Genomic DNA, 230,686 nt, shown 5'->3' on the forward strand with positions numbered 1-230,686 from the left:
GAAAACGGATATCGTTTATACCAGCCCGGGTGTGCAGTCGGGTTTCAATCTTTGGGATATGCCCGACAGGGAGTTTGGAGAAAGACGAACACATGATCCGCTGTTTATGACCGCGGGCGCATTTTTGGGTACTATAACTATCCCGGAAGAAGACCGCCTGAAGATGCTGAACGTAATGTTTGATAAAAGACATTATACGGTAGACCGCTACTGGACCGGAAAAGACCTGGTAACTACCGGCGTAAGTACAACCGCCAACATCTGGCCACAGCATCACTTGGCCTACACAGAAAATATTTACACGGTTAAAAATATTCCCAAACGCAGATGGAGCAGCAGCGAAGAAGCCATTTACACATTTCATCTCCCGGAGGGCGCAGTAGTTACTTCTCTCTCGTTGTGGATCAATAACCGAGAAGAAAAAGCCATCCTCACTACCCAGGCGAAAGCCACGGAAGCCTATTCGGAAATTGTAGGCCGGCAACAACGCGATCCGTCGGTGGTACACTGGCAGGAAGGCAACCGCGTAGTAGTACGTGTATTCCCCGTACTACAGAATGAAGAACGGAAATTTAAGATCGGGATCACTTCGCCATTGAAAGTACAACACGGTAAACTGGTGTATCAACCGGTATGGTTTGAAGGCCCGGCACATGAGGATGCGCATTACGAAGTAAAACTCAATATGGATAAATGGCCCGGAGAACTGAGCTATCCCGGTGGGTTCTATTCAGACAAGGGGAAGACGGTCGGAAAAACCGGGAAGTATGATGCGGACTGGGAGTTGACAATGCGCAATGAAGCAACAGACAATGCGGCTTTCAGCTTTAACGGTCAGCGATATACGTTGTTGCCCTACCAACCTTCCTATGAATTATTTGTACCGGAAAACTACTACCTGGATGTAAATAATAGCTGGAGCTATGATGACTACCGGGAGATCATCTCTCAACTCAACAATAAAAAGGTATGGATGTTTCATCCCCGCAAAGGGATGATGGCAGTGAAGGAAGATAATAAGCAATCACTCTTCAACGAATTGCACGATCAACGCTTTTCCCTGTTCCCATTTTATAAAATAACCAACCCTGCAACAGCACTGGTGATCAGCGCTTCAGACAATATTTCGCCTCAACTCAGCGACCTGGATACTTCCGCTTTCAGGAATAACCTGCGCCGTTTTCTATCTCACGAAAAAATAAGATTATACAATATAAGTAATACCCTAAGCCCTTACCTGGCTACGCTGAAGGAGTCACGGTCACTGGTATACGAAAACGGCACGAAGGATCAGTTGCTGGCGCAGTTACGTAACAACAGCTTCCTGCGCCAGGAGGAAGACAGCAACCAGCTGATCATGGAAGATGCGCAAATCCGCATTGCCCGTAGCATGGATCGCACTCAAACAGAGGGGCCGGATCATCTGGCGCGCCTGTTCGCTTACAATTCCATCCTGAAAGAACTGGGGCCAAAAGTTGCAGGAGAAGATTTGTCCTCCGATACAGCGTTGATCAATGCCGCCAAAGCTGCTTACGTGGTCACGCCGTTGTCCAGTTTAATTGTGCTTGAAACACAGGCCGACTACGATAAATTCAAGATCAGCGATGATGTAAACAGCCTGAAGAACGCCTCTCTGAAAGGTCATGGTGCCGTACCCGAACCGCACGAATGGGCGCTTTTCATCATAGCAGTAGCCATACTTGCCTATGTACGGTTCGAAAAATTATTCAAACGAAAAAGAAGCGCATGCTAACGTTACCGCATACACGTATATTGAATAAAGGGACAAAACTGCCGGTATTATTGTTGGCAGTTTATACCGTACTGGGCATTTTACAACTGCAACATTATTTCTCCTGGGAGAGTACTTTCTTCCTGCTATGCGTAATAGCGATGGGAGTGGTGTTGAAGGTGGACCAGTCACGCCCCGGCAGTATGCGTTGCGGCTGGATAGCCCTGTTCTTTTTGTTACTGTCGTGGCAGATCCCTGTATTAACTTTCCGGTATGCCACGCTTATTACCACCTTGTTTTTTGTAACAGAATTTTTTTTCGGGAGATTACAAACGCTCACTTTCATCACTGCTGCGCTTATTGCACCCGCAATTGATTTTGTGGTAAACGTATTCAGTTTCCCGATCAGGTTATGGCTCACCGGTGTAGCTGGTAACATACTGGCAGGCATCAACCCGCAGGTTACCACTACCGGCAATATGATCCTGCTGGGAAGTAATGAGTTCAGTGTAGACCCTGCCTGTATGGGTTTACAGATGATGCTTACTTCACTACTATGTGGTGTGATGCTGATAGCCCTTTACCAGCGCCGTTATCAGAAAGTACTGCCGTTAACCGGTATAGTGGTGGTATTAGTGGTTATTGCCGGGTTAAACATAATCGCTAACCTGTTCCGGATTATATTGCTGGTGCAGTTTGCTTTACCGCCGGAAACAATGGCGCATGATGCGATGGGGATCGCCACGCTGCTGATCTATGTGATCCTGCCGCTGCTCCCCGGCATCAAGTGGATGCTGCAACGTTACGGAAAAGTAAACTCCGCGTACAATGGCGTGCAGCCGCCACCGTTATATGGCTGGTTATTGCACGCGGTGCTGGCTGCCGGTATTATTGGCGGACACTTTTTTATGACCCCAAAAAGTACCGCTTCCGGTGAAATGGATCAGCAGGTAAAGCACCTGTCCGGCTATAGCTACGCCGTATTGGACGGTCATATCGTCAAACAAACAAAAACTAATGCCTTATTGTATGTAAAAGGAATCCCGGGATTTTATTTTACGGATCATCAGCCCATGATCTGCTGGAAAGGAAGTGGCTTTGGGTTTTATAAGATACAGGAAGCAACTATAGAGAGCGCGAAAGTGTATACTGCTGAATTGAAGAAAGAGAACAGTACGTTGTACACTGCCTGGTGGTATGAAAGCCGTACCCGCCGCAGCAGCAGTCAACTCGAATGGAGATGGGATGCGCTCTGCAGCGGGAATAATTATTACCTGGTAAATATTACGGTAGAAGACAAATCCTTACTGGAACCGGAAATACGGGCATTGCTGCACACGCATCTTATTCAGTGATCACTTCTGTTTCCTTATGCCTGGGTTGATAATACAAGTAGAAATAAGCCAGTATTAATATCCCGGTTACAAAAGGAATCAGCGCCAGGTGTTTAAAGGTAATATCGCCTGTTATTACCTGTGTGTCAAAATGGAAAAACTCACTGATCATCCAGTAGGAGTTGGCTGCAATCCATACAGAAATCGCCACATTGTGGCACAGCTCCGACATAAACTGGCGGGTACGCCACGCGATCACGATGGAAATGATCAGGGTGGGGAAGATCATCGCTACGCCCAGGGGCTTCCATATCATGCACCAGCTGATATCTTTCAACAGCCAGAAAACAATATGAAGGTTTTCCATCTTACGGTAACTTAAAGGAATGCTGTATACCGGCGAAGTGGTGGCTTGTTTGCTCATTTGTGTTATTCAGTTAATTTTATCTGGTTGAAATAGGGCGTAAAGATATTCTTTATCTTCGTTTCTGCACCAGCACCTCCGGCTATGAATGAATTTTACTGGTTTTATCAGCGTACCAGGTTTCATGGTATCAACTGGATCCCTGAAAACTTCGGGCGGGTCATGATCATTGTACATGGCATTGGTGAGCATATTGGCCGCTACGATCATGTGGCTGCCTTTTTCATGAAGGAAGGATACCTGGTGATTGGCATCGATCATTATGGCCACGGTAAAAGCGATGGAACAAAAGGCGCGACCAAAGGCTTTGAATTTATGTTTGATTATTTACAAAGCTTTGTGCGGCATGTGGAAGATACCTACCACAAACCGGTGGTAATGTATGGGCATAGTATGGGCGGCGGCGTGCTCACCGGCTTCTTACTCCGGCGGCAGCCGGAAATCATGGCGGCGGTTATTTCCGCGCCGGCTTTGATCATTGGTATGCGCCCCGGCGGGTTCCTGAAAGGCGTGCTGAAAGTGGCCAGCGCCATTGCCCCCAATATCCGGATCAAACAGGGACTGGACATCAATAAAATTTCACATGATAAGACCGAAGTAGAGAAATTCAGGGCTGATCCCCTGCGGCATGATAAACTGAGCCTGCGGCTGGCTAACGATATGATCAAAACCGGCGCCTGGTGCCTGTTACACGCGGCTGAACTATGTGTACCATCGCTGCTTATCCACGGCAATGCCGATGAATTTACCGCCGTGGAAGGCTCCCGCTTATTTGCTGAAAGGGCGCCCTCCGCCTTGCTTACCTACCGTGAGTGGGAGGGCATGTACCACGAAATGCATAACGAACCCGCCAGCCGGGAAGTATTATTGTTTATAGCGGGCTGGCTAAGTAATGTGAGATAAGTAGTAAATTCGGTTACAATTTATTAACTATGAAATTCTATCGCTCTTACAAATGGCTCCTGCCTGTTCTCCTGCTATGCTGCTGTATACAGGCAAATGCACAGGTCGATCTTGGTGTCCGCGGAGGCATCAGTATCCCGAATCTTACTGCCGGCGGTAGTGAGAGCAATCCCCTCAATACGGGCTACAGCTCCCGCCAGGGACCGGATTTTGGTATCCTGGGTGAATATCACATCAGCAAACTCTTTTCTATTGAAGCTATGATCTCCTACTCATCACAGGGTGGTAAAAAGGAAGGGATACAGGCATTCCCGTTCCCCCGTGAAATGGCCGGTGCATTGCCTCCCAGCGTGCCGCCGCCAACCTATCTGTATGCAGATTTCAAGAGCCAGGCAAAACTGAACTACCTGATGGTGCCCATCCTGGCTAAATTTGGCTGGAACCTGGGACACACCTCACCCTTACGCCTCTACGTGGACGCAGGTCCGTTCTTCGGCTTCCTCCTGAGTGCCAAACAGGTCACCAGCGGCAGCAGCATCCTTTACCTCGATGAGGAAGGTAAACAGCCTATTACGCAGCAACCCCAGTCTTTCGACAAAACAACAGACATCAAAGACCAGTTGCATACTTTTAATGTGGGAGTAAGCGGGAACTTAGGACTGGCCTATATCTTCGGCCGTCACCAGGTATTTGTGGAAGGGGGTGGGAACTATGGTTTCCTCAATATCCAGGAAGGCAGTGCCAATGGTAAAAATAATACCGGCGCCGCTACGGCCTCTATCGGGTATGCCTATCGCATTTGTAATAAAAAATAAAAGGATACCCTTGTTTCAGCAGGCGCCTTCCTGCTGAAACAAGGGGCCTGTCGTTATGGATTGGTAGACCATAACCCGGCTGATTTCACCAGCACTCTTCTGTTCAGCTTCAGCTGCGCCACTACAAACTCCGCCAGGTCTTCCGGCTGCAATACTTTGTCCGGGTTACCATCCGTTAAATTCAGGTCTTTTGCCATATCCGTTGCAATGGTGCTCGGCGTTAAGGCGCTTACCCGGATATTGTGTTTCCTTACTTCCAGCATCAGCGACTCTGTTAAGCCCAGCAGCCCGAACTTGGAAGCGCTGTAAGCGCTGGTAAGCGGTGCGCCCCGTTGTCCTGCTGTGGAAGATATATTGATGATGTCACCGGTTTTTCTTGCTATCATGCCCGGTAATACGGCACGGGTTACATAATACACGCCCAGCAGGTTTACCCGGATAATCTGCTCCCATTGAACGGGGTCCAGGTCCATAAAATTGCCAAAAGCAGCAATGCCGGCATTGTTGATCAGGATATCGGGTTCCCCCAATTCTTTTGTCAGCTGGGCCACCGCCTCATTCACCGCGGGAAGATCACTCACATCTGCAGTTGCATAAGCAACTTTTACGCCCATACCACTGATTTCCTTTGCCACTGCTTCCAGCGGTCCGGCACTACGTCCCAACAGGGCTATATCTACGCCTTCCTGTGCCAGCGCTACTGCCAGCGCACGGCCTATGCCTTTGCCACCACCGGTGATCAGGGCCTTTTTTCCTTTTAATGATTCCATAATGCCTTCGCTTTGTAAGGTTTAAAAATACCTGGCAAAGGTACAAAGCTTTGTTCCATTTACAGCCTATCTTCGCATTGTTCCATTATAACAGCTTCAGATTATGATACAGATATCCAACGAAAAACTCACCGTACTGGTGAACCCCCAGGGAGCAGAACTGCAGAGCATTGTGAGGAAAGATACCGGCCTCGAATATTTATGGAGTGGCGACCCCGCCTTCTGGGGCAAGAAAAGCCCCGTATTATTCCCCGTAGTAGGGGGCCTGAAAGAAAATACCTATCAATACCGCGGGGAACTCTACACGCTTGGCCGCCACGGCTTTGCCAGGGAGCAACTGTTTACAGTAACGGAACAGGGAGCGGAATATGTAAGTCTCCGTCTCTCGGATAGCGAAACTACCCGTAAAGTATATCCCTTCCGGTTCGACTTTATCATCCAGTACCTCCTGCAGGACGATCAGTTACAGGTTACCTACCAGGTGCTCAACCGGGATGATAAAACCCTGTTCTTCTCTGTAGGCGCCCATCCGGCCTTTAAATTGCCGCTGGTACCGGATACAACGTATGAAGATTATTACCTGTATTTTAATAAAGAAGAAGAGGCAGGGATCTGGCCATTATCCGCAGGCGGACAGGTAGAAACCACTCCCGTTCCATATCTTCAGCATACGCACGAACTGCCGCTGAAGAAATCCCTGTTTTACAATGATGCCCTGGTATTCAAAAACCTGGCCTCTACGGCCATCAGCATCAAAAGCAACCGTACGCCACATGGCTTAACGCTGGCCTTTGAAGGCTTCCCGTATATGGGCATCTGGGCGGCTAAAGATGCCGACTTTGTTTGTATTGAACCCTGGTGTGGAATTGCTGATAGTGTGGATGCTACCGGGGAGTTGGAAGGGAAAGAGGGGATCAACCGGCTGGCGCCGGATGGATTGTTTGAAAGAACATGGACAGCAACGATATTTTAAAAAGATGAAAAGCTGGTAGTAACAACTACCAGCTTTTCATCTTTTTAAAAATTATATCCGGCTTTCAGGCCAAAGAAACTTCTGGTGCCATCTTTAAACCACGCTTCATACTTGGCTTCCACATCAAGACCCAGTATACGGATACCAACACCCGGAGCTACCAGTCCGCCTACACCGCTGTAGTTTTTACCGGTATATTGAACAGTACCACCTTCTACCTTCACATAAAGAATAGAGATCAGGTTGTACCGCAATCCCAAACGGATAGGTACTACATTGTAATCCGAATAGTTACCGGTTACACCGCCTGTGTTAAAGCTTTTACCGCCAAAATGAAAGTAGCTCACGGAACCCACAGCAGTTAAACCTGCTATCAGCTTTACATCAGCGCCCAAACCAATACCATAACCGGTATTGTGGGTATCACCGAAGTCGCCTACCGGGAAGCCTGCTTCAACAAAAGGTCCGATACTGAATCGTTTCAATTGTGCCTGTGACGACTGTGAACTGATACAGATCATCAGGAGCATGGTTGCAAATGCCAGGAAGATTTTTTTCATAAGAACTAATTTTCAGAGGATTGGTGACTAGCAAATTAGCCATAAAAGTAAGGAACTAATTGCTAATTACGAATTGTGAATTATAGCATGAGGCGATAATACAGATTCATCCTCTTCCCGGTCCTTCCGTTTATGCGAACTATGCCCGTTGTTGTTAATCGCTTCAATCCTCGGCGGAATGAGTTTATACACCACCGGTGTAACAATACGCGACAACAAAGTAGAGCTGATCAAACCACCTATCAGCACAATGGCCAGCGGCGCAATCAGTGGATTAGTGGATATCGCTACAGGAATTAACCCGCCGATAGCCGTGAGGGATGTGAGCACAATAGGCAGGAACCGTACTTCGCCGGCCTCACGGATGGCGGCTTCCAAAGGCTTGCCCTGCATCCGCAACTGGTTGGTAAAGTCTACCAGCAAAATCGTGTTCTTCACCTCAATACCTGCCAGCGCTATCAGTCCGATGATCGCAACAAACGACAGCGAGTTGCCGGTGAGCCACAACGCAATGGCGGCGCCAACAATACCCAAAGGTATCACCGATAAAACGATGAGCATACTCTTAAACGTTTTGAACTGAAGGATCAACACGGCCACAAAAAGGAAGATGGTGACAATGATCACACTCATAAATCCGCCAAAGGAATTTTTCCGGCTCTCTACTTCTCCACCCATCTCGTAAGTGTATCCTGCAGGCAGTTTCAGGGCATCCATCTGTTTTACTACATCTTCTATCACCTGGTCGGTCAGGAAGCCCTTCTTTATAAAAGCGCTCACCGCTACTACGCGGTTTTTCTCCTGGTGCTTAATAGTCAGGGGAGATGTTTCCAGCTGCAGCTGTGCCACCTGTGAAAGCGGAATCGCGGTTCCCTGGCTGTTGTTCACGTACAGATCCCTGAATACATCCAGCGTGGGTTTGGCTGTTTTCTGCTTGGTAAGCAGGATGTCGTAGTCATTATCATTCTGGTCGTTGTACTGACCGAGGTTTATACCGGCCACGGCTAAACGTACCACCCTGTCGATATTGGCGGTGGGGATGCCCAGCTGCTGCGCCTTTTCACGGTCTATCCGCACGCGGATATCCGACTTCAGGTTACTTACCGGGTTGTTGATATAAATGGTGCCCTGGGTTTTCTCCAGCATCTTTTCCACATTGCCGGCTAAAGATCGTAAGGTGTCCAGATTATCTCCAAACAACCGTACTTCCACCGGCGCTACCATCGGCGGTCCCTGCTCAAAGTTTTTTACCTCTACTTTGGCGCCGGGATAAGGTGTCCATTTTTTACGGAGCGATTCAATCAGTTTGTTTTTGTCGGCCGGACTGGTATGTGGATCCAGCTGCACAAAGAGCTGCGCATAATCACTTTTTTCATTTTCCTGTATTTCGTTGTAGTAGATACGGGGATTGCCTTTGCCGATATTACTGGCATACGAGCTTACCATCTTTTCCTGCTTCAGTTCTTTTTCTATCTGCTGCACAATACTGTTGGTATAGCTCAGGTTCGACTGTGGCGGAGCAAAAATATTGATAAGAAACTGCGGCTTTTCTGATGCAGGAAACAGGCTGAAACCAATCACCTTAAACAATCCGACGGAGGCGCCAAAAATTACCAGTGACACCACGATAGTGATCACGGGGCGATGCAATGCTTTGTCGAGCAGCTTTGCATAACTGCCGTGGATCAGCCTTTTGAGCAAACGCATAAACAGGTTGCCTTCCGGATTACCGGTGTGCTCCTTCAGCAAACGGCTGGCAAGGAACGGGATAATAGTCAGCGACACGGCCATAGATGCCAGCACGCTGAAGATCACGGCCAGCGGGAGACTGCGGATAAAATCACCGCTGCCTTCCGGCATAAATACCAGCGGCATAAACGAGATGACCAATGCGGCGGTGCAGCCGATTACCGCCAGCCCTATCTGTGAAGTGGCCTTCAGCGTGGCTTCCATACGGCTATGTCCTTCCAGTATCCATCTTTCTATATTCTCTACTACCACAATACTATCATCTACCAGTAGTCCCAATGCTACTACCAATCCTACAATGCTCAGTTGATTCAGGCTATAGCCAAATAGCTGCAGCAATACAATACCAATGGACAGCGACAGGGGGATAGAGATCATCACAATGAGTGCCGGCCGCTGGCCCAATGGGAGCAGGGTAAAGGCCACCAGCAGGATAGCAATGATAAAGTCTTTTCCCAAACCGCTTAAACGGCCGTTTACGGCGTCGGCCTGGTCGAAATACTGCACCAGGTCGATATTGGCGGGCAACGTCTTTTTGAACTTCTCAATTACCGGCTTATAAGCGATCTGTGTTTTGGTAATATTTTCACCGGTTTTCTGTGCTGCGGATACTACCACACACCGGTGACCATTCAGCCGTACAAAATACTTTTCGTCTTCAAAACCATAATATACGCGGGCAATATCTTTCAGGAAAATATTTTTCCCGTTACCGGCAGATACAATCGTGTTGCTGATTTCATCGATGTGCTGATAGTTACCGCTGGTTTTAATATTGAAACTTTTATCACCCGCATCGATACTACCACCAGGTATATTGGCCATTTCACTTTGCATGGCTGTCATCACGGTATTCACCGGCAGGTGGAGCTGCGCCATTTTATCCAATTGAAGTTCTACCCTTACCTGTTGTTCCGGCAAGCCATGCAGCTTTACGTTTTTCAGGGATGGCACTTTCTCCAGTTCATCCTGCAATTTATCGGCATAGTAGCGGAGTTTGTCGCGGGAGGTGTTTTCAGAGATTAATGCTACCTGCAGGATATTTACATCAGAGGGTTCCTGTTTCTGCACTTCAATGCTGTAAATATCTGCCGGCAGTTCCTGCCGTTTGTTGTTTACTTCTCTCACCAGTTCCTGGTATTTCTGGTCTACGTTGGAGCTGTATTTATATTCCACGTGCATAACGGCCACACCATCGCTGATGGAGGTACGAACACGTTTCATATCGTCCAGTCCGTAGATTTCTTTTTCCAGTGGATCTACCACCATGTCTTCCATGTCTTTAGGGCTGGTACCGGGGTACACTACAACGACATTGAATTGCGGCGATCTCAGTTCCGGATCTTCGGAGCGGGGCATATTGAGGATGGTGGTGATGCCCAGCACGATGATCATTATGAATATCACCAGCGTGAACTGGTAATTTTTGACGGCATATCTGGCTATTTTCATGATCGTAATAGTTATTGGATGATACGGATAGGTGATTGATCCTTCAGATAGGCACTGCCGGAAATAATGAGTGCCTTCGCCTGTTCCATGCCGGTGCTGATGAGTACATTTTCTTTTTCCATACCTGCGATGGTAACGGGTATTTTCTGCGCGGTTTTATTGTCGTTGGTTACAAATACGAAACCGCTGCTGCCGTTACCATCCAGGAGAGAGGCGTATGGAATGCTCCATGCCGTGCTGCCGGAAACTGCGCCGGCATGAATATGACAGCGGCCAAACATGCCGGCCGCGATAGCGGCGGGCTTGTTGCCGGTGAGTTGTACATCAATGAGGAAGGTACCGCTTTGTGCATCAATGCCTTCAGATTTACGTGTAACCGTTCCAGTGAGTGAATCGCCGGGGATGCCGGATATTTCAATGCTGGCTTTGTCGCCGTTTTTTACCTGCGCCCATTCCCTGTCGCTCACGCCTACACGAAGTAACCAGTGCGAGCTGCTGGCGCCATTGGTTTGTAATACCGGTGTGCCTGCATTCACCATTTGTCCGCTGCTCACCAGTTTATGCAATACATACCCATCCTGTGTGGCGTGAATAGCAGAGAAGCTGCGGTTAAACTGGGTAGTGCTCAGTTGCTGCCTTGCCTGGTCCATAGTGGTTTTGCTGTTTTCCAGCTGTTCCTGTGTGGCTACGCTGTCGTTATGCAACCGTACAATACGCTGGTAATCGCGCTGGGCTTTTTCAAAGGCCAGCTGGTCTTTTTGCACCTGCGCATTTATTTCTGTGAGATTGAGTGTTGCCAGTAATTGTCCCTTATGTACTTTATCACCTTCCTTAACCAGGATGTTGCTGATGATACCGTTGGTTTTGAAAGAAAGATATACTTCATCGTCGGTGGTAAATTGCCCGGAAGCATTGATCGTAACGGCGGTTCCCTGTTTTTCCAGCGGCATAATCTTCACCGGGATGGTATCGGAAACGGTGGTGGTAGCTGCCGGCTTGCTGCCGCAGGAAAACAGCAACAGGGAGAAGGGCAGCAGGAGCAATGTATTTTTCATGGGTGTGAGTTTATTGGTTGTTGTAATTGTTGTTAATATCGTAAGATGCCTGTGCACGTTCTACCGATGCGTAGGCCGTTTGCACAGCAGCCTGTGTTACGGTAGTTTGCAGCTGGGCCTGTGTAAGCTGGTTTTGTGCGTCGAGCAGTTCTATATACAGCAGTTGTCCTTCTTTATATACTTTCATCTGGTCCCGGTAATATCTTTCCGCAAACGATAGCTGGCTTTGGGCAGTTTTGAAATTCAGCAGGGCGGTCTGGTAATTGTTGACAGCTTCGTATAGCTGTAACCGTAGCTGGTCAGTTGTTTGGTCGGCAGCGTTGGTGATGGTGGCTACTTCGTTAGCGGCCTGTTTAATTTTGTATTTGTATTTATGGGAGGCGAACAGGTTCCATTCCAGGTTTACACCAAACAGGTAGTAGCGGGTATCTTTATCGAAACGCGCGCCTGTGCCCTGTGAGCCGAGGTCAATGAAGGTGCTGAGCTTTGGCACCAGGTAGGAGCGTTGCAGTTGTTCGTTTAAGCGGTATACGTTAGCCGCACTTTTGTATTGCGCCAGTTCTTCGCGGCCGTTGATGTCTTTACCGGGCAGCTGTGCCGGCACTTGAAGAAGGGTGCTGTCGAGCGTAATGTTTTCATCGAGTGCGCGGTTCAGCAGGAAGTTGAAATAGGCTTTGGAGTTCTGCCGCGCATTAATGGCTTTGTTGATATCGGCATCCGTTTTTTGTTTCTCTGTTTGTGCGCGGTACAGGGCGGTATTGTTACGTATACCATTACGCACCATGCTTTCATTGATGCGGATGTTTTCATTGATGAGCGACAGGGCGTTATTGTAGATGGCTACTGCCTGTGCGGCCTGGTAGTATTGGTAATAAGCCGATTTAATATCGCGCACCAGTTCCCGCTTGTATACATTCAGGGCTGCCTGTTGCTGTGTAATCTGTTCTCTCCGGATCTTCTGGTTGTAATAGATCTCCGCATTGATCAGCGGCAAACTGGCTCTCACCTTTGCATCGTAAAAGTTATCGGGGTTCAGCTGTACGGATACGTTGTCGATGTTTTTAAAATCGTGGCTGTTGGTCAGCTGATTCAGGCTATTGTACACCGGGTTCATAATGTCCCCGATGGGAAAGTCGATGGTACGGCCTCCTGCCGATTTGGTGTAGCTGCCCAGTACCGATACATTCGGTCCAAAAAGGCTTTTCGCTTCCTGCAAAGCGAGCATTGATTTAGTGAGCTGAAAGTTTTGATCTTTTAGTCCTTTATTGTTGCTGAAGGCGGATTGTATGTATTGATCCAGCACAGAACTTTGTGCAGAGGAGCTGAAACCCGCTGTGAGCAGGATTATTAACAATGCCCCTTTTGTGATTGATGTGTACATAATGAACGGTGTTTATTGAAGCCGAAAAAAATAAAGCCTGCAAGGCTTTTTGTTAATCGTTGTTGATATACTGAACAGTGTTTAATAGAGGGTTTAAAAAAAAGCCGTAGCGGCTTTTTAGTGTATATTTTCCGGTTACATTTCATCTTCACAAAGCAATACTATGCTTTAATCATCCGCAGGTATTCTTTGATGGCTTCGTCCATCACTGCCGGCATATCTTCATCAGATACACCTGAGACTTTAACACATCTTCCCCGCAGGTTCAGGCTTATAAATCCATGTGCAAAGGACCATACCGACAGCGTACCGACAGTTGCATCTTTAAACTTCACTAATTTTTTGTCGATACATTCCTGCATCAGGTTATATAAAGCATCGTAGGCAGGATCTCCATTCTTCCACTTTTCTTCATCCATCACCGCATTCATGGGTGCCTTGATGATAAACATCAGGTCATATAACTCCGGATGATTCCTTGAAAACTCCAGATAGGCATGCGCAAGCTGCTCCAGCCTTTTGAACGGATCGCGGCTATTAACTTTTTGCAGGAACTCTGTTGCCAGGGTCGCAAACGCCTCCGTTTGTACATCGTATAACAGCTGATCTTTATCTTTGTAATAAAGGTAAATAGTTGCAGGACTGTATTCTATTTTGTCAGCAATATTGCGGATCGATACTTTCTCGTATCCGTCCTCCACAAACATTTTAATAGCTACGTCTACAATACGCCTGCGCATCTCAGCCTTTTCACGTTCTTTTCTTTCTATTATGCCCACGTTGAATTGTTTACAGTGCAAATATACTGAACAGTGTTTATTTTCCAAATTTATTTTTGGGAGAAGGGATTTTGAGGGTAGGGTTTACTCCACCATTACCTCGTCGCAACAAAGCGCAGCCTTCTTTCCCTCAACCAGGCGCCAATCAGGAAGCGTAACCGGGCACCTGGCGGTAATCCGGATGTACCTGGCAGCCGTCCCGGAAACAGGGAAAGTATAATGGTTAATCCGCACCGCGTAATCTTCTTCCGGAACAGGAATGTCCTTCACGCCGGCTGAGGTAAAGTGAGTTCCATCCACGGATGTTTCTACCAACACCTGTGTGGGATTGAAAATATAATGCCGCGCGTCCTGTAAAAAATTCATTTGGATCTGGCGGATAGTTTTACTACTGCCCATATCAATAGTGGCAATCATATCCTTGCCATAAGTAAAGAGCCAGTTGTAACTGAAGTCGTTGCCACCGGTTAACCCGTCGGTGAGCGTACGTTCCTTTTTAGGCGTATACTCCGGGGTGTAGGGGTTTACGAGAGTAACCGCTGCACCCAATGCAAGACTCTTTACCCATTTGCGGGAAAACAGCTCCTGCCATTCCTGTGCATATGCATCCGGTGATAATCCTCCTTCTGCAAGTTCCTGCACACCGGCGGTTTTACACTGCGCTACAAACTTCTGTACACGCTGCGGCCACCGCGGATTTACCGTGCCGTCCGGCTGGAGGTAGCCATATTTGTCGGTGCCATAAAAGCGGGATTGCTGCAACACTGCGTATTCCAGGAACAACCGGGTATTATACACCCGGCGGAGATAAAGCGGGTTGTTACCGGCTGCTGCTTCGGCCTTATCCAGGAAACCAGAGTACAGGTCTGTTTGCACGGGCGATAAATAATCATGTGATGAGTAGATTGGGTTGCCATAAATATCCAGCACTGCACGGGTGCTTTTAACGGCGTTAGTGAGCGCATCGAGGTATTGACCCATCGCCGGGGCAGCAGGACCGTAATAGCCCTTTAAAAAGTCGCTGGTGATCTTTTTGATGTCAGCATCCGGTTGCCATAACAGTGCCGCCTGTACGTAGCTGTTGTATTCGGCCATATCACTATAAGTTTCGCCGCTGCCCTGGGAAAACACGCCCTTCACATGATGTGTGGCAAAATACTGCAGGTTGGATTGGAGGTTACTATAATCCGGGAATGGATTCAGGTAATTGGTAAACTGCGTGGTATAGTCCCAGATGAAAAGGTTACCAGTAGTAGCTTCCCAGCCTTCCAGGTTTTTGCGGAAGCCAGCCGCGGAAGACGCCTGCGCCAATGGTTCCTGCCGGAACGCGTCGATAGTGCTCAGCATTATGAATACATTGGCGCCCGGTTTTGTTTTCAGCGGAGCCTTTGCAGTGTAGCCATATGCCAGTGTGGTAAAGCGCTGGTCCGGGAATTGTTTGGCCACCCGGTTTACAAAACGGATCAGTGAACCCTGCGGACCGCCTTCTTCTGCATCTGCCTTGCGGCACAAATCGCAGGTACAGCCACCGCCGCCATCCTGCGGGGCAATGGACCAGTACATGGCATCCGGGTTATCGGCAATGGCTTTTTTAAACCACTCTACCGTTAAAGTATATACGTTTTCATTACTTAAACATAGCTGCAACGGCTGCCTTTTGCCGTTTACCATTGAATAATATTCGGGATGCTCTTTGAAATAAGTATCCGGCGGAAGGATTTTGAAGAAGGAATGTCCCCATATTCCCCACAGGTCTTCAAACCGGTGCAATCCATGCCAGGCGAGGTATTCGGCATCCATAGAAGGAGGGTAGTAGCTTTCCCGGTAAAGAAATGCAGGCTCCCGCAAATCGGAGATCGCGCCGTTCAAACGTATATCCTTCACCGTTGGGATCACGGCAAGACCGGCAGCATCCTTACGGCAACCCATATACGTTTGTAAAGTATAATATACGCCGTATACCACTCCCTGGCCGCTGCCGCCGCGGATAAAGAGCTGTTTGTTTTTACTGCCGGCGAAATAACCTTCTCCGTGAATTTCAGCCGGACCTGCACTATGACTGGTGTTGCCAATAAACACTGCGGGCTGGTCTTTGTATTGTTGTTCTGTTATCACCGGTAATGCAGCCCCGGAAATGCGTTGAATATAATCCCGGAAAATACCCGCCGCTTTGCTTTCTGCTTTGGTGGCCTGCTCCGGCAGCACAATCACATATTCGCTACGTCCCTGCCGTACCAGCGTAATTTCTTCTGCCGAAGGCTGACAGGCGCTGTATAACAACGTAGTGATCATTAACAAAAGGCTGTTCATAATTCTGCACATTGTAGTTCCGTTAAAATTTCCGCTGAAGCGTTACATAAATATCGTACTGGTTCTGGTACCCGGTGTCGCTGATCTTCTGGTTAATCCAGGTGCCGAAAAGCCCGAGTGTGGTCCGGTACCGGATCACTTTCTGGTAACCCGCGCCAATGCTGTGCGTCAGCAAGCCGGAAAGATTAGGAAAGTTAATCAGCCGGCTCCTATCGTCCGGCGAAGTACCCAATCCTGCCACCACCTGCAGATAGTCCTGCCGCCGGTTCATGAAGTAACGGGTGGTAAGATTAAAGGACGTATAAAAATCAGAAGATTCGCTGATGGCGTATCCCCGCAGGTTTACCCAGAAATCACCGAAGGGCTTTGCTACAGAAACCACGCCGGAAAAACTGTTGGTACTGTCCAGGTTCAGGTAACGGCCGCCCAGCTCCACTTCTATATCTTTCTTAAAGGTTTTGAAGATCGAGTATGCCGCCCGCAGTTGGGGGAATACAGTTTTATTGGAATAAGCCAGCATACCATAGGAATACAGTTTAGGCGTGTGCGTGTAATACATTTCTGCCAGTCCCTGTAAGCCGTTACCGGTTTTCCTGCCTGCATAGTTCAGTTGCACAGCATATGAGCCGCGCTTTATGTAGTGCCGGTATTCGATGGTAGCGATGTTGTATTTATCAGACATGTAATCATAACTGGAATTGAGGTAGTACAGCCCAAACTGGTTCTTCAGTGTTTTACTCTGGAGGTAATCCCGGTAATCGGTATTTACAGCAGTTGGCTGCAGCTTTACCACCGAATCGGCCACCAGTGCGGCGGCGGCGAAGTCTTTTTTATTCTCCAGGGTGATGGCCCGTTTCATTAAAAAGGTTTCATTATCCGGGTAGTATTTTATTCCCTGTGCGGAGTAAGCCAGGGCGCTGTCGTAGCGTTGCCGGCCATTGAGGATATTGATACTGTATAATAGCGCCATTGAATCTTTTGGGCGCAGGGCCAGCACCTGGTTAAACATGGCCAGGGCGCTATCGGGTTGCTGATTACGCTGGTAATCCGTACCGGCCGACATCAGGCTGGTGATATATGCATTTTTGTATTTGATCGTATAAGGGTACCGGTTCATCAGGTCACCGGTAATGGCTGCAGATTCATTATATGCGTGCATATCCTGCAGCACGGATGCTTTTTTCAGCAGGAAGTCGCGGTTGCCCGGATAATAAGTCAGCGCTTTATCCGCAAAGTACAGGGCGCTGTCGGGCTTGCCGGTGGCGCTTTGCATATTGATCATATACTCAAGCGCCTCCTGGTTGGAGGGCACTACTGCCAGCACCTGCTCAAACTGTTGTTTGGCGAGATCATATTCTTCTGCACGCATTAAATCACGGCCGGCGGTTAAACGCATGTCGGCAAAGTTATTACTGAAGCGCTCATCGGAAGGGTAGCGTGCGGCCAGTTCACCTGCTATGGCAGCAGCTTCTTCATACCTGCCGGCATCTGCCAGCACACCGGATTTTTTCAGGAGAAAAGATTCGTTGGCCGGGTAATAGGTGAGTGCCTGGTCCAGTACTTTTAATGCAGCGGAAGTATTTTTTTGGGAGATGTAGGTATTGGCGAGCAGTTGCAGCACCGTGGAATCACCGGGACTCACCTGTCTGGCGGATTCAAAGGAAGCCAGGGCCAGGTCGTATTGCTGCTGCGCGAGGTATTCCCGCCCGGTAGCGGTTTGCAGCTGTACCAGTCTTTCTTTGAGCGCCGGGTTGGGTGCGCGCTGATACAGTATCATGGCCAATGCGGCGGCGCTGCCATACTTACGGTCGCCTTCCAGTACATCCATCTTTAACGTCAGCAGGCGGCTGTCGTTAGGATGGGCTTTCAGCCCCCGGTTAATCCACGCCAGCGCTTCCTGGTAGGCGCCACGGGCCATACTGTAACCAATGAGTTTATCCAGTGCTTCCCGGTTGCCTGGATTTTTTTCCAGTACACTTCCATACAGCGTATAGGGGTCCATGTTAGCATAGTAAGTGGCGGCTTCCATGCGCAGGGACGTTTCCAGGGTACGCGCTTTGGCATCTCCGGGATACCGGCGTTGTATTTCCTGCAAGGTACTCAGCGCTTCTGTATAGGCGTGCATGTCTTCCAGTATACCGAGCTTCCGCATCAACAGATCGTAGCTGCCGGGATGTGCGGTGAGTTCATCATTCACCTGTTCCAGGGCCGACTGGTAATTACCACCCTTCAAAGCTACGCCCAGGTTGGCTTCGCGTGCCTCGCGGTTGCGCGGGTCTACAAGCAGTACCCGGTCGTAACTCTGACGCGCCATGCCGCTGTTGCCTAATTGCTGGTAATACTTGCCGCTTTGGAGGTGGTGTTCTATATAGGCATTGCGCACCGTGGTATCTTCAGGATATTTGTTCAGGATGGTTTCGGCGAGTTCATTGCCACGATATACTTTGTGCTGCAGATCCAGGATGCCCAGCTTCTTCAGCATAAATTCCCGGCTGCCGGGGAAATAAGCCAGGGCTTCATCTACATAACATTCTGCTTCTGCATATTTGCCGGTGGTCAGTTCTACATTGATGGCATAGTAATAAGCGTCGCGGTAACGCGGATTTTTTACAAGTACTTCTTTGGTGTATTTCCTGGACAGGTCATATTGTTTGGTGAGCATGTATAAACGCGCCAGCAACAACTGCTGATCAATAAAATCAGGCTGGGCTTTCAGCGCCTGGTGCGATAAGCTGATTGCTTTATCATAGTGCTGCAGTTTGGTTTCCTGAACGGCCTGGTTATACAGGGCCTCTGCATTATTTTTCTGTTTTAAGATCTGCGCCTGCGTTTGCATCGCCCAACACATCAGTATGCCTGTTAACAGATGTTTTAATACAGCCATTTGCTTATCTTTTATGAGTTTATTTTTTCTTTCCAAATCCCTGTCTTTGCATATTTCCCCACGAAGATTTTTTCCCGGTCAGGAAGAACCAGTATCCCCGTAATGCAAAAAATACAATCAGCGGATGATAGATCAGCGGTTCAAAAAAAGCCATCAGCGACAGTGAAATTACTTCCCGCCAGGTTTTGTAATAGCCGTAGGTAAGCTGGTCCCAGCAGATGGCCAGCGTAGTGATCATCACGGAGAAGAGGTATACAAAGAGTAATAATATAAGTGCGTAGGGCCAGTTTACCTGGTCCGTAATAATCAGGTAGATATAATAAAGAATTCCGGTGAACTCTATAACAGGCGCCAGGAACTCAAAGAACAGGTTATAGGGTAACACTATCAATCCGAGTTTTCTGTAACGCGGATTGAAAATGAGTTTCCGGTGCAGGGTGATGATCTCTGCCAATCCGCGGCCCCAGCGGGTTCGCTGGCGACTGAATATTTTCATATTCGGAGGCCCTTCTGTCCAGCATTGAGTGGTAGGGATATAACGGATGGCATATTTCAGCTTGTTATCGATCATAAACGCGCACATGCGGGTAACAATATCCATGTCTTCCGCAAAGGAACTGTGATCATAACCACCGGCTTTGATGGCTACTTCCTTGTCAAACAAGCCCAGTCCGCCGGAAACATTGGGTACGCTGTTCATCACGCTCCATCCCATTTTCCCCAACACGTAAGCCCGTATGTATTCCATTTCCTGGAAGCGGGGCAGTAATTTTTCGGGGGGGCGTACCCGTATGATCACGCCTTCATCAATTTCCGTGGAGTTGGCGATACGTAATGTAGCGCCGGTGGCTATCACCTGCCGGCTGTCTTCCATTACATGCACGTATCCGCACTGGGGGCATGGTTCGCCGATCTCTTTGGTTTTTTTATGCTCTTCATCCATGAATGGTTTGATCATACGCAGCAGCGTATCTTTTTCAATGATACAATCCACATCTGTATTCAGGAAGTAGTCGAACGCGGCAGCGTTGATGCCCGCATTGGCGGCATCAGCCTTGCTTTTACCATTTACTTTGTCGATCACCAGCAATTTATCGTAGGCCGTGTTGGTAGATTTAAACAGTTGCCGCACGGGCTGTGTTACAATCCTTTCGTTATAGGCGAAATCCACGGGTACCAGTTCAAATTCCAGGATCAGCTTCTCCAGGGTATCATCAGTGCTGCCATCGTTTACAATGATCACTTCATAACGTGTATAGTTCAACGTTAGAAGCGAGCGTACATTCATGATGATGGTAACGCTTTCGTTGTAGGCCGGCGCTATCACGGATATGCCCGGTGTGAGCGGGGAATCGAGCAGGTGATCATAATTGGTGAAACTGCTTTTTTTTCGGAAACGGATAATACCACGGTAAGACATATACGCCAATAGAGCATACATGCACAACAGTACACAACCATATATAAATACGCCTCCTTCAAAAAATGTTCTGAGCATAGCACACTGTTTTCTTTATGTCTTCTTTTTTCCGAAGCCCTGCCGCTGCATATTTCCCCAGGTACTCTTTTTCCCGGTCAGGAAATAATAGTATCCCCGCAGGGAAAAAAATACGATGAGCGGATGATATAGTAAAAACTCCATGAAAGGTGTCAGGCACAAATACGCTACTTCCCACCATTTCTTATAATAGCCAAAAGAAAGCTGATCCCATAATATGGAGATAGTGGTGATCATGACGGCATATGTATATACGAAAAGCAGCAGCAGCAATGCATACGGCCAGTTTACCTGGCCGGTTACGGCGAGGTATATATAAATAATGATACCGCTGAACTCCACCAGGGGCGCCAGTAATTCAAAGAAGAAATTAAAGGGAAATACGATCAGCCCCATCTTTCCGTAGCGGGGATTCAGGAACATACTGAAATGGGCATGCATCAGCTGGGCCAGTCCACGCGCCCAGCGGGTGCGTTGCCGGCTGAATATCTTTACTGAAGCCGGTCCTTCTGTCCAGCAGAGGGTTCTGGGAATATATCTTACTGCATAGTCAATCTGGTTGTCGTGGGCATAACGGCACATCCTGGTAAGCAATTCCATATCTTCCCCGAAAGAACTGTGGTCGTAGCCTCCGCAGCGGGTAGCTACCTCTTTATCAAATAAACCCAGTCCGCCGGAAACGTTGGGTACACAATTAATATAGCTCCAGCCCATTTTTCCCAATACAAAGGAGCGGATGTATTCCACTTCCTGGAAACGGGGGAGCAGCTGCCGGGGGGGCCGCATGCGGATCAGTACTCCTTCGTCAAAGTCGGATGAGTTGGCGATACGCAGGGTGGCGCCTACGGCAATTACCCGTTTCTTTTCTTCCTGCATTACCGGGAGTACCAGTTCCAGCAGGGTATCTTTATGAAGAATACAATCTACATCCGTGCAAACAAAATAATTAAAGGTGGCGATGTTGATGCCTGCATTCACGGCATCTGCCTTGCTTTTTCCATTCACTTTATCAATCACCATCAGGGAGGAGTAAGCCGGGTCGGTGGATTTATAGATCTTCCGCACGGGCTGCGTCAGTATCCTGGCGTTATGGGCAAAGTCTACCGCTACCATCCTGAATTCCGAGATCAGTTGCTCCATTGTATTATCCGTGCTGCCATCATTAATGATAATGATTTCATAGCGGGGGTAGTTGAGCGTAAGCAGCGACCGTACATTGGAGATAATGGTAAGCCCTTCATTAAAGGCGGGTGCCAGGATGGTAAGACCCGGCGCCATTGGCGAGCTGGCCAGTATGTCGAGCTGATGCTGGGTGCTTTTCCGGGTGTAATGACGTATTGCTATCATGGACAGCAACGCCAGTAAGGCATATACCAGTAGTAAAACCAACCCATATACGAAAAGGGTATTTTCGTAGGCCCTGCCCAGCCATGATAAGAGGCCCTCCATCAGTATTTAATTAAGGGGTTCATACAATGCTTCAGTATCAGCAGGTTCTCGCGGTTGGCGGTTTCCAGCAGTTCCTGTATTATACCGCCGGCTGCCTGGTCGTTTCGTACCAGTGATTTGGCGGCGGCTTTGCGCAGGTCGAAATTGGTTGAGTGCAGGAATTCCTGTTTCAGGAAATCCACCTGCCGCCCGCTGCTGATGCGGCCTACGGCCTTCAGTATTTCTATCTGGCATTGCAGCGGCTGGCTGCTGTACATGGATACCAGCCGGTCTTCCACATCGGGTGCTTTTAGTTTACCAAGACAATTAATCGCATCTGCGCGCAGGTAATGATCTTTAGTGTCCAGCAGTTTGATGACCGCGGGTACGGCCGGAAGCTGGTTGTAATGAACGATCAGTTTCAGGCAAAAAGATACCACGCTTTTATTGGAAGAGTAGGTGACCCACCTGGCGAAGTTGGGAATGGAAATATCTTCTGTAGTGGTAATGATGCGGAACAGTTCTACCTGGTCCCACATCAGTAGTGGATCGGTTACCACATCAAAGAATTTAAAGGGCTCATTCTTACTGAGCTTGATGTATGCATGCCGTGCGGCAGCCCGTAACTCACGGTTACGGCTATTCGTTAACGGCAAAATGGTAACATCTGCCACGGGGATATCCATGTCGATGAACTCCGTCAGCGCCCGTACTTTCCGGGCCCATTTAGGCGACTTCATCTGCTTCATGGTATCTTTGTTCAGCTCCAGCTGGATATAGAGGTTACGTAGCAGGTGGCCGGCATTGCCTCTTACATTGCGGCGGAAATGTATAATACGGTTGGTGGTAGCCTGCCGGGCCCATTTCTTATGTAAAGGCAGCTCCTGGAAACCATCCAGGTTCAGCTGGATCTGGCTGGCTGGTGTGCCGGCGGCTACTTCCGGATGAGCCATGATTTCATCAATGATCAGGTTATCGATCTTTGGAAGCAGGTAATCCAGTCTTTTTCTTCGCTGATATCCCAGGAACCGGCTTCTTAATATAGAAAAATAAGCCAGCAGGGTAACCAGAACAGCCACTATAATAAATATCATTGCCAGCCTGATGGCCAATGGCGCTTCCCTGAATGTGCTGAGAACGGGATCCAGGAAAGCAGGAATGGGTATATCGAACATGCAGCTATTTATTCTTCATTAACAATCTTTTTACCCTGATCAGTAACTCGGCAGGTATAATCGGCTTCTTCAGAAAGTCGTCCGCTCCCAGTTTAAAGCCTTCCATGATCATATCTTCATTACCGGCATTGGAAACAATAATTACCGGGATCGGTCTGGGCTGGCTTTTTACCCTGCTCAGAATTTCAAAACCATTGGCATACGGCATCATAATATCCGTAATGATCAGGTCATAGCCATAGTTCGTTGACTCCAGTTTTTCAAATGCTTCTTTTCCGTTTGATACGTGGTCCAGCTCATACTCTGCAGAGGGGAGAATTCTTGCCACTATTTTCGGCATTATCTCATCATCTTCAACTAATAAAATTTTACTCATCGTGGCTGAATTTAACCCGCTAAACAAAGCTGTTATTTAATTGTTCAGCAGGGGGTGATATTTTATTATTGGTATTGGAAAATAAAAACCGTGGACATTTATATATAGTATATACTTTAAAAATAAATGAATAGTTTTCCATTGATAAAAACAAATGGTTACATTACTGTTTAAACAGATTTATTGCTCCCCCCAAAGATATTGAATATGAATGCATTTAGGTATTTTTATGCTGTATTAAGGAATTAATATTATATGAATATTTCATTAATTAACAGACTGTACCTCGGGTTTTCCGTTGTTATATTACTTGTTTTGCTCGGAGGATTTTTAACATGGCAAACATTTACCGAGCAAAAAGAGGAGGCAGGATGGGTGCAGCACACCTATCGTGTTCTCAATAACTCCGAAAGAGTGCAGCGTTTATTATTTGATATGGAAGCTTCCCGCAGGGGCTTTCGTGGTACCTTTAATAAAAAATTCCTGCAACCCTATGAGCTGGCGCTCCCCAAAGTAGCACCGGCAGTAAACGATCTGCGTACGATGGTAGCAGATAACCCCGCCCAGGTAAAAAATATAGATTCCCTGGAAAATAATATCAACGCCCTGCTCAGCTACTGGAATCAACTCGATCATACTTTATTACAGCAGCGCTTTGAACAGAATGCGGATATTACGGAGAAAGAAACATTATTGATGGACGGGGTGCGTGAGCAAATAGGACGGGTGAACGGAGAGGAACGCCGCCTGCTGGCCATCCGGGAAAACGTTAAAAGTACTTCTTTTACAAAGGCCGTCAGAACCCTGCTGATCAATAACGCCTTCATCCTGCTGGTAGGCTTTATTCTCATGAGAATTACCTATACGGAGTTTAAACGCCGCCTCAGGGCGCAGCACGCATTGAACCGTAAACTGGATGAAGTGGTAGAGATCAACGCCGCTGCCAATGAAAAAAACTGGATGCTCACCGGCGTTAATGATATGAACGACAGCCTCCAGGGCGTGAATAACCGCGATGAGCTGGTTCGGAAATGCCTGCACACACTCACCGGCTTTGCCGATTTTACAGCTGGTGCTTTTTATTGCTATGACGACAGATATAAGGATCTTCGTTTGTACGCCGCCGTTAGCATGCCATCTGCCATCCCTAAAATAGTGCCGCTGAATGAAGGCTTCCTGGGTACAGCTATATCAGGAAAGGAAATCCTCGTTATCAGGGATGTGCCGGCCGGCTACTGGCAGCTAAGCTCTTCCAGCGGACACATTCTGCCCGGTTCCCTGGTAATGATGCCACTATGGATAGAAAATGAACTGCTCGGCGTTATAGAACTCGCCTCCTTCAAAGAGGTGACGCCCTTACAATTGCGGTTGCTGGAAGTATTGTCAAAAGATATAGCCGTTGCCGTTAATGCCGCCAATGCCCGTGAAAAGATCCTGCATCTTCTCCAACAGGTACAGGAACAAAAAGAAATACTGATCAGCCAGCAGGAAGAACTGCGGCAGTCCAATGAAGAACTGAGCAGGCAGTCGGAAGTATTACAGGCATCTGAAGAAGAACTAAAGGTACAGGAAGAAGAACTGCGCCAGGTGAACGCGGAAATAACAGAAAAGAATAAAGACCTGGAAACAGCCAGGGGCGCGCTTTCCCTGAAAGCCAGCGAACTGGAAGCCAGCAGCCGGTATAAATCAGAGTTCCTGGCTAATATGTCGCACGAACTGAGAACACCCCTGAACAGTGTACTTATCCTGGCGAAAATGCTGCAGGAAAATAAAGATAACAACCTTACGGAAAAACAAATGGAATATGCAGGAATCATTCATAAGTCCGGCTCCGACCTGCTGCACCTGATCAATGATGTACTGGACCTGTCGAAAATAGAAGCCGGTAAAGTGGAAATGGAATTTGAAGATGTGCCGGTACAAAGTATCATAAACGACCTTTCCGACCTGTTTGACGTAGTGTCGCAGGAGAAAGATATTTCCTTCATTAAAAATATAGCGCCGGATGTTCCCGCGACTATCAACACCGATAAACTCCGCCTGTTACAGGTAATCCGCAACCTGTTGTCCAATGCGTTTAAATTTACGCCGGCAGGGGGCGTGATCAATCTTTCCTGGTACGTAAGCAGCCCGGGCATCCTCTGCATCAGCGTTACAGACACGGGACCGGGTATACCGGCAGATAAACAGGAACTGATATTTAACGCCTTTCACCAGGGCGATGGCGGTACTAACCGTAAGTATGGCGGCACCGGGCTGGGACTGAGCATCAGCCGTGAACTGATGCAGTTGCTGCACGGAGCGCTCCGCCTCGATAACAGCAGCCCCGCGGGCAGCACATTCTCCATTGTATTGCCGGTAGATGCCACTATGCCGGCTGCAACGCCGGTAACGGGAGGAAAAGATGCCCCCCGGCTGATACAGCCTCCCGTTGCCGTGAACGACGACCGCGACAATCTCACCAAACACGATAAGCTGATCCTGATTATTGAAGACGATGTTCATTTTGCGGATATCCTGCGCGACTTTGCCCGTAACAAAGGGTTTAAGACCATTGTGGCGCACAACGGGCAGGATGGACTGGCCTATGCCCGCAAATTCTTACCGGTAGCCATTATCCTGGATATGAACCTGCCCGTAATTGACGGCAGCAGTATTCTCAAAATTCTGAAAAGCAGTGAAGAGCTGAGCAAAATCCTCGTACATGTTGTAACCGGGGCGGATATACAGGCTATTAAGGCAGATAACATACATGGCTATACGAGAAAGCCCCTGGAGCTGAGCGACCTTGAAGAAGTGTTTACCGGTATCAGCGCACAACTGCATGCACGGCTGAAAAAAGTGCTGCTGGTGTCGGTAGGCCCGCTGAGCGCCGGCGCCACACTGGAAACCATGAGCGAAGAAAGGAATCTGGGCACCAGGTATGATATTGCAGCAGGCATCCCGGAGGTACAAACATTCCTTGCCGGAACAAAGTATGATGCGGTTATCGTGGAAATTGGCAACGACCTGCAGGCAGGTTTACAACAACTGGAAGCGCTGACGCAGATCCCCGAATCCGGGGATACGCCGCTCATCGTTTACCTGGACCAGGATATTACCGGTAGTGAAGAACAACAGCTGAAGAAATACGCATCTGCCATTGTGCGCAACTCCACGCATGCCACCGACCGGCTGATGGATGAACTGGAACTCTTTCTTTATAAACTGCAGAAGAAAACAAATATAGAAGACACCGCCACTACATGGACGGAAGGAAACCTCTCCGGAAAAACCGTGCTGCTGGCAGACGATGATATGCGCAATGTGTTTTCCATCAGCGCACTGCTGGAAGAACAGGGCATTTCCGTGCTTACTGCCGCAGATGGCCGGGAAGCACTGGAGGTATTACATCAGCATCCAACACTCAACCTGGTACTGATGGATATCATGATGCCGGAAATGGATGGTTATGAAGCAATGCAGCAGATCCGTGCAGATGCCCGGTTTCAGCAACTACCGGTAATTGCACTCACCGCAAAAGCAATGGCGGGCGACCGGCAAAAGTGCCTGGAAGCAGGAGCATCCGACTATATCGCCAAACCCGTAGATAGTATAAAACTACTTTCACTATTACGGGTATGGTTGTCATAAAAAATGTATGGTAGAGGAAATCAGTCATGGAGATTTTACAGAACTGGTGAAGATCATTCAACAGCGCTACGGGTATGACTTTACAGACTACGCCGAAGCCTCTTTGAAACGCCGGTTCAGCCGCTTCACCGGCTTCGTGGGAATCAACAGCATCTTTGAACTGAAGCACCGGCTGCTGAATGAAGAACATTTTTTCCGGGAAATGATACAGTATATCACGGTGAATGTAACCGAAATGTTCCGGGACCCTTCTTTTTATAAGGTGCTGAGAGAACAGGTGCTGCCGCGACTGGCATCTTACCCGATCATTAAAGTATGGCATGCCGGCTGCGCTACCGGTGAGGAAGTATATTCTATGGCAATCCTGCTGGAGGAAGCCGGTTTGCTGGACCGCTGCAGGATATATGCCACAGATATGAATGAAGTCAATCTCCGGAAAGCAGAAAGCGGGATCATTGCACTGAAAGACATGAAAGAGTATACCGCTAATTATATGCAGTCCGGCGGGATCAATGACTTTTCCAACTACTATACGGCACGCTATGATAACGCTATCATCCACCCGGCCCTGCGACGCAATATTATTTTCTTTCAGCACAACCTGGTAACTGACCAGGTGTTCAATGAATTTCAATTGATCTGTTGCCGGAATGTGTTCATTTATTTTAACAGGGCATTGCAGACACGGGTAGTGAAGTTATTTTATGATAGCTTAACTTCGCTGGGCTATCTGGCATTGGGCATTAAAGAATCGTTATTATATAATGAAGAACGGGCAAAATTTGAGACGGTAAACCAGGCAAATAAAATTTTCAGGCGTAAAATGTAAAAAGCTGGCAGCCTCCCATTCATACAGGATCCTTGTTATTGGCGGTTCTGCCGGCAGTATGACTGTGCTCACCAAATTGATCAGTGAGCTGCTGGCAATATTTCCTATGCCGGTGGTAATTGTAATCCACCGTTTGAAAAATGTGCAGAGCGAATTGGGTACTTTATTATCCGTGAGACAAAAAATTACAGAGCCGGACGATAAAGAGCTATTATTGCCGGGGCATATTTACCTGGCGCCGCAAAATTATCATTTGCTGATAGAGGCCGATGGCACCATTTCCCTGGACTATTCCGAACTGGTGAATTTCAGCCGGCCTGCTATAGATATGAGCTTCGAGAGCGCAGCCAGCGCTTTTGGCAGTGCGGCCGTGGGAATACTGTTAAGCGGTGCCAATAAAGACGGCGCAGCGGGGCTTTGTCATATAGCCGCGTCTGGTGGTGCAGCAATTGTTCAGGACCCGCGAACCGCCGGGTTTAGCACCATGCCCCAGGCAGCCCTGGATCTTTGCTCCGGCATTCAAACCATGACAGTGAATGATATGATCCGTTACTTGAGAAATATTAGCACGAAAATAAACACCGAGAAATGAAGCAGCGAAAAACAAAAACATTCACCATACTGCTGGTAGATGATAAAGCAGAAAACCTCGTATCCCTGGAACATATGCTGGAAGCCAGTAACAGGGAGATCTTAAAAGCTGATTCGGGTAATGAAGCGTTAAAAACGGTACTCCGGCACGATGATATAGGCCTTATTCTGCTGGATGTACAAATGCCGGATATGGACGGTTATGAAGTGGCCCGTCTTTTACAAACAAATCCCAAAACAAAAGATATTTCTATCATTTTTGTAACTGCTATAAACAAGGAAGAACAATATGTAATGCGGGGCTTTGAGGAAGGTGCGGTAGACTACCTGTCGAAACCACTGGATGTAAATGTAACCCGCGCAAAAGTAAGTGTATTTGAAAAATTATACCGCTACCAGTATGAGCTGAAAGAAGCCATGAGCGAAAAGGAAAAGGTAAATAAACAGCTGGAGCGGTTTATGTATGTAGTGGCGCACGACCTGAAATCACCGCTGTCGGGCGCTATTGGCCTGCTGGCCCTCATCAATGAAGATGAACGTATCCAAAATGCCCCCGATCTGAGTGAGTACATGAAAATAGTATTGGGCGCCACCAATCACCTCACGGAAATGATTACGTCTATGCTGGACTATACCCGGCAAAGCGATATGGAACAAACCATTGAAGAGGTAAACGTACACGAACTGGTTACACAATTATCGAAGCTGCTGTTTCCTCCCGCCAATATTCATATTGAAACCGTGGGCACCTTACCGCAGCTGGATACCAATAAACTGAAACTGCAACAGGTATTCCAGAACCTGATCTCCAACGCCATCAAGTATAACGACAAAAAAGATGGGATCATTACCATCGGGGGAACCGACAAGGGCGAGTTCTATGAGTTCTATGTAAAAGACAATGGGCCGGGTGTTGCCAAACGTGATACCGATCGCATCTTCAAACTGTTTGAGCGGCTGGATAACGACGGAAAAGGTGAAGGAACCGGTATCGGTCTTAATATATTTAAACTGCTGGTAGAAGAACAGGGTGGTAAAGTGTGGGTAGACTCCCAGCCGGGTGAAGGCAGTACTTTCTATTTCCTCTGGCGTCAGCGCTATTGATCACCGTTTTCAAAAATCCATAATCTTCCGCGGATCTGTTGGGTGGTAACGGGGAAACTGGATACCAGGAGTAGCTTGTTTTCCATTTGCCAGCTCCAGTTGCTGATGGAATTTTCCGGTGAAGAAGACAGCGGTAGAGCTGCTTTTTCAATGGTTGTTATATTCAGAGCTTTGTTCCGCAATTGTGTCATGGCATCTGAAAGTATTGCGGGCAGCTGCTCTCCGGGTCCTGATAGCCCCAGCAGGTTGGCGCCTTCCTGGTTTACCCACCCGGAAACCCCGTCGTTGTTGATGAACACCAGCGCATGCGGAATAGTGTGCAGGATAGCGGCAAACCGGATAGCCACCCGCTGAAAATAGATCTGCTGCTGGGATTGCACGAGTATCTCCTTCAATCGTAATCGGATGGTTTCAATACACTCCAGGAAGCCGGGTTCAAAAGAAGCCGGTTCACTCCATCCAAGAACAAGCAGGCTGTTATTCGGACTGGTATCTACCGGGATTATAATGGCCGATGACAAGGCAGGTAGTATTTCTTTAAATACATTTTCTTTTACCGGCGGGATCTCACGCCAGTAAATGGTTTTAAAGTCTTCTGTATACAGTAGTTTTTTGATGGGCGCAGGATTCAGCACCAGGCCGTTCAGGTGAAGGGGAGAGGCGCATTTAACCTTTGCCGTTTCTTCATCCTCAAATTCCAGTTGCAGCGCAATATCCGCTTCCATCAGGCTTTTTACCAGGGCAATACTGAATGCGAGAAAGGAAGAGATGTGTTTATCCTTATCCCATCTGCCGGTTTGATTGATAAAATTTAAAGCTTTACGCTCCCAGATACTCACGGTATGAAATTAATAAAGATGATAAACTATAGCTGACGAAAAAACGGGTTATGCTGAGATGCCGGACTAGTCCGTTGGTACATACTCCTTAAAGCCACTGGCCGGAAAGATCACATTTTTCAAATATAAGTAATTCCCCTGAACGAACTACCTGCAGAGAGGCATGGATTGACTGAGTCAGACAAAATTCGCTTATCTTTGCGCCTTACAAAAAAAGGCATTATGACCCAGCAGCAAAAAGCATTTCTGTTTGACCTGAACGGTACTATGATCAACGATATGGAGTATCACCTGGAAGGCTGGTACAACATGTTGAACAAGCTGGGCGCCAATCTTCCCCGGGAAATTGTAAGAAGCCACATGTATGGCAAAAATGAAGAACTGCTGGTGCGTGTTTTCGGGAAAGATCATTTTACGGCGCAGCAGATGGAAGAAATAGCCCATGAAAAAGAAGTATTATACCAGGAGGCTTTCAGGCCCCACCTGGAGCTGATTGCAGGACTTCCGGCCTTCCTGGAAAAAGCCGCTGCCGCTGATATCCCGATGGCAATAGGCTCTGCTGCCAATACTTTCAACATTAATTATGTGCTCGACAACCTGCACCTCCGCCACTACCTGAAGGCGATTGTTAGTGCCGATGACGTAACCACCAGCAAGCCGGACCCGGAAGTATTCCTGAAATGTGCGCAGTTATTAGGTGTGTCGCCGGCCAGGTGTATCGTATTTGAAGATGCTCCCAAAGGTGTGGAAGCCGCTTTGAATGCCGGTATGGAAGCAATTGTGTTAACTACCATGCATACACGCGAAGAGTTCGCCGCTTATAATAATATCCGGGCATTTGTGGCTGATTACACCGATCCGGTGTTGCAACAGCTGTTTGTATAAACAAAGGAATATTGCAATATAATTTCCTAATGTCAGCAGGGAACCATAAATTGCCGGGTTATATAAATAATTGCTGCTATGACACGTTATTCAGGGCAATCAAGAATGCTGGTGGCAGTCGATTGCATCATTTTTGGTTTTGATGGAGAAGAATTAAAGCTGCTGCTGATCAAGCGCGGATTTGAACCGCAGAAGAATAAATGGAGCCTGATGGGCGGATTTGTACAGGCAGACGAAAGCTTTGAAGCCGCTGCTGCAAGGATTTTGAATAAGCTCACCGGCCTGGAAGGGGTATACATGGAGCAGCTGTTTGCCTTCGGCGAACCGGCCCGTGACCCGGTGGAACGCACCGTTTCTATCACCTACTTTGCCCTCATCGATATCAATCAATACAAACTGCAGATCAACGACGAGTACCACGCGGAATGGATTTCGCTTGATAAGCTGCCGGATCTCATCTTCGACCATACCGAAATGGTGAAGATGGCCCAGGAGAAGCTTCGCTACAAAGCTGCCATACACCCCATCCTTTTTGAACTGCTGCCGCTGAAGTTTACTATTCCCCAGCTACAGCTGCTGTATGAAGCGGTGTACGATGTTACTTTCGATAAACGTAACTTCAGCCGCAAGGTATTGTCTACCGGCCTGCTGATCAAACAAAAGGATAAAGACAGGCTCAGCTCGAAGCGTGGCGCCTTTTACTTCAAACTGGACAAACGTAAGTACAACGCCAAGTTCAATGCCTTCCTGAATTTTGTAACGGACCCCGGAAACCTACGGTAAGCCGATCCAGAGCGTGCCTTTCACCGGCGTATAGTTCAGCATTATATTATCCTGGCTTTCAGGCCCCATCTGTGCGGCATCCTGGAATTTGGTACCTATCGGCGCAATAGCGCTCAGGAAACCGATATCCCCGTCCGGAAAGGCCGGCGCCGTATTGTTGTTGGCGGCTCCCTTTGGCGCCTGCGGGTGAAACACCTGCAAAAACGTACCCTCGTTACCGGTATAAAAGGTAAATGGCTGCTCCTTTGTATGAAAGGTGGCCTGGTACACATTGGCATGATAGCCTTTGAATTCGGGATACTCCCAGCTTTCCCCCGTCACCGTGTTGTTATAGGCTTTATACCAGCTGCCGAACAGCTGTCCCTGCAGCCTGTTTTTCCATACCCGGTATGGTCCTTCACCTGTCCACGACAGCCCCGTTACCTTTTCTTCCGGATACCGGAACGTAATGCCACTGAAAGGCGTGGCGCCTTTGATGCTGTAGCTGTAGTCCAGTTGCGCCGGGATGCCTGGTTTGAAAGTCCACTTTACGTGGAGGAAGCCATTGCCTTCATAACGGGCGATGATAAAATAACCACTGGAATCTGTACCGGACCTGAACTCTTTTAGTTCCTGCGAAACGCCCGCCAGTACGGGGCCTCCGCTTAATGAAATGCTGCCTTTGGGAGTATGGATCTGCAACAGCTGACCGGTAGTACGACTGAAATAATAAGTGCCGGTACCGTTATTCACAGAAAGGGTATCGTGGTCAGTCATAATATCGAGGCTGCCGCTAACGCCCGGGAACTGCCGCACAATGCGGGAAGGCTCCTGTAAAGGCCAGCTCCGGGTGAGGATGCTGCGTCCGTAACTATCCTGTACACTCACATACAACGCGTCAGCATCCTGCCAGCCGTTTGGAAGCGACAGTTGCAGAAAGCCTTTGGTATGGGGCGCCAGGTCAGGCGCCGCAATGGAGCCTGTGGCAATGGTGTCTGTTGTGTTGTTTTTTCCGGGAGATGTAAAACGCAGCAGCTGCCACCTGAACCGGCACCCGGACAATGACGTATAGTCGTAACGGTTTTCCACCGGTATGCGGCCATCGAATGCTGCCGTTATAACGGGCAGGGATATATGCACCGGCGACCATAACTGCCGGATCGTATAGAAGCTGCCTTCCTTTTCACGGTGGGGGCCTACTATGCCGTCGGGGGCGTGGTTGCCGTCGGTGTCAATGATGCCGTTTTTATCGGTACGTACCAGTCCTTCGTCACTGAATGCCCACAGGAATCCGCCGGCACAGCGGGGATGCTGTAACATACGGTCCCAGAAATCGGCCAGGCCGGCGCCCATGCCGCCATCATACAGGCCATGCATAAATTCGGTAGGCAGGTAAATGTCCTGGTCGTACAGGCTGGAGTTAACAAGGTAGTTGAAGTTGGGATAATGTTTGGTGTCCACACGATTGTATCTTTCCCAGGGATGCAGCACGGGGCGCAGCTGAGGATCATACAGGTGGTAGTCGCCATCCAGTGCCCGGTTAAACCCGCCTTCATTGCCATTGTCCCACGCAATAACGGAAGGATGGTTAACATCGCGTTCCACCAGTTCCTTTACGAGTTTGCGTCCCACCAATGTATCGTAGGCAGCCTGCCAGCCGGTGAGTTCATCCAGTACAAACAAACCCAGTGAATCGCATACATCCAGGAAGTGATCATCCGGCGGGTAGTGCGACATCCGCACGGCGTTCATGTTCATGTCTTTCATGAGGTTCACATCCAGTATGCTGATATCCTTACTGAGTGTGCGCCCTGTTTCCGGCCAGGCGCTGTGGCGGTTTACGCCCTTCAGGATTACTTTGGTATCATTTACGTATATGCCATCCCGTGGTCTTATTTCAATGGTCCTGAAGCCAAAGGGTTGGGTGATGCGGTGTATGGTCCGGTTATCTTTCTTAATCTCTACTACTGAGAGGTAACGGTGCGGGAACTCTGCACTCCAGGTAGCGGGCTGGTTAATTTGTTGCTGCAACGTATAGGCGGCAGGGTGGGTGGCTGTGGCAGGCACTGTTACCGCCTGTTGAACCGGCTGACCTGCTGTGGTTGTTATCTGTGCGGAGAGGGAGTATCCTTCCGGCAAAGGAGTCGTGAAAGCCTGTACCGTGAAATGGCCTTTGGCGGTAGCATTTATGGCCACGCGATCAATATGGATCAATGGCTTTACCTCCAGGAATACAGGCCGGTAAATGCCTCCCAGCACCCAGAAATCGCCATTCCGTTCTGCCCGGTTCACTCCTGCATTCGCCGACATTTTGCTCACCTTTACTTCCAAGAGGTTGCTGCCGTTGAGCAACAGTTTACTGATATCATATCTGAACCGGTAAAAGCCGCCCTGGTGTATTTCACCGGCCAGGCGCCCGTTTATTTTTACTTCGGCATCGGTCATTACGCCATCAAAAACAATATTTACCTGCCGTTCGCGCCAGTTGTCCGGTGCGGAAAAACGGTAGCGGTATAGTCCTTGTTCATGGGCTTTGTCTTTATCATGGCCGTAGTTGTAGCTGCCAAATCCCTGCTGTTCCCAGTTAGAAGGAACGGGGATGGTGGTCCATTTGCCGCTGCGCTGTCCGCCGGAGCAATGAAAGTCCCAGTTAACGGTGTGGTCTTTATCGGTGCCTGAAAGATAGATGTATCGGGTTTCCTGTGCAAACGCTGTATGCAGGCATAACATACCTGTAAGCAGCAATAGGATTCTTGCTGACATGTCCGGAATTTTAAAATGCCTTTAAAAGTATAAAAAGAAATGTGGAGTTGGAGTGTTTTTTTGCGGAGGAAGCGCTGAAGGCGCTTCCTCCGCTGCCTTATTTACCGAAGCATTTCAGCATCTTATGAAAGATCTCATTGTTTTCATAGACGCCGCGGAACAGGTTGGAGTTGGGGCCATAGGCAAACACCATCACCGGGATGCCGGTATGGTCGTTGGTGGCAAAGTGGCCGCGTAAAGTGCCTGTGGCAATATCGCCATCCATAAGGGCGAGGCCGCCGGTTTCATGATCAGCCGTCACAATCACCGTGGTTTGTTTGTCCTGGTCAGCAAAGCGGAGGGCTTCTCCCACTGCTTCATCGAAGTCGAGCATTTCACGCACCAGGTAATCCAGGTCGTTCAGGTGGCCACCATGATCAATACGGGAACCTTCCACCATCAGGAAAAATCCTTTGCCGGAAGCATTCAGTTGCTGTAAAGCCTTTTTCAGTGCGGTTTTCAGGTACTTGCCCCGTCCGTTGCGCATAGAGGTGACTACCTTATTGCTCAGGATGACGAGCGTGCGGTTTTTCGTAGTGGCGTCCCAGTTATCCAGGTTATCGTAGATACGGATGCCGGAGGAAGCCAGCTGCCCACCGAAATCTTTTTCCAGTTCTTCCCTTCCGCCGCCAACAGCCAGTTGCAGTTTGCTGCTGAGCAGTTGCTTTTCCAGGGTATAGGTGCTATCCCGGTCGGAGGTATGACCGTAGAAAGAAGCAGGTGTGGCGCCGGTAATTTCTTCGGTTACAATCACGCCGCTCTGAATGCCTTTGGGAGCCAGTATTTCAGGGATCACAGGGATGGATACGTAGGTATTGTCGAGCCCGATGGCGCGGTTATGTGTTTTAGTACCGGTGCCCATTGCGGAGCCGCCAGCGGCAGAGTCGGTGTGGTAATTATCGGTGGATTGGGTTTTGGATAAGCCCAGTTGTCTCATCTGGAATATGTTCAGCGCACCTTTATTGGCGGTGTAGCCGGAAAACATTTCCGCAAGACCAGTGCCATCGCCAATCATCAGGATCACGTTTTTGGAGCGCACTTTGGTGGCATCAGATACAAAGGAAGGAGTATACACTTCATGCACCGGCATACCGGAAGCGGTAGTACGGGGAGTGTTGTGCATTATATCATACAGCTCTTCCGGGTGATCAGTTCCGATCCAGTCGGCGCCGAGATCCATCAGTTTGTAGTAGGTAGAGCGGGTAGAGGGAGCGCCCCAGAAGCGGAAGGCATATCCCTGCTGGTGTGCTTTATTGATAACGGCGGTTACTTTTTTCATTTCTTCCGGCACCAGTGTGCCTTTGCCATTCCAGGTGCTGTAGGAATGAAAATCCACGCTCAACATCGCAACGCGTTGCTGTAACGCTGCCGGATACACGCTGTCAGGCCGGCCATCAAAAAAGAAGATGGGATCATACTGGGGCCATTCTGCTACCGGGGGCACGTTGCCTGATATCACCAGTTTTACGGCGGAGGGATTTGTGTTGCGGTCAAAATAGTTGCGGTAGGGAAGCAGCAGTTCCTGTAATGCCTGGAGGGTAGGAGTGCCTGCTGTTTTCAGGTCTATCAGCAGCTGCATCGGTGCGTTGCCGGCATAAGGTTTACCGTTGTAAAGGGAGAACTGCCGGAGCACAGGCTGCAGGTACAGTTCCTTAAAGGTACGGAACGGTTGTATGGCGCCCGCGTCGTGTGCAACGTATAAAACGCCGTCTTTCAGGTGTATATCTGCCTCAATGGAACCAAACTGGAGGGATGCCGCTGCATAAAAAGGAGTGGCCCGCTCATAATCATTATGAGAGTGTGCCTGCGCCATAGTATACTGCTTTATTTGTGCGGATGCCCCGGTGGCCATCATTACACCGGATAAAATGAACAGTGCTTTTTTCATTGTATGGTAAAAGATAGTTTTAAAGATTCAGCGGCCAAAGGTGGCATAATCCTGTTTGCCTGCAGTATTGCCCGTGTTTATCTTTATGTTAATTATCGGTAAAGAAAATCGATTTAGTTAAGACTTCAGACAACAACATATCCTATTCAGGTCTTAAAAGAAAAAGTGGAAAAGCGGAATGAAAAAAAGTGAAATTACAGGTTAAGCGTTGCTGGCAGGGAATAAAATTGGCTGGTAACCGCATTAAAGCGTTGGCCAGTTCTGCACCAGTTCTTTCAGCTGGTTTTGTCCTTCCGGCCATTCCCCAAGCCCGGATTCGCTGTTGATATGGCCTTTGGCGCCTGCATTTACAAAACGGCTTCCCCAGTGACGGGCAAAAAAAGCGGCTCTTTCCAAAGAACAGAAAGTATCATTTGTACTGGCCACAATAATACTTTCAAACGGCAGCTTCACTAAAGGAATAGGAGTGAAGCCGGTTGCTTCAGCGGGGAAGCCCGGTCTTTCTGCATCTGCCGGCGCTACCAGTAACGCCCCCCGGATCTTCCTCTTTGTTTGCCCCGCCCAATGTGCCAGTGCAATACAAGCCAGGCTGTGCGCAGCTATTACTACCTGCGGACCGGCTTCCGCTACCGCCTTCTCTATCTGCGCCACCCAGTTGGCGCAAACCGGCGCATCCCAATCTGTTTGCTCAATCCGTTTTGTTCCGGGTATAGATTGTTCCCATAATGTTTGCCAGTGTAATTTTCCGGAGCTACCCAGCCCCGGCGCGGTCAGAACTTTTATTTCCATGACATAGAGGCGTTGTGTCTTGAAAGATAGTAAAAAGAATCACCAAATACGAATTAAGTGATCCGCAGAAAAATAGTATATACCCAAAAAAATAGCCGGGGCTAAAAAGCACCGGCAACAGGTAACAACCAAAACAGCATTGATTAATACTGAGTATTTTAATTATTTATGATATATTTTTTCGCTTTTATCATCTCCATAAAATAATTGTTAAAAAAGACCCGGCGGGGAAATTCCCACCGGGGGCCATAATGTGGATTTTTAAAATACAAAACCTTTACGCTTGAATATCCAGATATTGCGCCAGCCATCGCCTTGCTGTACCAGCGTCAATTCATTAGCGTTCAACTTAACAATATTGTAGGTCACGTTGTTTCCCCAACTGATGTCAGCGCCGTTGATCTTGATCTTCTGCGCTAAAGTATCCAGTGTAAACGAACCTTTGGTAGTAACTCCTTTATGCGTGATGGAGTAGTTTGCATTTTTATTAAGATCGAATGTCATCTCATCATCAACTACACCCTGGGTTATCAGGCCTGCTTTTCCCACGGTCCACCATGCCGGTACGTCGGAATTACCAGGGCCATTGCCAAAACAATAACCACCGGGAACATCAACGGCCCATACCCAGGTTTTACCATCAGCGCCATTGGTGAGCAGGTTGTACAGTTTGCTGGAAAAGAACTTCGGATCGTTTTCACTCACGGTAACTTTTACAGAATCAGTTTTAGGACCACCGGCGCCATAAGCAGAATATTTTACGAAGAAGTCGCCCGCAAAAGGAAGGATCACTACGGCCTTCGCTTCTTTCGTGGTACCAAAACCGTAGTCCCAGAACGGGATTACATCTTTCGTTTTGCTTTCCAGCGTTACCTGGTTATCGTAATCCGGATTTTGCGTAACGGAAAAATCGAGTTGAATGCCGGCAGGATTTGCCGGGGTGATCCTGTCTTCGTAAGGACTGCACGCATAAAACAATGCAGTGATTAATCCCAGGAAATATATATGCAGACGTTTCATTTTTGTAGTTTTTAAAGTGGGCAATATCACCAACCGGTGTTTTGTTTGATCGTACCGTTTGATAAATTGATCTGTGTTTCAGGAATAGAGAATAAACCATTTGTTTCGGTGCGGAAGCTTACGTTGAAACCCGGCTGGGAAGAAGTATTATCTATTGCCTGTTTGGCTACCGCCATACCCTGTCTCAGCAGATCCCAGTAGCGGTGCCCTTCCAGCGCCAGTTCCAGCTTGCGTTCCTGCATGATCTGTGTTTTATTGCTGAGGGTAATGCGATGGGTTTGATCGCCAAATGCACGGTCGCGCACGCGGTCGATATAACCCTGTGCCTTGCCTGCATTCGCCGTGAGATTTAATTCTGCACCCATCAGCAACACATCTGCAAAACGGATCACCATATAGTTGTCGAAATTATCCCACTGGAAACTACCACCGAGGTCATCTGCATTTTTATCTTTCAGCGGTGTATATTTTTTTATAAAGAAGCCGGTGTATTGCGCCTGATCATCCAGCTTATAGGTATCTGCATATCCTTCTCCGGCAATAGAAATAATGGAAGCTGTTTGCCTGCTGTCGCCGGGAGCATAGGAATGAAAGAGGGCTTCATTTACAGTAGCGGCGCCCCATCCCTTGTAGTATGGCTCCAGCACCTGTGAGCGGATACCGATCATCACCTGCATGCGGTTACCATTCTGCTGGTTCTGGTCGCCCATGCCGAGATAGGTATACTGAATAGTGAACACGCCTTCTGCATTATTCTGGCCAGCGTAGGCAGTAGTGCTTTCAGCGGAAGCACGGAACAGGTTCCGGTATTTTGGAACAAGACTGTATCCGCTGTTGTTGATCACATCGTCAATGGCGGCAATTGCATCTGCCTGTGAAAATACTCCGGCAATATCAGGTTTGCTGTAGTAGCCGGTATAGTACAGGAATACACGGCCCAGCAAGGCTTCCGCAGCCCATTTGGTAGCCCTGCCATATTCGCCGGAAGGAATGCTGGTAAAAGGCGTAGCCGGAATGTTAGCTGCGGCCAGTTTCAGGTCATTGGCAATGAGCATGTATACGCTGTCCGGATTGGCCTGTGGAATGCTGTAGTTACCAGGTTCCAGCGGCGCGGTGATCAATGGCACATGACCAAACATACGCACCAGGTCAAAATAAAAGTACGCCCGCAGAAAATGAGCCTCACCGATGTAACGGTTTTTAGTGGCGTCATCTCCCTTAAAATCTACTGCTTCAATTTTCTGGATCAGTTTATTGGCGCGGTAAATACCGGTGTAGTATTTCTTCCAGGCATTGCTGTTGATGTCATTCATCTTAATGCTCTTATCCCACTGGTTCCAACCGTTGTCAGAAGCGCCACCGCCGCCAAAGCAATCGTCGGACGCAATTTCCGAGGTTAATGCAATGTTGCCGTAACCGTCCCAGTTTAATACGCTGTACGCGGAAACCAGTCCCTGGTAAGCATCTCCCGGAGTTTTATAAAAGTCTTCCTCTGTAATTGTATTGATGGGCAATGTTTCCAGGAAACTTTTGGAACAGGAACTCATTAACCCCGTTATGATGATAGCTGCTATTATTTTCTTCATGATTGCCGGAGTTTAAAATTTAACATTAAGACCGAATAAAACAGTTCTTGGCTGTGGGAAATAACCGAGGTCAGTACCAGATGACCAGCTGTCGATACCATAGCCCACTTCAGGATCCAACCCACGGTAATGGGTAAACGTAAATACATTCAGTCCGGATACATACAACCGGAGCTGCTGAACAGGCAAACGTTTCAGTAATGTTTTCTTAAGGTCATATCCAAAGTTGATGCTCTTTACACGGAGGAACGCGCCATTGTGTACATACAGGTCAGAGAAGCGGGTGTAGTTCTGATTGGCTTCATTGCCCAGCGTTACACGGGGCGTGCTGTTGGAAGTACCTTCACCATGCCAGCGGTCGAAAATAGCCGTGGTATAGTTGTTATAAAAACGGTCGTATGCTCTTGTTCCATCCACAATGTCATTACCGCCTACGCCGCTCAGCAATACACTCAGGTCAAATCCTCTCCAGCCTGCAGATAAGGAGATACCATATGTTTGCGAAGGATTCGGATTACCTACTTTTGTTTTATCATCGCCATTGATTACGCCGTCGCCGTTCAGATCTACAAAGCGGGCATCGCCGGGTTGTGCGCCTGGCTGTATTTTCTGGCCGCTTTTGCTGGTGTAGGCATCAATTTCTGCCTGGTTCTGGAAGATACCGGCTGTTTTCAAGCCATAGAAATAACCAATTGGCATTCCGTTCTGCGCACGGAAGTATTCATCCATGTTGGAAGAGAGTACGCCGTTATAAGAAGGATGCAATACACCTTCCTGGTTAGGAATATCGATCACGGTATTTTTATTGAAGGCAATGTTACCACCGATACCGATGGTTACTTCTCCAAATTGATGGTTGTAGTTAATGCCAAGCTCAATACCCTTGTTCTGAATATTACCACCGTTGATGGTAGGTGCGCCGGTACCCACCAGGTCGGGGATAGGAGCGGTTACCAGCCAGTCGCGGGTGTTTTTCTGATACCAGTCGAATGTAACGGTTACGTCTTTGAATAACGTCGCATCGAATCCGATATCGATTTGCTCAGATGCTTCCCAGTGCAAATCAGGATTGGGTATTTTATCAGGAGAGGCGCCGATGGCTTTTTGTCCGTTGAAATAGTAATCGCGGTAAGTAGAGTTGATGGTAGCCAGGTACCTGAAGTCATCTATCCTGTCACTACCGTTTTGTCCCCATCCGCCGCGGATCTTCAGGAAGTTGATCCAGCTGCTGTTTTTAAGGAACGATTCGTTGGTCACGATCCATCCGGCAGAGAAGGAGGGAAAGTAGCCATAGCGGTTGTTGGCGCCGAATTTGGTAGAACCATCCCGGCGAAGCGTGGCGGTGAGCAGGTATTTATCGTCGTAGCTGTAAAACACCCTGCCAAAGTAGGATTGCAGCGCATTCATGCTCCTGGTGCCGTATACTTTACGGGTAGAATCATTTCTGCCGTTATCAATAATGGCATGATCAAAGTCGGGAATGATCAGGTCTGTTTTACTACCGCTTACGTTATAGCCTTCATATTTTTTTGCGGTGGTACCCACCATTACATTCAGGTTATGTTTGCCGGCAGTGAGCTGGTAGGTGAGGGTGTTATCCCAGTTCCACGTGAGGTTGCGGTACATACCCTGGCTGGCAAAAGAATGTTCGTTGCTGTTATTGGTTCCCAGGTTATATACGGGGATAAAAGCATTGTTGTAGTTATACGAGATATCTGCACCAAAATCTGTACGGAGGGTCAATCCTTTGACCAGGATGGCTTCTGCATAGATGTTACCAATGATCCTGTCGGTAATGGTTTGATTATTTTGTGTGTAATCAATAGAGCCGATCGGGTTGGGTTCATCTGCGTAGGGCGATTTGCCATAGCTGCCATCCGCATTATACACCGGGTAGATGGGAGTAGCATTTAATAAACCACGGATAGAGTTATTGTAGATATTGCCTGTACCGATACCACGCTGGCGTGTATGAGCAAACGTGAGGTTCTCACCGGTTTTGATCAGGTCTTTGTACAACTTGTGTTCTGAATTGATCCTGAAAGATGTTCTTTCAAAATTAGACCTGCCGGGAAGTCCCATTACGCCTTGTTGTCCCTGGAAAGAAAAGGACGAGGAGAAAACGGACTTTTCGTTTCCGCCGGAAAGGCTCAGGCTATAATTTTGAATAGGCGCATTTTTATTGGTGGCGGCTTTCTGCCAGTCGGGCCCTGTACCCAGTTTAGCGATAGAATCGGGTGTATAGATAGGTACAGAACCGGAGTTGATAGACGCTTCATTCATGATGTTGGCATACTGTTGCGCATTCAGGAGGTCCAGTTTGCGGGCAGGATTCTGTAATCCGTAGGAAGCATCGAAGCTGACATTCATTTTACCGGCGCGGCCTTTTTTGGTGGTGATCATCACGATACCATTTGCTGCGCGGGTTCCGTAAATGGCAGTGGAGGCGGCATCTTTCAGCACATCTACACTGGCAATGTCATTTGGATTGAGGAAGGAGATGTCGTCCGCCGGAAATCCATCAATGATGAACAGCGGCCGGGAATCCCCGTTGGTGCCGATACCACGGATAGTGAATTTCAGCGCATCGCCGGGTTGACCGGAGTTGGACGTTACCTGCACACCGGGCGCCTGTCCCTGTAAGGATTGCTCCACGCTGATGCTGTGGTTTTTTATCAGGTCGTCGTTGTTTAAATGTACGGTGGCACCGGTCACTACTTTCTTCTTTTGTACGCCGTAACCTACTACTACCAGTTCATCGAGCCCTGTGGAAGCGGATGTCAGGCTTATTGTCATCGGACCGCCCGCTTTCGCGGGTACTTCCTGTTTGGTATAGCCTACCAGCGATACCACGAGTATTTCCCCGGGATCAGCCTGCAGGCTGAATGATCCGTCGACTGTTGTTACAGTGCCACGGGTAGTTCCTTTTACAACGATATTAACGCCGGGCAGCGGAGTGCCGCCACTGGCATCAATTACCTTGCCCGTAATAGTTTGCTTTACAGGTTGCGTATATGCTTTCCCGTTATTGGCAGCTGCATGCAGTGCCGGGGGCGCTGCAGCAGTCAGGCTGCACACAGCAAGCGCCTTTAAGACGGTTTGCCGCGGAAAATAATTGCTGATTGTGTACCAGATTTTCATGTTTAACGTGTTTTATTTAGGCAAAGGAGTATGAATAATGTTTGAATGTTTTCAGAAGAAGTGGTCCAGGTCAGATGGCCCGGACCGTTTTTGCTATTCCATTATATGTTATCATTTCACCTTTCTTATTGTTGATGTCCGGTCCTGCTGCGTTTTGCTTACCTACAAATGTTACCAGGAAATACCTTTGCTGCAGCATGCCGGGAAAACGACCTTCCCGTTGTCCTATTGTGAGTGTTTTGGCGGCTTCATTCCATTTGAAAGAAATGTTGCTGAAAGCGCCTTTCTCGTATTGGTAGTTATTATTTTCATCTTCATACAAAGTAAATTCCCCGTCCTTGCCGGTATACACATACAGCTGTATAGTATCGGCCTTGCGCTCACTGGTGTATTGCAGTGCAGGACCTACCGGCAGGATAGCGCCTTCTCTCACATACAAAGGCATTCGCTGCAAAGGCGCTGCTGCGGTAATATGCTGACCACCTGTTTCATATTTTCCGGTATAGAAATCGTACCAGCCATTGCCTGCGGGCAGGTACAGTTCCCGGCTGCGGGCATGGTATTCCGTTACAGGGTTTACCAGCAGCGAAGGACCAAACATATACTGGTCGCGGATATTCAGCACCGCTGTATCCTGACCGTAATCCATCACCAGGCCACGCATCATCGTATAGTCGTGATGGTAAGTATTACCTGCTACGGAGTAGATGTATGGCAGCAGGCGGTAACGCAGCTGGTCGTAGTATAACATCGATTGATATGCTACGCTGCTGTCGGGCGCAATATTGAACATCTCGCGGTATGGATATTGCCCGTGTGAACGGAACAGCGGGCAGAAAGCGCCATACTGGAACCAGCGTGTATTGAGTTCTCTCCATTCTTCCAGTGCAGGCCCCTGCGGATCAGGCTGATCGTATTTATCTTCCACAAAAAAACCTCCGATATCTGTAGTCCAGTAAGGCAAGCCTGACAAACTGAAGTTCAGCCCGCCCGGGATCTGTCTTTTGAACTCTTCAAAGGTGGCGGCGATATCACCGCTCCAGGTGGCGGCGGCATAGCGCTGCAACCCTGCGTAAGCGGAGCGGGTAAGGATAAACACACGTTGATCCGGTTTGGCTGCCCGTTGACCTTCATAAATGCCCTGTGCATTTACGAGCGCATAAGTGTTGAAATATTGAGTAGCTGATCCCAGCGCTGTAGGATTCATGAGTGTTTTACGTTCTTCGATAGACGCATTGGATAAGATATCCGGCTCTGTGGCATCGAGCCACCAGGCGTCCACGCCCTTGCTGAGCAGGTTTTTCTGCAACAGGCTCCAGAACAGTTTACGCGCTTCCGGGTTAAAGGCATCGTAAAACGTAGATACATAACCGTTACCTATCCAGTCGCGTTGCCTGTTTTTAATATTCTGTTTGTATAACCAGCCCTTGCTGTCGAATAGTTTATAGTTGGCGATGCCTTCATAAAACTTAGGCCATACGGAGATCATGAAGTTGGTATGGTATTGTTTGTGCAGGCGGCTGATCATGCCGGTGGGATCGGGAAAACGCGCAGGATCAAACTGCTGGCTGCCCCATTCGTCCTGTTTCCAGTAACTCCAGTCCAGTACAATATTGTCCAGCGGGATTTTTCTTTTGCGGAATTCAGCTACGGTATTTTCAATCTCGTCCTGTGTTTTGTAGCGTTCCCGGCTTTGCCAGAAGCCCAGCGCCCAGCGGGGTATCATGGTAGCCTTGCCGGTTACCTGCCGGTAGCCGCTGATCACTTCATCCATATGCCCGCCATACATAAAGTAGTAGTCGATTTTTTCGCCTGCTTCTGAAGTCAGCTGCATTTTATCTGCTCCTTCAGCGGGAGTAGGAGGAAGGAATTTAAGGGAGATAAAGGATTGGGCGGTTTCCGGGATCCATTCCACTTTTACAGTAGTAGGCTGTCCTTTTTGAAGGAGATGCCTGAACACAGACGCGCCGGGATTCCAGCTTTCCCTCCACCGGTCCAGTTTCAGCTGGCCATTGATCCATACTTTGGTATAGCCGGAGGTGGTCATGAAGAATTTGTATTCACCGGTTTCATCTGCATTCACCGTGCCTTCCCAGGTTACTTTTCCTTTTATCATTGGAAAAGTGGCTGGCAGCGACGGGAGGCGATCCAGGAATTCATAGTCGATTTTATCTTCCACCTTATTTACATACACCGTATTATTATAACGGTCGCCATAGGTAGCGCTGAATCCAGGTTTCCCGTCGGCAGACATTAAGTGTAATTCGGACATTTGTTTATAGGGGCGGTTGTCGCCAAAACGGGTAATGGAATAGTTATCCCATAAAATGCCATAGTTACGGTTGGATACTACAAACGGCACGGCGGCCACAGAGTTGTACTGTGTAAGATCCACGTCCTGGTTTTTGTAGTTCATTAAACCGGTCTGGTGTTGCCCGAGTCCATAGAACGCTTCATTGGCAGGCGAATCAAATATTTGTTGGATCCGGTATAAAGATTTATTGTCAATGGTAACCGGGGTGAAGATCTTACCGCCGCCGGGTTGTTCCTGTAATATAATGTTGCCGGCTTTATCGCGGAATACTACTGCTCCTGTATTTAGTGCCACTGTGGCGGTAATGCTGGCTGTTTTTAATGTCACGGTTTCATTTTTCTCTTCCGAATCCCACTTGATGGCATTACCATGCGCATCAACAGCCATGAGGCTGGGAGATCCGGTGAAATGATCTTCGGGGGTGGCGGTTACGTGGATCACCTTATCGGAAACCACCTGCAACTTCACCTGCCTGGCACCGTTCCGGGCTGGATTTTTTAAATGAATCAACAGGCCATCAGACAGTTTTTCCACCTGACCGGCATAACACCAGGAAGTGAGGAACGTCATTAGTACGATCGGTATCGCCCTCTTTATCTGCATATTTGAACGGATTTTTTCGTTGGTTGAACGTGGTTGTTACAATTACGGGTGTGGTACCCGAGATGTATTTTCAAAACGTGTTACTTCAAAACGTGTTAAAACAAATGTAAAAGGAGCTTTGGAATCAGAGGGTAGGGGTATGTTTAAGATGTAGGGCGATTATGTTAACCGTTCGGTCCAATGAGGTGATGAAATGATTACGGTTAGGGCATTAAATGTTAACATGCGGCGGAGGAACGGGCTGGTTTTAAGTCCATTATAATAAGAAGAGGCCGATGAGGGAACCTGTGATCACGCAATACAGCAGGATTTCAATCAGCAGGTACAGGCGGTTGCTTCGTTTAAAGTTTTGCTTGAACATAATGAGGTTTAATAGTCAGTCACACAAAATTATCCATTGCACCCCGTAGGCAGGGGGCGCATTTCGTTATTTAATGGGGCAGATTTGTTGTTTTACGGGATGATGTATAATTGAAGTAGGGGGATTATTTCTTCTTTCCGTAAACGGAAGGGAGCACATTGTACTCCATCTTAAAATACTTTGTAAAGTATTTTGGGTTGTTGAACCCAACTTCATAGGCGACTTCGGCTACGGTAAGCTGGCTTTTTTCGAGCAGCTGTGCCGCCCGCTTTAAACGGATGCTCCGGATAAATTCAATGGGCGACCGGCCGGTGAGGGCCAGGATCTTTTTATACACAGATACCCGGCTCATAAAAAGCGCCTTGCTCAGTTCTTCTACCGAGAAGTCGGGATTGGAGATATTCTTCTCTACAATTTGTAAAGCCTGCTGGATAAATTGTTCATCGGCAGATGAAATAGCTACTTCTCCGGGATGGGCTTCTATATATTGCTGGAATGTTTTTCTGAGAGATGATTGCTGGGAGATAATGTTTTTAATCCGCGAAAGCAACACCTCGAAGTTAAAAGGCTTGGTGATGTAGTCGGATGCACCGGTTTCCAGCGCCTCCAGTTGCTGGGCCTCTTCAGCCCTGGCAGTGAGCAACACAATAGGTAAGTGGGCGGTGCGTTGCTGGGCGCGTACCTTTTTACATAATTCCAGTCCATCCATTTCCGGCATGGAAATATCGCTTACAATCAGGTGCGGGAGTGTTTGCTGCAGCACTCTCCAGGCAGCAAGCCCGTTTTCTGCTTCTATAATCTGGAAGTACTGGGTAAGGTTGTCTTTCAGATAAAAACGGAAATCCTCATTATCCTCTACCAGTAAGATCACCGGTTTTTTTGAGTTGCTGTTCACAGTGGCGGCCGGTGTAACGGCAGTGGTAGTACGAATAGTTTCCTGTACAACCCCGGGAACAGCAACGGTAGCTGTTTTAACCGGCAGGTACACCGTAAAGCAGCTGCCCATTTCCGGCGCACTGTCTACCGTAATGCTGCCGCCATGCATTTTCACAAACTCCTTTGTGATGGATAACCCGATCCCACTGCCCTGGTTGACCATAGAAGCTGGTACTTCATGTTGAAAGAACCTTTCAAAAATATACTCCTGCTTCTCCGGCGGAATACCAATACCATTATCTTTCACGGCAATTTCCAGTTGCGCGGTTGTTTCCTGGTAGCTAACGTGAACGGATATACTGCCTTCCTCAGGCGTAAATTTAAAGGCATTGGAGAGCAGGTTAAAGATGATCTTCTCAATTTTATCTGCATCGTACAACATCTTCAGCTCCTGCACATTGCTCTGGAAGTTAAGCTGGATATGCTTTTTATCTGACAGATCAGAAAATGACCCGGTAAGATCTTTTACAAAACCGACGATATCGCCTTCTGCGGCGTGGAGTTTTATTTCCTGGACCTCCATTTTACGGAAGTCGAGCAACTGGTTTACCAGGTTGAGTAAGCGCCGGGCATTCCGCTGCATCAGCTCCAGCTGTACTTTTAAGCCGTTTTCGGATGTTTGCCGGATGATTTTTTCCAGCGGGGTGATGATCAGGCTGAGTGGCGTTCTGAACTCATGGCTTACGTTGGTGAAGAAACGGATTTTCAGGGCATCCAGTTCGTGCATGCGCGCGGCTTCCTGCGTTTGCTGCTCCATCCTGAACTTCAGCCGTTCCCTTTCCAGGATGATACGGCGGGCCAGCAGCAGGGCGCCCAGTATCAGCAATACATAGCCCAGGAAGGCGGGCCAGGTTTTCCAGAAGGGGGGAAGTACTTTTATTTTCAGGGTGATTCCTTTTTCATTCCATACGCCGTCGTTATTAGAGGCTTTTACCCGGAAAGTATATTCACCTGGATCGAGGTTGGTGAAGGTGGCTTTCCTTTGCAGGCCATCGGTATATAGCCAGTCTCTATTAAATCCTTCCAGCATATAGGCATACCTGTTCTTTTCCGGGTGGAAATAATTCAGGGAGGCAAATTCAATGGAGAACACATTTTCACCATGTTTCAGGGTGATGCTTTGTGTTTCAGGGATCGCGGCTTTCAGCAATACGCGGCCATTGATCTTTTCGCCGGGCAGTATGCTTTTATTAAAGATCTGCAGATCGGTGAGTACTACAGGCGGGATGTTATTGTTGAGGGCAATGGCGTTTGGATAAAACAGGTTAAAGCCGTTGCCACCGCCGAATATCAGCTCCCCACGGCTGGTTTTCAGTGCAGCGTTTTCGTTGAAGTCTTTTCCCTGCAACCCGTCAGATTCATCATAATTTTTAAAGGTAAAGGCATCAGCACTGATGGTCATATTGGACAAGCCGTTGGGAGTGCTCATCCATAAGCTGTGATCGTTGGCTTCGAGGATGTTCAGGATGGAGTTGTCCGGCAGACCGTTTTCTTTGCGGAGGGCGCGGAAGTTATTATTTTTTGGATGGAAGAGGTCCAGTCCTTCCCGGGTGCCTATCCAGATGCGTTGCTGGCTGTCCTGGAAAATGCATACCACGTTATTATGACTCAGACTGCTGCTGTCGCCGGGGAGATTATTGTAATGTTTGAAGGCGCCGGTGGCCAGGTGTTGTACATCCAGTCCGTCGGAGGTACCTATCCAGAGGTTCCCTTGCCGGTCTTCCAGCAGGGCGGAAATGTAGGTGGACTTCACCTGTGGGAAATGCTCAAACCGGCCGGTGGCAGGGTTCATCCGGTTAAGGCCGCCGCCGAGGGTGCCTACCCACAGTTGGTGGCGACTGTCTTCCAGTATTTCCCAGATGCTGTTATCGCTGATACTGGTGCTGTCTGCCGGGTTATGTTTGTAATGAATAAAGCGGCTGCCATCGAACCGGTCCAGTCCCCCGAAGTAGGTGCCTACCCATAGTTGTTTGTTGTGATCTATACAAAGACTTACAATTACATTTCCCGCGATGCTGTTGTTGTTGTTGGCATCGTGCCTGTATTGGGTAAAGGTGTTGCGGCTGCGGTCAAAGTAAATCAGTCCGCCGCCGTTGGTGCCTATCCATAAATTGCCGGCTTCATCTTCCACAAACCTGTTTACATCGTTATAGGGCAAACTGTTACGGCTATACGCCTGGTATTGGTAGAGCGGGAATTTTACCATGTTTTCATGGTAATAGTTCAGTCCTTTTTTAAAGGTCCCGATCCATATAATGCCGGTATTATCTTTATAGAGGGTGGTGATACTGTTCTGGCTCAGGCTGCGGTTATCTTCATTGATATTCTCAATATAACGGACGCTTTGTGTTTTCTTATTAATGATATTAATACCACCATGATCGGTACCTATCCATACCAGCCCGTTGTTGTCCGGAACAATGCCTCGTACGATATTATTGTTCAGCGCGAGGCCGGGGGTACTCTGATCGATATGCCGGAACTGTTGGGTACGCACATCAAAAAAGTAAACGCCGTTGTCTTCGTTGGTGCTGAACAGCCACAGGTCGCCGTCGGTATCCGCCACCATAGACCAGCTGTTGCCGGGGATTGCCGGGCGCACGAGTGTATTGTTGCGGTAAACAATGCGGTGGCTGCGGGCGTCCATTTTTTCCAGTAAGCCATTGCTGTGCAACAGCCAGTAGTGACCGGCTTTGCCGGGTAGCAGTGCCGATACGCTGTTGGTGCCGATGCTGCCGCCGTCGCTGGTATGGGTAAACTGTTGCGCCCTGTTGCCGGCATCCACCAGGAACACGCCTGCTGTGGGATGCAGGAACCAGTATCCGCCGGATGGGTCATGCACAATATCCGTCACTACATTTCCGGAAAAGCCCCATTGGCTGAGGATTTTTTCGGGGCGACGGTTAAAACGGGTGGTTACCGGGTCATAGATATTGATGCCGGAGCGGGTCCTGACCCAGAGTTGCTGCCCGGGACCGGCCATGATTTTATTGATGTTGTTATCTGCCACAGAGGTGGTGTCGCGCAGATCGTGCTGGTAAACGGTGAAGTGATACCCGTCGAACCGGTTCAGTCCTGATACGGTACCAATCCACATAAAGCCCATACTATCCCTGAAAACGCAGTTGACCTGGTTGTTGGACAGCCCCTGGTTGATATCAATCCGGTTGAACTGATAGGGGAGTGTTTGCCCCTGCGTTACTGAAGTAACGAGGAATAACAAGATGAATATTAAGACCCGCTTCCGCATGTACACACACCTTACCTGGTTGAAAAATTGTTGGTCTGACAATTATTATAATTGCGCAGCAATATAGTATAAAACAGATATAAAAAAAGAAAGGTCGAAAGAATTCGACCTTTATTGCTAAAATTCCACGTTATGGCACTCAGGTCCATAAAAAGTTAATCAACTAAAATCCGGCATAGCCGGTATATGATAAATGATATTTTGCGGTTTATGGGGTAGCCAGCCTCTTGCTATACAAAAGTAGGTGAAGCTAAAACGATTGTCAAGAAATTAGCAAACATTATTTAAAAAAAGGTAAAAAACATCCGGACCTCATATTTTTTTCTCAGGCTGGATAATTTCGTTCCCGGAGCGCTATAATCTTTGAAGATTATTGAGTACTTTTTTGCCAATCTGAAAATCCATGAAACGTATTACTTTAAGTATGATGCTGTTGGGAGGAACCTGGCTAACCACCTTCGCGCAGCAACCACCTGCAAAGCAGCTCACCGTTACGCTTGATTACTATTACAATAACGAGTTCAAAAAAGACAACGCCGGCAACCCGGTGAGGTGGCATTACATCTGGGGCGAAACGGATAACGGCGGCGTGTCGCTGTGGGGGCATATTTTCGACTCCCTCGGGGTGAAAAGGGATAGCCTGCTGCAGGCGCCCACGGCGGCCAACCTGAAAAACACAGGCATTTATGTGATCATTGATCCGGACACGGATAAGGAATCGCCCACGCCCAACTATATGAACGAAAAGGATGCCCGCGCCATTTATAACTGGGTAAAGGCTGGCGGAGTGCTGGTATTGCTGGAGAACGACTCTGCCAACGCGGAGTTTTCGCACTTTAACAGGCTGAGTGAAAAGTTCGGGATCCATTTTAACGGCGACAGCCGCAACCGGGTAAAGGGTAAAAACTGGGAGCAGGGTACTTTTCATATCCCGGCAGGGCATGAAATATTCCAGGCAGGAAGACAGGTGTATATCAAGGAGCTGTCTACCTTAACCCTGAAAGCCCCTGCAAGAGCGGTTTACAAGGATGGCGACTATGTGATTATGGCGGTGGCGGAAGTAGGAAAAGGAAAGGTGTTTGCCGTTGGCGACCCCTGGTTTTATAACGAATATGTGGATGGAAAGAAGCTGCCGGCATCTTTCCAAAACTATGAAGCAGCAACAGACCTTACCCAATGGCTCATTAAAGCGGCCGGACGCTAGGTGTTCAGGAAGTTGATGTTTCTCCTGATACCGGCAAACTTACTGCGTTTAAGAGGGGAGTGACGGAAGATGTCTTTAAAGGCTTCTTCTGTCAGCTCTTCCCAGTCGCGGGTAGAAAAGTTCAGGATCGCCGGCACGGGGGTAAAAGCCGCTTCCTGGCTGGCTTTGGAAAAACGGTTCCACGGACAAACATCCTGGCAGGTGTCGCAGCCAAACATCCAGTTATCAAATTGTCCCTTCATTTTATCGGGGATCAGCTGTTCTTTCAGTTCTATGGTAAAATAGGAAATACATTTACTGCCATCCACTACGCCGGGCGCTACCAGTGCTTCTGTGGGGCAGGCATCCAGGCAGCGGGTACAGGAACCGCAGTAGTCGGCCACCGGGCCGTCGTATTCCAGTTCAATATCGGTAATCAGGGTGGCTATAAAGAAAAACGAGCCGGCCTGTTTATGGATCAGGTTCCCGTTTTTACCGATCCAGCCTAACCCGCTGCGGGTGGCCCAGGCGCGCTCCAGCACGGGGGCGGAATCCACAAATCCCCGGCCCTGAACGGGGCCTATGCGTTCCTGCATACGCAGCAACATCGTTTTCAGCCGCGCCCGGATCACCTCATGATAATCCTGCCCGTAGGCGTATTTGGAGATACGCGGGGCGTCGGTACGCTGCTGCGTGGACGGAAAATAGTTAAACAACAGGGTGATCACCGATTGCGCGCCGTCTACCAGCTTACGCGGATCGATCCTTTTGTCGAAATGATGCTCCATATACTGCATGTTGCCATGCATACCCTTATTCAGCCACGTTTCCAACCGGCGGGCATCGTCATCCAGCTGCACCGCTTTCGCAATGCCGCAATGGTCAAATCCTAACTCTTTTGCCAGCTCTTTTATGAATAAAGTGTGGGTCATCCGGGCAAAATTAGCATATTATTTATATCTTCGGTCCGCATATATATCCCATATGCCCGTTAACTGTATGCGCTATACCTTTGTTACGCTGGCTCCCATTGTCAGCTGTTTGTTCGCCCTGTCCTCCTTTGCCCAGGACGGAAGTAAAATGAAATTTGGTAAGGTCTCCAAAGAAGAATTTGCTATTAAGAGATCAGAGAAAGATACCGGCGCCCACGCCATCATCCTGTCTGAAATCGGCTCCTCCATTTTTGAGTCGGATGGAAACGACCTTCGCCTCGTGTATAAAGTACACCGGCGCATCAAGGTCGTTGATCCAAACGGCTATGATGTAGCTACCGTTCTGGTGCCGATATACAAATCAGAATCGTCGGAAGAGAAATTGCTGAACCTGAAAGCAGCTGCCTACAACCTCGAAAACGGGGAAGTGGTGGAAACAAAAATGGAAAGCAAAAATGTATTCAACGACAAACAGGATAAATCCCTGCTGATAAAGAAATTCACCCTGCCCGCAGTAAAGGAAGGCACTATCATTGAATACACTTATTCGATTGCTTCCCCATTTTACCGGCACTTGCGGGCCTGGAACTTCCAGGGGCAATATCCCCGCCTGTGGAGCGAATACAGTGTGGCTATCCCGGAGTACTTCGACTATATGCTCATCCCGCAGGGATATGAGCCATATGTGGTAAAAACAAAAACGTATTCCCGTTCTACTTTTACCTTCCGTAATGAATCGCATGGAGCTACCGGGCCTTCCAACCTGGTAACGGTAACGCCTTCCATCACCACTTATAAATGGGCGCTGAAAGATGTGCCGCCAATTAATGAAGAGAGTTATATCACCACTACCGATAACTATGTAAACCGGGTAGAATTCCAGTTGTCTGCCTACAACTGGCCCGGAGAGCCGCGCAAGCCGGTACAAAGCACCTGGGAGGATCTGATGAAAGACCTGATGAAACAGGAAGAACTGGGTAAAGTGCTCACTACCTACAATGGATTCCTTTCTGATAAAGTAGACGAACTGGTAAAAGATGCTAAAACCGATAAGGAAAAAGTGCAGAAAATCTATACCTGGGTCCGCGATAATTTCATCTGTACTGATCACAGCGCCCTGTGGATGGAAAAATCACTAAAAACCGTTTTTAATTCAAAGAACGGGAACGTGTCCGACATCAACATGTTGCTGGTAGCTATGCTGAAGAAAGCCAACCTTTTTGCTACCCCATTACTGCTGAGTACCCGCAGCAATGGATATGTATACCAGTTTTATCCTTTGTATACCCACTTCAATTATGTGATTGCCGGTGTAAACCTGGGAGAAGAATACCTGAAACTGGATGCCTCCAGACCTTTGCTGGGCTTCGGAAAGCTGCCGGCAGAATGTTACAACGGCGCCGCCCGCGCATTGGATGATTTTGCCACTCCTGTGATCCTGGGAGCGGACTCCCTGAAAGAACAACGGTTTACCAGTGTTGTGCTGGGGAAAATAGAAAACGGTATGGTGTCGGGCTCTTTTATGCAACGGCCTACCTACTTTGATTCTTACAAAATAAGGACGGCAGTAAAAGATGAAGATCCGGAAGAGTTCTTTAAGCGGATAACAAAATCCTATACCGGCGAAATAGAACTGGAGAATAAAGCGATAGAGGATTTGAAAGAACTGGAGTCGCCCGTGATGGTAAAATACGATTTTAAGCTGCAGGTAGGCGATGGCGAAGTGTTGTACATCAACCCGCTGTTGTCGGAAGCCTATAGAAGCAACCCCTTCAAAGCGATGGAGCGCAAGTTCCCTGTAGAAATGAATAGTGTATCTGATGAAGTGTATTCTTTTAATATGGACGTGCCGGAGGGCTATGTAGTGGATGAACTGCCGAAATCGGCAGTAGCAAACTATAACGGCGACGAAGGCCAGTTTCAGTACCTTATCCAGCAAGTAGAAAATCACATACAACTGCGCTGCCGGGTAAGACTAAACAAAGCCAACTTTGAACCCGAAGAGTATGTAACCCTGCGCGACTTCTATGACCTGGTGGTAAAGAAAGAAGCAGAACAGATTGTGTTAAAAAAGAAAAAGTAAAGTATGCGTAAGCAATTATCAATAGCGATCCTGTTTTTCCTTGTTGCTGTGTCGCATGTGGTGCTGGCAGGAGACCCGGTTTATCCCGTGAGTGCTATTCCTGATTCACTGAGAGCGAATGCACACGTGGTAATAAGACTCGACGAGCAGACGTTGAAAATCAATGATCTCACGGATATACGTTTGGTATCGCATAAGGTGATTACAGTGTTGGATGAAGCCGGCGCAGACTATGCGAAACTGGTAGTATATTATGATCAGCTGATAGAGATCCGCTCTGTCAGTGGTGCGTTATATGACGCCGGAGGCAAGCTGGTGAAACGTTTGAAACAAAGCGATATGCGCGATGTAAGTGCTGTTGGCGGTGGCAGTCTGATGACAGACGACCGGGCGAAGCTGCACCAGTTCTATCATAACGTGTATCCTTACACGGTGGAGTATGAAACAGAGACGCGTAGTAATACAACGGCCATAATGCCGAGGTGGCAGCCACAAGATAATATTTTTGCTACTGTAGAAAAGGGTCGTTTAACGGTTATTTACCCGGAAAACTATGAACTGCGTTACAGCAGTTACCTCTATGCTGGTAAACCTGTCATCACCACCGATAAAGGCAACAAAAGCATCACCTGGGAGATCAGCCAACTGACAGCGCTGAAGAATGAGGTTTACCCGGCGGAATTATACCAACGTACGCCAAGCATTTTCCTGGGCGCAACTGATTTCGAGATGGGGCGCTATAAGGGCAAAATGACTACCTGGAAAGATTTTGGAAGCTTTATATACAAGCTCAATGAAGGACGGGACGTGTTGCCTGATAATATCAAAGCTAAAGTGCGTGAACTGACAGATGGCATCAACAGCCGCCAGGAAAAGATCAGGGTGCTGTATAAGTTCCTTCAGCAGAATAACCGTTATATCAGCATAAGTTTTGGGATAGGCGGATGGCAAACCTTTGATGCCGCGTCTGTAGCCGCTAATGGCTATGGTGATTGTAAGGCGTTGTCAAACTATATGATGGCGATGTTAAAAGAAGCCGGGATTAAATCCAATTGTGTGCTCGTAAAGGCAGGAAAAGGTGAGCATACATTGCCTGAAGATTTCCCGTCGTCCCAGTTTAATCATATGATCCTTTGCGTGCCGGGAGAGAAAGATACCACCTGGCTGGAATGTACCAGTAACACGCTTCCTGCCGGCTACCTGAGCCAGTTTACAGACAACCGGCCGGTATTGTTGGTAGATGCACAGGACAGTAAATTAATACACACCCCTGTTTACGGAATGGATTGCAATGAACAGATCCGTCATGTGAATGCTGTTATTGACTCTGCCGGTAACATTGATATTAAATCGACGACCATTTACAGTGGGCTGCAACAGGATGATTTGCATGAAAGACTGCATTCGCTAAGCCAGGAAAAGCAATTGGAAATACTACGGAAAGGACTGAACCTTTCCAGTTATGATATCAGTAATTACCACTGCGCTGAATTGAACACACCCATTCCTTCCATTGAAGAGAAACTGGACATCAAAGGAAACAACTATGCAACGGTAACGGGCAAACGAATATTCCTTGTTCCCAATATACTTACACGCGGTGGTGTGAAGCTGGAACCCGACGCAACCCGCAAGTCGGATATTAAGATCGATTTTGCTTACCGGGACGTGGATAGCGTGACCATCACGTTGCCGGCAGGGTATAAACCGGAATCACTGCCGGCGCCGGTAACCGTAACCGCGAAATTTGGCAGTTATAATGCTGCGGTTTCTATCAAGGGAAATACGCTGAGCTATATACGAAAAGTAGAAGGGAAGGCGGGGATTTTCCCGGCGGCAGATTACCCGGAACTGGTGAAGTTTTATGCCACTATGCTAAGAGCAGACAGGAGCCGGCTGGTGCTGGTAAAAGAATAAAAAAAGGGAAGGCTGGATGGCCTTCCCTTCGTATTTATATGAATTTATTTTTCGCGTACACTAACGGAAATATGCCGGTCTTTTTTCCTTTCTTCTTCAGGTGCATCAGCTGCTGCTTTTGCAAACTGTGAACCATAGCCTTCTGCGCCAAGTAACTGCGCGGCGTTGGTATTACTTTTCTTTAATGCAGTGACTACAGATTCAGCGCGTTCTTTAGACAGCCGCAAGTTAAGGGTGCTGTCGCCCGTGCGGTCGGTATAGCCACCGATCTTTATTTTAGCTTTGGGGAATGCTTTCATAATAGCGGCAATATTGCCTACCTGTTTCATGCTTTCTTCTGTCAGTTCGGCGCTGCCGGTTTTGAAGTTGAGGTTATCGAAATCAAACCATACATCTTTGCCTGCTGCGCGGCTGTTGTCTTTCAGGAATACTACCAGCTGATCTTCTATACCTCCTTTATATGCATCCAGTACAACGCCGTCGGGGAGGGTTACTTTGATACTTTCGCGGGTAACTACCGGGCCGCCTTCCGTAACGGTCATGGTAGCAGAATCTGCAAGCTGGCTGGTAGTAACGCTATCCGTAACCGGGATACCATCATGTTTATTGGCGCCGCAACCGCGCATCAGGTACCACAACAGGATGATGGCAATGAGGATGAGCAGCAGGGACCATATCCAGCGGCTGCTGCCGGGTTTGGCGTCCGGTTTGATATTTACGGCGCCGGCGGTAGTAGTAGCGGTATCCATGTGCAGCAGGCTGCCGATTTTTTTACCGAGGTCGCCGATGTTGGCCAGGCCAAGTATACCGGCAATGTTCAGTCCACCGGGTATAGCGCCCAGTATTTTATCTTTTTGTGAGTCAAGCAGGGAAAGAAAGGAATTGGGAGATAGATTGTTTTGGGCCGCGTACTGTCCTACTGTACCCAGCGTTGCCGGCGCAGCAGATTGCAGCAGGGTATTGGCAGATGATTCCTTGATACCGGCAAAAGAGGATAACATGCCGGTAATGGAACTCACTTTGTCGCCGAACAGGCTGCGCAACAAATCAGCGCCTTTACTGAGCAAGCCTCCCGTACCGCCCTGCAGTGCACCGGTAATGGCCGAAGGGTTGGCGTCACCTGCTACTCCTTTCACGAGGTCGAGTAAACCGCCGGCACTTCCGGAGGATCCTGCCTTGTTGAGAAGGCCGGCTAGTACAACCGGTATGATACCGCTGATGGCTTTCTGAATGCCGCCTTCACTTTCTCCAAGTTGTGAGGAGGCCTGACTAACGACATTGTTGTTGAAAATACTTTTAGCGCTTTCCAGTAAATCGAAAGACATAATTGTAGGGTTTAGTGATGAAGAATGTGGTGACCAGTTTTTGACGCTGAATCATCCGGCTGTAAGCAGGAATGTACAGTTTGTACTTCAAGGACTTTTATAACAACGGAGGCGGCCGGGTTGTTTGATTCCCCTAATAATAAACATCCAGATATAAGTTTTAACATATATCTGGATGCTTGTAATATATTGACCCTTAATTAGATGTAAGCGCTTTTCCCTTTTATTGATTGATATTCACCCGCTGCTGATTCCTGAATACGACCAGCGGTACTTTTTTATTTGCGTAGAAAGTACTGGCTTTTAGCAGATCATCCACATTATTCACATTTCTTTCTCCTAACTGTAAAATCACATCGCCTGTTTTTACGGGGTACCTGAAATTTTCCGGTACCGCTACCAGGAAGGCGCCTTTGTTGTCCGGTAAGCCTGCGGCAGAGCGTTCGCCCAGTGTTTCTATATTCTTGACCTGGGCGCCCAGCCAGTTGCTGATATTGGAGGAAGCAGCGGTTGCCGCTTTCAATACGGGCAGCGGCGCTTTTTTAGCAATCGCTTTCAGGTTGGCGGATACCACGCCAAACTGGTTCATCGGGAAATTTTTAAACCCTGCTTTTAATGCGGGCGATCCTGGTTTTACCTGGTAGTTGCCCGTTGCCGGCGACACAAACAAGGGGTTGCCTGCCTGTGAATGTTTATCAGTGGGTGTATTGATGGCAGCTGCATCAGGGAATGCGTTATAATCAATGATATCTCCCCAGTACTTAATACCAATCGGTTTATAGCTGCTGGTTACAATGTTGTGGCGGAAAATATCATGACTGTTTTCAAACCACACATGCGGGTGAAAAGAGTTATTGAGGATCACATTATTTTCTACCGTACGGAAAAATCCTTCCCTCAGTTTAAGTCCGCCGTTCAGGCAAACATTATTGTAGATGTGATAGTTGGAAGAGCCATCGTCCAGGTCAATATCCCAGCCGTGATCACAGCGGAAACGGTTGTTGCGGAGGATGTTTGTTTTTACAGCGTCCTGTTTCACCAGCCAGGGATGCAGTGCAACCATGCTGTCCATTACCTGCCGGTCGGGGTACCACCAGCGGTCGCGCCCCCAGGAGTTGAATGCTCCGTGGTCGCCGGTTTCCAGCACCGTATTAAATACGTCGTTATATTCAATGACATGTCCGCCCCAGGTGCCTTCACTAACGTTAATGCCTGCACGTGGCACATCATAAATGGTATTGTGCGACACGGTAATATCCATTGCCATAGAGATCTGCACACCGGCGCTTTGTTTTTCTATACGGCCGGTACGGTAAATGAGATTATCGTATGCCATGCAGGAATCGGGATAGTCGGGGCTTTGCGGGCCTGCTGCTGTATCCATGCCGGCAAATACGGGCGATTGATTGTATTCAAACAAGGGCGCTCTTACTGCATCGGGGTTGCCGGTAAAACAAATACCGCTGCCGCCGGCATCATGGATGTTACAATGACTGATATTCGCATGGCGGTTGTAATTGCTGACAAAAACAGCGTTGCCCCCGTTATGGTCAAATTCACAACCGGTAATAACGCAGTTCTCGGTGCCATCCAGCAGTACGGCGCCGCCGCGGTAAATGGCCCAGTCGCTCCGCAGCAGCGGTTCCCGTGTATCCATGAACGTGGCATTGGTATGCGCAAAACGTATATCCTTAAACGTGATATCTTTAACGGGATGCGCAGCATCTCCTTTCATTACCACCGTTTCAGATAACCTGGAAACCACTACCGTAGCTGTTTGCAGGTTGGTACCTGCTGCAGGTTTATAGTAAAGTGTTTGGGTGGTTTTATCATAAAACCATTCTTTTTCCGCGTCCAGTTCTTCAAAAATATTCTCTACAAAGCGATGTTGTTCGTGCATACCCATCTGGCGGTTGTTCTGGTAGCCGCCTTCCAGTTGCAGCGTGCCATCTGCATTTACACCGGTGATGCGGTAATGATAACCACCCCATTCCGCCCGGTGGAGGGCGTGTATATAGCCGCCTTCAGGATGTTGCCAGGTTTTTATCCGGGCGGGGCTCAGCGCATCTGCTGCTGTGCCGTTGTAATGTTTCGCGCTGCTGTCGTAATTAGGGTAGCGCGCCCGGACCTGTTGTGCATTGTTAATATAAAGGTGACTGAACTCAAAAGGAATGTTTACGGCTGCTTTGTATATGCCATTTTTCCAGGGGGCCCATTGCAGCTGTAATGGTTTCCCTCCGCTGAGGGTTACTGTACCCGGTTTGCCGGCCGGCCGGAAGGTAACGTTGCCGTTAAAATAGCCGGCAGTCAGCAGCAGGGTGCTGTCCAGGAAATAAGTACCGGGCTGGAACCGGATTTCAACGCTTCTTCCGGGTTGCTGCTGCTGGTATACATGGGCCATTGCAACGGCGGCCTGTAAACTCATGGACGGCTTGCCGGCCGCTGCGGAAGGGTGTGTGGATACCAGCAATGGTATAGCCGGCTTCTTTTGCGCTACCAGCACCGGGGAGAGCAGGAATAACGGTGCTGCATATACGATACAGGCAAATATATTTTTCATAACATATTATAGGTAAAGGGTAAATATACCCGGAATAACCGGGCGGTTATAATGAAAAATTAGCAGTTACTGGACTAATTTTCTGCTAAAAATGCAGTAATCCTTTATCTTATATGTCATAATTTCCGGAGTTGCAACATTGGATCATGGTTTGTTGTTACCAGAAGACGTTTGATAACATCAAAAAAAGGAGAAAAAACAACAGATATGAACTTGAATAATTTCACTATAAAATCGCAGGAAATACTGCAACAGGCCCAGCAACTGGCCTTTAATAATCAAAATCAGTCTATTGAAACCGGGCACCTGCTCAAAGCTTTATTAAATGATGAAGATAGCCCGATTGAATACTTATTAAAGAAGAATGATGTAAACACCTCATTTGTAAATAATAAGTTAAATGAGCAGATCAATAAATACCCACGTATGGTGGGAGGCGAGGGCGGTCAGTCGCTCAGCCGCGACGCCAACAACGTGATCCTGCGTGCAGGAGCAGCCATCAAAGAATTTAAAGATGAATTTGTAAGCGTGGAGCACCTGCTCCTGGGCATCCTCGGCGGTAACGACGATACTGCCAAATTGCTGAAAGATGCCGGTCTTACTGAAAAAGGACTCAAAGCTGCCATCCGGGAACTCCGTAAAGGCGATACCGTTAATTCCCAGAGCGGCGGAACCCAATACAATACCCTTCAGAAATATGCCAAGAACCTGAACGAAATGGCCCGGGAAGGGAAGCTCGACCCGGTGATCGGCCGTGATGAGGAGATCCGCAGAACCCTGCATATCCTCTCCCGCAGGTCTAAAAACAATCCTATCCTGGTGGGTGAACCCGGTGTTGGTAAAACTGCCATCGTAGAAGGGTTGGGGCATCGGATTATTAATGGCGACGTACCTGAAAACCTGAAGTCAAAGATCATTTATGCCCTCGACATGGGCGCTTTGATGGCGGGCGCCAAATACCGCGGTGAGTTTGAAGAAAGATTGAAAGGCGTGGTAAAAGAAGTAGCCGAAAGCAATGGGGAGATCATTCTCTTTATAGATGAGATCCACACGCTGATAGGCGCCGGCGCGATGGAAGGCGCAATGGATGCTGCCAATATCCTGAAACCGGCCCTGGCAAGAGGAGAACTCCGTGCCATTGGCGCCACCACCCTGAATGAATACCAGAAATATTTTGAGAAAGATAAAGCCCTGGAACGCCGTTTCCAGAAGGTGCTGGTAGATGAACCTTCCGTGGAAGATGCCATCTCCATTTTACGTGGACTGAAAGAGAAATATGAAAGTCATCACCACGTACTCATCAAAGATGAAGCAATTATTGCTGCGGTAGAATTATCGCATCGTTATATAACAGACCGCTTTTTACCGGACAAGGCTATTGACCTGATCGATGAAAGTGCGGCTAAACTGAGGCTGGAAATGAATTCCATGCCGGAAGAACTGGATGAACTGGAAAGAAGGATCCGTCAGCTGGAAATTGAAAGGGAAGCGATTAAAAGAGAAAATGATGAAGATAAGTTACGTGAGCTGGGTGAAGAAATAGCACGGCTGGGAGAAGAAAGGAATACGTTCAAGGCAAAATGGCAGGCAGAGAAGGAAGTGGTGGACCAGATCCAGAACGCCAAATCGGCCATTGAAAACCTGCGGCTGGAAGCTGAACAGGCAGAGCGTAACGGCGATTTCGGCCGGGTGGCGGAAATCCGTTATGGTAAAATAAAAGAACAGGAAAAACTGGTAACAGATCTTACAGAAGAGCTGAATAAAATATCTGCTAATCACAAACGTCTTCTTAAAGAAGAAGTAGACGCGGAAGATATCGCGGAAAACGTGGCAAAGGCAACGGGCATCCCGGTATCAAAAATGATGCAGAGCGAAAAGGATAAATTACTGCACCTCGAAGAAGAGCTGCATCAGCGTGTAGTAGGACAGGAAGAAGCTATCATAGCAGTGTCTGATGCTATCCGCCGCAGCCGCGCAGGATTGCAGGATCCGCGCAGACCTATCGGTTCATTCATCTTCCTCGGTACTACCGGTGTTGGTAAAACAGAGCTGGCCAAAGCATTGGCCGAGTACCTGTTTGACGATGAGAACATGATGACCCGTATAGATATGAGCGAATACCAGGAGAAACACTCTGTGAGCCGCCTGGTAGGAGCGCCTCCGGGATATGTGGGATATGATGAAGGTGGCCAGCTGACAGAAGCCGTACGCCGTAAACCATACTCTGTGATACTGCTGGATGAAATTGAGAAAGCACACCCGGATACCTTTAACATTTTGTTACAGGTACTGGACGATGGCCGGTTAACAGATAACAAAGGCCGTGTGGTAAATTTCAAGAATACCATCATCATCATGACCAGTAACATGGGTAGCCATATCATCCAGGAAAATTTTGAAAACATTAACGATACCAACCGGGATGAGATAGTAGATAAAACGAAAGAAGAAGTGATGGCGTTGCTGAAACAAACCATCCGTCCGGAGTTCCTGAACAGGGTAGATGAAGTGATTATGTTCCAGCCATTGCTGAGAAGTGAAATTAAGGGAATAATTAACATTCAGTTACAGCAACTGAAGGATATGGTAGCGAAAAATGGCATGATATTGGAATTTTCAGACTATGCGCTCGAATATCTTTCTGTACAGGGTTACGACCCGCAGTTTGGTGCAAGACCGCTGAAACGCCTCATCCAGAAGGAGATCATTAACCTGTTAAGTAAGAAGATACTGGCAGGCGATATTGACAAATCCAAACCAGTGTTGATTGACGTGTTTGATGGCGTAGTAGTAATCAGAAACAAGTAATTCTAAATACGACGATACATAGTTAACGATAAGCCCCGCGATTCTTCGCGGGGCTTTTTTATGTGTGGTCAGCTTTTGTTAAATTTGAATAAATCAAAAAGTAAGCGTATGCCGGGAGAAAGAGAAAGAAGATTTATGCAGCATGCCATTGCCTTGTCGCGTAAAGGAATGGACAACGGTGACGGCGGTCCTTTTGGCGCGATCGTGGTGCGGGGCGATGAGATTGTAGGAGAGGGCTGGAACCAGGTGCTCACAAGTACAGACCCCACTGCCCATGCAGAAGTAGTGGCTATCCGCGAGGCGTGTAAGAAGCTGGGCACTTTCCAGTTACACGACTGCGAAATATATACTTCCTGTGAACCCTGCCCGATGTGCCTGGGCGCTATTTACTGGACCAGGCCGCAGCGTGTTTACTACGCCAATACAAAGGAAGATGCCGCCGCAATTGATTTTGATGATTCGTTTATTTACCGGGAAATAGAGAAGGATCATACGGATAAAAAGATTCCGCTGATTGCTTTACCCGATCCTGAGGCGTTGAATGTTTTCCGGAGATGGAAAGAAAAGGGAGATAAGAAGTTATATTAGCTGCAAAATACCGCGGAGGGAATATTTTCCCTCCGTTAATGTTTTACAGAAAAATGGTACGCCCAGAACAATGCGAGTAGTAAGAAAAGGATGCAGAGAATAATAACGGCAAGGGATATATAATTTTCTGATTTTCTCCTGGTCCTGTAGCGTTTGTGTAATTTTTTAAGAAGACTCCATTTCATTTCGATAATCCATCCTGGAATCTTTTCCTTATCTTTTATCGCAGCCAGTCCTTCCAGTGCATCACTGCAAAGCTCACAGTCAGACAGGTGCATTTCTACTTCATGTTGTTCTTCCGCAGACAGCTTGCCCTGCACATAGTCCAGCAGCTGCTGTTGCGTAGGACAGCTTGTAGTTACAAAGATATCGTTGAAATGCTCGTTCATATCACTATTGATGCAAATTAACTTTTGTTTGCGCGTTGTTGTTTTTCCAATAAAAGTTTCAGGTTTCTCTTTCCATTCTGAATATAGCTCTTAACCTGGAGGAGGCTATACCCGGTTTGATCAGCAATTTCCTGATAGGATTTCTTTTGCAGGTAAAACAGTTCAACACAGATTTTCTGTTCGGGGTTTAGCTGGCTCATGGCCTGCCCCATATTTTCCAGCAAGATATCCTTTTCCTGGTACACCTGTTTATCTTCGGGATCAGCGGCAATACCGCCCATATGTTTGTCGGAGATTTCTTCCTTGTATTTCATATGTTTCTGCCGGAGTTGCATCAGGCAGTAATTTTTTGTTACCTGGTAGATCCAGGCCCGGAAATACTGGATGTCGTGCCTGTTGATGTCGGATAACATCTTGAGAAAGATTTGCTGCACGGCGTCGCGTGCATCTTCTTCGTTCTTCAGGTATTTCATGCACATACCCAGCAAAAGCAGGGCATACCGGTCAAACAGCACACCTATCCAATCACTGTTATTATCAGCTTTGAACCGTTGCAGTAGCTCCTGGTCTGTTAGTTGTTGTATGTCTGGATTATTCACAGGCTAATAAATGGAATGCTGCATCTAAGATGCAGCATTTGCAAAAATCCATAATTATTTTGATATTTTATTTTTTACATACTATCCAATGCCTGTTGGGCAGCGGCTTTCATGGAGCCGTCCATCCGGACTACTTCTTTGAACATGCGACGGGCTTTGCCTGCCTGTCCTTTGCTGCGGTAGCAGATAGCGAGTTGATAGCGGGCCATTTCCACGTATTTGCCTGAGCTTACGGATTCTATTCTCTTATACCTGCTAATGGCTTCATTGAGGTTGCCCTGTTGCTGGTATACCATTGCTGCTTTGTACAGGTATTCATCACTGTTAACAGCGGTGGAGGGTGTTTCTCTTTTAGCAGGTTCCGGTGGGGGCGCCTGTTCTTTTTCTTTTTGGACGGGTTTCTGTTCCGGTTTTTGATCCGGTTTTTTTTCTTCTTCTTTTGCTTTGGCGGCTGCAGCTTTATCGGCGCTTTCCTTTTTCAGGGAATCGGCCTGTTTTTGCAGTAATGTATGTTTTCTGATACTGTCTGCTGCGGCTTTCTTTTGCAGGGCTTTTAAAGCGGCTGCTTTTTTCAGCGCGGCAGAGTCGGGGTGAACCGGGGCAGTTGCTGGTTTGGCGGACGTTTGCGTGGCCGGGGCGGCAGCAGGGGCCGGCGTTGTTGTTGTTCCGGCATTATTTTCTGCGGCTGTTACCAGTGGAACGCCCGTCGCCACTTCTTCACGTACGGAGTCTTTTTGCGGCACGGATGATGCCATGATACGTACAGGTGGCTGGTTCCGTATATGTCCGCGCAATACGTACACGCTGCCTATTCCGAGGCCAATGAAGGCAATGATCCAGAAGTAGGCGAGCATGTGTTCCTTGTTCTTTTCCTTGCGGGTGTATTGCGCTATTTTCTGCACATGCGAAACAGGCTGTATGCTGTTTTGTACATAGCGTTGCAGCTTATTGGTAAGGTCCTGGTATCTTTCGGTGTTTTCTTCCTGCTCTAATGCGGTTAATGCATCGTAGCAGAGATCGCAGTCGGTGAGGTGTTGTTCTACCAGGTGGCGTTCCACGTCGGTCAGCCTGCCTTCCATATAACGGGGCAGCTGGTCCCTGCTAAGGCACCGGATGGCAGAAAAGATCTTCAGTACTTTCTCATTATTCGGTTTGTTACTTTGCATATCCCTGGTTCATGAATAACTTGGCAAGTTTTGCTTTGGCGGCTTTGAGTTGCGATCTTAACTTCTCCCTGGGAAGTCCTGTAGCAGCTGTAAGGTCGGCAAAGGATTTATTTTCAAGATAGAATTGCGTGATTAGTGCGTTGTCATCTGCACTCAGCCGTTGGAGGGCCTGTTCCAGCCGTACAATGAGGTCCTGGCGGTCGATGATATTGGTAGCGGCTTTGTCTACCGTATTTTCGATATGCAGCAGGTCTCTTCCGTCGCGGGATGGATAGAAGGGGATGTTCTTTTCAGGTTTCCCGAGATATCCTTTCTGTATATGCAGGATCCATTCGTTGGCTTTGTAGATGGTTTGCGTTTTAAGACTGGCATTTAGTCTTTGCAGCAGGGCGGGGAAAACAATGTTGGGGTCGAGGTTCGGTTGGCTACTCAGATAAGGAATTGTCACAGCAACCAGTAAATGACTGTACCTGTCCATCAATACGCCTTCTGCCTCCCGGTCAAGCTGTTTCCTGGCGCGGGATATTAACTCTTTGTCCGATAAATTGGTTAACTGTTGTTGCATAAACTTATTACTTTATATTTACGTACAAAAGCGGAAAAAGTTCATTTAGCGCATAAGATTATTGAATAGTAAAAGGGATTTATACAATTAATATGCCATACGCCATTGTCATTGTGCCAGTTGCGCCATTAAGGAGTACTGCCTCACATAAAAGCGAAATGATTTCCCAGCTCTTATGGGGAGCAGGGGTGGAGATCACCGAAACAGCTCCCGACGGCTGGGTGAAAGTAAAAAACCAATACGACGGATATACCGGCTGGGCCACCGCTGCCCACCTGGAAATAATAGATGAACCGCTGTACCTGGCGCCTGCGAAGTATTATTTTCCGGGCTGGGTAAACCGGGTTACTATGAACGGCCAGCCTATGCTGGTGCCATTTGGGTGCCTGGTGAAGAGCGACAGCGATATTTCCACGCAGTGGGGTACTATTGCTGTAAAATTTGAGGATAAGCCCCTTCCGCTTACCCATCCCGCCCCTGTAGATATTACTGCCTTAAAAAGCGCTGCAACGCAGTTTCTGAACACCGGGTACCTCTGGGGTGGTTCCAGTGTTTTTGGCGTGGACTGTTCCGGTTTTACGCAGAACGTGTTTAAGCTATCCGGTATTCCGCTTTTGCGGGATGCTTACCAGCAGGCTACCCAGGGGCATATTGTTGATTTTTTACAGGAAGCGCGCCTGGGGGATCTCGCCTTTTTCGACAATGAAGAGGGGCGGATTACGCATGTTGGTATTTTGCTGAACGATCATGAAATTATCCATTCTTCCGGAAAGGTACGGATAGATCCGATAGATAACGAAGGGATTATAAATGCGGATACGAGTTTGCGCACGCATCATCTGCGGATTATAAAGAGATACTTTTAGCCGTATGGCCTGAAGGAAAAAAAGCAGCAGAGATTATCCCTGCTGCTTTTTTTATAAAGTTATTTGTTGGCAGCTTAGCTCTGTTTGAAAATTTTACGGTAATCTTCAAAGCTTTGGAGAATAATCTGTTTTGCTTTCTCTTTGTTCTGGAATTCTTCCACCACAACGGTTTTCTTTTCCAGTTTTTTATATTCTTCGAAGAAATGGCGCATTTCGTCGATGAAGTGAGGAGGCAGTTCGGTAATATCGTTGATGTAGTTTACGCTCATATCGTTGGCTGCTACCGCGATGATTTTATCATCAGCTTCGCCGCCGTCTATCATTTGCATTACGCCGATGATTTTGGCATCGATGATACACATGGGAACACATTCGATCTGGGAGATTACCAGGATATCCAGCGGATCATGGTCATCGCAGTAAGATTGTGGAATAAAGCCGTAGTTGGCAGGATAGTATACAGAAGAATATAAAACCCGGTCCAGTTTCAGCAAACCGCTTTCTTTATCCAGTTCATATTTAGCGCGGCATCCCTTTGGAATTTCTATAATTGCATTTACAACATTAGGCACTTCAGAGCCGGGACTCACACTGTGCCAGGGATTTGTCATCATAATAATCTACTTTACTTTAAGGTTTATTGTTCAATATTGGATTAATGTTGAAAAGTGAATAAAGTACTCACCTCACTTTTCATGGAGATATGGTCAGGTTTCCGGTAAGTAAAAACAGGAATAAGCCACACATCTGATCATTAATGCGTGGCAAAATTAAGGGAACTAGCTGTTAATAGCTAAAAATTATCCTTTCCTTTTGTGTAAAATACAAAAGAGGGCGGTAATTATTTAGTTTCCGGGCGCCGACAGGCTATTAACAGGTGCGCTGTCTGCCGGCAAAGCAGTAGAGTCGAAGGCAGCATTACCACCGGTTTGGGGTGTGTAATTGGGAATGATGCTGTCGAACGTCAGGGAAATTTTCCACTGGCCGTTTTCTTTCACCATCTGCAGGACTTCTTTCTGATGGGCGGAGGAGTTCAGTATTGTAACAGCCGCTTTATCGCCGTTTTCTTCGATATTGACTACCTCGATGCGGGCGTTTTTAATTTTTTCCCTTTCTGCGCCACTGCGGCGGCCGTCAAAGATGGCATAGATCTGTAATACCTGTTGGGATTCTTTTGTGGCATAATCCCTGGCCTGGTCGTAGTTCGAATCCTGAATCGCATGCATAAACGCCAGCGCTACCTCTTCGGGGGAAGCCCTTTTCTTACAACTGCCTAACAGCAACGTTGTAATCAATGCCAGTGTCATGATTCGAAAAAAATTGGTCATGCGGTCGATAAATTATAATATATCACAACAAAAATAGGGGTAAACTTCAATACTGCAAAGTCATCAGCTATAGCTCAGCACAATCACAGGCTTCCGGACTGAAGGTCTCCCTCGGATAAAAACAGGTGAACTTACGGCAATCGCCGTTAACAAAGAGTTAAATATTGAGATAATTGTTATTTTGATAGCTGATTATCTGCCTGGTGGCTGTGCCGTCCAAACAAATAACCAGCTATCGGATAACAGGATATCCGCATGCCTTATTTTTCTTTATTGGCTTCATAAGCCTTGATGATGGCTTTTACAAGCCGGTGTCTTACCACATCTTCTTCATCAAGTTCCACATGCCCGATACCATCGATGTTACGAAGGATGCGGGTAGCCCTTTCCAGACCGGATTGCTGATTTTTGGGTAAATCTATCTGTGTAAGGTCACCGGTGATGATGGCCTGTGCAGATGCGCCGATACGGGTTAGAAACATCTTGATCTGCAGGTCGGTGGCATTCTGCGCTTCATCCAGGATAATAAAGGAGTTATCCAGGGTACGTCCACGCATATACGCCAATGGTGCAATTTCAATGACGCGGTTGGTCATGTAGTAACTCAGCTTTTCCGCAGGGATCATATCATCCAGCGCATCGTACAATGGCCGCAGATATGGATCGATCTTTTCTTTGAGATCTCCCGGCAGGAAACCGAGGCTTTCGCCTGCTTCCACCGCAGGGCGGGTTAGAATGATCTTTTTAACTGCTTTGTTTTTGAGCGCACGAACCGCCAAAGCTACGGCGGTATAGGTTTTACCGGTACCGGCAGGACCTATTGCGAAAATGATGTCGTTCTTTTCGGCCAGCGCTACCATCTTTTTCTGATTGGATGTACGGGCCCTTACGGTTCTGCCGTTGGGTCCAAACACCAATACTTCATTGGGATTACGCTCGCTGAAATTGTCGATCCTGGTGCCTTCCTCATCTCCCAGAATCTGTTCAAAATAGTTCTCTGTCAGGTTACCGTTCCGTTCCAGGTATTTAACGATCTGACCGATTTTTTCCTCCGCTGTAGCCACTTCTTCCGGTGCCCCACTCAATTTTAACTGGGTGCCCCTGGACAGGATCTTAAGCAATGGGAATTTCTTTTTCAGCAGATCAAGCTTTCCGTTGTTAACGCCGAAAAACTCAATGGGATTAATACTGTCTAAATTGATAATGGATTCAGTCAATGATTCTAAGGTTTAATTGTCCAGGAAATGATCGGTATTTTTCAATCCGAATATATTTAAATCTTGTATAACCTGGAGGATGCCATTGTTAAGCTATCACTAAATCCTGTACCCGTTCTGTTTAAAGGCTTCTACTTTAGCAGCGATATCTTTGTTGCCCAAAGCCAGGATACGTGCGGCCAGTATAGCTGCGTTACGTGCACCTGCTTTTCCAACTGCCAGTGTACCTACCGGTAAACCTGCAGGCATCTGTACAATTGAATACAAAGCGTCAATACCACCCGGTAAACCACCATCTAAAGGAACTCCCAGAACAGGCAGCGAAGTGTAAGCAGATACAACTCCAGGTAAGGCTGCTGCCATGCCCGCCGCGGCAATAATTACGCCAAAACCCTTTTCCTGAGCGGTTATACACAACTCTCTTACTTTATCAGGATTGCGGTGAGCAGAAGCTACTATCATCTCATTTTCAATTCCAAAATACTGCAAATGTTTCTGAGATTCTTCCATTACAGGCTTGTCACTCTCGGAACCCATGATAATCAAAACTTTCATCTGATAATATTTAAAAAATAATAATGTAATAAGTTATCTCAAAGATATTGATCGTTTAACAATTTCGGAAAACTCAAAATCCACAACAGGTGGATAAATGATTGAACCAATCCACTCTTCCCCCTGTTAATTGTGCGTTTGTAGGGAATTGACCTTTCCGCAACATTTTATTACTTTTACCTGCCTAATAGTGTTTTTTATTATATAATGCCTACTTTAGGCGTTTCCTGACACAACGATCTTAGATTCTGCTATCATATGAATGTAGTTATGCTGGAACAGCATTACAGCCACTTACAGCATCTTGAAACCGCTATTAATGCCTTTGCACTCTCCGTTACCATAGATGCAGCAGGTGCGGTGACTGCGGTTAATACGCAGGTGATAGCGGCATTGCAGCCATCAGACGGCCCCTTCACCGGCTGCCCTTTTACCGCGCTCTTCCGGCCTGCTCACCCGGAACACTGGCAGGATCTCTGGAAAACCCTGACAGAAGGAAAACCGGTACAGGAACAACTGTGTTTTCTTATCAACGCGTCAGATACCCAACTGTGGCTGGAAGCAGGCATTACCCCGTTTTTCAGTGAAACCGGCGCCTTTACACACTGCATGCTGATCGGCATCGATATCACCGAACGTAAACTCACTGAAATCAAACGTGCCCGTAATGAAGTGTACTACGGCCAGGTGCTGGAAAACCTGCCCCTCGGATTGCAGCAGTTTTCACCGGATGGCGATAACATGGACATGAACAGCCGCCAGCGGCAGATCTGGGGAAAACACCACGCCTTCTTTACCCAACCTGATTATAAATGGCTGAAAGATCCTTTCTACCGGCTTAATGGCCTCGCCGGTATGTTTGAGGAAGCCCGGAAAACCGGGAAGACCATCAAAAAGGAAATCCTCCTCAGCTACCGCGAGAAACACCACGAAAACATTACCCGGCTTTATCCGGTATACTTTGAAGCCACCATATTCCCGCTCACAGACCAGCAACGGAATATGGACAATATCTTCCTGATACTGGATGATATCACAGAAAAAAAATTATCGGAACTCAGTCTCCAGAAAAGCGAACGGCTCCTCGACAACATCATCGAGAACCTGCCTATCGGCTATATCCAGTTTGATAATTTTGGCTTTATCCGCCGGATCAATCAAACACAACGTTTCTTTTTTAATTCGCCGCATCCCGTCAGCCGTCAGCCTTTCAACGTAATGAACGATGAACTGGCCACCATGTTTGAGCTGGACAAACTATTTGTACAGGCCCTGGAACAGAATAAATTGCTCCGCGTGGAAAAGCGGATCGATTTTTCGCAGGACAAGCGATGGACAACCGTAGACAGGGAAGTATACCTTGACCTGACCGTGTTTCCGGTGATTGAGCCGGTAGACAAGGAAATGATTGTGGTAGCGCTGGTGAATGATATCACGGACAAGAAACTACAGGAGCTGGAGATCAAGAAGAACCAGGAGTTCCTGCAACAAACGGGTACCATTGGTAAAATAGGCGGCTGGGAACTGGATGTAGACAGTGGCCAGGTGCGGTGGACGGACCAGTCGTACCACATCCACGACTGCCCGGTAGACACCCGCATCGACCTTGAAAAAGCGTTGGGGTATTATACGCCGGAGGCCCGGGAAAGCATCGAGGGGCTGATGCGGCAATGTATAGAAACGGGCAAACCCTTCGATGCACAGCTCACCATCATCTCTTCCAAACAACAGGTAAAAAGGGTAAGGTCCATCGGGCAGCCAGGGTATGAAAACGGCCGGATGGTACGTATGTACGGGGTAGTGCAGGACATCACCGAACAACTGGAAATCAGGGACGCACTTACCCGGAACACGGAGCTGATGCGTCTTTTCTTTGACACTATTGATATGGGATATGCCGCGATGGAGAAATCAGGGAACCTCAATTTCCTGAACCGGAAGGCAGAGAAAATGATCGGTCATCCGGTGGCGATGGGCAATAATATCTTTGAGGAGTTTCCGCGCCTGAGCGGAACCGTGTTTTATGCGCGGCTGCAGGAATGTATCCAGCAGCAGGCATCACAGTCGTTCGGCATCTACTTCCCCGGGGTGGACAAATGGTACGATTTCCTCCTTACCCCTATGCAGGATGGCGGGATTTCCGTGTTTATGCGTGATATCACCGACAGCCGGAAATTGCAGAAAGAGCTGCGGAAGGCGAACGAGCAACTGTCTAACCTGAACAAGAACCTGCTGAACCAGAACAAGCAGCTGGAAGATTTTGCCCATATCACCTCCCATAACCTCCGGGCGCCTATTGCCAACCTGAAGGCGCTGATGCAGATGCACAATGAGGCTGCCGCCCAGCAGGAAAGGGATCTTTACCTGGGCATGGTACACGAGGTGATCAAGAAGATTGATGAAACGCTGAACGACCTCGTGGAAGTGGTGCAGATCCGGAAAGATGTGAATGTGGAGAAAGAAAAACTGTTGTTTGCAGAAAGATTACAGAAGGTAAGGGATGTTTTGCTGGTAGATATTGAAACCAGCAATATCCAGATCACCTATGATTTTGATGATGAGCCGGTGATTGAATACCCGCGGGTATACCTCGACAGCATCCTCCAGAATTTCATTACCAACGCTATCCGGTACCGTTCTTCGGAACGCACGCCTGCATTGCATTTGCGGAGCTGGAAAGAAAACGATAACATCATCCTGAGCGTGGAAGACAACGGGGTGGGAATAGATATGGAGCGGTTTGGCAACAAACTTTTTGGCTTCCGTAAAACCTTCCATAAAAATAAAGATGCGAAGGGAATTGGCTTATTTATCACTAAAACCCAGGTGGAAGCAATGGGTGGTAATATAAGAGCAGAAAGTCATCCCGGAGAGGGAACCAAATTTATTATTACTTTTAGATCAGAATAAACCCCCTTTATGAGTTTAATCAATACGATTTTTATTGTAGATGATGACCCGATTCACCAGCAGATTGCCAAAATCATGATCGAACGTCAGGCTATCAGTAGTAATATCCGTGTATTTTCCGACGCACAGGATGTACTGGATCTTCTCCGGGAAAATGCGGGAGAAGCACAGGCCTTACCGGATCTTATACTGCTGGATCTTAATATGCCTATAATGGATGGCTGGGAGTTCCTGGAAGAATATGCTGTTTTTCAGGCGCAGTTGCCGAAGCAAATCAGGATTTTTGTACTGACTTCCTCCATTGATGAAAAGGACAGGGAACGTGTGAATGCTTACAATTTTGTAACAGGATATCTCACCAAGCCATTATCAAAGGAAATTATTGCGCACTTGTCTTGAGTGCGTGAATAGTTTTTTCAGGATCGGCAGAGGAGAAGATGGCACTGCCTGCCACTAATACATTTGCGCCCGCCTGGATGAGTTGTCCGGCGTTATCGGTGCCTATGCCACCATCTACTTCAATGAGCGCATGTGCATGATTATCTGTGATCAGTTGTCTCAGTTGTCTTATTTTCTGATAGGTTTGTTCGATAAATGTTTGTCCGCCGAAGCCGGGGTTCACGCTCATGATCAGCACTACATCAATATCCCGGATCACATTTTCGAGCATGCCCACGGGGGTGTGAGGGTTTAACGCCACACCGGCTTTCATACCCAGACCTTTGATCTGCTGGATATTCCGGTGCAGGTGGATACAGGCTTCGAAGTGTACGGTGAGTATATCGGCGCCGGCCTTTTTGAAGTCGGCTGCGTATTTTTCCGGTTCTTCGATCATCAGGTGTACATCACAGGGTTTCTGCGCTTTCTTCCTGATTTGTGCAATCACGGGTAAGCCGTAGCTGATATTTGGTACAAACCGTCCGTCCATCACATCGAGATGGAACCAGTCGGCTTCGCTGCGGTTTACCATATCCACTTCTTTTCCCAGCTCCAGGAAATTTGCTGCCAGTAAAGATGGCGCCACTAAAACAGGATGTTTTTCCAAGTGCTCTATTTTTGAATGATGTAAATTTAAGTAATTACGGGTTCAATCTTCTCAGGGCTTCCTTTGCTTCACTGAAATCTTTCTTAAAGGAAGTAGCTTTTGTATAGTCTTCTATCGCCTGGGTTTTGTTGCCCAGTTGTTCGTGTGCAGTTGCGCGGTAGTAATACGCCCATGCATCTGTCGGAGCCGATTTGGCAGCCAGGTTGTAATAGGTGTAAGCTGTTTTCCAGTCTTTTTTATTGCTGTAAATTTTCCCCAGCGCCAGGTAGGCCGGTTCAAAGCCGGGATCAGCCACGATGCATTTCCGGTAGGCATTGAGAGCAGCGGACAGATCGCCCAATTCTTCCTGGAACTGTGCTGCTTCAAATAAAGGATAAGCGTTGGTGGTATCCAGTTGCCATGCCTGCTGGTAATAGTTGAGGGCGGCGGTGGCTTTGCGGCTGCGGAGCAGGTCGCCCAGTTCCATCACGGCTTCAAATTCAGGTTGTTTACCGGCGGCATGAATAGCGGAGGTAAGGTGACGGATAGCCGTGGTGGTATCCTGTTTATCTTCCGCCATGCGGGCTTTCAGGTAGAATGCCTTATCACGGGCATCTGTCGTTTGTGCGAGCACGTTAGCGATGCTGTCTGCTTCGGCGTATTGTTTATTTTCTATCAGCGCAGTGGCAAGGCGGTATTCCAGGTACGTATAGCCGGGAGCGGTAGCCAGGGCCTGCTGAAAATTTGCGGCCGCTTTTTTATAATCATTCACGATCAGGGCGGCTTCACCGGCGCCGGCCCAGTAGTCGGTGTTTGCCGGCATCAGGGAGGCGGCCTTTTCAAAATCGGCCTGTGCCAGTGCCGGGTTGGTATTAAACAGCAGCAGTGCGCGATGGTAATACAGATCGGGACTGTTGGGAAACTGTGAAATAGAATCCGTTACCGGCCGGATGATATCGCTGTACAACACGGAGTCCGGGCGGCTGGCAGTATTCTGCTGCCGGGTGCCGGCATTGTTACATGCCTGCGCACCCATCAATAACAGGAGGATAGGTAAATACTTCATACTGGCGCCAAAACTACAGAATCATTATTGCATTAACCAGTTTTTGAAAGCTGGGTAGTCGGCAGCCAGCAGGGTAGCCTGTTTTTCCTTACCATATAAAGACATCACCTTTGCGGGAGTATATATTTCTTCCCGGATAGATTTAGGGGCGGTGTCTTCAAATTTCACGGGATGGGCTGTTTCCAGGAAAACGCCTGTCAGCTCCGGTGAATGTTCCAGGTAACGTTGCAGTCCCATGAAGCCTACGGCGCCATGAGGGTCCAGCATGTAATGGTTTTCTTTCCATACCTGCTCCATTGTGCGGGCGGTATCTTTATCATTAAAGCTGTAGGCCGTAAGTTTTTCTGCGAGGGAGGGGAGGCTGTTGCCAAACAGTTCCAGGATACGTACAAAGTTACTGGGGTCTGCCACATCCATTGCGTTAGACATGGTAGGCGATGCTTTGCCTGGTTCATATTTACCACTTTCCATAAAGCGGGGAACCGTATCGTTGATATTGGTGGCAGCTACAAAGTGTGATACCGGTAATCCCATAGCGGCGGCCATCATGCCTGCGCAGATGTTGCCGAAGTTGCCGCTGGGTACGGAGAACACGAGTTTGGGATGTGCCGCTTTCATTTGTTTGTATGCCAGGAAATAGTAGAACATCTGCGGCAGCCAGCGGGCTACGTTGATGGAGTTGGCGCTGGTGAGCGGGCGGCGTGCCTGCAGTTCCTGGTCGAGGAACGCGGTTTTTACCAGTTGCTGGCAGTCGTCGAAAGTGCCTTCTATTTCCAGTGCATGAATATTGTTGCCCAGTGTGGTGAGTTGTTTTTCCTGCAGCACACTTACTTTGTTGGAAGGGTAGAGGATCACTACTTCCACGCCGGGAACATTATAGAACCCATTGGCCACGGCGCCGCCGGTATCGCCGGAAGTGGCTACCAGTACGGTTACCGGGGTGGTGCTGTTGCGGCGGAAGTAGCCGAGGCAGCCTGCCATAAAGCGCGCGCCCACATCTTTAAATGCGAGGGTAGGGCCGTGAAACAGTTCCAGGGCATAAGTATGACCGGTTACTTTCTGTACCGGGAAAGGAAAATGTAAGGTATCGGTTACTATCTTTTTTAATGCTTCTTCGGGTATTTCATCGCCTACAAACGGGCGGATTACTTGTAGTCCGATCTCGTGGTCCGTATAATTATGCAGGTTATTGATGAAGTCTTTATCCAGCGTTGGTATCTGTTCCGGAAAATAGAGTCCTCTGTCTGGTGCTAATCCCTGTACTACTGCTGTTTCGAAATTTACCTGGTGCTGCTTGTTCTGTAAGCTGAAATACTGCATGAATAAAACGTTGTTAATTAGTTAGTCAATCACTTTTACACCGGCGGTGTTAATCTGGGAAACGTAGATTTTATAATCCACGCCAAGTGGTGCGTAAACGCTATCCATCGTAGCCGCTACTTTGCGGGCATTTTCTTCTCCTTTGCTGAGCATAAAAACAGAGGGGCCGGAACCGGAGATACCGCCGCCGAGGGCGCCGGCTTCTTTACATTTCAGTTTCAGTTCGTGGAAAGCCGGGATGAGGATGGAGCGGATGGGTTCCACGATCACATCTTCCAGCGAGCGGCTGATCAGTTCATAATCGTCCTGGTAAAGCCCGGCTACCAGTGCGCCTACGTTGCCCCATTGCCGGATGGCGTCTGTCATGAGTACTTTTTGTTTCAGTATTTCGCGGGCGTCAGACGTTTTTACTTCTATCTGCGGATGTATCACGGTAACCCACAGGTGTTCCGGGGTATGAAGCGTGGTAATATCCAGTGGGCGGTAGCTTCTCACCAGTGTGAAGCCGCCGAGGATGGCGGGGGCTACGTTATCCGCGTGGGCGGAGCCGCAGGCCAGCCGTTCACCTTCCATCGCAAACCTTACCAGTTGTTTTTTGGAGAAGGGTTCTCCCAGTAAATGATTGACGCCTACCACCGCGCCGGCGCTGCTGGCGGCGCTGGAGCCGATGCCGCTGCCGGGGTGGATCTTTTTAAAGATCTCTATTTCGATACCGATATCCGGCTGGTCGTATTTCTGTAATAAAGCCTGAACGGCTACGCCGGCTACATTACGCGATGTTTCCAGGGGCAGGTCCGCACCGTGGATGGCAGTAATGCGGATGCCTGGTTCGCTGCTCCTGCGAAGGATCATTTCATCTCCCGGCGCGTCCAGCGCCAGTCCGATTACGTCAAAGCCACAAGCTACATTGGCCACTGTTCCCGGCGCAAATACTTTTATACTGTCCATATCACCTTTAAGTTAGTTTAATTTAATAATTGATTGTCAGGATTGCAACTCAATTCATGGAAAGTTTACAATCTGGCACTCCGGATGATGTCTGCGAAGATGCCGGAGGCGGTAACATCTGCTCCTGCTCCTGCGCCTTTTACGATCAGCGGCTGGTCTTTGTACCGGCTGGTGGTATACAGCACGATATTGTCCTTGCCTTCCAGTTTAAAGAACGGATGATCGGGAGCCACGCTTTGCAGTCCTACAGAGGCTTTGCCATCTTCATAGCGGGCTACAAACTTGAGGCGTTTGCCTTCAGCGTCGGCAGCTTCGCGTAGTCCCTGGAAGTGACCGGCATGTACATCCAGCTCTTCATAGAAGGCGGGTACAGAAGGGGCGTCGAGGCATTCGGCGGGCAGGAACGAATGGTTGGTGATTTCATCCATTTCAATGGCGGCGCCGCTTTCACGGGCCAGGATGAGGATCTTTCTCATTACGTCTTTACCACTCAGATCGATGCGCGGATCGGGTTCAGTGTAGCCTTCATCCTGTGCGGCTTTCACTACTTCGCGGAAGCTGGTGCCATTTAGGAAATGGTTGAACACGAAGTTGAGGCTGCCGGATAGCACGGCTTCGATGCTGTGTACTTTGTCGCCGCTGCGGATCAGGTCATTCAGTGTATTGATAACCGGTAGTCCTGCTCCCACGTTGGTTTCAAACAGGAAGGAGGCGTTGTATTTGCGGGCCAGGTCTTTCAGTTGTTTATAATAGGCGTAGTCTGATGAGCAGGCAATTTTATTGCAGGTAACTACGGAAATACCGTGTTGCAGGAATTCGTGGTATACAGCTGCGATGTCGCTGCTGGCGGTATTATCCACGAATACGCTGTTGCGGAGGTTCATGTTTTTTATCTGCTGCACGAAATCGGCGGTGCTGATATGGTTGGCCTTTTCCAGTTGTTCGCGCCAGTCCAGCAACGTGATGCCTGCTTCGCTGATGAGGGTATGACGGCTGTTGGCCAGGCCGGTTACCCGGATCTGCAGGCCCAGTTCATGCTGGAGGTAGTATTGCTGTTGTTCCAGTTGTTCCAGCAGTTTGCTGCCTACGTTTCCTGCGCCGGCGATAAAGAGGTTCACCTGTTTGAGGGGTGTTTCAAAAAAGGTTTCGTGCATTACGTTCAGTGCTTTTTTGATATCGGCTTTGTTGATCACTGCGGAGATATTTTTTTCGGTAGATCCCTGCGCGATAGCCCTTACGTTCACACCGTTCCTGCCCAGGGTGCCAAAGAGCTTACCGCTGGTGCCGTGATGGTTTTTCATTTTATCACCTACTACGGCCACGATGCAAAGGTCTTTTTCCACGAGGAGAGGTTCTATCCGTTTTTCGCTTATTTCCTGTGCAAACTCGCTGTCTACCGCAGTTTTGGCTTTCAGCATATCTGCTTCATGGATACCCACGGTAATAGAGTGTTCGGAAGAGCTTTGGGTAATAAGGATTACGTTGATGCGTTCCCGTAAGAGGGATTCAAACAGGCGTTTGGAGAACCCGGGGATGCCCACCATGCCGCTACCTTCAAGGGTGAGCAGGGCGATGTTGGGGATACCGGAGATGCCTGTTACGGGGAAGCTGCGGTCGGCGCTATCCTGTATGAGGGTGCCATGATCTTCCGGGGCAAAAGTATTTTTGATCCAGATGGGGATGCGTTTACTCATCACCGGCTGGATGGTGGGGGGATAGATGACTTTGGCGCCGAAGTGCGACAGCTCCATTGCTTCCACATAAGAGATGTGTGAGATAGGAATGGCCTGTGATACGATGCGTGGGTCGGCGGTCATCATGCCGCTGACATCTGTCCAGATATCGAGTACGGCTGCATTTACGGCAGCAGCCACGATAGCGGCGGTATAGTCGGAGCCGCCGCGGCCGAGGGTAGTGGTTTCGCCATCGGGGGTAGCGGCTACAAAGCCTGGCAGTACTACATAGTCGGCGGGCGACTGTGCAAAGAACTGTGTAATATGGTGATTGGTGGCAACAAAGTTAACGGCGGCATGGCCGAAGTGGTTGTCTGTTACGATGAGTTCGCGGCTGTCTTTACAGGTAGCGGAGAATCCCTGTTGTTTCAGTTTCTCGGCTACTATCACGCAGGACATCAGTTCGCCGTAGCTCATGATTTTATCCAGGGTACGTGGACTGAGTTCTGCTACCTGGAAGATGCCATCGCAGAGGTTTTCGAGGGCATTGAGTTTTTTCTTCAGCTGGCTGATTTGCCCGCTTTGTGCGGTGATAGGGAATAGTTCACGGATGGTATCGAGGTGCCTGGCTTCAATTTCCTGTAATACACTTTTATAGTCTTCCTTGCCTTGTTCCGCGAGTTGTCCGCAGCGTATAAGCTTATCCGTTACCCCGCCAAGTGCAGATACAACGATAGCATATTTACCGGCAGGTTTATATTGTTTGAGGATGTTGCAAACCTGTTCTATTGCTTTGGCGCTTCCCACTGAAGTGCCGCCAAATTTTAATACTTGCATATGGAAAATTTATACATAGATAAGTCCGGGTCCTCCCGGTTATGTACCACCCTTGTGGTCGTTGGATAATATGTGAAAACTAACCCCGCAGTGGGGTTGTAATAATGGTGGTCGTTGTCGCCATAGTGCCCGCTATCTGCCTGGAGGCAGAAACCGAAGAGAACTGGTATGTGTAGAACGGTATCACTATTGGAATATGACGATTGTGTAACAAAAGTCCACAATTACACTGGTAAATAAAAGCGCAGTGGCTATTTTTAGAAATGTTTTAAAATTAGGGTCGTTTGTTGATTTTTGATACTTATTACGGCTAATTTTTAGAATTATATTCAAAATATAAACCGTGTAGTTGTGATTTCGTGATTTGTGATTTTTGATAGAATGATGTTTTGGTGACAATTTTATGACTGATATCTCCCTAAATCCTGCCTATTACAAAAATCATTTGGGAATCGCAGTTTTTCCTTACCTTAGTCGCCTAAACAATTGCCACTTGTCCATTTCACTGAAATATACAAGCAACAGTCAGCTTAACTACTACTTTCTCATGGCCACGCTTGCCATGGATTCGACTTTGGCATAACCTTTCCCAACGGCCGCTACCGGCCATCCTTCGTGTTTATATACCGTAACTTTGTAATAGTATTCAGTTGCTATTCCTGCGCATGTGTATCTTAATTTTTGCTGCCATCAGCAGGTTGCGCTGTATCATATAAATATGAATCATACACCAGTACAATGAATCATACACCCATTCAATCTTTTAATTGTACACCAGAACAATTTTCTCAAACCACCTGTCATGCCACATTATTATAAACTAGGACAAATACCGCATAAGCGCCATACCCAGTTCCGTAAACCGGACGGCCAGCTGTATTCGGAGCAGTTGTTTTCCACGGAGGGGTTCTCTTCCCACTCCAGCTTGTTGTATCACTGTCACCCCCCTACGGAGATTGTAAAAGTAGATGAACCTTATTCCGTTGCGCCAAAGGTAGCAGAAGAGAAGATGCTGAAGCACCGCAGCTTTATCGGGTTCAACATTAAGCCGGAAGACGACTTTTTAGATAGCCGCAAAGCCGTGCTGGTAAACAGTGATCTTCATATTGTGCTGGCATCGCCCCGGAAAAGTATGGAGGGATATTTTTACAAAAATGCCGATGCGGATGAAATGATTTTTGTACATGAAGGCAGTGGTGTGTTGAAAACACAGTATGGCCAGCTGGAGTTCGGCTATGGCGATTACCTGGTGGTGCCCCGCGGCACTATTTACCAGATTGTTTTTAATACGGAAGATAACCGCCTGTTTATTGTAGAATCGTTTAGTCCTATCCGTTATCCGAAAAGATACCTGAGCAAATACGGCCAATTGCTGGAGCATTCCCCTTACTGCGAGCGGGATATCCGGCAGCCACAGCACCTGGAAACCATTGATGAGGAAGGCGACTTCCTGATCCGGATTAAAAAGAAAGGGGTGATTTATCCCATTCATTATAAACATCATCCCTTCGACGTAGTTGGCTGGGATGGATGCGAATACCCGTTTGCCTTTTCCATCCACGATTTTGAACCGATCACCGGGCGGGTACACCAGCCGCCACCGGTGCATCAGACCTTTGAGGGCAACAACTTTGTAGTGTGTTCCTTCTGTCCGCGGTTATTTGATTACCACCCGCAGGCCATCCCTGCGCCGTATAATCACAGTAACATCGACAGTGATGAGGTATTATATTATGTAGACGGTGACTTTATGAGCCGTAAGCATGTGGTGCGGGGGATGATTACCCTGCATCCTGCGGGGATTCCGCACGGGCCTCACCCCGGAGCCGTGGAAAAAAGCATCGGCGCAAAGGAAACAAAGGAGCTGGCAGTGATGGTAGACACCTTTCACCCACTCCAGATCACCGAAGCAGCACTGGGTATTGAAGATGGCAGCTATGTAATGAGCTGGGCAGAATAAAATGATACACAAAAACCAACCAACTTATAAAACCAAAACAATTGAATGTTATGGAAACAGCATTAGTGAATGCGGACAACTTAACCGGTCAGCAGGACTTTTTACCACTCAACGGTACCGACTACGTTGAGTTTTATGTAGGCAACGCCAAGCAGGCGGCTCATTATTATAAAACTGCTTTCGGCTTTCAGTCGGTAGCTTATGCCGGTCCTGAAACCGGTGTAAAAGACAGGGTTTCCTATGTGCTGGTGCAGAATAAACTGCGCTTTGTACTCACCACCTCCCTGTTGCCGGATACGGAAATCGCCCGTCACGTTGCCAAGCATGGCGATGGCGTGAAAGTACTGGCGTTGTGGGTAGACGATGCCCGCTCTGCTTACGAGGAAACGGTGAAACGCGGCGCTACGCCTTACCTGGAGCCGGTTACAGAGAAAGATGAATTTGGCGAAGTAGTACGGAGTGGTATCCATACCTATGGCGATACCGTGCATCTTTTTATAGAACGTAAAAACTATAAAGGGCTGTTTATGCCAGGTTTCAAGGAATGGAAAACGAATTACAACCCAACTGACACCGGCTTATTATATGTAGATCACTGCGTAGGTAATGTAGGCTGGAATGAGATGAATACCTGGGTTGGATTTTACGAGCGCGTGATGGGTTTCAGGAACCTGATCTCTTTCGACGACAGCGATATTTCCACCGAGTATTCAGCCTTGATGAGTAAGGTGATGAGTAACGGTAACGGCCGTGTGAAATTCCCGATTAATGAACCGGCAGAAGGAAAGAAAAAGTCGCAGATTGAAGAGTACCTTGATTTCTATGGCGGGCCGGGTGTGCAGCATGTGGCCATTGCTACCAACGACATTGTGAAAACAGTAACTGAGCTGCAGAACAGGGGAGTAGAGTTCCTCACGGTGCCACCAGTGTACTATGAAACCTTGCTGGACAGGGTGGGTAAGATTGATGAGGAGATTGCGCCGTTGCAAAAGTTAGGCATCCTGGTGGATCGTGATGATGAAGGGTACTTGTTGCAGATTTTCACCAAGCCTATCCAGGACCGGCCAACGGTGTTTTTTGAAATTATTCAGCGCAAGGGCGCGCAGTCTTTTGGTAAAGGCAACTTTAAAGCGTTGTTTGAGTCTATAGAAAGAGAACAGGCGCTGCGCGGTAATTTATAATTCTTCAGCTCCCGGTGGGAGGTTACAACTATTTTAACTGCAGTCCGCTCCGGTTTTCCGGAGCGGATTTTGTCTTTCTCCCGATTAGGCTGATCAGGTTGATTACATTGATTTTACTTTTTTCTTTAGGAGATGGGGGAGATAGCTCATGCTTAGCTGATGCTTTGCATATACTTAGCTCATACTTAGCATATGCCTTTGGTATGGACTTGACGCGGAGGTGATGTGGAGGTGACGTGGACTTGATCGGTAACGTATTGTGTATCAATGTGCTATAGGGGGGTCTGAAACATTCTTTCAACAGGTTCCGTCAGAGGAATAAACTGAATATCAATGCTTTAAGCACATTATAAAGATAAACATAATCTGGCAAAATCCGCACTTTTTTGGATGTAAAAGATGAGGGAAGATCGCAGCGTATTTCGCTGTGATCTTCCCTCATCTTTTTACTAAAATCAAAATAATTCTAAAAAATAAAATCAATGTAATCAGCCTGATCAGTCTAATCGGGAGAAAGACAGAATCCGCATCGCCGAAGGCGATTATAAAATATATTCGAATGTTAACGATATGTAAATATCGCGTTATTTTAAACCGTCCGCTGAAAATGCGCGTATATATTGCGTCTTTTCCCACATTCGCCACACTTTAGTTATTTTTACACAGTATATTTATATTTAATATTTGTAACCTATGCTCACAACTTCCATAGCCCGCGGGGCTATCTATGCCGCTTTGGTGACATCGTTCACCGTCCTTACTGCTTTCCGTAGCGAAGGCAACCATATCAATCTCCACAACGGAGGCGATCAGCAAACGTACCTGCACAAAGTAGTATCACCGGCAGGGCAAACCCTGGTGGAGTACAACACGGACAAAACCATCCGCAGAATTGTACAGCTGCGCAAATCAGAAAATGATACCTACAGCGACATCCAGCTGCCGGTATACGAAAATGGCCGCCTGGTGAGGTGCCTGTCGGCTGCCGATGAAAAAGCCGTTACCGGCGAGCCTTACCTGTCGTTTGAGTACAAGAGCGACAAGGTATCGAAGATCACCTACTATCGTGACAATGCCCTGTATTCCTACGATTCCCTGGTGTATGACAACAGTGGTAAATTAGCCAGGCGCTACCAGTTTGGCCGTAACACTGTCAAAGCCGGCTGGGAAAACAGTGGGTACCTGGAGTATACCTGGAACCAGGAAGGAGATGTAGAACGGATGGATACCTATGGAAAACAGCCAGGGTACAGCAAGTTCGTGTATACGTCGTCCGTTAGTTATACCTACGACCGCAAACTGAACCCGCAGCAGCTGCAGCCCGAGCTGGGCATCCTGCTGGAAGGCGGCGCCGGAAGCCTGTCGGCCCACAACGTGCTTACCGAAAACATCAGCAGCCCAAACACTTCCAGGGTGGTTACCAACACCTATACCTACGCCTATAATGGAAAGTACCCGGTTCGTGCCACTTTTAGTTCCGGCATGGACGCGGCTACCGTAAAACTGGAATGGATAAAGCTACAGTAACGTAATAAACGCGTAACTTTACAATATAAAAATAAGAGTTCCGTTTTTTATGAGGATGCAAACGCTGTTCGGTGTATTGTTTTTGTTAGGTGGGATTTTCCAGGCCTTTACGGCTATATTGATCTATCAGGGGCACAAGCACTATATATTGAAGATTGCCAACAGGAAAGTGAGTATGGTAATATATTTTATTTTTGCCCTGTTATTGTTTTATCTTGCTTATATAAACCTGGTATAAACATTAAAATTTGTTGAATAGTATTATGAAGCGACTTGTTGTAATCGTCCTGATTTTGTTGGGTGCAGGTAAAATTTTTGCCCAGCAATCTTTCCTCGACAATCAGAAAATGTTTCCCAAAGTAGGGGAGGCATACCGTGAAAAGGAGGAGTTGCTGAAAAAAGAATTCGAAAAGAAGGGTCTTGTTTACCCTGCGAGATATATGTTTGTCCGTTCCTTCAAACTGGACAGTGAAATGGAAATCTGGGTGAAAAATAACCCCCAGGATACTTTCCGTTTGTTCAAATCTTACCGGGTGTGTACGCTCTCCGGTAAAATGGGACCTAAACGTAAGGAAGGCGACCGGCAGGTTCCGGAAGGATTCTACTATATCAACGATTTTAACCCGAACAGTAACTATCACCTGTCGCTGGGGATCAACTACCCGAATTTTTCAGACCGCATCCTGAGCGATCCGAAAAACCCGGGCGGTGAAATCTATATCCACGGCAATTGTATCACCGTAGGCTGTATTCCTTTAACTGATGAGTTCATTGATGAGGTATACATTTTAGCAGTAAATGCAAAGAATGCAGGACAGGACTTCATACCGGTGCATGTGTTCCCTGTGAAATTTGGCAACCCAGGTTCCATGAACTACCTGGGCACCTTTACAATGACAGACAATTCCTCCAAACAATTCTGGGCGGAACTCAGGTCAGCGTACGATTATTTTGAAAAACACCACCGCCTGCCGGTTGTACTGGTAGACGACAAAGGAAAATACATCCTGTAGCAGTTGCCACATTGCACAGGCCGATGGGTAGATGGAAGTCGTAATACAGACTTACATCTACCCATCTTCTTTTTTTACTTCTTCCTGTTTTTTAACTGCTCATGCATATTTCACCCCTCTTTATTTGGTTTTTAGAAGAATTTTTTCCAACTTGTTCGAAGGTCAAATCAACTTACTATTTATGCACAGAAGAGACGCAATAAGGAATGTGGCGATTTTGTTGGGCACCGCCATTTCCGCTTCCACGTTATCAGCTTTAGAAAGCTGTACAGGTTCCGCTCCTAAGAACTACGATCTTCAAAAGCCGGAAACCAAAGCTTTATTAGCGGAGATAGCGGAAACCATCATACCCAAAACCAGTACTCCTGGTGCAAAAGATGCCAAAGTAGAAGACTTTATCATTGTGATGATGAACGATTGCTACAAGAAGGAAGATCAGCAGGTGTTCCTCGATGGGTTATTAAAAATTAATGAGGCAAGTGAGAAGCAATTCAAAAAAGGCTTCATGGATATTACTCCGGAACAACGTACCGAACTCCTGACAGGGATTGAAAAAGAGCGCGTAGAGTACAACAAGCGTAAAGATAAAAAAGAAGGGGATCCTACCCATTATTTCCAGTACCTGAAAGAATTAACCCTGCTGGGTTATTTCACTTCCGAACCGGGTGCCACCAAAGCACTGCGCTATGTAGCCGTTCCCGGTAAGTACGAAGGTTGCACTCCTTACACCAAAGGAGAGAAGGCCTGGGCGATATAATCTTCTTTTTACTTTCTAAATCCAAATTAAATGAACCTGAATATAAAAGCACAGGCTGAAAATACTTATGATGCCATCGTAATTGGCTCAGGTGTGAGTGGTGGATGGGCAGCCAAAGAGCTGACAGAAAAAGGCTTAAAAGTACTCATGCTCGATCGTGGTAAACCACTGGAGCATGTGAAAGACTATGAAACCGCTACCAAAGATCCGTGGGAGTTTAAACACCGCGGCCGTATCACCATAGATCAGCGCGAAACACATCCTAAACTGAGCCGCGACTATCCCTATAGTGAACACAACGAAAAATACTGGATCAACGATTCCGAAAGTCCGTATAATGAAGTAAAGCGTTTCGACTGGTACCGCCCGGATATTGTGGGTGGTAAATCCATTATGTGGGGCCGTCAGTCGTACCGCCTGAGCGATATTGATTTTGAAGCCAACCTGAAAGACGGCATTGCCGTAGACTGGCCTATCCGTTATAAAGACATTGCTCCCTGGTACGACTACGTAGAGAAATTTGCCGGTATCAGCGGTACCCGTGAAGGGCTTCCGCAGCTGCCTGATGGCCAGTTTATGCCGGCTATGGAAATGAACTGCGTGGAAAAAGATCTAAAGGCCAGCGTGGAAGGAAAGTTCAAGGGCCGTAATATTACCATGGGGCGTGTAGCCAACATTACGCAGCCGCTTCCCGGCCGTGAGAAATGCCAGTACCGTAACCTTTGCAGCCGCGGATGTCCGTTTGGCGCTTATTTCAGCACACAATCCTCCACACTGCCGGCAGCAAGAGCTACCGGTAACCTCACGCTTCGCCCTGATTCCATTGTAAATTCCATCATCTATGATGAAAAGCAAGGCAAGGCAACGGGCGTAAAGGTGATTGACAAGCACACGAAGCAAATGGTGGAATACTATGCGAAGATCATCTTCATCAATGGTTCTACCCTCGGTTCTACCTTTGTAATGATGAACTCTATTTCCTCCCGCTTCCCGAATGGGTTGGGTAACGACAGCGGCGTACTGGGCAAATACCTGATGGATCACCATTTCCGTACAGGCGCCGGCGGTACTGCGGAAGGATACGACGATAAATACTATTTCGGCCGCCGTGCTAACGGGATCTATGTTCCCCGTTACCGCAACATCGGTAGCGATAAACGTGATTATATCCGTGGATTTGGTTACCAGGGTGGCGCCAGCCGCTCAGGCTGGAGCCGCGGTATCGCTGAAATGGGTGTGGGTAAAGACTTCAAGGAAATGCTCACCGAACCGGGTCAATGGAGCATCGGTTTAGGTGGCTTCGGTGAATGTTTGCCTTATGAATCCAACCAGGTAACCCTGGATACCTCTGTGAAAGATGCATGGGGCCAGCCTGTATTGAAATTTGATGCAGAGTTCAAGGAGAACGAAAAGAAAATGCGTGTGGACATGATGAATGACGCCGCAGAAATGCTGGAAGCCGCAGGTATTAAAAACGTGAAAACATACGACAACGGGTCTTATCCGGGTATGGCCATTCACGAAATGGGTACCGCACGTATGGGCCGCGATCCTAAAACATCGGTGCTCAACGGCTTTAACCAGATGCACGCTGTGAAGAATGTATTTGTAACAGATGGCGCATCCATGACCTCCGCTTCCTGCGTAAACCCTTCTCTCACGTATATGGCGTTAACTGCCCGCGCAGTAGACTATGCCGTGAAGGAACTGAAGAAAGGCAATATTTAAAAAATGATAAGTGCGTAGCGGTCAGGGATAGCTTTTGGAAAAGCTGATCCCTGGCCGCTTGTCGCGTTAAACACAACGATATGAATCTTAATATCAAGGCAGAGAAGGAAAATACGTATGATGCCATCGTAGTAGGTTCCGGTATCAGCGGCGGATGGGCAGCCAAAGAGCTGAGTGAAAAAGGATTGAAAACGCTGGTATTGGAAAGAGGCCGCAATGTAGAGCACATTAAAGACTACACCACCGCTATGAAAGCGCCGTGGGAATTTGCGCACCATCTTAACACCACCAATGAAATGCGGGAGAATCATCCCATCCAGAGCCAGTGTTACGCTTTTGATGAAGCCACGCAGCAATTCTGGGTAAATGATAAAGAGAATCCTTACAACGAAATAAAGCCCTTCAACTGGCTGCGGGGATACCATGTAGGTGGCCGCTCCCTCATGTGGGGCCGCCAGGTGTATCGCTGGAGCGACCTTGACTTTGAAGCCAATGCAAAAGACGGTCATGGTGTAGACTGGCCTATCCGCTACAAAGACATTGCCCCCTGGTATAAATATGTAGAAGAATATATCGGCGTAAGCGGTCAGGCGGAAGGGTTACCCCAATTGCCCGACGGCGTTTTCCTGCCGCCAATGGAAATGAACTGCCTCGAGAAGCACGTTGCTGCGCGCATCAAGGAAAAGTATAACGACCGTATCCTCACCATTGGCCGTGCAGCGCATCTCACCAAAGGATTAAAGGACCGTGGTCCGTGCCAGTTCCGTAACCTGTGCGCCCGGGGATGTCCGTTTACCGGTTACTTCAGCAGCAACGGCGTTACCCTGCCGGCAGCCGCCAAAACAGGTAATATGACCCTTCGCCCGGATTCTATTGTACTGGAAGTATTATATGATAAAGATAAAAGTAAAGCTACCGGCGTAAGGGTGATGGATTCCCATACCCTGCAAACAGTAGAATACTACGCTGATATTATTTTCCTGAACGGCTCCACGCTGGGTACCAGCTGGATCATGCTCAACTCAGTTTCTGAACGTTTCCCTAACGGGTTTGGCAACGACAGCGGGCAACTGGGGCACAACCTCATGGATCACCATTATGGTGTAGGCGCCGGTGGAGAGTTTGATGGTTTTGAAGACCAATACTACAGCAGCGGCCGCAGACCCAACGGTATTTATATTCCGCGTTTCCGTAACACCAACGCCAACACCCTGCAAAAAGATTATGTGCGTGGATTTGGCTACCAGGGCGGCGCACAAAGAGGCCGTGGTATCAGCATGGATGGCATAGGCGTTCAGCTGAAAGAAGCCCAGGGCGAACCCGGTAAATGGAATATGGGCATCGGTTCCTGGGGCGAACACCTGCCTTATTTTGAAAATAAGGTAGTGCTGAATAAAAATAAGAAAGATAAATACGGACTGCCTACTCTTGATATCGACTGTGAATTTAAAGAGAATGAAATGGCCATGCGCAAGGATATGCAGGCCAGCGCGATAGAAATGCTGGAAGCAGCAGGACTGAAAAATGTACATGGCTACGACAGTGCGCCTCCTCCGGGACATTGCATTCACGAAATGGGAACGGCCCGCATGGGTAAAGATCCTAAAACGTCGGTGCTGAATGGTTTTAACCAGGTACACGCTGCTAAAAATGTATTTGTAACAGATGGCGCCTGTATGACGTCTTCCTCCTGTGTGAATCCTTCTATCACTTATATGGCGCTTACCGCGCGGGCATGTGATTATGCCGTTAAGGAACTGAAGAAAGGAAATATTTAATTTTCGCAAAAGGGGAACCAGTAAGCCGGTCTCCCTTTTGCTTTTTAGCAGGTATACTGCAACGATCATTGTTAGCTCCCGTTAAGCCACCGAAATTTCTTTCTCCACAAGATTATTTTTATTAATATTGATGGACGTAAAATTCCACCAGACGAATAATGAAAAAATAATGGACTGCGCTGTTAATCATATCATAACCTTACGTTAACAATGGCTTATTAATTTTGTCTCCTGCATGGACAATACAACTATTCTTATTTCGCCTTTTCTCTTGCGCCGTTTCCGCGAAGGAGACGAAGAAGCATTGCGTAGCTTACTGGATCTGCTGGGGCCGAGGGTATTGGGCTATTGCAGGAAGAAGGTGGCCATTGAGGAAGATGCGGAAGAACTCCTGCTGGATATTTTCCTCAAACTATGGCACTTCCGCGAAAAGCTGGATGAGACTGCTGATGTGCAGGTATTGTTATTTACGATCGCAAGAAATCATATCCTGAATTTTATCCGTAATAAAGTAAGCCGCCGGCTGATGACCACAGATCCGGAGAACGCCTTGCTGCAGCCGGCAGACAGTATCTTACACCGGCTGGATTATAATGAATTGTACAGGCAGTACCAGGGCGTGCTGGATTCGCTGGGCGACAAACAGCGCGCAGTATTCCGTATGAGCAGGGAAGAGGGATTGTCGCACCGCGAAATCGCCGACAAACTTGGGATCTCTATACGTACTGTAGAAGCGCATATCCACAGCAGTCTTAAAGTAATAAAAGCAGAGTTGAAAGATGCCTACATCCTGTTGCTGATATTATTCTTCCTGAAATAATTTTTTTCTTCCACTAAGTAGTCCCCCTTTTTTTAGTGTATATATAGGAAGAAGTGAACTGTATATGATGAAACCTGATGCCGGCCTGTTACAGGAGCTGATAGAAAAAGTACAACATAACACTGCCAGCCAGGAGGAGCTCCGGTTGCTTTTACAGTTGCTCGAAGAAAACAACCACGGCGAACTGATGCCGGTGGAAGAATGGTTTCAAAGCGAGCTGCAACCACTATCTGCCGGGTTGAAAAACAAAGTAGTGAATACTGCGCTGCAAAAAAACAGGTTGGTGAAACGGGGCTATTTCCGTCGCTGGTTGCCTTATGCCGCCATGTTGCTGGTATTGCCGGGCTTACTGATGTTATGGCCGCGTCATGAGCTGCGGTACACCACCATTGCCGCCAGGGACGGAGAAATTAAACGGGTGGTACTGCCGGATAGTTCCGTGGTGATCTTAAATGCCAGGTCTGTTATCCGTTACAAAGAAACCTACAAATCTGTATCCCGTGATGTGATACTGGATGGGGAAGCTTTTTTTGAGATACATCCCGACAGGAAAATTCCTTTTGTTGTGCATACAGGTAATGTGCGGACGCAGGTGTTGGGGACTTCTTTCAATGTGAAACATTATCCGGGTGAAAAACTGATGGTGAGCGTTGCCACCGGGAAAGTAAAAGTAGTAGCGCCTGAAGGGAAACAGGTTGTGCTGGAAAAGGGAAGTAAGGTTAGCTACGACAGTGCCGGCACTGCGTTTACGAGCTTCACGGAAGAACCGCATAAGATGAACTCCTGGCAGCAGGGAATTATCAATATGGATAATCTTACACTGGGCGAAGTGACTACTATATTGGAGCGATGGTACAGTGTGCGCATCATCCTGGAAACGCCGCAAATGGGAAAGCATGTATTGTCAGGCTTACAGGCCAATACATCACTGGAGTCTGTACTGGAATCTATTTGTTTTATCTATCATCTGCAATACCGGCGAGAGGGAAATATTATCCGTATGGAAAAAAAATAAACCGCTTAATCCTGTTTTAATACATACTACGCTAACAAAACCTAACGTATGATCCTAATTTTATTGTCCGCATTACGCGGCCCGCGAAGGGCCGTGAGGGGCTTCCTGTGCGCATTCCTGGCTGCAGCCATTTATATGGCGCCGGTGCAGGCACAGGCGCAGGACCCGAAAACGCAAACCGTCACTATTCAACTGAAAGAGGCGCCGGTAACTGCATTGTTTCATGCCATAGAAAAGCAAACCACTTTCCGTTTCCTGTATGATAAATCGCTGGAAACTACCGGGAAGAAATTAACAGTGAACTACAAAAATATTGCGGTGGCCAAACTGTTGCAGGACATTGGTGAGCGTACCGGTTTGCAGTTCAGAACTTCTGGTCAGAACATTTCAGTAGCTACTAAAGATCTGCCTCCCGCGGCCAATCTTTCTGCCGGAGGCAAAAGAGAAATAACCGGTGTGGTAGTAGATTCTGCGGGTCAGCCGATGGTAGGCGTAACCGTTGCTATTAAAGGCACCCGCCTGGGTACCGGTACAGATGGTAATGGTAAATTTATTTTATCAGTAGATGATAATGCCGTGCTGGTATTTAGTTTGATGGGATTCCGTAAACAGGAAATTCCGGTACAGCAGAAAGACAAGATAGACGTGGTGTTGGAAGAGGCATCGTCTGCGCTGGAAGAAGTAGTGGTAGTAGGTTTTGGTGAACAGAAAAAGATCAGCCTGGTAGGTGCGCAGGCAACTATTACGCCCAAAGAACTGAAACAGCCGGTATCCAATCTTACACAGTCGCTCGGTGGCCGCGTAGCCGGAATGGTATCTGTACAACGCAGCGGTGAACTGGGTTACAACGATGCCAATATTTATATCCGTGGCATTTCCACTTTTACGCAGGGCTTCAGCGCACCGCTTACCTTAGTGGATGGTGTGCCCAGGAGTATTTCCAATGTAGATCCGGAAGATATTGAAAGCTTTTCTGTGCTCAAAGATGCTTCCGCTACGGCCGTATACGGTGTACGTGGCGCCAACGGCGTTATCCTTATCACTACCAAAAGCGGTAAGCCGGGTAAGCCCGCTTATAACCTGCGCTATACAGAAGGCATTACCCAGTTTTCCAAGCTCCCTTCTTTTGCCGATGGGCCTACTTATATGAAATTGTCGAACGAAGCATTGACCACGCGGGGAAGCGCGCCGGTGTATTCCGATGAAGCGATTCAGAAAACCGCTGATGGCAGCGATCCTTATCTGTATCCTAACGTCGACTGGTTTAAAGAGCTTTTCCGTAACAACGGGAAAGTGAGAAATGCGAATGCCAATATCAGCGGTGGTTCCGAGAAATCGGTGTATTATATTGGTCTTGGTTATTATGATGAACTGGGGATGTATAAAACAGATGAACTCACCAAGTACAATTCATCCATCTTCCTGAAGCGGTATAACGTTACTTCCAATATTACGCTGAAGCCTTCCGCCACTACCACTGTTAAACTGGGTATTCAGGGTTACCTGAGTAACGTGAACCTGCCTACTACCGGTGTATCCGACATTTTTACGGATGCATATTTTATGACACCGGTGCAGATTCCAACGCGCTATCCTGATGGTAAAGTGGCCGATATTCGTTCCGGTGGGTTGTCCAATCCCTGGGCAAGCCTTACCCAGGGCGGTTATGCGAACCAGTGGAGAAGCCAGGTGTATTCTAATCTGCGTCTTACGCAGGAGCTGCCCTTTCTTACGAAAGGATTATCCGTAACGGGTATGTTTTCATTTGACGCCTATAACTATACCAGTAACCGCTATACGAAAGTGCCGGATACCTGGCTGGCCACCGGCCGGGATGCCGATGGTAATCTTATGTTTGACCAGGTGGCCATTGGTACAGAATTTCTCCAGTATACAAAAAGCAACCAGGGAGAACGCACGTTCTATTCTGAATTCGGACTCAACTATAACAGGAGTTTTGGTAAGCACGATGTATCCGGTATGTTACTGTATAACCGCAGCGATAAAGCCAACACCTATGCCGGCGACCTGGAAACCTCCCTGCCTTACCGCTTTCAGGGACTGGCAGGCCGTTTCACCTATGGTTTCCGCAACCGGTATTTTGCAGAAGTGAACTTTGGATATAATGGTTCGGAAAACTTTTACCCCGATCAGCGATATGGCTTTTTCCCTTCCGCAGGATTGGGTTGGGTAGTATCGGAAGAAAACTTCTTCTCCGGTATAAAAAATACGGTATCACTTTTTAAGATCCGCTTCTCGCATGGTATTGTGGGTAACAGTAATATCGACGGCAGAAGATTTGCCTACCTGGCAACAGTAGCCAATACCAGCGATTATTATTTTGGAAAGAACATCAACCAGAAATTTACCGGTAAAGAAATTGGTGAATACGCAGTAGATGTGCAATGGGAAACTTCCCGCAAAACCAACCTGGGCTTTGATATAGGGCTACTGCACGACAACCTCACCTTACAGATAGATCTTTTCAGGGAATACCGCAGCGGTATTTTCCTGCGCCGCAAATCGTTGCCGGGTTACATAGGTATGATCAATGCGCCTTTTGGTAATGTGGGTATCATTGATAATAAAGGGATAGATGCATCCGTAACCTATAACCGCCGTTTCGGCGACTTCTCCCTGCAGTTGCTGGGCAATTTTACCTACAACAGGAATAAAGTAGTGGAGAATGATGATCCCAGCTGGAAATATCCGTGGCTGGACCGCAAAGGGCTGCGCGTAGGACAACGGTTTGGGTACATCGCACTGGGGCTTTTTGAAAGTGATAAAGAAGTACAGAATTCACCCCGGCAAACAGGCGATGTACGGGCCGGCGATATTAAATACAAAGACATTAACGGCGATGGTGTAATTGACTCGTACGATCAGGCTCCCATCGGGTATGGCGACGTTCCTGAAATTGTATACGGCTTCGGATTTACACTCGGCTATAAAGCCTTTGGGCTGTCGGCCCTTTTCCAGGGCGCCGCTCATGTGGATGTGCTGCTGAATGGTGAAGGCACCATGCCTTTCCAGCAGGGACTCAGCCGCGGAAATTTATTCAGCAATATCAACGACCGGTGGACAGAAGAAAACCCGCGGCAAGATGTTTTTTATCCGCGTATGATGGCAGGTTCATTGAATGATAACTATGCCGCCAGCACCTGGTGGATCAAGAACAGCGACTATATCCGGTTAAAGACTTTGCAGTTAAGCTATAACCTGCCAGCTTCCTGGATGAAACGCGCGAAACTGAAATCTGCCAACATCTTCCTGCAAGGGGTAAACATACTGACCTTCTCTCCATTCAAGCTTTGGGATGTAGAAGTAGGCAATGGAAGAGGCGCTTCCTATTCAAGTACCAAATCATATTCTGCCGGCGTTGCCGTCAACTTCTGATCATTCATTAACTTATTAATTTTCTCCGGATGAAAATAAAAAAGACAGTTCACGTTTTACTGGTCGGCGTTTCCCTGCTAACGGCTTCCTGTAACAGTAACTTCCTTGACCAGGTTCCCAGTGATCGTATTACCATTGAGCAGGTATTTAACCGAAGAAGATATTCTGAAGAATACCTTGCCAATATCTACGTGACCATTCCCAATGAAGCATACCGCAATACCTGCGCCTGGGAAGGATGTTCAGATGATGCGGATATCACTTACGACCGCCCGGGTTCCGGTTATAACACCTATCCCATGAACCTGGGTAACTGGAGCGCCGCGTCTGACTACATGAATAACTGGACTAAATTTTACCAGGGTATCCGCTCTGCTACTTATTTTATGCAGCATATTGACGGGAATAAAGAGATACTGGCGCTGCCTAACGGACAGGATCTCATTGATCAATATAAGGCTGAGGCGCGCTTCCTGCGGGCATTCTTTTATTATGGTATTATCCGTCAGTATGGCCCCGCCATTATCCTGGGAGATATTCCTATTGCCGGCGACCTGCTTCCTACAGATGAAGAGATGCAGAAGCCACGGAACTCCTACGATGAATGTGTTAACTATATTATATCGGAGCTGGATCTCGCCGCGCAGAAACTCCCGAAGCATTTTACCGCGCAGGGCGAAAATGATTATGGCCGGGCTACACAGGCTGCCTGTAAAGCTTTTAAAAGCCGGGTATTATTGCTGGCTGCCAGTCCGCAGTTCAATGGCAACCCCGACTATGCCGGCTTCCGTAACCTGGATGGCAAGCAACTGATAAGCGCGCAATACGATCGTGAAAAATGGAAACGCGCCGCCGATGCTGCCAAAGATGTAATTACCGGTTTCAGTTTTTCCCTGTACCGTAAGAATGATGCCAATGGAAACTTTGATCCTTACCTCTCTACCCGTGATGTATTCCTTGATCCCTGGAATTCAGAAGTGATTTTCACCAGGACCTCCAACGGGCTGAAAGACTGGGAGCGTTCCGTAACGCCCCGTTTGGCCAGCGGATATGCAGCTGTGGCCGTTACGCAGCAGCTGGTAGATGAATTTGAAATGGAAAACGGGAAAGGCATCTATGAATCCGGATCGGGTTATAAGGAAACAGGGTTTTCTTCAACAGCTACCAAATATACTACTGCCGGTACTTACAACATGTATGTAAACAGGGAGCCGCGTTTTTATGTGAATGTTAGTTACAATGGGAGTTTATGGATCAATAAGAGTGAAGGCAATAAAGTGATAGAAACATTTTTTACAGGTAATACCGGTAAGAAAGGTTCCTGGGACTTTCCGCGTACCGGTTACATTGCCCGGAAAAACGTGCATCCCGACAGCAATCCGAGGATCACGCAGTATGTAGCCAGGCCCTTTATACTGATTCGTTATGCAGAAATATTGCTGAACTATATTGAAGCACTGAATGAGTATGAACCCGGTAACCCGGATATTCTTAAATACCTGAACGAGATCCGTAACAGGGCAGGCGTACCTGATATTGCCGGTGGGCTGGGCCAGGCTGCCATGCGTGAAAAGATCAGGCATGAACGGAGAGTGGAGCTGGCACTGGAAAGTTTACGTTACTTCGATACCCGCCGCTGGAAGATCGCTGAACAAACCGATGGTGGAAATTTCTACGGGATGAATGTAGATGCCGGTACCAAAGTTACCGACCTGGTATTTTACCAGAGAACCATTTTTGAGCGAAGAGTTTTCCTGAAGAATTATTACCTGTTCCCTATTCCTCAATCGGAAATAGACCGCGACAGAAAGCTGGTGCAAAACCCCGGCTGGTAAATTATTTCCTGATAATTAATTTTTGAAAGATGAAAATAAAATTATTGGTATTTTCCCTCGCTGCGGCTACCGCCTGGAGCAGTTGCCGGAACGACAGTGAGGAACTGAAAAATATATCCGACAGCACCGCTGTTGTGTACATGCCACAGGCAGTTATTTCTCCTGCGGTGTATTCATTTGAAATATCCGGAAAGAGCGACAGTATTGTGTATGGCGCTTGTTATGGCGGGCCGCACTCACCTTCGTCGGACATAAACGTAAAATTCAGGGTAGATGCTTCGCTGACAGATCATTTCAATAGCAACAACTTCACCAGTTACCCGGTATTACCGGAAGGGAGCTATGAGCTGGAGCAGTCTGTTGCGGTAATACCGGCAGGGCGATTCAGCACGGCGCCGTTAAACCTGGTAGTGCATATGGATAAACTGGATGGTGTAGGCAATTACCTGTTGCCGGTAACTATTGAAACCGGTATGAAGGTGAATGAAAAGCTGCGCACGGCTTACTTCCTGATCAGCGGGCGTTATACTTCAAATCCGTTCCCTATGCTGAACCGCAGCAACTGGAATATTACCGGCTTCTCCTCGGAGGAGACCACCGGTGAGGGCGCCGCCAACGGCCATGCTATCCATGCGCTGGATGGCGATACGGCTACCTTCTGGAGCACCCGCTGGAAAGCATCCAAGCCTGGACCTCCGCATTATATTACCATTGATACGCAGGCCGAGCAAAAAATACACGGTATCACTATTACCGGCCGCACGGATAAAAATACCGGCGAGGTAAAGGCCACCGGCAACCCGAAAAATATAATCGTGGAGCTGAGCCGCGATGGCATCGCCTGGAGCTATTCGGAATCCTTTACGCTGGCCAATGATAAAGTAAGCACGATTTACCTGGCATATGCGCAGCAGGCCCGGTTTGTGAAGCTGACGGTCAATACCAGCCAGGGGGACATCTATCTGACACATATAGCAGAGATCAACGCTTTCTGATGAGGAGAAACATTTTTTGGTTCATCGTTTTAACCAGCGGCTTACTATCCTGCAGCAAAGCGGAAAAAGGAAATACTTCACCGGAAGAACCGGCGCGTCCAAAAGTAATGGTAAGCGTGATGACTTACAACATTTACGGCGCCCGGGCTTCTTCCGGTCCGCCGGCCAACCTGGAGGCGCTGGCCAAAGTGATCAACCGGGAAAAGCCGGACCTGGTGGCATTGCAGGAGGTAGACGTGTATACCCGCCGTACCGGTGTTAACATTCATCAGGCAGAAGAGCTGGCGAAGCTCACCGGAATGGACTGGTACTTCACAAAAGCGATGGATGTAACAGGAGGGGAGTATGGCGATGCCGTGCTTTCAAGGTTACCTATTCTTGAGCGGAAGCGGTATGCTTTGCCGGTGGCGCCGGCTGTAGGCGGCGAGTTCCGGACAATGGCCATGATCCGTGTAAAAAAAGACGACCGGGAATTTTATTTTGCATCCACCCACCTGGACCACCTGGCGCAGGAAAACAGCCGTTTATTACAGGCGGCAGAACTAAAAAAGATAGTAACTGAACTGGGGAAGCCATTGATACTTGGCGGGGATTTTAATGCTGTTCCCGGATCGCAGACCATTGGCATAATACGGAATTTTATGAACCTGGGCTGTTTGCAGCAATGCCCGCTTACCTTTCCTTCAGATAAGCCGGACCGCACCATCGATTATATTATGACAACACCGGTAAACCGTTTCTCCGTAACCCGGTATAACAGCATTACCGGTTATGATGAAGCATTGAAAGCGTATGTTTCTGATCACCGGGCTATAGTAGCGGATATTAGTGTACAATAATGAGAGCAGGCAATGTAAAAAAATCTTTAGAATCAAAGATTTTTGGCGTATTTTGTACGCTTATCTGCAACTTATTTGAACAATGAAGAAAGTAATCCTAGGCGGCATGCTGGCGCTATCCTGTTGGATGGGGCAGGCAGTGCAGGCGCAAAACAAACATTCTTTTGCATTAAGTAAAACTGATTTTATGCTGGATGGTAAACCCTTCCAGATGATCAGCGGAGAGATGCACCCGGCCCGTATACCGCATGAATACTGGCGTCACCGCATTCAGATGGCGAAGGCAATGGGTTGTAATACCATTGCGGCATATGTTTTCTGGAACTATCATGAAACTGTGAAAGGGCAGTTTGATTTCAGTACCGGTAATCACAACATTGCCGAATTTATTAAAATAGCGCAGGAAGAAGGCATGTGGGTATTACTGCGCCCCGGTCCTTATGTATGTGCGGAATGGGAGTTTGGCGGTTTACCTCCTTATCTCCTGCAAACACCGGATATAAAAGTGCGCTGCATGGACCCGCGTTATATAGCAGCAGTAACCACCTACGTAGATCGTTTGGCGGCAGAAGTAAAGCCATTGCTGGTAACCAACGGCGGACCGGTAGTAATGGTGCAGATTGAAAATGAATATGGCAGCTACGGTAACGACAAAGAATATTTAAATACGCTGAAAGATATGTGGGTAAAGAATGGCATCAATGTTCCATTCTACACGGCCGATGGCGCCACTGCCTATATGCTGGAAGCAGGAGGCGTGGAAGGCGCTGCCATCGGACTGGACTCCGGCGGATCGGAAGCGGATTTTGCCGCTGCCAAAAAACAGAATCCTGATGTACCTGCCTTCAGCAGTGAATCCTATCCGGGTTGGTTAACCCACTGGGGCGAACAATGGCAACGGCCAGGCATAGATGGCATTGCCAAAGAAGTGAAGTTCCTCATGGACACCAAACGTTCTTTCAACCTGTATGTAATTCATGGCGGCACCAACTTCGGTTATACTGCCGGCGCCAACTCCGGCGGAAAGGGTTACGAACCTGATGTAACCAGTTACGACTACGATGCGCCTATCAATGAGCAGGGAAATGCGACGCCTAAATACGAAGCGCTGCGTAAGCTGATCGGTTCCTATCTCCCGAAGGGCAAAAAATTACCAGCCATACCAAAACCAATTCCGGCAATTACAATTCCTGAATTTAATCTTACACCCTTTACTTCTGTATGGGATCATTTGCCGCAGCCGGTTAAATCCCCGCAGCCGAAGCCGTTTGAAGCATATGGACAGGACTATGGTTTTATGGTGTATAAAACCACGCTGATAGGGCATAAGAGCGGCAAGCTGAGTGTAAAGGATTTGCATGACTATGCTACCGTGTTTCTGAATGGCAAGTATATCGGTAAAATTGACCGCCGGCTTGGTGAAAAAACAATTGACCTGCCGGTGAGTGATGTAAAGAATCCTGTACTGGAAATCCTGGTAGAGGGAATGGGGCGCATCAACTTTGCAGAAGCGCTGATTGACCGTAAAGGAATCACGGATCGTGTAGTACTGAATGGTATGACGCTAATGAACTGGGAAGTATACAGCCTGCCTATGACGGAGAAATTTGTACAGGAGCTGAGTGCTTCTTCCAATAATGTTGCTAAACCAGGTCAGTTTTTTAAAGCCACTTTTAACCTTGATAAAACCGGTGATACTTACATCGATATGTCGGGATATAAGAAAGGAATTGTTTGGGTAAACGGTCACAATCTTGGCCGCTATTGGGAAATAGGACCGCAGAAAAACCTGTACTGTCCTGCTCCGTGGCTGAAGAAAGGCGCCAATGAAATTGTGGTGTTTGATTTGCACCAGGAAACGGCTGCACCGGTGAAGGGAGTGATGAGTTTGTAATAAGTAAATATTTATTAAGGATTTGCGGGGAGATAGTAAATAGTCAGACTATTTGCTGTTTCCCCGCAGTTGCTTGAGGCTGTTGTTCCAGTGTGTGCGTTGACAGGAGCTGACCGCGGATGGTGATAAATTGTAATAATAATTTTACAAGGTACTTTTTCCTGTACTTTATTCTGCATCAAAGTAATGCCACATAACATAAACATACCAGTAGTGAGCGTGTTTTTTTTCATAACTGTTTATTTTCGTACAAAGCTAAACACTACGTGTATCTCTTGGCGTTAATGAATCTTAGTATTTTGTGAAGGAGTGTTAAAGTAGCTCGTTGCAAACAAGCCTGTATCCTAGTCCTCTTACATTAATAAGTCGCACCGTAGTGTCATACAGAAGATATTTCCGGAGCTTACTGATATAAACGTCCATATTACGGGAATTATCAATATTATCATCTCCCCAGAGTTTTTCCAGCATTATTTTACGAGAAGTAGTTTTATTCGCATTTTCTGAAAACATGCGTAGCATATCTGCTTCTCTTAGAGAAAGACTTTGATTGTCTTTAGGATGCTTTAGTTCCTGTCTGTTATAGTCGAAAATATATTTTCCCAGAGAAAATATACCGGGTATGTTTCTTTGTGGAACGAGAGGAAGAGAACGTTTGAGAAGGTTTTTTATACGGAGCATCAGTTCTTCCAGGCTGAATGGTTTTTTTATATAATCGTCAGCGTATTCCAGGCCACGTATCACGTCGGCGTTTCCAAGCTTTCCCGTAAGAAAGATAATCGGTGTTTTTTCGTCAACGTCACGTATGTCCTTTACCAGTGAGAAACCATCTTTTTCTGGCATCATGATATCGATTAGACAGGCATGTGGTTGATGGGAGAGATATTTTTCCCATCCCTGCCGTCCATTAGCGGCGTGTACAATATCGAATCCATTATGTTCGAGGGTTTCTTTGACAACGCTTGCCAATATCGGTTCATCTTCAACCAGCAGTAGTTTTATTTTTTGCATAATGAGGGAATTGAAGCGTGAATTGGGTGCCGTTACCGGGAGTGCTTTGTACATGGATCTGTGCGTTAAGTTTTTGTATTAATAGTTTTACATGACTTAGACCTATGCCGAATCCTTTTACATCGTGTCTGTCCCCCTGATGAACCCTATAGAACTTGTCAAAGATAAAAGGAAGATCTTTTTCATGGATACCATCGCCATTATCGGCAATTGTAAGGATGATGCCGGTGGGGTTAGCTTTAACCGTTATCCTGATTTCGGGAACGGGATGATGGTTGTATTTGAGAGCGTTATCCAACAGATGATTTAAGATAGTTTCAAAGTCATGTTGATCTGTTTCTATTACCGGTTCTGGCGACAGTATGTCTATTGTGATGATAGCTTGTGATCTGTAAGAGAAGCGCTGTTTGATGTTGTCAAGGATTTCCTCCGGAAACAGAGGTGCTATCTTTATATCACGTTCCTGTTCTTCCAGTCTTACAATGTTAATGATGCGCAGAATGAGCTCCTGAAGGTTATCCAGTTCCTTCTTATTATGTTTCAGGTAGCGTTCTGTCATTTCGGGATTGTTCATGCCTTTGTAGGTAAGCAGGGCTTCATTGGTGGCATGTAATACAGATAGGGGAGTATTTAGCTCATGGGTAATGTTCGTAATAAAGTTTTGTTTCAGTTGCTCCAGTTTTTTCTCTCGGTTCAGATTGCACCAGGATTCCTGCCCCCAGCGGATTATGTGCATCATGATCACAACGGAGATGGCAATGGAAAACGATGTATAGTCGAATCCGTAACCTGTCTCTTTCCCAAAAATAACACCGCTTATTTTGCCTGTGTTGTTGACCGGAGGGATGATCCTTAATAAGCGAGGGTCATTTTTAACACGGTATATTGAGGTGTCTGCATAGAGTTGAAAAGGCGTGAAGATGCATTCTTCCTCTAGTCTTTGACGATACTGTTCCTGAAGGGTATAGACATTGAGATCTGTTGCATCTTTCGCCATTGTCTCATAAACCTGCTCCAGTATTTTTGTAGCATAGGATCTGAAGCTCGTTTTTTCAGATCGATATGTCTGGTATATCCAATTTGCCAGGAGGCAAACAACTATAATGGAGGGGAGGATTATCCACAGGCGAATAATTTCGAGGTAACTTTTCATACCAACAAATATAAATGCCTACCTATTTATTTTCGTGTTTTTTTAACAATCATTAAGAAAAGAAATGCGATAAAGTTGCTTTTACGTTTTAGCAACTATTGATCTGCCTTTGTGTACTATTTACACAAACGATTTATTTTCACTGCCTTGCTTTTAACAATGAAAATTGGTAACTTAGAAATGGTGGTTTTTCATTTATTTACTCTTCTAAAAGTCTTGCCATGGGAAAGGTACGTAATATCCTGCAGGTAAAGGGTCATGCAGTATACTCCATAAATCCCGACAACACTGTTTTTGAAGCGCTCCAACTCCTTGTAGATCACAATGTCGGCGCATTGACAGTAGTTGATGAAGATGAACATTTTATGGGAATTTTTTCTGAACGTGATTATGCCCGCCGGGTAATCCTGAAGGGGCGTGCGTCAAAGGAAACTTTGATCCGGGAAATCATGACAGAGCGTCCTATCACGGTTACTGAGGATGATTCCATTGAGGACTGTATGGGATTGATGACAGATAAAAGGATCCGTCACCTGCCGGTAGTTGACCAGCAGAACAGGCTGATGGGTTTGATATCCATTGGTGACGTGGTGAAATTTATTATTGACGACCAGCAGCACATCATCACCAGTCTTGAATGTTATATTACAGGTACACATACCTGAGTATCGCATTTTAATCTTTTGTTTTATCGTTGTATTTTTTGTAACTTCAGTTTCATATAGTCTTTACCGTATAGCAGCATTTGAAACGTTATGAAACCGGGTCCGTATCCGGTCTTCCCTCTTGATTTGGCGGTTTACAGACTAGCATTACCAATAATAGACATGTTCAGTAGATTGGAAAGCATACTACTGGTTTTATCTGATAGACAGGCATAACGGACTTTTAAGTAAATCGCTCGGAGGGCGAACACTTTGAAAAGCGCTGTTTCTGACATCACTCCCATCTGGCCATTTTTAGCATATGGAGCTATTGTGGTGATACTCATCAGTATCATACTGGGGCTCTCTTATGTACTGGGGCAGCGGCATAAAGACCGCGCCACCGGTGAGGCTTATGAGTCCGGCATCATCTCCACCGGCTCTGCACGACTACGGTTCCCTTCCCAGTTCTACCTGGTAGCGATGCTCTTCGTTATTTTCGACATTGAAACGGTATTAATTATATCCTGGGCAATTGCCTACGAAGAAGTAGGCTGGACAGGCTTCCTCGGCGTTTCTGTTTTTATCTTCATATTACTGGCTGTACTTATTTACGAATGGCGTAACGGCGCATTGGACTTCGGGCCCGATGGGAAAAAGATTTTACGCGCGTATAAAAAAATGCGGAAGAAAACTTCCACTCACGTTAACGGTTACACGGACATTAAGACTCCAACACCACAGGCACTGACGTAGCAACAGCATGTTGATTTTATGAATCATGCATAGGTAAATCAACTTTTATATGAAATGGTGGCTGACCAACGCAAATGATGTAACGGGTAAGATATCCGGCAATACTTCTATGGAAGAAGTGATACAGCAAAGTGTAATGCTCACTTCCGTAGAAAGCCTGCTGGCATGGGGACGGAAAAATTCGCTATGGCCCTTCCATTTCGGCCTTTCCTGTTGTTTTGTAGAAATGGCTACCGCTATGACCCCTAAGTATGATATGGCCCGGTTTGGCGCGGAAGTAATCAGAGGTACTCCCCGCGAAGCTGATGTCATGATCATCGCAGGCACCGTATTTATAAAAATGGCGCCCGTCATTCAACGTTTGTATGAGCAGATGATGGAGCCCCGCTGGGTAATATCCATGGGCTCCTGTGCCAATTCCGGCGGTATGTACGACATCTACAGCGTAGTACAGGGAGTAGATAAATTTCTACCTGTAGATGTCTATGTACCCGGTTGCCCCCCGCGCCCGGACGCATTTATGTCGGGCCTCGTTATGCTGCGCGACAGCGTAGGTAAAGAGAAACGCCCCCTCAGCTGGGTGATCGGTGAACAGGGCGTAATCCGGCCGGAAAAAATCTCCATGAAAGATACCCTGCGGGAGAAACGGCAACAAATGACAAAGTTTAAAACACCCGATGAAATATAATAACAATACTTACTAACATTAACGGATATATGAAAAATTAAACCGGAAAAGGACCACAGTATTTATCTTACCCCCATCTAAACTTAATACGCCATGCCAGAGCGCATTGCAGCGGAATTAAGCTCCCGTTTTGGTGATATCACCTTCGAACCTCAGGTTACACGGGATGGGACGCCCACCTTCTGGACGCCACAGGAGCATATTGTGGCCGTACTACAGTTTCTTAAATCTGAAATACAAATGCCTTATCGCATGCTCTATGACCTCACGGCCATTGACGAGCGTGCGTATAAACGGCAACAGAACGGGCATAAACCCTATGACTTTACCGTTGTTTACACACTTTTTTCCTTCGACAGAAACGAATTCCTGCGAATAAAGGCCGGTCTCCACGGCGAATACCCAACGCTGGAAAGTATCACCCCCATCTGGACGGCAGCCAACTGGTATGAACGCGAAGTGTACGACATGTTCGGCATCCGGTTCAATGGTCACCCCTTGCTGAAACGCATCCTCATGCCTTCCACCTGGGAAGGGCACCCGCTCCGGAAGGAGCACCCCGCACGCGCAACTGAAATGGGGCCGTTTAAGCTCTATGACGAGAAGCAGGACAGGGAGCAGGAGGCCCTGCGGTTTAAACCCGAAGAATGGGGCTTAAAAAGCCATAGCGAGGATGCCGACTTTATGTTCCTCAACATCGGTCCGCAACATCCGGGTACCCACGGTGTTTTGCGCATCATCCTCCAGCTCAACGGCGAAGATATTGTAGACGCCGTACCCGATATCGGGTTCCATCACCGCGGCGCGGAAAAGATGGGAGAGCGGCAATCCTGGCACACGTATATTCCTTACACCGACCGTATCGATTATCTCGGCGGCGTGAATAATAACCTGGCCTACCTCTTATCGGTGGAGCAGCTGGGCGGCATAGATGTACCGCTCCGCGCACAGGTGATCCGCATTATGCTCTGCGAATTGTTCCGTATTGCCAGCCACCTGGTGTGGTATGGCACCTTTGCCCAGGACCTCGGGCAGCTGTCGCCCGTATTCTATATGTTCACCGACCGTGAACGCGTGTTCGAAATTATAGAAGCCATTTGCGGCGGCCGCATGCATCCCAACTGGTTCCGCATTGGCGGCGTAGCCCAGGACCTGCCCAACGGCTGGGAACCGCTCGTGAAAAACTTTATCAGCTATTTCCCGAAACAGCTGAAGGAGTACGACAGCATGGTGATGAAAAACTATCTCTTTAAAGCCCGTACCAAAGGTATCGGCATCTATACACTGGAAGAAGCCATTGAATGGGGCGTAACCGGCCCCGGACTCCGGGCCTGCGGCCTGGAGTGGGATATGCGCAAGAAGCGGCCATATAGTGGTTATGAGAATTTTGCTTTCGAGATCCCGGTCGCACACAACGGAGATTGTTACGACCGCGCGGTAGTACGGGTGGAAGAAATGCGACAGAGCCTCCGCATCATTGAACAATGCGTGGCCTACATGCCGTCCGGCGATTATAAGTCGCACCACCCGCTGGCTACCCCTCCGGTAAAAGCACGCACCATGCAGGACATCGAAACCCTCATCCATCACTTCCTCAACGTAAGCTGGGGACCGGTAATACCCGCCGGGGAAGCCGCTGTTTGCACGGAGGCCACCAAAGGATGGAACAGCTACTATCTGATCAGCGATGGCAATACCGCTTCTTACCGTACCAGGGTACGAACGCCTTCTTTCCCGCACATGCAGATGATTCCGCTGATCAGCCGCGGATATACCGTGGCCGATCTGTTATCGATACTCGGAGGAATGGATTACGTACTCGCAGATATTGACAGATAATATAACAACATATGCTTTCTGCAATTGAAATAGAACAGATCACACATGAAATGCAGCAGGTGCCGGTTAAAAAAGCGGCCTGTATTGAAGCATTAAAAATTGTACAGGGACAGCGCCGCTGGGTATCTGATGAAAGCGTGGCAGACATTGCTGCTATACTGGACATGAGCACAGCGGAAGTAGACAGCGTAGCTACTTTCTACAACCTCATCTTCCGGCGGCCGGTAGGCAGGCACGTGATCCTGTTGTGCGATAGTATCAGCTGCTACGTGATGGGCTATACGGAGATCAAACAACAACTGATGGAACTGCTGCAGATCAAATACGGACAAACCACGCCCGATGAACGCTTTACGCTGCTGCCCAATGCTTGTCTTGGTACCTGCGACCATGCACCGGCAATGATGATAGACAACGACCTGTACAGGGATCTGACAACAGCTTCCCTTTCACAAATACTGGATCAATATTTATAAAGATGGAAAAACCGCTCACACAACATATACCCGCTTCCGGAGCGCCTCTTCACCTGAAGGAGTATGAAGCAGTGGGCGGCTATGCCGCATTACGCAAAGTATTGCAGGAACTCACCCCTGCGGAAGTGACGGACAAAGTAAAAGACGCCAACCTCAAAGGCCGTGGCGGCGCAGGTTTCAGCACCGGTATGAAATGGAGTTTTGTTCCCGCAGAAGCAACCGGCCCGCGTTACCTGATCTGTAACGCCGATGAAATGGAACCCGGCACCTTCAAAGACCGCTGGCTACTGGAAGGTAATCCGCACCAGCTATTGGAAGGAATGATCATTGCCGCTTATGCCATACAGGCAACACAGGGTTTTGTGTTTATGCGCTGGGCCTATAAAGAAGCCGCGCAGATCATGAACCAGGCCATTGCAGATGCTTATGCCGCAGGTTATCTCGGTAAAAATATACTCGGTAAAAATTATAACCTGGAGATGCAGCTGCATACAGGCGTTGGCAGATATATGTGCGGAGAAGAAACCGCGCTGCTCAATTCGCTGGAAGGGAAACGCGCTGTACCCCGCGCCAAACCGCCCTTCCCACAGGTAAGCGGGTTGTTTGGCAAACCTACTATTGTGAACAATGTGGAAACGTTGTCTTATATACCGCATATAATCAGTAAGGGGGGCGACTGGTTCAAATCATTGAGCTATACCGCCGACGGGGGTACGAAAATATACGGTGTAAGTGGAAAAGTAAACAAGCCCGGTGCCTGGGAACTACCTATGGGCGTTACTATGCGGGAATTACTGGAGGAACATGCGGGTGGCATGAAAGCGGGATACCGTTTTCGCGGTGCATTGCCCGGTGGCGCTTCCACTGATTTCTTAACTGATGTTCACCTCGATGTAAAAATGGATTTCGCAGGAGTAGCTGCTGCGGGAAGCCGCCTGGGTACCGGCACTATGGTGATACTGGACGACCGCACCTGCCCGGTGGGATTTGTCCATAACCTGGAGCATTTCTTTGCACAGGAGTCGTGTGGTTTCTGCACGCCCTGCCGCGAAGGACTGCCCTGGACGGAGAAGATACTATACGCACTGGAACAGGGACAGGGCACTTATGCAGACCTCGAGCAACTGGAAATGCATACCAAGCTGTTAGGCCCCGGTAATACTTTCTGCGCACTGGCGCCCGGCGCTATGGAACCGTTGCAAAGCGCACTGAAATATTTCAGGGAGGATTTTGAACAACACATCAAAGAAAAAAAATGTCCATATGCCGATCATACACATCGATAATAAGCCCTACGAAGTAAAGGAGGGGAAGAACCTGCTGGAAGCTTGCCTGTCGCTGGGTTTAAACCTTCCTTACTTTTGCTGGCATCCAGCCCTGGGTGCGGTGGGTGCCTGCCGTCAATGCGCCGTTAAGGTGTTTAAGGATGAGGAAGATAAGAAGGGCAGGATCATCATGTCGTGCATGGAGCCGGTAAAAGACCAGCTTCGTTTATCCGTTGACGATACCGATGCCCGCAACTTCCGGGAGCATGTGATCGGCTGGCTGATGACCAATCACCCGCACGACTGCGCCGTGTGCGATGAAGGCGGCTCCTGCCATTTGCAGGATATGACGGTGATGACAGGCCACTCTTACCGCGATTATCATTTCACCAAAAGAACTTATAACAACCAATATCTCGGACCATTCCTGAATCATGAAATGAACCGTTGCATCCAGTGCTACCGTTGTGTGAGGTTTTACAAAGACTTTGCCGGTGGTAAGGACCTGGATGTTTTTGCCGCGCATAATCATGTGTATTTTGGCCGGCAGGAAGAGGGCACGCTGGAAAGCGAGTTTAGCGGCAATCTTGCCGAAATATGCCCTACCGGTGTGTTTACGGATAAAACACTGAAGCAGCATTATACCCGTAAATGGGATCTGACCTCTGCCGCTTCGGTATGCCAGGGCTGTGGCCTGGGCTGTAATATCATCGCCGGCGAGCGTTATGGTGCCGTGCGACAAATCACAAACCGGTTTAATGGCGCGGTAAACGGTTATTTCCTTTGCGACCGTGGCCGCTATGGCTACGAATTTGTGAACAGCGGACAACGGATCAAAACGCCGATGGTGTATCATGGCCCTGCAGATAAGGCCAATGGCATCCCGGTATTGCAGCATGTACATCAACGGATGAAGCCAGGGAAGACTATCGGCATCGGATCGCCGAGAGCTTCCCTGGAATCCAATGCTGTACTGAAAGAGCTGGTAGGAGAAGAAAACTTTTACCTCGGTGTGTCATCGGCAGATCACGACCTGGTATCCCTTTCCCTTAAAATACTGGAACAGGGGCCGGTGCGCAGCGCCTCCCTGCAGGAAGCGGCAGCAGCAGATGTAGTGCTGATCCTCGGAGAAGATGTAACTAATACCGCGCCGATGCTGGCGTTGTCGGTACGGCAGGCGGTACGCCGTATCCCGGTGGAAGATGTGATCAACCATATCCACATGCCCGCCTGGCAGGATGCTGCGGTGCGGGAAGCCGTGCAGGACAGCAAAGGCCCCCTGTATATTTTAAATGTACAGGAAACAAAACTGGATGAACTCGCAAAAGGAGCCTATCATACTGCGCCCGATAATATTGCCCGTATAGGCTTTGGCGTTAGTCACCTGCTGAGCAGCAAAATGCCGGAAGTAAAAGGGATGTCGGAGCAGGGAAAAGCGATTGCCGCAGAAATAGCCGGTGTACTGAAAGCAGCTAAGAACCCGCTTATCATTGCGGGCTATGGCGGTGGCAGTGAAGCCATCATCAAAGCCGCTGCAAATGTGTCGTGGGCGCTGCGGGACCTGGGTATTGATGCCATGCTTACTTACACGGTGCCGGAATGCAACAGCGTAGGGCTTGAAATGCTGGGCGGCCATCGCCTGGATTCGGCGGTAGACCGTGCATTGAATAACGAAGTGGATACCGTGATCATTTTGGAAAATGACCTGTACCGCAGGCTGAACCAGCACCGTGCAGAGAAGTTTTTTGGAAAAGTGAAAGACGTGATCCTGCTGGATCATCTTTATAATCCTACCGCAGAAAAAGCAACCATCATTTTGCCGGCCGGTACGTTTGCGGAATCGGATGGTACATTGGTTAATAATGAAGGCCGCGCCCAGCGCTTCTTCCAGGTATTTGCGCCCGACTCCGCAGTGCAGGAAAGCTGGCGCTGGCTGTTACAGATCGCCGATATAAATGGTCATGCCACCCTCTCTGGTTTACAACACCTTGATGATGTGGTAAGTCACATTGCACACGCATACAAAAAATTTGAGGGGATAGATAAGCTTGCACCGCATGCTGATTTTCGTATTGCCGGTCAGAAGGTACCACGGGAACCACATCGCTTCAGCGGCCGTACCGCCATGCAGGCCAATGTAAATGTAAGCGAGCCACGTCCGCCACAGGACCCGGATACGGCGCTATCCTTTACCATGGAAGGATACCGGGGAGAGCCACCTTCTTCCATGATTCCTTTCTTCTGGGCGCCGGGATGGAACTCGGTACAGTCGGTGAATAAATTCCAGGTGGAAACCGGCGGACCGCTGCACGACGGTAACCCAGGCAAGCGGCTCATTGAACCTCACGCCAACGGACATACGCCGTTTTATACAGAGGTGCCGGAACCCTTTCTGCCACTCAAAGAACACCTGTTACTGGTACCACTCTATCATATTTTCGGATCGGAAGAACTGAGCGTGCATACACCGGGCATTGCAGAACGCATTCCTGCCCCGTACATCATGCTGCACAGTGAAGACGCAAAGCGGTTGCAGGTAACCGCCGGATACCTGCTGCATTTCACGGATAACGGGCATCAATATACGTTGCCGGTGATCATTAACGATACATTACAGGAAGGCGTTGCCGGAATACCTGTAGGCCTTCCCGGCATGCAGATTTCAGAGGCGCCGCAACTGATAAAAGTATAATGCTATGATAAACATTTGGTGGATAATAGGCGGGGTGCTTTTTGCACTGTTAAATACGGCGGCGGGTCTTATTTGGGTGGAGCGCCGCATGCTGGCATTGTGGCAGGACCGCTACGGACCTAACAGGGCAGGTCCTTTCGGGCTGCTGGTGGTGTTGGCGGATACCATCAAGTTGTTTTTTAAGGAAGACTGGATTCCGCCGTTTGCCGATAAAGTAGTGTTTGTATTTGCCCCGGGCGTGGTGATGTTAAGTGTGCTCATGAGCTTTGTGGTGATGCCTTTTGCACCGGGCATTGTGGTGGCCGACCTGAATATAGGGTTGTTGTTTTTCCTGGCCATGTCGTCCCTGGGCGTATACAGCGTGGTGTTGGGCGGTTGGGCTTCCAATAATAAGTATGCGTTGCTGGGCGCTATGCGCGGGGCTTCGCAGATGATCAGCTACGAAGTGTTTATGGGATTGGCGCTGATGGGCGTAGTGGTATTGAGCGGCTCTTTTAATCTTGCTGAAATAGTAGAGGCGCAGCGGAAAGTATGGTTTATCATTCCGCAGTTTATAGGCTTCCTTATTTTCCTGGTGGCGGGCGTAGCAGAAACACACCGTTTGCCTTTTGATATTCCGGAGGCGGAAAGTGAGCTGGTAGCAGGTTTTCACTCTGAGTATTCCGGGATGAAGTTCGGTATGTTCTTCATTGGTGAATACCTGGGCGTAACGCTGATTTCCGGCATGCTGGTAACGCTTTATTTTGGTGGCTGGCTTGGTCCTGCTTTTCTGCCGCCAGTATTATGGTTTGTGATAAAAACGTTTGCTTTTATTATGCTGTTCATCCTGTTCCGCGCTTCTATGCCGAGGCCGCGGTATGATCAGCTGATGGAGTACGGCTGGAAGGTATTGTTTCCTTTGTCGATTTTGAACCTGATGGTAACAGCTGCCATTAAGCTGTGGTTAAATACTTAAAACGAAAAACATGTTTAGTCTGGTAAGAAGTATGTGGCTGATATTCCTGCATATGTTCCACAAGCGGGAAACATTTCAGTACCCGGAACAGAAGGCGCCGTTGCCGGCCCGCTGGCGGGGCCGCATTGCGTTAACCCGTGATCCGGACGGAGGTGAGCGATGTGTGGGTTGTTATCTGTGTGCTGCGGCCTGCCCGGTGGATTGTATCTCCCTGCAGGCAACAGAAGATGATTCCGGCAGAAGATACCCGGAATTTTTCCGGATCAATTTCTCGCGTTGTATTTTCTGTGGCTTTTGTGAAGAAGCTTGTCCTACTTACGCGATACAGTTACTCCCTGATTTTGAAATGGCGGAATATAACCGTCAGAACCTGGTATATGAAAAAGAGGATCTTCTCATCAACAGTGAGGGCAAGTATCCCGGATATAACTATTACAATGTAGCCGGTATGGCCATCCGTGGAAAAGATAAAGGTGATGCGCAACAGGAAGAACCACCGGTAGATATTAAAAGCCTGATACCATGATAGGAACTGCATTCTATATTGCTGCGTTAATTGCGGTATTGTCTACCGTAATGGTGATCACCCGGTATAATATTATGCATGCCCTGTTGTATCTGGTGGTGTCTTTACTGGCGGTGGCGGTGGTATTGTATCTCTATGGTGCGCCGTTTATGGCGGCGCTGGAAGTGATTGTGTATGCGGGCGCTATTATGGTGTTACTGATCTTTTTTGTGATGATGCTGAACCTGGGCAAGGAGTCGGCGGCGCAGGAAAAGCTATGGCTGAAGCCGCGCATCTGGATCTTTCCATCGTTGCTTTGCATCATCCTGCTGGGAGAGTTGGTATTCCTGGTATTGCAGAACCGTCAGCCGGTATCCGGCGTCCAGGTGGTGAATCCGAAAGAGGTGGGTATTGCTTTATTCGGCCCTTATATCCTGGCGGTGGAACTTACCGGGATGTTGCTGATGGCGGGCATTGTAGGGGCTTATCACTTAGGCCGGCAGAAAGAGAAAACATTGCACCGGTTCCTTGAAAATAATCAATCATGATAGTACATCCTACGACAGCGGGCATGCTGCTTGCCGGCGTTTTATTTGTGCTGGGGCTGATCAGTATCCTGGTTCGCCGCGACATTATTTTTATGTTGCTGTCGGTGGAGATAATGCTCAACGCCGCGGGGCTTGCATTCGTAGTAGCTTCTTCCCACTGGGGTACCGCCGACGGACAGGTGATGTTCATCTTCATACTGGCGATGGCAGCGGCGGAAGTATCGGTAGGACTGGCATTGATCTTACAGTTATATCATCAGCTCAAAACACTGGACAGCGACGAAGCAGCAAAAATGAACGGATAAAATATTCAATTGTATGTTTCCTGCACTCATACCGCTCATTCCTTTTATAGGCGCCTTCCTGCTCATGCTGGGCTGGAAGCGTTTCGACCGTATAGGCGTTACCGTGATCGGATGCGGCAGTATCGCATTAGCGGCCATAGTGGCCATCATCATTGCCATGCAGTTTGCCATGAATGGCGAACAGGCGATTGTTCAGCATGCCGGCAACTGGCTGGAAGCCGGTGGATTTAAGACGGGTTTCGATTTCCGGATGGATGCCTTGTCGGTGGTATTTGTGCTGGTGATCACCATTGTGGGTTTCCTGATTCATGTGTATGCATCCGGTTATATGCACGACGAACCGGACTACGCCCGTTTCTTTGCCTGTATGAACTTATTTGTAGGCGCCATGCTTACGCTGGTGATGGCAGATAATTTATTGCTGCTGTACTTTGGCTGGGAAGGCGTGGGTCTTTGCAGTTACCTGCTGATAGGCTTCTGGTATAAAGATCCTGCCAACGGATATGCTGCGCGGAAAGCTTTTATTGTAACACGTGTAGGCGATACCGCTATGGCCATTGCGTTGTTTATGTTATTTCAGTACACCGGCACCTTGAGTATTCCCGGCTTACTGGAAAACAGTACACATATCTGGTCGGCGAACGACGGGGTGATTACTATTATCGCTTTGCTGCTGTTGGGTGGCGCGGTGGGTAAATCGGCCCAGTTGCCGTTGCAAACCTGGTTGCCCGATGCGATGGCCGGCCCTACGCCGGTGAGTGCATTGATCCATGCTGCCACAATGGTTACAGCAGGCGTTTATCTTATTGCACGCACACATACTTTATTTGAACTGGCGCCGGCAGCGCAAACCACTACTGCTGTAATAGGCGCTATCACTTTGGTGCTGGCGGGTTTCAGCGCCCTGGTGCAAACGGATATTAAAAGGGTGCTGGCTTATTCTACGGTGAGCCAGATCGGGTATATGTTCCTGGCGCTGGGTTGCGGCGCGTGGTCGGCGGCGGTATTTCATTTTGTAACGCATGCTTTTTTTAAGGCGCTGTTGTTCATGGCTGCGGGCGCTATTATTGTAGCGCTGCACCACGAGCAGGATATGTTTAAGATGGGTGGATTGAAGAAGCAGCTGCGCAGTGTTTACTGGGTATTCCTGATTGGCTGTGCTTCCCTGGCCGCCATTCCTTTTGTAACAGCGGGATTTTATAGTAAAGATCAGATCATCTGGTTGTCGTGGTTGGCGGCAGGGGGCCATGTGGGCTTCTGGCTGGCGGCCTTGCTGGGCGCGTTACTCACGGGCATGTATACTTTCCGCATGTTCTTCCTGGTATTTTATGGAGAAGAAAAAACGAAGGTGCATCACCGGCCGGGAGGCAGTATGATGATTCCGCTGTATGTTCTCGCGGTATTGTCCACTGTGGCCGGGTTTATAGAACTGCCGCATACGATGGGGCATGTAACCTTGTTCAGTAACTGGCTGCAACCGGTGCTGCCGGCGGTATCCATGTTGCATGAAAGCCTTGCGATGGAATGGACTTCGCAGGCGTTATCGGCTTTGCTGGCGCTGGGCGGCATTGGGCTGGCGTATGCCTGGGTGGTGAAGCATCCCAAAGGGATGTCCGATTTCCTGGAGATGCCTGCCATCATGTGGCTGCGCGGCTACTGGAGCAGGGGGTGGGACTTTGATGAATTATACAATGTGCTGCTGGTGCGTCCTTTTGTGTACCTGTCGCGTATCAATAAAAGGGATTTGATAGACTCGCTCTATACCGGGCTGGCGGCGTTTATGGAATGGTGTCATAACGTGCTCGCACGTACGCAGAGTGGTTTGCTGCGATGGTATATACTGGGCGTGGTGCTGGGGGCAGTGGCGATATTATCGGTGCTGATCTGGCGGATTTACATATAACCGGAACGATTAAACGAAAAGTTATGATATTGCTGGTATTGATATTAATCCTTTTTGGCGCGGCGTTGTTGTCGTGGGTAGCCGGCGTGAAAAGCCACGCTGCCAGCCGCTGGATAGCCCTTTGCAGCCTGCTGGTGAACCTCGGCATTATTGCAGGGGTGTGGGTGGAGCATACGCAGAGCAGCAGCAGCCGGTGGTGGTACCAGTTCCGGATGGATTGGGTACCGCATTTCGGGATCAGCCTGCACCTGGCGATGGATGGCTTAAGTATGCTGATGCTGGCGCTGACATTTTTCCTCGGGGCGCTGGCGGTACTCATTTCCTGGAAAGAGATTCAGACCCGTGTAGGGTTCTTTCACTTTAACCTGTTGTTTGTGTTGTGTGGTATCACGGGTGTTTTCCTGACAATGGATCTTTTCCTGTTTTATTTTTTCTGGGAGATGATGCTGATACCGATGTACTTCCTGATTGGGATCTGGGGCCATGAGCACCGGGAATATGCAGCCAATAAGTTTTTCCTGTTCACACAGGCGGGCGGCTTGCTGATGCTGCTGGCAATACTCGGTTTGTACTTTATACATAAAGCTAACACCAACGTATATACGTTTAATTATTTCGATCTGCTCAATACACCGATGACGCCCTTTATGGAACGCTGGCTGATGCTGGGTTTCCTGATTGCCTTCCTGGTAAAACTGCCGGCAGTGCCCTTTCACACGTGGCTGCCGGACGCGCATACAGAGGCGCCTACTGCGGGCAGCGTGGTGCTGGCCGGGCTGCTGCTGAAAACGGGTGCTTATGGTATCCTCCGGTTTGTGTTGCCGCTGTTTCCTGCTGCGGCAGCAGAGATAGCGCCCGTGGCCATGTTGCTGGGTGTAATTGGTATCCTTTATGGTGGTATGCTGGCCTATGCACAAACAGATCTTAAAAGACTGATTGCCTACACCAGTGTAAGTCATATGGGCTTTGTACTGCTGGGTGCTTTCGCCTTTAACGAAATTGCCTACCAGGGAGTAGTGATGCAGATGATTACCCACGGTATCAGCACAGGCGCGTTATTCATTATTGCAGGGGCGTTGTATGAACGCATACATACCCGCAACCTGCGGCAGATGGGCGGGCTCTGGCTGCGGTTGCCTATGATGGGCAGCGCTGCCATGATTTTTGTAATGGCCTCTCTGGGCTTGCCGGGGTTAGGCAATTTTGTGGCAGAATTCCTGGTGCTGCTGGGTAGCTGGCAGGCCAATCATGTGCTTACTATCCTGGCTACTATTGGCTTGGTGGTGGCAACAGCTTATTCGCTGCGCATTATGCAGAAAGTTTTCTTCGGTCCGTGCGACCGGCAATATGCTGTACCCGATTTAAACGGGCGTGAGCTGGTGATCATAATAGCATTGGTAATAGTAATATGCTGGCTGGGCTTCCATCCGCAACCGGTATTGAACACTTCCCAAAACATTGACTATGTCGTTCGCTGATTTTTTAAGTCTGGGGCCGCTGATAACCCTGTGCGCTGCGGCAGTGATAGCCATGTTGCTGGTAGCAGCCTGGCGTAATCACCGCATCGTGTACAGCTTTTCCCTTCTTGCTTTTGGTATGGCTATGGCGGCGGTGATTCCCGCCATTAAGTATATTCCGCACCCGGTGCCACCGCTGCTGGTGATCGATGAATTTTCCCTCTTTAATTCCGGGTTGATCCTGGTATCGGGATTTATTATCCTGTTGTTGTCGTTTAACTATTTTGAAGAAAGGGAAGAGCGGAAGGAAGAGTACTATATTCTCCTGATCCTGGCTACTATTGGCGCTTTGGTGCTGGTGGTGAGCCGTCACTTTATGTCGCTGTTCCTGGGATTGGAGATACTTAGCATTAGTTTGTATGGATTAATTGCGTACCTGCGTGCCCGCGAGCGGTCTGATGAAGCGGGGATCAAATACCTGATGCTGGCGGCGTTGTCGTCTGCGTTCCTGCTGTTTGGGATGGCGCTGGTGTATGCCTTTACCGGCCATATGGATTTCCCCGGCATAGGCGTGGCTTTACGCGAGGCGGGTTACTTGCCGGTGAGCGTGATGGCGGGTTTTGGTTTGATGCTGATAGGAGTAGGGTTTAAACTGGGCATTGTTCCTTTTCATATGTGGGCGCCGGATATTTATGAAGGCGCACCATTGCCGGTGGCGGCGTTTATTGCTACGGTTTCCAAAGGAGCCATGCTGGTGCTGCTGATCCGTTTTTACCAGGATATTCACGGTAACGACTACCCGATGTTGTGGTGGATAGTGGCTATTATTGCGGTAGCGTCTATGTTTGCTGGCAACTGGCTGGCACTCACACAGCAGAATATCAAACGTATCCTGGCGTATTCTTCTATTGCGCATATGGGTTATATCCTGGTAGCTTTTTTGTCGGGTGTGCAAACCGGGCTGGAGGCACTGGCGTTTTACCTGGTGGCTTATTTTATTACAAGCATCGGCGCCTTTGGGGTGGTGATTGTGATGTCGAGCAGTTCGCAGGATGCGGAAACGATTGCCGATTACAGGGGGCTGTTCTGGCGTTATCCCTGGGTGGCTACGGTGTTTACAGCAATGCTGTTATCGCTGGCGGGTATTCCGCTTACCGCAGGTTTTATCGGTAAGTTTTACGTGGTGCTGGCGGGAGTGGACGGGCACCAGTGGTTCCTGTTGTTTATGCTGGTGATTAATAGTGTGATCGGATTGTATTATTATATCCGGCTGGTGGCGGCTATGTTTGCGGTGCCTGCAAAGGGGCAGCAAACAACGGTGGTACCGGCCCTGCCCATGGCCGGTAATATTACCCTGGTTATTTTAACCATACTGTTAATAGGGCTGGGTGTATATCCTACTGCTATGATGGCGCTTATTCAGCAAATGATGCGTATCCTGGTTTAACCTGCCCTGTTCTGTTCATCGCTGGTACCGGTTTTCCTTTCGCGGGCGGCTTTAATAGTGGCGCTGCCAAATTTATAGCTGAAGGAAAGGTTTACGGTGCGGAACTGCCAGGTATTGAAGATACTCATGTTCAGGTTGGCAAATTCTGCCGCCCCGCGGTAGCTTTCATTCCGCAGGATATTGTTGTAGCTCAGTTTTACGGTAGCGTTTTTATTCAGGAACATTTTCTGAACACCCAGGTTCAGGTTGTACTGTGCATAGCCCCTGAAAATACCAAAAATAAAAGGCGAGTTATAGTAGCCCATTACTTCTACCTTAAAATCTTTTGGAAGGGTAATGGTATTGGTGCTGCTGATATAATAATTAAGGTTAGACCGGTAATAAGGATCATTTGTTGCAGGATCTTCAAAGCGGTATTTATTATAGGAGAAATCCGCGTTGTTATCGCTGGTCCACCATTTTGTAAACTGGAAGGGCAGTGTAAACAGGATGCTGTAAATATCTGTTTTATCGTAGTTGCGTTCCGTGCTGATGGAGGCTTTGGTACTGTCATCCTGCGTAATAAATTCTTCCATCATATCTTTAATCCGGCTATAGCGGAAGGTGGCGATGTATTTGTCTTTGAACGTATAGGCCACTTCCGCGATGTTACTGTATTGCGGCCGCAGGTAAGGGTTTCCCCTGAAGTAGGTGTATTTATCCAGGTAAAACATAAATGGATTCAGCTGGCCGTATTGTGGCCTTTCTATCCTGCGTGACATGGCCAGGCTCACTTTATTTTTATCATTCAGCTTTTGTTCCACGGTGATGTTTGGAAAGAAGTCGACATAAGAGCGTTTCACATTTGTTCCGGTAGTAAAAGAGTTTCCGGTGGATTCGGTGTTCTCTACTCTCAGTCCCAGTTGCACATTTGTTTTCTGTATTTGTTTTTTATAAGTGGCGTATGCGGCATAAATATTTTCCTGGTAGTTAAAGCGGTCGCTTAAGCCAGGGGAGGGTTTATAGCTGCCATGAAACAACGAATCAAACTGCAATAGGTTGGTGGTGGTAACGAAGCTGGTTTTAGCGCCTGCTTCCAGTTTACCTTCCTTCCCGAGCGGCCAGCTCAGGTCTGCTTTCAGGCTTTTGATAAGTACCTGTGTGCTGCCTGTGGTGCGGATGCTGTTGGGGTTGCGGTTCAGTTGTGTTTTGGCATCGTACAGGCTATCGTTCAGCTGCATTAAGCGGTGGTTGTTGAACTGTGCATAGTCGGCATCAAAACTGATTTCCCTTCCGCCGGCGGTATCCAGGATTATTTTATAGTTCAGGTTAAGCGCAATGTTATCGAACTTATTGTTGTTGGTGGTGAGGGAATTTACGATAGAATCCGGCGGCATATTTACCTGCCCCAGGTTGGCATCGCTGTAAATCTGGTTACTAAAGGAATTTTTATAACCGTTGGCCAGTACGCCGATGGTTTGTTTATCGGTGATAAAGTAATCCATTCCTATTTTCAGGTAGTTGTTTTTAAAGCGGTTGCGCTGAAATATATTTTGCTGAAGATAGGTGGAGCTGCCATCGTTTTCCTTTACATTCCGGCTGTATACGCGGGTAACCTGCCGGGGATAGTCGCCCTGGTCGAAATTACCGAACAGGTTGAATTTTTCCGTTCTCCAGTTAACATTACCGGAAATACCATAGCGGCCGTATCTCGACTGGGTAAGGGTAGCATTTACGTTACCATTGATCCCCGTCATTTTTCCTTTTTTAGTTTTTATGTTGATGATACCACCATTCCCGGAGGCATCATATTTGGCAGATGGACTGGTTAATATTTCAATGGAGGCGATGCTTTCCCCGGGTGTTGTTTTCAGGAGATTGGTTAACTGTTCGCCACTGAGGTAGGTCAGTTTACCATCGATCATTACGGTTACGCTTTGTCCCTTCAGGGTTACGTTTTCGTTGTTATCTACTTGTACGCCCGGCGCGCGGCGGAGCAGGTCCAGGGCGGTATTACCGGCAGCGCTTACGCTGTTTTCGATATTCATCACGGTTTTCCCGGCGGAACTCTCAATAAAAGGTTTCTGTGCGGTTACATTCACCGCCTGGAGGTTTTTGCCTAAAGTGTTCAGGCGGATGGTATCCAGGGTGATGGCTTTATGGGAGGCATTGAGCAGAAAAGTTTTGCTGTAGGAGGTGTTGTATCCCATCTGGGACGCCTGGATAAAATAATGGCCGTAGGCTATTTTTTCAAAGGCGCAGCTGCCGTTGGTGGTGGTCAGTTCTCCTTTCACAAGGGACGAGTCTTTAATATTCCTCACCATTACGCTGGTAAAGGGGAGCGGCTTGCCTTCGTGGTCTGTAATTGTCAGTGTAATTTTTCCTGTGGAGTTAGTTTGCTGTGCGAGGGTTGTTTGCATACAAACAAAAAGTATTCCCAGGGCTACGATGATTGTTCTCATACTATCGTTTCCGTTGTAAATTTCTCAAAAGCTAATACCAAAAAAGGGGGGCTGTTATTTCCTGCTGCAGTTCTCCTGGTAGTATTGAAGTGCCTGTCTTAAAACATCCTGTATCTTACCGAGGGGCATGTTTGTTGTTTCATTCATAACACACGACGACGACGGGGTAGTGGAACAAGCAGGCGTTTCCCTGAAATATCCGAGGGTGATCAGGTAAATAGGCAATTCATCCGGGTTGCTGGCGGAAAGGTAGCCACGGTTGACCATTTTCCCTCCGCATGCTATGATCAGCATAACCACGGTACTCAGGCTTAAAACGATAGCAACTTTTTTCATACCACATTTTTACTAAAGACGAACGGGTACGAAAAAAGTTGCACGGAGGGCCGGAATATTTTTACTGGATAAATTTATCTTTTCCAGAGACGCTGTATGGTAGCGGGTGAACGTTGTTCCAGGAGTATCGTGTGGCCGTCGCTGAGTTCTTCCAGCAGGCCGGTTTGGTAGTAACGTACGGTAAGCAGCTCCAGTCCTTCGTTGTAAACGATTTTAAACTGCTCGTGGAGCGTTTTGATCAGGAGTTCTATCTTCTCCGGGTTATTATCTATACAGCAGGAGAAATTGATCGCCCCGTTCTGCATCAGGTTAATTTTCACCTTCAGCCCGTGGAAGATCTCATAGATATCGCTGATCTTATCTTCGGTAATAAAAGAATAGTCTTTGGAGGTAATATTCAGTAAAACCTGGTTCTTTTTCAGCACAATGATGGGGGGCAGCTGTTTTACATCTACGGTTTCCTTGATCACCGTGCCGGGGAGGTTTTTATCCAGGAAGCATTTCACCAGCAGGGGGATCTGTTTGTTCTGCAGTGGTTTAATAGTTTTCGGGTGAATTACCTGGGCGCCATAGTAGGCCATTTCTATCACTTCGCCGTAGCTGATCTCCGGTATATTCACGGTGTTGGGGAACAGCTTGGGATCGGCATTTTTCAGTCCTTCCACATCTTTCCAGATGGTTTGGCTTTCGGCGTCGAGCATATTGGCGAAAACGGCGGCGGAGTAATCGCTGCCTTCCCTGCCCAGGGTAACGCTTTCGTTCTGGTCGGTGCTGCCTATAAAGCCCTGTGCAATCACAATATTGGTGCTGTTGAACAGGGGAACCACTTTTTCGGTTACCTGCCGCTGGGTGTAGGGCCAGTCTATATTGGCATCGCGGAAGTTATCGTCTGTACGGAAAATATCCCTTACGTCCAGCCAGGTATTGTGGATGCCTATGCTGTTAAAGAAAGCGCTTACAATGGAAGTGCTGAGCAGTTCACCCAGGCCAACCAGCTGATCGTAATAGTAATCGTAGGTGCGCAGGGGCTTTTCGCCCAGCGTCCATTCTGCTTCGGTGAAGAATTGCTGCAGCTGGATAAATAAAGGATGATCCTTTGTTCCCAGCAGGGCCTCGGCTACATTTACGTGTTGCTGCTCGATGTTAAAGAGGAGTTGCGCGGCGATTTCCCTTTTACGCAGGAAAAAGTTCTGTGCTACTTTTTCCAGCTCATTGGTTGTTTTGGCCATTGCAGAAATAACAATGAGGAGTTTCTCGTCCGGAAATGACTGTACAATCTGAGCCACCTGCCGGATACGTTCAACACTTTCTAAACTTGCGCCACCAAACTTGAAAACCTTCATATGATAGTTTATCTTCTTTTAAAAAATTATTTGGCAAAGTAAGACAAGTTTAGAATTGTTTTAAAATCTGTTTGCAGATAAATGACAGTTCTGTTAAAATAGTTTCAATTGACTAAATTCGCCCATACAACCTAACGTTATGAATCTTAAGCAAAAAGTAATGACACTGGATGAATTTACTATCCAGGAGTTACGGAATTACCCGGGAGCCACCGGTCAGTTATCCGGTTTACTGCGTGATATCGGTCTCGCTGCTAAAAGGGTAAATGTGGAAGTAAATAAAGCGGGTATTGCTGATATCCTGGGAGAAGCCGGCAAAACCAATGTGCAGGGCGAATCAGTAAAGAAGCTGGATGAATTTGCCAATGAGCAGTTCATTGATGCACTGGAAACCAGTATTTACTGCTGTGGCGTGGCCTCAGAAGAAAATGAAAACTTCATCCCTTTTCATGATGAGCATTCCAAAAAATCGAAATATGTGGTGTTGATGGACCCCCTGGATGGTTCCGGCAACATTGATGTGAATGTATCTATCGGTACCATTTTCTCCGTATACCGCCGGCTTACACCGGAGGGGTCGGAGTGTGAGCTGGAGGATTTCCTGCAGCCGGGCACCAAGCAGATAGCCGCCGGGTATATCATTTATGGCTCCTCTACCATGATGGTATATGCCACGCGCCGCAGCGTGCAGGGCTTCACCCTGGACCCGTCTATCGGGGAGTTCTGCCTGTCGCACCCCAACCTGAAATGCCCGCCCGACAGTGATATTTTCTCCGTAAATGTGGGTTATTACCACTTATATGAGCATAAAATCCGTAAGTCGATCGATCATTTCATGGCGAGGAACGAAAATGACCGTATTTACCGTCACCGGTTTGTAGGCTGTATGGTGGCTGAAATACACCGTACCCTCATCCAGGGTGGTATTTTCATGTACCCGGCTTTTGGTAAGTACCCGGCCGGCCGTTTAAGGCTTTGTTACGAGTGCAATCCCATGTCGTTTATCATGGAGAAGGCCGGCGGCGTGGCCATGGCTAACGGCAAACAGCGCCTCCTGGAGCTGAAACCGGTACAGCTGCACCAGCGGATGGCCATTTTTATAGGGTCCAAAACAATGATGGACACCTGGCAGCGGATCATGAACGAGTAAGCGTAAAAAAATAATATAAAAAACGGTGTATAGCGGATACAAAATATCCTTTATACACCGTTTTTAATTTCTGGCACCCAGCTTGCTAAACCTGGCCTGGTTTTAATAGTCTTATTAGTACTCTTTATTCATTTTTAATTATTAACCATTTTATTTCTATGTCGATTTTGAAGAACCAGCGGATCATTGCATTATTAGTCGCCCTGTTGGCCGTTTTCCAGGTTAGCGCGTGTTCACGTGCCACCCATGCGGCAGACAGCAGTAATGCAGGTGCCAGCATGGATGACCAGATCCTGTACTACACCAACAAGTTCCGTCAGTCGAAAGGGTTGAAGCCTTTACAGCTGGATGCCACCATCAGCCAGCAGGCGCGCCGCCACAGCCGGGATATGGCCAACGGCAGCACCGGTTTTGGTCATGAAGGATTTGAAGAACGCGTGGCCAACGTTTCCAAAAAGATGGGCCGCGTAGCCAGCGCTGCTGAAAACGTGGCTTATGGCACCCTTGATGCGGAAGCAGTGGTAAATGGATGGATCAAGAGTCCGGGGCACCGTAAAAATATGCTGGGCGATTATACGCTCATTGGTATCGGCACCGCGGATAAAGGGAGGATTACCTTCTTTACGCAGGTGTTTATCAAGCAGTAATTAAAGCGAAGGGGACAGCCACCGGCCGTCCCCTTCGCTTATGCGCTCTTTTTTTTCGCATTCTTTCTGTAATTTGGCGGCATGGAAAAGAAAAAGATCATTGAGGTAAGTAACCTGGTAAAAAAATACGGGGAGTTTACCGCGGTAAAAGGAATCAGCTTTGAAGTGTTTGAAGGAGAGATCTTTGGCCTGCTGGGCCCCAATGGCGCCGGTAAATCCACTACCCTGGAAATTATTGAAACCCTGCGGGAAAAAACAGCCGGCAAAGTGATGGTAGGAGGCTATGACCTCGACAAAGACCCTAACGATATCAAGAAGATCATCGGCGTACAGCTCCAGAGTTCCGGCTATTATCCCGGACTGAATCTCACAGAACTCATCGAAATGTTTGGCGGCCTGTATAACCAGCCCGTGGAGCCTATGAAGCTCCTGGGGATGTTTAACCTGGAAGATAAGGCCAAAGCAAAATTCAAAGAACTTTCCGGCGGTCAGAAGCAACGTTTTTCCATTGCCACTACGCTGATCAATAAACCACAGATCATTTTCCTGGACGAACCCACTACCGGTCTGGATCCGCAGGCCCGCCGCAATTTGTGGGAGCTGATCCAGCAGGTACGCAGCCAGGGCACCACCGTGGTGATTACCACGCATTATATGGATGAAGCAGAATTCCTCTGCGACCGTTGCGCCATCGTCGACAGCGGTCTTATTATCGCTATCGACTCACCGGATGCATTGATTGATAAACTGGTATCTTCCGGTTTTGAAAGAAAGAAAGAAGTGAAGAAAGCGAACCTGGAAGATGTGTTCATTCACCTCACAGGAAAAGACTTACGCGAAGAATAAACCAACACATAACGGATGGAATCACTGAAATATCCTATTGGCCGCTTTGAACCATTACCGGACTACACGCCGGAAATGCTGCGGGGATTTATTAACGACATCCGCTATTTGCCCCAGCTGGTGGAAATTGCTGTGCAGCAACTGGACGAATACCAGCTGCAAACACCCTACCGCCCGGAAGGGTGGACGGTAGCACAGGTAATACATCACCTGGCCGACAGCCACATGAACGGATACACCCGCATGAAGCTGGCTCTCACAGAAGAACAGCCGGTAATAAAACCTTACGAGGAACAACTGTGGGCGGAACTGCCCGATGTGAAATTTACGCCGGTAAATGTATCTATCACCCTGCTGCATGCCCTGCACAACCGTTGGGTAAGTTTAATGGAGCATTTATCTGAAGCCGAGTGGGAACGTACTTTTGTGCATCCTGCCAATGGCACCAGGCATAATCTGAAAACCCATGCCGCCAATTATTCCTGGCATGGTAAACATCACCTGGAGCATATCCTGCGCCTGAAAGAACGAATGGATTGGTAAAGCATTGTTATTATGAATATGGACTGGAAATTACTCTCATCGGAATATCTTTTTAAAGATGCCTGGCTTACTGCACGTATAGATACCTGCGAAACGCCTGCCGGCAAAATAGTAGCGCCCTATTACGTACTGGAGTACAACAACTGGGTAAACGGTGTGGCGCTCCGGGAAGACGGGCAGGTGATCATGATCCGGCAGTTCCGGCAGGGAGTAGGCAAAACATTGCTGGAAATCCCTGGTGGCACCATGGACCCCACTGATCCGGATCCTTTATTTGCCATGAAACGGGAGATGCTGGAAGAAACCGGGTACGCATTTAAAGAATGGGTGTCGCTCGGCACTATTGCGCCTAATACTGCTTCCAGTAACAACTACACGCATATGTTCCTGGCAACGGGAGGGGTGAAAGTGCAGGACCAGCAACTGGATCACAACGAAGATATTGAAGTGGTGATTATGCCGCTGGAAGAACTACAGCAACTGTTACTGGATAACAAAATAGTACACAGTTTGCATACCACCTGTATCTTTTACGCGTTGCTGTATCTCGGTAAAATGACGATGAAATAACTTACATCACTTCTGCCACAATAAAAAAGCTACCACAAACGAGGATCATATCATCCGGCTGGGCATGTTGCCTGGCCGCCTGCAGGGCTGCCTGAACGGAGGCATAAGCATGGCCCTGTAACCCGCTGGCAGCCGCCATTTCGGCCAGCGCCACTTCGTCCATCGCGCGGGGAATCTGCGCTTTACAGAAATAATAATGCGCAGTAGGCGGGAACAACGGCAGCACTTTTTCTACTTCCTTATCTTTCACAAATCCTACTACAATGTGTAACTGCTGGTAATTAACATGTCCCAGCTGCTGCATCACTTCGCGGATGCCGGCTTCATTGTGGCCCACATCCAGTACGGTGAGCGGATGCCGCTGAATAACTTCCCAGCGGCCTCTCAGGCCGGTTAGTTTCTTTACATGTGATAACGCCTGGGTGATGTGGTCCCAGGTGATGTGCCAGCCATTTTGCTGTAATATTTTTACCGCCGACAATACGCCCATCACATTTTTTTCCTGGTACCGGCCATTCAGATCCAGTTGTAAACGGCGCATCTGCTGCTGGCGTGTATCCAGTAACGTTATAGTGAAGTGATTGCTTTCAATGGCGCCGGAAGCTTCCATCCATTCCTGGTCTGCGAAGTGAATGGGGGCATTCAGTGCGTTGGCGGTATTGATAAATACATCCTGTACTTCTGACTGTGTTTCACTGATCACCACCGGTACACCGGCTTTGATGATCCCGGCTTTTTCACCGGCAATTTGCGGGAGGGTATCACCGAGGATATTTTTATGATCATAGCTGATATTGGTGATCAGCGATAGTTCGGGTGTAATCACATTGGTGCTGTCGAGCCGGCCACCGAGGCCCACTTCAATGATGGCAATGTCCACCGCTTCCTGCTGGAAGTAGCGGAATGCCATTGCTACGGTGAGTTCAAAAAAAGAGGGCTGGATGTCTGTAATGTGTGTGCGCATCTGTTCAGTGAAATCCACCACAAAATCTTCCGGTACCATTTGCCCGTTGATGCGGATACGTTCCCTGAAATCCAGCAGGTGGGGAGACGTATATAATCCTGTTTTGTAACCGGCCTGCTGAAAGATAGCGGCCAGCATGTGGCTGGAAGAACCTTTCCCGTTGGTACCGGCTACGTGTATGGTTTTAAAGCTGTGTTGCGGTTGGTCCAGCTTATCCAGCAATGCAATGGTGTTATGCAGGTCTGTTTTAAATGCACTGGCGCCTACCCTGGTAAACATGGGCAGCTGTGCATACAGATAGTCCAGCGTTTCTTTGTAAGAGGTCATATCAGTAATTGTTAACCACCGGGCAATCCAACTGGCGGTTACGCTTCTTAAAGAGGCCACCACCGCCCTCACCCCGTTCGAACATGCTTGAGTTTAAGCGCAAAGCTACGAAAGCATTTGCACGGTCCACATGTTTTTGAAAGAGGTTCGTAAAAATTGTACTGGAACCAATCAGGAGGGGACCTATGCGGATACCTGCTCCTACATCGGCCTGGCCGTTGCGGTTAATAGTGAATGGCATATAGGCGCCAAACAGGTAGGTTTCATAGCGTGGCGTAATATTGAATTGCGTTAAAGCGTATGTTTTGGAGACATCGCGGTTACCGGCGGTTAATGCAATAACGGCATGTGCGCTGATAAAAAAGCGGTTGTCGATATTATAATCACCCATCAGGTTGAGCGCTGTGGGCAGCATCATATTAAAAGTAGAATCGGTGCCCAGTGGTGTGAAATAATTATTGAGCCGGCGGGCATATTGCTGCAGGCTTTCTTTGCTCCGGTACTGGATATCTTTTGGCACTACATTATCCTTCACCAGGCTAAGGTTGGTGTTGGTAGGAGACCGGTTATATTTTATCCTGCCGATGTCGGTAATGGAAGCGCCTATACGAAATTTGTAGTCGTCTGCGTCAGAGTTTTCAGAAGCCCCGAAGCCGCCGTTATCCGGGCGGTATTCGTAGATCACACCGATATCTGCGCCGATGCCGTTATTCTGGAACAGCTGAAGGTTTTTTTGCGCGGGCGATTGCCAGTCGTCCAGTTCTTTATTATAGCCGTAATACAGGGTACCGCTGGTAATAGTGGCATTGCTGGAAGAGTTCAGTCTGAAGTTGGCATCTTTTACGGATGCGTAACCTGCGGCTACACCACTGAGCAGTTTCAGGGTAACGCCGGCTTTCCAGCGACCGCTGTAGGTTTCTTTGATGGTGCGCGCATAACTAAAGCCCAGTTCATGCCAGATGTGGGAAGAAACGCCTGCCTGCGGGATACTCAAATTTTTGTTGACATAGCCCGGGTTGGGAAAATCCACTCCAAAGAAATTAGCGATGGGCGTGGTGATGTTACCACCGCTGCTACTGCTGCGCATACGCCATACAAAGGAAACGGATTGTTTTTCATCGATGGCATATAATACAGATGGTAATACAATTTCCGCCATTTCCCAGCCCATTTGTTTCCTGTTGGCGCCTTCATCAAGGAAGTAATCGCGGTTCCGCACGAAAGAGTCAGGTCTGTTAAACAGTAAGGATTTTGGACCGCTTACATAAGTGTTGCCAACGTTTACATCTGCACCAATAATGTTTACATCCCATTTATAGCGATAGCCGGCTGCACTGGCGGGGTTGGAGAATACTCCGTAAATACCCGCGTAGTTACTGTTATTGTAACCCGGGAAAGTTTGAGCCACAGCGGCTTGCATCAGCACGAGCAATATTGCGGTGCCGGAAAAGATACGGTTAAGTTTTACAATCATCGTTGGCGATAAAAAATAGGTTCCTCGAAATGACACAAAAAGTTTGCTCTTGTCAGTTTTTACAATCATAGGTAGAGATGTAGGAACGAATCAAATTTTTGGATGAAGCTATGCCGTTTCGGATCAGTTCCTGGTCCGATAAATAAAACAGCTTCTTTAAAAATCTGTATATATTATTTACTCTGCTTATTCTGCTTTGAAAAAGAAGCGTATCACTCCAAACTGCTCTTCCGGCGCGTCTGGGTTAGCATTGTATTTCAGTTGTCCGCTGGAGGCAGCCTTTTTGGCTATCTCAATCAGGCGGGGGTTACTGATAGTAGATCCTTTCATACTAAAAGTGGCGGAAGTCACATTTCCCTTTTGATCTACTTTTATATTGATGGCTACATAGCCTGTTTCGGTGCCGTCGTAAGTAACCTGTGGTCTGCCGATGAGGCTTCTGCCGTTCAGGTGGAAATCGGAGCGTCCGCCGCCGAGTCCACCGCCCGTATATCCGCCGCCGTTAGGGTTACCACCCAATTGGCCACGATCGCCGGGTTTGCCGGTATTACCTTCTCCTGTAGCATTATTGGAGCCATTGGCGCTGTTACCGCTGTTGGCACTGTTGCCGGTGCCGCCTGAAAATACCGCCTTTGGTTTTGGTGCGGGAGGTGTTGGCGCCGGTGGTGTTTCTGCAGGTTTCTTTGTAGGTTTTACAGGTTTTGGTTCTAATTTCTTTGGAATTTCTTTTGGTTTCTCTACCGGCTTTTCCGGTTTTTTTATTTCCGGTGCATCCTCTTCATCCTGGGTGGCAATGTCCTGCTGAGGCTCGGTGTTGGCCGGAGCGGTAGCAGCCGGACTTTCGGCAGCTGCAGGTTCAGGCGCCGCTGCACTGGGCGGGTTGGGGTTTAATGGTTGTTCATCGCCCATGCCATCGTCGGAAGTACCAAGATTCACTTCCATGCCCAGATCCTGGTCCGGTAACGGGGGAGGTGCAGAAAAACCGGTAAATACCAGCGCCACTAACAGCAATGCATGCACGCCGATAGTGATCCCTAAAGCCTGTATATTTTTTTTACCGTTTTTTTCCTCCATGATAACCTTATTGAGTGCCTGTTCAGGCCAAAGTTAATGTTTTGATCCAGAAAAAATAATCGCTCATCAAAAGATGAATTCCGGATCTTTGCAAAAACTGTGCTGTTAATCCAATTATACTAAATTATTTTTCACCGATTTTATGAACCTTGCCAGACAAACGATCCGTCTTTATCAAAATGCTTATACTGGTCTTGCTCCTGCTACCTGGTGGTTGTCGCTTGTATTGCTGATCAACAGGAGCGGAACGATGGTCATTCCCTTTATGACCGTATATCTCACGCAACATCTTCATTTCAGTATTGCCCAGGCAGGCCTGGTAATGGCCTGTTTTGGTACCGGTGCCATCGTTGGCGCCCTTTTGGGCGGATGGCTGTCTGATAAGATCGGTTTCTACCAGGTACAGTTCTGGAGTCTTTTCTCTAACGGATTATTGTTCATTTTATTGGGTCAGATGCGCACCTTTGAGCAAATATGTGTCTGCGTATTTGTGATGAGTTCTGTGGGCGATGCCTTCCGGCCGGCCAACAGTATTGCTATTGCCGCCTACAGCCTGCCTGAGAACCGTACCCGGTCGTATGCGCTGAACCGGCTGGCGGTAAACCTTGGATGGTCGGTAGGTCCCGCCATTGGCGGTATCCTTGCCAGCTTCAGCTACCAGCTGCTTTTCTGGGTAGATGGCTTCACCTGTATGCTGGCCGCCATCCTGATGCGGATTTTCCTGCCACCGGTACCGGCGCCGCCAAAGACAGCCAAAACAGCCGTAAAGAAAGAAGATAAGGTATGGAGGGATCATATTTACCTGTGGTTCCTGCTTTTTGCTACCGTGAATGCGATCTGCCTGTTCCAGTTTTCCAGCATTGTGCCGTTATATTTTAAAGAAGTGATGCACATGGAAGAATGGGCAATTGGTTTGAATATGTCTGTGAACGGAATCCTGATTGCGCTGGTGGAAATGGTGATGGTATACCGCCTCGACGGGAAAATGCCTAACCTGTCCTTTGTGGCCCGCGGCGCTATGATGGTTTGCTTCTCCTATATGTTACTTTGTTTCCTGCCGCCGGTATGGGCGTTGGCGGTGGTGTTTATGGTAGTGATCACCTTCGGGGAAATGTTTTGCCTCCCCTTTATGAACAGTTTCTGGATCGGCAGGAGCCTGGACCATAACCGCGGGCAGTATGCCGCGCTTTATACCATTTCATACTCCCTGGCCAATATTGTATCGCCCACAACAGGGGCTTTTGTGGTGCAGCATCTTGGGTTTAAACCGTGGTGGGGGATTACAGCATTGGGGTGCGTGTTGTCGGGTGGCGGGTTTTTATGGTTGCAGAAGAAAGTAGGCCGGGCAGCCTGAGCATTTGAGATATTGTCCAACACTTTACCATTATTGCCACATAATCGCTAATTTTGCAGAGAAATTAGTAAAATTGGTTAATGAAAGTAATTCAATTTACTGTCCCGGTTGCCGATGAAGGTGCTGTAGTAATACAGGAAGATATCCTCCCTTACTTCTATAATTACCTGCATCGTCACAAAGAGGCGCAGGTAACACTTATTATAAAGGGAGAAGGCACCCTGATTGCCGGGAACTATACCCAACCATTCAAGGCCGGAGATATTTATGTGATTGGCGCCAATCAGCCCCATATGTTTAAAGGGGATGCCCGGTATTTTGAAAATTTACAGGAGAAGAATATCCACGCCATCCATATCTTTTTCGATCATGAACATGCACTACAGGGTTTATTTTCCCTGAAAGAGATGGACTCCGTAAGGAAGTTCCTGCAACTCACTGCCAACAGTTTGCAACTGCCTGCTGAATACGCGGAGAAAACAGCTACGGATATATTAAAGATCTCCCGCCTCAGCGGTGCAGAAAGATTGCTGGCATTTGTGGGCATGCTGGTATATTTCTCCAAACAGGTGAAGGACTGGAAGTCGTTATCCACGGGGTTTTCCCGGCACTCCTACAGCGAGTCGGAAGGGCTGCGGATGAATGATATTTACCAGTATACGCTGGAGCATTATGCAGAAAATATTTCGCTTGGACAAATTGCCAGCGTGGCACATCTTACTACCTACGCTTTTTGCAAATACTTTAAAAAACATACGCGCAAAACCTACCTTGAATTTCTGAACGAGATCAGGATCAATGTGGCGTGCAAGAATATTATCAACGGGGATTTTGACAGCATTGCAGCAGTAGCATATGCTACCGGATATAATAACCCCATCACCTTTAACCGGGTATTCAGAAAGGTGACCGGTATGTCGCCTTCCGCTTATGCGAGGCAATACCGCTTCGCGGAAGAATTGAAGTAGCAGCAACCCCATTAAAGCCCGCCTCTAATAAAGGCGCCGCCTGCGAATGCTGGCCGATCACATCGTTATTATTCTCTTTGATGCAGGCTTTATCACGACCTTAAAAAACCTGGGAGATCTGTTAACCACTTTATCGCAGAAATAATAAACCGAAAGATCAACAATCTAAAAATAAAAGTTATGAGAACAATCAATCCGTGGATCAACTTCAATGGAAATGCCGAAGAAGCATTCACTTTTTACAGATCTGTTTTCGGCGGAGAATTCACCAGGGTCATTCGTTTCAAGGACCTGGCAAGCGATGAATTTCCGGTACCGGAAAAGGAAGCAAATAAAATAATGACCATCGCTTTGCCTCTTGGCAAACACAATGTGTTAATTGCCAATGATGTTCCTGAATTTATGGGACGGGTAAACGAAAATGAGAACAGGTCGAAAATTTCAGTTAGTGCAGAAAGCCGTGAAGAAGCTGACAAAATATTTAACGGATTATCGGCAGGCGGAGAAGTAGAGGGACCTATTGGTGACAGTCCGTGGGGTACGTACGCCGGAATGTTTAGAGACAAATATGGTATTGAATGGATTGTAGAGTTTGACCCGGCTTATAAGGGGTAAGGTTAACAGTGTTCTTTCGTTGGCGCCCCTGCTGCGTGTGCAGCATCTGTAGCACCCAGGCAAAGAGGCTACCCCTTTTTGAGACAGCCTCTTTTTTTAATGTGCTTTATTATTTTCAGTGAGCAAAGTCGCTCATATAATCACCGGTAATACGCTCCATCGGAGGATTAAAGTAACCGAATTTCAGATCCGGGAATTCTTCATGGATCAGTTCCTGTAACTGTTTTACCCCTAAGCATTCTCCCGTTTCCGTTACGCCCAGTTTACCGAGGTACCAGTCGGGATCAATATTGAAATTACGCCACTGGATCATATTCAGGCCGGTTTCCCGGATCAGTTTACGCAGTGCTTCATATTCATCTGCGCTGTCTGTCATGCCCGGAAATACGAAGTAGTTGATGGAGGTCCAGCCGCCGAATTCACGCACTACTTTCAGGCTTTCGATGATGTCTTCAAAAACGTAGTTGTTAGGGCGGTAATACGGGGTGTAATATTTTTCCTGTGCGGAGTTCAGGCTTACGCGGATACTGTTCAGGCCTGCTTCACACAAGGCTCTTACGGCATCCGGTTTGCTGCCGTTGGTGTTGATATTGATACTGCCTTTTGGCGTATGTTTACGTATTTCCAGGATGGATTCGCGGATGGTTTCCCACATCAGCAGCGGTTCGCCTTCACAGCCCTGTCCGAAGCTAACGATAGGGAAAGGAGCTGATTCCAGGTGAGGTACGGTGTACTCCACAATTTCCTCCGCGGTTGGTTTAAAGCGCAGACGATCCTGTGTAGAAACAATGCTTTCTTCTTCCGGCTGGAATGAAATGCATCCAACACAATTGGCATTACATGCAGGAGAGGAAGGAATAGGGCATTCCCATCTTCCCATAAAATAATTACGCGCGGCAGGACACTCATAAGTGAGTGCGCAATTTTCCGCGAGATGCTGTACCAGCCTGTTATGCGGGTATGCTTCCACCAGGGTTTTTACGCCCTGCTTTACCTTTTTATCATCAAAGCCCGCGCATTCCTGGCGGATATCTGCTTCAATACGGGTGGCGGGTACATAAAACTTACCATCCAGCCAGCCTACTGCGGTATAGCAGAACAGCGGCAGGGTAGGAGCGTCCGGCATGGTTTCGTAGGCAGCCAGGTAAAAGCCGGTATGCGCCGGTGGTATAAATGCAGCTACGGCCCATCCTTTATCACAAAGCTGCATATCGCCGGTGGTGGCATTGATACCAATACCCCGGCGGCCGGGCAACTCATACAAATTACCTCCTTCCGGTAATTCAATCCATTCATCTGCTTCTACCGGCCACGCATCCCAGCCGCTACGGCCGGTTACATGCATGGTAGTATCTTCAAAAATATTACCGTTACCGTCTGAGTATAATATGTAAGGTGTTTGTTTTAGCATTTTTTGTTTTTATGTTATTGAACCCTGCTCCGGAAAAAATCATTTAGTGCTTCCCTTTGTGCTGCGCCTGGTTCATCCAGTATTTCCAGTTGCAGAATCTTGTTGTTCTTAAAGTCTATTGTGAGCAGATCGTTCCGCAAAATTACGTTATTCAGTTCGTTCCAGCCAACCAGCCTTTTTGAGAAGGTAGTGGGCAGGGTAATCCCGGTGGTATCCATTTTTACGTAAGAAGGTTGGAAAATACGGTATTCCATCCAGCCTACGTAGGCGAGCCCTGCGCCTACCAGGAACAGCAGCAATGCGGTAACCGGGTTGAGGTGCGACAGGAAATACAAACTGCCGGTAAGACAAATAAGCGCTTCTATCATCCGGGCTACAGTGTTGGCTTCGGTAAATTTCTTAAACCTTCTCATGGTAAAAGGGAAGCCAATGCACAATATGCCTATTACCAGGAAAAAAAATACCAGGAACCAGTTAGGTTGCGGACTGCGGTAAATACCGATCGCGTTAAACAGGAACAGTATGCCGGTAAGCCCATGCATTACCGGGAGCAACCGGATTCTGCTGGGGGTATTCGGATGCAGGATGCGCAAACTATGCATGAACAGGAATGTGAGATTAAGAATTAGAACTGATCAACAGGTTGCAAAGTTTGAACAACACACGGGCGCCTACGTTGGCATCCCATTCGTCGTGTGAAGTGCTTACTTCGTTCAGGTCAAAACCGATCAGTTTTCTACCGCTTTCGAGTACTTTTTTAAAGAGATAGTATACCTGTTCTGCTTCAAAACCGCCTGCTACCGGGGTGCCGGTATGCGGGCATAATTTCGGATCCAGTCCGTCGATATCAAAACTGATATATACCTGTTGTGGTAAAGCAGCTACAATGCTGTCGCAGATAGGTTTCCAGGATTCTCCTTCAAATTGTCTTTCCTTGATTTGTTTATCAAAGAAGGTAACTACGCGGCCTTCGCTGTTATTGATATAATCCACTTCTTCTTCGCAGTAATCGCGGATGCCTACCTGTACCAGTTTAGAGAGCTGCGGCACTTCTGCCAGCGCATTAAACATAATAGAGGCGTGGGAGTATTTGAATCCTTCGTATGCATCACGGAGGTCGCAATGGGCATCGATCTGGAGGATACCAAATTCGCCCTTGTGTTCACCGATTGCTTTGAAGAAGCCGAGTGGCGTACTGTGGTCGCCGCCCACCAAACCAACCAGCTTACCTTTTTCCAGGAGCGCTTTGGTTTGGGTGTATACCCATTCATTCATGGCCCTGGTACCGTTGCTCACGTCTACCAGTGTTTTTTTCAGGAATTCATTTTCAGAAATATCTCCCCCTTCGGTCAGGAATTTCAGGTACAGCTCTGCTTCCTTGCGCAGGTAGTCGCTGCGCAGCAGGAGGTGCTTGTCTGGCTCCCGCATGTAGAAACCCTGTTTCCAGCCGTCTTTTACATCTGCGTCGTACAGGTCTACCTGGAAGGAAGCCCTGAAAATATGTTCGGGGCCGCGGGCCGTACCATTATTATAGGAAACGGTTACTTCCCAGGGAACAGGTAATAACACCAGTCTTGCCTCTTCTTCGGAAAAAGGTAAGCCAAAAACGTTGTTGGACAGCAGGCCAACCGAGTTAGGGTCAAATTGAGATAAATCTGCCATGATAAAGTCGTACTTTTCTAAATTCCGCGCAAAGATAGGATTATGTTTACTTACAGCCGTCCTTCTCATAAAAAGAATTGCCTTTTATATAAAATTTGTCGGAAGAAGGTCATTTTGACTTAATTTTGCCGATTAATCGGAAACAAATAAAGTAAGGCAAAAAGGAAGGAATAGTAGAAGCGGCGTTGGTAAAGGGTTTTTGCAGCTTGTGTCTAATCAATAGGGAAGATAATTTTCATATGAAAAAAACAAATATTATTCTGCTGGTGGTAATTGCGGTGGCAATTGGAGTGATAGTGACTATGGTGGGTGATTTCAGTACCTATGAAACTTTCGCAACAGCCCGTGAGAAAGAAGGGAAGGAGTTTCACGTAATTGGTAAACTCGATACCCTGAAAGCAATGAGCTACGATCCGGCTAAAGATGCCAACCTGTTCAGCTTCTATGTCCACGATAAAACCGGGGAATCCCATAAAGTAGTTTTCTACGGCGCCAAACCTACCGACTTTGAAAAAGCCGAATCCATTGTACTGACCGGTAAAATGGAAGGCTCAGAATTTCACTGCAGCAAAATACTGATGAAATGTCCTTCCAAGTATAAGGACGACCAGGTTGCAGTAAGCAACAAACAGATATAATTAGCTATATGTATATGATTGTCGTCGTAGGATGATCTATGCCACAATATTCACATCTCTCAGAGGAATTTTATGAAGTTTGTAGGGGAACATTTACTGCCGGGCCAACTTGGCCACTTCTTTGCCATACTGGCATTTGTAGCATCTATGGTAGCCACTGTGGCTTATTATAATGTAGTTAAAGGAAAAGAACCCCTGATCAGGGATTCCTGGAAACGACTGGCACGCTGGTCTTTCATTATCCAGTCGGCCGCCGTAATAGGTGTATTTACCTGCCTGTACTTTATCCTGTATAATCACTATTTCGAATATAAATATGCATGGCGCAATACTTCCCGCGACCTGCCTATTCAATACCTGCTGTCCAGCCTCTGGTCCGACCAGGAAGGCAGCTTCCTGCTGTGGAGCATCTGGAACAGCATCCTGGGGATTTTCCTGATCCGCACTTCCAAAAACTGGGAAGCGCCGGTAATGACCATCTTCTCTCTCGCGCAGCTGATTATGGCCAGCATGTTGCTGGGTATTTTCATCCTGGGTTATAAAGTGGGCAGCAATCCTTTCATGCTGTTGAGGGAAGCGCCTGAAAACCAACTGGCGCCTATCTTCCAGACAGCAGACTATATGCAGCATATCCACGACGGAAACGGATTGAATGTTACGTTGCAGAACTACTGGATGGTAATCCACCCGCCGGTACTGTTCCTGGGCTTTGCTTCCATGATCATTCCATTTGCTTTTGCGTTTGCCGGTTTATGGACAAAAGACTACACCGGCTGGGTAAAACCGGTACAACCCTGGGGATTGTTTGCCATTATGATGCTGGGAACCGGAATTATGATGGGTGCTGCCTGGGCCTATGAATCGCTCAACTTCGGCGGTTACTGGGCATGGGACCCGGTAGAAAATGCGTCGTTGGTACCGTGGCTTACCATGGTGGCAGGCGTGCATACGCTCCTGGCTTATAAAGCCACCGGGCACTCGTTGAAATCTACCTTCTTCTTCTTCTTTATTTCCTACGTACTGATCCTGTATTCCTCTTTCTTAACAAAGAGCGGCGTATTGGGCGATACTTCCGTACACTCCTTTACCGATATGGGAATGAGCGCACAGCTGTTGATTTCCATGCTGGTATTTACGGTTCCGGCCATCGCCCTGCTGATTGTACGCAGAAAGGAAATTCCTTCTGTAAAGAAAGAAGAGAACAGCTACTCCCGCGAGTTCTGGCTGTTTGTGGGTTCGCTGATCCTGCTGATCGCAGCCATCCAGATCACCTTCACCACTTCTATTCCTGTATGGAATAAATTACTGAGTCTCACCGGGCTGAAGTCCGCCTTCAACATGAACGATATTGCGCCGCCGTCTGACAGTATTTTCCACTACAACAAAATCCAGATCTGGATTGCGATTGTACTGGGCGTATTAACGGCCATCGTGCAGTTTATGCGGTACAAGGATACCCCACGTGGCGAGATCACAAAGAAACTGCTGGTACCTACTATTGTAACCATCTTATTAACGGCGCTGGTGGCCTGGAAAGGTACTATCACCTACGATAAATACGGTGCAGGTTTTCTCACCGCTATTTACCTGATGTTGTTTGCCAGCATTTATGCGATTGTGGGCAACTTCTTTTATATTTTCTCCGGTCTGAAAGGCAAAATCAAGAATGCAGGCGCCTCTGTGGCGCATATCGGTTTTGGTATGGTGTTGCTGGGGGTACTGATTTCCTCTGCCAAAATGGAAGTGATTTCGCTGGACCGCATGAAGATGCTGGGCGATGGCATTTTCACAAAGGAAAGCAAACAGAATCCGCGCGAAAATATTATGCTGCCAAAGGATGTACCGGTGGAAATGGGCGACTATCATGTTACCTATACCGGTGATTCCGTAGCGCAGGGAGATCCCAAAACATATTACGTAGTGCATTACGAGAAAAAGGATAAACAAACCGGCAAGGCGCTGGAGCGTTTCACCCTTTACCCGGATGCGTTTGTGAATAAAAAGGAAAATGCGCTGTCGTCCAACCCGGCTTCGAGGCATTACCTGACAAAAGATATCTTTACCTATGTATCTGCCGCGCCTAACCGTGAAGAAGCCGCCAAAGAGGATACCACGCCTTATGTGACCCATGAAATGAAACAGGGCGACTCGGTATTCTTCTCCAAAGGATTTATTGTGCTGAAAGGATTAAACACCAAACCCGAAAGCCGCAACTACATTCCGCAGAATGGCGACCTGGCCGTAGGCGCAGAGCTGGAGGTATACACACAAACAGATGATCACTTCAAGCTGCAGCCGATCTATTTTATCCGCGACAGCAGCTACCAGTACAGCGTGGAAGATACGCTGGCGCCGCTGGGACTGAATGTACGGTTCTCGAAAATTATGCCTGCGGAGAATAAAATAGAGCTGAAAGTAAAAGAAGCCGCCGGCTTCAGTGATTACATAGTGATGAAAGCGCTGATATTCCCTTATATCAACGTGTTGTGGCTGGGTATCATTATTACGGTGATTGGTACCGCCATGAGTATTTATCAGAAAGTAAGAAGAAGATAACTACAGATATTTTTTTAGAAAGAATCCTTCAATGGCGTGGCTGTTGAAGGATTTTTTATTAATTAAATAACCGGCGGGGCTGCGGCATTTCAGAATTCTTATCTACATTTAGCTGGAATAAATATCCTTATGATGCGTAGGTGGTTGCGTATATCCCTGATCGTTATAGCCATAGCTTCCGTGGTGTATCTTCTTGGCCCCAAACCGGCGGAACCGGTTTATGAACACATTCTGCCGGCAGTACCGGCTGCAGGCCCCGCCCTGGAAGCATATATAAAGCAGAAAGAAGCCGCGCACCGGCTGAAACCCGATAATGAAGCGCGTATTGTATGGCAGGATTCCGGGTTTCATAAAACGCCTTATTCCGTGGTATACCTGCATGGCTTTTCCGCCAGCCAGGAAGAGGGGAACCCTGTACACCGCAATTTTGCCGCGCGCTACGGGTGTAACCTTTACCTGTCGCGGCTCGACGGGCACGGGATTGACACCAGCGATCCGCTGCTGCATATGACGGCAGCAGGTTTGTGGAAAGATGCAGAAGAAGCGTTGAGCATAGGCAAGGCGCTGGGCGATAAGGTGATCCTGATGACCACCTCCACCGGCGGCACGCTGGCACTGAAGCTGGCAGCGGCGTATCCCAATGATGTATATGCCATGATCAATATGTCGCCCAATATTGCCATCAACGACAACCTGGCCTTTCTTGCCAATAACCCCTGGGGGTTGCAGCTGGCCAGAACGGTGAGTAAAGGTGATTTCAGGCGGAGCGATGACAAGAACCCGGAAACCGCAAAGTACTGGTACAACAATTACCGCCTGGAAGCGGTGGTGCAACTGCAAAACCTGCTGGAGTCCAGTATGATACCGGCAACGTTCAAAAAAGTACATCAGCCGGTGCTGAACCTGTACTATTATAAAGATGAACTGCACCAGGATAAAACGGTGCGGGTAGCCGCCATCCTGGAGATGGAAAAGCAGCTGGGCACACCGGATTCTTTAAAGGAGGCCGTGGCTATTCCCGGCGCCGGCAACCATGTAATGGGCTGCGCGCTTACAGGTCATGATATCCCCGCGGTGGAAAAAGCGATAGATAATTTCGTAATGAATAAGTTACATATGAGGCCGGTGCGATAACACTTTTTAGTTAACCCGGATTCTGAAATCTTTTATAACTTGTGGTAACATTCTATCTATAAGCAACGTTAAGTTAACTATGCGTATCCGTATTAAACAGATCATCGTTTCATTATTCCTGGCACTGGGCGTATCCCTTTGTTACACGGAGGCGATGGCCCAGGAGGCGCATGGTGCGGATGTAATACCATTGCATGCCATGATAGTGGGACGTGATACCGTTCCGGTAATTACCCTGGCCATATTTGATGTAGTGGCTAAGATGCCAAAGGCGTTGCGTAAGGAACGCGAGCGCTGGAGCCGTTTACGCAATGCGGTATATGTAACCTATCCTTTTGCCAGATCGGCGGCGAAGGTGCTGAAAGATGTGAACACCCGTATGGCTACCATGAATAAAAGGGAACGTAAAGCCTTCCTGGCCAGCAAGGAAAAAGAACTCAAAGCCCAGTTTGGCGATAAACTCGAAAACCTCTCCGTTTACCAGGGTAAAGTACTCATGAAACTGATTGACCGCGAAACGGGTCAGAACTGCTTTGAAATCATCAAGGAACTCAAAGGCGGCTTTAATGCCCGTGTATGGCAAACCGTTGCTTTCTTTTTTGGAGGCAACCTGAAAAGCGATTACGATAAGCAGGAAGACCGCGACATCGAGGTGATTGTACAGGAGCTGGAAATGTACCAGCAATTCCGCGCCTATAATTAATTGGGCTATCTTCGTAATATTCGCCTGTCATGAAAAAGGGCTTATTATGAAAGCAAGGATCTCACTTATCAGCTTATTATTTATTTCTGTTGGGGCAGCGGCACAGATAGCCGATGACGATCCCGTGTATGTACTGGACAGCGTGGTAGTAACGCAGGCCGCCATCGGGCAGGTTTCGCCCGACCGTATTGGTGTGATCACCATTGCCAAAGGCGCCAAAGCCGTGCTGAAGTACGGCAGCCAGGCGGAGAACGGCGTGGTGTATATAGAAACCAAACCCTTTGCCCGTAAAAGGGTGAATGCCTTATTGAGCAGTGAATCCCCCGCATATGACAGTTTGTTGCGTAAATACGGCAACGACAGCAGCTTTTACTTCATCGTAAATGGTAAACCGGTTACCCCTACCAATGAAACCGGTTTGATGACTGTAGACCGGAAGACTTTCCGTTCCGTAAAGGTTATTTCCGACAAAGAAGTACAGGATAAGTACCAGGTGATGGACCGGAAGGCCGGGATCGTTATCACCAGTTCAGAAGATTAAATATTTTCCCATCTTTGCACCTCAATTTACAGCATATGAAACTAGATATACTGGCTATAGCGGTGCACCCGGACGATGTGGAGCTGGGGTGCGCCGGCACACTGATGGTGCATGCACGGCAGGGAATGAAGGTAGGCGTGGTGGATCTCACCCGCGGGGAACTGGGCACCCGGGGCACCCCGGAACTGCGTGAGCAGGAAGCACAGGCAGCGGCGAAGATCATGGGACTGGAAGTAAGGGAGAACCTGGGGCTTGCTGACGGCTTTTTCAGAAACGATACCATGGAGCAAATGGCGATCATTACGGCGATCCGGAAGTACCGCCCGGACATCGTGCTGGCCAATGCGATGGACGACCGTCATCCTGACCACGGAAGGGCCGGCAAACTGATTGCCGACAGCTGTTTCCTGGCGGGATTAAGAAAAGTGGAGACTATGGCAGACGGGCAGCCACAGGAAGCGTGGCGTCCGAAGCAGGTTTTTCACTTCCTGCAGGACCGTTATCATGAGCCGGATTTTGTAATAGATATCAGTGCCGTGATGGAGCAGAAGCTGGATGCGATTAAAAGCTTCAGTTCGCAGTTCCTGGCGCCGAAAGACCATGAGCCACAGACTTACATTTCCGGTACGGGCTTTTTCGACAGTGTTATTTACCGTGCAAAGATGTTGGGTAAGATGGTGGGGGTGGAGTATGCCGAGGGGTATACTTCTGCTAAAATGATCGGTATCCGGAATTTTGCGGATATGATCAGTGAAACTACCTGATTACATACCTGGGATATACCTGGAAGTGGCTGTGGACATGCTTAGGAGTAGCCTTTGACATGGAGTAATGGTGGAGGTGACGTGGAGGGGACGTGGACTTGATCTGGAAACCTTTTACTGTATTGGGTTAGCGGGGATTTTGATAGCGCTGGTTATTCACCTGGAAGCGATTGGGAGACGATAACGGAATTATCCGGTATGGTTTCCCAATCGCTTTTTAATGATAAAATATGAGTAAGGTGAAAGATAATAAAAGTTAAGGGGGCAGGAGTGCAGTCCGGTCGCATCAGTACCTACCGGCATATAAAAGTCCGACCCCACTTTGGGGTGTTTTCAGAAACGGTCAATGGGACCCGCTAAACACTAAATGAACAGATCTCGGGTAGCGTCAAATTCATCGTGTTTGATGATGCTGTTTTTAATAAACGGGATCAAAGCAAGTCCAATCGTGATAACCACCAGTAAAAAGTATTTTTTCTTCATTTCCATGCTAAATTGATTAAAAAAAGTCCACTTATATAACTAAATAACGTGCCAAATTGTTACAGAAATAGCATAAAAATGTTAAGTCCGGAACATTTTTTTTGCTTATAGTTGCCGTGTTCGTTGTTACCCGCTCCACCGCAGTGAAAAGCCACATATATAGAGAAACTCAATACCACATTTTTAAAATCTATTTGATTAATAATGAATGTAATGTGATCTTTGCGCCGTCAAAGAATAAAATCATTAGTCTGTAAATCAAAAAGAGAATTAGTTATTATGAAAAATGTTATCTTATCCGTAGGGTCAGAGTTTCCCGAATTCAAAAAAACGGCTGTAGTATCAATTGAAAAAGGTAAAGAATTTTATGAATTGTCTTCTGAAGAACTGAAGAACTCCGGCAAATGGATGGTGATGTTCTGGTGGCCTAAAGACTTTACTTTCGTATGTCCTACTGAAATAGCTGAATTTAACAAACATGCGCAGGATTTTGCTGATCGTGATGCGGTGTTGATCGGTGCATCTACTGACAGTGAGTTTGTACATGCTGCATGGAGAAGAGATCATGAAGATTTACGTGGCCTGCAGTTCCCTATGCTGGCTGATACTTCCAAATCCCTTGCTACTGAGCTGGGTATCCTGGAAGCCAATGAAAAAGTGGCTTACCGTGCTACCTACATCGTAGACCCTCAGGGTATTGTACGTTGGGTTTCCCTGTATGACCTGTCTGTAGGCCGTAGCGTGAAAGAAGTACTGCGTGTACTGGATGCCCTGCAAACAGATGAGCTGTGCCCTTGCAACTGGACTAAGGGTGAAGCTACGCTGACTGCTTAATTAATCAGGTCATTTACTGTTTTATTAGGAAGAAGGTTGTTCTGCCGGGATAAACATGGCAGGACAGCTTCTTCTGCTAATAAAATTATTAAATAAAAAAATTACATATTATGTTTGCAACTACAAATCAGGATACGGCTGTTCAATTACTGGAAGCGGTAGGGTTGACGGCAGATTCGGTTTCAGGAAAACTGCAATCCCTTGTAAATGTGGATGCGCGGTACCTGAAGGATCTGAAGATCAATGTATCCAATTCGCTGGCGGCAGCTACCTTATCGAAGAAAGAGGCGTATATGATCGGGCTGGCTGTGGCGGTGAATGAGAAGCATGCGGATCTGCAGGCATCATTTGAGAAGCTGGCAGTGCAGGAAGGAGCAACGGACAAGGAGGTTGCAGAGGTGATCAGCTGTACTTCCCTCATGAGTGCCAATAACGTATATTACCGTTTCAGGCATTTTGTGAACAAGGAATTTTACACCACTACACCTGCAGGCATCCGGATGAGCATTATGGCGAACCCGGTATTGGGGAAAGAATTTTTTGAGTTACTGAGCCTGGTGGTATCTGCATTGAACGGATGTGAAATGTGCGTAACTTCGCACGAAGAAGCGTTGCTGAAACATGGAACGGATCAGCAAAGAGTATTGGAATCGGTAAGATTAGGAGCCGTTTTACGTAGCCTGATCGTACTGTTGTAAAAAATATTTTTCGGCAAAAGACAGATGTAAATTTGCCTGATAACCGAATGGTTATCAATATTTTGCATTGTGTTCACTTATTAAGAAGCCGCTTTTTACAGGTGACTTTTATGCATTTGTGAATAAATTCATTTAATAATATTTGCAAAATCCATAAATAAATTGGACTTTTGCATTCCTAAATTTTTAGATCATGGCAAGAGTATGTCAGGTGACAGGAAAGAAGCCGATTACAGGTCACCATGTTTCCTTCTCCAACATTAAGACGAACAGAAGGTTTCTTCCTAACCTGCAAAAGAAACGTTTTTTCCTGGCAGAAGAGGACAAATGGATATCATTGAAAGTTTCTGCTGACGGTTTAAGAACCATCAACAAGAGAGGTTTGTATGCAGTTGTGAAGGAATTGCGTGCAGCTGGTCAGGCAATCTAATTCTAAGACTCACTTAATTTGTAATACACAATGGCAAAAAAAGGTAATAGAGTGCAGGTAATTCTGGAGTGCACAGAGCACAAAGCTTCTGGCCAACCCGGAACTTCCCGTTACATCTCTAACAAGAATAAGAAAAATACTCCTGAGCGTCTGGAGTTGAAAAAGTACAATCCTATTTTAAGGAAAGTGACTGTACACAAAGAAATTAAATAAGTAATTGTTAATGGTGAAATGGCTGTATTAGCATACTGCCAATTAGCCATTGGACCATAAAAACAATAGAATACCATGGCAAAAGTAGCTTCAAAGAACGCGAAAGTAAAAGATACTAAAGCAGCAGCTGAATCAAAGGTATGGACCAAGGTTATCAGAGCTATCCGCTCTCCTAAAACCGGTGCTTATACTTTTAAGGAAGCAATCGTGCACAAGGATAAGATCCAGGAGTACATGACCCAAAAGTAATTCGGCTTTACTAATAATACTGAAAGGCTGTCCTGTTAAGGGACAGCTTTTTGCGTTTGTGAGGAGGTTGTCTGAAGACAAAATTCGCGTCGTTAACACAAAAGATGTATTTTAGCACCCTAAAAAAACCGGAATGTACCGGACCCAATTAATCTAAATTATGAGCTTTTTCAATAAACTATTTTCCAGGGAGAAGAAGGAAAATCTGGATCAGGGTTTACAAAAAACCAAAGAGAGCTTCCTGAGTAAAATAGGACGCGCCATTGCAGGGAAGTCCACCGTAGACACCGAAGTATTGGATAACCTGGAAGACGCCCTTATTTCTGCAGACGTTGGCGTAGACACAACCGTAAAGATCATTGACCGCATAGAGCAGCGCGTGGCTAAGGATAAATACCTGGGAACCAGTGAATTGAACAGAATGTTGCAGGAAGAGATTGCAGCGTTGCTGATAGATGCGCCGGATAGTGGCTTCCGTGATTTCGACATACCGGCTGGTAAGAAGCCTTACGTGATTATGGTGGTAGGTGTAAATGGTGTGGGCAAAACCACTACCATTGGTAAGCTGGCCTACAACTTTAAGAAAGCGGGTAAGTCGGTGATGCTGGGTGCGGCAGATACTTTCCGTGCAGCAGCGGTAGATCAGCTGACGATCTGGAGTGAAAGAGTGGGTGTGCCTATTGTAAAGCAGCAGATGGGATCCGATCCCGGCGCAGTGGCTTTTGATACGGTACAGAGCGGCGCAGCCAAAGATGTGGATGTAATTATTATAGATACCGCCGGCCGTTTGCACAACAAACTCCACCTGATGGATGAACTGGGCAAAATTAAGCGGGTGATGAAGAAAGTGATTCCTGATGCCCCGCATGAAGTACTGCTGGTGCTGGATGGCTCTACCGGGCAAAATGCGCTGGAACAGGCTAAACAGTTCACCGCTACCACAGAGGTAACAGCCCTGGCTATTACCAAACTGGACGGTACCGCGAAGGGCGGTGTGGTACTGGCCATTGCCAACCAGTTTAAGATACCGGTAAAATATATTGGTATTGGTGAGAAGATGGAAGATTTGCAGGTATTTAATAAAGAGTCTTTCGTAGATTCACTCTTTAGTGTAAATGCCTGATTTTATGATCATTGTGAATGTTATTTATCAACCAGCATAAACCTTATCTAATATTTTACTTTAAGTAAAGGCAATCGGGCTCCAACAGGAGCCCGGCTCATTTTTTGATCAACATTAAAGCTCTTTGTTTGTAATTATAAAATCGCACTGCATTTATTAAATTTGGATAATTGTTCCCTTTTTGTACCCTTTTTAACAATTCGTAAGTATGATAGTACAGCACATAGATCGAGTTGAAGATATTACACCAGCGGAATTCAAGAAGAACTATTACCAGCCACGTAAACCTGTAATTATTCCGGCGGCGGCACTTAGCAAACACTGGCCGGCCTACAACAAGTGGACATGGGATTATTTCAAATCAATAGTCGGCAGCAAAACGGTTGGGGTATACAATAATGAGCGCGCCAACGAAAATACCCTTGTAAACGGGGCGGATGATTACATTACTTTCGGGGCATACCTCGACATGATACAGCAGGGACCGGTAGCGCTCCGGATTTTCCTGTTCAACATTTTTCAGCATGCTCCCCAGCTGGTGGAAGATTTTACTTTCCCGGATGAATTTGCCTCCGGATTTCTGAAAAAGTACCCGATGTTATTTGTGGGTGGCGCCGGTTCGGTGGCACACATGCATTATGACATTGACCTTTCGCACATTTTCCATACCCAGTTTATTGGGCGTAAGCGGGTATTGCTGCTGGAAAACAACCAATCGCCCCTCATTTACCGGATGCCTTTTACCGTGGAGAGCGCGGCTAACTTCGTGAACTGGCATGAGCAGCTGGACCAGGACCAGTTTCCGGCGCTGAAACATGCGCGGGGCTATACTACCATCCTGAACCACGGCGATACCATGTTTATGCCGGCGGGCTACTGGCATCATATGGAATACCTGGATGGCGGTTTTGCCATGAGTCTCCGGGCGCTGGACCCTTCTTTCGTCAATAAACTCAACGGGCTTTACCACCTGGTAGGGCTGCGGGGAATGAATAACCTCATGATTAAGATGGCGCCCAAGTGGTGGTACCATTATAAAAGACAAAAGGCCCGCGAGCGTGCCGACAAGGCCATGCAAACGCTGGGCTGACCTGGTTCCAACGTTATGCTAAGTAACTAATGAACAGTTACTTAGCATTAATTTCCAATTGTCAAATCTTTTTACTACCTTTGCACCTTCCTTAACCCCCACTAAGACTCAAGTCACATACAGTAAGTCTGCTGTTACATTCAATCAGTGTCTGTGTGTCTTCGTGGCGGTAGCGGCTCAACAAATGATTGACCGCTTGTTTAAAACATTCGCGCTTGAAGACAAAAACTTTAAAGAAAGACAAGGTTAATATTATTACGCTTGGTTGTTCCAAGAACATGGTGGATTCAGAAGTACTGAGCGGTCAGCTCATGGCTAATGAAATCGATGTGGTGCATGAAAGTGCAAAACGCGATCATAACATTGTTGTGGTGAACACCTGCGGATTTATTGACAAGGCCAAAGAAGAATCGATTAATACCATCCTGGAGCAGGTAGAGCTGAAACAACGTGGCAAGCTGGATAAGGTTTATGTAACGGGTTGTTTGAGTGAACGCTACCGGGGCGACCTGGAATCAGAAATCGGAGGAGTAGATGCATGGTTTGGAACGATGGAATTGCCCCTGTTACTGAAAAAGTTTGATGCAGATTATAAAGCAGAACTGATTGGAGAAAGATTACTGAGTACCCCGTCTCATTATGCTTACCTGAAAATAGCGGAGGGTTGTAACCGTACCTGTTCTTTTTGTGCTATTCCGCTGATGCGGGGTGGCCATGTTTCCAAGCCTATTGAGGACTTGGTAACAGAAGCGCAGAAACTGGTGAAATCCGGTGTAAAGGAAATCATGCTCATTGCGCAGGAGCTGACCTATTATGGTTTGGACCTGTACAAGCAACGCCGTTTGGGTGACCTGATGCGTGCGTTGGCCGGAGTGGAAGGACTGCAATGGATTCGTCTCCATTATGCTTATCCCACCAAATTCCCGATGGAGATCCTGGATGTGATGAACGAGTTCCCGAATATCTGCAAGTATATTGACATGCCGCTGCAACATGCTTCCAATGCCATGTTGAAGGCTATGAAGCGTCAGATTACGAGGGAGGAAATTGAACAGCTGGTGCATGATATCCGTGCCAAAGTACCGGGTATCTGTTTACGTACTACCCTGATTGCCGGTTTCCCCGGTGAAACGGAAGATGACGTGGAAGAGCTGAAAGGTTTCCTGGAAAGAATGCGTTTTGACCGTGTAGGGGTGTTTACCTACAGTCATGAAGAAGGAACCAGCGCCTACGAGCTGGAGGATAATATCCCGGCAGAAGAAAAGGAGAGCAGGGCGCAGGAAATTATGGAAGTGCAGCAGGAAATCTCCCTGGAAAAAAACCAGGAAAAAGTAGGGAAGATCTTTAAAGTAATAGTAGATAAAAAAGAGGCAGGCAGATACCTTGCCCGTACCGAGTTTGATTCGGTGGAAGTAGACAACGAAGTGATTATAGACACTACCAAACGCCTGAAACCGGGCGACTTTGTAGAAGTACGGATCACCAAGGCGTTTGATTACGACCTCGAAGGAGAACTGGTAGCTAACAGCTAATCACTGAAAGCCACCAACAGCCGATAGCTAACGCTAAAAGCTGAAATAATATTTCTAACAGCTGATAGCTAACTGCTAAAAGCTATATCCACAGCTCCCGACGGAGCTTGATTAATGCAAATCAATGACTACATTTGAATCACTGGGCTTACAAGAGCCTATCTTAAAGGGAATTACGGACCTGGGCTTCGTTTCCCCAACTCCCATCCAGGAACAGGCAATACCAGTATTGTTAGGAGGTGACCGCGATTTCGTAGGTCTTGCCCAGACGGGCACCGGTAAAACTGCTGCATTTGGCCTGCCTTTGCTACAGCAACTGGATCTGAAAATAAATAAACCACAGGGACTGATTTTATGTCCTACCCGTGAACTCTGTTTACAGATCACCAATGATCTGAAAAACTTCAGCAAATACCTCGGCGATGTGAGCATCGTAGCGGTATATGGCGGTTCCAGCATTGTTCAGCAGCTGCGTGAACTGAAAAGAGGAGTACACATTGTGGTGGCTACTCCCGGCCGTTTACTGGATATCATTGACCGTGGTGCGGTTAATTTTGACAATGTGCGTTATGCTATACTGGATGAAGCAGATGAAATGCTGAACATGGGATTCCAGGAAGACATCAACAGCATCTTGTCTAACACCCCTGAAGGTAAAACTACCTGGTTGTTTTCTGCTACCATGCCACAGGAAGTTCGCCGTATCGCCAAGAAATACATGGAGGATCCGTTTGAACTGACCGTAGGTAACAAAAACAGCGGTAACGTTAATATAGAACACGAATACTACGTAGTGCGCCCGCGTGAAAAATATGCGGCCCTCAAACGTATCGTGGATTTCAACCCTGAGATTTTTGGTATCATCTTTACCCGTACCAAAATTGAATCCCAGGAAATTGCTGAATCGCTGATCAAGGACGGTTACAATGCAGATGCCCTGCATGGCGACTTAACCCAGCAGCAGCGTGATAAGGTGATGAAACGCTTCCGCGAAAGAGCGCTGCAGGTATTAGTGGCTACAGATGTGGCTGCCCGTGGTATCGACGTGGACAACGTAACACACGTTATCAACTACGATTTACCGGATGACGTAGAAAACTACACACACAGAAGCGGCCGTACCGGTCGTGCCGGCAAATCAGGTATCTCTATTGCTATCATCAGCAGCCGTGATACCGGAAAGATCCGCCAGATTGAACGTGTGATCCAGAAGAAATTTGTAAAAGCTGAAGTACCCGATGGTTTCGCAGTATGTGAAAAACAACTGTTTGGCCTGGTACATAAAGTACATAACGTAGTAGTAAACGAAGAACAGATTGAACCTTACATGGAACGCATCAACGAAGAGTTTGCCTCCATGACCAAGGAAGACCTGATCAAACGTTTTGCTTCCCTGGAATTCAACCAGTTCCTGGAATACTACCAGGATGCGCCTGATCTGAATGCAAAAGACGACAGACGCGCCGGTACACTGGGCGATGACAGAGGTCCGCGCAGAAGCGATGGCAAATTCACCCGTTTATTCATCAACCTGGGTTCAGTAGATGATTTCAACCGTGGCGATATGCTCCGTTACCTGTGTGACAATACTGGTCTCCGTGGCAATAAAATCGGCCGTATCGATCTGAAGGGTGTTTATTCCTTCTTTGAAGTAGAGAACGAAGAACTGCCAAAAGTAACCGAAGCTTTCAAGAAAGTGGAATATAACGGCCGCAGCGTGAGGATAGAAATGTCCCAGGATGGCGACAGACGTCCCCGCACCGGTGGTGGTGGCGATCGTGGTCCGCGTCGTGAAGATGGTCCGCGTAAAAGAAGCTGGAGTGCAGAAGGTGGCAGCCGCCCGGGTGGTAGCCGCAGCGGTGGCGACAGACGTGAGTCTTTCGGCAGCGGTGGCAAACCTCCGTACAAGAAAAAATACTAATCCGGTAACGGAATAGCGATATAAAAAGAGAAAAGGTGTCCATCGGGCACCTTTTTCTTTTTATGTAAATATCTGTTTCATAGTATAGGTCATTTTCCCAAATTTAAACTATCTTGTTCATCAAGACACCCAATTCACACGTTATTATGACCGGAGATACAAATCGCGCTTTACAGTACGTAGAACCATTTACTCTTTTTTCTTCCAGTGATATAACGCTTTTCCAGGCAGGCTCACATTACCGGCTATACGAAAAGTTTGGCGCTCATGCTATGGAGGTAGAAGGCGCCCATGGTACGTACTTTGCCGTTTGGGCGCCGGACGCAGCATTTGTAGCAGTAATGGGGGATTTTAACGGATGGGATCATTACACCCATACGCTTTACCCGCGGTGGGACAGCTCCGGTATCTGGGAAGGTTTTGTGCCCGGCGTGAAGCCCGGCGCACTTTATAAGTATTTTATCCGTTCCAACAGCGGGGAAGAGCTGATCAAGGGAGATCCTTATGCCAATCACTGGGAGGTACGTCCTAAAACGGCGTCGGTGGTATGCCCGCTGGATTATGAGTGGGATGATAAGAAGTGGATGGATCACCGACGGAAAAACAACGCGCTCGACAGTCCTTTTGCCGTATACGAGGTACACCTCGGTTCATGGCGCCGCCCTGATCCTTCTGATCCGGAGCGGGTGTATTCTTACCAGGAAATAGCCGATATGCTGGTGCCTTATGTAAAGGAGATGGGCTTTACCCATGTGGAGATGATGCCCATTATGGAGCATCCTTTTGATGGTTCCTGGGGGTACCAGATCACCGGGTACTTTGCGCCTACTTCCCGGTATGGCACGCCGCAGGATTTTATGGAGATGGTGGAAGCTTTTCACCTGGCGGGTATTGGCGTGATCCTGGATTGGGTGCCGTCGCATTTTCCGTATGATGCGCATGGGTTGTTCCGTTTCGACGGATCGCATGTGTATGAATATGCGGATATGCGTAAGGGTTATCATCCGGACTGGAACAGTTATATTTTCAATTATGCGCGGAATGAGGTGCGGTCGTTTTTACTGAGCAATGCTGTTTTCTGGTTCGACCGGTTCCATGTGGATGCTATCCGCGTAGATGCGGTGGCGTCGATGATCCACCTGGATTATTCCAGGGAGCGGGGCGGGTGGGAACCCAATGAAGTGGGGGGCAATGAGAACCTGGAAGCCATCAGTTTTCTGAAGAAGCTGAATGAAACGATATACGCCCTGTTCCCGGATGTACAAACCATTGCGGAAGATTCTACTTCCCACTATGGCGTATCCCGGCCAACTTTTATGGGTGGACTGGGCTTTGGTATGAAATGGATGATGGGCTGGATGAATGATACCATCGACTATTTTAAAAAGGACCCTATTCACCGGAAGTGGTACCAGAACGATCTGACATTCAGTTTGGTATATGCGTTCGGAGAAAACTTTATGCTGCCGCTGAGTCATGATGAAGTGGTACACGGGAAGTCGCCCATGCTGTATAAGATGCCTGGCGACGACTGGCAGAAGTTTGCCAACCTGCGGTTGTTGTATAGTTATATGTATACCCATCCCGGCACCAAGTTGCTGTTTATGGGGGATGAGTTTGGGCAAACATCTGAATGGAATTACCGTGGGGAGCTGGACTGGCACCTGATGAAGCATCCCACCCATCAGGGTTTGACAGCTTTTGTAAAAGACATTAACCAGTTTTACGCCACTACTACCGCGTTATATGAACAACAGTTTGATGCCGCGGGTTTTGAGTGGATCACGGTAAATGATTATGATAACTGTGTGCTGGCTTATGTGCGGAAAGGGAAAGAAGCCGGTGATATTTTGCTGGTGGTATTGAACATGACGCCGGTAGTGCGGGAAAACTACCTGGTGGGGCTTCCCGTAGCAGGTGAGTGGGAAGAAGTAATGAACAGCGATGCCCTGAAGTACTACGGCAGTGGCGTGGTGAATACCGGTGTAATCCGTACCGTTAAACAGATATATAACGGCAGGGATTATACGATTTCTTTGCGTTTACCACCTTTGGGGGCCACTATACTAAAGCTTCTGAGCCTGGGTGAACGTTGAGTGCCGGCCGGTAATAGTAATCGTAGTTGACTGATTATTTATTGAGATAAAATTTTTAAAGGAGATAAAGCAGGAAGATCCTGTTTTCATCTCCTTTATTTTTTTAAGATAAAAAAAATCGGAACATACAGTTTCAAGTGAATCAAGCTGTTTAAAAAAACTCTCAAAAAAAGTGTTTACCCGGTTAAACTTTGCCTTCTTTTTTCCATCTATCAGCAATCTGATCCTGTTGCAATAACCGGCTATGGTGGTACGTTTTATGAGGTATCAGTATTTCAACCAGATCAATTCGTCCATATTTTTATTTAGTTACATAAAACCGTTCTTTTTATGAAAAACATTCTCCGCAAACCGGGGCATGGTTTGGTGATAGCAGTGTTGGCTGCTGTTACATTAGCAGGCGCCTGTAAAAAGGATAATTCTGCTTCCACCACGCCGATTCCGGACAATAAGCAAAAAGTAAGTCTTTATTTGTCAGATGATCCGGGTTACTTCGACAAAGTATTACTGGACATCCGCAGTGTGGAAGTGCTGGTGGACACCTGCGGGAAAACGGACGACGACAACTGGTCGGACCGGGACCGTTGCTGGTGGGATGAGGACCGCGACCACGACCGGAACAGCGGGCGGGATACCTGCCAGTTGTGGGATTCATTGGATATTAACCCTGGTGTTTATGACCTGCTGACATTGAGGAACGGAGCGGATACCCTGCTGGCCGGCGGCTTGGTGGCAAAAGGAACGATGGAACGGATCCGTATTACCATTGGCGACCAGAATTCGCTGGTAAAAGATGGCGTTACTTACCCGGTGAAATCGATCTCCGGTCAGTCGAAGATCATTGTGAGGGTGCGTCATAACGAATGGGACGAGCTGAGTGCGGATAATCTGCAGTTGTGGCTGGACTTTGATGTACAGCGCTCTATTGTCAGAACATGGAATGGAAAATTCATCCTCAAACCCTACATTAATGTATTTACCATTCTTAAAATGGGCAGCATTTCAGGTAAGGTAACCCCATGGGACGCTTACCCGGTAATTTCTATTTACAACAACAGCAATGATACTTTATATGCACTGCCGTGGAGAAGCGGAGAGTATAAGGTACGTGGTTTGAAAGTGGGCGACGACTGGAATGTTTTTGTAAATGCCTCCAACGGTTACCAGGATACTACGGTTACCGGCGTGAAGGTAGAACGGGGGAAAGACACGCGGATAGGGAATATCCAGCTGCATAAGTAACGCGGATGTTGTCTTTCTCAGGATTAGACTGATTATACTGATTACTTTGATTTTACTTTTTGGATTATAAAGGATTTGGGAAGATGAAAATGGGGGGCCTGTTTTTATCTTCCCAAATTATTTTTATGCAATACAGCGTTTAATAGCGGGGAAGGCAATACGGGAGTTGATACCTGCGTTAAATACATGCGTAAAATATTTAACTTGAGACAAAGTAATATCTATGAAGAAACTGTTGTTTTTATACCTGTTGTTATTGAGTGTTTGCAGCATGGGGATGGCCCAGGCGAAGGTGAACCAGCGCGACGGGCAAAGCCGTAAGCAGGGGCGTTGGGTAGAGGAAGTGGGGGAAGTGAGGGGAGAGCCGGGCTATACGTGGGAAGGCGTGTATAAAAACGGCCGGAAGGAGGGTGTTTGGAAAAAGACTTCTGCCATTGGTAATTTACTGGCGGAGGAAACTTATAAGAACAACGTGCTGGATGGTTATTGCAAATATTATTTCCCTAACGGGAAGCTGAGTGAGGAAGGTGCTTTCCTGGCTACTGAAATTGAGGGGCAGCGGGATACCATCATGATCATTGATCCGGTGACCAATGCAGAAACGCCCACGGAGATTGTAAGGTTAGGTAATTCCGTTCGTAACGGGGTGTGGAAGCTATATGATGAAGAAACGGGGAAGATGGTGAAGGAGTATTACAAACGGGGGGAAACCGTTACTGCAGATGAGTTGGGAGATAGTACCGAAGTTGCCACACCTGCTGTAAAGAAGGCTCCGTTGCAGCTGCCGCATGAAAATGCCGGTAAGCAGAAAAAGAAGGGGTAACCAAAATGAACAGACGGGAGGCTAAAATGAACAAAAAGAATTGTCTGTTTTAGCTTTTTTTTATGTAATTTCATCAATAGGATGTGATCTTATAGAACCCGTAAGTCACCAATAAATTTTTATTGCAGATCCTTTTAACTTGTTTGTATGAAAAGCCTTACTATCAACCACGCGGAAAATCCTCAGGAACTACACGGAATGGAATATACTACTGACAGGATGGAAATCCTTTTCAGAGCTATTTTTATCTTTTTGGTGTTTTGTGCATTGACCTCTATTTTCTTTCTGTCTATTTTTTATTAAGCATAAACAAATATCATCAACGTGAAAAAGGCTCAATGATGGTGATTCGTCATTGAGCCTTTACGTTTTTGTGAATATTGCTAAATTGATTTTTTAAGATGTAACCCTTATTCAGAGTGGATCTACAGGTTGCTTTCTGTGATTTCTGATTCCGGGACTCTTAATTCAATGTTAAGGAGTTATTCATTTTGTTCATTGTGCGTTTATCGCCTGTGAACATTTTGTACAATGATATTAAGCATCTATTTTTATATCTCTAAAGTTGGCATAGGTTATGAAACCGGCGCGAGATCTCTATCTGAAGTGCCTTTCTTTTTTCTTACCACTTTATCGGATCTGTTTCTACTTCATTGATATTTCTTCAAAGTTTCTGGGTACCACAAATGACACGGTATTATCTGCCAGCAGGTTTTCCGGCAGTAAGGCAATGGCTTGTCCGTCTACCACGAGCGTAGTGGGTTTGAAGGGAAGGCCATGTACAATAATCCGGTGATTTTTGTATGATGTTTCGTAGTTGATATAGAATTGTTTTTTAAGATAGAATTGTTGTGCGGTAGAACGTTGCTTGAAGCGGATTACGTTATACTGTCCGTTTTTGTAGCCGTAGTGATCGCCGGCATCTTCGTACAGTACGCTTTTCACTTCTGTGTCATCAAAGTAAACATGCAGCAGCATTTCTGTAACCGGTGTTTGCTGGGTGTACTGCATTTCCGGGAATTCCGGTAATACAGCGCCGGCCTTTACAAACAGGGGGATTTCATCCAGCGGTGTTTTTACTTTGATTTCTTTTGCGCCTGCATATTTCTGATCGTTCCAGAAATAGTACCAGTTGCCTGCGGGGAGGTATACTGCTTTTTCCTGCATACCTTTTTCGCTTACATGACTGATCAGCAGGGAATCGCCAAACATAAACTCGTGCGAGCAGTTATGCGTGGCCACATCTGTTTGCGCCACAAAAGCCAGGGGGCGCAGCATGGGCGTACCGTGGGTGGCGTATTGCCAGAAGGTGGTGTACAGATAGGGGAGCAGCTTATATCTTAATGTAATAAACTTGGTTACTACTTTTTCGTACTCCGGCCCAAAGCTCCAGGGTTCCTGGTTAAAGCCGGTTTCATTACTGGCGGAGTGCGTACGCATGAGCGGGTGGAAAACGGCCAGCTGAATCCAGCGGGTATACAGCTCGCCATCGGGTTCGCCGATGAAGCCGCCGATATCGCTGCCGGTAAAGGAAATACCGGAAACGGCTAAACGCTGGCATTGCACGCTGGCCAGCCAGAGGTGTTCCCAGCTGGATACGTTATCGCCGGTCCATACGGAAGACCAGCGCTGTGCGCCTGCATAGCAGGAGCGGGTAATGAGAAAGGAACGGTTGGGCATCAGGTATTTTTTCATACCGGCTGCGGTGGCCTTGCTCATCAGGTGGCCGTATACGTTATGGGCTTTGCGGTGACTTACCTCTTCGCCGTCGTAGTCGTGGCGGACATCTTCGGGGAAGGAGCCCATTTCAAATACGGCGGGTTCGTTCATATCGTTCCATACGCCGCGTACGCCGGTTTCGGCCAGGCTTTTGAACAGGCTGCTCCACCACTCCCGTACTTCGGGGTTGGTGTAGTCGGGGAATACGCATTTGCCGGGCCAAACGTCTCCTTCCATGAGTGCGCCATCGGCGCGTTTGCAGAAGTAGTTGTTTTTGATGCCTTCCTGGTATACAGCGTAGTCGGTGTCTACCTTAATGCCGGGATCAATGATCACTACTACTTTAAAGCCTTCGGCGGCCAGTTCTTTGATCAATCCTGCGGGATCGGGGAACCATTCCTTGTTCCAGGTAAAGCAGCGGAAGCCGTCCATATAATCGATATCCAGGTAGATGACATCGCAGGGGATCTTCCGTTTCCGGAATTCTTTTGCGATTTCCTTTACGCGGGTGTCGGGGTAGTAGCTCCAGCGGCACTGGTGGTATCCTAATGCCCATAGTGGGGGCAGTTCGGGGGTACCGGTGATTTTTGTATAGGACTCGGCCACTTCCAGCAGGTCGGGGCCGTAAATAAAGTAATAGTTCATTTCACCGCCGCGGGCCCAGAAACTGCAGGCATCTTCCCTTTCTTTACCAAAATCAAAGATGGTGCGGAAGGTGTTATCGAAGAAAATGCCGTAGCCGACGCCATGATGCAGGCCGTAATAAAAAGGGATGTTCCGGTACAGCGGATCGGTATCTTTCTGATAACCATAGGCATCTGTTCCGTAGTTTTCCAGGCGTTTGCCCCTGAGATTCAGTTCGGTGGGCTTGTCGCCCAACCCGTAGAAGCATTCCCCTTCCTGTACTAACTTGCTGCAATACTGGATTTTACCTCCTTTGAGGAGGTAGTGTTGCCAGTGGTAACCCATTTCATCCTGGTTGATCACTTTTCCTTCCTTATCTGAAATGGTGATGCGGAGGTTATCGCGTGCTATAAATACCTTTAGTTCGTCTGTATAGATCTCAAAAGTTTCTTCCCACTCTTTGATCCCGAATGCGATGGGGGATTCTTCCAGCGTATCGCTGGTGGCGTAGGAGAAATCCCGTTGAAAAGAGCCTTCCGCAGCATATCTGAAGCGGATGATCTTGTCGGCAATTACCCTTATTTCGAGAATTGTTTCTGTAGTATAAAAACAAAAGTAGTTTCCTTCTTTTTTCCAATCCCTGATACCATCGGGATAGTGTTTGGCGCCGTATTTACTGGACGAGGTTTCAACTTGCATAATCTCTTTTTCTGGATGCGCGGTAATGCGTTAACGAGGTCTTAAATTACATAAAAAAATCAGAGTAGTGGTAGTCCTTTTGCGTTAGATGCTTCTTTTTCTACGTTTACCCTTTAAATTAGCTGCTTTGCAAAATATCTCAGCAAGTAAATAAATTACTTATTAACTTCATATCAATAAATTTACTTTTTGCTTTAACCTATTTTAGTGGGTGCACCTTTCCAGGAGCACCTTTTTGTTGGCAGCGGGCCGGGTTAACGGTTGTCCAGCACCCCGATCTCTTTTGCGGCTACATATACTTTTGTTCCTTTTCTTGCTTTTGCGGCGACATTAAATCCTTTACCGATCGTTTTCCAGTGATGACCGCCATCTTCTGAAATATCAGTGCCGGAGGTGCCGGTGGCGATGAGCAGCTGTGGGGTGATCCAGGCCACGCAGGAGCGGTATCCGCCGGGAGGGACAGCGGGAGCTTCCCAACTCCGGCCGCCGTTGGCGGTGAGCATACAGTTGCCTTTCCGGGCGGTGTCCTGCTTATAGTCGCCCCCTACGGCGATCCCGTTGGCGGTATCGCGGAAGGCGATGGAAAATACGCCGGTAGTACTGCTGCCCTGTATCAGCGGGATCGTGTAGGCTTGTCCGTTATCCGCGCTTTTAAAGAGCCGGGCTACCTGGCCGCCGGTGGCGAAGTAAACCTTGTTCCCGGGAAACAGCACCATGCTGGTGCCGCTGGCGGCGAAGATGGCTTCTCCTTCTGCCGCGGCCGGCAAAGTGGGCGTGGGGTCGGCTTTCCAGCTGCGACCGCCGTTATGTGTCCGGATGACAGTAAATTTCCCGTCGATCGGATCACCGATAGCGATACCTTCCCGTTCGTTAAAAAACTGCATGGCATCAAAGAAAATGCCCGGCCTGTTATCGTAGAATACCTGCTTCCAGGAATTCCCCCCATCTTCCGTTAAAAAAATCAGCGCCGGGGCGCCGGCATTCAATACAATGGCTTTACGGGCATCAAAAGCGTACAGCGAACGCCAGTCGCAGCTATCGCAACCGGTAACGGTGGTCCATTTCCAGTGTTTACCGCCGTCGGTGCTGCTGCCTACCTTGCCGCCGGTACCGGAGGCCCATACCACCTCATCTGTTACCACGCTGAGGCCCCGGATACTTTGAACCGGAGTAGCCGATATGATGTTTATATGATAACCGGCTGCTGTTTCCTGGGCGGCTGCCGGGTGAAACGTAAATATTAAAGTATAGCATCCTAACAGCAACAGGCGGCGCAGCGCCCTGCATTTGTGAGTGATAAAGGGCCACTGCCGGGTATCTAAGCCTGGTGTGCCGGATGTAGTGTTGGCTGTATTCATAAAGTATTTCGTTTATTCCCAATCTGTTACCGGGAAGAAAATTACAAAATTGCTACAAAGTGTGACACAGATTTATATATTTGCAGATTACCTAACCTGCTTACTCATTAACAATATTCCAGTGCATCAACCGCGTCGCTTAAAAATGTTTATCCTATGCTGTATATGGGGACTCTTCTCCGGGGTACTGTATGCGCAGGACAAACCATACATTTTTGACAGCTACAGCGTTAATGAGGGCCTTTCTCAAAGCACGGTATTCGATATCACCCGCGACGATCAGGGATTTATGTGGATTGCCACCCGCGACGGGATCAACCGTTTCGATGGCTATACCTTTAATGAATACCGGTACAAACCAAGCGCTCTTTACAAGGCGGGCGAAGGAAAGGGAGAGCTGGTAGCCCGCGGATCTACCGGCAACCGCGCGGTTATCAACCGTTTTGATCTGAAAGGGTATAAAGGTTTTTCTTTTTATAAAGACAGTCGCTCCCAGCTGCTGCTGGCCCATAACAACGGGATCAGCGTGTACGATAAATACAAGAACAACTTTAGCAAACTGCTGGAAGATACCACCATCGTAAATGCCGCGGAACGTGATAGTAATGTGAAGTTTGCGATCCTGGGAGAAGATACGGCCTCTAATACGCTGTGGGTATGGCGACCAATGAAAGGCATCTACGTGCTGGATAATACCACTTACGCCATACGCCGTATCATCCTGTATCCGCCGCAGTTTACACAAAGACGGATATTGCCTTCCGCGGTTATGAAAGATGGGAATACCATCTGGATGAACGGAGATCAGGGCGAGCTTTTTTCCCTGAATATCAAAAACCTCCGCATCTCCACCTATTGTTTGCCCGGTGTGGGTGATAAGCCGTTGTTGCGTAACCTGAACAAAGACTCCATGATCATTATCAGTGCAGGTCATATTACGCTCTTTAACAAGCAACGCAACAAATTCAGCGACCTGGTTTTTGATATGAAGAATGAAAAGGGGGAACCATTCATTCCTGCTGTGTCTGAACTGGATCAGTACGGCAACGTATGGATAGGCGGGAGTGATGGCGTGCTGATATACAGTATTGCGCGTAATGAAATTGTGCGGCATATTGTGAGCTTTAATACTTTTGAAACGCGGTCGTTCAATGATGTATCGTGGCTTTACCGGGATGTGGCCGATAACATGTGGGTAGGCACCGATGGCGACGGTCTGAAAAAATATTCCCCGCATAAAAAAGTGTTTAACCTTTACCGGTCGCCTTACATCACGCACAACATGGTGCAGGCCGTGTACAAGCATGATGATGGCAAGTTGTATGTGGGACTGATGCGGGACGGATTGAATATTTATGAAGATGGAGGAAAATTCCTGGAGCGTATTTCCAATGAATTATATCCCGGGAAGTTTCCCGGCAACGATCTGGGCGCTATTTGCAGGGAGAATGGAGATCAGCTCTGGCTGCACTTTGCGGGTATGCACATCGGGTTGTTCAATGTAGAAACCAAATCGTTCCTGGATCTTACAGGAAAGGTAACGGCATTGGGTTTACCTACGCAGCTTGCACCTTTTCCCTTCCTGTTTAAACGTACCAACGGACAATTGTATTTCAATTATGGCGGCTACCTGCTGATGTTTGATAATACTGAGAAAGGATACGAAGTAGCGGTAGTACATAATTTTTCGGATGAAGTATTAACTGCTTTTTATGAAGACTACCTGGGTAACCAGTACGTGGGTACGAAATCGGCGCTGTATATAAAACGTGTGGCCGACTCCCGCTGGAAAAGCGTGTTTCTTGCTCCCGGCACTACTGTAAAATCCATCAATAAAAATGCGCATAAAGAGTTGCTGGTGGCCACTAATAAAGGATTGTTCATCCTGGATGATGCAGGCCGCATCAAGCAACACTACAACAGTTATGATAATCCCAAACTGATCAATGATTATATGTACGGCGTGTTGCTGGATGATAAAGACCGGATCTGGGTGAGCCATAATAAAGGGTTGTCGCAGATCAATCCGTTGACCGGTGAAATCACTACTTATAATTATGAAGATGGATTACAGTCGAACGAGTTTAACACCGGTGCATTTTACAAGTCTATCGACGGCGAATTATTTTTTGGTGGTATCCGTGGTGTGAACGGATTTTATCCAAAGAATTTCCGCGACAATTTATCCAATGCCAAAGTGATCATCCGACGGATGGAAGTGCTGGACAAGCCTTACGAATCTGACACGGCTATTTCGTTACTGAAGAAAATAGAGTTGCCTTATAACCAGAATACTATTGCGATAGAATTTGTGCCGCTGGAGTATACCAATCCATTAAAGAACAAGGTGCAGTATAAGCTGGAAGGCGCGGATGAGGACTGGGTGCAGGCCGGAACTTTCAGGATGGCGCGTTATACCAACCTGCATCCCGGCAGTTATGTTTTTAAGCTGAGAGCATCGAATAATGATGATATCTGGAGTACTGTTCCTACCACGTTGGAGATCGTGATCCGGATTCCTTTCTGGCAGTCGTTATGGTTCCGGTTTTTACTATTGCTGCTGCTGCTGGGCATTGCTTATTATTTCTCTACCCTGTATCTGGATTATAAGATACGGCATGAGAAGCTGAAGCTGGAAAAGGAGCAGGCGGTAGACCAGGAGCGGGCGCGTATTTCCAGCGACATGCATGATGATCTTGGGTCAGGGTTATCTACCATCCGGTTGCTGAGTGAAGTGGCTAAGCGTAAAATCCAGGATCCTTCCCAGACGCGGGAAGTAGAGCGGATTTCTGAAACGGCGGGAGAGATGGTGGACAAGATGAGTGAGATCATCTGGGCGATGAGTTCATCCAATGATTCGCTGGCCAACCTGATTGCTTATATGAGAAGTTTTGCGGCAGAATTCCTGGAGCATGCGCACATCACGCATCAGTTTTATATTCCTGAAACGATTCCCAACATTAAGCTGAGTGGTGGTACACGGCGCAATATTTACCTGGCGGTGAAAGAATCATTGCATAATGTAGTGAAACATGCGAAGGCAACAGAGGTAATTGTGGAAGTGAAGATGCATAAAAATATGACGATAATGATTAAGGACAATGGAAAAGGATTTGACCAGGAGAAGGTTAGATTATTTGGAAACGGATTAAAAAATATCCAGAAAAGAATGATATCAGTTGGAGGAAATGCGGATATCAGCTCGAATAATGGAACAATAGTTTTTCTCGATATCCCACTAAATTAACATACATTTGTTTTTAATAACATTTAAGTGTTATAATTCCTTTTAAACATGACGGTATACTCAAAGAAGAAGTCCCAGGATAACATGGACACTATCACTATTGCGATAGTAGAAGATAATCATGATATCCGCACGGCTATGGAATTGCTGATTAATGGTTCTGACGGTTACGCCTGTGTAGGGACATTCAATAATGCGGAAACTGCCGTGGAGCAAATCCCTCAACTGATGCCTAACGTGGTGTTGATGGATTTCAACCTGCCGGGTGGCATGAATGGTATTGAATGTATTGCGCAGTTAAAGCGGGAGCATCCTGATATGCAGTTTATGATGCTGACAGTGTATGAAGATGATGATAAAATCTTTATGGCGCTGGAGGCAGGTGCGAGTGGTTATATTCTTAAGAAAACATCTCCGGGCGAATTACTGGAAGCTATCCGAGATTTGTATGATGGCGGTTCCCCGATGAGTTCGCAGATAGCGAGGAGAGTGGTGGCATTTTTCCAGAAGCAGGCCAAGCCGAATCCGGCGCTTGAAGCATTGACTACACGTGAAAAAGAAATCCTGGATCAGTTGTCGAAAGGTTATTTGTACAAAGAAATTGCGAGTAACCTGTTTATCAGTATTGAAACGGTAAGACGCCACGTACATAATATTTACGAAAAGCTGCACGTACGCAGCCGTACTGATGCAGTGAATAAATATTATAACAGATAAGTCAGTAATTCAGGGATTTTATTGTTTTCTGAATAAGAAGCAATAAAATCCCTGAATGTTTTTCAACGGTGTTCTGTTTTAGGTTTGAACACCAGGTGCACAGATAATACCACAGCAGCAATCAACAGGCAGGCAAGTTTAAATAACAGACCAGTTTTCATAGGATAAGGGATTTACGGTTAATAGGTAATATGGTTAAGACATAACACTCCCTGATGGCTATTGCCAGGCTGATGTGACCAGTTGTGAATATTGTATGAAAGCCGTTTGTTGATAAAAGCAGGTAAAATTGATCATCGCATCATTTGCCATGCATCAAATTTCCGGATAAGGCGAAGGAATTTATTTCCGATGCTGTTATCCTCTTCTTTTTTAATGAAGTAAGTAGCTACGAGTGCTACCAGAAAAACTGCGGTAAGCAGGATTAGAAATAGTATTTTCATAAGGACATAGGTTAGGATATCTCAAAATTGTTGACTTATGTAAATATAAATAAAATTCTGATATAAGGATTCATTCACATTAGTTTTTTTTATACCATTTTCATGTGATACTTCCCGAAAATCCCCAAAACTGTTCATTATCTCCCGGAAATATAAAATTTAACAGTCTTAATACATTGGTAATAAATAATGTAAGCATAGTGTATAACTTATACTTGGGATGATTCCCTGAATCCTTTATTTTTGCCAGCAATCAGATTTTGCTAAAAGATTTAGTATCCTTGCAAAACATTGCATGACCTGCGAAACAATAGTATTTTGGAAATTATAATATATTATGGCAAACACGGACAAAACGGATAACAAAGATCTATTTGCTTCCTATACGGAAGACTCCATACGGTCGCTGGACTGGCGGGAGCATATCCGCCTCCGGCCTGGTATGTATATCGGTAAACTGGGTGATGGATCGAGTATGGATGATGGTATTTACATCCTGCTTAAAGAGGTAACGGATAACTGTATTGACGAGCATACGATGGGCTTTGGCAAACAGGTTGATATCAAAGTAACGGAGCATCACGTCACCATCCGGGATTTTGGCCGGGGGATTCCTTTGGGAAAAGTGGTGGATGTAGTGAGTAAGATCAATACCGGCGCCAAGTACGATAGCAAAGCCTTTCAGAAATCAGTTGGTTTGAACGGGGTGGGTACCAAAGCGGTAAATGCTTTGTCCAGCTACTTCAAGGTGCAGTCTGTTCGTGACGGCCGCATGAAAACCGCTGAGTTTGAGAGAGGGGTTTTAATAAAAGAGCATAAAGAAACCGCAACTACGGAACCCAATGGTACGCTGGTTACGTTTACACCGGACGATACGGTATTTAAGAACTACCGTTTTATCCCGGAATTCCTGGAGAACCAGATCTGGAACTATTGCTTTTTGAATGCGGGTCTTACCGTTAGCTTTAACGGCAAGAAATACATTTCAAAGAATGGTTTGCTGGATCTGCTGCAGCGTAAAACGAATGAAGAGGATCTGCGTTACCCGATCATCCACCTGAAGGGAGAAGATATTGAGGTAGCCATTACCCATGAAAGCCAGTACGGAGAAGAGTATTATTCTTTTGTAAACGGGCAGCATACTACCCAGGGTGGTACGCACCTGGCGGCTTTCCGGGAGGCGTTTGTAAAAACGGTGCGCGACTTCTACAAAAAAGATTATGAGGCTACTGATATCAGGGCTTCTATTTGTGCAGCGGTATCCATCCGGGTACAGGAGCCGGTGTTTGAATCGCAAACGAAAACCAAGCTGGGTTCACAGGTAGTTTTTGAAAATGGTCCGTCTGTAAAGGCGTTTGTACTGGAATTCCTTTCCAAGCACCTGGATGATTACCTGCACCGTAACCCGGCGATTGCTGATGCACTGAAGAAGCGTATTGAACAGAGTGAACGTGAGCGTAAGGAGCTGGCCGGTATCAAGAAACTGGCGAATGAAAGAGCGAAGAAAGCGAACCTTCACAATAAGAAGCTGCGCGACTGCCGTTTGCACCTGAACGATGAGCTTACCGGGAAAGATAAGGCAGAACAGGAAGCGCGCAGATTGGATTCTACCATCTTTATTACAGAGGGTGATTCTGCCAGTGGTTCCATTACCAAGTCGCGCAATGTGGAAACGCAGGCGGTGTTTAGTTTGCGTGGTAAACCGCTGAACAGTTTCGGGCTTACCAAGAAGGTAGTATATGAGAATGAGGAGTTCAACCTGCTGCAGCATGCGTTGAATATTGAAGACGGCCTGGAAGGGCTGCGCTACAATAACATTGTGGTGGCGACCGATGCCGACGTAGATGGTATGCACATCCGTTTGCTGCTGCTGACTTTCTTCCTGCAGTTTTTCCCTGACTTGGTAAAGAACGGGCACGTATATATCCTGGAAACGCCGTTGTTCCGCGTGCGTAACAAGCAGCAAACTATTTACTGCTATAACGAAGATGAGAAACAGAAAGCGGTAAAGAAGCTGGGCAACAAGCCGGAGATCACCCGTTTTAAAGGATTGGGAGAGATTTCTCCGGATGAATTTGGCCGTTTTATCGGGGAAGATATCCGTATTGAGCCGATCATTTTATCGAAAGATATTCATGTCCAGAAGTTACTGGAATACTATATGGGTAAAAATACCCAGACCCGCCAGGAGTTTATCATCAACAACCTGCGGTATGAAAAGGATTTAGTAGAAGAAACAGTATAGAAAGGCATATGGGCTTAATACACATTGTTTTTGGTCAGTCTTCAGTTCCGGTGTTGGGAGAGGCGATAGCGATGGATGAGAAAATGAGTGGAGAGATCCGCTGTTTTGAAGATGATCTGTCCGTTGGACCGTTATTTATCCTGGACACCAAAGAGGGCCGTGCCGGCCGTCGCCTTTTCTGGCAGCAGCTGGCGGGTATTGAACCGGTGGCTCCGGCAGCCGGTGAAGAACCGGCCGCGGAAGACGTGACCGGTGATCCCGATGATGCCGATCTTTTTAAATCCCTGAAAGCGCAATTAAAGGAAGACCCCGAACAGGAAGTATGGATATGGGCCGGGCAAAACGCCCGTGATGTGTGCGGGTACTACTGGCTGGTAAGTCAGTTGTATGATTTTGCAGGACGCATCCATATTATTTACCTCAACAACCTGCCTTTCCTGAATGAAAAGGGAGCGGTGTTTTATCCTACCCATCTGCACCAGATACTGCCAAAGGAATTCCTGAAGGCAAAGAAGCTGGCGCGTGCTATTTCACTGGCAGAATACGAGCTGGATGGCGATGAGTGGCATCGCCTGATGAATGAGAATGCAGGTATCCGTTTACTGGAAGGAGGAAAGAAGATCAAAGGAGAACCCACCCTGTTTTACGACAAGGAGTTACTGGCGCAGAGTGGAAAAGAGTTTGTAAAAGCATGGCGGGTAGTGCAGCAGGTAACCGGTAAGCTGAAATACCCTGTGATGGACCAGTTCCTGGGCTGGCGACTGAAAGAGCTGATCCGCGAAGGCAAGCTGGAGAGCAGGGGCGATCTGAAAACTATCCGTGATTTTGAAGTGAAGCAGCCGGGAGAAACCATAGAAAATCCAACAACCGTATGATAACCGTAACGTCACTGGAACTGATGGGTGCTGATGACCGCGGCAGCGGTTATTTCTGGAACTGCAACCGTACGGGCGATTTCCTGGTTTGCTACCGGAATGCCGGCAGCAGCAGCGGTCAGCATTATCACGAAGGTAAAAGCGACAATAAAAACCCGGAGGTACTGTACCTGTTTACCGGCAAGGCGGCCATTCACTGGTGTGCGCTTGGAGGCCATGAAATAGTGACCACGGAGGTAACGGCGCCGGCCAGGGTAGAAGTACCTGTGAATGTATGGCATCAGCTGGTGGCCATTACAGATTGCTGCTTTATAGAACTGAACTCCCTTGAAGATGTACAGAAAGACAGTGTACGTATCTGGCGGGAGGATTTTGAAAAAATGATTAACGTAAAACCGTAAGTGTATTATACATGGACATGGAAAATAAAACATCAGACGAATCTCTGCACAATGTCATCCACGTTGGAGGCATGTATGAGAGCTGGTTCCTGGATTACGCCTCTTATGTAATCCTGGAGCGGGCGGTGCCCAGCATGGAAGATGGGCTGAAGCCCGTACAGCGTCGTATCCTGCACGCCATGAGAGAAATGGACGATGGCCGTTATAATAAAGTGGCCAACGTGATCGGGCAAACGATGCAGTATCACCCGCATGGGGATGCTTCTATCAGTGACGCTATTGTTAACCTCGGACAAAAAGACCTGCTGATTGATACCCAGGGTAACTGGGGCGATGTAAGAACCGGTGATGATGCGGCAGCAGCCAGGTATATTGAGGCGCGCCTGTCGAAGTTTGCACTGGATGTAGCATTTAATCCTAAAACTACTTCCTGGCAGCTTAGCTACGACGGCCGTAAAAATGAGCCACTGGCATTACCGATGAAGTTCCCGCTGCTATTGGCACAGGGAGCGGAAGGTATCGCGGTTGGTTTATCTACCAAAATATTACCACACAATTTCATTGAACTCATAGACGCTTCGATAAAATACCTCCGTGGTAAAAAGTTTGAACTGTTCCCCGATTTTGTTACCGGTGGTATGGTGGATATTGCCAGCTACAACGATGGTAAACGCGGTGGTAAAGTAAGGGTGCGTGCACATATTGAAGAGAAAGACAAAAAGACGCTGCTGATCAAGGATGTACCTTATGGTATCACCACCACGCAGCTGATGGAGTCTATCGTAAAAGCCAATGACAACGGTAAGATCAAGATCAAGAAAGTAGTGGATAACACCGCTGCGGAAGTGGAAATTGAAGTGCAGCTGGCGCCGGGTATTTCACCGGATATTACCATTGATGCGCTGTATGCATTCACGGATTGTGAAATTTCCATTTCCCCGAATGCCTGTGTGATCGTAAATGATAAACCACAGTTCCTCACGGCTTCCGATTTGCTGAAATCTTCCGCTGATTACACCAAAGACCTGCTGAAGCAGGAACTGGAAATTAAGCTGGCGGAACTGCAGGAAAAATGGCACTATACCTCCCTGGAAAAACTCTTCTTTGAAAAAGGGATCTACAAGGAACTGGAGCAAAAGCATAAGGACTGGGAAACCGTGCTGAATGCTATTGATAAAGGATTTACACCGTATAAGAAACAACTGAAACGCGAAATTACCCGCGAAGATATTGTGAAACTAACGGAAAAGCCTGTACGCCGTATTTACCGTTTGGATATCAATGAACTGAATGAACAGATCAAGGGTATTGAAGCGGAAATTAAAGAGGTGAAGAATAACCTGGCGAACCTCACCGATTACACCGTGGCTTATTACGACAACCTGCTGAAGAAGTATGGTAAAGGCCGTGAACGTAAAACGGTGATTAAAACATTCGACAACATCCAGGTAGCGCAGGTAGCTATTGCCAACACTAAAATATATGTGAACCGGGCAGATGGTTTCATTGGTACTTCGCTGAAGAAAGATGAGTTTGTGGCAGATTGTTCTGACCTGGACAGCATCATCGTATTCCGCCGGGATGGTAAAATGCTGGTGACGAAAGTAGCCGATAAAACCTTTGTGGGCAAGGATATCATTCATGTGGACATTTTCCGTAAGAATGACGAGCGTACTACCTACAACATGATTTATGTAGAAGGTAAAACAGGCGTGAGCTATGCCAAACGTTTCAATGTGACGGGTGTTACCCGCGACAAAGAATATGACCTGGCGCATAAAGGGGAGAAAAATTCCAAAGTGCATTACTTCTCTTCCAACCCTAACGGGGAAGCAGAAGTGGTGACCATCAAGCTGAGCCCGAATTGCAGCGCGCGTAACAAGGAGTTCGACCTGTTTTTTGAAACCATTGCGATCAAGGGACGTAGCTCTATGGGTAACGTGGTAACCAAATACCCTATCCGTGGCGTGAAGTTTAAGGAGAAAGGGGTATCTACACTGGCCGGGCAAAAGATCTGGTATGATACAGAAACCGGTCGTTTGAATACAGAAGAACGTGGCGTGTATATTGGCGCTTTTGAAGGGGAAGACAAGATCTTTGTTGCCTTTAAAAATGGTACCTATGAGTTGACGAACTACGATCTTACCAACCGGTATGAGTCGAATGATGTGGTGTATATTGAGAAGTTCAACCCGGAAAAGACGGTAACGGCTATTTACTTTGACGCGGATAAGAAGCAGTTCAATGTGAAACGTTTCCGGATTGAAACACAGACACTGAATAATAAGTTCAACTTCATCAAGGAGGGCGCGAATAATTACCTGGAAATGGTGACCACGCATACCCAGCCTGTGGTGTTGCTGAAAACAGGTAAGAAACGCAGTCCGGAAGAAGAGGAAATAGACCTCTCCGAATTTGTGGAGGTTACCGGCTGGAAGGCAGTGGGAACAAGGATTGCAGGGGATGACCTGATCAGTGCGGAGTTGTTGTCTGAAGATGAAGATCCCGATCCGAATGAAGAAGGACCGGCAGGCGGACAGGGAGAATTGTTCTAGTTGCCTGTTGTGGAAGATATAAAAAGCGGATAGCAAATAATGCTGTCCGCTTTTTTGTTTTTGTAAGATGATTATATTTTGCCACCCAGGTTTTTGATCATTTTTTCCAGGAAGTTGATGGCCGTAAGATATTCTTCTGTTGTGATACCTTCCATTACTTTTTCCCGGTTTTGCATCTGGAGGGCTTCGATGGCCGCATACTCCTGTTTCCCGGTATCTGTAAAGGAATAGAGATCATCGGTATGTTGGATCCAGTTGCGGTTGAGCAATGTTGCCAGGACTTCTTCCAGCTCCGTTTCGGTGAGGAAGCGGTTTACCTGGTGGTAAAACAGCTCTTTGGAAATCTTCCCGTGTTTATCTATATTTTTCAATACCTGCCAGTGAAACCTGTTGATGCCAAAGGATTCAAAAGCTATATTGGTGTAGTGGGTAATCAGGCTGTCGGCTTCCTTCAGGTACCAGCCGATAGGCAGCTTTTGGTCTATTTCGGATTGCATAAAGTTGTTTTTAATCTTTGATGGGGGTGGTTACTTCGATCATGATGGTATCGAAAGTAAAGTAAAAGCCGAAGGTTTTACGCATGATCTGCGGCACCTGGTCCAGTACAATACCTCCGCTTTGCAGTCGCTCCCAGGTGGCAGTTACTGCGGCTTCATCTTCCAGGTAAAATCCTATGTGAAAAGTATCCGGGTAGGTGTGGTTTCCTTTCTCATTCATGCGCTGGTTCATGAGCACCAGGATAAATCCACCGGGGCCATTTAAAACGGATAAGGTATCGTTCAGTTTTGGGTCGACGCAGATAAAATCGAAGTAGGTTTCAAATAGTGCCCGGGTTGCAGGCACATCTTTTACGCTGAGGTTTAAGTGATTAAGTTGCATTATAGTGTAGTTGATAAATGAATGTTCGCTCTTTTATAGTGCAAATATAGGAGAATGATTGTTCTTTTAAAGAAAAAAAATGATTTTTTTTAGATGGGGTATTAACTGGGATCGGCAATAAAGTTATTGTTGCTTTCCATGTCCAGGGGAATATAGATCCGTTCCCATTCGTTACCGTCGGTTACTTCCCAGGTGTGGCCGGGGCCGTCGATATCTTCTGCGATGAGGATAATACCGGGTTCAAGGATAAAGCTGTCGCCGTTGGTAACGGTAAATCTGAGTCTGCCTTTCAGCGTTACCACAAACTGGCGCCGGGGGGCAGGGTGCGGAATATTTTCCAGCTGACCGGTTCCGGTCTGACAAAAGAAATAGCTCACATCAATTTTGTTCCGGGTCGGGATCTTACCGGTTTCAAAGGAGCAATCTGTTTCGTTGATATTGAATAGCCTGATAGCCCTGATGTATGTTGATTCGTTGTCCGTTGCTGCCATGTGATTGCTTTATTGTTTCTTCTTTTGTGCGGGTTTCTTTGGTGTTTCCTGTTGAAAATCTTCCGCCGATTTAGGCTGGGTCATACTTTTTTTCTTCTGATCCAGCGGCTGCGGGGTGGGAGCGCCTTTGCCAAGCGGGATGGCATCATGGAAAATCTTGTTTACATGCATCCATTTGCCGGCCTGCCATTTGAAGCCTTCGTAGTCCATATCGGTTACGTAGGTGAATTTCTTCATGGGCTCATTGGTTTCAGAGATGAGGTGATCAAACACGATCATATCCAGTTCCTTGTTATAGTTGAGCGTAGCGGTGCTTTCTTTTTTATATTCAATGATAAAGCGGTTGCGCGTGGGTTTGGGGGTGCTGTCTTCCGCAAAACTAAAAAACGGGCCGCCCAGTACAGGTGTACCATTTTTAAACGTGAGCATTTCCACTATTTTCTTCTGGCTGCGGGGATTGTTGGCATCCCAGCCAAAGAGGGTATAATACTCTTTGTTGAAATAATGGCGGTGTACAATATTGTAATAGAGACAGCCGTACCAGGACTTGTTATCGCCGATGGTATCGGTGTTGGTAATATAATCGGAGGCATCAAACAGGGGAAAGAGTTTCAGTTGGCCGTCGGGCGTATTCATCTGGATGGCGCCGAAATGGCGATAGAAGCCATTTTCGCGTTCCAGCGCCCAGGTGAAGATGCGGAAGGTGCTGTCCTGCGGATATTGAATGGATATTGTTTTCAGGGAATCGAACGGAAAACGGAAGGAGTATTTTGTTTTCAGTGTTCTCACCAGCAGCGGAATGAATGCTTCCGTAGCCCGTTGCCGGCCATCATCGCCTTTTCCGTTGAAGATATCCTGACTAAGGACCTGCAGGGTATCCTGGTTACGCATTAACTGTTTCAGTCCTGCTGCATCTGGCTGCTGTGCCAGGGCCAGCAGGGAGATAAACACGAGGAGCAGTGACAGTAGTGGTTTTTTTGCCATATCTATTATACGGTTACGGCTGAGAATTATTGTACAGCCTGTGCAAACTGCAGCAGGTTTTGATATCGCTGATCGATCAGCGGGTGTGGAAAGGGTGTTTCAGGACGCGTAGATGGGATAAAGATGGTTTGCATGCCCAGGCTTTTCCCGAACTGCATATCGCTTAATGTATTGCCCACCATTACGGAAGTGCTGAAATCAATATCCGGGAAGTCGTGTTTTGCCTGCATACCCATGCCGGTGGCGGGTTTACGGCAAGGACTATTGCTGTCTACGTCCGGGCAAAAATAAATGCCGTCTATTTTGCCGCCATGCCGCTCAATTTGCTGCAGCATTTGTGTATGGATTTCCTGTAAGCCCGCTGTAGTGAGCAGTCCGCGGCCAATACAGCGTTGGTTGGTGATCACAATAATGCGTTCGAAACGGTTGGCAAGGATGGGCATAGCGGCCAGCACGCCTTCACTGAAGTGAAACATATCCGGCCGGAGTACGTATCCGTCGCGGATTTCATCGTTGATTACGCCGTCTCTGTCGAGGAATAGGGTCATGATACCAATACTTTTTTTGCTGCTTCGTAATCTTCCGGGATACCGATATCGATGAAATAGGTATCGCTGATGAAACCGTATAATTTTCCTGCGTGTGCGCCGGGCTCCAGTACTTCTTTCTCAAAGGAGAATTTCTCCGGCAGCGACAAGCTTTCCAGGAAACCGGCGGAAGTGCGGTAGATGCCGCCGTTGATCAATCCTTCTTCACAATATTTTTTTTCATGGAACCGGGTGATCTGCTGTTGTTCATCCAGCTGGATGCTGCCATAGCGATCAAACTGTTTCATGGGTTTCAGCGCCAGTGACAGGGGGCTTTGGTGGGCCTGGTGAAAGTTATTGAATGCAGCGAGGTCCACATCAAAATAAGTATCCCCGTTAACGATGAAGATCTCGTTGCCTTTTACGGCAGACAGGGCATTGATGATACCGCCGCCGGTGCCTAATGGTTCCGGTTCTACGGTAAAGGATACACGTAGTGGCAATTCCATGCTGTTGCACCAATCTATAACCTGTTCAGACAGGTAGCCGAGCGACAGTACCGCGTGGTTAATGCCTTGTTTGTGCAGGTATTGCAGCAGGTAATATAAAAAAGGGTGTTCACCGAGGGGAGCCATGCATTTAGGCTTGTCGGCCACTACGCTTCTGAGGCGGGTGCCGAGGCCCCCGGCGAGTACGATACATTCTCTCGTCATGCGCCAAACAGATTGTTTTCCACTATTTCGCAAATAATATGTCCTACGGTGATGTGTGCTTCCTGTATGCGGGGTGTATCGCCGGAGGGGATATTGATCAGATAGTCGCTTCCTTCTTTCATTTTGCCGCCGGTGGCGCCGGTCATGCTTACTACAATCATTCCCTGCTCCTTTGCCACCTTGATGGCTTCCAGGATATTGGCCGAGTTACCGGAGGTAGAAATGCCGACCAGCACGTCTCCCGGGCGGCCAATGCCTTTCAGGATGCGGGCATATACCTGGTCGTAGCCGTAGTCGTTACCTACTGCGGTGATATAAGAAGTATTACAATGCAGCGCCTCTGCATACAGTGGCTGGCGGTCTTTATAAAACCGGCCGGAAAATTCTGCGGCCAGGTGTTGTGCATCTGCGGCGCTGCCGCCGTTACCGCAGAAAAGGATTTTATGATCGGTTTGCAGGCTGTGTGTAATGGCTTCTGCTACCAGTTTGATGGTATTTAACAACGGTTCATCCTGGCAGATAGCTTCTTTTACAGCGATGCTTTCCCGGATCTTATTGGCAATGAATTGTTTCATCAGCAGATTTTTTGATTTGTTGTACCCTTAAATGCTCCACGTTTGAATACCGTGATTGGTAAAGGTATAGCGTTTTACATCTCCGCCAAAACCGCTTAGTGCGTCTACTACGGCAAAGCGGGTATTTTTCGGACAATAAAAGATCATGAATCCACCACCGCCGGCGCCTGAAATTTTACCACCGCTGGCGCCGGCTTTGCGGGCAGCGTCGTAAATTTCATCGAGCTGGGGATTGGTGATGCCGTGGGCCATCTTCTTTTTATTTTCAAAACCGTAGTTCAGGATTTCACCGATTTTATCGATGGTACCCCGAAGTAGTGCTTCCTTCATCATCACCGCCTGTTCTTTCAGCTGGTGCATGGCTTCTATGGAAGTATCCTTTTTATCGGTTACATTTTTTTGTTGTTCGGAGATGATGGAGGAAGATAACCGGCTGGTAGATGTGTAGAACAATACCAGGTTATTTTCCAGTTCATGGAGATTAATTTCCTTGATCCGCAGGGGATTTACAATTACTTTATCATCTTTATAAAACTCCATGAAGTTTACACCGCCAAAGGTGGCTGCGTATTGGTCCTGTTTACCGCCGGCCTGGTTCAGGTCTTCGCGTTCAATAGAATAGGCGAGATGCGCCATGTCATATTCTCCCAGCGGTAATTTCAGCCATTCGGCAAATGCGCCCAGTACGGCTACCACGAGGGTAGAAGAGGTGCCGAGGCCGGAGCCGGCAGGTGCATCTACAAAGGTGGTGAGTTTAAAACCGGTAGCTGGCAGGGAACCATAATCTTTTTGTACGCGGTTAATTACGCCTTTGAGGATATCCAGTTTGCCATCTAACGGTAAAGGGTATACGGCATCATAAGTAGCGGTTTCCCTTCTGTCTGCGCAGTCAAAAATCACTTGTCCGTTCTGAAGTGGTTCAATAGATGCGCGTGCATATAAAGAAATGGTGGCGTTGAGAATGGCGCCACCGTATAAGTCAGAATACGGGCTTACATCTGTGCCACCACCGGCAAGACCTATACGTAAAGGAGCTTTGCTTCTGTAAATCATGCTAGTTGTCAGGTTTAGTTTGTTGGCGATGTAGTCAACAATTATGATGCCGCTGTATTCACTACCGTCAGCGATCCGCTGCCAGTGTATGAATTTCTTTTGCCAGCCTGGCCCACGAATACTGCAGTTTCTCTTTCCGGAGGGCTTCCACCATATCCGCTTCGCGGTTTTCCACGAAATATTTTTCAATGGCGGCTGCAATAGATGCTGGTTCCGGTTCTGCCTGGAATCCTACCACGCCGTCCGGCACCATTTCCACGAGGCCGCCTACATTGGTTACCACCATCGGTTTTTCAAAGTGATAGGCGATCTGTGAAATGCCGCTCTGGGTAGCGCTTTTATAGGGTTGTACCACCAGGTCGGCGGCACAGAAATAATTTTTAACGGCTTCGTTGGGAATGAAATCGGTGTGCATCAGCACACGGTCGCCCAGTTGCAATTTATTCAGCAGTTCCAGGTAGGGGGCTGCATCTTCATAATATTCACCGGCTACGATGGCGTGTACATCCAGCTTTTTCAGTCTTTCATCCGCCATTGCCTGCAGCAGGAGATCAAGACCTTTATACTGGCGGATAAAGCCAAAGAAAAGAATATATTTTTTGCCCGGGTTCAGTTTCAGCTGGGCGCGGGCTTCTTCTTTGGATATCAGGGCGCCGTAGTTATCGTAGATAGGATGCGGAATGAGCGAGGCTTTTTTCACTGGTTCAAACACGCGCAGGTCGTTGAGTACCGACTGGCTCATGGCAACGAAGGCATCTACCGGTTTGAGGAAATACTTTGTAAAAGCAACATCCCCGGGTCTTTTTTCATGCGGCACTACGTTATCCAGTACCGCAATTACTTTGGTATGTTTTCTTTTACCTAACCGGAGCAGGGAACCTAAAGCCGGGCCCATGATGGGCAGCCAGTATTTGGTGATGATGATATCCGGGTTCATTTTCCGGATTTTGCGGCCGGTTATTAACCAGTTCAGCGGATTTACGGAGTTGATCAGTCTTTTGATGCGGAGATGTGCCGGAGCGGGGTCGGTAGAGAACTGGCTTTTTCCGGGGAAAAAGAATTTGGGGTATTGTATGGTAAAGGTCCATATTTCCACCTCATCTGTTTGCTGGAGTTCTTCTGCGAGTCGCTCGTTATAAGCAGCCAGCCCACCCCGGAAAGGGTAGGCTGTACCTAAAATAAGTATTTTCTTTTTGTTAGCCATAGATTCAGATAACGATAGTGAATGAGCGGATCAGCGTCTGCGGTTATGTTGGTGTGATAACTGCAACTCTTCATCCGTAACATTACTGGTATGATCCATCCGCTCTTCCACCAGGTAAGAATTACGTTCGGTGGCATTGCGTGTTACCAGTTCGCCGATAAAACCGGTGAGGAATAACTGGGAACCGATGATCATACAAAGCAGCCCGAAATAGAACAGGGGCCTGTCGGTCATATTTACTTTATCAAAGAATATTTTTGCCAGTGCGAGGTAAGCGGCTACTACAAATCCCACGAAGAAGGAGAGGGAGCCCAGTGCGCCGAAGAGGTGCATGGGGCGTTTGCCGAATTTGCCGATAAACATGATGGTGGCCAGATCCAGGAAGCCGTTGATAAAACGTTCCAATCCGAATTTGGTGACCCCATATTTGCGGGCGCGGTGTTCCACTACTTTTTCCCCGATTTTACGGAAGCCGTTCCATTTGGCGATAACAGGGATATAGCGGTGCATTTCCCCGTATACTTCTATGGACTTCACCACTTTTTTACGATAGGCTTTCAGACCGCAGTTCATGTCGTGCAGTTTTACGCCGCTCATGCGGGTAGTGGTGTAGTTGTATAATTTTGAAGGAAGATTTTTGGTGAAGGCATTATCGTAACGTTTCTTTTTCCAGCCGCTCACGAGGTCGAATCCTTCTTCCGCGATCATGCGGTAGAGTTCAGGTATTTCATCCGGGCTATCCTGGAGGTCGGCATCCATTGTGATCACCACATCTCCCTGTGCTGCATTGAAGCCTTCGTTGAGGGCGGCCGACTTGCCATAGTTGCGCTGGAACTTGATCCCTTTTATAAGGGGATTCTGCGCAGCCAGTTGTTGTATAACGGCCCATGAGTCGTCGGTACTGCCATCGTCTACCATCCATACCTCGTAGGTGAAATGGTGTGCGTCCATCACTCTTTCAATCCATGCGGCAAGTTCCGGCAGGGATTCTTCTTCGTTTTTTAAAGGAACGATTACGGATATGTTCATCTTAACAGAATAGTATTATAATGGTCTTTCGGCCGGTTTCCTGCGTATGATCAGCGCAATGATTGCTGATACTGCAAAATAGAATATAATTCCCTTCAGAAAGTCCATGAATGATTTTTTAATACCAACGTTGAAGTCGGTTTTGCTTAATTCATCCAGTTGTTTATCAATTTCCTCCTGCGGGGCTTTGAATTTGTGCATCCACTTTTCTGTAGACTCCAGCAGGTTATCTTTCAGTGCGCCTACCAGTGATGGATCAATATATTTATAGAGGATATACTGGTAAACGGTGATAAAGGCGGTTCCGATGATAAACGCCGTGAACACGGGTTTCAGTACTTCTTTAAAACCGATATAACCTCCCTGTTGTTTTCTTGCTTCCAGGCCGGCGAATATTGCAATGACGATAAACACTGCCAGTTGCAACACGCTGTTCCACCATGCAAACAGTACAGATGGGCCGGCGATGTAGGTAATTACGTTCAGGAATATCAGGGATACGCCTCCCACTACGCCCCATAACAGGCCTGGGTTAGAACTTTTCTGCATATAGGTTAATTATTTAAATGAAATACGGGTCCATTCACTGTGGCATGTACTTTCCCCTTCAGTTGTTCGCCAATATACGCTGAATTTTTGGACCGGGAAGCGATGTGGGCTTTGGTAAACTGCCAGCTGGCTTCCGGGTCAAAGATAGTAAGATTGGCGGCGGCGCCTTCCTGCAGGGCAGGTTGTGGCAAGCCGAATATTTTCCGGGGGTGAATGGTAAGCATGTTGATCAGCTGTTCCAGCGGCAGCTGGGGCAGGTATTGCCTTATTACGCCGAAAGCGCTTTCCAGGCCGATCATACCGTTTTTGGCGTATTCAAACTCCACCTGTTTAGCGTCCCAGTCCTGCGGTGTGTGATGGGTAGCGATGCAATCTATAGTACCGTGTAAAACGGCTTCCTGCAGGGCTTTCACATCATCTGCACTGCGCAGCGGCGGATTTACCTTCAGGTGGGTATCGTAGTTGATGAGCTGGGCATCGGTTAAAGACAGGTGGTAAGGCGTTACCGAGCAGGTTACTTTGATCCCTGCTGCTTTGGCGGCGGCGATCATTTCCACCGATTTGCGGGTGCTCACACCGGTAAAGTGGATGCGTGAGTCCGTATATTTCGCCAGTTCAAGGTCGCGCTGAATGATGAGTTCTTCTGCCAGCGCTGGTTTGCCGGGCATTCCGAGCTGGGTGGAGTAGATGCCTTCGTGCATGAGTCCATGCGCGGAAATGCTCTGGTCATCCGGCAGTTGTATGAGGGTGCCGTCGAATGCTTTGATGTATTGCAGCGCTTTGAGCATGAGGCCGGGCGACTGCAAAGGTTTAAGTCCATCGGAGAAGGCCACGGCGCCTGCCTGCTGCATTTCATACATTTCGGCGAGGCCGGTACCTTCCAGGTTTTTAGTAGCAGCGCCAATTGGCAATACTGTGGCCGCCGAATGACGGGATCTGCTCAGTACGTATTCGATTTGCGGTTTGGTATGCAGGGCAGGCTGGGTGTTAGGTACTACCATCACGGTGGTATAGCCACCGGTAGCAGCAGCCTTGATGCCGCTTTGCAGATCTTCTTTGTGTTCCTGTCCGGGGTCGCAGAAATGGGCGAAAACATCCATCCAGCCGGCGGAAACATGCAGGTTATCACCTGAAATAACCGTTGCCCGTGCATCTTCGAGGTTGTTGCCCACCTGCTGAATGATGCCGTTCTGAATAGAAATGTCTTTTTGCTGCCCGTGCAAGGGTGAGGAAGGCGCTATGATCTTTACGTTCTTGAGTAGTATGTGCATGCTTTACGTTCTATAACCGGTCCGAAAATACAGGGGCAAATGTAACATAAAACTGTTAATTGTTGAAGGGAGAGGCGCCCTACTTTTCGGATGGCTGTTCAGGTTGGTATGATAATTGAAAATGCAGGGGTAGCAGATCAAAATAACTACTGATGATTGACTACCTTTCTAACCTCGTAGCACGGATATGCGACCGCTCAGAACAATTGCATAATGGCCAGACGACCAGCTGGCAAGCCCTCCGCGAAGCAGAACAACTCGCTAATCACGCTTATATACCCCTACTTTATCAATACATTGAGCAGGAGCCCGACAAAGATAAGCGCCGCGCCGCCTGCTTTATTATCACCCAGCTTTCCAGGAACACCAATGATCCGGAAGTGATCCGTTTCCTGCTGGACCGGCTCAGAATTGAACAGGATGCTGATATGATCACAGCCATGCAGCAGGACCTGGAACGTGGATTGGCCATACCAGGCTATATTAACCTGGAACCGTTATTAAATAATACGCTTTCACTCAATAATAATATCCGCCGCTCCGCACTGCTGGCGCTCAGAGGTACCCGCCATCCTTCGGTGGAAGACTGGGCCCTGAACCTGCTGAAGCGCACCGTGAATGAATACGACATCTATTATATTACCCTGTTGCTTCATAAAGTAGGTACCCAGAAAAGTGTACCCGCTTTGCGCAGGCTCCTGGAATATCACCGCCAGGATGTGAAAAGCCTGGCCTTCGCTGCCATTGCTGATATTGAGAAAGAGAAGGAAGCCATGTTTTATACACGCTGCCTCATGCGCGGACAACTCAAGTTTGAAGCGATGGAAGCCATTTATAAATACGCCGACGAAAACGCGATCCAGGCAGTAACCGCGCGGATTACCGAACTGTTATCAAAAAGACGCAGCAGCGCCCGGATGACGATAGAAACCGTGAAGAATGGCTTTACAGACCTGATGCTGGGCATGGAATTCCTGTTCCGCTTCCGCACCGCGAAGTCGGATGTGAAAAAAACATTTTCCTGGATTACAGAAAAAAGAGCCGACTACCTGTTGCCCGAAGAAAGGGAATGGGTGAAAAAACATCTTGTGAGCGCGTAACGGGTAAAACCTTAATTTAGCTCCCCAAAAAGAAGGATGAAGAAAGCTTTCCTATTGCTTTTGACAGGATGGATGACGGGTGGGCTGCAATATACCTATGGCCAGCAGCGTCAGTACACCATGACGGAAGCCACCAACGGGCTCCGGCAGCAACTGGCCCCCGAACGGTTAAAACAGTTTGAATGGGTGCCCGGCGAAAACGCCTACACCCGGGTACTATCCGAAAAAGATAATTACGCCTGGATAAAGGTGGCACTACCCACTGGTAAAACAGACACCCTGCTTACGCTGTCCCGGCTCAATGAACAGTTATTTTCTTCCAAACCCTTACGCGGCGTACCTCCACTGCATTGGCTATCCGCCACCAGCGCGTGGTTTCCCATTGGTAACACGCTGTATAAAGGACAACTGCAAAATGGCATCATGCAATTCAGCCATTGGTGCGAATTGCCCAAAGAAGCAGAGAATGTAACGGTGAATAACCAAAGCGGCCAGATTGCCTGGACCGAAAAGAATAACCTCTTTATCCGCACTGCTGAAGGCAATGTACAGGCAGTTACCAACGACGCCGATATCAATATTGTGAATGGAAAAAGCGTTCACCGCGAGGAATTTGGCATCGATAAAGGTATTTTCTTCTCTCCCAAAGGCGATCAGCTGGCATTTTACCGCATGGATCAGCGTATGGTAAATGATTACCCGGTCATCGACTGGTCGGTAACGCCCGCGCATAATACCAACATCAAATACCCGATGGCAGGTGGTACATCACATGAGGTAACACTCGGTATTTATCAGCCGTCTACCCAAAAAACTATTTTCCTGAAAACCGGCGGACCGGCAGATCATTATCTGACCTGTGTTACCTGGGCGCCCGATCAGCAATCCGTTTACGTTGCGCTGCTGAACCGTGAACAAAATCACTTGTGGCTGAACCAATATAGTGCAGCCACCGGTGAGCTGGTAAAAACATTATTTGAAGAAACAGATGCCAAATATGTGCATCCTACCCATCCGTTAACTTTTGTTCCCGGCACAACCGATCAGTTTATCTGGTGGAGCGAAAAAAGTGGCTATAACCATTTGTATCTCTATAATACCAACGGACAACAACTGCGGGAGATTACCGCAGGCAATTGGGTAGTAAATGAACTAACGGGTTTTAATCCGAAAAAAAATGAAATCATCTTAACGGCTTCTAAAGAAAGCCCGATGGAAAAACACCTGTATAAGATTAATTATAAACAGAAAGCAGCTGCGCTTTCCCCATTGGATAAAGCAGCCGGCTGGCATGATGCACTGGCCAGCACCGATGGCAGCTACGTGCTGGATGCTTACAGTTCCGGTACCACACCTTATGTAGCGACGGTAACTGCCACCACTGGTAAATTTGAACAAAATATTATTACTGCTGCCGATCCGCTGAAAGATTTTCAGCGTCCGCAAATCAGGCAGGTAACCCTGAAAGCTGATGACGGTACGCCTTTATATGGTAAACTGATCCTGCCGGTGAACTTTGATTCTACCAAAACCTACCCGGTAATTGTATACCTGTATAACGGGCCTAATGTGCAGTTGATCCGTAATACTTACCCCTACAGCGGTAACCTCTGGTATGAATACATGGCGCAGCATGGCTACGTGATTTTTACAATGGATGGCCGTGGCAGCGATAACCGTGGAAAGGCTTTTGAGCAGGCCACTTTCCGGCAGCTGGGTACGGTGGAAATGAATGATCAGCTACAGGGCGTGGCTTACCTGAAGTCGCTGCCGTATATTAATCAGCAAAAGATGGGCGTACATGGCTGGAGCTTTGGCGGTTTCATGACGACATCGCTGATGCTGCGTCATCCGGATGTGTTCCAGGTGGGAGTAGCCGGTGGGCCGGTGATCGACTGGAGCATGTATGAAATTATGTATACCGAACGCTATATGGATACGCCGCAGGAAAACCCGGAAGGCTACGCCAACTCCAACCTGCTTACCAAAACAAAAAATCTGAAGGGGAAGCTGATGCTGATCCACGGCACCAATGATGATGTAGTGGTTTGGCAGCATTCGCTGGATTTCCTGAAAGCCTGTGTAGACAACGAAGTACAGGTAGATTATTTCGTATATCCGGGACATTTACATAATGTATTGGGAAAAGACAGGGTTCACCTGATGCAGAAGATCACGGATTATTTTGATGCCAATCTGAAGTAGTTTTTTTAGATTTCTTTTTAAAGCGAAGATCATAGCGAAAAATTAATATTCGCTGTTATCTTCGCTTTATTATTTTATGCTACTTGCGATCAGCTAATCTTAAACAGTTAACGATGAAGTATTTATTCCTCGCTATGAGCCTCTTAACAGTTACCTCGTTATCGGCGCAGCAGAAGAAACACAAAGTGTTATTTATTATTGCGGATGGTATTCCTGCAGATGTGATTGAGTCGCAACCCACTCCTCACCTGAAGCGCATAGCGAAGGAAGGCGGGTATCGCCGTGCCTACGTAGGAGGGGAGAAGAACGGGTACTCACAAACGCCTACTATTTCAGCAGTGGGTTACAACAGTTTGCTCACCAGCACGTGGGTGAATAAACACAACGTATGGGATAATGATATTGCCGCGCAGAACTATGCCTATCCCAGCATCTTCCGGTTTTTTAAATCGGCTTATCCTGAAAAGAAGACCGCTATTTTTTCCACCTGGCTGGATAACCGCACCAAACTGGTGGGAGATGGATTAGCGCAAACGGGCAACCTGCATATTGATCATGCAGTGGATGGGCTGGAACTTGATACCGTGCGGTTTCCGCATGATAAAGACAGCTGGTATATCCACCTGATTGATGAAACAGTAGTGGATAAAGCTGCAGATTTTGTAAGAAGCGATGCCCCTGATATGACCTGGGTATACCTGGAGTACAGCGACGACATGGGACATCGTTATGGCACCGGTGAGCGGATGGATACGGCCGTGCGGATGACAGACGATATGGTAGGTAAAATCTGGGATGCGATGGAATACAGGCGGGCGAAATTTAATGAAGACTGGCAGATCTATATCACCACGGATCATGGTCGTGATGCACATGGCGGGCATGGCCACGGCGGGCAATCGGACCGGGAGCGGACTACCTGGATTGTTACCAATGCAAAAGGTTTGAATCCTTACTTTAAAACGGCGCAGCCGGGTATTGTAGATATCCTGCCGTCTATTGCACGGTTTATGAATATCTCTATCCCTGTTGAGAATGCGCGTGAACTGGATGGCGTACCGCTGACAGGCGCTATTTCACTGGCACAGCCTACTGCGAGCTTAGTGCAGGATCAATTGAAACTGGGTTGGAAGGCTTATGATAAAAAGGGAACCGTAAAAATATGGGTGACTACTACTAATCACTATAAAACCGGTGGTCACGACGATTATAAGTTACTCGGAGAAGTACCTGTATCAAAAGAGAGCGCCAGCATCAGTGTAAAGTCGCTGCCATCTTCATTTTACAAGATTGTGCTGGAAGGACCGTTAAACACAGTGAACCGGTGGGTGGTACAACAATAGCTAAAACAACGGAAAACAGGCTTTACGCAAACGCTTGCGCGGATAACGCAAGCGTTTGCGTACATGGAATGCCAAAAAAATCATGTAGAATCGTTGTAGCAATTAATCAGAAAGTGAACTAAGCTGGAAAAGCAGCAATTATAGACAGCGAACAATGAAGTCGAATAACCTGCCACGGTCAACTACTGTGGCAAGGTTATCGATAAGATAATGCCTCAGCGGTGATGTATCACCAGTTGCGACTCCATGACAGTGCGTTGAAAATCATTCAAGGCATGTTCCCCGTTCAGGAGTGATAATAACATATTAGTAGCCGCCTGGCCCTGTTCATAAGGGAACTGCTCCACAGATGCAGCAGGAGGAAAGGCTGTATACCCGCTTACCGGTGTATTGGCGTAAGATACAAAAGTTATATCCTTATTTATTTCCAATTTTTGTTTCAGGGCATATTGTACGGCATCCATCGCTACATAGTCGTTGAAAGTAACTACGGCGGTTACTTTTCTTTTGAGCGAGAGGAGGTACTGCATGGCTTCTTCCGTGCCTGCTGCGGTGAGATCCGCGTTGACGATCATTTTGGGATCATATTTCAGGCGGTGTTTTTGTAACGCCCTGATATAGCCGGTAGCGCGTTCTTTACTGGCCACCATTGTTTCGGGGCCATTGATCATACCGATTACACGGTGGCCTTGTTTCAGGAGGAAATCTACTGCCTGCACGGTGCCTGATTCCAGGTTGCAGGATACGGCGTGCATATTCGGAAGGTTGGGAATGCGATCAAAGAAAACCACCGGGATGCGTGCCTGTTGCAGCATTTCAAAGTGTTCGTAGTTGCTGGTGTTTTTTCCGATAGATACGATGCAGCCATCCACCCGGTGCTGTTTCATGCTCTGGATGATCTGTTTTTCGCGGGCTTCATCGTCGTGCGACTGCCCCAGTAATACCGTATAGTTATTGCTGTAGGCCGTGTCTTCAATACCACTGATAGCGCTGGCAAAGAATGCTTCCGACAGCTCGGGCAAAAGGATACCGATGGTGAATGTTTTACCCTGCTGGAAATAGATAGCGGTCTGGTTGCGTTCATAATTCAGTTCAGCAGCCAGTTCTTTTACCCTGGTTTTGGTTCTTAAACCGATACTGTGATGATCATGTAACGCTCTTGATACTGTGGATACAGAGATGTTCAGCCTTTTTGCAATTTCCTTTATTGTTGGTTGACCCGAAGAAACCACCTTTCTCATACATTTCAGCAATTAATAGAAAATAGATACAGCGTATACTCTGCCGGACAAGTTACTTAGATATTGGAAAATATTAACTTTTTTTTATGAATAAAGCATCTTTAGGCTGATGGTTTTATTTTATTTAAGCGTGTCAACATCTAATACCAGCCGTATTCTAACCATCTTCTAACGGACTGAAGGGGGCTTCGGCCTGCTATTTGCTATAGAGGGGTTGCTTTCCATTGTATACCCCACTATTTATATATACTTATTTTTTAGATTATTAAAAAGTATAATTTTATGAAAATAGCACAACTAGCCTTGCCGGTAGCTTTAGTAACCATTTTTGCATCCTGTTCTGCCCCTCGTAAATTAAGAGAATCACAGGCCAGGAATGCGCAACTTGATAGTCTTTACCGCGCTACCTACGGTAAGCTGAGAACCTGCGAAGAAGATGCTGCCCGTGCCGCTGCATCGTACAAAGAAAAAGTAACGAACTTAACGGAGCAACAGGAGCAACTGAAAACCAACAACACCCAGATGCTGGATCACCTGAAGGAGCTGTCCGTAATTTCCGGCGCCCAGGCAGAAAGTATCAAGAAATCCCTGGATAACATCGGCGCCAAAGACGCTTACATTAAAGACCTTCAGTCGGCTATTGCCCGGAAAGACTCGCTGAACATGCAGCTGGTAATGAACCTGAAGGGCGCCATTGGAAATATGGATGATAAAGACATCAATATTAAAGTGGATAAGGGTGTAGTATATATAGATATCTCCGATAAACTGCTGTTTAAAAGCGGTAGCTACGAAATCAACGAAAGAGCCAAAGAAGTACTGGGTAAAGTGGCTAAAGTGCTGATTGCCCAGCCGGATATTGAGTTCATGGTGGAAGGCCATACAGATAACGTGCCTTACCGTCCGAATGTATTGCTGGATAACTGGGATCTGAGTGTGAAGAGAGCTACTTCCGTGGTGCGTATCCTCCAGAACCAGTACGCTATTCCGCCGGCACGTATGACTGCCGCCGGTAGAAGCGAATACCTGCCTATTGCTTCCAACGATACCGCAGAAGGTAAAGCAGCTAACCGCAGAACAAGGATCGTGATATTGCCACAGCTGGATCAGTTCTTCAAATTACTCGAGAAACCAGCTAATTAATAATCGCCTTCTGCGATTGTCAATTGTCCTGGAGCAGGATTAGACTGATTATATTGATTACACCGATTTGATCAGTTTTGATTTTTAAAGATTAGGGAAGATAAAAACGGATATTTTCGTTTTTATCTTCCCTAATCTTTTTATAGAAAATTCTGAAAGTAAAATCAGAACATAATCAAATCGGTGTAATCAATATAATCAGCCTAATCCTGCTCCAGGATAATTTCATCGCCGAAGGCCATGCCTACATCGCAGGCTTGGCCGCTGGTTTTTTGCCAAAGAAGTACGAAAGGCTCAGCATGAAATATTGAGTAAGAATAGTATTCCGTTGCTGTTCTATATAAGTAGGGGACTGCATCGTGAGCAGCGATTGATTTTGTTTCGTGAGATCGTAGGCATAAAGTTTTGCCTGGAAGCTTTTGTTTTTCCCAAAGGCTTTGGCAACCCAGCTGTTGAGCACTACAAACTGCTGATGCTGACTGGTATTGTTGAAATACAGGGCTGCGCTGCCGATGCTGATATTGGCAGGAAGAAAAACGTTGGCTGAAAGCGATACATTGTACATCAGGTAATCAGCATGTTTGTTATTCTGGATAGAGTAAACGCTGCTGATATACAGCATGCTCACAAAGCCTTCCAGTTCCAGCGCTTTTTTATACATCCAGGAGCCGTTCATCATTTGGGTGATACTCAGATCGCTGGTGCGGCTTTTCACCTGGTTGATGAATGAATTATTCCGGCTGAAATAATAGGACAATGAATAATTAAGTGTGACGGCTGGTTTGCTGAATCTTTTACCTATTGAAAAATCCTGGTTAAAGCTGAAGTTTCCCTCCACATTTACGGGTTGATTGATTTGCCGTCCGGCGGAGTCGGAGTAGATGGATTGTGTCATGGCGTTATTGGGCAAATCGGCGCCCAGGTTGGTACTGAAGGTAACGCCCTTCACACTGAACGAACGATAACCAATAGAGGCGGAGTTATAAATAGATGGTTTCAGATCCGGGTTGCCGAGTTGCACATACAGCGGATTCCGGGTAGACACTACCGGCAGGTATACGTTGGGAGGAGGGATGCGCGTTTCCCGGTTTATTCTCAGGTCCAGGCTTCTGTAGTTATCTATTTTATAGAAAAGCGATAAGTTGGGCGACAGGTAATGAATCCTTTGCAGGAACTCATTCCCCGCGGTGAAGTTATTGCTTTTTGAATCCGTGATGTTATAGGCAAGATTTAACTGGCCCTGTATTTTTGTTTTATTAAGAAAGAGTCCTGTACCGATGGACTGCTCATTGATGTTGTTTTTAAACCGGTAGGTCAGGTCCTGGTTAATAATATCATATCCCTTCTTTTCATTATCGAAATCAAAAGCGTCCTGGTTGTTTCTGGTGAGGTTGTTGGTTATTTTATAAGACACGTTCAGGTACACGGAAGGAAAAAGCGGATATTGGTAGTTGATGCGGGCCATCAGTTTACTGACATTTATTTTTGCATTCACCTGCTGGTTGATGGTATCCGCCAGGTTTACGGGAACGAAGGTGTTCAGCGTAGTATTCTGCTGTTCATCTTTTGTATTATTCTGTTCAATGTTGAAGGAAACGCTTACGCTGCCCAGGGTAGGGCTGAACTGGTGGTTATATTGTGTAGTCAGGTTGATATTGCTGTTCCGTCTTGTTTCCAGGTTATTGGTATTGCCAAAGTTAATAGTGTCGTTATTTTTACCACCTATTGAAATATACTTACTGAAAGAGCGGTAAGTGTTGCGCTGTGTGTTGGCTGACATATCTATTGAGATGAGGTTTTTTTCATCCGGCTGGATGGTCAGGTTGGTAAAGAGGATGTTCATGTTGGCGGTGCTTGCCGACGTATTGTTGCTGTTATAGCGGAAGTTACTGTCCGGCAGTACATTGTCGCGCTGCTGCTGCTGGCTGTTATCCATATTTTGGCTTTGGTGCAGGAAGTTGGCGTTGAGTTTTATTTTTTTTGAGATGTCGGTGCCGAGGTTTGCACTGAGGTTGTTTTTGTTAGAGATGCCTCCCATCATAGTTTCCGCCCTGCTCAGGTTTTCATCGGTGGAAGCGGGGCCGCGGGAGGAGTTGACGTTATTGATGTATCCCATCACCACGGCTTGTTTGGTATCACGGAACATATTGACGTTGGCGGCGGCACTGTACCGTTTGTCTGTTCCATAACCCGCGCCTGCAGCGCCGTTGAGTCCTTTTTTATATTCCTTTTTAACGGTGATGTTGATCACTTTTTCATTTTTGCCTCCTTCCACCAGGCCATCTATTCTTTTTCTGTCGATGACCTGTATTTTATCAACAATATCTGCCAGCAGATTCTGTGTTATTTTTTTTGTATCACCGGAAGAACTGTTACCATCCTGGAAGAGGGGCCTTCCGTTTACCAGGATGGTTTTTATAGCGGTGCCCTGGAAAGACAGGTTCCCGTCCGCATCGATGGTGATGCCGGGGAGTTTATTGAGGAGGTTTCTTACAGAAGCATTTTCTGTTGTCTGGAAATCGCCTGCAGAAAATTCAACGGTATCTTTCCGGATGGTAAACGCCGACTTATTTACTTTTACGTTCACGCTGTTTAACTTGATGGGATTGCGCTGAAGGCCGGAATAGCGAAGGTCTACCTGTAATACCTTTGCTGATTTTTCTGATATCATGATGAGTGAGGTAGCGGCATCATATCCCATGAAACTGATAGTGATCACATAGTTGCCCGTGGGGATTTTTTTGAGGGTAAAGTCTCCGGATTCATTTGTGGTGCCCTGTGCTTTAAGAATTGATCTTTCTGCGGTGAAGAGCAGTACATTTGCTCCTGCCAATGGTTTCCTGGTGTCTTTATCATACGCATGGCCTTTTATTTCTCTTTGTGCTGAAAGTGTGAAATGACTTCCTATCAGAACTACAGTTAACAATAATGCGTAGTATTTTGCCATGCGAGGATCTTGGTTAAATTCAATACAATGATAGTATTGAAGCATCCTCATTTTGTTAATCAATATCAAATGTTGTCGGAATGGTTAAAAAATTATTAATAAGATAATGTGATTAACAAATGATTTACAAATTATGGAGAAGTGATTATTGGAGTATTTTTTGATGGGATGTCTTTCTTTTTTAATCTCCGAACCTTAATAATAAGAATTTTGTTTAGATAAATTACTATTTTATGAATACTGCTACGTTAGTTAAATCGCTGAAGGACATGTTGCTCAAACCCAATGCACACGTTACTTTCAACGATTCTGTGAAAAAACTGCCCGCCGGTTTGAGAGGCGTGGTACCAGCCGGTATGCCTTACAGCATCTGGCAACTGGTAGAGCATATCAGGATTACACAGTACGATATCCTCGACTTCTCAAGGAACCCGGACTATAAGGAAATAGAGTGGCCGAAGGCGTACTGGCCGGAGGAAACTGCTCCAAAGGACGATGCCGCCTGGAAGCACAGCGTAGAGCAGGTAGATAAGGACCTGCATGCTTTCATTGACCTGCTGGAACAGAGCGATGATCTGTTCGCGCCTTTTCCGCATGGCAGCGGTCAGCACCTATTCCGCGAAGCGGTGTTGTTGCTGGACCACACCAGTTATCATACCGGTGAAATTGTGGCGCTCAGAAGAATACTGAACGCCTGGCATTAAATACATTTCCATAAGCAATCGGTGAACCAGTGCCTGCGGTCGAAGAAGCGGGCCACTGGTTTGAAGCCTGCGTAGGCGGCCAGCTGGTCTGTTTCTTCCAGGCTGTACTTCTGCGAGATCTCCATATAAATGGATTCATTTTCCGCGAAGTGAATGGTGGTATCCTCCCCGATATGCACCTGCTGGTTTTCCAGGCTGATGAGATAACTTTTACAGGCGCCGGTAACGGGATCGTAGGTAGGGAAGTGCTCAAATTTTGAGGTATCAAAATCTGCGTACAGTTCCCTGTTAATACGGTGTAAAAGGTTGAAGTTAAACGCGCGGGTGATACCGGCGGAGTCGTTATATGCATTCAGGATTACCTGTGGATGTTTTTTAAGATCGAAGCCGGTCAGCAGCAGGTCGCCGGGCTGCAGGTACTGCCGCATCTGCTGGCAGAAGCTCCTGGCAGCGCTCACGCTGAAGTTACCGATGTTGGCGCCCATAAAAAGCAATACCTTCTTTTTGGTGGTTACCTTATTTGCCTGCTGCAGCATATGGAAATATTCCCCGTTTAAGCCATGCAGCTGCAGGCCCGGTATCTGCGCAGGCAGGTTCTTTTCCAGCTGCGAGATCACATTGGCGGAAATATCGATCGGGAAATACGTATAATCTATACCGTTATTGATCAGCTCTTGCAGTAAGTGAACAGACTTGGTGGCATCGCCCGCGCCCAGCTCCACCACATCAAAATCGCCGGCGTATAACTGTAACGCCTGTACTATTTGTGCGGACTGCTGCCGGAGGATTTCCATTTCGCACCCGGTTAAGTAGTATTCATGGCATTGCATGATCTGCTGAAAGAGTGCATCGCCGGCTGCATCGTAGAAATATTTCGGGTCCAGGTATTTCTGGGGTGCAGTGAGGCCCTGCACCACGTCGTGATAAAATATATCGGTGGCTGGTTTGCGCTTGCATGGCACAAGTACATTAGGAATTACAGTCATAAATATTTTTTGATGTTCTGAACTTGGATCTCAGGAAAACAGGGGGCTGTTTTTCTGAGATCCGGATCATTTCATAACGGTGTCTCAATCATCCTGCCAATCTTATCCCGGTAAATTGCCATCTCAGTGAAGGATGGAAAAAGTTACGGTAAGTGATACGGCTGTGGTTTGGAGAAGTAACTTCCGAGCCACCACGCAGTACCATCTGATTGATCATGAATTTTCCATTATATTCTCCGATAGCGCCGGGTGCCTTTGCAAAGCCGGGATAGGGGAGATAAGCGCTTTCGCACCATTCCCACCGCTGGCCCCATGCCAATTGGGGCGCGGCCACTTCCCACTCAAACTCCGTTGGTAGCCGCTGTCCTTTCCAGGCGGCATATGCAGCTGCTTCGTAGTAGCTGATATGCGTAACAGGTGCATCCGGCATGATTGGCTGAAGCCCCTGCCAGGTATAGTGCATCCATTTACCATCGATGTTGTACCAATACATCGGGGTGGTTACCTGGTTGTTTTTTACCCAATCCCATCCTTCTGCGTGCCAGTAACGGAAATCCTGGTAGCCACCGGCCTGGATAAAATCCAGGTATTCCGTGTTGGTGACCAGTGTGGTACTGATCTTATAATCCGCCAGGTAAACGGTATGCCTGCCCAGTTCATTATCAAAACAGAATCCATCTCCGGCAAAGCCAATATCGTATACGCCGGCACGTATATTTAACCAGCTATCGCCGGGATTGTTCACTACGGGTATATCTTTATGATGAATATCGTAGGCGGGGAACAGGGGATTATGCCCGAGGATATACTTAATATCCGTGTACAGCAATTCCTGGTGCTGCTCCTCATGGTTCAGACCGAGAATAAACAGCTCCTGCAGTTCCGGCGACAGTTCTTCTTTCAAAAAACTGATCATGGCTTCATCCACATATTTCCGGTAGCGCATAATATCTTCCACTGCCGGGCGACTGAGGTTACCCCGGTTGGTGCGGATCACCCGTGCGCCAACAGATTCATAGTAGCTGTTGAAAACATAATTATATTGAGGATCAAAAACCGTGTAGTCTTTGGCGTTAGGAAGCAGGATAAATGTTTCAAAAAACCAGGTGGTGTGGCCCAGGTGCCATTTAGGCGGACTTACATCCACAATAGGTTGCACTACATAGTCTTCCGTTTTTAGCGGCGCGCAAATTTTTTCGCTTCTCCGCCGTACTGTTTCATATTGTTCTTTCAGTAACATAATTACAGGTGCTTACTGTTGATTCACATATTTTGTAAAGTCAGAAATGCTGCTGATATGCAGTTCTTTTGCTGCAGTTCTCCGCATCATTAGTGCGTAGGTATTATTAAATCCGATGGGTTGCAGCCATTTGATATGATATTGTTTTTCAAATGCTGCACTTACATAATCGTATACTTTCCGGCTGTCGCCGATAATGCTGTCGGTTACCTGTTGCGGCGCCTGGAGTAATACGAGTAAACCGGTGCCGGTATATTCCGGGTACATATCTATCTGGTCATTTACCAACGCGTCGAATACGATTTTTGTGCCGCCTAATCCTGTTTTGGTGACGGCCGCAAGGCCGGTATGTCCTTCGATCAGCATCTTGTACATGGCAGCGAGGATATAGCCATCGCCGAAAATTTTTGAGCCGATGCGGATACTGCCTTTAGCGCCGTTGCCGGCTGGTTTCCAGAGTTGTTTGGCAACAAGAAAATCCTTTGCCACTTTCTCCGGGTTTTGTTTCAGGTAGTCGACCCGGTAGTTCAATTCCGTCATGATACTATCATTAATTGTACCAACCAACAGGTTGAGTGCCGGTTCCAGTTCGGGGTATTTTTGCAGGGTTTCTCCCCGTACGATGGGAGCCGCATAATACGGAGGAAAAATATGTTTATCATCTTCCAGTACTACCAGGTCAAATGCCTTTACCCTGCCGTCTGTGCTGCTTCCGCTGATAACGTCCAACTTTTTTTCATAAGCAGCTTTATACATGATCATGTCACTGATTACGAGGGTGCGGATATGCAGGCCATATACAGATTTCAGCCCGAGGTTGCCGTCTTTTCTACCCATAAATTCGGGGGTAAACCCCGCCAGCATTTTACCGCTGTAAGTATCGGGCAGAAGATAGAAGGAGGAGAGAAGCAGGAAGATAAAGGGCAGCGCGTATAGTGTTTTACGGGCTTTCCGGATATTGATGTGCTGGATCAGCGACAGGAGCCAGTCGAACAGCAATGCCAGCAAAGCTGCGGGTATAGCTCCGGCCAGCATCATATTGGTATTATTGAGTGCAATGCCGCCGAAGATAAATTCCCCGAGTCCGCCTGCGGCGATGTAAGCGGCCAGGGTGGCTACGCCTACGTTGATTACGGTGGCTGTGCGGATACCGGCCAGTATAACGGGCATGGCCAGTGGCAGCTGTACTTTCATCAGCAACTGCCGGCGGCTCATACCCATGCCGGTAGCCGCTTCTGTAACAGTAGGGTCTACCCCGCTGATACCGGTATAAGTATTACGGATAATAGGCAGTAATGCATAAAGAAACAAGGCCACTATAGCGGGTTTGGAGCCAATGCCCAGTAGAGGGATCATAAATCCCAGCAGGGCGATGCTTGGAATGGTTTGCATTACACCGGCGAAGCCGAGTACGGGTGCTGCCAGTCTTTTTTTACGGGTGATGAAAATACCGGCGGGTACGCCTATGGCTACGGCCAGCAGCACGGATATAAAGGTAAGCCCGGTATGCGTGAGGGTTTGCTCCAGCAGTTTACCGGATTGTTGTTGTACAAATTCAAATAAGGTTTCGGTTGCTTCCATGCCGTTGTGTTAATTTTTGAAGGCAGCTATTGCCTCCATCAGTCCATTCCCGTCAATTATTTTTTGTTCCTGTTCATGCGTTACAGTTACCGGCTGGTGCGTGATAGCTTCCAGGGCATCCCAGCAGGTGCTGGAAGCAGCTAGTTGTCCGTTTCCAGGTGTAGCGGCAGATGGCAGCCATTGCCAAAGATCTTTTATTTGCAGGGATTTCAGTTCCAGCTGTAGTCGTTGCGGATCGAGGAACGACCTTACAAAATCGTTGGCCGGATGGAAGATCAGTTCTGCGGGCGTGCCCAGTTGCTGGATACGTCCTTCATTCATCAAACAGATCCGGTGGCCCAGTTCAAAGGCTTCTTCCACATCATGTGTTACCAGGATGATGGTCCGGTGGCTGATTTCATCGAGCGATTTAAACTCTTTCCTGACGCTGATGCGTGTGAGCGGGTCCAGCGCGCCGAAGGGTTCATCCATGAGGAGTACCGGCGGATCTGCGGCCAGCGCGCGGGCCAGGCCAACGCGCTGCTGTTGTCCGCCGCTGAGTTGTTGCGGATATACTTCTGCGTAGGTGGCCGCGGGTAAATGGAGTTTATCCATGAGCGTAGTGGTACGGTCGTGGATACGTTTTTTATCCCACTTCAGCAGGGAGGGTACGAGGCCGATGTTATCGCTCACGGTGTAGTGAGGGAACAACCCGGTGTTTTGTAATACATAGCCGATGTTGCGCCGGAGTATTTCAGGAGACAGTTCCCGTATTTCTTTGCCGTTTATAAAAATCTGACCACTGTCGGCTTCCAGCAAACGGTTGATCATGCGGAGGGTAGTGGTTTTACCGCAACCGCTGGTGCCCAGCAGCACCAGTGTTTCCCCTTCTTTTACTTCAAAGGAAATATCATCGACCGCTTTTTTTTCCGGACCAAAATATTTGGAAACATTCGACAGTTTAATCATTCGGTATATATCAGATTGTGGAAAAAATTGCTCATTATGGAGCAGGCTTCTCCAGGGTCATAAAGAGATTGTTTAATGATTCTGCATAGAGCGGATGGGCAAACACCATTTCGCGTATCTGCGTGGCGGTGATACCGCCCAGCATGGCCATTTGCAGGATAGACATGATTTCGCCGCCTTCTGTGCCTATTACAGCGGCGCCCAGGATTTTATTGGTATGTTCATGCACCAGCGCTTTCATAAAACCTCTTGTTTGCCCCGTTTCTATGGCCCTGGCAACTTTGTCCATACTCAGGCAGGCTATTTTAAACGGGATCCCTTCTTTCCGCGCTTCTTTCTCTGTAATGCCGATACGTCCGAGTTGCGGATCGGTGAACATACAATAAGGCACCTGACGGTCTTTTATACCGGTGTTTGCATTTTCAAAAAGGTTCTTATAAATAATGAGATGATCGTTGTAGGAGATATGTGTGAATGCAGGACCGCCTTTTACATCGCCGAGGGCATAGATGCCTGGTTCGGAGGTTTCCAGCTTGTCGTTTACCTGTATAAATCCCTTTTCATCCGTGAGTACATTTGTTTGCTGCAGTTGCAGCGCTGCAGTTTGTGGCGTGCGGCCGGTTGCTATTAGTATATGCGTACCCGTTATAGTGTCTTTATCTTCCCCGGTAGTAATATCCACGATGATCTTTTTCCCGTTGCGGGATATATGGGTTACCTGTGTGCCGGTGTGGATCTGCATATTTTCCGACTCCAGCATTTTTTTTATCACTGCCGCCACATCGGGATCTTCTTTTGATACCAGTTGTGAAGCGGATTCTATCACGGTAACGTGACTGCCTAAACGCTGATAGAGCTGTCCCATTTCCAGCGCGATGTAACTGCCTCCTAGAATGATCAGTTCTTTCGGAATTGTTACTTCATCGAGCAGCGTGGTGGAAGTGAGATACGGCACATCCGTAAGACCGGGGATGGGCGGAATGAAAGGCGTGGCGCCGGTATTGATAAAAATGTGATCTGCTGTTAATATATTTTCTTCTCCCTTATGCCCGGTTACCTTGATTGTTTTATGACCCGTGAAGACAGCTGTTCCCATGAAGATGCTTACATTGTTTGATTGTAAACCTTTGATTGTTCCTCCGCGAAATTCTGTTACGATATTATTTTTCCGGGCTACAATAAAAGGCAGATCCACCATGAACCCGTGGCTGTGAACGCCCCAGTCTTTACTATGAAAAACAGTATGTGCCACTTTTGCGCAGGCGATCATTGCTTTGGTAGGGGTGCAGCCGTCGTTAATGCAGGTGCCACCGGCATAGCGTTGTTCAATGATAGCAGTTTTCCAGCCTTTTTCTTCCAGTTTTTTTGCCAGTGGGTTTCCACCCTGACCGGATCCGATTACTATTGCGTCAAATTTCTGCATACGGAAAGATTTAGGATGCGGGGCCAAAGATTATACCAACGAAAAGTAAGTAAATTTTGCGAATAAAAGGGGGATCGCCTCCGGCGATGGTCTTTCTGCGGATTTTGTCTAAGGCAAAATCCGCGTAATATCTTTATCTTTGCGGCTGCTGCGAAAAAATATAGATTTTGGTAAAGATTGATAACATAACGCTTCCTGATTTTCCTTTGCTGCTGGCGCCTATGGAGGATGTGAGTGATCCGCCTTTCCGGGCGGTATGCAAGGATGCCGGCGCTGACCTGATGTACACGGAATTTATTTCCAGTGAAGGGTTGATCCGTGATGCCATTAAGTGCAGGAAGAAGCTCGATATTTTTGAATATGAGCGCCCGGTAGGGATACAGATCTTTGGCGGGGATGAAGACAGCCTGGCGATGGCGGCCAGGATCGTAGATGTTACCAATCCTGACCTGCTGGATATCAATTTTGGCTGTCCTGTGAAAAAGGTGGCCGGAAGAGGCGCCGGCGCGGGCGTGCTGAAAGACCTGGACCTGATGGTGCGGCTCACTGAAGCCTGCGTAAAGGCCACTAAGCTGCCTGTTACCGTGAAAACCAGGCTGGGATGGGACGACGACTCAAAGAATATCGAAGAAGTTGCAGAACGGTTGCAGGACGTAGGCATCAAAGCCCTGGCGATTCACGGACGCACCCGTTGCCAGATGTACAAAGGCGAAGCCGACTGGACCCTCATCGGCAAAGTAAAAAACAATCCCCGTATACATATTCCCATTTTTGGCAATGGAGATATCAACAGCCCGCAGAAGGCGCTGGAGTATAAAAATCGTTACGGCGTGGATGGCATCATGATTGGCCGCGCGGTGATTGGCTATCCGTGGTTATTCCGGGAGATCAAACACTATGTGAATACCGGTGAAATAATGGCCGGCCCCACCCTGGAAGAACGCATTGCCGTAAGTAAGAAACATCTAAGCCTGTCGGTAGAATGGAAAGGACCAGTACAGGGGATCAACGAAATGCGTGGCTGCTATGCCAACTACCTGAAGGGATTACCTGATATCAAACAATTCCGTACGCGGCTGGTGACTATGAAAACCGTGGAAGAGGTAGAAGCTGTACTGGATGAGATTGAAGCCTACTACAAAGGTATTGAGCTGGCTAACGCCCCGATTGAATTAATTGATTATCATCAGAAGTGCCCATTATAGACAGAAAATTTTATGATATAATAAAACTAATTATGCGTTTGTTTTGTTATATCATAAAATTTATAAGATGTCCAGATTTTTCCCATTCGCCACTGCGCTTGTTCTTAGCACCATAGGCCTCTTTTCCTGCCACACATCTCCAGAAGAAAAAACAAATACAGACAGCACCGCTGCCGTTTTACCGGACGTTGCAAATACCCATGAGCTGGGATACCGGGAACAGCAACAGATTGAAAAAGTGATTTATGGTTTCTGCGAGCATTTCGATAACAGCGATCTGAATAAATGCGTGGAGTTTATGGATGATAACATTCGTGGTGAAATAGACGGGGTGAAACTAAAAGGTAAACAAAACTGGACCGCTAAAATAGATTCCCTGGTAATGAGTATCCGGAATACGCATTACCAGTCGAGGCACCTTATTTCCAATATGCAGTTTTACCCCGGCACCAATGATACGGTGCGGGTAACGATGTACGCCAGTAACCTCTGGACAGACCTTACCACCGGGCAGATTCAACTGATGTCTGTTGGTTATTACAAAGGAAAGGTGGTGAAGAAAGATGGAAAATGGTTTATCGCCGTGTTGAACTCTTTGCCGGATAGCCGGCTGGTAAAGAAATTTTACCAGGATGTTCACAGCGATCGTGAGGTGTTACAATAGTGAATGGTTTTATCGCATAAAGAAAAGGTGAAGGATTGTGTCCTTCACCTTTTTCATTTTATTTTACCAGTATATGACTGGTAATATTACCGGGAACGGTCTGATAGCTGTCGAATGTGAGCGAAGCAGCGGCCCTTCCGGAAGAGAGTGTACGCAATACCGTTATATAACCGAATAATTCGGACAATGGTACCATTGCGGTGATGGTTTGCACAGATCCATCCATCTCCATTTGTTTGATCACACCGCGGCGCCGGTTCAGGTCGCCGGTGAGGGTGCCGGTAAATTCTTCCGGCATGGTTACCGTTACTTTCATCCAGGGTTCCAGCAGGCGGGGAGCAGCTTTCGCTGCTACGCTTTTGAACCCGGTGATGGCTGCGTGTTCAAAATCCAGGGCGTGGGAGTCGTTGCTATGAATGGAACCATCCAGCAATCTCACGCGCATGGACTTTACGGGATAACCTGCCAGTGCGCCGTTGTGCATGGCCGACTCAAAACCTTTACTGATCGCAGGGATGAATTCTTTTGGAATAGCACCGCCTTTGATTTCGTTGATAAATTCCAGTCCTGTTGCCTGTTCATCGCCGGGTGATAATTCAAACTGGATGTCCGCAAAGTTACCGGAGCCACCGTTTTGTTTTTTATACACTTCACGATGGGTAACGGCCTGCGTAAATATTTCCTTGTACGCGATCTGTGGCTGTCCTTTGTTGATATCGAGATGATATTGTGTGGCCAGCTTTTCCAGCACCACTTCCAGGTGGAGTTCGCCCATACCTTTCAAAATCGTTTGGCCGGTAGCGTTATCCACTGTTACGGTGAGCGTAGGATCTTCTTCCAGCAACCTGTTTAAGGCATCGCCCAGTTTATCATTATCTTTCGCAGATTTCGCCTCAATCGCATACCCGATCATGGGTTCCGGGAAGCTGATTTTTTCCAGCAATACCGGGTGATCCGGATGCGAAAGGGAGTCGCCTGTTTTCACATCTTTCAGTCCTACTACCGCGCCGATATCGCCGGCGCCTATTTCTTCCACTGTTTCATATTTATCGGACATGATCCGCATCAAACGGCTGATCCTGACCTTGCGGCCGGTGCGGCTGTTCCAGAGTGTATCGCCATTGCGCAATACGCCTGCATATACACGTACTAACGTTAACTTCCCTACGTAGTCGTCGGTGATGATCTTAAACGCCAGTGCAGCCAGCGGCGCACTTTCGCTAACGGGAATCATCACTGTTGCTTCCGTTTCCGGATCAGTGGCTTTTACATCGCCAATGTCTGAAGGCGCAGGAAGATAGGTGGCCACTGCATCGAGCAGGGGTTGTATACCTTTGTTTTTATAGGCGGCGCCGGCCAGTACGGGTACGGCTTCCAGGCGGATGGTAGCACCGCGCAGTGCGGTGTAAATGTCTTCCGGAAGAATACTGTTGGGAGCAGTGGTATATTTATTCAGCAAGGATTCATCCAGCAGGGACAATTCTTCCAGTAAATAATTACGTGCTTCCAATGCTTCGTTCAGCAAGGCCGCCGGGATATCGAGCGTTTCATATGTTTTACCGTCTGCGGTGTTCCATACGAGCGCTTTCATGGTAATGAGGTCTATCACCCCGGTGAAGTCATCTTCCGCACCAATGGGCAATTGCACCGGCAGCGCATTAGCGTTTAGCCGTTGGCGTATGTCGCTTACTACGCGGCGGAAATCCGCTCCCTGCCGGTCCATTTTATTGATGAACGCAATGCGGGGAATATTATAATGATTCGCCTGATGCCATACTGTTTCCGACTGGGGCTGCACACCGGAACGGGCGCAGAATACGGCTACGGCGCTGTCCAGCACCCGCAATGAACGTTCCACTTCAGCGGTGAAGTCGACGTGGCCGGGCGTATCAATGATATTGATCTGCCAGGTATGATCCTGGTGCTGCCAATAGGTAGTGATAGCGGCGGAGGAAATGGTAATACCTCTTTTTTCTTCCTGCGGGTCACTATCCATTACGGTGTTGCCTTCGTCTACGTTGCCAAGTTTATGTGTGAAGCCGGTGAAGTAAAGCATGCGTTCTGTAAGCGTTGTTTTACCTGCATCGACATGTGCCATGATACCTATATTTCTAAAATCCGCTAAGCGTTTCATATATTCTTATTTAAAAAAGGAATTAAAAAAGGCCCCTCATCTGGTAATGAGCGGCCTTTGCTTTATGCAACAGGAAGTCTGCATTACCGGACGAGCCGTGTAAATGACATTGATGCTTTAATAATAAATTTCCTGTTGGTGTTCATGGTGATTAATTGTTCGCTAAAGAAACTGTTGGAGATATTGGGGGGAAGCAAATAAAAAGGCCTCTTCGGATGAAGAGGCCCTTGAAAAAGATTTCAGGAGTTATATATTAACCTCTCATATCCGGGATGGATTTGCCTCCCCGTCTTGAATTAAGACAATGCGGGTACTTGCAATTACCGCTCTGATAACGGTAGTTGCGTAACTGCATGCCTGATATGTGAGATAGTTGTTCATATACTTTTTAAATTGCACCGCAAAGATAGGTTGTTTTTATTTAATAAACTAATCTGAAGGAAGGATGTCCACAGGTCCTTTTTCTTCTATTTGTACAAAAATATCTCCTATATATACTGGTGTCTCCATTTTGTTCCGTCGTAATTTTGCGTCTGCAAATCGATAAGCGCATAAAAATCTGATGAAAAAATTAAGTTTATATAGTCTCACGATGGGAGGCTTTAGTATAGGGATGACGGAATTTATGATGATGGGTGTTTTGCCGGATGTGGCCAACTCGCTTGATATCACTATTCCTGTTGCCGGGCACCTGATCTCGGCTTACGCACTGGGTGTAGTAATAGGCGCTCCGCTGATGGTAGCGCTGGCAGGTAATTTTCCTCCGAAAAAGGTATTGATAGGGCTGATGCTGGCGTTTGGACTGTTCAACAGTTTATTTGCCATTGCGCCGGGGTATGAGTGGCTGGTAGTAGCCCGTTTGTTTGCCGGGCTGCCGCATGGCGCTTTCTTTGGCATGGGCGCGGTAGTGGCCAGCCGTTTGGCAGAGCCGGGAAAGGAAGCCAGCGCCGTATCCGTGATGTTTGCAGGGCTAACGATTGCCAATATCATTGGTGTGCCGCTGGGGACGTACATCGGGCATAATTACAGCTGGCGTATTTCCTTTCTTATAGTGGGGGTAGTATCCCTGATGGCAGCGGGCAGCGTGAAGTTGTGGATGCCCGTGATCCCGGTTACCAATAACAGCAGCTTCCTGGAAAGCCTGGGTATTTTCAAAAAGGTGGATATGTGGCTCATCATCGGGGTATCTGCGATTGGTACCGGCGGACTTTTCGCCTGGATCAGTTATATCGCTCCATTGATGACGGAGGTGGCCGGTTTTGAGAGCAATATGATCACTATTATCATGATCATTGCCGGCGTGGGTATGGCAGTGGGTAATTTTATGGGAGGCCGGCTGGCCGACCGTTTTTCACCGATCGTGACTACCGGTTTTTTGTTGCTGGCCATGATCCTGTCGCTGCTCATAGTAAGCCTGGTAAGTCACTATAAAGTTCCTGCCATTATCATGACCTTTGTTACCGGCAGCATTGCCTTTGCCGTGATAGCACCCATGCAGATGCTGATGATCAATACCGCCAAAGGCGCGGAAATGCTGGCCTCTTCGTCTATGCAGGCCAGCGCCAATATCGGGAATGCGCTGGGCGCTTTCCTGGGCGGACTGCCCCTTGCAGCTGGCTATAGTTATACTTCACCGGAATATGTAGGCGCGGCGCTCGCATTTACCGGGCTGGTGTTGTGTGTTATATTATACGTCCGTTTGAACAAACCGGCCTCCCTGGCGTTTCAAACAGTAAAATAAAATCTCCATTATATGAATATTACAGACATTAACGGTACTGTGCAATTGTCGAATGGTGTACAGATGCCTTATTTCGGATTAGGTGTTTTTAAAACAAAAGAAGGACAGGAAGTGATCGATTCAGTGACTTATGCACTGGATGCCGGTTACCGGCATATAGATACCGCTGCTATTTATGGTAATGAAGAAGGAGTGGGTATTGCCATTGAAAAAAATGCGACCGACAGAAAGGATATTTTCCTGACTACGAAAGTATGGAATGCGGATCAGGGCTACGACAGCACCCTGAAAGCTTTTGATACCTCCCTGGAGAAACTGAAAACAGACTATCTTGACCTGTACCTGGTTCACTGGCCGGTAAAGGGTAAGTATAAAGAAACCTGGCGCGCAATGGAGCAATTGTATGCAGATGGCCGCGTAAAAGCTATTGGCGTCAGCAATTTCCTGCAACATCACCTGGAAGACCTGTTCCAGAGCGCGAAAGTACTGCCTATGGTAGACCAGCTGGAATTCCATCCTTACCTGGTACAGCCTTCCCTGCTGGATTTCTGTCAGAAAAACAACGTACAGTTTGAAGCCTGGAGCCCGCTGATGCAGGGTAAGGCGTTTGACGTGCCATTGCTGAAAGAACTTGCGGAGAAATATAAAGTGTCAGTAGCACAATTAGTATTAAGATGGGACCTGCAGAAAGATGTGGTGACCATTCCTAAAAGCATTCGCCAGGACAGGGTGATTTCCAACGCGCAGTTGTTCAATTTTGAGATCAGTAAAGAAGATGTGTTGAAGATAGATGCGCTGGATCGTGGGGAAAGGGTAGGACCGGACCCTGATAATTTCAACTTTTAATATTTTTAGCGGAGGGATTTCCCTCCGCTATTTTTTTATGCTTCGGCGAGCGCCGAAAATAGTTTATCAATGTCCGCCTTGTTGTTATAGAAGTTTAAGGCTACCGTTAGTCTGTTATTTTTATATCTCGCCTGGATATTATTCTTTTCAATATTCTCATTTTGCGTGGGTGTAATTTCCAGCAGTTGTATGGCAGAAAGATGCTCCGGCGGATAGTTTGACAACAGCCGGATGCCTTGTGCAGCCGCCTTTTCCGCCAGGTAGGTGACTAGCTCCCCGACATATGCCTCTATATCGGGAATGCCCGTACGATGAAGATATTTTAGTGCCTCTCCTAATAAAAGTATATTTACAAACGGTGGTGTGCCGGGCTCAAATGCCGTGGCATCTTTTTTAGGTGTGAAGTTCGTATAGTCCTTCACCGACTGGAAATCGGCCGTTTCATAATCCACATTATACCAGCTCATCACCTGTGGCGGGTATTGATCCAGTATTTTCTGCGACACATACATTGCGCCGGTACCATAACCGGCAGTGACCCATTTGTATGCGTGGAAGATGAGGACATCGATATTACATTCCTGCACATCAATGTCGTTGACGCCAAAGGATTGCGTGGCATCTACTATATGGATGAGCTGATGTTGTTTGCATAGTTCGCCAATGGCTTTCAGGTTTTGCCGGAAGCCGGTTCTGAACATCACGTGGCTGGTGATCAGGATACGGGTGGCCGGGGTGATTTTAGCGGCGATGTCTGCAACGGAGATCTGGTTATGGTCATCGCTATCTACGAAATGCAGGGTATGACCGTTGTGCATCCAGCCTACAAAGCTGCTGGGAAATTCATCCCGCATGGTGATGATTTCATAGTGTTTTGGAAACATCCCGTATAGGAGGATCATAGCCTGCGAGGTATTGGTGATGAACGCAATTTCACTGGCCTTTGCGCGGATCATTTCACCAACGAGCGTCCTTACTTCATTGGCCTGGTGATCCCAGCCGGGCATCACTCCGCGGCCTTTTTCACTCAGTTCTGCGAAAAGCGCTGTTGCCCTTTGCACCAAAGGGGTACTTACCGGTCCGCCGCCGTTGGTAAAAAAATAAGCAGCGTTGTTACATACGGGGTAATCGGCCCTGATCTTTTCCCATTTAGTCATACTATTTTATTAATTTCTTCACGATAATAAACAAAATAAACCATTGGTGGGATACCGCCATACGATTATGTTTTTTATATGATAACTTGCGCAGAGGTGGAATATCTTATAGAAAAAAATCAGGTTTAGCATGTTGAGAAAACAGTTTTTCATTTTTGGTGCTTTCATACTTTTATTTACGTCAAACGCAGCGGCGCAGCAGCCGGCGCTGTTCAGGCGGGCGGATGCGCCGCTGAACGACCGGGTGAACGACCTGCTGCATACCCTTACGCTATCTGAAAAAATATCATTGCTGGGATATAACAGTCCGGCGATAGACCGGTTGCAGATCCCTGCCTATAACTGGTGGAATGAGGCGTTGCATGGTATTGCACGAGGTGGAGAAGCCACCGTATATCCGCAGGCGATAGGGCTGTCGGCTACCTTTAATGCGCCGCTGGCCAGGGAAGTAGCCAACACCATTTCCACGGAAGCCCGTGCTAAATATAACCTGGCCGTGCAGCAGCACCGGCATGTGCAGTATATGGGGCTTAACTTCTGGACTCCTAACATCAATATCTTCCGTGATCCCCGCTGGGGCCGTGGCCAGGAAACATACGGTGAAGATCCTTATCTCACTGCTACCATGGCGGGCGCTTTTGTGCAGGGCTTACAGGGGGATGTTCCCGGTGCGCTGAAAACGGCTGCCTGTGCCAAACACTTTGCCGTGCACAGCGGCCCCGAAGCCGACCGGCACAGCTTTAATGCCATCATCGATGAAAAGGACCTGCGGGAAACCTATCTCTATGCGTTTAAGAAACTGGTGGATGGCAAAGTAGAATCGATCATGTGCGCGTATAACCGGGTAAACAGTCAGCCTTGCTGCACCGGCAATACGCTGTTGCAGGACATCCTGCGGCATGAATGGAAATTTGGCGGACAGGTAGTTACCGACTGCTGGGCGCTGGATGATATCTGGCTGCGTCATAAAGCTATTCCTACCCGCGAGGAAGTAGCGGCAGCCGCGGTGAAAGCAGGCGTTAATCTCGATTGCGCCAATATTTTACAGGATGATGTGATGAAAGCCATTGATAAGGGCTGGCTGACCAGCGCGAATGTAGACAGTGCCCTCAGCGCCACCCTGCGTACGCGCATAAAGCTGGGACTACTGGATGCCCCGGCAGCAAGTCCTTACAGCGCCTATGGCGCCGATAGCGTAAATAACAGCTATCACGCCCGGCTGGCCCGTGAAGCCGCCAGGGAAAGCATGGTATTGCTGAAAAACGACGGCGTATTACCCTTAACTGCCGATAAATATGCTTCCATGCTGGTGACGGGTTCCAACTCCGCTTCGCTGGAAGCCCTGATGGGCAACTATCACGGCGTATCGGGCGATATGGTTACTTTCGCCGCGGGACTGGCCAAAGCCGCCGGTCCGGGTATGGCCATGCAATACGACCAGGGGTGCGACTTTACAGATACCTTGCATTTTGGCGGCATCTGGGCTTCGCAGAATTGTGATGTGACGGTAGCGGTAATTGGCTTAACGCCGTTACTGGAAGGAGAAGAAGGAGACGCATTCCTTTCCCCTTCCGGCGGCGATAAAAATACACTGAGCCTGCCCCGCTCACAGATCCTGTTCATGAAGAAATTAAGGGAAGCGCATAAGAAACCTATCATTGCCGTGATTACTGCCGGCAGCGCGGTAGATGTGTCGGCCATCGCGCCCTACGCAGATGCGGTGATCCTGGCGTGGTATCCGGGAGAACAGGGCGGTAACGCCCTCGCGGATATCATCTTCGGAAAATATTCGCCCGCAGGGCGGTTGCCGGTTACTTTTTATCAATCCCTGCAGGACTTACCGGACTACAAGGACTATAGCATGAAAAACCGCACCTACCGGTATTTTAAAGGTAAAGCAGCGTATCCTTTTGGCTACGGCCTCAGCTATACGAAGTTTGACTATGCCTGGCATACGGCTCCGGCAAAGGAGTACCGCAGCAAAGACATTATTCGTGTATCCGTAGCCGTTAAAAACACCGGCGACTTTGATGGCGACGAAGTAGTGCAGGCCTATATCACTTATCCAAATATGGAACGTATGCCGGTGAAGGAACTGAAGGCATTCAGGCGGGTGCATGTAAGCAAAGGTGGAGAAGAAATAGTGGAACTGGAACTGCCGGCAGCGGAGTTACAGAAATGGGATTTACAGCAACATGCCTGGAAATTATACAAAGGCACGTATAAAATCAATATAGGAAAGAGTTCAGAGAGCTTCCTGCTGTCGCAGGAATTTAAAGTGAAGTAATAAATAGCAGCAGGGAAGTATTCAATGCTTCCCTGCTGCTATAAATCCACTATACCACCATACGGTCCACCACTTTCTTCAGTGTGAGCCCCTGTACAATAATAGAGAACAATACCACAAAGTAACTGGCCGAAAGGATAATTTCCTTGTAGGGTGATTCCGGTAATGACAGTGCCAGTGCAACGGAGATGCCCCCACGTAGTCCTGCCCACACCAATATAGTAATGCTTTTATAATCCGTTTTCAGGGAGCGTTTTAATACAATGGCCGGGATGGTAATACTCAGCGCCCGCGCGATCAGTACAAATAAAGTGGCCATCAAACCGGTGAACCAATAGTTTTGCAGGAATGGCATGATCACAATCTGCAACCCGATCATCACAAACAGGATGGTGTTCAGCAGCTCATCGATGAGGCTCCATATGTTATGAAAATAGTGCTGAATTTCTTCCGCATTTTTTGTACCGAGGGAAGTATTACCCAATATCAAACCGGCAGAAACCGCCGCCAGTGGAATGGATACGTGCAGCATGGCGCCTACTACGGAAATCACCATTACCATCGATAGAGACACCATTACAATGATATTGAAATCATCTACACGCTTCATGGTTCTGTAAGCCACAATGGCGGAAACAACACCCAGCAGGATACCGCCGAATACTTCCTGTGAAAACAAGGCCGCAGCATGTGACAGTGAAACATGGCTATCTGCCTGTCCGGCTACTTCTTTCAGGATCACAAATAACAGGATGCCGGTACCATCATTGAGCAAAGACTCCCCGCCAATAATAGTTTCAAGGGCAGGAGGGACTTTTGATTTTTTCAAGATGGACAATACCGCTACCGGATCGGTAGGAGAAATGAGTGCGCCAAACAAGAGGCAATATACCAGCGGAATATCAATGTGGAGCAGTGTTGTGGTCCAGTACAGCAGGAATCCGAATATAAAGGTAGAGCCGATAACTCCTACGGTACTCAGTACCAGTACGGGATACCGCTGTGCTTTTAACTTATTGAAATCGAAATGTAATGCGCTGGCAAAAAGCAGGAAGCCTAACATTACGTCCAGCAGGGTGCCTGTAAAATCAATACCGTTGGTTACATCTTTAATAAAAGTAAATGCGCCGGGGAAAATTTTACCTGTCAGCGAAATCAGTAATGACAACAGGAGCGAAACCACGATCACGCCTATGGTTCCCGGGAGTTTGATGAATCGGTTGTTGATGTAGGAAATTAATGCACTAATGGTAACTAAAGCCGTTATCAGCGTAAATGTGTTCATAAGTAATCGAATAATGCCGGTTAAAAAATCAGGTTCCTAATGTTGCTACAGTGGTTTTAAAGATAGAAAAAAATGTAGCAAATCAAAGCCGGACCGGCATTAAGGGATTATTTTTTCCTGGAAGACTTAGCATTTACGTTAAATTCTAATGCCATTTTAATCCAGTATTGTAATTGTTTTTTTGTGTGGAGTTCATTTTCATCTACAAAAATAAATCCTTTCATCTCCTTACCGCCATGAATCATTACTTCAGCGCCAGCGGAGGATTCCACTACTTCGTCTGATTTGGAAGGATCAATCCTTACCATCATTTTATCGGGTCGCACGCCCACACACATTTTATCGTTTACCATGAAGCATAAACCGCCAAACATTTTCTTTTCGGTGATATTATCGGTGGAAGCAGAAAGAATTTCGCGTACGCGGTCAGCGAGTTTTTCATTATATGCCATTGGAATATTTTTTTGGGAGATGTTAAAGGTACAACTTCCTTTAATTTCCGTATTGTTTTTCCATTGCTTCACTTAGCAGTGAGCGTGCCTGGAAAAACAAATATACCGGCCCGGCAGGTATTCTCAGATTCTCTATATAATATTGTAAAGAAATTTATAGCTATGGCCGGCATGGATATTTTTTACCGCTTCCTGAAACAGCTGCATCCGGTGTCTGAAGCCGACTGGCAGCTGCTATCCGCTGGTTTGTGCATACAGCAGGTGAAAGAAGGAACTGTGCTGTTGCCGGAAGGCAAGGTGCCACGGGAGCTGTTTTTTATCTGTGCAGGCATATTACGCCTGGTGAAACGCACGGATGAAGGTGAAGATATCACCATATTTTTTCTGAAAGAAAATAGGTGTGCCACCATACTAGGCAACTATCTCGAAGAAACGCCATCTCCTTACGTACTGGAGGCGGTGTGTGATGCCGATGTAATTGTATTACATAAGGAATACCTGTTGCGGCTATATGAAAAAATCCCTTACCTCAAATCCCTGATAGATCAGATTACACGACAGGGCCTGCTGGAAAAGGTCCTGGCCCGGAATGAATACCTGGGGCTGGATGCCTCGGAGCGTTACCGGTATTTCCTGCAAAAAGAACCGGATATTGTTTCCCGCGCGCCATTGAGTACCATTGCTTCTTTCCTGGGTATTACGCAACAGTCGCTCAGCCGGATCCGGAAAAATGGTCGTCTTTGATGCTTTTTACCATTTGTTAAATGACGCTTGCCAGCGGCTGCCGAATTTTGTGTTCATAAAAAATACAATTATGAATACGGATCTGACAGGAAAAAAAGTATTGGTATTAGGCGGTTCGGCCGGCATCGGTTTAGCAACAGCACAGGCGGCAGCAGCGGCAGGAGCAACGGTGATCATTGTTTCCAGTAACCCCGGAAAAGTTAAGAAAGCCTTGACTACGCTACCGGAAACGGCGGAGGGCTTTTCGGTGGATCTTGGGAATGAAGCAGCAGTGCGTGATTTCTTCCGCACTTCGGGCGCCTTTGATCATTTGGTATTTACAGCCGGTGGTTCTTTTCCATTCGGACAGGTGGAAGATCTTACCGCTGCTGAGTTGCAGGAAGCATTTCAACTACGTTTCTTTGGCGCATTCAATGCGATAAAATATGGCAGTAAGAACATATTGCCGGGAGGATCTGTGGTATTGACCACCGGTATCGCCAACCTGCGTCCGCAGAAGGGTTGGGCTGCCGGGGCCTGCATCTGTGGCGCTATGGAGGGTTTTACCCGTATGCTGGCAGTAGAACTGGCGCCTATCCGGGTAAATGCTGTATCGCCAGGTATTGTGAAAACAGCTCTCTGGGAAGGAATGCCGGAGGCCGACCGCGAAGCCATGTATCAACAGGCAGCAGGCGTGCTTCTGGCGGGCCGTGTGGGCCAGCCGGAAGATATTGCACAAACGTATTTGTATCTGATGCAGAACGGATTCAGCACCGGGCAGATAGTGGTGGTAGATGGCGGCGCTGTATTGGTTTAATGCGCGATGGTAGCGGTGCCTGGCGCCGCTGCCACAGCCGTTTTAATATTCCGGCGGCATACCAGTAATATAAACAACGCCAGCAGCGAAGTGCCGCACATGGTGATCGCCATCGGTGTGGCCGTATGTGTATTGTATAAGCTTACTACCGTGGAGGCAAGCGCACCTATTCCCATTTGCGTAGCGCCCATCAGCGAAGAGGCACTGCCCGCATTTTTACTGAACGGCGCCAGCGACAATGCAGAAGTGTTGGGATTGATAAAGCCCAGGCAGCAAAGGTATATGAACAACAACACGATGATACCGGCTAATGATAAAAAGTTATTCCAGGCGCATACTATAAAAATAAGCCCGGTGATAGTTTGACAAACCAGCGCCACCGGTACTATCTGCTGACTGCTGAACCGTTTCAACAACTGGCTGTTCACCTGGCTGGAACCTATCAGTCCTACAGAGAGGCCCGCAAAGATCCATCCGTACGCTTTGTCACTGAGCTTGTAAATATCCATGAACACCTGCGGTGAAGCCGATACATAAGCGAACAGTCCTGAAAAGGAAACGGCGCCCGCAAAGGTGTAGGTATAAAACTGTGGTTCGCTTACCACCGACAGGAAATTGCTGATAATGGGACCGGGCTTCAGCGACATCGACGTATCCGGCTGATAACTTTCCGGCAGCCAGAGGATGGTGGCGATCAGGATCAGCGCACCCATGATACCTAATATGAGGAATACCGCATGCCAGCTAAAGGCGCTGGTTACATAACTGCCTACAGTAGGTGCAATCATGGGGGAAGTGCCTACTACCAGCATCAGCAGCGCAAATACTTTTGCATTGTCTTTTACCGGGAAAAGGTCACGCACCATTGCTACCGAAGCTACTGCCGCAGCGCAGCTTCCTATGGCCTGGATAAAGCGGAGTATGATGAGCCCGTTCAGTGATGATATATACATACAACCTATAGAAGAGATCACATACAGCACGAGTCCTATATACAACGGCTTCTTCCTGCCAAACCGGTCCAGCAGCGGACCATAAAGCAGTTGTCCCGCTGAAATACCAATAAAAAAACTGGAAAGCGACAACGCCACCCTGGTGGGATCTACTCCCAGATCCTTTCCTATAGCCGGAAAGCCGGGAAGATACATGTCGATCGAAAAGGGGCCTAATGCTGTGAGCGTACCGAGAATCAGAATAAGAAAGAAATATTTCGATTTCGAAAGTTCGTTGGTCAAAATAATATGGCTTTTAAAAATGTCCCTGCAAAAGTAAGAAGAAATATGCCCCTTCCGGTAATGTGGATGTTATCTTCTTCTGATTTTACCCGGAGAAGACAAGCAGCTGCATTTATCCCTGTGTAATATTGGTGAGGAAATCGTAGAGCCCTGTTTCACCGGGTATGTTTAGTTTCTTGCGAAGCCGGTACCGGCTGGTTTCCACGCCTCGAACGGAAATGCCCATCGACTGGGCTATTTCTTTGGTAGTAAGATTAATGCGCAGGTAAGCACAAAGTTTGAGATCGGTAGTAGTTAAATCCGGGTATTGTTTTTTAAGGGTACGCAGGAAATTATTATGCACTTCATCAAAATGTTGGGAGAACTGTGCCCAGTCTTCTTCGTTATTTTCTGCTTCTTCAAACAACCGCATTACTTTTTTGAAAGAAGGAAGCGCTTCCGGGTCATTGGTTTTCTTTACGCTTTGTATCAGCTCTTCACGGATATTGGAAATCAGTTTGCCTTTCTGTACGAGGTGCATGGTGGCGGTAGCCAACTCTTTGTTTTTATGTTGTACATCTGATTCCAGTTTCTCATTGCGCAGCTGGATCAGCTGTTTCTCATTTCTTTCCAGTTCCAGCTGGTGCTGAAAAATGAGATGTTGCTGTTCCTGCAGATGTTTATCTTTCTGCGCAGCAAATTTTTTCTTTTGACGCCTGTACAGGTACCAGATCAGCCCGGTGAGCAGTAATACATATACCGCCTTCGCCATATAGGTTTGATACCAGGCGGGCAAAATGGTAAAAGAATAACTGGCGGCCGCGGAGATATTGCCGAGGTTATCTTTCGCCTTCACCGAAAAAATATATTCTCCGTAAGGAAGATTGGTGTATTCCTTTTCTGTTTTAGCCGTCCATTCGCCGGGTTGCTTATCGAAGCCGGCCAGCTGATAGCTGTAAGTGATGTGATTGCCCTGCTCCGCGGGGGGAACGGTGTATTCAAAATGAAAACTGTTAAACGCATTTGGCAGCACCACTGGTGGCTGCGGACCGGCAGTGTGGTAGCCGCCATACAGCAGGGTATCTTTCCGGCTGGTGGCTTTTATTTGCCCCAGTAGCACCGACAGGCCGGCATCATGACGGGAGTATTTTTTATAGTTAAGATGATAAATGCCTTTGTCGCCTCCAAAAAAGATATTCTCTTCGTTAAAGGGATAAATGAATTCAAAGCCGCCAACTATTTTCCCGGTGAGTTCGGGGAACCAGGTAATTGTTTGCTGTTGCGGGTTCAATACGCCCGGCTTTTTATCCGCCACCAGCCAGATGTTGCCGCTGCTGTCTTCCGAAAGGTATTGCACTGCCACGTTTTTCAACGGGGCAAATACGCCTGTTGACGGAATGAATTGTTGCCGGGCTTCATCAAATTCATAGATGCCTTTCATGGTAGCGACTACCATTCGCTGTTGAATACGGAAAACGTAATTATTGTAGGTAGAAGGCAGTCCGTCTTTTTGTGTGAACAGCCGGTAGTTCAGGGCTGTATCATTTTTAAGCGTGAGCAGGTACACACCGCGGTAGGGGTGTGACGACCAGATACGTTGCTGCGGGTCTACGGCCAGGAAGCGCAGGGATTCGTACAAACCGGAGATGTGCCGGTTAACATTCACCTGCGAACCGTTGTAGCGGATAAGTGCCAGGCCATTGTAGCAGCCGGTGAGGATATTGTTGGAGAGCGGCAGGTATGCCCAGCAGCCCAGGTCTTTCAGCAGCGCGGTGGCTTTGTTGCCGGTGATTTCAAATGTTCCTTCCTGATGGGCCATCAGCAGGTGGGAGCCGATAGCAGAAAGGTTCCATACCTGGCCACGGGTGTTGGCTACGGGCTGGAAGTTGCCTTTGGAATAGCTGAGGTCTGTAACCGTGTCCAGGGGCGTGCTGTATAACCCGTCGGAGGTACCGATATAAAGATGCTGATTAAACACCTTCGCCGCGTAAGTGGTGAGGGAATTATGTTTGGCGGGTAGTATCTGTTTAATAGCGGTGTTGTACCGGAGCTGATCGATGCCGTTGTCCAGCGCCAGCCAGATGTTATGGCGCGGATCAGCAAACAGCCGGAGCACATTATTATTCTGGAGGCCCTCGTCCATGCTGAATTGCTGGATCACTTTGCCATTGGTAGCGTTGATTATAAAACATCCTTTGGAGAAAGTGCCCACGGCCAGCTGCCCGTTATCCAGGGGAATGGCACAGTAAATACGGCTGCTCCTGAAAACAGTATCTGCTTCCGTTTGCAGCGGGATCAGCTGCTGATGCGCGATGCGGAAGAGGCCATCTTTGAGGGTGGCTACCAGCAGGGTATCATTTTTTTCTTCGAGGAAAGCAGTGATCAGGAGGGATTTGTCTTTGGCGGCAGCGCAAACGGGTTGCCATTGGCCGTTGACCAGTTTCAGTAATCCCTGTTGGATGTCCTGTGCATAGAGATGGTGGGCAGTACTACCCATTATTTTCCATTCCCCGGGGGCATTGTACACTTCCATCTGCCGGTTACGCCAGCCGAATATTTTGTTGTTGCTTTTAAAGTAAACGCCGTTGTTGTGGAAGGCAATATTCCAGATATCCGCGAACTCTGTTTGTCCTGCGGGGATATTTTTTTTGAGAGAAGTATATTCCAGGATACCATTCTTATTGGGCAGATAATACCCGAAGTCGTCCTGTGCGCCTACATAGATCTTCCCGTCCGGCGCCACCTTTACGGCCCGCAGCCGGGTATTGTTGGGAACAGGGTACAGCTTCCAGTAGTTGCCGTTGAAGGTAAGAAGCCCTTCATTGTTGGCGAAATACAGGATGCCTTTGTGGTCAATATCGATGTCCCAGGTTTGGCCATTTCCCTGGTATTGGGCTTTGCTGAAATTTACAACAGCGGATAGTCCGATCGTATTCTGGGCTAATAATATTTTTCCGTGGAATAAAAGGGCCAGCAACAGCAAATGCTTCATCTAAAAAGCGTTTTACTAAATGTAAAATTTTTTTGCTGATGTAAGTAAGAAGTAATGAAGATAGATTAGCAATCAATGATTTAATCTCATCTGAAGTAGAAATGACGTAGTGCCGGAAATGATTTTTTCCTTTTAAATACTGATCTTGGCTGTCGTTATTTTTCTTTTTAAAGACACATTTTACATGCTAAAATTCCACGTTATAGCACTCACATTATTATTGGCCTCAGTGCTGCCTGCTAACGGGCAGGGATATCTGAAAACCCGGGGGCCCGTTATTGTTAATGAAAAAAATAAGAAAGTAATCCTCCGGGGAATGGGCCTCGGCGGCTGGATGCTGCAGGAAGGGTATATGTTCCGCCTGGGCAATATTGGCCAGCAATACAGGATCCGCGAAAAGATCCGGGAACTGATAGGACCGGAAAAAACACAGGCATTCTATGATGCATGGCTTACCAGTCATACCACCAGGAAGGATATTGACTCAATGGCAGCATGGGGATTTAATTCCGTTCGCCTGCCCATGCACTTCGATCTGTACACGATTCCGGCAGAGGAGGAGCCGGTAGCCGGGCAAAATACCTGGTTGGAAAAAGGGTTTGCTCTTACTGATTCCTTACTGAACTGGTGTAAGGCCAATCATATGTACCTGATCCTCGATCTGCACGCCGCACCCGGAGGGCAGGGGAACGATTTGCCAATCTCCGACAGACACCCCGAAAAGCCATCTCTCTGGGAAAGCGAAGCTAACCGGGATAAAACTATTGCCTTATGGCGCAAACTGGCAGCGCGCTACGCCAACGAACCCTGGATAGGCGGTTACGATATTATCAACGAACCCAACTGGGGATTTGAAGACGCCGGAGATAAGAGAGGCACCAAAGAAACAAAGAACATTCCCCTGAAACAGCTGATGGTGGCTATTACCAAAGCAATCCGGGAAGTAGACCCCAAACACATCATCATTATAGAAGGAAATGGTTTCGGGAATAATTACAAGGGCATTTTGCCCGCCTGGGATAGTAATATGGTGATCAGCTTTCACAAATATGGCAACTTCACCAATGCAGCTTCCATCCGGAATTTCCTGGATTTACGGGAGCAATACAACCTCCCGCTGTGGCTGGGCGAGTCCGGGGAAAATTCCAACAACTGGTTCACCAATACCATCAGCATGGTGGAAAGCAATGACATTGGCTGGGCATGGTGGCAGCTGAAAAAGATCGGGATCAACAACCCGCTGGAAATAAAAATCACACCCGGTTACCAGACGCTTCTGGATTACTGGAACGGCAAAGGACCTGCACCGGCGGCAGATGAAGCCTACCGCGCACTGATGGAATTTGCCGCTAACACCCGGATTGAAAATAATATTTATCATAAAGATGTGACAGATGCCATGTTCCGCCAGGTGGCTTCCGGTAAGGCCATTCCTTTCAGGGAACATATCATAAAAGACAAGGCTGTGATCCGCGCCGTGGACTATGACCTGGGACGAAATCTTTCTGCTTATAACGACCTGGATACCGCGAGTTACCATTATACGCCCGGTGTAAATACACAGGGAAACCGCGGCCATGCTTACCGCAATGATGGTGTGGATATAAAAAAGGAAAACAATGAGTTCGTGGTATTTAATATTGAAAGCGGCGAATGGATGCAGTATACCACCCGGGTGGCCGCTGCAGGGAACTACATCCTTACCATAAAAATAAAAGCAGATACTGGTAGCACCAGGTTTAACATCAGCAGTAATGGCAAAGTGCTGGCAGCAGATCTCGCCGTGCCATCCGATGATCAGCCGTTGATAGTGAAAAATATCCGCCTGGCAAAGGGTGAGCAACGGATCCGGGTGGAATTTGTGCAGGGCGGAGGCGTGTTTAGCGAGATGATCTTTGAAAGAAAGTAAGAGCGCAATTGACAGCGGTGATTGTTTTACCCCTGGGTAAGACAATCACCGCGAAGTACTTTTGACGTAGCCCTGAATTTTGTTAGCCCGGTTACAAACAGCATATTTACTCCACATGATAAAATTAGCTCCACGTTGATCCATTAGCCTTATTTGTTCACCTTTTTATTAATTGTACATTCCATGAAAGAAAAACTGATCTCCATTAGCGTAGGTTCCTTCCTGTTAATGGTAATGATGACTGCCTGTAAAAAAGAGGCAAAAACAACCAATAATCTGCAACCTTTGGAAGCCCGGCCTGCTGCGGAAGCAGTGCAGGCGGCGGCCGCAGCTTACACGCTGATCTGGTCTGACGAATTTGACGGTTCCAGCGTCAACACCTCCAAATGGTCTTTTGAAACCGGTCCGGGTGTTAATAATGAGAAGCAGTATTACCAGTCGTCCAATGCCAGTGTGAGCAACGGCAACCTGGTGATCACCGCAAGGAAGCAGTCGGTGAACGGCTGGCCTTATACATCCGCACGCATGAACACCGCCGGGCATTTTACCACACAATATGGGCGTATTGAAGCGCGGATTAAACTGGCCTCCGGACAGGGCTTATGGCCTGCGTTCTGGATGCTGGGCAACAACATAGGCTCCGTAGGCTGGCCCAAATGCGGCGAAATAGACATTATGGAGCAGGTAAATACCAGCAATACTATTTATGGCACCATTCACTGGGATGCCAACGGCCATGTTTCCTATGGCGGCACTTCCAGTACTACTATTACAGATTACCACGTATATGCGGTAGAGTGGGATGCCAGCGCTATCCGCTGGTACCTGGATGGTAACCAGTTTGCAACAGCCAATATCCAGAACAATATCAACAGCACAGAAGAATTCCACAACCAGTTCTTTATCATCCTGAATATGGCTGTGGGTGGCGATTTCCCCGGACAAACCATCGATGAAAGTAAACTCCCCGCCAATATGTATGTTGACTATGTAAGGGTATACTCCATTTCCAACAGCGGCGGTAATGCGCCCATTGGCAGCACCATTACCCTCAAAGGATTTAACAATGCCTTTGTAAGCAGTGAAAACGGCACACAGGCCATGACTTGCAATCGCGCTACTGCACAGGGCTGGGAACAGTTTACGGTAGAAGATGCCGGCGGTGGCAAGGTGGCGTTGAAAAGCCAGGGTAAATACGTTTCATCAGAAAACGGCGTTAACCCGATTACGTGTAACCGTACCAGTGTGAGCGACTGGGAGAAATTTGACTGGGTGGTAAACACAGACGGCAGCATTGCACTCCGCGGAAATAACGGGCGATATGTATCGTGTGAAAACGGCACACAGGCCATGACCTGTAACCGTACCACTATTTCCGGCTGGGAGTCGTTCCGGTATTGATTTATATAGGTTGATGGATCCGGCCGGCTGTGTTTACGGCCGGCTTTTTATTGATCCGGCAAGAAAGATCAGTTGTTCCACGATACTTCTTTTACGCCGGTATCCGCCTGTATATCTGCGATCAGTTTGCCTACAATGGCTTTATCCATGCTTTTAAAGCGAACGGTGATAAAGAAGAAGCTATCCGTTTGTTCAATATTGCAGGAGGTGATGTTGAGGGCGGTGTTTTGAAATAGTTGATCCGTTACCTCAATGGATTTACTCCGTTCGAAAGTGATGATGCGGATTGTTTTTTGTTCAAAGCGGTTGAGGAATCTTTTTTCCACCGGCTGCAGCAGCCACAGGATAATGATGGCAATAGACGTAGCAATAAATGCGGCAAAATACATACCACCGCCGGTAGCGAGGCCAATAGCGGCCACTGTCCATAAGCCCGCTGCGGTAGTGAGCCCGCGTACCACGCCTTCTTTCAAAAAAAGAATGGTGCCCGCGCCGATAAATCCAATACCACTGATCACCTGTGCGGCCACCCTGGAGGGGTCCAGTACAATGTTGGGCTGGCCCAGGATATCGGAAAATCCGTAAGCGGAAACCATCATGGTTAAAGCCGCACCTACAGACACCATCATGTGCGTTCTTAACCCGGCAGCCCAGTCCTTCCGTTCTCTCTCCAAACCTATTATGCCGCCAAAAACCGCTGCCAGCGATAATCTTATTAATATTTCCGTCCAGGGTATCATACTACTAATTTACGCAATAAATTTCCTTTCATCCTGATTTACGTATAGTCGTACTGTTAAAGAAGGTCAAAATTTGTATCTTGAAATCAATTCATTTATACTTTTCGCATGCTTCCAACAAAACCACGTTTACTCATTGCCGCTGCACTGCTTTGTTCCGCTGTAACCCAGGCGCAGGTGAAGTTCCGGACCATAGAACCGGCAACCACCCAGCAGGGATTAAAGACCGTACATAGTCCGCACCTCGCTGCAGAACCCGCTGCGGGAAACAACCGCCATCAGCTGATCGTGATGATTCCCGGTACCGGCGGCAGGGCGACGGATTTCCGTACGTTCGACAGTTCGTTTGCCGCTATGGGCTACTATGTAGTAACCCCTGATTATGTGAATACGGTGATCACCACGGTATGTTCCAAAAGTGAAGACAGCACCTGTTTTGATCATTTCCGCAAGGAGATCATGTTTGGTACGCCGGTGAGTGATAAAGTAGAAGTGGACTCCGCCAATAGCCTGGTGAACCGTTTTACAAAGCTGTTGGTATACCTGGCGGCACAGGATCGTGGCTGGAGTGAGTTTGTACGTAACGGACAGGTGCGCTGGGATAAAATTATTGCAGCGGGTCATTCACAGGGAGCCGGGCATGCAGCGTATTTCGGTAAGCAGTTCCGTTTGCGTGGCGTGCTGATGTTTTCCGGACCACAGGATTACCTGCAGTATTTTAATGCGCCGGCGCATTGGCAGCAGGAGCGGGGCCGCACACCGGTGAACAGGTATTATGCGTTTCTGCATGCCGCAGATCCGTTTAATTATCAGTACCAGGTGCAGGATGTAAGTGCGGTGAGCCATCGCGCAGTTACCGATACAACGATGGTGCAGCCGGGAATGCCGGTTCATTCGAGGAATAGTATTCTTGTTACGGATGTGGACCGGAAAGATAAGCACGGATCTACACTGGGAACAGACTTTATAGCCGTATGGAAATATATGATCAGCGGCGCTACAGGGAATTAAAAAGAAAGCCGGTTCTCAGTGAAGAACCGGCCAAAACGTTTTCGGGAGTTATGTGTTATATTAGAGAAGAGTCAGTACTTCATTCACCATCACTTAATCCCGTCAGTTATGAAAAGAATCATTGTTGCTTTTTCATGTGTTTGTTTATTGGGCATTGGTAACGCGCAGGCGCAAAGCATCCTGGATCAGGCGAAGAAAACGGCCGGAAGTGTGCAGAGTCCTTTATCCAATCCGGGAGGTGTTGCCGGAAGTATACTGAGTAAGTTGGCGCCGGCATTATCATTAACGGGTGCGCAGCAACCAAAGGTACAGGACCTGGTAACGGGTTTTCTGAAAAAGAAAGCGGCTATACTCCCGTTGCAGCAGTCTAACCCCAGTGGCTATACGTCGCAGTTCAGCGGCTTGAAGAACGGGTTGTTTTCTAAACTGAAAACATTGCTGACGCTTAGTCAGTATACAAAGTTGCTTGGCCTGAAACCCAAAACCAATGATGCTTCCAATGTATTATCGCAACTCTTTTATTAAGCGCTGTTAAAAAACAGGGAAGACTGGTGGTCTTCTCTGTTTTTTATTCTTTATCTTCGCGGGCGTTCGTTACCATTCTATGCCAAAGAAGAAGAGGAAAAAAAAGAAGCAGCACCAGGGATTCAACAGTTTAGCCGTTATCGTTATATTGATCATCGCTGCATTTGCAGTAACTACCTGTTCCCGGAAAATTACCGGAGATAAAGAAAAACCTCCTGCAAAGAAATCATCTCACAAAAAAAATACTACTACCCGCACCAGTACATTTTTACTGGCAGAAGATTTTGAGCCGGGTTCCAAAACAAATTATAACAGCGGCGACGTGGAATTATCCAGCGGTACCTGGAAGTTCAAAGATGCGGTAACCGGCAACCTGGAGGAAGATCATAAAACGGGTGTGCAGGCGTTGCGTATCCGCGATAATGGTATGGCCGGGATGAAATTCGATATTGCTGTAAAAGGAACGGTAACGGTTACTCTAAAATATGCCGGGTACGGTGCAGACAAAAAAGGGACCTGGGAGTTGTGGGCATCGGTAAACCGGGGTCAAAGCTATTTTCGTGTGGGTGACCCCGTTAGTGTTAGTTCCGGTGTACTTAAAACAGCCACCTTTACCGCGAAGAGTACGGGCACCATCCGGTTTGATATCCGTAAAACAGACGCCGGCAACAGCCGGATCAATTTTGATGTGTTCCGGGTGGTGGCCGGTGGAAAAGAAACGCCCGTTAAGCCGGTGGAGAAACCGGCAGGAGGCGATGATGATAACCTGTTACTCGGTAATCCCAGCGATGCCAGTGCATCGCTGGTGATGGCGAATAATTACCTGATGGATAAAGAATATTACAAGCTGTCGTATAACCGCGACAAGGGCACGCCGAACTGGGTTGCCTGGCATGTATCGCGCAGGGATCTGGGCAAAATGTCGAGGGCCAATGATTTCAGGCCCGATGCCGACATCCCGGAAAGCTGGTACCAGGTATCTCAAACAAGTTATATGGGCAGCGGTTTCGACAGGGGGCATAATTGCCCTTCGGGCGACCGGACTGCCAGCCGGGCAGCCAATGAATCCACCTTCCTGATGACCAATATGATCCCGCAGGCCCCCAACCATAACCAGCATTTGTGGAAAAACCTGGAAGAATACACACGGGAGCTGGTGATGAAAGGAAACGAGGTATATGTGATCATGGGTAGCTATGGCAGTGGAGGAACCGGCAGCAAGGGACTGGCAAAAACAATAGATGGCCGTAAAATTACCGTGCCGGACCATATCTGGAAAATCCTGGTGGTTTTACCGGAGGGGAATAATGATTTGCAGCGTATTAATAAGAACACCCGTATTATTGCGGTGAATACACCCAATAAAAATGATGTTAATGCCAGGTGGAACGCTTACCTGACATCCATTGAAGAAATAGAAAAGGCCACCCGGTATAAGTTGCTGGACAGGGTGCCACCGGTAGTAAGACAGGAGTTAGTGAAGAAAATAGATGCAGGACAAGAGAGAATGTATCGTTAAAAAAAATATTATGTTGTTCTGGCAATTAAATTATAAATTGCATAAAATTATTATGTTTTTGTAGTTTGTAAACTAATATCCAGAAAAAAATCATGATAAGTTCCTATAAAAACCAGATTGGCATAATTTTATTGAAAGTACGGTAGCGACATGTAACTTATTGAAGCCTTAGATCGTTATTATAATTACAAAGCTAACTTAAAGTATAACTGGCCGATTATTAATGGAAATGGACCTACACTTTTCTTGATTATATGCGTATATAACAGGAAAAATACTGTGTACACAACGAAAGGAATGGCGTAAAATAATTAGGGATAAAATGGCGTTATACCAGGGAAGCTTAACAATATGAGCTTTTTAAACATTAATTTTATATCTAACTAATATGGGTGAAAGAGTGTCGGTGGCCTTGCTTGTTACTACATACAATTGGCCGGAAGCATTGAAGCTTGTGCTGGATAGTGTACTGGTACAAACCGTCCTCCCTGACGAAGTCATTATAGCTGATGATGGCTCCGGAGAGGCTACCAGGGATGTTGTAGAGGCATTCAGACGGAAAACCAACATTCCGGTGAAGCATTTCTGGCATCCGGATGAGGGTTTCCGCAAGACTATTATCATTAACCAGGCGATTACCGGTACCTCTTCTGACTATATCATCCAGATTGATGGCGACATTGTGATGCATGAGCTTTTCATCAGAGACCATATCACGGAAGCGGAAAAAGGGTATTTTATCCGCGGTAGCCGGGTGTTGTTACAGGAAGAGATTACCCGGAAGTACCTGAACAACGGACAGTTTGAGCGGGTGTCGTCTTTCAGTAAAAATGTGAGAAACCGGATCAATTCGCTTCGTATTCCTTTCCTGGCCCCTTTACTGATTAAAAAGAGTCAGCGTTCCCGGAACTGGATTGGTTGTAATTGCGCATTCTGGAGAGCAGATTTTCTGAAAGTGAATGGTTATAATAATGAGCTGAAAGGCTGGGGACATGAAGATATTGAACTGGCAGCGCGTTTTATTAACTCAGGACTTTATCAGAAGAAGGTAAAATTAAAAGCAGTGTGTTATCACCTGCATCATCCTTTTAATTCCCGTGTACACGAAAATATCAACTACAGGGTTTACCTGGATACCTTAAATCATGGTATTGCCTATTGTTCCAACGGCTACAGGCACCATTTAACAACGGAGTAATTCACTAAAAAGATATAAATAAAAAAGGCCACCAGACGGTGGCCTTTTTTATTTAGTTACTAAACGTCTGCATTTCGATGAGCCGTTTATAAATGCCGTTGTTGCTGAGCAGTTCCTGGTGGGTACCCTGTTCGGCCACCTGACCATTATCCAGCACTATAATAAGATCCGCATTCTGAATGGTACTCAGGCGGTGAGCGATGACCAGGGAGGTGCGGTTTTTCATCAGGTTATTCAGTGCGTCCTGCACCATTTTTTCTGATTCTGTATCCAGGGCAGATGTAGCCTCATCCAGTAGCATCAGTGGCGGATTGGAAAGTACGGCACGGGCAATGCAGATACGCTGCCGTTGTCCGCCGGAGAGCTTGGATCCTTTATCGCCGATGTTGGTATCGTAGCCATTTTCAGTTTTGCTGATAAAATCGTGTGCATTGGCAATCCTGGCTGCTGCCTCCACTTCTTCGATGGTGGCATTAGGTTTGGCAAAAGCAATATTGTTGAAGATGGTATCATTGAAGAGGATGGACTCCTGGTTTACCACACCCATGAGTGCGCGTAAAGACTCCATCGTAACGGACTTCAGGTTTTTACCATCTATCAGGACGCTGCCGGACTGGGGATCCATAAAGCGGGGGATCAGGTCCATTAACGTGGACTTTCCGCCGCCAGAAGGGCCTACCAGCGCCACAGTGGAGCCTTTGGGTATGCTGAGGTGAATGTTATTCAGTACTTTCTTCTCGCCGTAGGCGAAAGAAACACCATCAAAACGGATCTCATCTGTAAAGCCGTTTAATGTAACGGCATCCGGTGCATTGGTGATGGCCGATTGCTGATCGATGAGTTCCAGTACCCTGTCGCCCGCTGCAACTCCTGAATGGATATTGCTGAACGCGGTGGAAATAGCTTTTGCCGGGCGCATAATCTGGGAGAAGAGGGCAATATACACCACAAAGGTAGATCCGTCCATATTCCCCTGGTTATTGATAATAAGGGAACCGCCGTAAAACACGATACCAGCCACCATTAACACCCCTAAAGTTTCAGAAACGGGCGAAGCCAGTTGCTGTCTTTTAGCCATAGAGCGGGATATTTTGGAATACTTGCGGTTTTGTTCATCAAAGCGGTTGGTAATAAACCCAACGGCATTAAATGCCTTAACGATTCGGATGCCATTCAGCGCCTCATCGAGGTAACTGATCATCATACCGTAAGTTTGATGCGAAGCGGTAGCCTGTTCTTTCAGTCTTTTTACAATTCTTGATATAATAAAACCGGCCACTGGAATCACCAGCATAGAAACCAGCGTTAATTTATAGGAGATGAGGAACAGGATGACGAGAAAAGAGATCAATTGGGCCGGTTCTTTAAATAACACCTGCAGGGTACCGGTCACCGTATATTGTACTACCTGTACGTCGGACGCAATTTTGGAAATGATATCTCCCTTTCTTTCATTACTAAAATAACCCAGGTGCAGGTTCATTACATTGTTGAATACTGTTTTACGCAGGTTCAGCAAAGTTTGTATGCGTAAGCTTTCCATAGTACGGTCCGCGAAATAGCGGAACAGGTTACCCAGTAATACAGAGGCGGCAATACAGGCGCAAACAAACTCGAGGCTTTTAATTTTACCGTATTCGCTGGCAATAGTAGTGGTGTAATGTTTAAACACCGCGAAAATATCAAAATAGCTATCCGGCATGGGAGCTATTTTCTGATTGAGATCCTTGTTAAACAGCGTTTCCAGCAAAGGCGCCAGCAATGCAAGGTTCAGCGTGCTGAATATTACAGACAACAGGACACAGATGATATAGGGGATCGCAAATTTATTAATAGGTTTAGCAAATGATAAGAGTCGGAAGTATGTCTTCATATTTTAACAATAATCGTATAATGATTAGACGGTGCATAAAAAAAACCGCATCGTTGCTGATGCGGTTCCTTAAGTTTTTAATTTTCTTTTTATCAATAACTTAAAGAATATTTTTCAGTCGCACATTCAAGCCTGCAGATCACCAGTAAAAACTGCAATCAGGGCTCAAAAATAGCCCTTTTGGCTTAATTGTCAAAAGATTTGATAGCCGCCCGGGCCTGGGGCGGCTATCAGCGATTATTGCTGCGAGAGGATTTTCAACGCCTCCGTATCTTTATATTGAACCATGAGTTGTTTCAGGTGCTCTTTCAGAGTGGCGGTGAGTTGCTCCGTGCCTTTCCGGCCATAAAGATTGTTCACCTGGTGCGGATCCTGCTTCAGGTCGTACAGTTCCCAGCTATTGGACTCCCCGTAGAAGCGCACCAGCGTGTATTGTTCCGTACGGATACCGAAGTGCGGATATACGTGGTGGGGCTGGGGGAATTCGTAATAGTGGTAGTAGGCTTCTTTTCTCCAGGGAACATTTTTGGCATCAGCTTTCAACAGGGGTAAAAAGGAGGTGCCTTGTATATCGGCAGGCACTTTTACGCCGGCGATGTTGAGGAAAGTGGGAGCCCAGTCGATGTTCAGCATCAGCTGATTGATGGAAGTGCCGGGTTTTATTACGCCGGGGTATTTGATCATGAAAGGAGTGCGTAGTGATTCTTCGTAAATAAAGCGTTTATCGAACCAGCCATGTTCTCCCATATAAAAGCCCTGATCGGAGGCATATACGACTACTGTATTTTTTGAGAGTCCTGATTTATCGAGGTAGTCCAGCAGCTGACCGATGTTCCTGTCGAGCGATTTTGCCGTGGCCAGGTAATCTTTCAGGTAGCGTTGGTATTTCCATTCCACCAATGCATCGCCGGTTAGTTTTTGTTCGTCAAATTCTTTGCTGATCTTATTTTCATAGTAATCGATAAAAGCTTTTTTCTGTTCCGGTGTGAACCGGCCATAGATACCTTTTCCGTAATCAGCATGCACTTTCAGGTCTTCTTTCAGGCGCATGGTTTTATCAATGGTCATGTCCTGGTTTTGTGCGGCCAGGCGGTTTTTGTAGTCATCTTTGAAAGTGGCAGGCAAGAGAAATGTTTTGTCGTCGTATGCGCCGAGGTCCTGGATATCCGGCAGCCATTCCCGGTGTGTGGCTTTTTCGCCTACTACCAGGAAGAAGGGTTTGGACGTATCGCGTTTGTTGATCCAGTTAACAGAGAGATCGGTGATGATATTGGTAACGTAGCCTTGTATGCGGGTAGTATCGCTGGGGCTAATGATATCAGGATTATAGTATTGGCCCTGGCTGTTGAGGATACGCCAGTAGTCGAATCCTTTTGGCAGGTTGCCTAAATGCCATTTGCCGATCCAGGCTGTCTGGTAGCCGTTTTGCTGCAGCAGGGCAGGAAACAGTTGTTGTTCCACGTCAAACTTTTTCTCGTTCAGCGTATAGCCGTTAATGTGACTATACTTGCCCGTGAGCAGGGTAGCCCTGCTGGGGCCACAAATAGAATTGGTGACGAGGGCATTTTTGAAAATGGCGCCCTGAGCGGCGATCCGGTCGATATTTGGCGTTTGTACCAGTTTGCTGCCATAGGAGCTGATAGCCTGGTAGGCATGGTCGTCGGAGAAGATGAAGATAATGTTGGGACGTTGTTGCTGCGCATAGCTGTTGGCAGCGAACAGGAGTAACAATCCCCAGGTTTTTTTAAGATAGTTTGCGGAAAAGATTTTCATGTTCATGCGTTTATCTGTTGATGGGCAGTTTACCCTGGCAGGTCAAAGATATTTTATTATCCTACAAATTGTATAGGGTATTCTTTTTTTTGAAGAATGAAGAAATAACAAAGCCAGATATGCATAAACAAAATAAAATAACGGCCGCCCTCAGCGGCCGCATCTCAAAAAAATCACTTCTCCGCCACCACCTTAAACTCTTCAAACACCACATCAAACGGCAACTTCCCCGGTGCTGCGGCCACAGGTCCTATCTGCACTTTACCGCCGGGAGGAAAATACGCCAGTCGCAGCATATCAAATTTCTTATTATCAAAAGAATACTCAATCTGTACATAATCTCCTTTACGCAGTAATTTCAGCCACATGCTTTTGGGGCTGTCGTGACGCGGAACTACAGACCAGTCGGATACTTCACGGGTTACTACGGCGCTTACGTTTTGTACGCCGTCTACATATTCGATACCGGTTTTAATCCAGTTTTTGGCATCCTTGCGGATCATCAGACCAGCCTGATGAAACAGCTCTTTATAATGACCGGTGATTTTTACTGTAGCGGTAAAATCGCCTTCCTGTTCCTGGAAATAGAAAGGGCCATTATCGCGGATGAAGCCGTAGTGCGTTACCTGCCAGTAGTCGGTACCGGGGTCAACGGTCACATTTATCTTGTTATGATCTGCGGACCATTTCTGAGGAGTGTTATACCATTGCATAGTTTGTGCTTTTAGTCCCATACTCATCGCTATGAAAGCGGATAATGCTACCAGTTTTTTCATGATGTTTCCGTAAAATTTTTATGTAAGATGATAAATATTCTCCGGAATGGATAATTTTTAGTGATGGGTAGCTGCTTTGGATTTGTTAACTTTAAGAACCCTCTTAACCTGCCCGTTAAATGTTATGAATATGAACGAAGAAAACCCTCAAGTAACAAAAAGAAAGTCCGTTGCCGTTATTGTAGCCCATCCCGATGATGAAACGCTGTGGGCCGGAGGCACTATCCTGTTTCATCCGCAGTGGAACTGGACTATCATCAGCCTGTGCCGCGCCGGTGACACAGACAGGGCCCCTAAATTTTTTAAGGCACTACAATTGTACGGAGCACAGGGTGTGATGGGAGATATGGACGATGGCCCGGAACAAACGCCACTTCCGGAAGAGGTGGTGGAAAACCAGGTGCTTGCCCTGTTGCCGGTACAGCATTACGATCTGGTCATCACCCATCACCCACGAGGGGAATATACCCGGCATCTCCGCCACGAAGAAGTAAGCGGCGCGGTGATCCGGCTATGGCAACAAGGCAGGATCACCGCCGATGAGCTCTGGGCCTTTGCTTATGAAGATGGATTAAAGTCCTATTTCCCGGAAGCTATTCCTGAAGCAACTATTTATCATGTGCTGGATAAAGATATCTGGCAACAGAAATATGAGGTGATCACGCAAACGTATGGATTTAAGGTCGATAGCTGGGAAGCAGCCACCACGCCTTTGGCGGAATCGTTCTGGTGTTTTAATAACAGCGGGGAAGCCCATCAGTGGCTCAACAGTTTACCGTTTGAATTATGAAAGTACTTTTGTTATTTGATTATCCGCCGGCGCCCGGGGGACTGGCAACACAAGGAAATTTATTGTACCACGGTTTGCTGGAAATAGGTGTAAATGCGCTGGCGGTACATTACGACTCACCGCTGGAAAAGGAATGGTATTACAGTTCGTTTAAGCCGGATGTGGTGGTGGGCGTGGGCTATTGGGGATATTGTCCACAGCTGGTTCTGCATCCGCAGCGGTTTGGCATGCAGCCGGTTCCCTGGCTGGTGGCCGATGGATATATCGCCAACTACCAGGAAGTGCTGAATGAGCTGCCGCTGATCCTCGTTACCTCGCAGTGGGTAAAGGAAATGTATATACGCGATGGCATCAACGGTGATAAAATAGCCGTGCTGCCGGTTGGCTGCAATACCGACAGGTTCATACCGCTGCCAAAAGATCATCCGCGGGTGAAAGCCATGCGGGAGTCAATGGGCGTAGCGCCGGATGAGCTGATGCTCCTCACCATAGGTGGTGACGCCTGCTCAAAAGGCGCCAGGGAAGTGATGCAGGCGCTGTCGCAGTTAAGCGGCGAAGTGCCGGACAACTGGAAATATATCTGCAAAGTATGGCCGCAACCACGCACCAGCATACAAAACAAAGCGGACCTGGAGTTGGCTGAAGAACTCGGGCTGAACGGCAGGGTACAATATATCACCAGCATTGTATCAAGAGAGGAGATGCCTTATCTCATCAATGCCTGCGATATTTATGTGGCCCCTTCACGGCTGGAAGGTTTCGGAATGCCGCAGATAGAAGCAGGCGCCTGCGAAAAACCGGTAATCGGCATTCGCGCAATGGGAATGCTGGATACGCTGGTAGATGGAGAAACCGCACTGCTGGCCGGTGTGGCAGAAAAAATTGTGGTGAACGAAGTCGTGCTGGGCAAAGAGTCGGGTTTTGAAGCAGATCACAAAGTGGTGTTTTCCACGCCCCGCACGGTCGACTACCGCGCAGATATAAATGATATCAGGCGGCATTTGCAACGGTTAATGACAGATGCCACCTACAGGGAACAGTTAGGAAAAGCTGCAAGGAAAAGAGTAGTAGCAAATTTTGATTACCGGGTTATAGCAAGGCAGTTTGTGCAGCTGATGCATGAAAAACTTAATATCCGTTAAACATGAAAGCTTCCTCCTGGTTAACCATCAATGCAGCCAGGGACGCCGCCCTGAAGGTTTTGCTGCATAATGTAAACGGTCCTTTTCACGGCCTCCCCCGCACTGCGGGATGGGGATACCCTGAACCATACACGAGAGATCTTCTCCTGTCGTTTTTTGGCGTGGGCGTAACCGGCAACCAGGTGCTGATCAACAGCATCCGGAAAGTACTGGAAACACTGGCGAAAAATCAAACCCCACACGGACATATTTCTTCTCTCGTACACGACAAACAAGACCTGGGCGCCAGCGACAGCACGCCGCTCTTCCTGCTCGTGACAGGTATGTATCGTAAGCTGTCAGGAAATGAACAGTTCCTCGAAGAAGCAGTGAACAGATCGCTGCAGTGGATGGAATATCAAAGTCCCTCGGACCGTTACCTGGTGGCGCAACAGCCTACCAGCGACTGGCGCGATGAACAATGGGTGCTTGGGTACGGACTGTTTGTAAACACGCTTGTGTATAGTTATCTCCGTATCCTCGGGCATCATGAACGCGCGGAGAAAGTACGGCAGGCAATGGGAAGATTCACCATTACCGGTGGTGTACAGCACCGGCATGTGCACGAAGGATTGGTAGTGAAACACAAACCCTACTATGCCATGTGGTCCTACAAAGTACTGAGCAGCGAACGGTTTGATCTGCTGGGCAACAGCCTGGCTATACTCTCCGGCATTGCAGCGCCCACAAGGGCCGCGGAAATGGTATCATGGATTGAAGATGAATGTGCAGAGCTGATAAAAAACAACCAGCTGGCTGTAAAACTGCCGCCTAACTTCTTCCCCTATACGAAACCGGGCGACAACGACTGGCACGAACGTTACACTTTTTTTAATCTCCCCGGAGAATACCATAACGGTGGCATCTGGCCTTTCATCTGTGGCTTTTATATAGCCGCATTGGTGGCCGCAAAGAAGTACCGGCTGGCAGAAGAGAAACTGCTGGAACTCACCAGGATAATTACTATTTCCAACAGTGGAACAGTGGATTACGGTTTCAATGAATGGCTGAAAGCACAGGATGGTACAGCAAAAGGGCAGGAGTGGCAAACCTGGAGCGCCGCACTGTACCTGTATGCAGCGAAATGCGTGGAAGAAAGACGTACCCCCTTCTTTGAAGAAATGAGAATGCGGCAACCCGTTTCATGATAACTTGATGAAAGATTGATGAAACTCGTTCGTCAATTGATGGTAACTTTACGCCCATTATCCCTGTGTTTTAAACTTATGAAGATGAATACCTACAGATCCCTGATGCTGCTGGCAGTTTTTGCCACAACACTCGTTGCCTGCGGAAGCCTCGAAATGGCCGGCCCGGATAACGTTACCCCTACCACACCACCGCCCACCACACCACCTGTAACAGGCAATAATAAAATTGAAGGCACCTGGAACTTTGCAGGCGTTCGGGTAAACAGCGTTAGCAGCATATCGGAATCAGGCGCCAAAGCCATTGTTTACAGCGACTATACCACCTTCAATAACAAA

The 230,686-nt window shown here is 47.6% G+C and carries 183 protein-coding genes (2 of these 183 running past the window's edge); 101 read left to right on the forward strand and 82 right to left on the reverse strand.

Going from position 1 to position 230,686, the window contains the following annotated elements; genetic code table 11:
• Positions 1-1,753, forward strand: the 3' portion of a protein-coding gene (locus V7S65_RS03555; RefSeq protein WP_336386165.1) for an XrtN system VIT domain-containing protein. 764 nt of this gene lie to the left of the window's left edge; the window shows 1,753 of its 2,517 coding nt (coding positions 765-2,517); the start codon falls outside the window, past its left edge; it ends in the stop codon at positions 1,751-1,753.
• The gene (gene xrtN, locus V7S65_RS03560; protein WP_336386164.1) at positions 1,747-3,087 is read left to right on the forward strand and encodes an exosortase N; all 1,341 of its coding nucleotides are present in this window, start codon (positions 1,747-1,749) and stop codon (positions 3,085-3,087) included. Before V7S65_RS03555 ends, xrtN begins: the two co-directional genes overlap by 7 nt.
• On the opposite strand, the gene V7S65_RS03565 is transcribed toward xrtN, so the two are convergent.
• On the reverse strand, positions 3,077-3,490 hold the full coding sequence (locus V7S65_RS03565) for a hypothetical protein (RefSeq protein ID WP_227024590.1): 414 nt from the start codon (positions 3,488-3,490) through the stop codon (positions 3,077-3,079). The two genes, xrtN and V7S65_RS03565, sit on opposite strands and share 11 nt — an antisense overlap.
• A gap of 84 nt (positions 3,491-3,574) precedes the next feature.
• Here V7S65_RS03565 and V7S65_RS03570 point away from each other — a divergent pair, with 84 nt between their 5' ends.
• Positions 3,575-4,393, forward strand: coding sequence for an alpha/beta hydrolase (locus V7S65_RS03570; RefSeq protein ID WP_336386163.1), 819 nt, complete (start codon positions 3,575-3,577; stop codon positions 4,391-4,393).
• A 29-nt stretch (positions 4,394-4,422) separates the two neighbouring features.
• Positions 4,423-5,208, forward strand: a complete 786-nt coding sequence (locus V7S65_RS03575; protein ID WP_079468187.1) for a porin family protein — start codon at positions 4,423-4,425, stop codon at positions 5,206-5,208.
• 53 nt (positions 5,209-5,261) lie between these two features.
• On the opposite strand, the gene V7S65_RS03580 is transcribed toward V7S65_RS03575, so the two are convergent.
• The gene (locus V7S65_RS03580) at positions 5,262-5,978 is read right to left on the reverse strand and encodes a 3-ketoacyl-ACP reductase (protein WP_079468186.1); all 717 of its coding nucleotides are present in this window, start codon (positions 5,976-5,978) and stop codon (positions 5,262-5,264) included.
• A gap of 103 nt (positions 5,979-6,081) precedes the next feature.
• On the opposite strand from V7S65_RS03580, the gene V7S65_RS03585 reads away from it, so the two are divergent.
• Complete coding sequence (locus V7S65_RS03585; protein WP_336386162.1) at positions 6,082-6,951, forward strand: aldose 1-epimerase family protein; 870 nt, start codon at positions 6,082-6,084, stop codon at positions 6,949-6,951.
• A 44-nt stretch (positions 6,952-6,995) separates the two neighbouring features.
• Here V7S65_RS03585 and V7S65_RS03590 read toward each other — a convergent pair whose 3' ends face one another.
• The 11 genes from V7S65_RS03590 to V7S65_RS03640 all read right to left on the reverse strand — a co-directional run bounded on the left by V7S65_RS03590 (position 6,996) and on the right by V7S65_RS03640 (position 23,598).
• The gene (locus V7S65_RS03590; RefSeq protein ID WP_079468184.1) at positions 6,996-7,511 is read right to left on the reverse strand and encodes a hypothetical protein; all 516 of its coding nucleotides are present in this window, start codon (positions 7,509-7,511) and stop codon (positions 6,996-6,998) included.
• A 66-nt stretch (positions 7,512-7,577) separates the two neighbouring features.
• Positions 7,578-10,712 carry an efflux RND transporter permease subunit gene (locus V7S65_RS03595; RefSeq protein WP_336386161.1) on the reverse strand — a complete coding sequence of 1,045 codons (3,135 nt, stop codon included), beginning with the start codon at positions 10,710-10,712 and terminating at the stop codon, positions 7,578-7,580.
• A gap of 11 nt (positions 10,713-10,723) precedes the next feature.
• Positions 10,724-11,767 (reverse strand): efflux RND transporter periplasmic adaptor subunit, encoded by a 1,044-nt coding sequence (locus V7S65_RS03600; protein WP_079468182.1) that lies wholly within the window; start codon positions 11,765-11,767, stop codon positions 10,724-10,726.
• A gap of 10 nt (positions 11,768-11,777) precedes the next feature.
• Complete coding sequence (locus tag V7S65_RS03605; RefSeq protein WP_111578822.1) at positions 11,778-13,148, reverse strand: TolC family protein; 1,371 nt, start codon at positions 13,146-13,148, stop codon at positions 11,778-11,780.
• Between the two features lie 161 nt (positions 13,149-13,309).
• Entirely contained in the window at positions 13,310-13,927 is a 618-nt protein-coding gene (locus V7S65_RS03610; RefSeq protein WP_336386160.1) for a TetR/AcrR family transcriptional regulator, read from the reverse strand.
• An 84-nt stretch (positions 13,928-14,011) separates the two neighbouring features.
• The gene (locus tag V7S65_RS03615) at positions 14,012-16,237 is read right to left on the reverse strand and encodes a DUF4838 domain-containing protein (protein WP_336386159.1); all 2,226 of its coding nucleotides are present in this window, start codon (positions 16,235-16,237) and stop codon (positions 14,012-14,014) included.
• 22 nt (positions 16,238-16,259) lie between these two features.
• Positions 16,260-19,121: a tetratricopeptide repeat protein gene (locus tag V7S65_RS03620; RefSeq protein ID WP_336386158.1), complete on the reverse strand. Its 2,862-nt coding sequence runs from the start codon at positions 19,119-19,121 to the stop codon at positions 16,260-16,262.
• 19 nt (positions 19,122-19,140) lie between these two features.
• Positions 19,141-20,619: a glycosyltransferase family 2 protein gene (locus V7S65_RS03625; protein ID WP_079468177.1), complete on the reverse strand. Its 1,479-nt coding sequence runs from the start codon at positions 20,617-20,619 to the stop codon at positions 19,141-19,143.
• A 15-nt stretch (positions 20,620-20,634) separates the two neighbouring features.
• A complete protein-coding gene (locus tag V7S65_RS03630; RefSeq protein ID WP_111578817.1) occupies positions 20,635-22,068 on the reverse strand; it encodes a glycosyltransferase family 2 protein in 1,434 nt (477 codons plus the stop codon).
• Complete coding sequence (locus V7S65_RS03635; protein ID WP_336386157.1) at positions 22,068-23,222, reverse strand: HEAT repeat domain-containing protein; 1,155 nt, start codon at positions 23,220-23,222, stop codon at positions 22,068-22,070. The genes V7S65_RS03630 and V7S65_RS03635 overlap by 1 nt, the downstream gene beginning before the upstream one ends.
• Before the next feature lie 4 nt (positions 23,223-23,226).
• Entirely contained in the window at positions 23,227-23,598 is a 372-nt protein-coding gene (locus V7S65_RS03640) for a response regulator transcription factor (RefSeq protein WP_079468174.1), read from the reverse strand.
• A 255-nt stretch (positions 23,599-23,853) separates the two neighbouring features.
• Here V7S65_RS03640 and V7S65_RS03645 point away from each other — a divergent pair, with 255 nt between their 5' ends.
• From V7S65_RS03645 to V7S65_RS03660, 4 genes are read left to right on the forward strand one after another with little or no spacing between them, the layout of a single operon-like run.
• Positions 23,854-27,231: a response regulator gene (locus tag V7S65_RS03645; RefSeq protein ID WP_336386156.1), complete on the forward strand. Its 3,378-nt coding sequence runs from the start codon at positions 23,854-23,856 to the stop codon at positions 27,229-27,231.
• A 7-nt stretch (positions 27,232-27,238) separates the two neighbouring features.
• The gene (locus tag V7S65_RS03650; protein ID WP_336386155.1) at positions 27,239-28,060 is read left to right on the forward strand and encodes a CheR family methyltransferase; all 822 of its coding nucleotides are present in this window, start codon (positions 27,239-27,241) and stop codon (positions 28,058-28,060) included.
• A 37-nt stretch (positions 28,061-28,097) separates the two neighbouring features.
• On the forward strand, positions 28,098-28,652 hold the full coding sequence (locus V7S65_RS03655) for a chemotaxis protein CheB (protein ID WP_339545323.1): 555 nt from the start codon (positions 28,098-28,100) through the stop codon (positions 28,650-28,652).
• Entirely contained in the window at positions 28,649-29,755 is a 1,107-nt protein-coding gene (locus V7S65_RS03660) for a sensor histidine kinase (RefSeq protein ID WP_079468170.1), read from the forward strand. The genes V7S65_RS03655 and V7S65_RS03660 overlap by 4 nt, the downstream gene beginning before the upstream one ends.
• Here V7S65_RS03660 and V7S65_RS03665 read toward each other — a convergent pair.
• Positions 29,749-30,594, reverse strand: coding sequence for a hypothetical protein (locus V7S65_RS03665; protein WP_336386154.1), 846 nt, complete (start codon positions 30,592-30,594; stop codon positions 29,749-29,751). The genes V7S65_RS03660 and V7S65_RS03665 overlap by 7 nt on opposite strands.
• Positions 30,595-30,816: 222 nt before the next feature.
• On the opposite strand from V7S65_RS03665, the gene V7S65_RS03670 reads away from it, so the two are divergent.
• On the forward strand, positions 30,817-31,479 hold the full coding sequence (locus V7S65_RS03670; RefSeq protein ID WP_079468168.1) for an HAD family hydrolase: 663 nt from the start codon (positions 30,817-30,819) through the stop codon (positions 31,477-31,479).
• A gap of 78 nt (positions 31,480-31,557) precedes the next feature.
• On the forward strand, positions 31,558-32,262 hold the full coding sequence (locus V7S65_RS03675) for an NUDIX hydrolase (RefSeq protein WP_079468167.1): 705 nt from the start codon (positions 31,558-31,560) through the stop codon (positions 32,260-32,262).
• On the opposite strand, the gene V7S65_RS03680 is transcribed toward V7S65_RS03675, so the two are convergent.
• The 8 genes from V7S65_RS03680 to V7S65_RS03715 form a co-directional block, all read right to left on the reverse strand.
• Complete coding sequence (locus V7S65_RS03680; RefSeq protein WP_336386153.1) at positions 32,254-35,004, reverse strand: glycoside hydrolase family 2 protein; 2,751 nt, start codon at positions 35,002-35,004, stop codon at positions 32,254-32,256. The genes V7S65_RS03675 and V7S65_RS03680 overlap by 9 nt on opposite strands.
• 97 nt (positions 35,005-35,101) lie before the next feature.
• Complete coding sequence (locus V7S65_RS03685) at positions 35,102-36,931, reverse strand: alkaline phosphatase (RefSeq protein WP_336386152.1); 1,830 nt, start codon at positions 36,929-36,931, stop codon at positions 35,102-35,104.
• Between the two features lie 243 nt (positions 36,932-37,174).
• A complete protein-coding gene (locus V7S65_RS03690) occupies positions 37,175-37,720 on the reverse strand; it encodes an RBBP9/YdeN family alpha/beta hydrolase (protein ID WP_111578811.1) in 546 nt (181 codons plus the stop codon).
• A 261-nt stretch (positions 37,721-37,981) separates the two neighbouring features.
• Positions 37,982-38,740 carry a hypothetical protein gene (locus V7S65_RS03695; protein ID WP_111578810.1) on the reverse strand — a complete coding sequence of 253 codons (759 nt, stop codon included), beginning with the start codon at positions 38,738-38,740 and terminating at the stop codon, positions 37,982-37,984.
• A gap of 26 nt (positions 38,741-38,766) precedes the next feature.
• Positions 38,767-40,326 carry a RagB/SusD family nutrient uptake outer membrane protein gene (locus V7S65_RS03700; RefSeq protein ID WP_336386151.1) on the reverse strand — a complete coding sequence of 520 codons (1,560 nt, stop codon included), beginning with the start codon at positions 40,324-40,326 and terminating at the stop codon, positions 38,767-38,769.
• 12 nt (positions 40,327-40,338) lie between these two features.
• Positions 40,339-43,467, reverse strand: a complete 3,129-nt coding sequence (locus tag V7S65_RS03705) for a SusC/RagA family TonB-linked outer membrane protein (protein ID WP_079468161.1) — start codon at positions 43,465-43,467, stop codon at positions 40,339-40,341.
• 70 nt (positions 43,468-43,537) lie between these two features.
• The gene (locus V7S65_RS03710) at positions 43,538-46,384 is read right to left on the reverse strand and encodes a TIM-barrel domain-containing protein (RefSeq protein ID WP_336386150.1); all 2,847 of its coding nucleotides are present in this window, start codon (positions 46,382-46,384) and stop codon (positions 43,538-43,540) included.
• Positions 46,385-46,869: 485 nt separating this feature from the next.
• Positions 46,870-50,904, reverse strand: a complete 4,035-nt coding sequence (locus V7S65_RS03715) for a hybrid sensor histidine kinase/response regulator transcription factor (RefSeq protein WP_339545179.1) — start codon at positions 50,902-50,904, stop codon at positions 46,870-46,872.
• 430 nt (positions 50,905-51,334) lie between these two features.
• Here V7S65_RS03715 and V7S65_RS03720 point away from each other — a divergent pair, with 430 nt between their 5' ends.
• Positions 51,335-52,135, forward strand: coding sequence for a DUF4350 domain-containing protein (locus V7S65_RS03720; protein ID WP_336386148.1), 801 nt, complete (start codon positions 51,335-51,337; stop codon positions 52,133-52,135).
• Here V7S65_RS03720 and queG read toward each other — a convergent pair.
• The gene (gene queG, locus V7S65_RS03725) at positions 52,132-53,046 is read right to left on the reverse strand and encodes a tRNA epoxyqueuosine(34) reductase QueG (protein WP_111578806.1); all 915 of its coding nucleotides are present in this window, start codon (positions 53,044-53,046) and stop codon (positions 52,132-52,134) included. The genes V7S65_RS03720 and queG overlap by 4 nt on opposite strands.
• 52 nt (positions 53,047-53,098) lie before the next feature.
• Between queG and V7S65_RS03730 the strand changes: the two genes are divergently transcribed.
• Both V7S65_RS03730 and V7S65_RS03735 read left to right on the forward strand, forming a co-directional pair.
• Entirely contained in the window at positions 53,099-55,129 is a 2,031-nt protein-coding gene (locus tag V7S65_RS03730; RefSeq protein ID WP_336386147.1) for a DUF3857 domain-containing protein, read from the forward strand.
• A gap of 3 nt (positions 55,130-55,132) precedes the next feature.
• Complete coding sequence (locus V7S65_RS03735; protein ID WP_336386146.1) at positions 55,133-57,046, forward strand: DUF3857 domain-containing protein; 1,914 nt, start codon at positions 55,133-55,135, stop codon at positions 57,044-57,046.
• 44 nt (positions 57,047-57,090) lie between these two features.
• Here V7S65_RS03735 and V7S65_RS03740 read toward each other — a convergent pair whose 3' ends face one another.
• Together V7S65_RS03740 and V7S65_RS03745 are read right to left on the reverse strand one after the other, a co-directional pair.
• The gene (locus V7S65_RS03740) at positions 57,091-58,371 is read right to left on the reverse strand and encodes an OmpA family protein (RefSeq protein WP_336386145.1); all 1,281 of its coding nucleotides are present in this window, start codon (positions 58,369-58,371) and stop codon (positions 57,091-57,093) included.
• Between the two features lie 223 nt (positions 58,372-58,594).
• Positions 58,595-60,931, reverse strand: coding sequence for a PDZ domain-containing protein (locus V7S65_RS03745; RefSeq protein WP_336386144.1), 2,337 nt, complete (start codon positions 60,929-60,931; stop codon positions 58,595-58,597).
• A 207-nt stretch (positions 60,932-61,138) separates the two neighbouring features.
• On the opposite strand from V7S65_RS03745, the gene clpB reads away from it, so the two are divergent.
• Both clpB and V7S65_RS03755 read left to right on the forward strand, forming a co-directional pair.
• Entirely contained in the window at positions 61,139-63,739 is a 2,601-nt protein-coding gene (gene clpB, locus V7S65_RS03750; protein ID WP_079468153.1) for an ATP-dependent chaperone ClpB, read from the forward strand.
• A gap of 108 nt (positions 63,740-63,847) precedes the next feature.
• Entirely contained in the window at positions 63,848-64,327 is a 480-nt protein-coding gene (locus tag V7S65_RS03755) for a nucleoside deaminase (protein WP_336386143.1), read from the forward strand.
• 35 nt (positions 64,328-64,362) lie between these two features.
• Here V7S65_RS03755 and V7S65_RS03760 read toward each other — a convergent pair whose 3' ends face one another.
• The 4 genes from V7S65_RS03760 to V7S65_RS03775 all read right to left on the reverse strand — a co-directional run bounded on the left by V7S65_RS03760 (position 64,363) and on the right by V7S65_RS03775 (position 67,046).
• Positions 64,363-64,716: an anti-sigma factor family protein gene (locus tag V7S65_RS03760; RefSeq protein WP_111578800.1), complete on the reverse strand. Its 354-nt coding sequence runs from the start codon at positions 64,714-64,716 to the stop codon at positions 64,363-64,365.
• Between the two features lie 17 nt (positions 64,717-64,733).
• Positions 64,734-65,315 carry an RNA polymerase sigma factor gene (locus tag V7S65_RS03765; RefSeq protein ID WP_079468150.1) on the reverse strand — a complete coding sequence of 194 codons (582 nt, stop codon included), beginning with the start codon at positions 65,313-65,315 and terminating at the stop codon, positions 64,734-64,736.
• Positions 65,316-65,389: 74 nt separating this feature from the next.
• The gene (locus V7S65_RS03770; RefSeq protein WP_111578799.1) at positions 65,390-66,481 is read right to left on the reverse strand and encodes a tetratricopeptide repeat protein; all 1,092 of its coding nucleotides are present in this window, start codon (positions 66,479-66,481) and stop codon (positions 65,390-65,392) included.
• Positions 66,471-67,046 (reverse strand): hypothetical protein, encoded by a 576-nt coding sequence (locus tag V7S65_RS03775; RefSeq protein ID WP_079468148.1) that lies wholly within the window; start codon positions 67,044-67,046, stop codon positions 66,471-66,473. The genes V7S65_RS03770 and V7S65_RS03775 overlap by 11 nt, the downstream gene beginning before the upstream one ends.
• Positions 67,047-67,138: 92 nt before the next feature.
• Between V7S65_RS03775 and V7S65_RS03780 the strand changes: the two genes are divergently transcribed.
• Entirely contained in the window at positions 67,139-67,912 is a 774-nt protein-coding gene (locus V7S65_RS03780) for a C40 family peptidase (protein ID WP_336386142.1), read from the forward strand.
• Positions 67,913-67,986: 74 nt separating this feature from the next.
• Here the strand turns inward: V7S65_RS03780 and V7S65_RS03785 are convergent, their stop codons facing one another.
• From V7S65_RS03785 to purE, 4 genes are all read right to left on the reverse strand, one after another.
• Positions 67,987-68,526 carry an inorganic diphosphatase gene (locus V7S65_RS03785; protein ID WP_200817196.1) on the reverse strand — a complete coding sequence of 180 codons (540 nt, stop codon included), beginning with the start codon at positions 68,524-68,526 and terminating at the stop codon, positions 67,987-67,989.
• A 231-nt stretch (positions 68,527-68,757) separates the two neighbouring features.
• Entirely contained in the window at positions 68,758-69,240 is a 483-nt protein-coding gene (locus tag V7S65_RS03790) for a DUF4878 domain-containing protein (RefSeq protein WP_079468145.1), read from the reverse strand.
• Between the two features lie 260 nt (positions 69,241-69,500).
• Entirely contained in the window at positions 69,501-70,457 is a 957-nt protein-coding gene (locus V7S65_RS03795) for a PhoH family protein (protein WP_079468144.1), read from the reverse strand.
• A gap of 99 nt (positions 70,458-70,556) precedes the next feature.
• The gene (purE, locus tag V7S65_RS03800) at positions 70,557-71,012 is read right to left on the reverse strand and encodes a 5-(carboxyamino)imidazole ribonucleotide mutase (protein WP_079468143.1); all 456 of its coding nucleotides are present in this window, start codon (positions 71,010-71,012) and stop codon (positions 70,557-70,559) included.
• Between the two features lie 258 nt (positions 71,013-71,270).
• Here purE and V7S65_RS03805 point away from each other — a divergent pair, with 258 nt between their 5' ends.
• Positions 71,271-73,922: a PAS domain-containing protein gene (locus V7S65_RS03805; protein ID WP_336386141.1), complete on the forward strand. Its 2,652-nt coding sequence runs from the start codon at positions 71,271-71,273 to the stop codon at positions 73,920-73,922.
• 9 nt (positions 73,923-73,931) lie between these two features.
• A complete protein-coding gene (locus V7S65_RS03810; RefSeq protein WP_079468141.1) occupies positions 73,932-74,321 on the forward strand; it encodes a response regulator in 390 nt (129 codons plus the stop codon).
• Here V7S65_RS03810 and rpe read toward each other — a convergent pair.
• The 5 genes from rpe to thrA form a co-directional block, all read right to left on the reverse strand.
• Positions 74,302-74,967 (reverse strand): ribulose-phosphate 3-epimerase, encoded by a 666-nt coding sequence (rpe, locus tag V7S65_RS03815; RefSeq protein ID WP_079468140.1) that lies wholly within the window; start codon positions 74,965-74,967, stop codon positions 74,302-74,304. The genes V7S65_RS03810 and rpe overlap by 20 nt on opposite strands.
• Positions 74,968-75,001: 34 nt before the next feature.
• Positions 75,002-76,012, reverse strand: a complete 1,011-nt coding sequence (locus V7S65_RS03820; protein WP_079468139.1) for a tetratricopeptide repeat protein — start codon at positions 76,010-76,012, stop codon at positions 75,002-75,004.
• 24 nt (positions 76,013-76,036) lie between these two features.
• A complete protein-coding gene (thrC, locus tag V7S65_RS03825) occupies positions 76,037-77,332 on the reverse strand; it encodes a threonine synthase (RefSeq protein WP_079468138.1) in 1,296 nt (431 codons plus the stop codon).
• 21 nt (positions 77,333-77,353) lie between these two features.
• The gene (locus tag V7S65_RS03830; RefSeq protein ID WP_336386140.1) at positions 77,354-78,280 is read right to left on the reverse strand and encodes a homoserine kinase; all 927 of its coding nucleotides are present in this window, start codon (positions 78,278-78,280) and stop codon (positions 77,354-77,356) included.
• A 65-nt stretch (positions 78,281-78,345) separates the two neighbouring features.
• Complete coding sequence (gene thrA, locus V7S65_RS03835; RefSeq protein ID WP_336386139.1) at positions 78,346-80,790, reverse strand: bifunctional aspartate kinase/homoserine dehydrogenase I; 2,445 nt, start codon at positions 80,788-80,790, stop codon at positions 78,346-78,348.
• An 802-nt stretch (positions 80,791-81,592) separates the two neighbouring features.
• Here thrA and V7S65_RS03840 point away from each other — a divergent pair.
• The 14 genes from V7S65_RS03840 to V7S65_RS03905 all read left to right on the forward strand — a co-directional run bounded on the left by V7S65_RS03840 (position 81,593) and on the right by V7S65_RS03905 (position 101,528).
• Positions 81,593-82,750: a homogentisate 1,2-dioxygenase gene (locus tag V7S65_RS03840; RefSeq protein ID WP_079468135.1), complete on the forward strand. Its 1,158-nt coding sequence runs from the start codon at positions 81,593-81,595 to the stop codon at positions 82,748-82,750.
• 50 nt (positions 82,751-82,800) lie between these two features.
• Positions 82,801-83,931: a 4-hydroxyphenylpyruvate dioxygenase gene (gene hppD, locus V7S65_RS03845; RefSeq protein WP_079468134.1), complete on the forward strand. Its 1,131-nt coding sequence runs from the start codon at positions 82,801-82,803 to the stop codon at positions 83,929-83,931.
• 693 nt (positions 83,932-84,624) lie between these two features.
• Entirely contained in the window at positions 84,625-85,458 is an 834-nt protein-coding gene (locus tag V7S65_RS03850) for a hypothetical protein (RefSeq protein ID WP_336386138.1), read from the forward strand.
• Between the two features lie 263 nt (positions 85,459-85,721).
• On the forward strand, positions 85,722-86,471 hold the full coding sequence (locus V7S65_RS03855) for a L,D-transpeptidase family protein (protein WP_079468130.1): 750 nt from the start codon (positions 85,722-85,724) through the stop codon (positions 86,469-86,471).
• Between the two features lie 181 nt (positions 86,472-86,652).
• A complete protein-coding gene (locus tag V7S65_RS03860; protein ID WP_111578791.1) occupies positions 86,653-87,228 on the forward strand; it encodes a gluconate 2-dehydrogenase subunit 3 family protein in 576 nt (191 codons plus the stop codon).
• Positions 87,229-87,258: 30 nt separating this feature from the next.
• Entirely contained in the window at positions 87,259-88,956 is a 1,698-nt protein-coding gene (locus tag V7S65_RS03865) for a GMC family oxidoreductase (protein ID WP_336386137.1), read from the forward strand.
• A gap of 80 nt (positions 88,957-89,036) precedes the next feature.
• Positions 89,037-90,734: a GMC family oxidoreductase gene (locus tag V7S65_RS03870; RefSeq protein ID WP_336386136.1), complete on the forward strand. Its 1,698-nt coding sequence runs from the start codon at positions 89,037-89,039 to the stop codon at positions 90,732-90,734.
• 235 nt (positions 90,735-90,969) lie between these two features.
• Positions 90,970-91,554, forward strand: coding sequence for an RNA polymerase sigma factor (locus V7S65_RS03875; RefSeq protein ID WP_111578789.1), 585 nt, complete (start codon positions 90,970-90,972; stop codon positions 91,552-91,554).
• Positions 91,555-91,618: 64 nt separating this feature from the next.
• Positions 91,619-92,569 carry a FecR family protein gene (locus V7S65_RS03880; RefSeq protein WP_336386135.1) on the forward strand — a complete coding sequence of 317 codons (951 nt, stop codon included), beginning with the start codon at positions 91,619-91,621 and terminating at the stop codon, positions 92,567-92,569.
• A gap of 48 nt (positions 92,570-92,617) precedes the next feature.
• Positions 92,618-95,965, forward strand: coding sequence for a SusC/RagA family TonB-linked outer membrane protein (locus tag V7S65_RS03885; protein WP_336386134.1), 3,348 nt, complete (start codon positions 92,618-92,620; stop codon positions 95,963-95,965).
• A gap of 29 nt (positions 95,966-95,994) precedes the next feature.
• Positions 95,995-97,800: a RagB/SusD family nutrient uptake outer membrane protein gene (locus V7S65_RS03890; RefSeq protein ID WP_336386133.1), complete on the forward strand. Its 1,806-nt coding sequence runs from the start codon at positions 95,995-95,997 to the stop codon at positions 97,798-97,800.
• 29 nt (positions 97,801-97,829) lie between these two features.
• Positions 97,830-98,795 carry a BT_3987 domain-containing protein gene (locus V7S65_RS03895; protein WP_336386132.1) on the forward strand — a complete coding sequence of 322 codons (966 nt, stop codon included), beginning with the start codon at positions 97,830-97,832 and terminating at the stop codon, positions 98,793-98,795.
• Positions 98,795-99,634, forward strand: coding sequence for an endonuclease/exonuclease/phosphatase family protein (locus tag V7S65_RS03900; protein ID WP_336386131.1), 840 nt, complete (start codon positions 98,795-98,797; stop codon positions 99,632-99,634). The genes V7S65_RS03895 and V7S65_RS03900 overlap by 1 nt, the downstream gene beginning before the upstream one ends.
• 82 nt (positions 99,635-99,716) lie before the next feature.
• The gene (locus V7S65_RS03905; protein WP_336386130.1) at positions 99,717-101,528 is read left to right on the forward strand and encodes a glycoside hydrolase family 35 protein; all 1,812 of its coding nucleotides are present in this window, start codon (positions 99,717-99,719) and stop codon (positions 101,526-101,528) included.
• Between the two features lie 312 nt (positions 101,529-101,840).
• Here V7S65_RS03905 and V7S65_RS03910 read toward each other — a convergent pair whose 3' ends face one another.
• Together V7S65_RS03910 and V7S65_RS03915 are read right to left on the reverse strand one after the other, a co-directional pair.
• Positions 101,841-102,539 carry a response regulator transcription factor gene (locus V7S65_RS03910; protein ID WP_336386129.1) on the reverse strand — a complete coding sequence of 233 codons (699 nt, stop codon included), beginning with the start codon at positions 102,537-102,539 and terminating at the stop codon, positions 101,841-101,843.
• Complete coding sequence (locus V7S65_RS03915) at positions 102,511-103,692, reverse strand: sensor histidine kinase (protein WP_336386128.1); 1,182 nt, start codon at positions 103,690-103,692, stop codon at positions 102,511-102,513. Before V7S65_RS03915 ends, V7S65_RS03910 begins: the two co-directional genes overlap by 29 nt.
• A gap of 221 nt (positions 103,693-103,913) precedes the next feature.
• Here V7S65_RS03915 and V7S65_RS03920 point away from each other — a divergent pair, with 221 nt between their 5' ends.
• From V7S65_RS03920 to V7S65_RS03985, 14 genes are all read left to right on the forward strand, one after another.
• Entirely contained in the window at positions 103,914-104,357 is a 444-nt protein-coding gene (locus V7S65_RS03920; RefSeq protein ID WP_079468123.1) for a CBS domain-containing protein, read from the forward strand.
• 252 nt (positions 104,358-104,609) lie between these two features.
• Positions 104,610-105,092: an NADH-quinone oxidoreductase subunit A gene (locus tag V7S65_RS03925; protein ID WP_079468122.1), complete on the forward strand. Its 483-nt coding sequence runs from the start codon at positions 104,610-104,612 to the stop codon at positions 105,090-105,092.
• Positions 105,093-105,141: 49 nt separating this feature from the next.
• Positions 105,142-105,780, forward strand: a complete 639-nt coding sequence (locus V7S65_RS03930; protein ID WP_079468121.1) for an NADH-quinone oxidoreductase subunit B — start codon at positions 105,142-105,144, stop codon at positions 105,778-105,780.
• A gap of 93 nt (positions 105,781-105,873) precedes the next feature.
• Positions 105,874-107,619, forward strand: a complete 1,746-nt coding sequence (gene nuoC / locus V7S65_RS03935) for an NADH-quinone oxidoreductase subunit C/D (protein ID WP_079468120.1) — start codon at positions 105,874-105,876, stop codon at positions 107,617-107,619.
• An 11-nt stretch (positions 107,620-107,630) separates the two neighbouring features.
• Positions 107,631-108,095 carry an NADH-quinone oxidoreductase subunit NuoE gene (gene nuoE / locus V7S65_RS03940; protein WP_079468119.1) on the forward strand — a complete coding sequence of 155 codons (465 nt, stop codon included), beginning with the start codon at positions 107,631-107,633 and terminating at the stop codon, positions 108,093-108,095.
• Between the two features lie 2 nt (positions 108,096-108,097).
• Positions 108,098-109,381 (forward strand): NADH-quinone oxidoreductase subunit NuoF, encoded by a 1,284-nt coding sequence (nuoF, locus tag V7S65_RS03945; RefSeq protein WP_079468118.1) that lies wholly within the window; start codon positions 108,098-108,100, stop codon positions 109,379-109,381.
• Positions 109,359-112,052: an NADH-quinone oxidoreductase subunit NuoG gene (nuoG, locus tag V7S65_RS03950; protein ID WP_336386127.1), complete on the forward strand. Its 2,694-nt coding sequence runs from the start codon at positions 109,359-109,361 to the stop codon at positions 112,050-112,052. The genes nuoF and nuoG overlap by 23 nt, the downstream gene beginning before the upstream one ends.
• A gap of 4 nt (positions 112,053-112,056) precedes the next feature.
• Positions 112,057-113,007: an NADH-quinone oxidoreductase subunit NuoH gene (gene nuoH, locus V7S65_RS03955; protein ID WP_111578780.1), complete on the forward strand. Its 951-nt coding sequence runs from the start codon at positions 112,057-112,059 to the stop codon at positions 113,005-113,007.
• A gap of 10 nt (positions 113,008-113,017) precedes the next feature.
• The gene (gene nuoI / locus V7S65_RS03960; protein ID WP_079468115.1) at positions 113,018-113,533 is read left to right on the forward strand and encodes an NADH-quinone oxidoreductase subunit NuoI; all 516 of its coding nucleotides are present in this window, start codon (positions 113,018-113,020) and stop codon (positions 113,531-113,533) included.
• Positions 113,530-114,060: an NADH-quinone oxidoreductase subunit J gene (gene nuoJ / locus V7S65_RS03965; protein ID WP_227024587.1), complete on the forward strand. Its 531-nt coding sequence runs from the start codon at positions 113,530-113,532 to the stop codon at positions 114,058-114,060. The genes nuoI and nuoJ overlap by 4 nt, the downstream gene beginning before the upstream one ends.
• Positions 114,057-114,365 (forward strand): NADH-quinone oxidoreductase subunit NuoK, encoded by a 309-nt coding sequence (gene nuoK / locus V7S65_RS03970; protein ID WP_079468113.1) that lies wholly within the window; start codon positions 114,057-114,059, stop codon positions 114,363-114,365. Before nuoJ ends, nuoK begins: the two co-directional genes overlap by 4 nt.
• Positions 114,366-114,378: 13 nt before the next feature.
• On the forward strand, positions 114,379-116,268 hold the full coding sequence (nuoL, locus tag V7S65_RS03975) for an NADH-quinone oxidoreductase subunit L (protein ID WP_336386126.1): 1,890 nt from the start codon (positions 114,379-114,381) through the stop codon (positions 116,266-116,268).
• 23 nt (positions 116,269-116,291) lie between these two features.
• Complete coding sequence (gene nuoM / locus V7S65_RS03980; protein ID WP_336386125.1) at positions 116,292-117,746, forward strand: NADH-quinone oxidoreductase subunit M; 1,455 nt, start codon at positions 116,292-116,294, stop codon at positions 117,744-117,746.
• Positions 117,733-119,172 (forward strand): NADH-quinone oxidoreductase subunit N, encoded by a 1,440-nt coding sequence (locus tag V7S65_RS03985; RefSeq protein ID WP_336386124.1) that lies wholly within the window; start codon positions 117,733-117,735, stop codon positions 119,170-119,172. The genes nuoM and V7S65_RS03985 overlap by 14 nt, the downstream gene beginning before the upstream one ends.
• Here V7S65_RS03985 and V7S65_RS03990 read toward each other — a convergent pair.
• The 3 genes from V7S65_RS03990 to V7S65_RS04000 form a co-directional block, all read right to left on the reverse strand.
• Positions 119,169-121,613 (reverse strand): TonB-dependent receptor, encoded by a 2,445-nt coding sequence (locus V7S65_RS03990; RefSeq protein WP_336386123.1) that lies wholly within the window; start codon positions 121,611-121,613, stop codon positions 119,169-119,171. The two genes, V7S65_RS03985 and V7S65_RS03990, sit on opposite strands and share 4 nt — an antisense overlap.
• A 54-nt stretch (positions 121,614-121,667) precedes the next feature.
• Positions 121,668-121,949 (reverse strand): hypothetical protein, encoded by a 282-nt coding sequence (locus V7S65_RS03995; protein WP_111578777.1) that lies wholly within the window; start codon positions 121,947-121,949, stop codon positions 121,668-121,670.
• Positions 121,950-122,023: 74 nt separating this feature from the next.
• Complete coding sequence (locus V7S65_RS04000) at positions 122,024-123,292, reverse strand: aspartate kinase (protein ID WP_079468107.1); 1,269 nt, start codon at positions 123,290-123,292, stop codon at positions 122,024-122,026.
• A gap of 139 nt (positions 123,293-123,431) precedes the next feature.
• Between V7S65_RS04000 and fbp the strand changes: the two genes are divergently transcribed.
• The 5 genes from fbp (at position 123,432) to V7S65_RS04025 (ending at position 127,048) form a co-directional block, all read left to right on the forward strand.
• On the forward strand, positions 123,432-124,442 hold the full coding sequence (gene fbp, locus V7S65_RS04005) for a class 1 fructose-bisphosphatase (RefSeq protein ID WP_079468106.1): 1,011 nt from the start codon (positions 123,432-123,434) through the stop codon (positions 124,440-124,442).
• A 158-nt stretch (positions 124,443-124,600) separates the two neighbouring features.
• A complete protein-coding gene (locus tag V7S65_RS04010; protein ID WP_200817195.1) occupies positions 124,601-125,089 on the forward strand; it encodes a CAP domain-containing protein in 489 nt (162 codons plus the stop codon).
• Between the two features lie 81 nt (positions 125,090-125,170).
• Positions 125,171-125,935 carry an ABC transporter ATP-binding protein gene (locus V7S65_RS04015; protein ID WP_079468105.1) on the forward strand — a complete coding sequence of 255 codons (765 nt, stop codon included), beginning with the start codon at positions 125,171-125,173 and terminating at the stop codon, positions 125,933-125,935.
• A gap of 15 nt (positions 125,936-125,950) precedes the next feature.
• Positions 125,951-126,478, forward strand: coding sequence for a YfiT family bacillithiol transferase (locus V7S65_RS04020; RefSeq protein WP_111578776.1), 528 nt, complete (start codon positions 125,951-125,953; stop codon positions 126,476-126,478).
• 12 nt (positions 126,479-126,490) lie between these two features.
• Positions 126,491-127,048, forward strand: a complete 558-nt coding sequence (locus V7S65_RS04025) for an NUDIX hydrolase (protein WP_227024586.1) — start codon at positions 126,491-126,493, stop codon at positions 127,046-127,048.
• A 1-nt stretch (position 127,049) separates the two neighbouring features.
• On the opposite strand, the gene V7S65_RS04030 is transcribed toward V7S65_RS04025, so the two are convergent.
• The 3 genes from V7S65_RS04030 to V7S65_RS04040 all read right to left on the reverse strand — a co-directional run bounded on the left by V7S65_RS04030 (position 127,050) and on the right by V7S65_RS04040 (position 130,887).
• Positions 127,050-128,339 (reverse strand): bifunctional folylpolyglutamate synthase/dihydrofolate synthase, encoded by a 1,290-nt coding sequence (locus V7S65_RS04030; RefSeq protein ID WP_079468102.1) that lies wholly within the window; start codon positions 128,337-128,339, stop codon positions 127,050-127,052.
• A 1-nt stretch (position 128,340) separates the two neighbouring features.
• Positions 128,341-129,813: a DUF5723 family protein gene (locus tag V7S65_RS04035; protein ID WP_143313484.1), complete on the reverse strand. Its 1,473-nt coding sequence runs from the start codon at positions 129,811-129,813 to the stop codon at positions 128,341-128,343.
• Positions 129,814-129,999: 186 nt separating this feature from the next.
• Positions 130,000-130,887 (reverse strand): hypothetical protein, encoded by an 888-nt coding sequence (locus V7S65_RS04040; RefSeq protein WP_111578773.1) that lies wholly within the window; start codon positions 130,885-130,887, stop codon positions 130,000-130,002.
• Between the two features lie 142 nt (positions 130,888-131,029).
• On the opposite strand from V7S65_RS04040, the gene V7S65_RS04045 reads away from it, so the two are divergent.
• The 3 genes from V7S65_RS04045 (at position 131,030) to V7S65_RS04055 (ending at position 133,824) form a co-directional block, all read left to right on the forward strand.
• Positions 131,030-132,241: an MFS transporter gene (locus V7S65_RS04045; RefSeq protein WP_336386122.1), complete on the forward strand. Its 1,212-nt coding sequence runs from the start codon at positions 131,030-131,032 to the stop codon at positions 132,239-132,241.
• 80 nt (positions 132,242-132,321) lie between these two features.
• Positions 132,322-133,209 (forward strand): AraC family transcriptional regulator, encoded by an 888-nt coding sequence (locus V7S65_RS04050; RefSeq protein ID WP_079468098.1) that lies wholly within the window; start codon positions 132,322-132,324, stop codon positions 133,207-133,209.
• A 180-nt stretch (positions 133,210-133,389) separates the two neighbouring features.
• A complete protein-coding gene (locus V7S65_RS04055; RefSeq protein WP_079468097.1) occupies positions 133,390-133,824 on the forward strand; it encodes a VOC family protein in 435 nt (144 codons plus the stop codon).
• A 115-nt stretch (positions 133,825-133,939) separates the two neighbouring features.
• Here V7S65_RS04055 and V7S65_RS04060 read toward each other — a convergent pair whose 3' ends face one another.
• The 3 genes from V7S65_RS04060 to V7S65_RS04070 are packed head-to-tail and all read right to left on the reverse strand — an operon-like array spanning position 133,940 to position 136,897.
• Positions 133,940-135,235 (reverse strand): radical SAM protein, encoded by a 1,296-nt coding sequence (locus V7S65_RS04060; protein ID WP_111578771.1) that lies wholly within the window; start codon positions 135,233-135,235, stop codon positions 133,940-133,942.
• Between the two features lie 14 nt (positions 135,236-135,249).
• Positions 135,250-135,837 carry a hypothetical protein gene (locus tag V7S65_RS04065; RefSeq protein WP_079468095.1) on the reverse strand — a complete coding sequence of 196 codons (588 nt, stop codon included), beginning with the start codon at positions 135,835-135,837 and terminating at the stop codon, positions 135,250-135,252.
• 16 nt (positions 135,838-135,853) lie between these two features.
• A complete protein-coding gene (locus V7S65_RS04070) occupies positions 135,854-136,897 on the reverse strand; it encodes an agmatinase family protein (protein WP_336386121.1) in 1,044 nt (347 codons plus the stop codon).
• 239 nt (positions 136,898-137,136) lie between these two features.
• On the opposite strand from V7S65_RS04070, the gene V7S65_RS04075 reads away from it, so the two are divergent.
• From V7S65_RS04075 to bshB1, 6 genes are all read left to right on the forward strand, one after another.
• Positions 137,137-137,535, forward strand: a complete 399-nt coding sequence (locus tag V7S65_RS04075) for a cytochrome c maturation protein CcmE domain-containing protein (RefSeq protein ID WP_079468094.1) — start codon at positions 137,137-137,139, stop codon at positions 137,533-137,535.
• 72 nt (positions 137,536-137,607) lie between these two features.
• Complete coding sequence (ccsA, locus tag V7S65_RS04080) at positions 137,608-140,091, forward strand: cytochrome c biogenesis protein CcsA (protein ID WP_111578769.1); 2,484 nt, start codon at positions 137,608-137,610, stop codon at positions 140,089-140,091.
• 132 nt (positions 140,092-140,223) lie between these two features.
• The gene (locus V7S65_RS04085; protein WP_336386120.1) at positions 140,224-141,225 is read left to right on the forward strand and encodes an alpha/beta hydrolase; all 1,002 of its coding nucleotides are present in this window, start codon (positions 140,224-140,226) and stop codon (positions 141,223-141,225) included.
• Positions 141,226-141,304: 79 nt separating this feature from the next.
• A complete protein-coding gene (locus V7S65_RS04090) occupies positions 141,305-141,928 on the forward strand; it encodes a DUF4294 domain-containing protein (protein ID WP_227024585.1) in 624 nt (207 codons plus the stop codon).
• Positions 141,929-141,974: 46 nt separating this feature from the next.
• Entirely contained in the window at positions 141,975-142,469 is a 495-nt protein-coding gene (locus V7S65_RS04095; RefSeq protein WP_336386119.1) for a hypothetical protein, read from the forward strand.
• A 35-nt stretch (positions 142,470-142,504) separates the two neighbouring features.
• Entirely contained in the window at positions 142,505-143,233 is a 729-nt protein-coding gene (gene bshB1 / locus V7S65_RS04100) for a bacillithiol biosynthesis deacetylase BshB1 (RefSeq protein WP_079468090.1), read from the forward strand.
• A gap of 363 nt (positions 143,234-143,596) precedes the next feature.
• Here bshB1 and V7S65_RS04105 read toward each other — a convergent pair whose 3' ends face one another.
• Positions 143,597-143,722, reverse strand: coding sequence for a hypothetical protein (locus V7S65_RS04105; protein ID WP_310009537.1), 126 nt, complete (start codon positions 143,720-143,722; stop codon positions 143,597-143,599).
• A 273-nt stretch (positions 143,723-143,995) separates the two neighbouring features.
• Here V7S65_RS04105 and V7S65_RS04110 point away from each other — a divergent pair, with 273 nt between their 5' ends.
• The 12 genes from V7S65_RS04110 (at position 143,996) to V7S65_RS04165 (ending at position 155,967) form a co-directional block, all read left to right on the forward strand.
• Complete coding sequence (locus V7S65_RS04110) at positions 143,996-144,550, forward strand: peroxiredoxin (protein ID WP_089896021.1); 555 nt, start codon at positions 143,996-143,998, stop codon at positions 144,548-144,550.
• 110 nt (positions 144,551-144,660) lie between these two features.
• Positions 144,661-145,248: a carboxymuconolactone decarboxylase family protein gene (locus tag V7S65_RS04115; protein ID WP_336386118.1), complete on the forward strand. Its 588-nt coding sequence runs from the start codon at positions 144,661-144,663 to the stop codon at positions 145,246-145,248.
• Between the two features lie 193 nt (positions 145,249-145,441).
• Complete coding sequence (gene rpmB, locus V7S65_RS04120; protein WP_079468087.1) at positions 145,442-145,678, forward strand: 50S ribosomal protein L28; 237 nt, start codon at positions 145,442-145,444, stop codon at positions 145,676-145,678.
• Positions 145,679-145,708: 30 nt separating this feature from the next.
• Positions 145,709-145,891, forward strand: coding sequence for a 50S ribosomal protein L33 (gene rpmG, locus V7S65_RS04125; RefSeq protein ID WP_079468086.1), 183 nt, complete (start codon positions 145,709-145,711; stop codon positions 145,889-145,891).
• Positions 145,892-145,966: 75 nt separating this feature from the next.
• Positions 145,967-146,140 carry a DUF4295 family protein gene (locus tag V7S65_RS04130; protein WP_079468085.1) on the forward strand — a complete coding sequence of 58 codons (174 nt, stop codon included), beginning with the start codon at positions 145,967-145,969 and terminating at the stop codon, positions 146,138-146,140.
• 160 nt (positions 146,141-146,300) lie between these two features.
• Positions 146,301-147,263 (forward strand): signal recognition particle-docking protein FtsY, encoded by a 963-nt coding sequence (gene ftsY, locus V7S65_RS04135; protein ID WP_111578767.1) that lies wholly within the window; start codon positions 146,301-146,303, stop codon positions 147,261-147,263.
• 208 nt (positions 147,264-147,471) lie between these two features.
• Positions 147,472-148,353, forward strand: coding sequence for a cupin-like domain-containing protein (locus V7S65_RS04140; RefSeq protein ID WP_079468083.1), 882 nt, complete (start codon positions 147,472-147,474; stop codon positions 148,351-148,353).
• A gap of 215 nt (positions 148,354-148,568) precedes the next feature.
• On the forward strand, positions 148,569-149,885 hold the full coding sequence (gene rimO / locus V7S65_RS04145; RefSeq protein WP_336386117.1) for a 30S ribosomal protein S12 methylthiotransferase RimO: 1,317 nt from the start codon (positions 148,569-148,571) through the stop codon (positions 149,883-149,885).
• 124 nt (positions 149,886-150,009) lie between these two features.
• Positions 150,010-151,806, forward strand: a complete 1,797-nt coding sequence (locus tag V7S65_RS04150) for a DEAD/DEAH box helicase (protein ID WP_079468081.1) — start codon at positions 150,010-150,012, stop codon at positions 151,804-151,806.
• Positions 151,807-151,952: 146 nt separating this feature from the next.
• On the forward strand, positions 151,953-153,902 hold the full coding sequence (gene glgB, locus V7S65_RS04155; protein ID WP_336386116.1) for a 1,4-alpha-glucan branching protein GlgB: 1,950 nt from the start codon (positions 151,953-151,955) through the stop codon (positions 153,900-153,902).
• Between the two features lie 330 nt (positions 153,903-154,232).
• The gene (locus V7S65_RS04160; RefSeq protein ID WP_336386115.1) at positions 154,233-155,144 is read left to right on the forward strand and encodes a DUF4382 domain-containing protein; all 912 of its coding nucleotides are present in this window, start codon (positions 154,233-154,235) and stop codon (positions 155,142-155,144) included.
• A 223-nt stretch (positions 155,145-155,367) separates the two neighbouring features.
• The gene (locus tag V7S65_RS04165) at positions 155,368-155,967 is read left to right on the forward strand and encodes a toxin-antitoxin system YwqK family antitoxin (protein WP_336386114.1); all 600 of its coding nucleotides are present in this window, start codon (positions 155,368-155,370) and stop codon (positions 155,965-155,967) included.
• 645 nt (positions 155,968-156,612) lie between these two features.
• Here the strand turns inward: V7S65_RS04165 and V7S65_RS04170 are convergent.
• Together V7S65_RS04170 and V7S65_RS04175 are read right to left on the reverse strand one after the other, a co-directional pair.
• Positions 156,613-159,009: a glycoside hydrolase family 31 protein gene (locus tag V7S65_RS04170; protein ID WP_079468076.1), complete on the reverse strand. Its 2,397-nt coding sequence runs from the start codon at positions 159,007-159,009 to the stop codon at positions 156,613-156,615.
• Positions 159,010-159,263: 254 nt separating this feature from the next.
• Positions 159,264-160,367: a WD40/YVTN/BNR-like repeat-containing protein gene (locus V7S65_RS04175; RefSeq protein WP_336386113.1), complete on the reverse strand. Its 1,104-nt coding sequence runs from the start codon at positions 160,365-160,367 to the stop codon at positions 159,264-159,266.
• A 145-nt stretch (positions 160,368-160,512) separates the two neighbouring features.
• Here V7S65_RS04175 and V7S65_RS04180 point away from each other — a divergent pair, with 145 nt between their 5' ends.
• On the forward strand, positions 160,513-163,614 hold the full coding sequence (locus V7S65_RS04180) for a sensor histidine kinase (RefSeq protein WP_079468074.1): 3,102 nt from the start codon (positions 160,513-160,515) through the stop codon (positions 163,612-163,614).
• 48 nt (positions 163,615-163,662) lie between these two features.
• The gene (locus V7S65_RS04185; RefSeq protein ID WP_079468073.1) at positions 163,663-164,331 is read left to right on the forward strand and encodes a response regulator transcription factor; all 669 of its coding nucleotides are present in this window, start codon (positions 163,663-163,665) and stop codon (positions 164,329-164,331) included.
• 293 nt (positions 164,332-164,624) lie between these two features.
• On the opposite strand, the gene V7S65_RS04190 is transcribed toward V7S65_RS04185, so the two are convergent.
• Positions 164,625-164,774, reverse strand: a complete 150-nt coding sequence (locus V7S65_RS04190) for a hypothetical protein (RefSeq protein ID WP_159454179.1) — start codon at positions 164,772-164,774, stop codon at positions 164,625-164,627.
• 337 nt (positions 164,775-165,111) lie between these two features.
• Between V7S65_RS04190 and V7S65_RS04195 the strand changes: the two genes are divergently transcribed.
• The 4 genes from V7S65_RS04195 to V7S65_RS04210 are packed head-to-tail and all read left to right on the forward strand — an operon-like array spanning position 165,112 to position 170,850.
• Positions 165,112-167,019 carry a DNA topoisomerase IV subunit B gene (locus V7S65_RS04195; RefSeq protein WP_079468072.1) on the forward strand — a complete coding sequence of 636 codons (1,908 nt, stop codon included), beginning with the start codon at positions 165,112-165,114 and terminating at the stop codon, positions 167,017-167,019.
• A gap of 8 nt (positions 167,020-167,027) precedes the next feature.
• Entirely contained in the window at positions 167,028-167,894 is an 867-nt protein-coding gene (locus tag V7S65_RS04200) for a DUF1835 domain-containing protein (RefSeq protein ID WP_336386112.1), read from the forward strand.
• A complete protein-coding gene (locus V7S65_RS04205) occupies positions 167,891-168,295 on the forward strand; it encodes a hypothetical protein (RefSeq protein ID WP_079468070.1) in 405 nt (134 codons plus the stop codon). Before V7S65_RS04200 ends, V7S65_RS04205 begins: the two co-directional genes overlap by 4 nt.
• Positions 168,296-168,312: 17 nt before the next feature.
• On the forward strand, positions 168,313-170,850 hold the full coding sequence (locus V7S65_RS04210; protein WP_227024584.1) for a DNA gyrase/topoisomerase IV subunit A: 2,538 nt from the start codon (positions 168,313-168,315) through the stop codon (positions 170,848-170,850).
• A 71-nt stretch (positions 170,851-170,921) separates the two neighbouring features.
• Here V7S65_RS04210 and V7S65_RS04215 read toward each other — a convergent pair whose 3' ends face one another.
• From V7S65_RS04215 to V7S65_RS04270, 12 genes are all read right to left on the reverse strand, one after another.
• Positions 170,922-171,347 (reverse strand): MarR family winged helix-turn-helix transcriptional regulator, encoded by a 426-nt coding sequence (locus V7S65_RS04215; protein ID WP_079468068.1) that lies wholly within the window; start codon positions 171,345-171,347, stop codon positions 170,922-170,924.
• Positions 171,348-171,357: 10 nt separating this feature from the next.
• On the reverse strand, positions 171,358-171,729 hold the full coding sequence (locus V7S65_RS04220; protein ID WP_111578755.1) for a VOC family protein: 372 nt from the start codon (positions 171,727-171,729) through the stop codon (positions 171,358-171,360).
• Between the two features lie 101 nt (positions 171,730-171,830).
• The gene (locus tag V7S65_RS04225) at positions 171,831-172,220 is read right to left on the reverse strand and encodes a hypothetical protein (RefSeq protein WP_079468066.1); all 390 of its coding nucleotides are present in this window, start codon (positions 172,218-172,220) and stop codon (positions 171,831-171,833) included.
• A 9-nt stretch (positions 172,221-172,229) separates the two neighbouring features.
• On the reverse strand, positions 172,230-173,204 hold the full coding sequence (locus V7S65_RS04230; RefSeq protein WP_079468065.1) for a hypothetical protein: 975 nt from the start codon (positions 173,202-173,204) through the stop codon (positions 172,230-172,232).
• 26 nt (positions 173,205-173,230) lie between these two features.
• Positions 173,231-173,752, reverse strand: a complete 522-nt coding sequence (locus V7S65_RS04235) for a D-glycero-alpha-D-manno-heptose-1,7-bisphosphate 7-phosphatase (RefSeq protein WP_079468064.1) — start codon at positions 173,750-173,752, stop codon at positions 173,231-173,233.
• The gene (locus V7S65_RS04240) at positions 173,749-174,444 is read right to left on the reverse strand and encodes a nucleotidyltransferase family protein (RefSeq protein WP_111578752.1); all 696 of its coding nucleotides are present in this window, start codon (positions 174,442-174,444) and stop codon (positions 173,749-173,751) included. The genes V7S65_RS04235 and V7S65_RS04240 overlap by 4 nt, the downstream gene beginning before the upstream one ends.
• Entirely contained in the window at positions 174,441-175,019 is a 579-nt protein-coding gene (locus tag V7S65_RS04245; RefSeq protein WP_336386111.1) for a D-sedoheptulose-7-phosphate isomerase, read from the reverse strand. Before V7S65_RS04245 ends, V7S65_RS04240 begins: the two co-directional genes overlap by 4 nt.
• Positions 175,020-175,046: 27 nt before the next feature.
• Positions 175,047-176,072 (reverse strand): GHMP family kinase ATP-binding protein, encoded by a 1,026-nt coding sequence (locus tag V7S65_RS04250; protein WP_079468061.1) that lies wholly within the window; start codon positions 176,070-176,072, stop codon positions 175,047-175,049.
• Between the two features lie 67 nt (positions 176,073-176,139).
• Entirely contained in the window at positions 176,140-177,276 is a 1,137-nt protein-coding gene (locus V7S65_RS04255; RefSeq protein ID WP_079468060.1) for a glycosyltransferase, read from the reverse strand.
• A 30-nt stretch (positions 177,277-177,306) separates the two neighbouring features.
• Positions 177,307-178,305, reverse strand: coding sequence for a glycosyltransferase family 2 protein (locus V7S65_RS04260; RefSeq protein WP_336386110.1), 999 nt, complete (start codon positions 178,303-178,305; stop codon positions 177,307-177,309).
• A 15-nt stretch (positions 178,306-178,320) separates the two neighbouring features.
• Positions 178,321-178,854 (reverse strand): DUF4199 domain-containing protein, encoded by a 534-nt coding sequence (locus tag V7S65_RS04265; protein WP_079468058.1) that lies wholly within the window; start codon positions 178,852-178,854, stop codon positions 178,321-178,323.
• Between the two features lie 5 nt (positions 178,855-178,859).
• Positions 178,860-180,125 (reverse strand): dihydroorotase, encoded by a 1,266-nt coding sequence (locus V7S65_RS04270; protein WP_111578750.1) that lies wholly within the window; start codon positions 180,123-180,125, stop codon positions 178,860-178,862.
• Between the two features lie 152 nt (positions 180,126-180,277).
• Between V7S65_RS04270 and V7S65_RS04275 the strand changes: the two genes are divergently transcribed.
• The 3 genes from V7S65_RS04275 (at position 180,278) to V7S65_RS04285 (ending at position 184,773) form a co-directional block, all read left to right on the forward strand.
• The gene (locus V7S65_RS04275) at positions 180,278-181,225 is read left to right on the forward strand and encodes a hypothetical protein (protein ID WP_079468056.1); all 948 of its coding nucleotides are present in this window, start codon (positions 180,278-180,280) and stop codon (positions 181,223-181,225) included.
• Positions 181,226-181,261: 36 nt separating this feature from the next.
• Positions 181,262-183,430 (forward strand): S9 family peptidase, encoded by a 2,169-nt coding sequence (locus tag V7S65_RS04280; RefSeq protein ID WP_336386109.1) that lies wholly within the window; start codon positions 181,262-181,264, stop codon positions 183,428-183,430.
• A gap of 113 nt (positions 183,431-183,543) precedes the next feature.
• A complete protein-coding gene (locus V7S65_RS04285) occupies positions 183,544-184,773 on the forward strand; it encodes an alkaline phosphatase family protein (protein WP_336386108.1) in 1,230 nt (409 codons plus the stop codon).
• A 215-nt stretch (positions 184,774-184,988) separates the two neighbouring features.
• On the opposite strand, the gene V7S65_RS04290 is transcribed toward V7S65_RS04285, so the two are convergent.
• The gene (locus V7S65_RS04290) at positions 184,989-186,014 is read right to left on the reverse strand and encodes a LacI family DNA-binding transcriptional regulator (RefSeq protein WP_079468053.1); all 1,026 of its coding nucleotides are present in this window, start codon (positions 186,012-186,014) and stop codon (positions 184,989-184,991) included.
• A gap of 282 nt (positions 186,015-186,296) precedes the next feature.
• Here V7S65_RS04290 and V7S65_RS04295 point away from each other — a divergent pair, with 282 nt between their 5' ends.
• Positions 186,297-187,157 (forward strand): OmpA/MotB family protein, encoded by an 861-nt coding sequence (locus V7S65_RS04295; protein WP_079468052.1) that lies wholly within the window; start codon positions 186,297-186,299, stop codon positions 187,155-187,157.
• Positions 187,158-187,401: 244 nt separating this feature from the next.
• On the opposite strand, the gene V7S65_RS04300 is transcribed toward V7S65_RS04295, so the two are convergent.
• The gene (locus V7S65_RS04300; protein WP_336386107.1) at positions 187,402-190,104 is read right to left on the reverse strand and encodes an outer membrane beta-barrel protein; all 2,703 of its coding nucleotides are present in this window, start codon (positions 190,102-190,104) and stop codon (positions 187,402-187,404) included.
• A 233-nt stretch (positions 190,105-190,337) separates the two neighbouring features.
• Between V7S65_RS04300 and V7S65_RS04305 the strand changes: the two genes are divergently transcribed.
• Complete coding sequence (locus V7S65_RS04305) at positions 190,338-190,808, forward strand: DinB family protein (protein ID WP_079468050.1); 471 nt, start codon at positions 190,338-190,340, stop codon at positions 190,806-190,808.
• On the opposite strand, the gene egtD is transcribed toward V7S65_RS04305, so the two are convergent.
• The 5 genes from egtD to V7S65_RS04330 form a co-directional block, all read right to left on the reverse strand.
• Complete coding sequence (gene egtD / locus V7S65_RS04310) at positions 190,805-191,794, reverse strand: L-histidine N(alpha)-methyltransferase (protein WP_336386106.1); 990 nt, start codon at positions 191,792-191,794, stop codon at positions 190,805-190,807. The genes V7S65_RS04305 and egtD overlap by 4 nt on opposite strands.
• Before the next feature lie 88 nt (positions 191,795-191,882).
• Positions 191,883-193,034, reverse strand: coding sequence for an ergothioneine biosynthesis protein EgtB (gene egtB / locus V7S65_RS04315; protein WP_336386105.1), 1,152 nt, complete (start codon positions 193,032-193,034; stop codon positions 191,883-191,885).
• Positions 193,035-193,046: 12 nt separating this feature from the next.
• Positions 193,047-194,615, reverse strand: coding sequence for an ABC transporter permease/substrate-binding protein (locus V7S65_RS04320; RefSeq protein ID WP_336386104.1), 1,569 nt, complete (start codon positions 194,613-194,615; stop codon positions 193,047-193,049).
• A 9-nt stretch (positions 194,616-194,624) separates the two neighbouring features.
• Positions 194,625-195,563: an ABC transporter ATP-binding protein gene (locus tag V7S65_RS04325; RefSeq protein ID WP_336386103.1), complete on the reverse strand. Its 939-nt coding sequence runs from the start codon at positions 195,561-195,563 to the stop codon at positions 194,625-194,627.
• A gap of 34 nt (positions 195,564-195,597) precedes the next feature.
• Entirely contained in the window at positions 195,598-196,986 is a 1,389-nt protein-coding gene (locus tag V7S65_RS04330; RefSeq protein WP_336386102.1) for a mercuric reductase, read from the reverse strand.
• A 167-nt stretch (positions 196,987-197,153) separates the two neighbouring features.
• On the opposite strand from V7S65_RS04330, the gene dusB reads away from it, so the two are divergent.
• Together dusB and V7S65_RS04340 are read left to right on the forward strand one after the other, a co-directional pair.
• Complete coding sequence (gene dusB / locus V7S65_RS04335; RefSeq protein WP_336386101.1) at positions 197,154-198,191, forward strand: tRNA dihydrouridine synthase DusB; 1,038 nt, start codon at positions 197,154-197,156, stop codon at positions 198,189-198,191.
• Between the two features lie 67 nt (positions 198,192-198,258).
• Positions 198,259-198,855, forward strand: a complete 597-nt coding sequence (locus V7S65_RS04340; RefSeq protein ID WP_336386100.1) for a nuclear transport factor 2 family protein — start codon at positions 198,259-198,261, stop codon at positions 198,853-198,855.
• 58 nt (positions 198,856-198,913) lie between these two features.
• Here V7S65_RS04340 and fusA read toward each other — a convergent pair whose 3' ends face one another.
• Positions 198,914-200,989, reverse strand: coding sequence for an elongation factor G (fusA, locus tag V7S65_RS04345; protein ID WP_336386099.1), 2,076 nt, complete (start codon positions 200,987-200,989; stop codon positions 198,914-198,916).
• A gap of 562 nt (positions 200,990-201,551) precedes the next feature.
• Here fusA and V7S65_RS04350 point away from each other — a divergent pair.
• Positions 201,552-202,730 carry an MFS transporter gene (locus tag V7S65_RS04350; protein ID WP_336386098.1) on the forward strand — a complete coding sequence of 393 codons (1,179 nt, stop codon included), beginning with the start codon at positions 201,552-201,554 and terminating at the stop codon, positions 202,728-202,730.
• 12 nt (positions 202,731-202,742) lie between these two features.
• Positions 202,743-203,576, forward strand: coding sequence for an aldo/keto reductase (locus V7S65_RS04355; protein WP_111578741.1), 834 nt, complete (start codon positions 202,743-202,745; stop codon positions 203,574-203,576).
• Positions 203,577-203,611: 35 nt separating this feature from the next.
• On the opposite strand, the gene V7S65_RS04360 is transcribed toward V7S65_RS04355, so the two are convergent.
• The gene (locus tag V7S65_RS04360; protein ID WP_336386097.1) at positions 203,612-204,733 is read right to left on the reverse strand and encodes an aminotransferase class V-fold PLP-dependent enzyme; all 1,122 of its coding nucleotides are present in this window, start codon (positions 204,731-204,733) and stop codon (positions 203,612-203,614) included.
• Between the two features lie 130 nt (positions 204,734-204,863).
• On the opposite strand from V7S65_RS04360, the gene V7S65_RS04365 reads away from it, so the two are divergent.
• Entirely contained in the window at positions 204,864-207,020 is a 2,157-nt protein-coding gene (locus tag V7S65_RS04365; RefSeq protein WP_111578739.1) for a glycoside hydrolase family 3 protein, read from the forward strand.
• A gap of 49 nt (positions 207,021-207,069) precedes the next feature.
• Here the strand turns inward: V7S65_RS04365 and V7S65_RS04370 are convergent, their stop codons facing one another.
• Both V7S65_RS04370 and V7S65_RS04375 read right to left on the reverse strand, forming a co-directional pair.
• Positions 207,070-208,305, reverse strand: coding sequence for a cation:proton antiporter (locus V7S65_RS04370; protein WP_079468037.1), 1,236 nt, complete (start codon positions 208,303-208,305; stop codon positions 207,070-207,072).
• 107 nt (positions 208,306-208,412) lie between these two features.
• Complete coding sequence (locus tag V7S65_RS04375; protein WP_079468036.1) at positions 208,413-208,757, reverse strand: TfoX/Sxy family protein; 345 nt, start codon at positions 208,755-208,757, stop codon at positions 208,413-208,415.
• A gap of 162 nt (positions 208,758-208,919) precedes the next feature.
• Here V7S65_RS04375 and V7S65_RS04380 point away from each other — a divergent pair, with 162 nt between their 5' ends.
• Together V7S65_RS04380 and V7S65_RS04385 are read left to right on the forward strand one after the other, a co-directional pair.
• A complete protein-coding gene (locus V7S65_RS04380; protein ID WP_133256211.1) occupies positions 208,920-209,501 on the forward strand; it encodes a Crp/Fnr family transcriptional regulator in 582 nt (193 codons plus the stop codon).
• Positions 209,502-209,571: 70 nt separating this feature from the next.
• Complete coding sequence (locus V7S65_RS04385) at positions 209,572-210,297, forward strand: SDR family oxidoreductase (protein ID WP_336386096.1); 726 nt, start codon at positions 209,572-209,574, stop codon at positions 210,295-210,297.
• Here the strand turns inward: V7S65_RS04385 and V7S65_RS04390 are convergent.
• Both V7S65_RS04390 and V7S65_RS04395 read right to left on the reverse strand, forming a co-directional pair.
• Positions 210,294-211,532 carry a multidrug effflux MFS transporter gene (locus tag V7S65_RS04390; RefSeq protein WP_336386095.1) on the reverse strand — a complete coding sequence of 413 codons (1,239 nt, stop codon included), beginning with the start codon at positions 211,530-211,532 and terminating at the stop codon, positions 210,294-210,296. The genes V7S65_RS04385 and V7S65_RS04390 overlap by 4 nt on opposite strands.
• Positions 211,533-211,644: 112 nt before the next feature.
• The gene (locus tag V7S65_RS04395) at positions 211,645-214,503 is read right to left on the reverse strand and encodes a triple tyrosine motif-containing protein (RefSeq protein ID WP_336386094.1); all 2,859 of its coding nucleotides are present in this window, start codon (positions 214,501-214,503) and stop codon (positions 211,645-211,647) included.
• Between the two features lie 184 nt (positions 214,504-214,687).
• Between V7S65_RS04395 and V7S65_RS04400 the strand changes: the two genes are divergently transcribed.
• Both V7S65_RS04400 and V7S65_RS04405 read left to right on the forward strand, forming a co-directional pair.
• Positions 214,688-216,412, forward strand: coding sequence for a cellulase family glycosylhydrolase (locus V7S65_RS04400; RefSeq protein WP_336386093.1), 1,725 nt, complete (start codon positions 214,688-214,690; stop codon positions 216,410-216,412).
• Between the two features lie 183 nt (positions 216,413-216,595).
• Positions 216,596-217,813, forward strand: coding sequence for a family 16 glycosylhydrolase (locus tag V7S65_RS04405; protein WP_111578976.1), 1,218 nt, complete (start codon positions 216,596-216,598; stop codon positions 217,811-217,813).
• A gap of 68 nt (positions 217,814-217,881) precedes the next feature.
• Here the strand turns inward: V7S65_RS04405 and V7S65_RS04410 are convergent, their stop codons facing one another.
• Positions 217,882-218,553, reverse strand: a complete 672-nt coding sequence (locus tag V7S65_RS04410) for an MgtC/SapB family protein (protein ID WP_079468032.1) — start codon at positions 218,551-218,553, stop codon at positions 217,882-217,884.
• Between the two features lie 108 nt (positions 218,554-218,661).
• On the opposite strand from V7S65_RS04410, the gene V7S65_RS04415 reads away from it, so the two are divergent.
• The 4 genes from V7S65_RS04415 to V7S65_RS04430 all read left to right on the forward strand — a co-directional run bounded on the left by V7S65_RS04415 (position 218,662) and on the right by V7S65_RS04430 (position 222,806).
• Positions 218,662-219,564, forward strand: a complete 903-nt coding sequence (locus V7S65_RS04415) for a BPSS1187 family protein (RefSeq protein ID WP_336386092.1) — start codon at positions 218,662-218,664, stop codon at positions 219,562-219,564.
• A gap of 108 nt (positions 219,565-219,672) precedes the next feature.
• Positions 219,673-220,089 carry a hypothetical protein gene (locus V7S65_RS04420; RefSeq protein ID WP_336386091.1) on the forward strand — a complete coding sequence of 139 codons (417 nt, stop codon included), beginning with the start codon at positions 219,673-219,675 and terminating at the stop codon, positions 220,087-220,089.
• Positions 220,090-220,168: 79 nt separating this feature from the next.
• On the forward strand, positions 220,169-221,608 hold the full coding sequence (locus V7S65_RS04425) for a DNA/RNA non-specific endonuclease (RefSeq protein ID WP_336386090.1): 1,440 nt from the start codon (positions 220,169-220,171) through the stop codon (positions 221,606-221,608).
• A gap of 388 nt (positions 221,609-221,996) precedes the next feature.
• Complete coding sequence (locus V7S65_RS04430; RefSeq protein ID WP_143313482.1) at positions 221,997-222,806, forward strand: glycosyltransferase family 2 protein; 810 nt, start codon at positions 221,997-221,999, stop codon at positions 222,804-222,806.
• A 52-nt stretch (positions 222,807-222,858) separates the two neighbouring features.
• Here V7S65_RS04430 and V7S65_RS04435 read toward each other — a convergent pair whose 3' ends face one another.
• From V7S65_RS04435 to V7S65_RS04445, 3 genes are all read right to left on the reverse strand, one after another.
• Positions 222,859-224,679 carry an ABC transporter ATP-binding protein gene (locus V7S65_RS04435; protein ID WP_079468028.1) on the reverse strand — a complete coding sequence of 607 codons (1,821 nt, stop codon included), beginning with the start codon at positions 224,677-224,679 and terminating at the stop codon, positions 222,859-222,861.
• Between the two features lie 237 nt (positions 224,680-224,916).
• Positions 224,917-226,452: a sulfatase family protein gene (locus tag V7S65_RS04440; RefSeq protein ID WP_336386089.1), complete on the reverse strand. Its 1,536-nt coding sequence runs from the start codon at positions 226,450-226,452 to the stop codon at positions 224,917-224,919.
• A gap of 173 nt (positions 226,453-226,625) precedes the next feature.
• A complete protein-coding gene (locus V7S65_RS04445) occupies positions 226,626-227,228 on the reverse strand; it encodes a DUF1349 domain-containing protein (protein WP_227024582.1) in 603 nt (200 codons plus the stop codon).
• 130 nt (positions 227,229-227,358) lie between these two features.
• On the opposite strand from V7S65_RS04445, the gene V7S65_RS04450 reads away from it, so the two are divergent.
• The 4 genes from V7S65_RS04450 to V7S65_RS04465 all read left to right on the forward strand — a co-directional run.
• Positions 227,359-228,018, forward strand: a complete 660-nt coding sequence (locus tag V7S65_RS04450; protein WP_336386088.1) for a PIG-L family deacetylase — start codon at positions 227,359-227,361, stop codon at positions 228,016-228,018.
• On the forward strand, positions 228,015-229,160 hold the full coding sequence (locus tag V7S65_RS04455) for a glycosyltransferase family 4 protein (RefSeq protein WP_336386087.1): 1,146 nt from the start codon (positions 228,015-228,017) through the stop codon (positions 229,158-229,160). The genes V7S65_RS04450 and V7S65_RS04455 overlap by 4 nt, the downstream gene beginning before the upstream one ends.
• Positions 229,161-229,162: 2 nt before the next feature.
• Entirely contained in the window at positions 229,163-230,347 is a 1,185-nt protein-coding gene (locus tag V7S65_RS04460) for a glycoside hydrolase 100 family protein (protein WP_336386086.1), read from the forward strand.
• A gap of 84 nt (positions 230,348-230,431) precedes the next feature.
• On the forward strand, positions 230,432-230,686 hold the 5' portion of the coding sequence (locus V7S65_RS04465) for a hypothetical protein (protein WP_111578724.1). 369 nt of this gene lie beyond the right edge of the window; 255 of the gene's 624 nt are visible here — the first part of the coding sequence; its start codon is at positions 230,432-230,434; its stop codon lies beyond the right edge, outside the window.

The organism is Chitinophaga sp. CCNWYY40 (assembly GCF_037483205.1).
In the GTDB taxonomy this organism is placed as follows: domain Bacteria; phylum Bacteroidota; class Bacteroidia; order Chitinophagales; family Chitinophagaceae; genus Chitinophaga; species Chitinophaga ginsengisegetis.

Bases quoted from the DNA above. Each gene is read 5' to 3' on its own strand.
- V7S65_RS03860 (WP_111578791.1), top strand. From the start codon at position 86,653: ATGCACAGAAGAGACGCAATAAGGAATGTGGCGATTTTGTTGGGCACC.
- V7S65_RS04350 (WP_336386098.1), top strand. From the start codon at position 201,552: ATGAAAAAATTAAGTTTATATAGTCTCACGATGGGAGGCTTTAGTATA.
- V7S65_RS04140 (WP_079468083.1), top strand. From the start codon at position 147,472: ATGATAGTACAGCACATAGATCGAGTTGAAGATATTACACCAGCGGAA.
- nuoH (WP_111578780.1), top strand. From the start codon at position 112,057: ATGATAAACATTTGGTGGATAATAGGCGGGGTGCTTTTTGCACTGTTA.
- V7S65_RS04435 (WP_079468028.1), bottom strand. From the start codon at position 224,679: ATGAAGACATACTTCCGACTCTTATCATTTGCTAAACCTATTAATAAA.
- V7S65_RS04365 (WP_111578739.1), top strand. From the start codon at position 204,864: ATGTTGAGAAAACAGTTTTTCATTTTTGGTGCTTTCATACTTTTATTT.
- V7S65_RS04060 (WP_111578771.1), bottom strand. From the start codon at position 135,235: ATGCTAAAACAAACACCTTACATATTATACTCAGACGGTAACGGTAAT.
- V7S65_RS03920 (WP_079468123.1), top strand. From the start codon at position 103,914: ATGGGAAAGGTACGTAATATCCTGCAGGTAAAGGGTCATGCAGTATAC.
- clpB (WP_079468153.1), top strand. From the start codon at position 61,139: ATGAACTTGAATAATTTCACTATAAAATCGCAGGAAATACTGCAACAG.
- V7S65_RS03780 (WP_336386142.1), top strand. From the start codon at position 67,139: ATGCCATACGCCATTGTCATTGTGCCAGTTGCGCCATTAAGGAGTACT.
- V7S65_RS04110 (WP_089896021.1), top strand. From the start codon at position 143,996: ATGAAAAATGTTATCTTATCCGTAGGGTCAGAGTTTCCCGAATTCAAA.
- V7S65_RS03910 (WP_336386129.1), bottom strand. From the start codon at position 102,539: ATGCAAAAAATAAAACTACTGCTGGTTGAAGATGAACCGATATTGGCA.
- fbp (WP_079468106.1), top strand. From the start codon at position 123,432: ATGAATCTTAAGCAAAAAGTAATGACACTGGATGAATTTACTATCCAG.
- V7S65_RS04230 (WP_079468065.1), bottom strand. From the start codon at position 173,204: ATGGCAAAAAAACCACTACTGTCACTGCTCCTCGTGTTTATCTCCCTG.
- V7S65_RS04010 (WP_200817195.1), top strand. From the start codon at position 124,601: ATGTCGATTTTGAAGAACCAGCGGATCATTGCATTATTAGTCGCCCTG.
- V7S65_RS03775 (WP_079468148.1), bottom strand. From the start codon at position 67,046: ATGCAACAACAGTTAACCAATTTATCGGACAAAGAGTTAATATCCCGC.
- V7S65_RS03870 (WP_336386136.1), top strand. From the start codon at position 89,037: ATGAATCTTAATATCAAGGCAGAGAAGGAAAATACGTATGATGCCATC.
- nuoC (WP_079468120.1), top strand. From the start codon at position 105,874: ATGCCAGAGCGCATTGCAGCGGAATTAAGCTCCCGTTTTGGTGATATC.
- V7S65_RS03905 (WP_336386130.1), top strand. From the start codon at position 99,717: ATGAAGAAAGTAATCCTAGGCGGCATGCTGGCGCTATCCTGTTGGATG.
- V7S65_RS04055 (WP_079468097.1), top strand. From the start codon at position 133,390: ATGAGAACAATCAATCCGTGGATCAACTTCAATGGAAATGCCGAAGAA.
- V7S65_RS04130 (WP_079468085.1), top strand. From the start codon at position 145,967: ATGGCAAAAGTAGCTTCAAAGAACGCGAAAGTAAAAGATACTAAAGCA.
- V7S65_RS03930 (WP_079468121.1), top strand. From the start codon at position 105,142: ATGAAATGGTGGCTGACCAACGCAAATGATGTAACGGGTAAGATATCC.
- V7S65_RS04075 (WP_079468094.1), top strand. From the start codon at position 137,137: ATGAAAAAAACAAATATTATTCTGCTGGTGGTAATTGCGGTGGCAATT.
- V7S65_RS03630 (WP_111578817.1), bottom strand. From the start codon at position 22,068: ATGGAGGGCCTCTTATCATGGCTGGGCAGGGCCTACGAAAATACCCTT.
- V7S65_RS04295 (WP_079468052.1), top strand. From the start codon at position 186,297: ATGAAAATAGCACAACTAGCCTTGCCGGTAGCTTTAGTAACCATTTTT.
- V7S65_RS04030 (WP_079468102.1), bottom strand. From the start codon at position 128,339: ATGACCTCTTACAAAGAAACGCTGGACTATCTGTATGCACAGCTGCCC.
- V7S65_RS04175 (WP_336386113.1), bottom strand. From the start codon at position 160,367: ATGAATACAGCCAACACTACATCCGGCACACCAGGCTTAGATACCCGG.
- V7S65_RS04250 (WP_079468061.1), bottom strand. From the start codon at position 176,072: ATGATTTACAGAAGCAAAGCTCCTTTACGTATAGGTCTTGCCGGTGGT.
- V7S65_RS03735 (WP_336386146.1), top strand. From the start codon at position 55,133: ATGCGTAAGCAATTATCAATAGCGATCCTGTTTTTCCTTGTTGCTGTG.
- V7S65_RS04000 (WP_079468107.1), bottom strand. From the start codon at position 123,292: ATGAAGGTTTTCAAGTTTGGTGGCGCAAGTTTAGAAAGTGTTGAACGT.
- V7S65_RS04370 (WP_079468037.1), bottom strand. From the start codon at position 208,305: ATGAACACATTTACGCTGATAACGGCTTTAGTTACCATTAGTGCATTA.
- V7S65_RS03755 (WP_336386143.1), top strand. From the start codon at position 63,848: ATGCCGGGAGAAAGAGAAAGAAGATTTATGCAGCATGCCATTGCCTTG.
- V7S65_RS04270 (WP_111578750.1), bottom strand. From the start codon at position 180,125: ATGCACATACTACTCAAGAACGTAAAGATCATAGCGCCTTCCTCACCC.
- V7S65_RS03875 (WP_111578789.1), top strand. From the start codon at position 90,970: ATGGACAATACAACTATTCTTATTTCGCCTTTTCTCTTGCGCCGTTTC.
- V7S65_RS04045 (WP_336386122.1), top strand. From the start codon at position 131,030: ATGAACCTTGCCAGACAAACGATCCGTCTTTATCAAAATGCTTATACT.
- egtB (WP_336386105.1), bottom strand. From the start codon at position 193,034: ATGTTACTGAAAGAACAATATGAAACAGTACGGCGGAGAAGCGAAAAA.
- V7S65_RS04430 (WP_143313482.1), top strand. From the start codon at position 221,997: ATGGGTGAAAGAGTGTCGGTGGCCTTGCTTGTTACTACATACAATTGG.
- V7S65_RS04255 (WP_079468060.1), bottom strand. From the start codon at position 177,276: ATGGCTAACAAAAAGAAAATACTTATTTTAGGTACAGCCTACCCTTTC.
- V7S65_RS03830 (WP_336386140.1), bottom strand. From the start codon at position 78,280: ATGGACAGTATAAAAGTATTTGCGCCGGGAACAGTGGCCAATGTAGCT.
- V7S65_RS04200 (WP_336386112.1), top strand. From the start codon at position 167,028: ATGGGCTTAATACACATTGTTTTTGGTCAGTCTTCAGTTCCGGTGTTG.
- V7S65_RS03885 (WP_336386134.1), top strand. From the start codon at position 92,618: ATGATCCTAATTTTATTGTCCGCATTACGCGGCCCGCGAAGGGCCGTG.
- V7S65_RS03625 (WP_079468177.1), bottom strand. From the start codon at position 20,619: ATGCTCAGAACATTTTTTGAAGGAGGCGTATTTATATATGGTTGTGTA.
- ftsY (WP_111578767.1), top strand. From the start codon at position 146,301: ATGAGCTTTTTCAATAAACTATTTTCCAGGGAGAAGAAGGAAAATCTG.
- V7S65_RS03995 (WP_111578777.1), bottom strand. From the start codon at position 121,949: ATGAAAAAAGTTGCTATCGTTTTAAGCCTGAGTACCGTGGTTATGCTG.
- rpmB (WP_079468087.1), top strand. From the start codon at position 145,442: ATGGCAAGAGTATGTCAGGTGACAGGAAAGAAGCCGATTACAGGTCAC.
- V7S65_RS04150 (WP_079468081.1), top strand. From the start codon at position 150,010: ATGACTACATTTGAATCACTGGGCTTACAAGAGCCTATCTTAAAGGGA.
- V7S65_RS03855 (WP_079468130.1), top strand. From the start codon at position 85,722: ATGAAGCGACTTGTTGTAATCGTCCTGATTTTGTTGGGTGCAGGTAAA.
- V7S65_RS03570 (WP_336386163.1), top strand. From the start codon at position 3,575: ATGAATGAATTTTACTGGTTTTATCAGCGTACCAGGTTTCATGGTATC.
- V7S65_RS03850 (WP_336386138.1), top strand. From the start codon at position 84,625: ATGCTCACAACTTCCATAGCCCGCGGGGCTATCTATGCCGCTTTGGTG.
- V7S65_RS04375 (WP_079468036.1), bottom strand. From the start codon at position 208,757: ATGGCATATAATGAAAAACTCGCTGACCGCGTACGCGAAATTCTTTCT.
- V7S65_RS04400 (WP_336386093.1), top strand. From the start codon at position 214,688: ATGCTAAAATTCCACGTTATAGCACTCACATTATTATTGGCCTCAGTG.
- V7S65_RS04460 (WP_336386086.1), top strand. From the start codon at position 229,163: ATGAAAGCTTCCTCCTGGTTAACCATCAATGCAGCCAGGGACGCCGCC.
- V7S65_RS03690 (WP_111578811.1), bottom strand. From the start codon at position 37,720: ATGGAAATAAAAGTTCTGACCGCGCCGGGGCTGGGTAGCTCCGGAAAA.
- V7S65_RS04040 (WP_111578773.1), bottom strand. From the start codon at position 130,887: ATGGAGGAAAAAAACGGTAAAAAAAATATACAGGCTTTAGGGATCACT.
- V7S65_RS04085 (WP_336386120.1), top strand. From the start codon at position 140,224: ATGCGTAGGTGGTTGCGTATATCCCTGATCGTTATAGCCATAGCTTCC.
- V7S65_RS03805 (WP_336386141.1), top strand. From the start codon at position 71,271: ATGAATGTAGTTATGCTGGAACAGCATTACAGCCACTTACAGCATCTT.
- V7S65_RS04240 (WP_111578752.1), bottom strand. From the start codon at position 174,444: ATGACGAGAGAATGTATCGTACTCGCCGGGGGCCTCGGCACCCGCCTC.
- V7S65_RS04065 (WP_079468095.1), bottom strand. From the start codon at position 135,837: ATGCATAGTTTGCGCATCCTGCATCCGAATACCCCCAGCAGAATCCGG.
- V7S65_RS03565 (WP_227024590.1), bottom strand. From the start codon at position 3,490: ATGAGCAAACAAGCCACCACTTCGCCGGTATACAGCATTCCTTTAAGT.
- V7S65_RS04385 (WP_336386096.1), top strand. From the start codon at position 209,572: ATGAATACGGATCTGACAGGAAAAAAAGTATTGGTATTAGGCGGTTCG.
- V7S65_RS03605 (WP_111578822.1), bottom strand. From the start codon at position 13,148: ATGTACACATCAATCACAAAAGGGGCATTGTTAATAATCCTGCTCACA.
- V7S65_RS03580 (WP_079468186.1), bottom strand. From the start codon at position 5,978: ATGGAATCATTAAAAGGAAAAAAGGCCCTGATCACCGGTGGTGGCAAA.
- glgB (WP_336386116.1), top strand. From the start codon at position 151,953: ATGACCGGAGATACAAATCGCGCTTTACAGTACGTAGAACCATTTACT.
- V7S65_RS04115 (WP_336386118.1), top strand. From the start codon at position 144,661: ATGTTTGCAACTACAAATCAGGATACGGCTGTTCAATTACTGGAAGCG.
- V7S65_RS04305 (WP_079468050.1), top strand. From the start codon at position 190,338: ATGAATACTGCTACGTTAGTTAAATCGCTGAAGGACATGTTGCTCAAA.
- ccsA (WP_111578769.1), top strand. From the start codon at position 137,608: ATGAAGTTTGTAGGGGAACATTTACTGCCGGGCCAACTTGGCCACTTC.
- V7S65_RS04265 (WP_079468058.1), bottom strand. From the start codon at position 178,854: ATGCAGAAAAGTTCTAACCCAGGCCTGTTATGGGGCGTAGTGGGAGGC.
- V7S65_RS04215 (WP_079468068.1), bottom strand. From the start codon at position 171,347: ATGCAATCCGAAATAGACCAAAAGCTGCCTATCGGCTGGTACCTGAAG.
- egtD (WP_336386106.1), bottom strand. From the start codon at position 191,794: ATGACTGTAATTCCTAATGTACTTGTGCCATGCAAGCGCAAACCAGCC.
- V7S65_RS04205 (WP_079468070.1), top strand. From the start codon at position 167,891: ATGATAACCGTAACGTCACTGGAACTGATGGGTGCTGATGACCGCGGC.
- V7S65_RS04210 (WP_227024584.1), top strand. From the start codon at position 168,313: ATGGAAAATAAAACATCAGACGAATCTCTGCACAATGTCATCCACGTT.
- nuoM (WP_336386125.1), top strand. From the start codon at position 116,292: ATGATATTGCTGGTATTGATATTAATCCTTTTTGGCGCGGCGTTGTTG.
- V7S65_RS04440 (WP_336386089.1), bottom strand. From the start codon at position 226,452: ATGAAAATCTTTTCCGCAAACTATCTTAAAAAAACCTGGGGATTGTTA.
- V7S65_RS03840 (WP_079468135.1), top strand. From the start codon at position 81,593: ATGCCACATTATTATAAACTAGGACAAATACCGCATAAGCGCCATACC.
- V7S65_RS04165 (WP_336386114.1), top strand. From the start codon at position 155,368: ATGAAGAAACTGTTGTTTTTATACCTGTTGTTATTGAGTGTTTGCAGC.
- V7S65_RS04095 (WP_336386119.1), top strand. From the start codon at position 141,975: ATGAAAGCAAGGATCTCACTTATCAGCTTATTATTTATTTCTGTTGGG.
- V7S65_RS03895 (WP_336386132.1), top strand. From the start codon at position 97,830: ATGAAAATAAAATTATTGGTATTTTCCCTCGCTGCGGCTACCGCCTGG.
- V7S65_RS04225 (WP_079468066.1), bottom strand. From the start codon at position 172,220: ATGGCAGCAACGGACAACGAATCAACATACATCAGGGCTATCAGGCTA.
- V7S65_RS03620 (WP_336386158.1), bottom strand. From the start codon at position 19,121: ATGGCTGTATTAAAACATCTGTTAACAGGCATACTGATGTGTTGGGCG.
- V7S65_RS03890 (WP_336386133.1), top strand. From the start codon at position 95,995: ATGAAAATAAAAAAGACAGTTCACGTTTTACTGGTCGGCGTTTCCCTG.
- V7S65_RS03615 (WP_336386159.1), bottom strand. From the start codon at position 16,237: ATGAACAGCCTTTTGTTAATGATCACTACGTTGTTATACAGCGCCTGT.
- nuoJ (WP_227024587.1), top strand. From the start codon at position 113,530: ATGATAGGAACTGCATTCTATATTGCTGCGTTAATTGCGGTATTGTCT.
- V7S65_RS03670 (WP_079468168.1), top strand. From the start codon at position 30,817: ATGACCCAGCAGCAAAAAGCATTTCTGTTTGACCTGAACGGTACTATG.
- nuoG (WP_336386127.1), top strand. From the start codon at position 109,359: ATGCCGATCATACACATCGATAATAAGCCCTACGAAGTAAAGGAGGGG.
- V7S65_RS04285 (WP_336386108.1), top strand. From the start codon at position 183,544: ATGAAGTATTTATTCCTCGCTATGAGCCTCTTAACAGTTACCTCGTTA.
- V7S65_RS04035 (WP_143313484.1), bottom strand. From the start codon at position 129,813: ATGATTGTAAAACTTAACCGTATCTTTTCCGGCACCGCAATATTGCTC.
- V7S65_RS04330 (WP_336386102.1), bottom strand. From the start codon at position 196,986: ATGCAGAAATTTGACGCAATAGTAATCGGATCCGGTCAGGGTGGAAAC.
- nuoE (WP_079468119.1), top strand. From the start codon at position 107,631: ATGCTTTCTGCAATTGAAATAGAACAGATCACACATGAAATGCAGCAG.
- V7S65_RS03730 (WP_336386147.1), top strand. From the start codon at position 53,099: ATGCCCGTTAACTGTATGCGCTATACCTTTGTTACGCTGGCTCCCATT.
- V7S65_RS03740 (WP_336386145.1), bottom strand. From the start codon at position 58,371: ATGTCTTTCGATTTACTGGAAAGCGCTAAAAGTATTTTCAACAACAAT.
- V7S65_RS04445 (WP_227024582.1), bottom strand. From the start codon at position 227,228: ATGAAAAAACTGGTAGCATTATCCGCTTTCATAGCGATGAGTATGGGA.
- nuoL (WP_336386126.1), top strand. From the start codon at position 114,379: ATGTTTCCTGCACTCATACCGCTCATTCCTTTTATAGGCGCCTTCCTG.
- thrA (WP_336386139.1), bottom strand. From the start codon at position 80,790: ATGCAAGTATTAAAATTTGGCGGCACTTCAGTGGGAAGCGCCAAAGCA.
- V7S65_RS04235 (WP_079468064.1), bottom strand. From the start codon at position 173,752: ATGACCCTATTCCTCGACAGAGACGGCGTAATCAACGATGAAATCCGC.
- V7S65_RS04190 (WP_159454179.1), bottom strand. From the start codon at position 164,774: ATGAAAATACTATTTCTAATCCTGCTTACCGCAGTTTTTCTGGTAGCA.
- V7S65_RS03785 (WP_200817196.1), bottom strand. From the start codon at position 68,526: ATGATGACAAATCCCTGGCACAGTGTGAGTCCCGGCTCTGAAGTGCCT.
- V7S65_RS03700 (WP_336386151.1), bottom strand. From the start codon at position 40,326: ATGAAGAAAATAATAGCAGCTATCATCATAACGGGGTTAATGAGTTCC.
- V7S65_RS04050 (WP_079468098.1), top strand. From the start codon at position 132,322: ATGAAAGTAATTCAATTTACTGTCCCGGTTGCCGATGAAGGTGCTGTA.
- V7S65_RS03640 (WP_079468174.1), bottom strand. From the start codon at position 23,598: ATGAGTAAAATTTTATTAGTTGAAGATGATGAGATAATGCCGAAAATA.
- V7S65_RS03575 (WP_079468187.1), top strand. From the start codon at position 4,423: ATGAAATTCTATCGCTCTTACAAATGGCTCCTGCCTGTTCTCCTGCTA.
- V7S65_RS04245 (WP_336386111.1), bottom strand. From the start codon at position 175,019: ATGAAACAATTCATTGCCAATAAGATCCGGGAAAGCATCGCTGTAAAA.
- nuoI (WP_079468115.1), top strand. From the start codon at position 113,018: ATGTTTAGTCTGGTAAGAAGTATGTGGCTGATATTCCTGCATATGTTC.
- V7S65_RS03600 (WP_079468182.1), bottom strand. From the start codon at position 11,767: ATGAAAAATACATTGCTCCTGCTGCCCTTCTCCCTGTTGCTGTTTTCC.
- V7S65_RS03705 (WP_079468161.1), bottom strand. From the start codon at position 43,467: ATGAAAATCTGGTACACAATCAGCAATTATTTTCCGCGGCAAACCGTC.
- V7S65_RS04105 (WP_310009537.1), bottom strand. From the start codon at position 143,722: ATGGAAATGAAGAAAAAATACTTTTTACTGGTGGTTATCACGATTGGA.
- V7S65_RS03745 (WP_336386144.1), bottom strand. From the start codon at position 60,931: ATGAAAAATATATTTGCCTGTATCGTATATGCAGCACCGTTATTCCTG.
- V7S65_RS03710 (WP_336386150.1), bottom strand. From the start codon at position 46,384: ATGCAGATAAAGAGGGCGATACCGATCGTACTAATGACGTTCCTCACT.
- rpmG (WP_079468086.1), top strand. From the start codon at position 145,709: ATGGCAAAAAAAGGTAATAGAGTGCAGGTAATTCTGGAGTGCACAGAG.
- V7S65_RS03760 (WP_111578800.1), bottom strand. From the start codon at position 64,716: ATGAACGAGCATTTCAACGATATCTTTGTAACTACAAGCTGTCCTACG.
- V7S65_RS03685 (WP_336386152.1), bottom strand. From the start codon at position 36,931: ATGAAAAAAGCACTGTTCATTTTATCCGGTGTAATGATGGCCACCGGG.
- V7S65_RS03770 (WP_111578799.1), bottom strand. From the start codon at position 66,481: ATGCAAAGTAACAAACCGAATAATGAGAAAGTACTGAAGATCTTTTCT.
- V7S65_RS03585 (WP_336386162.1), top strand. From the start codon at position 6,082: ATGATACAGATATCCAACGAAAAACTCACCGTACTGGTGAACCCCCAG.
- V7S65_RS03695 (WP_111578810.1), bottom strand. From the start codon at position 38,740: ATGAAACGTCTGCATATATATTTCCTGGGATTAATCACTGCATTGTTT.
- V7S65_RS03680 (WP_336386153.1), bottom strand. From the start codon at position 35,004: ATGTCAGCAAGAATCCTATTGCTGCTTACAGGTATGTTATGCCTGCAT.
- V7S65_RS04280 (WP_336386109.1), top strand. From the start codon at position 181,262: ATGAAGAAAGCTTTCCTATTGCTTTTGACAGGATGGATGACGGGTGGG.
- V7S65_RS04025 (WP_227024586.1), top strand. From the start codon at position 126,491: ATGAATATGGACTGGAAATTACTCTCATCGGAATATCTTTTTAAAGAT.
- purE (WP_079468143.1), bottom strand. From the start codon at position 71,012: ATGAAAGTTTTGATTATCATGGGTTCCGAGAGTGACAAGCCTGTAATG.
- V7S65_RS04450 (WP_336386088.1), top strand. From the start codon at position 227,359: ATGAACGAAGAAAACCCTCAAGTAACAAAAAGAAAGTCCGTTGCCGTT.
- V7S65_RS04300 (WP_336386107.1), bottom strand. From the start codon at position 190,104: ATGGCAAAATACTACGCATTATTGTTAACTGTAGTTCTGATAGGAAGT.
- V7S65_RS03915 (WP_336386128.1), bottom strand. From the start codon at position 103,692: ATGAAAAGTTACCTCGAAATTATTCGCCTGTGGATAATCCTCCCCTCC.
- V7S65_RS04420 (WP_336386091.1), top strand. From the start codon at position 219,673: ATGAAAAGAATCATTGTTGCTTTTTCATGTGTTTGTTTATTGGGCATT.
- V7S65_RS03810 (WP_079468141.1), top strand. From the start codon at position 73,932: ATGAGTTTAATCAATACGATTTTTATTGTAGATGATGACCCGATTCAC.
- V7S65_RS04020 (WP_111578776.1), top strand. From the start codon at position 125,951: ATGGAATCACTGAAATATCCTATTGGCCGCTTTGAACCATTACCGGAC.
- V7S65_RS04195 (WP_079468072.1), top strand. From the start codon at position 165,112: ATGGCAAACACGGACAAAACGGATAACAAAGATCTATTTGCTTCCTAT.
- V7S65_RS04410 (WP_079468032.1), bottom strand. From the start codon at position 218,553: ATGATACCCTGGACGGAAATATTAATAAGATTATCGCTGGCAGCGGTT.
- V7S65_RS03590 (WP_079468184.1), bottom strand. From the start codon at position 7,511: ATGAAAAAAATCTTCCTGGCATTTGCAACCATGCTCCTGATGATCTGT.
- fusA (WP_336386099.1), bottom strand. From the start codon at position 200,989: ATGAAACGCTTAGCGGATTTTAGAAATATAGGTATCATGGCACATGTC.
- V7S65_RS04380 (WP_133256211.1), top strand. From the start codon at position 208,920: ATGGCCGGCATGGATATTTTTTACCGCTTCCTGAAACAGCTGCATCCG.
- V7S65_RS04185 (WP_079468073.1), top strand. From the start codon at position 163,663: ATGACGGTATACTCAAAGAAGAAGTCCCAGGATAACATGGACACTATC.
- V7S65_RS03820 (WP_079468139.1), bottom strand. From the start codon at position 76,012: ATGAAGTATTTACCTATCCTCCTGTTATTGATGGGTGCGCAGGCATGT.
- bshB1 (WP_079468090.1), top strand. From the start codon at position 142,505: ATGAAACTAGATATACTGGCTATAGCGGTGCACCCGGACGATGTGGAG.
- V7S65_RS03635 (WP_336386157.1), bottom strand. From the start codon at position 23,222: ATGTTCGATATACCCATTCCTGCTTTCCTGGATCCCGTTCTCAGCACA.
- V7S65_RS04015 (WP_079468105.1), top strand. From the start codon at position 125,171: ATGGAAAAGAAAAAGATCATTGAGGTAAGTAACCTGGTAAAAAAATAC.
- V7S65_RS03645 (WP_336386156.1), top strand. From the start codon at position 23,854: ATGAATATTTCATTAATTAACAGACTGTACCTCGGGTTTTCCGTTGTT.
- V7S65_RS04355 (WP_111578741.1), top strand. From the start codon at position 202,743: ATGAATATTACAGACATTAACGGTACTGTGCAATTGTCGAATGGTGTA.
- V7S65_RS03880 (WP_336386135.1), top strand. From the start codon at position 91,619: ATGATGAAACCTGATGCCGGCCTGTTACAGGAGCTGATAGAAAAAGTA.
- xrtN (WP_336386164.1), top strand. From the start codon at position 1,747: ATGCTAACGTTACCGCATACACGTATATTGAATAAAGGGACAAAACTG.
- V7S65_RS04275 (WP_079468056.1), top strand. From the start codon at position 180,278: ATGATTGACTACCTTTCTAACCTCGTAGCACGGATATGCGACCGCTCA.
- V7S65_RS04340 (WP_336386100.1), top strand. From the start codon at position 198,259: ATGTCCAGATTTTTCCCATTCGCCACTGCGCTTGTTCTTAGCACCATA.
- V7S65_RS04415 (WP_336386092.1), top strand. From the start codon at position 218,662: ATGCTTCCAACAAAACCACGTTTACTCATTGCCGCTGCACTGCTTTGT.
- V7S65_RS03990 (WP_336386123.1), bottom strand. From the start codon at position 121,613: ATGAGAACAATCATCGTAGCCCTGGGAATACTTTTTGTTTGTATGCAA.
- V7S65_RS04325 (WP_336386103.1), bottom strand. From the start codon at position 195,563: ATGATTAAACTGTCGAATGTTTCCAAATATTTTGGTCCGGAAAAAAAA.
- V7S65_RS04395 (WP_336386094.1), bottom strand. From the start codon at position 214,503: ATGAAGCATTTGCTGTTGCTGGCCCTTTTATTCCACGGAAAAATATTA.
- V7S65_RS04220 (WP_111578755.1), bottom strand. From the start codon at position 171,729: ATGCAACTTAATCACTTAAACCTCAGCGTAAAAGATGTGCCTGCAACC.
- V7S65_RS04090 (WP_227024585.1), top strand. From the start codon at position 141,305: ATGCGTATCCGTATTAAACAGATCATCGTTTCATTATTCCTGGCACTG.
- V7S65_RS03660 (WP_079468170.1), top strand. From the start codon at position 28,649: ATGAAGCAGCGAAAAACAAAAACATTCACCATACTGCTGGTAGATGAT.
- V7S65_RS04425 (WP_336386090.1), top strand. From the start codon at position 220,169: ATGCCAAAGAAGAAGAGGAAAAAAAAGAAGCAGCACCAGGGATTCAAC.
- queG (WP_111578806.1), bottom strand. From the start codon at position 53,046: ATGACCCACACTTTATTCATAAAAGAGCTGGCAAAAGAGTTAGGATTT.
- nuoF (WP_079468118.1), top strand. From the start codon at position 108,098: ATGGAAAAACCGCTCACACAACATATACCCGCTTCCGGAGCGCCTCTT.
- hppD (WP_079468134.1), top strand. From the start codon at position 82,801: ATGGAAACAGCATTAGTGAATGCGGACAACTTAACCGGTCAGCAGGAC.
- V7S65_RS04260 (WP_336386110.1), bottom strand. From the start codon at position 178,305: ATGAACATATCCGTAATCGTTCCTTTAAAAAACGAAGAAGAATCCCTG.
- V7S65_RS03985 (WP_336386124.1), top strand. From the start codon at position 117,733: ATGTCGTTCGCTGATTTTTTAAGTCTGGGGCCGCTGATAACCCTGTGC.
- V7S65_RS04160 (WP_336386115.1), top strand. From the start codon at position 154,233: ATGAAAAACATTCTCCGCAAACCGGGGCATGGTTTGGTGATAGCAGTG.
- V7S65_RS04170 (WP_079468076.1), bottom strand. From the start codon at position 159,009: ATGCAAGTTGAAACCTCGTCCAGTAAATACGGCGCCAAACACTATCCC.
- V7S65_RS04405 (WP_111578976.1), top strand. From the start codon at position 216,596: ATGAAAGAAAAACTGATCTCCATTAGCGTAGGTTCCTTCCTGTTAATG.
- V7S65_RS04360 (WP_336386097.1), bottom strand. From the start codon at position 204,733: ATGACTAAATGGGAAAAGATCAGGGCCGATTACCCCGTATGTAACAAC.
- V7S65_RS04455 (WP_336386087.1), top strand. From the start codon at position 228,015: ATGAAAGTACTTTTGTTATTTGATTATCCGCCGGCGCCCGGGGGACTG.
- V7S65_RS04290 (WP_079468053.1), bottom strand. From the start codon at position 186,014: ATGAGAAAGGTGGTTTCTTCGGGTCAACCAACAATAAAGGAAATTGCA.
- V7S65_RS03720 (WP_336386148.1), top strand. From the start codon at position 51,335: ATGAAACGTATTACTTTAAGTATGATGCTGTTGGGAGGAACCTGGCTA.
- V7S65_RS04070 (WP_336386121.1), bottom strand. From the start codon at position 136,897: ATGGCAGATTTATCTCAATTTGACCCTAACTCGGTTGGCCTGCTGTCC.
- V7S65_RS03595 (WP_336386161.1), bottom strand. From the start codon at position 10,712: ATGAAAATAGCCAGATATGCCGTCAAAAATTACCAGTTCACGCTGGTG.
- V7S65_RS03865 (WP_336386137.1), top strand. From the start codon at position 87,259: ATGAACCTGAATATAAAAGCACAGGCTGAAAATACTTATGATGCCATC.
- V7S65_RS04180 (WP_079468074.1), top strand. From the start codon at position 160,513: ATGTTTATCCTATGCTGTATATGGGGACTCTTCTCCGGGGTACTGTAT.
- V7S65_RS03900 (WP_336386131.1), top strand. From the start codon at position 98,795: ATGAGGAGAAACATTTTTTGGTTCATCGTTTTAACCAGCGGCTTACTA.
- V7S65_RS03790 (WP_079468145.1), bottom strand. From the start codon at position 69,240: ATGACCAATTTTTTTCGAATCATGACACTGGCATTGATTACAACGTTG.
- thrC (WP_079468138.1), bottom strand. From the start codon at position 77,332: ATGCAGTATTTCAGCTTACAGAACAAGCAGCACCAGGTAAATTTCGAA.
- nuoK (WP_079468113.1), top strand. From the start codon at position 114,057: ATGATAGTACATCCTACGACAGCGGGCATGCTGCTTGCCGGCGTTTTA.
- V7S65_RS03675 (WP_079468167.1), top strand. From the start codon at position 31,558: ATGACACGTTATTCAGGGCAATCAAGAATGCTGGTGGCAGTCGATTGC.
- V7S65_RS04320 (WP_336386104.1), bottom strand. From the start codon at position 194,615: ATGGAAGCAACCGAAACCTTATTTGAATTTGTACAACAACAATCCGGT.
- V7S65_RS03650 (WP_336386155.1), top strand. From the start codon at position 27,239: ATGGTAGAGGAAATCAGTCATGGAGATTTTACAGAACTGGTGAAGATC.